207 protein-coding genes, 6 tRNA genes and 3 pseudogenes (2 of these 216 cut by a window edge) are annotated in these 230686 nt (G+C 43.3%); 76 read left to right on the top strand and 140 right to left on the bottom strand.

Annotation, left to right across the window (positions count from 1 at the left end; genetic code table 11):
* The 12 genes from GVT53_RS02685 to GVT53_RS02630 all read right to left on the bottom strand — a co-directional run.
* Positions 1–7: the 5' portion of a hypothetical protein gene (locus GVT53_RS02685; protein WP_166247301.1), read on the bottom strand. The gene continues 962 nt to the left of window position 1, outside the view; only the first 7 of its 969 coding nucleotides appear in the window; its start codon is at positions 5–7; its stop codon lies beyond the left edge, outside the window.
* 80 nt (positions 8–87) lie between these two features.
* Positions 88–831, bottom strand: a complete 744-nt coding sequence (locus tag GVT53_RS02680; RefSeq protein ID WP_166247300.1) for a PP2C family protein-serine/threonine phosphatase — start codon at positions 829–831, stop codon at positions 88–90.
* A gap of 5 nt (positions 832–836) precedes the next feature.
* Positions 837–3590 (bottom strand): serine/threonine-protein kinase, encoded by a 2754-nt coding sequence (locus GVT53_RS02675; protein WP_166247299.1) that lies wholly within the window; start codon positions 3588–3590, stop codon positions 837–839.
* Positions 3591–3635: 45 nt separating this feature from the next.
* The gene (locus GVT53_RS02670) at positions 3636–4409 is read right to left on the bottom strand and encodes a tetratricopeptide repeat protein (RefSeq protein WP_166247298.1); all 774 of its coding nucleotides are present in this window, start codon (positions 4407–4409) and stop codon (positions 3636–3638) included.
* Positions 4410–4413: 4 nt separating this feature from the next.
* On the bottom strand, positions 4414–4836 hold the full coding sequence (locus GVT53_RS02665) for a hypothetical protein (protein WP_166247297.1): 423 nt from the start codon (positions 4834–4836) through the stop codon (positions 4414–4416).
* 154 nt (positions 4837–4990) lie between these two features.
* A complete protein-coding gene (locus tag GVT53_RS02660) occupies positions 4991–6097 on the bottom strand; it encodes a WG repeat-containing protein (protein ID WP_166247296.1) in 1107 nt (368 codons plus the stop codon).
* A 6-nt stretch (positions 6098–6103) separates the two neighbouring features.
* On the bottom strand, positions 6104–7342 hold the full coding sequence (locus GVT53_RS02655) for a hypothetical protein (protein ID WP_166247295.1): 1239 nt from the start codon (positions 7340–7342) through the stop codon (positions 6104–6106).
* Between the two features lies 1 nt (position 7343).
* Positions 7344–7907, bottom strand: coding sequence for an RNA polymerase sigma factor (locus GVT53_RS02650; RefSeq protein WP_166247294.1), 564 nt, complete (start codon positions 7905–7907; stop codon positions 7344–7346).
* Between the two features lie 17 nt (positions 7908–7924).
* A complete protein-coding gene (locus GVT53_RS02645; RefSeq protein ID WP_166247293.1) occupies positions 7925–8794 on the bottom strand; it encodes an LEA/WHy family protein in 870 nt (289 codons plus the stop codon).
* Positions 8791–11133 carry an FHA domain-containing protein gene (locus GVT53_RS02640; RefSeq protein ID WP_166247292.1) on the bottom strand — a complete coding sequence of 781 codons (2343 nt, stop codon included), beginning with the start codon at positions 11131–11133 and terminating at the stop codon, positions 8791–8793. The genes GVT53_RS02645 and GVT53_RS02640 overlap by 4 nt, the downstream gene beginning before the upstream one ends.
* Before the next feature lie 5 nt (positions 11134–11138).
* Entirely contained in the window at positions 11139–11975 is an 837-nt protein-coding gene (locus GVT53_RS02635; RefSeq protein ID WP_166247291.1) for a M48 family metallopeptidase, read from the bottom strand.
* 60 nt (positions 11976–12035) lie between these two features.
* The gene (locus GVT53_RS02630) at positions 12036–13559 is read right to left on the bottom strand and encodes a PcfJ domain-containing protein (RefSeq protein WP_166247290.1); all 1524 of its coding nucleotides are present in this window, start codon (positions 13557–13559) and stop codon (positions 12036–12038) included.
* Between the two features lie 342 nt (positions 13560–13901).
* On the opposite strand from GVT53_RS02630, the pseudogene GVT53_RS21000 reads away from it, so the two are divergent.
* A pseudogene (locus GVT53_RS21000) lies at positions 13902–14317 on the top strand (integrase core domain-containing protein); the annotation flags it as partial.
* A gap of 126 nt (positions 14318–14443) precedes the next feature.
* Here the strand turns inward: GVT53_RS21000 and GVT53_RS21230 are convergent.
* Both GVT53_RS21230 and GVT53_RS02610 read right to left on the bottom strand, forming a co-directional pair.
* Complete coding sequence (locus GVT53_RS21230; RefSeq protein ID WP_166247287.1) at positions 14444–14647, bottom strand: hypothetical protein; 204 nt, start codon at positions 14645–14647, stop codon at positions 14444–14446.
* A gap of 346 nt (positions 14648–14993) precedes the next feature.
* Complete coding sequence (locus GVT53_RS02610) at positions 14994–16679, bottom strand: AraC family transcriptional regulator (RefSeq protein ID WP_166247286.1); 1686 nt, start codon at positions 16677–16679, stop codon at positions 14994–14996.
* 338 nt (positions 16680–17017) lie between these two features.
* Between GVT53_RS02610 and GVT53_RS02605 the strand changes: the two genes are divergently transcribed.
* From GVT53_RS02605 to GVT53_RS02590, 4 genes are all read left to right on the top strand, one after another.
* Complete coding sequence (locus GVT53_RS02605; RefSeq protein ID WP_166247285.1) at positions 17018–17314, top strand: hypothetical protein; 297 nt, start codon at positions 17018–17020, stop codon at positions 17312–17314.
* Positions 17314–17574 (top strand): hypothetical protein, encoded by a 261-nt coding sequence (locus GVT53_RS02600; protein WP_166247284.1) that lies wholly within the window; start codon positions 17314–17316, stop codon positions 17572–17574. Before GVT53_RS02605 ends, GVT53_RS02600 begins: the two co-directional genes overlap by 1 nt.
* A 5-nt stretch (positions 17575–17579) precedes the next feature.
* Complete coding sequence (locus GVT53_RS02595) at positions 17580–18455, top strand: helix-turn-helix domain-containing protein (protein ID WP_166247283.1); 876 nt, start codon at positions 17580–17582, stop codon at positions 18453–18455.
* Positions 18456–18617: 162 nt separating this feature from the next.
* Positions 18618–18983 carry an integrase core domain-containing protein gene (locus tag GVT53_RS02590; RefSeq protein ID WP_166247282.1) on the top strand — a complete coding sequence of 122 codons (366 nt, stop codon included), beginning with the start codon at positions 18618–18620 and terminating at the stop codon, positions 18981–18983.
* Positions 18984–19160: 177 nt separating this feature from the next.
* On the opposite strand, the gene GVT53_RS02585 is transcribed toward GVT53_RS02590, so the two are convergent.
* The 4 genes from GVT53_RS02585 to GVT53_RS02570 form a co-directional block, all read right to left on the bottom strand.
* Positions 19161–22331 carry an efflux RND transporter permease subunit gene (locus GVT53_RS02585; RefSeq protein ID WP_166247281.1) on the bottom strand — a complete coding sequence of 1057 codons (3171 nt, stop codon included), beginning with the start codon at positions 22329–22331 and terminating at the stop codon, positions 19161–19163.
* 36 nt (positions 22332–22367) lie between these two features.
* A complete protein-coding gene (locus tag GVT53_RS02580; protein ID WP_166247280.1) occupies positions 22368–23432 on the bottom strand; it encodes an efflux RND transporter periplasmic adaptor subunit in 1065 nt (354 codons plus the stop codon).
* Between the two features lie 8 nt (positions 23433–23440).
* Entirely contained in the window at positions 23441–24778 is a 1338-nt protein-coding gene (locus GVT53_RS02575; RefSeq protein WP_166250397.1) for a TolC family protein, read from the bottom strand.
* A gap of 99 nt (positions 24779–24877) precedes the next feature.
* Positions 24878–25318: a PaaI family thioesterase gene (locus tag GVT53_RS02570; protein ID WP_166247279.1), complete on the bottom strand. Its 441-nt coding sequence runs from the start codon at positions 25316–25318 to the stop codon at positions 24878–24880.
* Between the two features lie 175 nt (positions 25319–25493).
* On the opposite strand from GVT53_RS02570, the gene GVT53_RS02565 reads away from it, so the two are divergent.
* The 3 genes from GVT53_RS02565 to GVT53_RS02555 all read left to right on the top strand — a co-directional run bounded on the left by GVT53_RS02565 (position 25494) and on the right by GVT53_RS02555 (position 27746).
* On the top strand, positions 25494–26012 hold the full coding sequence (locus GVT53_RS02565; protein WP_240905121.1) for a TetR/AcrR family transcriptional regulator: 519 nt from the start codon (positions 25494–25496) through the stop codon (positions 26010–26012).
* Between the two features lie 64 nt (positions 26013–26076).
* Positions 26077–26991, top strand: a complete 915-nt coding sequence (locus tag GVT53_RS02560) for a lysophospholipid acyltransferase family protein (protein WP_166247277.1) — start codon at positions 26077–26079, stop codon at positions 26989–26991.
* 158 nt (positions 26992–27149) lie between these two features.
* Positions 27150–27746 (top strand): TetR/AcrR family transcriptional regulator, encoded by a 597-nt coding sequence (locus tag GVT53_RS02555; RefSeq protein ID WP_166247276.1) that lies wholly within the window; start codon positions 27150–27152, stop codon positions 27744–27746.
* 319 nt (positions 27747–28065) lie between these two features.
* Here GVT53_RS02555 and GVT53_RS02550 read toward each other — a convergent pair whose 3' ends face one another.
* From GVT53_RS02550 to GVT53_RS02525, 7 genes are all read right to left on the bottom strand, one after another.
* Positions 28066–28206: a hypothetical protein gene (locus GVT53_RS02550; protein WP_166247275.1), complete on the bottom strand. Its 141-nt coding sequence runs from the start codon at positions 28204–28206 to the stop codon at positions 28066–28068.
* A 342-nt stretch (positions 28207–28548) separates the two neighbouring features.
* Positions 28549–29679 carry a formylglycine-generating enzyme family protein gene (locus GVT53_RS02545; RefSeq protein ID WP_166247274.1) on the bottom strand — a complete coding sequence of 377 codons (1131 nt, stop codon included), beginning with the start codon at positions 29677–29679 and terminating at the stop codon, positions 28549–28551.
* A 94-nt stretch (positions 29680–29773) separates the two neighbouring features.
* Positions 29774–30916 carry a sulfatase/phosphatase domain-containing protein gene (locus tag GVT53_RS02540; RefSeq protein ID WP_240905120.1) on the bottom strand — a complete coding sequence of 381 codons (1143 nt, stop codon included), beginning with the start codon at positions 30914–30916 and terminating at the stop codon, positions 29774–29776.
* Positions 30917–30971: 55 nt separating this feature from the next.
* Positions 30972–31103 (bottom strand): hypothetical protein, encoded by a 132-nt coding sequence (locus tag GVT53_RS21135; RefSeq protein WP_258537782.1) that lies wholly within the window; start codon positions 31101–31103, stop codon positions 30972–30974.
* Between the two features lie 444 nt (positions 31104–31547).
* Positions 31548–32438 (bottom strand): alpha/beta hydrolase, encoded by an 891-nt coding sequence (locus GVT53_RS02535; protein WP_166247273.1) that lies wholly within the window; start codon positions 32436–32438, stop codon positions 31548–31550.
* An 11-nt stretch (positions 32439–32449) separates the two neighbouring features.
* Complete coding sequence (locus tag GVT53_RS02530) at positions 32450–33340, bottom strand: hypothetical protein (protein WP_166247272.1); 891 nt, start codon at positions 33338–33340, stop codon at positions 32450–32452.
* Between the two features lie 39 nt (positions 33341–33379).
* On the bottom strand, positions 33380–35122 hold the full coding sequence (locus GVT53_RS02525) for a sulfatase family protein (RefSeq protein ID WP_166247271.1): 1743 nt from the start codon (positions 35120–35122) through the stop codon (positions 33380–33382).
* A 488-nt stretch (positions 35123–35610) separates the two neighbouring features.
* Between GVT53_RS02525 and GVT53_RS02520 the strand changes: the two genes are divergently transcribed.
* The 10 genes from GVT53_RS02520 to GVT53_RS02475 all read left to right on the top strand — a co-directional run bounded on the left by GVT53_RS02520 (position 35611) and on the right by GVT53_RS02475 (position 47646).
* On the top strand, positions 35611–36180 hold the full coding sequence (locus GVT53_RS02520) for an RNA polymerase sigma factor (RefSeq protein ID WP_166247270.1): 570 nt from the start codon (positions 35611–35613) through the stop codon (positions 36178–36180).
* A gap of 94 nt (positions 36181–36274) precedes the next feature.
* On the top strand, positions 36275–37348 hold the full coding sequence (locus GVT53_RS02515; RefSeq protein ID WP_166247269.1) for a FecR family protein: 1074 nt from the start codon (positions 36275–36277) through the stop codon (positions 37346–37348).
* Positions 37349–37510: 162 nt separating this feature from the next.
* Positions 37511–40849, top strand: a complete 3339-nt coding sequence (locus tag GVT53_RS02510) for a TonB-dependent receptor (protein WP_166247268.1) — start codon at positions 37511–37513, stop codon at positions 40847–40849.
* A gap of 26 nt (positions 40850–40875) precedes the next feature.
* Positions 40876–42303, top strand: coding sequence for a RagB/SusD family nutrient uptake outer membrane protein (locus GVT53_RS02505; protein ID WP_166247267.1), 1428 nt, complete (start codon positions 40876–40878; stop codon positions 42301–42303).
* 211 nt (positions 42304–42514) lie between these two features.
* Positions 42515–43945: a sulfatase family protein gene (locus GVT53_RS02500; RefSeq protein WP_166247266.1), complete on the top strand. Its 1431-nt coding sequence runs from the start codon at positions 42515–42517 to the stop codon at positions 43943–43945.
* Between the two features lie 26 nt (positions 43946–43971).
* Complete coding sequence (locus tag GVT53_RS02495; RefSeq protein ID WP_205791859.1) at positions 43972–45099, top strand: alpha/beta hydrolase; 1128 nt, start codon at positions 43972–43974, stop codon at positions 45097–45099.
* 122 nt (positions 45100–45221) lie between these two features.
* Positions 45222–46223 (top strand): aldose epimerase family protein, encoded by a 1002-nt coding sequence (locus tag GVT53_RS02490; RefSeq protein WP_166247265.1) that lies wholly within the window; start codon positions 45222–45224, stop codon positions 46221–46223.
* A 470-nt stretch (positions 46224–46693) separates the two neighbouring features.
* Entirely contained in the window at positions 46694–46912 is a 219-nt protein-coding gene (locus GVT53_RS02485; protein WP_081894260.1) for an addiction module protein, read from the top strand.
* Entirely contained in the window at positions 46902–47207 is a 306-nt protein-coding gene (locus tag GVT53_RS02480) for a type II toxin-antitoxin system RelE/ParE family toxin (RefSeq protein WP_166247264.1), read from the top strand. The genes GVT53_RS02485 and GVT53_RS02480 overlap by 11 nt, the downstream gene beginning before the upstream one ends.
* 238 nt (positions 47208–47445) lie before the next feature.
* On the top strand, positions 47446–47646 hold the full coding sequence (locus tag GVT53_RS02475; RefSeq protein ID WP_166247263.1) for a DUF6922 domain-containing protein: 201 nt from the start codon (positions 47446–47448) through the stop codon (positions 47644–47646).
* 191 nt (positions 47647–47837) lie between these two features.
* On the opposite strand, the gene GVT53_RS02470 is transcribed toward GVT53_RS02475, so the two are convergent.
* Positions 47838–48086, bottom strand: coding sequence for a site-specific integrase (locus tag GVT53_RS02470; protein ID WP_166247262.1), 249 nt, complete (start codon positions 48084–48086; stop codon positions 47838–47840).
* Positions 48087–48261: 175 nt separating this feature from the next.
* Here GVT53_RS02470 and GVT53_RS02465 point away from each other — a divergent pair, with 175 nt between their 5' ends.
* Positions 48262–49077 (top strand): universal stress protein, encoded by an 816-nt coding sequence (locus GVT53_RS02465; protein WP_166247261.1) that lies wholly within the window; start codon positions 48262–48264, stop codon positions 49075–49077.
* Positions 49078–49493: 416 nt separating this feature from the next.
* Here GVT53_RS02465 and GVT53_RS02460 read toward each other — a convergent pair whose 3' ends face one another.
* Together GVT53_RS02460 and GVT53_RS02455 are read right to left on the bottom strand one after the other, a co-directional pair.
* On the bottom strand, positions 49494–49913 hold the full coding sequence (locus GVT53_RS02460) for a DoxX family protein (protein ID WP_166247260.1): 420 nt from the start codon (positions 49911–49913) through the stop codon (positions 49494–49496).
* Positions 49914–50004: 91 nt separating this feature from the next.
* Positions 50005–50184: pseudogene (locus GVT53_RS02455) on the bottom strand (IS5 family transposase); the annotation flags it as partial.
* A gap of 180 nt (positions 50185–50364) precedes the next feature.
* Between GVT53_RS02455 and GVT53_RS02450 the strand changes: the two are divergent.
* Positions 50365–51701: pseudogene (locus GVT53_RS02450) on the top strand (IS3 family transposase).
* Between the two features lies 1 nt (position 51702).
* Here GVT53_RS02450 and GVT53_RS02445 read toward each other — a convergent pair.
* From GVT53_RS02445 to GVT53_RS02435, 3 genes are read right to left on the bottom strand one after another with little or no spacing between them, the layout of a single operon-like run.
* Complete coding sequence (locus GVT53_RS02445; protein WP_240905119.1) at positions 51703–51954, bottom strand: HipA domain-containing protein; 252 nt, start codon at positions 51952–51954, stop codon at positions 51703–51705.
* Between the two features lie 58 nt (positions 51955–52012).
* The gene (locus GVT53_RS02440; RefSeq protein WP_166247258.1) at positions 52013–52327 is read right to left on the bottom strand and encodes a HipA N-terminal domain-containing protein; all 315 of its coding nucleotides are present in this window, start codon (positions 52325–52327) and stop codon (positions 52013–52015) included.
* A complete protein-coding gene (locus GVT53_RS02435) occupies positions 52324–52533 on the bottom strand; it encodes a helix-turn-helix domain-containing protein (RefSeq protein WP_166247257.1) in 210 nt (69 codons plus the stop codon). Before GVT53_RS02435 ends, GVT53_RS02440 begins: the two co-directional genes overlap by 4 nt.
* 482 nt (positions 52534–53015) lie before the next feature.
* Here GVT53_RS02435 and GVT53_RS02430 point away from each other — a divergent pair, with 482 nt between their 5' ends.
* Positions 53016–53786 (top strand): hypothetical protein, encoded by a 771-nt coding sequence (locus GVT53_RS02430; protein ID WP_166247256.1) that lies wholly within the window; start codon positions 53016–53018, stop codon positions 53784–53786.
* Between the two features lie 24 nt (positions 53787–53810).
* Here the strand turns inward: GVT53_RS02430 and GVT53_RS02425 are convergent, their stop codons facing one another.
* The 8 genes from GVT53_RS02425 to GVT53_RS21130 all read right to left on the bottom strand — a co-directional run bounded on the left by GVT53_RS02425 (position 53811) and on the right by GVT53_RS21130 (position 64114).
* Positions 53811–57041 carry a CHAT domain-containing protein gene (locus GVT53_RS02425; RefSeq protein ID WP_166247255.1) on the bottom strand — a complete coding sequence of 1077 codons (3231 nt, stop codon included), beginning with the start codon at positions 57039–57041 and terminating at the stop codon, positions 53811–53813.
* Between the two features lie 6 nt (positions 57042–57047).
* Complete coding sequence (locus GVT53_RS02420) at positions 57048–57785, bottom strand: tetratricopeptide repeat protein (RefSeq protein ID WP_166247254.1); 738 nt, start codon at positions 57783–57785, stop codon at positions 57048–57050.
* Positions 57778–58332, bottom strand: a complete 555-nt coding sequence (locus GVT53_RS02415; protein ID WP_166247253.1) for an RNA polymerase sigma factor — start codon at positions 58330–58332, stop codon at positions 57778–57780. Before GVT53_RS02415 ends, GVT53_RS02420 begins: the two co-directional genes overlap by 8 nt.
* Before the next feature lie 104 nt (positions 58333–58436).
* A complete protein-coding gene (locus GVT53_RS02410; protein WP_166247252.1) occupies positions 58437–60677 on the bottom strand; it encodes a hypothetical protein in 2241 nt (746 codons plus the stop codon).
* Positions 60678–60711: 34 nt separating this feature from the next.
* Positions 60712–61092 (bottom strand): hypothetical protein, encoded by a 381-nt coding sequence (locus GVT53_RS02405; RefSeq protein WP_166247251.1) that lies wholly within the window; start codon positions 61090–61092, stop codon positions 60712–60714.
* Positions 61093–61142: 50 nt separating this feature from the next.
* Complete coding sequence (locus GVT53_RS02400; protein ID WP_166247250.1) at positions 61143–62366, bottom strand: hypothetical protein; 1224 nt, start codon at positions 62364–62366, stop codon at positions 61143–61145.
* A 59-nt stretch (positions 62367–62425) separates the two neighbouring features.
* Entirely contained in the window at positions 62426–63658 is a 1233-nt protein-coding gene (locus GVT53_RS02395) for a serine hydrolase domain-containing protein (protein ID WP_166247249.1), read from the bottom strand.
* Between the two features lie 333 nt (positions 63659–63991).
* Complete coding sequence (locus GVT53_RS21130) at positions 63992–64114, bottom strand: hypothetical protein (RefSeq protein WP_258537770.1); 123 nt, start codon at positions 64112–64114, stop codon at positions 63992–63994.
* A gap of 166 nt (positions 64115–64280) precedes the next feature.
* Here GVT53_RS21130 and GVT53_RS02390 point away from each other — a divergent pair, with 166 nt between their 5' ends.
* The 4 genes from GVT53_RS02390 to GVT53_RS02375 all read left to right on the top strand — a co-directional run bounded on the left by GVT53_RS02390 (position 64281) and on the right by GVT53_RS02375 (position 71968).
* Entirely contained in the window at positions 64281–64877 is a 597-nt protein-coding gene (locus tag GVT53_RS02390; protein ID WP_166247248.1) for a Crp/Fnr family transcriptional regulator, read from the top strand.
* A gap of 452 nt (positions 64878–65329) precedes the next feature.
* Entirely contained in the window at positions 65330–65866 is a 537-nt protein-coding gene (locus tag GVT53_RS02385; RefSeq protein ID WP_166247247.1) for a DUF4347 domain-containing protein, read from the top strand.
* Between the two features lie 33 nt (positions 65867–65899).
* Positions 65900–71044 (top strand): T9SS type B sorting domain-containing protein, encoded by a 5145-nt coding sequence (locus tag GVT53_RS02380; RefSeq protein ID WP_166247246.1) that lies wholly within the window; start codon positions 65900–65902, stop codon positions 71042–71044.
* 33 nt (positions 71045–71077) lie between these two features.
* Complete coding sequence (locus GVT53_RS02375; protein WP_166247245.1) at positions 71078–71968, top strand: PorP/SprF family type IX secretion system membrane protein; 891 nt, start codon at positions 71078–71080, stop codon at positions 71966–71968.
* A gap of 596 nt (positions 71969–72564) precedes the next feature.
* On the opposite strand, the gene GVT53_RS02370 is transcribed toward GVT53_RS02375, so the two are convergent.
* The 5 genes from GVT53_RS02370 to GVT53_RS02350 form a co-directional block, all read right to left on the bottom strand.
* On the bottom strand, positions 72565–72771 hold the full coding sequence (locus tag GVT53_RS02370; RefSeq protein ID WP_166247244.1) for a hypothetical protein: 207 nt from the start codon (positions 72769–72771) through the stop codon (positions 72565–72567).
* A gap of 330 nt (positions 72772–73101) precedes the next feature.
* Entirely contained in the window at positions 73102–74373 is a 1272-nt protein-coding gene (locus GVT53_RS02365) for a type II toxin-antitoxin system HipA family toxin (protein ID WP_166247243.1), read from the bottom strand.
* A 1-nt stretch (position 74374) separates the two neighbouring features.
* Positions 74375–74638, bottom strand: coding sequence for a helix-turn-helix transcriptional regulator (locus GVT53_RS02360; protein ID WP_166247242.1), 264 nt, complete (start codon positions 74636–74638; stop codon positions 74375–74377).
* 1024 nt (positions 74639–75662) lie between these two features.
* Complete coding sequence (locus GVT53_RS02355; RefSeq protein WP_166247241.1) at positions 75663–77489, bottom strand: cation:proton antiporter domain-containing protein; 1827 nt, start codon at positions 77487–77489, stop codon at positions 75663–75665.
* Between the two features lie 591 nt (positions 77490–78080).
* A complete protein-coding gene (locus tag GVT53_RS02350; protein WP_166247240.1) occupies positions 78081–78695 on the bottom strand; it encodes a TetR/AcrR family transcriptional regulator in 615 nt (204 codons plus the stop codon).
* A 101-nt stretch (positions 78696–78796) separates the two neighbouring features.
* On the opposite strand from GVT53_RS02350, the gene GVT53_RS02345 reads away from it, so the two are divergent.
* A complete protein-coding gene (locus tag GVT53_RS02345) occupies positions 78797–80320 on the top strand; it encodes an aldehyde dehydrogenase family protein (RefSeq protein WP_205791857.1) in 1524 nt (507 codons plus the stop codon).
* A gap of 93 nt (positions 80321–80413) precedes the next feature.
* On the top strand, positions 80414–81541 hold the full coding sequence (locus GVT53_RS02340) for an alkene reductase (RefSeq protein WP_166247238.1): 1128 nt from the start codon (positions 80414–80416) through the stop codon (positions 81539–81541).
* 476 nt (positions 81542–82017) lie between these two features.
* Here GVT53_RS02340 and GVT53_RS02335 read toward each other — a convergent pair whose 3' ends face one another.
* A complete protein-coding gene (locus GVT53_RS02335; protein ID WP_205791855.1) occupies positions 82018–82257 on the bottom strand; it encodes a hypothetical protein in 240 nt (79 codons plus the stop codon).
* A gap of 119 nt (positions 82258–82376) precedes the next feature.
* Here GVT53_RS02335 and GVT53_RS02330 point away from each other — a divergent pair, with 119 nt between their 5' ends.
* On the top strand, positions 82377–83285 hold the full coding sequence (locus GVT53_RS02330; RefSeq protein ID WP_166247237.1) for a helix-turn-helix domain-containing protein: 909 nt from the start codon (positions 82377–82379) through the stop codon (positions 83283–83285).
* Positions 83286–83369: 84 nt separating this feature from the next.
* Positions 83370–84152, top strand: a complete 783-nt coding sequence (locus GVT53_RS02325) for an SDR family NAD(P)-dependent oxidoreductase (protein ID WP_166247236.1) — start codon at positions 83370–83372, stop codon at positions 84150–84152.
* Positions 84153–84425: 273 nt separating this feature from the next.
* Here the strand turns inward: GVT53_RS02325 and GVT53_RS02320 are convergent, their stop codons facing one another.
* Positions 84426–85316 carry an SDR family oxidoreductase gene (locus GVT53_RS02320; protein ID WP_166247235.1) on the bottom strand — a complete coding sequence of 297 codons (891 nt, stop codon included), beginning with the start codon at positions 85314–85316 and terminating at the stop codon, positions 84426–84428.
* A 115-nt stretch (positions 85317–85431) separates the two neighbouring features.
* Here GVT53_RS02320 and GVT53_RS02315 point away from each other — a divergent pair, with 115 nt between their 5' ends.
* Complete coding sequence (locus tag GVT53_RS02315; RefSeq protein WP_166247234.1) at positions 85432–85824, top strand: winged helix-turn-helix transcriptional regulator; 393 nt, start codon at positions 85432–85434, stop codon at positions 85822–85824.
* Positions 85825–85918: 94 nt separating this feature from the next.
* Here the strand turns inward: GVT53_RS02315 and GVT53_RS02310 are convergent, their stop codons facing one another.
* The 11 genes from GVT53_RS02310 to GVT53_RS02255 all read right to left on the bottom strand — a co-directional run bounded on the left by GVT53_RS02310 (position 85919) and on the right by GVT53_RS02255 (position 95513).
* Positions 85919–86839, bottom strand: coding sequence for a helix-turn-helix domain-containing protein (locus GVT53_RS02310; RefSeq protein ID WP_166247233.1), 921 nt, complete (start codon positions 86837–86839; stop codon positions 85919–85921).
* Positions 86840–86855: 16 nt separating this feature from the next.
* Positions 86856–87137 (bottom strand): hypothetical protein, encoded by a 282-nt coding sequence (locus GVT53_RS02305; protein ID WP_166247232.1) that lies wholly within the window; start codon positions 87135–87137, stop codon positions 86856–86858.
* Positions 87138–87396: 259 nt separating this feature from the next.
* Positions 87397–88158, bottom strand: coding sequence for an SDR family NAD(P)-dependent oxidoreductase (locus GVT53_RS02300; RefSeq protein WP_166247231.1), 762 nt, complete (start codon positions 88156–88158; stop codon positions 87397–87399).
* Positions 88159–88484: 326 nt separating this feature from the next.
* A complete protein-coding gene (locus tag GVT53_RS02295; RefSeq protein ID WP_166247230.1) occupies positions 88485–89390 on the bottom strand; it encodes a helix-turn-helix domain-containing protein in 906 nt (301 codons plus the stop codon).
* Positions 89391–89420: 30 nt separating this feature from the next.
* Positions 89421–90320, bottom strand: coding sequence for an NAD(P)H-binding protein (locus GVT53_RS02290; protein ID WP_166247229.1), 900 nt, complete (start codon positions 90318–90320; stop codon positions 89421–89423).
* Between the two features lie 149 nt (positions 90321–90469).
* The gene (locus GVT53_RS02285; RefSeq protein ID WP_166247228.1) at positions 90470–91384 is read right to left on the bottom strand and encodes a helix-turn-helix domain-containing protein; all 915 of its coding nucleotides are present in this window, start codon (positions 91382–91384) and stop codon (positions 90470–90472) included.
* A 378-nt stretch (positions 91385–91762) separates the two neighbouring features.
* A complete protein-coding gene (locus GVT53_RS02275) occupies positions 91763–92071 on the bottom strand; it encodes a lipocalin-like domain-containing protein (protein WP_166247227.1) in 309 nt (102 codons plus the stop codon).
* Between the two features lie 176 nt (positions 92072–92247).
* Positions 92248–92664, bottom strand: coding sequence for a hypothetical protein (locus GVT53_RS02270; RefSeq protein ID WP_166247226.1), 417 nt, complete (start codon positions 92662–92664; stop codon positions 92248–92250).
* A gap of 174 nt (positions 92665–92838) precedes the next feature.
* Entirely contained in the window at positions 92839–93606 is a 768-nt protein-coding gene (locus tag GVT53_RS20920; RefSeq protein ID WP_205791853.1) for an Atu4866 domain-containing protein, read from the bottom strand.
* Complete coding sequence (locus GVT53_RS02260) at positions 93606–94349, bottom strand: SDR family oxidoreductase (protein ID WP_166247225.1); 744 nt, start codon at positions 94347–94349, stop codon at positions 93606–93608. Before GVT53_RS02260 ends, GVT53_RS20920 begins: the two co-directional genes overlap by 1 nt.
* Before the next feature lie 417 nt (positions 94350–94766).
* Positions 94767–95513 (bottom strand): SDR family oxidoreductase, encoded by a 747-nt coding sequence (locus GVT53_RS02255; RefSeq protein ID WP_166247224.1) that lies wholly within the window; start codon positions 95511–95513, stop codon positions 94767–94769.
* A gap of 105 nt (positions 95514–95618) precedes the next feature.
* Here GVT53_RS02255 and GVT53_RS21185 point away from each other — a divergent pair, with 105 nt between their 5' ends.
* On the top strand, positions 95619–95756 hold the full coding sequence (locus GVT53_RS21185; RefSeq protein WP_309474634.1) for a hypothetical protein: 138 nt from the start codon (positions 95619–95621) through the stop codon (positions 95754–95756).
* 219 nt (positions 95757–95975) lie between these two features.
* Here GVT53_RS21185 and GVT53_RS02245 read toward each other — a convergent pair whose 3' ends face one another.
* From GVT53_RS02245 to GVT53_RS02225, 5 genes are all read right to left on the bottom strand, one after another.
* Positions 95976–96413: a DoxX family protein gene (locus GVT53_RS02245; RefSeq protein ID WP_166247223.1), complete on the bottom strand. Its 438-nt coding sequence runs from the start codon at positions 96411–96413 to the stop codon at positions 95976–95978.
* Between the two features lie 90 nt (positions 96414–96503).
* Positions 96504–97256, bottom strand: a complete 753-nt coding sequence (locus tag GVT53_RS02240) for an SDR family oxidoreductase (RefSeq protein WP_166247222.1) — start codon at positions 97254–97256, stop codon at positions 96504–96506.
* Positions 97249–97731: a DUF1097 domain-containing protein gene (locus tag GVT53_RS02235; RefSeq protein WP_166247221.1), complete on the bottom strand. Its 483-nt coding sequence runs from the start codon at positions 97729–97731 to the stop codon at positions 97249–97251. Before GVT53_RS02235 ends, GVT53_RS02240 begins: the two co-directional genes overlap by 8 nt.
* 15 nt (positions 97732–97746) lie before the next feature.
* Complete coding sequence (locus tag GVT53_RS02230; protein WP_166247220.1) at positions 97747–98487, bottom strand: SDR family oxidoreductase; 741 nt, start codon at positions 98485–98487, stop codon at positions 97747–97749.
* 100 nt (positions 98488–98587) lie between these two features.
* Complete coding sequence (locus tag GVT53_RS02225; protein WP_166247219.1) at positions 98588–99511, bottom strand: helix-turn-helix domain-containing protein; 924 nt, start codon at positions 99509–99511, stop codon at positions 98588–98590.
* Between the two features lie 167 nt (positions 99512–99678).
* Here GVT53_RS02225 and GVT53_RS02220 point away from each other — a divergent pair, with 167 nt between their 5' ends.
* The 4 genes from GVT53_RS02220 (at position 99679) to GVT53_RS02205 (ending at position 102993) form a co-directional block, all read left to right on the top strand.
* Positions 99679–100251, top strand: a complete 573-nt coding sequence (locus GVT53_RS02220; protein ID WP_166247218.1) for a TetR/AcrR family transcriptional regulator — start codon at positions 99679–99681, stop codon at positions 100249–100251.
* Between the two features lie 43 nt (positions 100252–100294).
* On the top strand, positions 100295–101098 hold the full coding sequence (locus GVT53_RS02215; RefSeq protein WP_166247217.1) for a putative quinol monooxygenase: 804 nt from the start codon (positions 100295–100297) through the stop codon (positions 101096–101098).
* Between the two features lie 89 nt (positions 101099–101187).
* Entirely contained in the window at positions 101188–102039 is an 852-nt protein-coding gene (locus GVT53_RS02210; protein WP_166247216.1) for an aldo/keto reductase, read from the top strand.
* An 81-nt stretch (positions 102040–102120) separates the two neighbouring features.
* A complete protein-coding gene (locus GVT53_RS02205; protein ID WP_166247215.1) occupies positions 102121–102993 on the top strand; it encodes an aldo/keto reductase in 873 nt (290 codons plus the stop codon).
* Between the two features lie 351 nt (positions 102994–103344).
* Here GVT53_RS02205 and GVT53_RS02200 read toward each other — a convergent pair whose 3' ends face one another.
* The gene (locus tag GVT53_RS02200) at positions 103345–105726 is read right to left on the bottom strand and encodes a TonB-dependent receptor (protein ID WP_166247214.1); all 2382 of its coding nucleotides are present in this window, start codon (positions 105724–105726) and stop codon (positions 103345–103347) included.
* Positions 105727–105906: 180 nt separating this feature from the next.
* Between GVT53_RS02200 and GVT53_RS02195 the strand changes: the two genes are divergently transcribed.
* The 4 genes from GVT53_RS02195 to map all read left to right on the top strand — a co-directional run bounded on the left by GVT53_RS02195 (position 105907) and on the right by map (position 109866).
* The gene (locus GVT53_RS02195) at positions 105907–107046 is read left to right on the top strand and encodes a sensor histidine kinase (protein WP_166247213.1); all 1140 of its coding nucleotides are present in this window, start codon (positions 105907–105909) and stop codon (positions 107044–107046) included.
* Positions 107043–107801 (top strand): LytR/AlgR family response regulator transcription factor, encoded by a 759-nt coding sequence (locus GVT53_RS02190; protein WP_166247212.1) that lies wholly within the window; start codon positions 107043–107045, stop codon positions 107799–107801. Before GVT53_RS02195 ends, GVT53_RS02190 begins: the two co-directional genes overlap by 4 nt.
* Positions 107802–108019: 218 nt before the next feature.
* Positions 108020–109009, top strand: coding sequence for a DUF6268 family outer membrane beta-barrel protein (locus GVT53_RS02185; protein ID WP_166247211.1), 990 nt, complete (start codon positions 108020–108022; stop codon positions 109007–109009).
* A gap of 92 nt (positions 109010–109101) precedes the next feature.
* Positions 109102–109866, top strand: coding sequence for a type I methionyl aminopeptidase (map, locus tag GVT53_RS02180; RefSeq protein WP_166247210.1), 765 nt, complete (start codon positions 109102–109104; stop codon positions 109864–109866).
* 996 nt (positions 109867–110862) lie between these two features.
* On the opposite strand, the gene GVT53_RS02170 is transcribed toward map, so the two are convergent.
* The 5 genes from GVT53_RS02170 to GVT53_RS02150 form a co-directional block, all read right to left on the bottom strand.
* Entirely contained in the window at positions 110863–111195 is a 333-nt protein-coding gene (locus GVT53_RS02170) for an endonuclease/exonuclease/phosphatase family protein (RefSeq protein WP_166247209.1), read from the bottom strand.
* Between the two features lie 91 nt (positions 111196–111286).
* A complete protein-coding gene (locus GVT53_RS02165; protein WP_166247208.1) occupies positions 111287–112141 on the bottom strand; it encodes a metallophosphoesterase family protein in 855 nt (284 codons plus the stop codon).
* Positions 112142–112264: 123 nt separating this feature from the next.
* A complete protein-coding gene (locus tag GVT53_RS02160; RefSeq protein WP_166247207.1) occupies positions 112265–114070 on the bottom strand; it encodes a RagB/SusD family nutrient uptake outer membrane protein in 1806 nt (601 codons plus the stop codon).
* Between the two features lie 11 nt (positions 114071–114081).
* On the bottom strand, positions 114082–117327 hold the full coding sequence (locus tag GVT53_RS02155) for a SusC/RagA family TonB-linked outer membrane protein (protein ID WP_166247206.1): 3246 nt from the start codon (positions 117325–117327) through the stop codon (positions 114082–114084).
* A gap of 36 nt (positions 117328–117363) precedes the next feature.
* Positions 117364–118611: an alkaline phosphatase family protein gene (locus GVT53_RS02150; RefSeq protein WP_166247205.1), complete on the bottom strand. Its 1248-nt coding sequence runs from the start codon at positions 118609–118611 to the stop codon at positions 117364–117366.
* Positions 118612–118798: 187 nt separating this feature from the next.
* Between GVT53_RS02150 and GVT53_RS02145 the strand changes: the two genes are divergently transcribed.
* The 9 genes from GVT53_RS02145 to GVT53_RS02105 all read left to right on the top strand — a co-directional run bounded on the left by GVT53_RS02145 (position 118799) and on the right by GVT53_RS02105 (position 124379).
* Positions 118799–119404: a TetR family transcriptional regulator gene (locus tag GVT53_RS02145; RefSeq protein WP_166247204.1), complete on the top strand. Its 606-nt coding sequence runs from the start codon at positions 118799–118801 to the stop codon at positions 119402–119404.
* 62 nt (positions 119405–119466) lie between these two features.
* The gene (locus tag GVT53_RS02140) at positions 119467–119679 is read left to right on the top strand and encodes a CBU_0592 family membrane protein (protein ID WP_166247203.1); all 213 of its coding nucleotides are present in this window, start codon (positions 119467–119469) and stop codon (positions 119677–119679) included.
* A 508-nt stretch (positions 119680–120187) separates the two neighbouring features.
* Entirely contained in the window at positions 120188–120421 is a 234-nt protein-coding gene (locus tag GVT53_RS02135; RefSeq protein ID WP_166247202.1) for a thioredoxin family protein, read from the top strand.
* Between the two features lie 80 nt (positions 120422–120501).
* A complete protein-coding gene (locus tag GVT53_RS02130) occupies positions 120502–121239 on the top strand; it encodes a hypothetical protein (RefSeq protein ID WP_166247201.1) in 738 nt (245 codons plus the stop codon).
* Positions 121240–121309: 70 nt separating this feature from the next.
* The gene (locus GVT53_RS02125) at positions 121310–121573 is read left to right on the top strand and encodes a DUF2024 family protein (protein WP_166247200.1); all 264 of its coding nucleotides are present in this window, start codon (positions 121310–121312) and stop codon (positions 121571–121573) included.
* Entirely contained in the window at positions 121570–121926 is a 357-nt protein-coding gene (locus tag GVT53_RS02120; RefSeq protein WP_166247199.1) for a gamma-glutamylcyclotransferase family protein, read from the top strand. The genes GVT53_RS02125 and GVT53_RS02120 overlap by 4 nt, the downstream gene beginning before the upstream one ends.
* A complete protein-coding gene (locus GVT53_RS02115; protein WP_166247198.1) occupies positions 121923–122528 on the top strand; it encodes a MarR family winged helix-turn-helix transcriptional regulator in 606 nt (201 codons plus the stop codon). Before GVT53_RS02120 ends, GVT53_RS02115 begins: the two co-directional genes overlap by 4 nt.
* A 429-nt stretch (positions 122529–122957) precedes the next feature.
* Positions 122958–123716, top strand: coding sequence for an SDR family NAD(P)-dependent oxidoreductase (locus tag GVT53_RS02110; protein ID WP_166247197.1), 759 nt, complete (start codon positions 122958–122960; stop codon positions 123714–123716).
* Positions 123717–123797: 81 nt separating this feature from the next.
* Positions 123798–124379 carry a TetR/AcrR family transcriptional regulator gene (locus tag GVT53_RS02105; RefSeq protein WP_166247196.1) on the top strand — a complete coding sequence of 194 codons (582 nt, stop codon included), beginning with the start codon at positions 123798–123800 and terminating at the stop codon, positions 124377–124379.
* 100 nt (positions 124380–124479) lie between these two features.
* On the opposite strand, the gene ppk1 is transcribed toward GVT53_RS02105, so the two are convergent.
* A complete protein-coding gene (gene ppk1, locus GVT53_RS02100; protein WP_166247195.1) occupies positions 124480–126525 on the bottom strand; it encodes a polyphosphate kinase 1 in 2046 nt (681 codons plus the stop codon).
* 1708 nt (positions 126526–128233) lie between these two features.
* Here ppk1 and GVT53_RS20915 point away from each other — a divergent pair.
* From GVT53_RS20915 to deoC, 3 genes are read left to right on the top strand one after another with little or no spacing between them, the layout of a single operon-like run.
* A complete protein-coding gene (locus GVT53_RS20915; RefSeq protein ID WP_205791851.1) occupies positions 128234–128632 on the top strand; it encodes a nucleotidyl transferase AbiEii/AbiGii toxin family protein in 399 nt (132 codons plus the stop codon).
* A 58-nt stretch (positions 128633–128690) separates the two neighbouring features.
* A complete protein-coding gene (locus GVT53_RS20910; RefSeq protein ID WP_205791849.1) occupies positions 128691–129143 on the top strand; it encodes a nucleotidyl transferase AbiEii/AbiGii toxin family protein in 453 nt (150 codons plus the stop codon).
* Between the two features lie 41 nt (positions 129144–129184).
* Entirely contained in the window at positions 129185–129832 is a 648-nt protein-coding gene (gene deoC / locus GVT53_RS02090) for a deoxyribose-phosphate aldolase (RefSeq protein ID WP_166247194.1), read from the top strand.
* A 48-nt stretch (positions 129833–129880) separates the two neighbouring features.
* On the opposite strand, the gene GVT53_RS02085 is transcribed toward deoC, so the two are convergent.
* The 7 genes from GVT53_RS02085 to GVT53_RS02055 all read right to left on the bottom strand — a co-directional run bounded on the left by GVT53_RS02085 (position 129881) and on the right by GVT53_RS02055 (position 141100).
* Positions 129881–131152 (bottom strand): mechanosensitive ion channel family protein, encoded by a 1272-nt coding sequence (locus GVT53_RS02085; protein WP_166247193.1) that lies wholly within the window; start codon positions 131150–131152, stop codon positions 129881–129883.
* Positions 131153–131322: 170 nt separating this feature from the next.
* A complete protein-coding gene (locus GVT53_RS02080) occupies positions 131323–133092 on the bottom strand; it encodes an alkaline phosphatase (protein ID WP_240905118.1) in 1770 nt (589 codons plus the stop codon).
* Positions 133089–134216 (bottom strand): alkaline phosphatase, encoded by a 1128-nt coding sequence (locus GVT53_RS02075; RefSeq protein ID WP_166247192.1) that lies wholly within the window; start codon positions 134214–134216, stop codon positions 133089–133091. Before GVT53_RS02075 ends, GVT53_RS02080 begins: the two co-directional genes overlap by 4 nt.
* 80 nt (positions 134217–134296) lie before the next feature.
* Positions 134297–136042 carry a RagB/SusD family nutrient uptake outer membrane protein gene (locus GVT53_RS02070; RefSeq protein WP_166247191.1) on the bottom strand — a complete coding sequence of 582 codons (1746 nt, stop codon included), beginning with the start codon at positions 136040–136042 and terminating at the stop codon, positions 134297–134299.
* Between the two features lie 16 nt (positions 136043–136058).
* On the bottom strand, positions 136059–139313 hold the full coding sequence (locus GVT53_RS02065; RefSeq protein WP_166247190.1) for a SusC/RagA family TonB-linked outer membrane protein: 3255 nt from the start codon (positions 139311–139313) through the stop codon (positions 136059–136061).
* Positions 139314–139461: 148 nt separating this feature from the next.
* Entirely contained in the window at positions 139462–140418 is a 957-nt protein-coding gene (locus tag GVT53_RS02060; RefSeq protein ID WP_166247189.1) for a FecR family protein, read from the bottom strand.
* 121 nt (positions 140419–140539) lie between these two features.
* Positions 140540–141100, bottom strand: a complete 561-nt coding sequence (locus tag GVT53_RS02055; protein WP_166247188.1) for an RNA polymerase sigma-70 factor — start codon at positions 141098–141100, stop codon at positions 140540–140542.
* A 166-nt stretch (positions 141101–141266) separates the two neighbouring features.
* On the opposite strand from GVT53_RS02055, the gene GVT53_RS02050 reads away from it, so the two are divergent.
* From GVT53_RS02050 to GVT53_RS02020, 7 genes are all read left to right on the top strand, one after another.
* Positions 141267–141350, top strand: a tRNA-Leu gene (locus GVT53_RS02050).
* A 158-nt stretch (positions 141351–141508) separates the two neighbouring features.
* A complete protein-coding gene (locus tag GVT53_RS02045) occupies positions 141509–142606 on the top strand; it encodes a hypothetical protein (RefSeq protein WP_166247187.1) in 1098 nt (365 codons plus the stop codon).
* 109 nt (positions 142607–142715) lie between these two features.
* Positions 142716–144332: an alanine/glycine:cation symporter family protein gene (locus tag GVT53_RS02040; protein ID WP_166247186.1), complete on the top strand. Its 1617-nt coding sequence runs from the start codon at positions 142716–142718 to the stop codon at positions 144330–144332.
* Between the two features lie 167 nt (positions 144333–144499).
* Positions 144500–145399 carry a MerR family transcriptional regulator gene (locus tag GVT53_RS02035; protein ID WP_166250393.1) on the top strand — a complete coding sequence of 300 codons (900 nt, stop codon included), beginning with the start codon at positions 144500–144502 and terminating at the stop codon, positions 145397–145399.
* Between the two features lie 5 nt (positions 145400–145404).
* Positions 145405–146865 (top strand): phytoene desaturase family protein, encoded by a 1461-nt coding sequence (locus tag GVT53_RS02030; RefSeq protein WP_166247185.1) that lies wholly within the window; start codon positions 145405–145407, stop codon positions 146863–146865.
* On the top strand, positions 146862–147704 hold the full coding sequence (locus GVT53_RS02025) for a phytoene/squalene synthase family protein (protein ID WP_166247184.1): 843 nt from the start codon (positions 146862–146864) through the stop codon (positions 147702–147704). Before GVT53_RS02030 ends, GVT53_RS02025 begins: the two co-directional genes overlap by 4 nt.
* Positions 147701–148153, top strand: a complete 453-nt coding sequence (locus tag GVT53_RS02020) for a sterol desaturase family protein (protein WP_166247183.1) — start codon at positions 147701–147703, stop codon at positions 148151–148153. Before GVT53_RS02025 ends, GVT53_RS02020 begins: the two co-directional genes overlap by 4 nt.
* Here the strand turns inward: GVT53_RS02020 and GVT53_RS02015 are convergent, their stop codons facing one another.
* From GVT53_RS02015 to GVT53_RS01990, 6 genes are all read right to left on the bottom strand, one after another.
* Positions 148154–148720, bottom strand: coding sequence for a TlpA family protein disulfide reductase (locus GVT53_RS02015; RefSeq protein ID WP_166247182.1), 567 nt, complete (start codon positions 148718–148720; stop codon positions 148154–148156).
* Positions 148717–149277 carry a TlpA family protein disulfide reductase gene (locus tag GVT53_RS02010; RefSeq protein ID WP_166247181.1) on the bottom strand — a complete coding sequence of 187 codons (561 nt, stop codon included), beginning with the start codon at positions 149275–149277 and terminating at the stop codon, positions 148717–148719. The genes GVT53_RS02015 and GVT53_RS02010 overlap by 4 nt, the downstream gene beginning before the upstream one ends.
* 80 nt (positions 149278–149357) lie before the next feature.
* Entirely contained in the window at positions 149358–151625 is a 2268-nt protein-coding gene (locus GVT53_RS02005; RefSeq protein ID WP_166247180.1) for an aconitate hydratase, read from the bottom strand.
* A 104-nt stretch (positions 151626–151729) separates the two neighbouring features.
* Positions 151730–152683 (bottom strand): AAA family ATPase, encoded by a 954-nt coding sequence (locus GVT53_RS02000; protein ID WP_166247179.1) that lies wholly within the window; start codon positions 152681–152683, stop codon positions 151730–151732.
* Positions 152684–152687: 4 nt separating this feature from the next.
* Positions 152688–154085, bottom strand: coding sequence for a peptidylprolyl isomerase (locus GVT53_RS01995; RefSeq protein ID WP_240905117.1), 1398 nt, complete (start codon positions 154083–154085; stop codon positions 152688–152690).
* Complete coding sequence (locus tag GVT53_RS01990; protein ID WP_240905116.1) at positions 154069–154905, bottom strand: peptidyl-prolyl cis-trans isomerase; 837 nt, start codon at positions 154903–154905, stop codon at positions 154069–154071. Before GVT53_RS01990 ends, GVT53_RS01995 begins: the two co-directional genes overlap by 17 nt.
* Positions 154906–155067: 162 nt before the next feature.
* Here GVT53_RS01990 and GVT53_RS01985 point away from each other — a divergent pair, with 162 nt between their 5' ends.
* From GVT53_RS01985 to GVT53_RS01975, 3 genes are read left to right on the top strand one after another with little or no spacing between them, the layout of a single operon-like run.
* Complete coding sequence (locus GVT53_RS01985) at positions 155068–155520, top strand: SRPBCC family protein (protein WP_166247177.1); 453 nt, start codon at positions 155068–155070, stop codon at positions 155518–155520.
* Positions 155521–155525: 5 nt separating this feature from the next.
* Positions 155526–155783, top strand: coding sequence for a hypothetical protein (locus GVT53_RS01980; protein WP_166247176.1), 258 nt, complete (start codon positions 155526–155528; stop codon positions 155781–155783).
* Positions 155784–155792: 9 nt separating this feature from the next.
* Positions 155793–156926 carry a serine hydrolase gene (locus GVT53_RS01975; RefSeq protein ID WP_166247175.1) on the top strand — a complete coding sequence of 378 codons (1134 nt, stop codon included), beginning with the start codon at positions 155793–155795 and terminating at the stop codon, positions 156924–156926.
* Positions 156927–156991: 65 nt separating this feature from the next.
* Here the strand turns inward: GVT53_RS01975 and GVT53_RS01970 are convergent, their stop codons facing one another.
* Entirely contained in the window at positions 156992–157510 is a 519-nt protein-coding gene (locus tag GVT53_RS01970; RefSeq protein ID WP_166247174.1) for a fasciclin domain-containing protein, read from the bottom strand.
* Between the two features lie 119 nt (positions 157511–157629).
* Between GVT53_RS01970 and GVT53_RS01965 the strand changes: the two genes are divergently transcribed.
* Both GVT53_RS01965 and GVT53_RS01960 read left to right on the top strand, forming a co-directional pair.
* Complete coding sequence (locus GVT53_RS01965; protein ID WP_166247173.1) at positions 157630–158193, top strand: RNA polymerase sigma factor; 564 nt, start codon at positions 157630–157632, stop codon at positions 158191–158193.
* Positions 158190–158942, top strand: a complete 753-nt coding sequence (locus GVT53_RS01960; RefSeq protein ID WP_166247172.1) for an anti-sigma factor — start codon at positions 158190–158192, stop codon at positions 158940–158942. Before GVT53_RS01965 ends, GVT53_RS01960 begins: the two co-directional genes overlap by 4 nt.
* A 43-nt stretch (positions 158943–158985) precedes the next feature.
* Here the strand turns inward: GVT53_RS01960 and rimO are convergent, their stop codons facing one another.
* The 12 genes from rimO to recR form a co-directional block, all read right to left on the bottom strand.
* Positions 158986–160293, bottom strand: coding sequence for a 30S ribosomal protein S12 methylthiotransferase RimO (gene rimO / locus GVT53_RS01955; protein ID WP_166247171.1), 1308 nt, complete (start codon positions 160291–160293; stop codon positions 158986–158988).
* A gap of 94 nt (positions 160294–160387) precedes the next feature.
* Positions 160388–162049 (bottom strand): amidase family protein, encoded by a 1662-nt coding sequence (locus tag GVT53_RS01950; protein WP_166247170.1) that lies wholly within the window; start codon positions 162047–162049, stop codon positions 160388–160390.
* A 4-nt stretch (positions 162050–162053) separates the two neighbouring features.
* Positions 162054–163010, bottom strand: coding sequence for a signal recognition particle-docking protein FtsY (gene ftsY / locus GVT53_RS01945; RefSeq protein ID WP_166247169.1), 957 nt, complete (start codon positions 163008–163010; stop codon positions 162054–162056).
* Positions 163011–163178: 168 nt separating this feature from the next.
* Positions 163179–163331: a DUF4295 domain-containing protein gene (locus tag GVT53_RS01940; RefSeq protein ID WP_108245252.1), complete on the bottom strand. Its 153-nt coding sequence runs from the start codon at positions 163329–163331 to the stop codon at positions 163179–163181.
* 38 nt (positions 163332–163369) lie between these two features.
* Positions 163370–163552, bottom strand: coding sequence for a 50S ribosomal protein L33 (gene rpmG, locus GVT53_RS01935; protein WP_100817574.1), 183 nt, complete (start codon positions 163550–163552; stop codon positions 163370–163372).
* Between the two features lie 28 nt (positions 163553–163580).
* Positions 163581–163808, bottom strand: a complete 228-nt coding sequence (rpmB, locus tag GVT53_RS01930) for a 50S ribosomal protein L28 (protein WP_108245253.1) — start codon at positions 163806–163808, stop codon at positions 163581–163583.
* A 74-nt stretch (positions 163809–163882) separates the two neighbouring features.
* Positions 163883–165133 carry a competence/damage-inducible protein A gene (locus GVT53_RS01925; protein ID WP_166247168.1) on the bottom strand — a complete coding sequence of 417 codons (1251 nt, stop codon included), beginning with the start codon at positions 165131–165133 and terminating at the stop codon, positions 163883–163885.
* Positions 165134–165472 (bottom strand): Hpt domain-containing protein, encoded by a 339-nt coding sequence (locus GVT53_RS01920; RefSeq protein ID WP_166247167.1) that lies wholly within the window; start codon positions 165470–165472, stop codon positions 165134–165136.
* On the bottom strand, positions 165472–166083 hold the full coding sequence (locus GVT53_RS01915; protein ID WP_166247166.1) for a fumarylacetoacetate hydrolase family protein: 612 nt from the start codon (positions 166081–166083) through the stop codon (positions 165472–165474). Before GVT53_RS01915 ends, GVT53_RS01920 begins: the two co-directional genes overlap by 1 nt.
* A gap of 32 nt (positions 166084–166115) precedes the next feature.
* Entirely contained in the window at positions 166116–166889 is a 774-nt protein-coding gene (locus GVT53_RS01910) for a 3'-5' exonuclease (RefSeq protein ID WP_166247165.1), read from the bottom strand.
* Positions 166890–166961: 72 nt separating this feature from the next.
* Entirely contained in the window at positions 166962–168326 is a 1365-nt protein-coding gene (locus GVT53_RS01905) for a dihydrolipoamide acetyltransferase family protein (protein WP_166247164.1), read from the bottom strand.
* 79 nt (positions 168327–168405) lie between these two features.
* A complete protein-coding gene (gene recR / locus GVT53_RS01900; protein ID WP_166247163.1) occupies positions 168406–169026 on the bottom strand; it encodes a recombination mediator RecR in 621 nt (206 codons plus the stop codon).
* 76 nt (positions 169027–169102) lie between these two features.
* Here recR and GVT53_RS01895 point away from each other — a divergent pair, with 76 nt between their 5' ends.
* Positions 169103–170590 (top strand): sodium:solute symporter, encoded by a 1488-nt coding sequence (locus GVT53_RS01895; RefSeq protein WP_166247162.1) that lies wholly within the window; start codon positions 169103–169105, stop codon positions 170588–170590.
* On the opposite strand, the gene GVT53_RS01890 is transcribed toward GVT53_RS01895, so the two are convergent.
* A complete protein-coding gene (locus GVT53_RS01890) occupies positions 170574–170933 on the bottom strand; it encodes a CoA-binding protein (protein ID WP_166247161.1) in 360 nt (119 codons plus the stop codon). The genes GVT53_RS01895 and GVT53_RS01890 overlap by 17 nt on opposite strands.
* Before the next feature lie 349 nt (positions 170934–171282).
* On the opposite strand from GVT53_RS01890, the gene GVT53_RS01885 reads away from it, so the two are divergent.
* A complete protein-coding gene (locus GVT53_RS01885; protein ID WP_166247160.1) occupies positions 171283–173733 on the top strand; it encodes a TonB-dependent receptor in 2451 nt (816 codons plus the stop codon).
* Positions 173734–173847: 114 nt separating this feature from the next.
* Here the strand turns inward: GVT53_RS01885 and GVT53_RS01880 are convergent, their stop codons facing one another.
* Positions 173848–174858, bottom strand: coding sequence for a 3-oxoacyl-ACP synthase III family protein (locus GVT53_RS01880; RefSeq protein ID WP_166247159.1), 1011 nt, complete (start codon positions 174856–174858; stop codon positions 173848–173850).
* A gap of 154 nt (positions 174859–175012) precedes the next feature.
* On the opposite strand from GVT53_RS01880, the gene GVT53_RS01875 reads away from it, so the two are divergent.
* Entirely contained in the window at positions 175013–177430 is a 2418-nt protein-coding gene (locus tag GVT53_RS01875; RefSeq protein ID WP_166247158.1) for a S9 family peptidase, read from the top strand.
* Between the two features lie 80 nt (positions 177431–177510).
* Here the strand turns inward: GVT53_RS01875 and GVT53_RS01870 are convergent, their stop codons facing one another.
* Together GVT53_RS01870 and GVT53_RS01865 are read right to left on the bottom strand one after the other, a co-directional pair.
* The gene (locus GVT53_RS01870) at positions 177511–178821 is read right to left on the bottom strand and encodes an ABC1 kinase family protein (protein WP_166247157.1); all 1311 of its coding nucleotides are present in this window, start codon (positions 178819–178821) and stop codon (positions 177511–177513) included.
* Between the two features lie 5 nt (positions 178822–178826).
* Positions 178827–179483, bottom strand: a complete 657-nt coding sequence (locus tag GVT53_RS01865; RefSeq protein ID WP_166247156.1) for a TetR family transcriptional regulator C-terminal domain-containing protein — start codon at positions 179481–179483, stop codon at positions 178827–178829.
* 315 nt (positions 179484–179798) lie between these two features.
* Here GVT53_RS01865 and htpG point away from each other — a divergent pair, with 315 nt between their 5' ends.
* From htpG to GVT53_RS01850, 3 genes are all read left to right on the top strand, one after another.
* Positions 179799–181685 (top strand): molecular chaperone HtpG, encoded by a 1887-nt coding sequence (htpG, locus tag GVT53_RS01860; protein ID WP_166247155.1) that lies wholly within the window; start codon positions 179799–179801, stop codon positions 181683–181685.
* 94 nt (positions 181686–181779) lie between these two features.
* The gene (locus tag GVT53_RS01855) at positions 181780–183120 is read left to right on the top strand and encodes a hypothetical protein (protein ID WP_166247154.1); all 1341 of its coding nucleotides are present in this window, start codon (positions 181780–181782) and stop codon (positions 183118–183120) included.
* Positions 183121–183125: 5 nt separating this feature from the next.
* Entirely contained in the window at positions 183126–183482 is a 357-nt protein-coding gene (locus tag GVT53_RS01850) for a DoxX family protein (protein WP_166247153.1), read from the top strand.
* On the opposite strand, the gene GVT53_RS01845 is transcribed toward GVT53_RS01850, so the two are convergent.
* Entirely contained in the window at positions 183479–183889 is a 411-nt protein-coding gene (locus GVT53_RS01845) for a hypothetical protein (RefSeq protein WP_166247152.1), read from the bottom strand. The genes GVT53_RS01850 and GVT53_RS01845 overlap by 4 nt on opposite strands.
* Positions 183882–184499 carry an RNA polymerase sigma factor gene (locus GVT53_RS01840; RefSeq protein WP_240905115.1) on the bottom strand — a complete coding sequence of 206 codons (618 nt, stop codon included), beginning with the start codon at positions 184497–184499 and terminating at the stop codon, positions 183882–183884. Before GVT53_RS01840 ends, GVT53_RS01845 begins: the two co-directional genes overlap by 8 nt.
* 96 nt (positions 184500–184595) lie before the next feature.
* Here GVT53_RS01840 and GVT53_RS01835 point away from each other — a divergent pair, with 96 nt between their 5' ends.
* Together GVT53_RS01835 and GVT53_RS01830 are read left to right on the top strand one after the other, a co-directional pair.
* A complete protein-coding gene (locus GVT53_RS01835; RefSeq protein WP_166247151.1) occupies positions 184596–184949 on the top strand; it encodes a DUF6249 domain-containing protein in 354 nt (117 codons plus the stop codon).
* A 67-nt stretch (positions 184950–185016) separates the two neighbouring features.
* On the top strand, positions 185017–185649 hold the full coding sequence (locus tag GVT53_RS01830) for an MOSC domain-containing protein (RefSeq protein WP_166247150.1): 633 nt from the start codon (positions 185017–185019) through the stop codon (positions 185647–185649).
* 50 nt (positions 185650–185699) lie between these two features.
* Here GVT53_RS01830 and GVT53_RS01825 read toward each other — a convergent pair whose 3' ends face one another.
* Complete coding sequence (locus tag GVT53_RS01825) at positions 185700–186077, bottom strand: hypothetical protein (protein WP_166247149.1); 378 nt, start codon at positions 186075–186077, stop codon at positions 185700–185702.
* 213 nt (positions 186078–186290) lie between these two features.
* On the opposite strand from GVT53_RS01825, the gene GVT53_RS01820 reads away from it, so the two are divergent.
* Positions 186291–187163 (top strand): AraC family transcriptional regulator, encoded by an 873-nt coding sequence (locus tag GVT53_RS01820; protein ID WP_166247148.1) that lies wholly within the window; start codon positions 186291–186293, stop codon positions 187161–187163.
* 5 nt (positions 187164–187168) lie between these two features.
* On the opposite strand, the gene GVT53_RS01815 is transcribed toward GVT53_RS01820, so the two are convergent.
* Both GVT53_RS01815 and GVT53_RS01810 read right to left on the bottom strand, forming a co-directional pair.
* Positions 187169–187939 carry a S1/P1 nuclease gene (locus GVT53_RS01815; protein ID WP_166247147.1) on the bottom strand — a complete coding sequence of 257 codons (771 nt, stop codon included), beginning with the start codon at positions 187937–187939 and terminating at the stop codon, positions 187169–187171.
* Between the two features lie 239 nt (positions 187940–188178).
* Positions 188179–188346: a lmo0937 family membrane protein gene (locus GVT53_RS01810; protein ID WP_166247146.1), complete on the bottom strand. Its 168-nt coding sequence runs from the start codon at positions 188344–188346 to the stop codon at positions 188179–188181.
* A gap of 252 nt (positions 188347–188598) precedes the next feature.
* On the opposite strand from GVT53_RS01810, the gene GVT53_RS01805 reads away from it, so the two are divergent.
* On the top strand, positions 188599–189861 hold the full coding sequence (locus tag GVT53_RS01805) for a DUF819 family protein (protein ID WP_166247145.1): 1263 nt from the start codon (positions 188599–188601) through the stop codon (positions 189859–189861).
* A 43-nt stretch (positions 189862–189904) separates the two neighbouring features.
* Entirely contained in the window at positions 189905–190606 is a 702-nt protein-coding gene (locus GVT53_RS01800; RefSeq protein ID WP_166247144.1) for a DUF4369 domain-containing protein, read from the top strand.
* On the opposite strand, the gene GVT53_RS01795 is transcribed toward GVT53_RS01800, so the two are convergent.
* The 15 genes from GVT53_RS01795 to GVT53_RS01725 all read right to left on the bottom strand — a co-directional run bounded on the left by GVT53_RS01795 (position 190603) and on the right by GVT53_RS01725 (position 208722).
* Entirely contained in the window at positions 190603–190875 is a 273-nt protein-coding gene (locus GVT53_RS01795; RefSeq protein ID WP_166247143.1) for a hypothetical protein, read from the bottom strand. The genes GVT53_RS01800 and GVT53_RS01795 overlap by 4 nt on opposite strands.
* A gap of 28 nt (positions 190876–190903) precedes the next feature.
* Positions 190904–191872 carry a type I phosphomannose isomerase catalytic subunit gene (locus tag GVT53_RS01790; protein ID WP_166247142.1) on the bottom strand — a complete coding sequence of 323 codons (969 nt, stop codon included), beginning with the start codon at positions 191870–191872 and terminating at the stop codon, positions 190904–190906.
* A gap of 5 nt (positions 191873–191877) precedes the next feature.
* Positions 191878–192285, bottom strand: a complete 408-nt coding sequence (locus GVT53_RS01785; protein ID WP_166247141.1) for a 6-pyruvoyl trahydropterin synthase family protein — start codon at positions 192283–192285, stop codon at positions 191878–191880.
* Positions 192282–192815 carry an isopentenyl-diphosphate Delta-isomerase gene (gene idi, locus GVT53_RS01780; RefSeq protein ID WP_166247140.1) on the bottom strand — a complete coding sequence of 178 codons (534 nt, stop codon included), beginning with the start codon at positions 192813–192815 and terminating at the stop codon, positions 192282–192284. The genes GVT53_RS01785 and idi overlap by 4 nt, the downstream gene beginning before the upstream one ends.
* A 57-nt stretch (positions 192816–192872) precedes the next feature.
* The gene (locus tag GVT53_RS01775) at positions 192873–193781 is read right to left on the bottom strand and encodes a PorP/SprF family type IX secretion system membrane protein (protein ID WP_240905114.1); all 909 of its coding nucleotides are present in this window, start codon (positions 193779–193781) and stop codon (positions 192873–192875) included.
* A gap of 48 nt (positions 193782–193829) precedes the next feature.
* Positions 193830–195824: a T9SS type B sorting domain-containing protein gene (locus GVT53_RS01770; RefSeq protein ID WP_166250390.1), complete on the bottom strand. Its 1995-nt coding sequence runs from the start codon at positions 195822–195824 to the stop codon at positions 193830–193832.
* Positions 195825–195900: 76 nt separating this feature from the next.
* On the bottom strand, positions 195901–196551 hold the full coding sequence (locus GVT53_RS01765) for a hypothetical protein (protein ID WP_166247138.1): 651 nt from the start codon (positions 196549–196551) through the stop codon (positions 195901–195903).
* A 13-nt stretch (positions 196552–196564) separates the two neighbouring features.
* The gene (locus tag GVT53_RS01760) at positions 196565–197668 is read right to left on the bottom strand and encodes a hypothetical protein (protein ID WP_166247137.1); all 1104 of its coding nucleotides are present in this window, start codon (positions 197666–197668) and stop codon (positions 196565–196567) included.
* 131 nt (positions 197669–197799) lie between these two features.
* A complete protein-coding gene (locus tag GVT53_RS01755; protein WP_166247136.1) occupies positions 197800–198375 on the bottom strand; it encodes a hypothetical protein in 576 nt (191 codons plus the stop codon).
* Between the two features lie 230 nt (positions 198376–198605).
* A complete protein-coding gene (locus GVT53_RS01750; RefSeq protein ID WP_166247135.1) occupies positions 198606–199037 on the bottom strand; it encodes a hypothetical protein in 432 nt (143 codons plus the stop codon).
* Positions 198986–200635 (bottom strand): hypothetical protein, encoded by a 1650-nt coding sequence (locus GVT53_RS01745; RefSeq protein WP_166247134.1) that lies wholly within the window; start codon positions 200633–200635, stop codon positions 198986–198988. The genes GVT53_RS01750 and GVT53_RS01745 overlap by 52 nt, the downstream gene beginning before the upstream one ends.
* Before the next feature lie 501 nt (positions 200636–201136).
* The gene (locus tag GVT53_RS01740) at positions 201137–202027 is read right to left on the bottom strand and encodes a hypothetical protein (RefSeq protein WP_166247133.1); all 891 of its coding nucleotides are present in this window, start codon (positions 202025–202027) and stop codon (positions 201137–201139) included.
* A 389-nt stretch (positions 202028–202416) separates the two neighbouring features.
* Positions 202417–204366 carry an OmpA family protein gene (locus GVT53_RS01735; protein WP_166247132.1) on the bottom strand — a complete coding sequence of 650 codons (1950 nt, stop codon included), beginning with the start codon at positions 204364–204366 and terminating at the stop codon, positions 202417–202419.
* Positions 204367–204377: 11 nt separating this feature from the next.
* The gene (locus GVT53_RS01730) at positions 204378–205325 is read right to left on the bottom strand and encodes a PorP/SprF family type IX secretion system membrane protein (RefSeq protein WP_166247131.1); all 948 of its coding nucleotides are present in this window, start codon (positions 205323–205325) and stop codon (positions 204378–204380) included.
* A 13-nt stretch (positions 205326–205338) separates the two neighbouring features.
* On the bottom strand, positions 205339–208722 hold the full coding sequence (locus tag GVT53_RS01725) for a T9SS type B sorting domain-containing protein (protein ID WP_166247130.1): 3384 nt from the start codon (positions 208720–208722) through the stop codon (positions 205339–205341).
* 395 nt (positions 208723–209117) lie between these two features.
* On the opposite strand from GVT53_RS01725, the gene GVT53_RS01720 reads away from it, so the two are divergent.
* Positions 209118–210707, top strand: a complete 1590-nt coding sequence (locus GVT53_RS01720; protein WP_166250389.1) for a peptide chain release factor 3 — start codon at positions 209118–209120, stop codon at positions 210705–210707.
* Positions 210708–210815: 108 nt separating this feature from the next.
* On the top strand, positions 210816–211247 hold the full coding sequence (locus tag GVT53_RS01715; protein WP_166247129.1) for a hypothetical protein: 432 nt from the start codon (positions 210816–210818) through the stop codon (positions 211245–211247).
* Positions 211248–211279: 32 nt separating this feature from the next.
* Here the strand turns inward: GVT53_RS01715 and GVT53_RS01710 are convergent, their stop codons facing one another.
* The 21 genes from GVT53_RS01710 to GVT53_RS01610 form a co-directional block, all read right to left on the bottom strand.
* Positions 211280–211591: a DUF3467 domain-containing protein gene (locus tag GVT53_RS01710; RefSeq protein WP_108247113.1), complete on the bottom strand. Its 312-nt coding sequence runs from the start codon at positions 211589–211591 to the stop codon at positions 211280–211282.
* Between the two features lie 54 nt (positions 211592–211645).
* Positions 211646–215944 carry a DNA-directed RNA polymerase subunit beta' gene (gene rpoC / locus GVT53_RS01705; RefSeq protein WP_166247128.1) on the bottom strand — a complete coding sequence of 1433 codons (4299 nt, stop codon included), beginning with the start codon at positions 215942–215944 and terminating at the stop codon, positions 211646–211648.
* Between the two features lie 40 nt (positions 215945–215984).
* A complete protein-coding gene (gene rpoB, locus GVT53_RS01700) occupies positions 215985–219794 on the bottom strand; it encodes a DNA-directed RNA polymerase subunit beta (RefSeq protein WP_166247127.1) in 3810 nt (1269 codons plus the stop codon).
* A 127-nt stretch (positions 219795–219921) separates the two neighbouring features.
* On the bottom strand, positions 219922–220302 hold the full coding sequence (rplL, locus tag GVT53_RS01695) for a 50S ribosomal protein L7/L12 (protein ID WP_166247126.1): 381 nt from the start codon (positions 220300–220302) through the stop codon (positions 219922–219924).
* Positions 220303–220357: 55 nt separating this feature from the next.
* Positions 220358–220876 carry a 50S ribosomal protein L10 gene (gene rplJ, locus GVT53_RS01690; protein ID WP_166247125.1) on the bottom strand — a complete coding sequence of 173 codons (519 nt, stop codon included), beginning with the start codon at positions 220874–220876 and terminating at the stop codon, positions 220358–220360.
* Between the two features lie 24 nt (positions 220877–220900).
* Complete coding sequence (rplA, locus tag GVT53_RS01685) at positions 220901–221593, bottom strand: 50S ribosomal protein L1 (RefSeq protein WP_108247118.1); 693 nt, start codon at positions 221591–221593, stop codon at positions 220901–220903.
* A gap of 20 nt (positions 221594–221613) precedes the next feature.
* Positions 221614–222051, bottom strand: coding sequence for a 50S ribosomal protein L11 (gene rplK, locus GVT53_RS01680; RefSeq protein WP_108247119.1), 438 nt, complete (start codon positions 222049–222051; stop codon positions 221614–221616).
* A 67-nt stretch (positions 222052–222118) separates the two neighbouring features.
* Positions 222119–222670, bottom strand: coding sequence for a transcription termination/antitermination protein NusG (gene nusG / locus GVT53_RS01675; RefSeq protein ID WP_108247120.1), 552 nt, complete (start codon positions 222668–222670; stop codon positions 222119–222121).
* Positions 222671–222682: 12 nt separating this feature from the next.
* Positions 222683–222871, bottom strand: a complete 189-nt coding sequence (gene secE / locus GVT53_RS01670; RefSeq protein WP_166247124.1) for a preprotein translocase subunit SecE — start codon at positions 222869–222871, stop codon at positions 222683–222685.
* Between the two features lie 99 nt (positions 222872–222970).
* Positions 222971–223043, bottom strand: a tRNA-Trp gene (locus tag GVT53_RS01665).
* 71 nt (positions 223044–223114) lie between these two features.
* Positions 223115–224302 carry an elongation factor Tu gene (tuf, locus tag GVT53_RS01660; RefSeq protein ID WP_108247122.1) on the bottom strand — a complete coding sequence of 396 codons (1188 nt, stop codon included), beginning with the start codon at positions 224300–224302 and terminating at the stop codon, positions 223115–223117.
* 48 nt (positions 224303–224350) lie between these two features.
* Positions 224351–224422 (bottom strand) — tRNA-Thr (locus tag GVT53_RS01655).
* Between the two features lie 94 nt (positions 224423–224516).
* A tRNA-Gly gene (locus GVT53_RS01650) sits at positions 224517–224592 on the bottom strand.
* 81 nt (positions 224593–224673) lie between these two features.
* Positions 224674–224756 (bottom strand) — tRNA-Tyr (locus GVT53_RS01645).
* Between the two features lie 22 nt (positions 224757–224778).
* Positions 224779–224852 (bottom strand) — tRNA-Thr (locus tag GVT53_RS01640).
* 101 nt (positions 224853–224953) lie between these two features.
* The gene (hpf, locus tag GVT53_RS01635) at positions 224954–225256 is read right to left on the bottom strand and encodes a ribosome hibernation-promoting factor, HPF/YfiA family (RefSeq protein ID WP_108247123.1); all 303 of its coding nucleotides are present in this window, start codon (positions 225254–225256) and stop codon (positions 224954–224956) included.
* Positions 225257–225309: 53 nt separating this feature from the next.
* Positions 225310–226200: a tyrosine-type recombinase/integrase gene (locus GVT53_RS01630; RefSeq protein ID WP_166247123.1), complete on the bottom strand. Its 891-nt coding sequence runs from the start codon at positions 226198–226200 to the stop codon at positions 225310–225312.
* A gap of 98 nt (positions 226201–226298) precedes the next feature.
* The gene (gene rpsU / locus GVT53_RS01625) at positions 226299–226493 is read right to left on the bottom strand and encodes a 30S ribosomal protein S21 (protein WP_090299076.1); all 195 of its coding nucleotides are present in this window, start codon (positions 226491–226493) and stop codon (positions 226299–226301) included.
* A gap of 95 nt (positions 226494–226588) precedes the next feature.
* A complete protein-coding gene (locus tag GVT53_RS01620; protein WP_166247122.1) occupies positions 226589–227755 on the bottom strand; it encodes an acyl-CoA dehydrogenase family protein in 1167 nt (388 codons plus the stop codon).
* Between the two features lie 10 nt (positions 227756–227765).
* Positions 227766–228620 (bottom strand): ComEA family DNA-binding protein, encoded by an 855-nt coding sequence (locus tag GVT53_RS01615; RefSeq protein ID WP_166247121.1) that lies wholly within the window; start codon positions 228618–228620, stop codon positions 227766–227768.
* 13 nt (positions 228621–228633) lie between these two features.
* A protein-coding gene (locus tag GVT53_RS01610; RefSeq protein WP_166247120.1) for an amino acid carrier protein crosses the window boundary here: on the bottom strand, positions 228634–230686 show its 3' portion. The gene runs 14 nt beyond the window's last position; only the last 2053 of its 2067 coding nucleotides appear in the window; its start codon lies beyond the right edge, outside the window — the gene reads right to left on this strand; it ends in the stop codon at positions 228634–228636.

The raw sequence follows: 230686 nt of genomic DNA, 5'->3' as shown, positions 1-230686 counted from the left end.
CTATCATTATAAGGACTGAATTTTTTAAATACGTATTTTTCATCCGTTCAAATTTTCTATAGAAGTTTTTAAGGCTCAAAGCAGTACCTATATCTTATCAATTTTTATTAGGTAAAAGGAGTAATTATCCTTCGTGTTTCCCTTTGCCTCGGCCGTTATCATTGCTGATATTTTCTCAACAGGAATTTCCTTTTTAAACAACTTTCCAATTTTTTCCTCGTCTATATTCTCGAGGATTCCATCGGAACAGAGCATAAAGAAATCATTCTCTTGAAGATTTTCGATGGTTTTCACATCTACTTTGGATGGGTTCAGGCCATTGATCGCCCTCGTAATGATATGCCGTTTGGGATGGTTCCTTGCTTCCCGCGGCGTAATCTCTCCCATATCCAACATTGCCTCCACAACTGAATGGTCCTTGGTGCGGTAGAGCACTTCTCCATCACGTATATGGTATATCCTGCTATCACCTAACCAAGCTATCTGCACTTTTCCAACTTGGCCTGATATATACAAAAGACTCAATGTACTTGCCATGCCCTTTGATTCCGGAAAGTTTCTTAAATGTTCACGGAAGGTATTTTCCACAAATTCTAGGGCTTTCGACCAATAGGCTGGATCTTGCACTCCCCTGGAAGGGTTATCTTTGATAAAGGAAGCCATTTCGTTACATACCAGACGGGATGCCAATTCACCTTTGGCCTGGCCACCGACACCGTCACATACCATGAACAGACGGGAATCCTTGGTTGGAATTGCAGGGTATATGGTATCCTCATTTGATTCCCTACTGCCTATTTCATTGCAACGGACCGGTAGTTGAATTTCCATTTTCTTCAATATTTTTTAACAACCCAATCACAGGCTTTTTTATACCCCTTTTCACAAGATCGTTGAAACCAGGTTTTTGCCAGATAGGTGTTTTTTCCGGTTCCAAGGCCACTATAGTAACAAGAGGCCAGGTTATACATTCCGACTCGATCACCATTTTTGGCAGACTTTTGATATAGTTCAAAAGCCCGTTTCATGTTTTTAGACCCTCCGAGGCCACTGTCGTACATATAGCCGAGATAACTTTGCGCATTGGCATGATTTCGATCGGCCGCCTTTTGGAACCATTTTTTGGCAGCGTAATAATATTTGCCATTGTAATACATCACCGCCACCCTGTATTGGCTGTGCAAGTCCCCATTTTCTGCGGCTTTCAAATACCACGGGGTAGCATTTCCTTTTTTGTCCTTGCCCAACTTGAGGTCGTAATACAGGTCAGCCAATTTTATTTGGGCTTCGAGATGGCCTTTAGTAGCTACATTGAGATACCTTCTTTCGGCTTCCAAATAGTCTACAGGCCCAGCCAAACCCTTTTCAGCCATAGTGCCCAACATGAAGTCTGCAGCTAAAATATCTTGGGCCGCTGATTTGGTAAAAAAATCTTTGGCCTTTTCGTAATCCTTGTTTATTCCTTTTCCTTCATAATATAATCTGCCTAAAGCGTAAAGAGCTGAACCTTGATTTTGACCAGCAGCAAGCTCATAATATTTTATTGCCTTGGGCAGATCTACGGTTCCATCCGCTTCCCCATATTCAAGGATTTTGGCCATCATGTATTGTGAGTTGGCATACCCTTTGTCAGCGGCTTTTTGGTACCAACCTTTTGCAATTTTTATGTCTTTTGCAATACCCCGTCCATAATAGTGTAGAAGACCCATATTGTGCATTCCGAACGTATTTCCCTTATCGGCCGCCAATTGGAACCATTTCTTGGCCTCTCGATAATTCTTATCGGTGAAATATAAAGTGCCCAATTCATTTTGAGCTCCCAAATGTCCTTTATCTGCCGCTTTGGTCAACCATTGTATTGCCTTTATGCGGTCCGTTTTAGCCAATACTCCATTTTTATAGAAAATGCCCAGATTAAATTGGGAAATAATATCCTCGTTCTCAGCAGCGATTGTAAATAGTTCCAAAGCCTTCACAGTATCTTTGGCCACATACTGACCAAACCTGTACATATTTGCCATGCCCCGATATCCAGAATACCTGCCGATGGACGCGCATTTTTCATACCCCTCGAACGCTTCCTTATAATTTTTTTCAGACGTATTGAGGATTGCTAGGTTTTCGATTGCAGCTGGATGGCCCTTACTAGAAGCTTTTTCATAATACAGTTTTGCCTTACTCGCGTCCTTTTCCATAACAAAACCAAAAAAGTGCATTAACCCCCTTAGATTTAGAGCCTCTGGGTTGCCATCATCGCTTAAGGTCACAATGCTGTTCTTTGCCTTTCCATAGAATTTTTTGGCCTCGACCGTGTCCATATCCACACCGAGTTCGTTCTGATAGGCCCATCCATGATTAAAGTTCGCCAGGTCATATCCTGCATCAATGGCCATATCCGCATATTCAAAGCCCTTTTCGTAATCGACCTCTGTCCCGTACCCATTTTGATTGAATCTGGAAAGGAAATAAAAGGCTTCTCCGGACCCATAGTCGGAGGCCTTAATAAAGATGTCATAGGCCTCTTTGAATTTGCCTTCTTTATAAAGGTTCCACCCATCTGCCAAAAGCGTATTTATCTTGTTGGAGCGATAAAAAGCGTAGCCCCCGAAGCCCAGTCCCAAAACCAAAAAGAATGTTATCAGGGCAGGCCAGACCTTTTTCCTTTTACCTTTGTCCTTGGATATATTTGAAGGAATAAAAATGGTGCCCTCGCCATCATCGATTCCGTTCACCGCACGTACGAAGCCAGAGACAGAGGAAAATCTATCTATGGCATTTTTCTCAAGACTGGTTCGTAAAATGGCTTTATATTTTTCTGGTACTTCTGAGTAATCCGGTTCTTCACCAATGATACTATCCCTGGTCAGTTCATAGTCCTTACTGCCATGACCAAAAGGTAGTTTACCCGTCAACATCTTGTAAAACATGATTCCCAAGGCCCAAACGTCCGTTCGTTCACCGATTTCACCATTCAATCCAAACTTCTTTTTGAAGAACTGCTCAGGGGCCATATAATGGGGTGTTCCTACCCCCTCGGTCATGGACTGTTGGATGGTTTTTTCGGATAGGACATCTTGACTGATACCAAAATCCGTTATTTTGGAAACTCTATTTCCGCCTCTATCCTTGCCGAAAAGAACGTTGCCAGGCTTTAAATCCCTATGAATGATACCCTGTCCATGAAGATAATCCACGGCTTGGGCGACTTCCAAAATGATTTTTTCGGAATCCTCTAGGGACAGGCCTTTTTGTATGGCCTGGGCTAAGGTGCCCTCCCCAGCATATTCCATAATAAGAACTGGATAGCTGGCATTTCTTCCCATGGCATCTTTGTGGACAATGTACTCGAGATCATAATAAGTGATCAGATGCGTATGAGAAAGCCCATCAATTTTGGAGAACTCCTGTTCCAGACTGTACTTTTTCTGTCCCGTACTCCCTTGTGTACCCCTGGATACGGCTTCTTTGTAAATCTTTAGTGCCACATACCTGCCTTCGGTATTTAAATCACGTGCCTTGAAAACCTCGGCAAATCCACCTTCCGCGATTAGGTCTTTTTCAGGGTCCCACTCATAATGTGATAGTTTCATAGGTTTTTTGTTGTTTGTTCGGTCGTTTCCTAAATGTACTAAAAATCAATGTTGTTCTTGGATATGAGCCACCATTTTGCATGCCCCATCATGGCCTTGTCCACAAGCTTTGTTGAACCATACCTTTGCCTTGCCCAAGTCTTTCGGAATTTCCACCCCTTCATAGTAGAGGTTGCCCAATGTCACATTTGCATTGGTGTTTCCTATATCCGATGCTTGTTCAAATAGCGGAACGGCTTTCTGATTGTCTTTGGGCACTCCCTGGCCCTTGAGGTGCATGATTCCCAAATTGAATATCGCCGGGGCATATTTCTTTTTTGCCGATTTTTGAAAGTATGCAAAAGCCTTGGAATAGTCTACTTTGACATTTTTTCCAAAATAGTATGTACAACCCCTTTCATAAAGGGACTTTCCGCTTTTTGGAAAGAACCAAATCACCGCCAATATTACCATTAATATCCAAAGAGAAAAACCCCATAGCCAATCCGTAAATGGTATTTCGTAAGACGGCAGAGGATTCGGGAGACTACCGTTTTCTTGAAAGGATAAAAGTTGTTGGTTATCCAGTGGATAGTACGATCCAAACTTTCCTTTAATGCCCAAAACGTAGCCATCATCCTTTATGTAGACTCCCATAAAGAAGAATTGGGAAGTGGTCTTATATCCTAAATAAAGATCTTCCCCATTCGAACCCTTTATGTCAACATCCATAATTTTTTCTATGCGTTCGCTTTTTCCGAAAAGACCCCTGACCCTTTTGGCCATGGCTATGTTTGGAACGAGGGCCATTAAGAATACTATCAAAACAAATTTTTTCATTATTTCAGTTTTGATGGTTATAATTAGAGTTTGATCTACTTACTTTTTTGAAAGCCCATTTCCTGGCTTCTTCACCAAACCGGGTATGCTCTCCGAGCAAGTCCCTAAAACTGTGCGATTCGAAAAATGCACAACCAGCACAAAACGATACCTCGCTTTCCGAATCATAGAGACCTTTAACGTAGACTTTCTCCAAATTGGTCAATTTGATAACTTTTTGTTCTTCCAATGCCTCACATAGCACTACCGCCAAATATCTTTTTCCGGTATCATTCGAGAAAAGCAGCTCACGGATCTTTTCATGTTCCGATCTTTTTATGGCCAACTCCATTTCCAAAACCAACTTTGTTGGTCTGCCGAAAAAAGAGCAGTGAAATCCTATGACTGACCGTTGTTCTTGTGCATTTTGGGAGTATCCATGTTTCATCCCTGATATTAGGAACCAGAATAGGAAGGAAATAATCAATAAAAGTGGGGGTAATTTAAAGCTTATGTAATTTAAGGTCTTCATCTTCTGTTTGGTTCATGTTTACATACATGTATAACCATAAAATGAAAATATCATCTTTTTTTTACGACTTCTATTCTTTTATCCGTTCAAAGGGTGAGCTGCATTTTCTGAAAATTCCCAAATAATCAAGGCTTATAGGAATGACTTCTTCGCCGTCGGTATTGACCGCGCCCCATTTTTTTTCAAATTTGACCGGGGCCAAACCGTAGGAAAACCTTTTGGCTTCCCAGTACCTTAAAGGAACTACCTCGTCCCCATAACTATTTATAAAGCCTCCAAGGGAATTTACAACGAAAGCAAACCCGTCTTTAAAACCATGAGTCATAGAAAACTTGAATGGTATGACCTCGATTCCATCTCTATTGATGAAACCATATTTGTTACTGAATTGAACCGCTGCCAGGCCTTCAGAAAAAGCTTGGGGTTCATTGAGCACATAATGGAATGGGGGTTCCTCATTATATTTAAATTCAGTAATGGGATTTCCTTGGGCATCAAGATATCCCCAATATTTATCTTTCGCCACGGCAACCCTGCCCTCAGAAAATATACTGGCATGCTCATATTTGCCAGGAATTGTTTCATTGCCCCTCTTGTCTATAAAACCATAACCGTTTCCAAATTCTACACGGGCCAAACCTTCTGAAAATTCCGAGGCATCGGTATACTTTAAAGAAATGATCTCGTTACCTATTTTGTCGATGTAGCCCCATTTCCCATTTAATTCGACTTCGGCCAAACCTTCTTGAAATTCGTAGGTAGTGCTATACTTTGGGGGTATGACCATTTCGCCAAGTTTATTGATGTATCCCCATTTTCCATTTGTTTTGACCGCGGCCAGACCTTCTGAAAACCCATAAATTTCTTCAAATTTATTTACGTCGATTTCTTCTCCATCTGTATTTGCTATGAAGGACTTCTCTTCTAGTTTTAACTTGACAAAACCATCATTAAAAAAATTATAGGAACCATCTATGTCAAAAATGGGAGGAATCACGAATTCTCCCACAGTATTTATGAAGCCGCATTTTTCTCCAAGCACTACCTTCGCTAAGCCTTCATAAAAACCAAAGGCCCTATCAAATTGGAGCGGTATTTCAAAATCGCACGCTTTATTGATATATCCCCATTTTCCGCGAACGAGAGCCGGGGCAAGGATTTTGTCTCTTTTTTCCATTCCCATTTATCTTTCTTCGTAAACTACTGTTTTTATGGGTTCCCTTGTTATAAAAAGGCGTGCCAATCTGTTCGTGGTAATATCAACGGTAACTAAGGGCGTCGCATCTTTTGCATCTTCATCCAAAGCATAAATTTGACTGTCCTGGACCAGGTAATAGTAATATCGTCCAGCTTCTTCCACACGGTATACCATTGCCTTTTCCAAATCCAGATCGGCTTGGATTATAAGTTCCAACTGCCGTTCTTCTTTATTGAAAAAATATGTTTGTTCTCCACTATTGTCATTATCAAACCTAACCAACAATTCCGATAGGACAGTTGAAGCATTTTGGACGCCAACAATGTTCACGGTTACCTCTTCTTGGGATGGAACTGATTTAATGGGTCTATTGAAAAGTGTATTCACCCCCTTGTTGTTGCGCTTTGCATCAACCTTTATCAACGGTAACCTCCGTTTTGTTTTTTCCAGATCATAGTAGTCGTTTTTATACTTAAGAAAATAGCCAGATTCCTTGTTCTTTAAAATCCTAAGGGACAGGGCTTCCAATTTCCCCATCAATGGACGACCGTACAATTTGAAAACACCGTCATGAAAAGTATAGGAAAGGGACCTAGAGGATTGATATTTTCTTACCGCTCTGCTTGGAAGGGTTTTGTAACCACCAATAGCCAATTGTACCTCGCTCTCTGTGTTGGGATTTTGAACACTGTCGTGTTTTTGTAAACCATCGGTATTCTCTCGATTGACCAGATTGTCATTATCCTGCACTCTATCAATATCTGGGTTATCTAGCTTGTTTTCTTCGACCAGTTTTCCCTCATCCAGATCAAAAATGGAATCGGTCTTCATTGTGGATGTTGTATCCACGTCCACCACGGTGGGTTCGGTGTTTGATGTTGAAGGGCCGTACTGATTGAACAGTAAAATGGCCCCACCGATTATCAAACAGGCTGCTATTGCCCCACTATAAATGAAAAGTCTTCGATATCTTCCGTTTGGTCGGTCTGAAGTTGGAGTTTCTTGGTTTTCTTGATACTCTTTATAGTACTTTCGTAAGCGGTTCTTTAATTCTGCCTTTTCTTTCTTGGTTATTCCCTCATATATTTTTTCATAGACCCTTACCTCTTTGGCAAAATCGGGATTGTGGTGCATTAATTCCTCTACCTCATCTTTTTCCGATGGGGCCAGTGTACCTCGAAGGTACTTGTCTATCAATGCTATGTACTTTAAATCCTCTATCATTTTACTGTTCTAAAGCGATTATGTCCTCGTACGAAATGCTGGACCTTAGCTTTTTGAGACATCTTAATTTTTGCTGGCTTGCCGACCGGGCGCTTGAGTAGTTGAACCTTTCGGCGATATCCTCCATGCGCATGCCCAAAAAAATAGCGGTTTCCAGAAGGGATTTGCACGGTTCCCCCAAGCGTGACATGGCCCTGCCCAAATAATCCTTTAATCTGGGCCCTCGGTGGGTAACCTCATATATCAGTTCTTCTTCAAACTTGCTTTCAAAACCATTGGCTTCCCTAGGTTGCTCGTGGCGCTTTCTTCGGTTGAGTTGGTTAAGCCACTGTCTTTTGGAAATTTCAAACAGGTATGTGCTTATTTTACTTCTTTGCTCGTATTTTCCCGATATGACATTCTTGTAAAAGACGATTATCGCTTCTTGGAACACATCGAGCGCATCTTCCTCGTTCCCATTGTTTCTGCAAATCCAGCTTTTTACCATCCCCAAATGGGCATATAACTGCCCAAGGCATTCCTCGTTACCTGATTTTAGCTGGCTTAAAAGTTCTTGGTCAGTCATTTGGTCAAAAGGCTTTCTTAAAAACTTATTTCAAGCAGGTCTTCTATGGGCACATTGAACCTATACCCCTCTATAAGTACTTGTGCCTCCCCCAAAATAACAAAATTCACTTTTTGATCGGTCAGCCAAGAGAATTTCATTTGTTTCAACAAGTCCAGATTGTTCAAGGTAACCTGTAAAGGAATTATTTGTGACCCCATGGGTTTCTGATCATATGGTTCTTCCAACGTCCAATGTGCTACGGATTCTTTAGCCTTATCTAGATAAAAGCCCAGCTCCAAACTATCGATTTGATATGCAATGGGCATTTGGTTGATGGCCTCCATTTCGAGTCTGAGTTGCGTTTTTCTTAAAGAAGGTAGCTTGTCACTGGATATGGAGCGTAACTTAAAATTTTTACCATAGTCCAAGTTTTGCTCAATCTGGGTCAGAATAGCTTCTTTGGTATTAAGATGAATTTGGTCATCCAATCCTATACTGAAAGAGTTCAACATAAAGCTGACCTTTCCGTTTCCCTTGAGCTCAAAAGTCGAAGAGTCCGAGGTAAGCAGTTCGGGATAAAATGTGCTTAACCTTTTTAGGCTTATTTTGCAGCTTACAGGGATTCCTATGGTATCATTTGCATTTAGCGCAATCTGTTCCTTTAGGAATCCATTGCCCACCAACGAGTCCCTATAGTAGATTTCCATACTGGATTGGCGCAATTTTGTCCTGACATTGTTTGGGTTGTAAACAATGTAGTCCATCCCTACCATAAGGGTGTCATTTTTGGAATTCAAAATGGCAATGTTGTCGATGGCCACGAATTCCGGTCTCTTGGCACATGAGATAATGACAGAAAGGACGGCAAACAGGACTGTTGCCTTTATTTCGGTTGTTATTTTCATAGGGCATCCTTCTTTTTAAGTGATACGAAAATCAGCAGGTAAAAAAGCATGCTGAGAATGGCGATGGCCAGAAGGTTCCTATCAAACCCATCAAAGAGACTTCCTATCAATTTTCCTTGGTCCACCAGTTTTTCATTATAAAGGTCCAATATTCGAAGGGCTGAGGAAGGGGCATCCCGTACCCCGTTGGCAGGAGGGGGCAGTGCCACTGTAGCAATTACGGATTGTGTGGTATCGACAGTGCCTTCCAAATTCGGGGATGCCCCGTCCTGTACCCGTGCCAATCCCTCGGTGCCCCATCTTCCCAAAGTGAAAAAGCTCAACAGTTCCACAAGGATATTGTTTATTTTGGTCATTACCCCTGCCAACATAATCTGTGGCATCAATGCAATGGGCACCACTGTCATCACCTTTTCAGTATTGTTGAAGGTCGCTGAGAGCCAAAGCCCTATGAGTGACGCCGAAACGGAGATATAGAACATGAATGCCGCGCTTCCCCAAAACGAGCGAAGGAATATCTCTTCAAAGTCGGGGTGGGAGTTCCACTTAAAGTTAACATACACAATGCCCACAAAAATTAGGGTCTGAATCAGTGCGATGAGCGCAAGAACCGCCCATTTGGAAAGAATATATGTATTGATGGCCAAATTGAACATGCGCTCCCTTTTGTAAATGGGAAGTTCCCCGACAATTTCCTTGGCGGCATTACTGACTCCGAACCAAATCCCTGAAATGGCCATCAAGAAAAGAACCCCTATCTGGAACTTGTCAAAGACCAAACAAACAAGCCCACCTATAATAACAGGTTGTGCCAAGAGAAGTCCGAGGTTCCCCCTGTCGTTGACCTTGATTCTGAAATACCTGGAAATCAACCAAAACAATTGCAGCCAATGGGAGTCTTTCCGCTCTTTTTTGATTTCCTGGTTAATCGTCCTAGGCACACTTTGCTTGGGCGGTTTTTGATAAAACTTACCAACCACCTCGAAATCGCTCATTTTGCTGTAAACCTCTACAATATTGCCCACTTCAAAATGGGCTGTCAATAAATCCGCTGATCCTTTAAAGACCAAATGCCCCTGTACTCCCAGAAATATGACCTCATCCACATAACTGAGGTCTTCTGGTTTGTGGGTGACCATGACTATAGTAGTCCCATTGTGTGCCAATTCTTTTAAGCTGGTCAAGAAACCCTCTATAGTTTCAGGATCCAGTGGAGAGGTGGGTTCATCCAAAAAGAGGATGGTAGGTTCGGTCAAAAGTTCCACGGCAATGGAGACACGCTTGCGTTGACCGCCAGATAGACTACCTACTTTTATAGTCCGAATATCTTTCTCTTTGTCTTGGTCCAGATTTAGATCGGAGATGACCTTGTCTATTCTTTCATTGATTTCTTCATTGGTCGTATCATCCGGTAAACGCAATTTGGCGGCATAGAACAAGGTCTTGTAAACGGTCAGTTCCCTATGGACAATATCATCCTGTGGTACGTATCCTATCTTTTTTTTGATTAAGCCAAAATTTTCTGCCAGCGAAAGTCCATGAATCAGTACTTCCCCAGAAGTGGCGGGATTCTCCCCATTGAGACATTTTAATAAAGTTGATTTTCCGCAACCTGAGGGACCCATCAATGCCACGAACTTGGATTGATGGATATCCAGTGACATATCTTGGAGTCCGATTTTGTTGTTCGGGTATTTTTTTTGGATGGCACGGGCCATAATGGCACTTTTGATTTTTCTTAGGTCTCTGGGACCATTACCAAGTGTTATGCTGTAAAAGGATATGGTGATAGTATCACTGTCGTTCAGCTTTGTCTTGGTCTTTACTTCTTTTCCGTTTAGATAGGTCTTATTGGTGGATCCTAGGTCCTCAACCCAAAAACTTCCCTGGGAATATGACAGCAGGGCATGTTCACGGGTCACCGTAGGGTCTTCCAAAACAAGGTCATTACTTTTTTGGCGTCCAACTTTTAAAACCCCTTTCGCCATTATTTTTTGTTTGAAATCGGATGGACCTTGTCTTTCAATTTCTTCTTGTTCCTTTTTTTGGGTAGGTTTTTCAGTGGAAAGGTAAAAGGTTAAAGAAGCGATATTGACCATATCCCCTGGTTTCAAACTTGACCAAACATTGGGCTGCAAGCGTTTTTCGTTCACCTTGGTACCATTGGCACTCTCCAAGTCGATGATAAAGACCCCTTCTGATCTTCTTTCAATTTGGGCATGCTCCCGGGAGACCCTTCCACCGTCCACTTCAATCTCCGCACCGTGTCCATTTCTTCCAATGGTCAGCTTTTTCCCCGGCTCAAGGGGTATCGACCGCGTATTGTAAATTAAATACATCTCTTTTATCTATTGTTGTCTATGTAGGAGTGTATGCAGTTCTTTCTATGTTCTGCAAAGGGGTGTGTCGAAGTAAGCTTTCTTAGCAAATCCTGTTTTTCATATCGCTCCAATTTTTTGAAGAAATCCGCAAACCGGTTCACATCGTAACCTGCGGCCTTGGCAAGCTCAAAGCCGACTTTGTCGGCCTCATATTCGTCAATTTGATCAAAGGGCGGGGCCAGTGTTTTGTTGATTTTACTAGCTATTTCCGCAAAACCTTCCATTCGGGTCATATCCCCTAGATCAGTGGAGAGTGTGAGCTTGGTCACTTTACGCTGGGTGTGCAATCGGTCCTCATGGGCAACCTCATGACCAATGATGAAGGCCAGTTCGTCATAGGAATCCACAAAGTCCAATAGTCCGGTAGTGATATAGAGATAGCCACCAAGAGTGGCGAAAGCATTGATTTCATCCGATTTAAGTATGCTCAATTTGTAGTTTATCCCTTTACGGGAAACGTTCTTTGAGATTTTTTGTAGGATTTCCTCGACCTTTTCCTTGGCAAAATGGGTGTTGTCCAATTGGCCCAACAAGACGTATCGGCTGTAAATTTCCCTGCCGATGGAGCTTTTGGAATTACTGCTGATATAGAGTGCAAAATCAAGCCAATTGTTCTCCGCCTGTTTCAATAGAAAGGCGGGGCCATCAAATGCATGGCCACAGTTGTTCAACAAGGCTGCATCTTCAACTTTGGAGGTGTAGACGGCTATGGCCTCGTCAAGTTTATCCAAGGGCAGTTCCTGTGCACCGGACCATTTAAAAAGGAGAATGACTAGAAGAGTGGAAAAGGTTGGTTTCATCTTGTTTTTATGGTATATAACCAAATGTAGCAAATGTCATCTTTTAAGTGGAAAATTTCCCTATAAATCTTTGCTACAGACACTTGACAACCACTGCTTGGTCACTTTGGATTCCTCCTCCGAAGGTCTTCTGTTGCCTTTGCCCAAGCACTGTACCAATATGCGGAACTTTGGACTTATCTCGATTGTAATGGCCCTGTTTCCATTCTTTTTCAGGGAGAAAATTGCCGAAGTGCCCGAGGCGCACCTTCCTGCATAGGTTCCCACACAATGGCGCATAATCCGTCCTTCTTCATACAATTGTTTGCCGTTGGTCAGTTCCACAAAATCCCATATATTGTCCTTCCCGTCCGTAAAGGTCCAATCCCAATAATGCCCCTCCCATTGGTATCCTACCCATGAGGGCAAGTATCGGGAGGCCAAATATTCCTCGCTGGCCGCGAGCACGTTGTTCACCGTCCTCCCTTTCCATGTAAATTCCGCTTCATTACCATTACGAGTCGCTTCAGTATATCGATGAAGAGCCCAATCAATTATTAGGTTGCTTTCCTCGTCGCTTATTGACTCTCGGTTCCTAATCAACCATACCACCGTGTTTTTCCAAAATCTGCGATAAGCCTCATCGGACGTCCGTTCCGTCGGGTCAATCACCAGTGAACGACTGTACATAATGCGCATGAAGTCCTGTTGGTTCCCTCCCAACCTTCGTATTTCTGCATAGAGACATGATTCCATGGGGTAATCGGTGTTGGGTGCGTCTTTAAGAAAGTGCTGGAATTTATTGGAAATATTCCATCCAAAGTATTCTGACGCGTTCTTAAGACTTCCACCTTGTCCAATAATCAAGTGCCAGCATATCCACTTGAAGGGAATGTAATTTCTTTCAAAGCCACCATTGGTATTTGGGAACCATTGTTTATTGAGAAAACTGGGTACATCGTATGCTGTGAAAAGGTGATCAAGGATGTGTTTTCCGCTTTCCGGTGTCCAAGATTCGGGACCTCTCAACCAAAAAGGGGACAACAAACTGCACCACTTTGCAATAAACTCCCCATGTTCTTGGCCTACCGCCTTTCTGATTATTTCAATATTTGATAGATCACCAATCGCTTTTCGTAGGCATTCCACGGTCTTGTCCATAGTGTCTGGTAGATTATTCAAATCCTTAAAATAGGAGTGCAGTCTTTCCTCGATTTGGTTTCCCGGCACCAAGGTCTTTTGAAGTTTTTGTAGACTTGAATCCCAAGGCAGCTTATCGCCGACATTTAACTTCTGAACCGTCCTTTCCCGGCTGATGACCTTCTCGTACACCCTTTGATAATTGTATTCGCAGATATCCTCTTGGCTTCCCATTCCAATGTCGCTATAATAGCAATCAACACAACAGTGGAAACCGGGAATATAACCATTCAAAGCGGCCAAAGGGTCCCTTAGGTTGTTCCAGTACATATCATGGACATGGCCTCCAGATTTGTCTAAATGGTATTGTTCCAGTTCTTCCTCCAAAGAAGTCTGGGAATTCTTCAATCCATAAAATCGTTGCCAACGCCAGTTGTGGGGTTTTTTGTAAAACTTACGGCCCATTTTAGAATGCTTTTGATTAACCTCTAGTAGTATATAACTAAATTAATGTAATGTCATCATTAAAGTTTGTTTGGAAGCAGATTGAACGAAATTTATTGGTTTGACAGTATTCTTAATGGTATTTTAAATCCAGTGTTTAAAGGGATGATTTATTTTGTTTATTTTCATTGATTTACACGTTTTTATTGATATTCGTGAGTATCATAAAATAGATCGAATTTTAGAATGGTTTTTTCCAAAAAATGTTTGGCTTTCTGTTTGATGTATTAAAAAAGGAAACTTCCGAACACCAAAATCTACCTTTTTTAAAGCACCCGTATTCAAATTCCCACTAGTCTTATTGTTGATAACTGGTCGATGGGCAAGACCTTGGGGACTACAGAAACCATAATTCCCGCTTGGAAGATGGCGGTAAGGTCGAAGGATATCACGGACAGGCTTATTTTCCATTCCGATAGGGGCTCGCAATATTCCAATTACGAGTTTACCGATATCCTAAAAGAACATAATGGTACAGTGGTACAGTCAATGAGCAGAAAAGGGATTGCTGGGACAATGCAGTGGCGGAATCTTTCTTTAAGAGCTTGAAGGTCGAATGGGTGTACCATCAAAATTATGGCTTCAGGTCCGAAGCGGAACTATCGATACTCCAGTGGATAGAGATCTGGTACAATAGAAGGAGGATACACTCGACATTGGACTATAAAACCATAGAGGAATTTGAAAACGAAATGTATAACCAAAAATCAGCGGCATGACTCTTATCTGTTGTCCACTTTTTTGTTGCAAGTCCATTTTCTTTATAAGCTGTAAAATGGATAAAAAATTAAGCTCGTCCTTTTCGTTCAGCTCATTAATTATATCGACCCCTCTGGTCTTTTCTTTTAAGAGTTGATATTTAGCTTACTAAATGATGAAGTGCCTTTGAATGCTCTTTTTAATTTCTCATTTTTATTATCCCAAAATTCCTTTTTTATAGATTGACCTAGGCTTATGGAAGTTGTTTTTCGAAAATGAGTTAATCGTAAAATAATAGCATCTTTTTTCTTCCTATGCGTATCTAAAGAAAGTTTTATATTGGTATTCATCCTAATCAAAGGTAAAAAAATTTGCACGCAAATAGCTGATTTTATTTGAACTTAAATGAACTCAAAATCAAGTAACATACTGATAAACAAATTTATATGAATTTATTTGGACTGATTTGGTATGGTAATCCTCTTGCTGGCAGGCAGCAACTGTTCGGCAACACAATTTTCCCAACCTCCATCGCGTGAGGGATTGCAGTGAAAAGCCCTGAATCCTTGCCATCAGGCCTTGCAACGGAAAGCCCGGTCCCTAGGGACACGCCCAAGAAACAACTAAAGTATTATGGCCCGCTGTCAGGGTTAGGCCTAATAAGCATTGATATTCAATGCCCTACCACCCCTTGTTTTATTTTGTCCTTAACCGCTCCATAAAGAACATCGGGGTAATGCCCACCCGGGATTTAAAGGCCTTGATAAAGGTGCGTTCACTATTGAAGCCCGCTTCCCCGGCAAGGGAACGATTGCTATAACGGGCCAGCTTTTGATCTATTTTCATTTGTTCAATGATATGGTCCACCCTAAGATCATTGATGTATTCTGTTACCCGTTTTCCCTTATAGTGGGTAATGATCTGGGACAGGTACTTTCCGTTCACTTCGACCAGGACCGCCAGTTTACCCGCGGACATTTTGGGGTCGAGAAAATCCCGACGGACTTCAAAACGTTCCAGACGGACCAATACGGCATCTATCTTCTCCCGGGATATATCCAAAGGATGTGATGGAACACTATGGATTTTTTCCGGCTTACGGGCAGGTGGGTTTTCCCCGGCAAGGATGGCCTCAAACCTTTTTTGGTACAGCTTTCGGGTACGTCGGTAGTGCCAAGCCAACCAAAGCATCAGGATGGACAATAGTACCACTACCCCAACACCGATGTTTTTCTGTCTCTCCCTGACGCTTAACATCCCGAGAATGTGTTGTTTTTCCCGTTGGATACTTTTTAGGTCATAACCATGCTTGACCCTATCATCCAGGTATTGGTGCTGTTCCCGTAAAAAATCAATGGCCGAAATATGCCTGTTCAGATAGGCCAACTGAAGATCAGGTCTATCTTGGGCTCCGTAGTATTCCGCTAGGTAACTAAAGGCTCCCAGCAGTTCAGCCTTGATATAGTTCCGCTCCATAAAGACCGTATCCACCTGCTTAAAATATCTCACCGCCCTTTCCCGTTGTCCCGATGCCCAATGGCAGCGTCCCAAGTAAAACCCGGTCAATACCTCATTGGCAAAATCGTTGCCCTTGTACCGTATCAACTGTAGACCGCTGTCCAGATACTTTATCGCCATGGGATAGTCGCCCTGAAGGGCATAATTGATGCCCTCGGACTGTACAAAATACCTGTCCAAGCTGTGAAATTCCAGCCGTTGCCCCTCTTCCATCCCCAAGGTATTGACCTTACGGCTCAGGCCATAATTTTCCATCTGCTGGTGACAACGCCCGAGGAGCAACAGGGAATTGAGGTAACCGGGCACACTGTGCTCCTTAAAATACCCTAGTCCCTTGTTGAGCAAAACGACCGCCTCATCATAATGCTCGGTGTAGTATTTGACCAGGGCGATATTGTACTGAAGCTTATGGTGCAGGTAGGCATCATCGATACGGGCCAGGTACTCATCGGCCAAGAGGTAATTCTCCAAGGCCCGTTTGTACTCTTTTTCGCTGTAGAACACAATTCCCTTGGTGAGATAAGTGGAGCCGATCAAGGCAGTGTCCATGACGGATTTGGCGGTGGAAACCATACTGTCCGCATACGCGAGCCTGGCCTTGCCAGAAGAACGGTGAAGGTAGTTTTTATAGCCTTGCACCCACTGGGTGGCATTGTTTTCTTTCTTGGCCTTCTCCAGATAGGCCTTCAGATAACTACCGCGGGCTATAGTATCCTTCCCTGAGCTTCTGATCCGTTCAAACAGCACATAATATTCCAGTCCCAATAGGGAATCGACCTGTCCCGTAGGATCTTGGGCCCATAGGGTGCCCATGCCCATGAGGAACAGGGAAACGATCAGTTTTCCAATCATCGGTTGCTGCATGGCAATAAAAATATACGGGGGAACCATCCTACTGCCATCCTTTTGGTACCTACTGCTCTTTACCAGTATGAAAAATGAAAGCGGGATTTCCCTAAGATACTATAAAACGTACGTTTTTACTTACATACTTGTTAAAAATCCACCATGACGATTTCAGGAAAACCATCTGCCCTTTTCGGGAAATCACCGAACAAGCCCTTGCACGGATACCCGAATCACCCCTAGTTTTACATCGAATTCAATCCTTAAGGCTTCCGTACCATCGGCGGTCAACAAGGTTCAGATTACCCGGGTGAGCATGGACCGATTCAAATATTGGTCAATTAAAATCCATTACAATGAAACATTCCATTTACACCTTTGCACTAGCCATGGCAACACTTGTGGCCTGCACGCCCGATACCCTTTATGACGACTATCCACTAGGGGATAGCCTCGCCTCACCATCAAAACAACAGTTGCCACTGCAACCAATGGCCCATGACACCGACCCCGTCATCGAAGATGAGGACTGGGACCTGTCGATCCCCAACGCAGTTGGGAACCCACAGGTTCTCATACGACAACGGACCAATCTCGATTTCGATTCCATTGCTCCCATGCCAGAGGCCGAACCCTTTAGCCTGGAAAACTGATGGAATCCCGTGACCGTGCACAACGAAAATGGCAGCTCCTTTGGCCCGTGACCCTAATGGCCATCAACCTCTGTGCCATTTGGATTGTCATTAAGCTGTTCGGTTACGATCAACTGGTGGATCATTTTAATCCGGAAGGTATCACAAGACGTGTTCATCCCGGAAAACCGGCCCTGCTCTTGTTCATCAGTGTGCTGTGCAACCTATTCCTAACGCTCAGCACATTGTTTTCAAAGCTCATGGATATCGGAGAACGCTGAACCTTTTGGGACGGTCAGATAGCCATGGAAAGCAACCGGTAGCGGGGCTGGTTATCCTTTTTATCAAGGAGAGCAAGCAAGTAAGTACGGTACATACCCAATTTGGCAGGCTGCACGCCCTGCTGTTTCTTGTCAAAAAAGGGCGGATCCAAATAGTAATTGAGCAAGTCGCCCGGATGCTTTATCCTGGCCGACTCCTTTTACTGCCCCAAGGGAGAAATTGGTTCCTCCAGCAATCCCTTTCCCCTATTGAAATGGGCATTGTTGGCCTTGATTCAAAACAGATTCATGTAGATACCTCCAGGGCATTGCCCATGAGCTTATTTAAGTATTGGGAGCGACAGCCCCGTACCTTGGACCTTAAAACCAAAGAACTGCATTGGTTGTTGAAACTCTTCGTAATCCTCAAGGCCAAGATCCATCCTACTACTCCCTCCCCTGTCCATGGAATTGTCCTTCGCTATGGACTCCATATGCTATTGTGGGAACTGGACCGTTTGATTCAAAAAGAAAAACCTGTGACATCTATCATGCACACCGCCGGACATTTTTTGGTATTGCAATTTATGGAATTGCTCGCCCGCCATTACAGCTCTCAGCACCAAGTAGGTTTTTATGCCAAGCGTCTTCGGGTTACACCGGACCACCTCTCCAGGGTCATCAAAAAGAATACGGGCCGAACGGCCAAGGACCATATCCAGCAGCTCTTGACGCAAGAGGCCAAAGTACTGTTAAACGGCCCGAGATCCATCAAGGAAATTGCCTATCTGCTCGGGTTCAACACCGCCTATGCGTTCAGTAAGTTCTTTAAGCGCAATGCATCCGTATCCCCAACATCCTACCGTAAACAGCACCGGAAGAGCCCAAATGACCCAAGATAATATCAAAACAAGGTGGGGTCGGTGAATTCCAGTGAAGCCTCGTTTTGGTCGCAATGACCAATATAGGTCATTTGATTGCTAATTATTGTCATTGACCATTACGATGTATAATCCAAGCATCTTCACCGGTCGCAGAGCACCGACCTGAGCGCGGGGAATACCGTGATAGCGGCATGGAAAATGGCCGTGGGCAACAGGCCCCCGTCCGAAAGGTCGGTCTTCCATTCGGACAGGGGAATCCAGTACGCTTGCCAAGAGTTCGTCGACCTGTTGGAAAGCTACAGATGTGTCGAACGGAGCATGAGCTGTAAGGGCAACTGTTGGGACAATGCCGTTGCCAAGAGCTTTTTCAAGTCCATCAAGGTGGAACTGATCCATAGAAAACGGCATGCCGGCAAGAAAGAGGCCGCACTCTCGGTATTCGAATGGATAGAGACATGGTACAATAAAAGCAGAACACACTCCGCATTGGGGAACATGACGATCGACGAATTTGAAAATTTAAGTAAAATCAAAAATGCGGCTTAACTTTTTGTCCGTTTTTTTGTTGCAAGTCCAAAGCTCTGCTTTGGGCTTTCTTAAGACAATTATTAAATAAAGTGTGGTTAGGAGGAGGTCACTACTCTGACAAGCGGGCACCAAGGACTACCATGGCATAGCATTTTAGATGTCGATAAAGCTCAGCCGCCGGACACGGCCAGCATATCAGAGTGTGTGGTCCGGGTTAAAGCCATCTACCAATTTTTTATGCTCGTAATCGGCCACCATAAGCTCCTCATAATCAGTTTTTGTTCCCTTGGTAAACTTATGCACTAATTTTTCCATTAAATTATATATTACCGGTACTATTATCAAGGTCAGGAAAAGCGAACTTATCAATCCCCCTATGATAACCCATGCAAGACCGTTTTTCCATCCCGATCCCGGGCCTGAGGCCAAAGCAATGGGAAGCATCCCGAAAACCATGGCAATGGTGGTCATCAGAATCGGGCGCAGACGTGCGTGGTTGGCCTGTATCAAAGCGTTCCTGACCGTTTCCCCCGACCGGACCCTTTCGTTGGCAAAGTCAACCAGGATGATGGCGTTTTTACACACCAGCCCGATCAGCATAATTATACCAAGAATGGTAAAGATGTTCAGGGAATTGTTCGTTAACGCCAATGCCAGCAAAGCTCCGATGAACGATAACGGAATGGAAAAAAGAACTACGAACGGGTGCACAAAACTGTCGTACAGGGAAACCATTACCAAATAGACCAATATAACAGCCGCCAACATGGCAATTCCCAGTGTTCCGAACCCTTCCGATTGTCTTTCTTTATCCCCTCCCCATACATAATTGACACCCGTAGGCCGTTCGACATCTTTAAAGGCAGCTTCCCATTCATCCGCGACCGTACCGGCCGGCCGGCCTACGGACTGACCTTTTACGGTAACCGACGCGGTCTTGTCCCGGCGTTCCAATTGGCTCGGGCCCAACGTTTCCGTGATGTCGGCGAATTGTGAGAGTTTTACTTCTTGTCCTTGATTGTTCGTAAGGATCAGATCCCCAACATCGGCAATGTTTTTTCTATCAAAACTATTGTAGCGTATGTTAATATCATATTCATATTCCCCTGCCCTGAATTTGCCATCGGTATTGCCGTTAAATGCGGTCTGCATTGTCAATCCTACCGTTTGTAACGATAAGCCGAGGGAGGTCATCTTATCCCGATCTACCTGAACATTGATTTCAGGGTTTCCCGTTTCTACGGACAATTCGATTTCCGTGGCCCCGGGAATTTTATATAGTTCCGCCTCGGCCTTTCTGGCAAAGACCATGGCACTATCCAAACTAGGCCCGGTCACGACCAAGGCCAACGGGGCTTCCTCCGCCACTCCCAAAAGACTTATAGGTACGGTCTTCACCTTGGCGCCTACCAATATTTTCTCTAAACGACGTTTTGTTTTGGCTGCAAATACATAAGAATCGTCATCGCGTTCCTTTTCATCTACCATTTGAACGTTGATTTCCGCTTTGTAAGCGGTGGCCTGTGAAGCACCTAAGCCCTCGCTGGTCTGGCCTACGGTAGTGATAAGGCTCTTGACCTCTTCTTGGGTATTCAAAAAGGCCTCTGCTTTTTGGGCCATAAAATTACTTTGTTCCAATGAGGCATCTTTCGGTAGTTCTATCTGCACCAAAAATTCGCCCCTATCAGATGCGGCAAAGAATTCACCTCCTATAAATCCTGCCCCTACCAAGGCAATCGAAGCAAAGAAGATAACCAAAACGATGGACAACGTGGTCTTATAATGATCCAGGCACCAAGTCAATAAACCGGAGATCCAATTCGTGAAACGTTTTAATTGTGTTTCGAATTTGATGATAAGCCTACCGAACAGGTTTTTACCAGTGATATGCTCCAATTTTCCGAAACGGGACGATAACCAAGGAATAATGGTAAACGATGCCAACAGGGACAACAAAGTCGAAATTATGATGGTCACACAAAATTGGGTAATGATTTTTGACACCAGACCGCTGCTCATGGCGATCGGAAAAAAGACGACCACGATTACCAGCGTTATCGAAGTTACCGTGCCCCCTATTTCAGCGGTACCATCATAGGCCGCACGGACACGGTTTTTGCCCATTTCCATATGCCGGTAAATGTTTTCGAGTACAACGATGGCATCGTCCACCAAGATGCCCACCACCAGAGACAGTCCCAATAAACTCATTAGGTTCAAGGTATAGTCCAAAAACAAAAACCCTATAAATGTCGCTATCAACGATGCGGGTATGGACACCATTACAATTAGCGAGTTTCTTAAACTGTGCAAGAAGAAGAGCATAACGATCGCTACCAATAATACAGCGATCAATAGGTCATGGATTACCGAATCGGCCGCCTCCAAGGTAAAAACAGTACTGTCATTGGCGACATTGAGCTTGAGGTCTATGGCTTTATAATCGGTCTCGAGCTGTGCTATCCGTTTCAATATATCCTCGCTTACGGCCACGGCATTGGCATCGGACTGCTTAATTACCTGCAATAGGATGGCACTTTTTTGATTTACCCTTGCAATTTTTTCGGGTGTTTTTTGACTGTCCTGAACATCCGCAATATCACTGAGCCTCACTTGGATGCCATCTTGATCCGCGACCACTAGATTACGCAGCTCTTCAACGCTTTTATATTTTCCGGCCAATCGGATCAATATTTTTTGCTGCCTGGTCTGAATATTTCCTGTGGGGAAATCCAAATTCGAGGCCAGGATGGTCTGTTGGACCTGTGGTATGGAAAGGTTATATCCCTGAAGTCGGTCGGCATCTAAATTTACCTGGATTTCCCTTTCTTGTCCCCCGATCAAATTTATCTGTGCAACACCATTGACCCGGGAAAGTAAAGGGGCAATTTTTTTATCGATCAGGTCATAAAACTTGATTTCATCCATCGTGCCATTAGCACCAATTGTCATGATCGGAAGGTCGCTCAATGAAAATTTGCTTAAGGAGGGTGTTTTGGCATCATCTGGCAGATCACTGATAATAGCGTTGATCTTCCGTTGTGCATCGTTTAGGGAAAAATCAACATTGGCATCATCCGTCAAGGTAATCGCAACCGTGGAAAGACTTTCATAAGAACGCGATTCTATTTTTTTGATGTTCTCCAGAGAGGCAACCGCATCCTCTATTTTTTTTGTCACGGTATTTTCGATCTCGTTGGGCGAGGCACCGGGGTAGATAGTGGCGACGGTTATGACATTTCGGTCGAATTTGGGTATCAATTCATATCCCAGTTGGTTATAACTGAACAGGCCCCCGAGGGTAAGTATGGTAAACAGCACAATGACCAATGAAGGTCTTTTTATGGAAATTTCAGCTAATTTCATAGTATGAAATAAAATGTTAGAGGTTATTGTCCGGTTCTAGTCGATGATATCTATCTTGGAACCGTCCTGTAGATTGATCTGACCGGTAACTACTACGAGTTCATTGCTGTCCAGACCATCCAATATTTCGACCTTATCACCGAATATTCTTCCGGCCGTTACGTCGGTCAGTTTTGCAACTCCATCCTCGGCCACAAAAACCTGGTTACTGCTTACACTTCCCAAGAACGCATTTCTAGGGGCCACCAGTATCTTTTCGCTTTCCCGGTCCGACGAGGTGAACGTTGCCGTTCCGTACATGCCCGCCTTCAGGGCATTGTCCGGATTGTTCGATATCTCGATTTCCACCGGAAAATTCAAACTGCTATCCGATTTCGGTGCTATAAACGTAATTTTTCCAGAGAATGTCCTGTCAGGTAAAACACTGGCTTTTATATTTACCGGGTCGCCCACTTTTAAACTGGCCACTTGGGACTCGTTGACCGTAACCCTTAGTTTCAGTTTCGAGACATCGACAATGTCGAACATTGGAGTTGCCGCTCCTAGAACAGAACCCGGTTCGATATAACGTTTGTTCACAACTCCTTTTATCGTAGCTTTTATGTTGACATCCCCTGCATTTACCTTGGCCTGTTCCAGTCTCGATTGTGCGGTAACCAAGGTCAGCTTGGCCTGGTCCATTTGTTGTTCGGTCACTCCACCGGTTTTTAGGGCATTTTCAAAACGTTTATAATTTGTGGCCGCATTCTGATAGGCAGCTTCAGCAGCGTGCAGTTCTGCCGATACCTGTTCACTTCTCACAATTGCCAAAGTTTGCCCCACTCTGACATGATCGCCTTCTTCTACCAAAACCCTAACGACCCTACCTGGCTTTTCCGCAGAAAAATCCAGTTCCTTAAAGGGTTCGAAGTTCCCATTGGCGGTAAAATTGAGGGAACTGGTTTCCGTTTTTACCGTATCCACTTTTACGGCGACGCTAGCATTTTTTTGTGCAACGATATCCGTCTTTGTTTGATTTTCCTGTTTATTGTTCATTAAGGTAAAGGCGATCAAGGCCAATGCCACTACAATTACAAGTATGTATATTACGTTCTTTTTCATCGTGCTTATTAATTTGTTAATGTCCTTAATTCCCCTATGGCCTTCAACAACAGAATTTCTGCCAGTTTGTATTGTAAAATTGCGGTGTTAAAGTTGTTCCTGGCCTCGGTCAAGGCGTTTTCCGCATCCAATAGATCCGTTAGCGGAGCCAAACCTTGGACGTAATTGTTTCTGGTATTGTCCAAAACTGCCTGTGCCAACCTGACATTTTCGTTTTGATTGTCGATGGTCGCAACACTATTGTTTATTTGGGTTCGGGCATTTTCGTAATCAAGGTCCAAGGCCAATTGGGTATCCTTGATATCCTCTTGTAAGATCTTCAGATCGATATCGGCCTGCCGTACTTTGGAACGCGTCCCAAAACCAGCGAAAATGGGAATTTTCAAACTCAATGCTATCGATGAAAAATCGGACCAATATACATTGTCCTCCGGCTTTTTGAACCAGGGAAGATCCGGGCCTTGGCCAAGATAGTTGTACCCACCTGTCAGGGAAAGCGTTGGATAATATTCCGCCTTGACCGCCATTTTCTGGTAGGTCAGCAATTGTTCCTGCTTTTTGAGAAGCAGATACTCCGTTCGATTCTCGGTATCCGGGGATGAAACTACCTCCCTTGGCCTGAATTCGAACTCGATTTCCGGAATTTCGATTTGGGCGGTTATGGGCATACCCATAAAAAATTTCAGGGTATTTTCTTGAAGTTGTAACGCATTGTTTATCTGGAGCCGTTGGGTCTCGAGATTTGAAATTTTAACAATGATCCTGTCCAGATCGATTTTCTTCGCCAGCCCATTTTGTAACTGGCCCTCAATGATATTTTTTGCCTTGATCGTATTTGCCAACGTACTATCGAGTACTTGAAGGTTTAACCGCTGTAGATATACCCGATAATAACTATTGGCTACCTTTTCTATTACCTGCTCTTGTGTCAATAGATTATTGATCTGATAAAACTCACGGGTAGTTTTAGCGGCTTTTAAACCCGTGAAAACCGATTGGTCAAATATGGTCTGGTTCAACGAAACACCAAAGACCGAATTCCATTTTTGCCCCAAAGTTGCCTGTATAATGGTGCCCGGTTGCCCAAAGGAACTTCCATCGATCACATTGGTCTGTAGAATGGGATTATAGACCAAACTACCGTTCCCTGTGATCTGTGGCAATGCCCGCGAACGAACTTCCTGGATTTGGTACTCACTATTTTCAATTGCCAGCTTCGATTTTTGTGCATCGGCCTTGTTCTCAAGTGCATAGGTGACGGCCTCCTTTAAACTAAGCTGTTTTATTTCTTGGGCATTGGCTACGCAAACAAGGCATAAAAGGGAAATGCTTAAAAATTTTTTGATCATAAACGGATACGTATTTAATGGGAAGAAATTTTTGGATGTCCTATAGGCTTTTTAAGATACCTCTTTTTTTATGCATAATTCTTTATCATTTAAAGTCTAGGAGCCATTTCTATATATGCTATAGATACATCTTGCCAAAGCCACTGGATCCTTTTGTCCACTTTGGAAAAGTTCCACGTCCACTACGGCGGTCGCCTTACCACTTTTAACGATCTTTGCCTTGGCCAAAATATCCCCTTCAACGGTAGGATGGAGATAATCGATCCGCATATCCAAGGTATTTATCCTGTCCTGTAAGGAATCGAGGGTCGTCGCTCCGGCAGCCCCTCCCGCCGTATCGGCGATAGCCGCCAAAATACCTCCATGCCATCGTTTTTGCAGATAATCTCCTATAAATTCTTTCTTAAAAGGGACTTTGATGCTCACGTACCGAGGTTTGATCTCCATGATTTCCAGCCCCAATATTCTATTGGCCGGCATCATGTTTTCAATGGCATGCTTTAGAAACAAATGGTCATCCTGCCCTTTTTCCTGCATTGGTCTTATTGTAAAATTTAAAAGAATAATATTTTTCTTTTGCGAATATAAACACTATTTTCGACTTTATAACTATAATAGTCGAATGGTCAAAAATAGAGACGCCGATATTTTTTTGTCAATACTTGATTCCGCCAAGAAAAGATTTTGCCGTTATGGCCTTAAAAAAACAACCATGACGGAGATTGCCGGGGATATAGGTCTGTCGAAAGCATCCCTGTACTACTACTTCCCCAATAAGGAAGGACTATTCAAAGAAGTAGTAAGTCAAGGACATAAAACACTTTTGAACGAGTTTGAAGGACTCCTTTCCTCGAGTGTTCCGGCAGAAGAAATATTACAAGGTTACCTAGAAAAACGACTGAACTACTTTCGCGAATTTGTGCACCTCAATGCTTTGAACCTGGAATCCATAAACAGTTTGAAGCCCGTTTACGCCCGCCTATTCGAAAACTTTCGCAAAGCAGAAATACGGCTTGTGGGTGAAATATTGGCAAAAGGTATTGCCACCCAAGATTTTCAAAATCTTGATATCGCTTATTTTTCCGAATTGTTCATTGCAATCTTCCAAGGGTTGCGGCACGATGTAATTATTAAAAAAGACACCATAAATATCACGGAAACCGAATATTCCTTATTGCAGAAACAATATGAAAGCGCATTGAATATGTTCATGAAAGGAATCAAAAAATAAATTGTGGGCCCTTAGAAAAAGGAAACCAATTATTTGTTGCCTGTGAAATTATAAATTTTATGAAATGAAAAACAAGATGCTGCCCAAAATAAGGTATTTGCCTTTTTATGCAATCTCGGCCCTGCCGATGCCCGTTCTGTACTTGTTATCCGACTTGTTGTTTATAGTGGTCTATTACCTAATGAAGTATAGAAGAAATGTAGTATCGGACAATATCAAAAAATCCTTTCCCCAAAAGCCACCAATCACTCGGAGAAAAATCGAAAAGGACTTCTATCGGCATTTCTGTGATATACTTGTCGAATCCATTAAGACATTGACCATCGGTAAAAAGTCGGCGATGAAACGTTTGCGTATAGAGAATCCGGATTTGGTTGAACATTATTTAAGCGAGAAGAAGAATATTTTGCTTTATACGGCCCATCAGGGAAATTGGGAATGGATGATATTCCTGCCCCTTTTTTTTCCATACCGATCGAATACATTTTACAAACCGATCAAAAACCACTATTTCAATGGCCTATTTAAAATTATCAGAGAGCGATTTGGTGTCCATTGCATTGAATCCAACAAGGGATATAGGACCATTATAGACCTTGAACGAAAGAATGTCATTATGATGAATTGCATTATCGGTGATCAAAGCCCTGTCAGGATCAGTGCCAAACATTGGTGCCATTTTTTGAATCGGGAAACGGCTTTTTTCGTAGGGGCCGAAAAGCTTGCAAAAAAAACCGGTGAAGTTGTTCTGTTTCCTTCTTTCAAAAAAATAAGAAGAGGGTGCTATGGACTGCGTTTTAGTTTAATTACGGACAATCCCGTTTCCATGAGAACCAATGGGATTATAGAGGACTATGCAGGGGCATTGGAAAACGTGATCTTGAAATCGCCGGAACTTTGGCTATGGAGCCATAGAAGGTGGAAGTTAACTGCCGGAACATGGAATTTTAAGGTTCCCGGCATTATCTGGTCTATATAATAAAAAGCTATTGAAATTTAATACCGATTATATTTGTCTAGAAAGAACCGAGACAAAAGGCTTAACGACCTAGCACCATTTATCATTTTGGTGATCCTTATCATATCCGCTATCATCGTAAATATGTAAACTTTATATTGCCTTAATAATTTGCCCAAATGATCAGTAAATCCGAACTTATCGCATGCTCCGCCTTAAACTTCACTCGATTTGGGAGCAAACGCTTCACACTCGATGAGTTGGCAAATCAGCTCGGCATATCAAAGAAGACCATCTACCATTATTTTAACAAAAAAGAAGAATTGGTTCAAGAGAGTACCGCCTATCTGTTGCTAAGTTATTCAAGGGAGATTCAAGGACCGGAGATTGCGTTATGTAAAGATCCGCTGGAAAAGATCATACTGATATACAAAAAGGGTTTCGAACATTTAAAATATTTCAGTCCCACGTTCCTATTTGGGCTAAGGAAATATTATCCCAAGGCCTATGAACTCTTTAACGGCTTTCGGAATGACCTGGTAAATGAAACCATTTATGAACTTTTTGTCGACGCACAAAAATTGGGCTGTGTTCAAAATGAGGTAAACTTGAGATTGGTTTGTGAACTGTATTTTTTGAATTTGAACGCTATCGCTTTTGGTAGATCCAGTCTTTTTGATAAATATACCCAGCAAGAGATTCTACAACATCTCATCATCAACACCATAAAAGGTATTGTGACCAAGGATTACACCAACAGGTTTATCCAAAAATAGACCGACAACTATCATTTGGTAAAAAAGTATTTCAAGGTAAATTAGGTTGAAGCGAAAACTACCGAATATAAATGCCTACTGCTATTAAAAATATCCTCTATTGCCAATGGATTATTCAAAGGATTCCCAAAAAACATTCGATAATGCCGTTCACATTTTAAAAGGGAAGAATATATTTTCTATCTGTGGATGCCTATGTCACTTTTCCGTCCGCCCCTGACAATAGGGGAATTACAAACAAAAACTTGACGAGCCAGCCCATAAACCTGCCTATCGATCAGATAAAGTACATTGGTTGTTTTTGCGCCTCTTCCTTCCCTTACCCACCGCTCTTCATCTTGAATAGGATGGCATTCATAATTTCAGAAATCGGGGCTATCGATGGAAAACCAAGTTGGGAAAGAAGTATGTACGGAACTATCTCCATTTCTATAGTATCTTTATCGAGTACTTTGTGCATGGGCTATGAAATTTGAGTATGGTAACACAAATCTCAGAAGCCCTATCTCTCGTACAAAAAAAGTTTAAATCACTTCAATAAAAAAATAAACAGAAATATTGATTTGCCTACATTATTTATGATGGCATTATACATGGTGGGCCCATCACGTTTGAACGAATCATAATGCAAAAAAAACGGGCATAGTACACCAGACAAAACGGAAAAAACAGAGCATAGCAAAACGTATTTAAGCCACCAATAAACAGACTCTTATGGCTTTATAGTGACTCAAATTATCGTTTGTAATGGTTCTTCCCATACAGCGTTCAACGTAATATCCCTACGTTAAGTCCCTTCTAATCATTTTTTTTTAGAATGATATATTGATGATTTTCTCGTTTTTACAGCGGATAAAACCGTCCTGAACCCTAGGTGCTCCATACCTGAGTCTGGGCTTGTGGCCATCCGGGCAGATATTCGATAGCTGGCACAGTACGAGGCACTGCAAAGAAAAGATCCTCCCTTGATCACCTTTTCCTTTGCATAGGGGTTGTTTTTGTTGTAAGCACTCCGAGGGCCTTTGGGATTTATTACAATGCTGTCCTTCAAACTCTTATAATAATTGGTATTGTACCAATCACTAGTCCATTCCCAAACATTACCTGCCATATCGTATAGGCCAAAATCATTATTGGGGTAACTCATAACTGGTGCACTTCTCTCAAAACCATCTTTTTTGGTGTTATCGACAGGAAATACACCTTCCCACGTATTGGCATATGACCCAAGTTGTTCAATCTCATTTCCCCAAGAGAAGATGAGATCTTTATTATTGGCACGTGCCGCGTATTCCCATTCGGCTTCTGTTGGCAACCTTTTGCCTGCCCAATCACAATAGGCGATGGCATCTTCGTAAGCTATGTGGACCACTGGATTGTTCTCGTTTCCCTCGATAGTGCTGTCGGGGCCATTTGGATGTTTCCAGTTGGCCCCGATTTTCCACTCCCACCATTGAGAATAATCATACAGGTTTGGCAGGGTGGACCTGATCTTTTTGAAGACAAGCGATCCAGGCCTTAAAATGGAATCATGTGGTTTTAGTGTTCCCTTGGGTAGCTGCTTTTTCATTTCCCCCCAATCGATCTGCCTTTCTGCGACGGTTACGTAACCCGTTGCTTCCGCGAACTTGGTAAACTGAGCATTGGTCACCTCATGGATATCCATATAAAATCCATCCACAAAAACCTGATGTGCAGGTCGCTCATGGGGCATTGCCATTTTGTCTGAAGCAACGGCTCCCTGCCTAAAGTTCCCGCCTGGGACCCAGACCATTCCGTCAGGGGTGTCCATTGTTGGTTCTTTCTTGGTAGTAACTGTTGAGGGTTCTTCCGTCCCGATTGTGGACAATTCGGTTTTAGTTTCATGCCTGTTCTGGCAACCAGCCAATGACAAAACGAGGCAGATAGAGACACTTTGTTTTAATTTTATCATATGACTTCGGTAAAGTTTAAAATTATTAATCCTCCTTTTTGTACTTGTAGTCACCCCAAGCCGGTTTGTATATCGGTTTCAAAGGAATCTTCATTCAATCTGTTTCTGCCAACCATCCATAAAGTGATTGAGGCATATTTTTATTGGTGCCCTGTTTGGTAGGGTCACCGATTAGGTTATGCTTTTCATCTGGGTCGTTTAGCAAATCGTAAAATTCATTCCTGTCCCAAATTCCTTGGTAACGTATATATTTATACTGGTCGGTTCGCATACCGAACATAGTCGGTGTCATGGGAAAGTCTTTTTCCCAATGGTATTCGTAGAATACCTCTTTTCGATTTGCGGCAGGGTAATCAACTGTCAGAACCGGCATAAAGGAAACCCCGGGCATATAATCAGGTTTTTTGACCGCCTCGGCCAAAATAGTAGGAGCAATATCAATGTTCTGAACCATGGCTTTTGGTTGAGTTCCTTTTTGAAAAAGTTCGGGACATCTAACCAAAAGAGGAACCTTGACCGACTCTTCATAAAAACGGCGTTTATCTATCAGTCCATGTTCACCCCAACTGAATCCATATTCACTCATATAAATGAGCAACGTTGAATCATCAATTCCTGCCGATTCCAAATACTTCATGACCGAACCAAGACTTCCATCTACACCTAATAAAGTTTCACAATAGGCTTGTATAAATCCGTGTATACCAATATTAGTATGGTACGTATAATCTACCCCATGCCAACTTACTCTTTGTTCGGCAACCCATTTTGGCCATTTCAAATCCCTCCATTCACCCGTTTTGGTTTGGTCATAGGTTGAAGGCAAATCAATTTTTTTGCCTTTATATTTACCTTTGTGCCATTTTGCGGGCTTAAATTCCGAATGTACCGCTTTGTGTGACAGATACATAAAGAAAGGTTTGTCCTTATCTCGGTGCTTTAACCGATCAATGGCATGTTCGGTCAATAAATCTGTAATATAGGTCGAGTCTTTATGTTGTTTTCGTTTTCCACTTATGTTCAATTGAGGATTATAGTATACTCCCTGTCCGTGAAAACTTTCCCAATGGTCAAAACCTGGCCTAGGTTCATCGGTATGGCTGCCCATGTGCCATCTCCCGAATAATGCTGTTTGATAATTGGCTTCTTGAAGATAGGTAAGGAAAAAGATTAGATTACCAGGATTGGGAGCTTGATTATCAACAATGGTATGGGTGTGTGAGTATTGCCCGGACAAAATTGAGGCTCTACTTGGAGAACATAGAGAAGTAGTAACAAAAGTATTGGGCAGATTAGGCGCCTTCAGCTGCCAATCTGTCCATGTTAGCGGTTTCGAACCATGGTACCTTACCGGTAAAACCCATATAATCAAAATGATGGTCATCTGTCAGGATAAAAATCACATTTCGGGGTTTCTTTTCCATCAACGAATCTTGTTGCTTTTCTGCATATAGTGAAAAGACAAAAAAGGAGAAAAAGAAGTAAATACTAATTGCCTTACAATTTATTTTTTAACCATTATTTTTTTTGTCATGTATCAATTCCTAATGTTGGTACTTAACAAAAAAGGTAATAGAACACTTTGAACTTTATTCTACTAGTTGAGGCCATTAAGAAATGTATATATGATTGCGGTAAGTAACTTATTATCATTTTTTCAAAAAACATCTTACTTCGATAATATTCCAAAAAAGGGTAAACTACCATAGCTATACCGAGTTCCTTTATCCGTTACATCAGTTTGACACAACAAAACGAAAAAGAGTAAGCCCCCTGGGCAAAGCGTTATTTTTCCAACATAATAGAAAAAGAAGATTACGTATTGTGCCCGCCCAATTGGGACTTAACTCCCTCTCAACCCTATAGCATTATTGCCTCATAAAGCCCTGCCCTATAAATTTTAAAAAACCCGGTATCGATGACCTCCAAAATGTCCAATCATGGCCACCGTCATGGATACGGAACTCGTGTTCTACCTCCATATTTCGTAATTCAACATAGGCTTTGGCATTGCCGGAATAAAGAAAATCATCATCACCGATATCGAAGTAAAACCTTGTTTTCAGTTGACCCTTTGGTATTGTTTGGATCAATTTCAAGGGGTTATTGGCATCCCAATGACCAGTGGAGGGGTTTTGAGAATCCATATCCATTCCATATAGGTTTTTCGCGATTCCCTTCCACATAGGGTTTTTGGTCATCGGATGATCCAACGAAATGATGGCAGCACTGAGCGGAACACAGGTGCCGAACATATCATGGTGTTTCACCCCATAAAGAAAGGCCCCATAGCCACCCATTGAATTGCCAACCACGGCTCTATGCTCCATTGTTTTTTTAATTCTATAGTTTTTTTCGACCATAGGGATGAATTCTTGAAAGAACATATCTTCAAATTTTGAATACCCCTGGAAATCGTTTATGTAAAAATGCTGCCCCCCATCAGGCATTATTACAATCGAGGGGGGGATTTCGGCATTTTCAATGGCAGAATCCATGAAATGGTCTATGAGACCATATTGCACCCAAACATTTTCATCACCCCCATAACCGTGTAACAGGTAGATTACAGGGTAACTTCTTTTTGATTCATCATAACCGGCCGGCAAATAAATAGTATAATCAATTTCTTTGTCCAAAATGGCACTCTTTATCGATTGTGCTTCCAATACTTTCCCCTGTCCAAAACAAAACACCGAGCTTAAAAAAGTTATGGTAATTGCGGCGGTATGAAGTATAAAACTTTTTGATCGTCTCATTTCTCAGTCAATTAAAGATTATCCAGATTGATTTTTTTATGACCGAACAATGGGGCATACGTCCGGGCCTCAGCAAAAGTCAGTCGATTTCGCAAATAAACAATTTGGGCATGTACCCTTATAAATGGTGTATCTATTTCTGGTGGAATATCATACCATTCGTCATCAAAAGTGAATATGACACTTCGATTTCCCGGTAGAGCACCAGGCGTAAGCACACCATGAAACTTTGGTACATTGTCTCCTTGATTGGCATAGTGGATATACTGTGGACCTCTGGGGAACCACATACCGGCACCGCCAATAGTCTCTACCATTAGTTGTCCCAATTGGTTGTTAGAAAGCTGGTTTTCCAATGACCGTAGTGATCTTGCCAAGTGATAGGCTCCTTGACTATGCCCAAGCAACAATACCTTTTCCTCTGTGTCAATGATTTCGAGCACGCTCTTTTCAATTGCTGCCTCCACCGTCTCATTAGTAGGTAAAATAATTTCAATGACATCTGCTATTCCTTCTTTGGTACCATTATGAATACCCACAACTGGTCGGCCAGTAAATTCTGCAATCTCCACCATATTCTTATATTGCTTGGCCACATCAGTACCAGCACCATTGACAAACCATATGGGTTCATCATTTGTTATAATGTCAGGATATACAGGGGGAACATCCAATATACTGGTGGTCTGGTGGTCAAAAAGCAAGGTGTCCGCACCAACATAATAACCATCAAATTGAATGTCTTCAGACTCGTCCCCGAACAGCAACGGTATTTTATCTGATTCATATAGACTTTCAGTTGTATTTAAGTTTGCTTCATCAAAAGATGTATCTGAGCAAGAGGTGAACATAAGCAACGACAAGAATGTCGTTCCAAAAAATAAGCGATTGGTTGTCTTCATGATTAAACTAATTTATTTGTAAAAATTATGGTTTGAATTCTAATGGGTATATGTTACTTCACTGGGCAAATAGCCTATTCTATGGGCATTGATTAAAAGTGTCTGTCCCTTTTTCAATTTTATGGTCTCACCTTGATAGACTTTCCAGGGTTGGGGCACATCAACATAAGCAACAGTTTTATTTTGGTCGATCGTAAAACCAAAATCCCAACTTTCGGTCCTACGTTTTGAATTTAAAGCTTGATTATTTTGTTCAACGATACGATAACCGATTGAGGCACCTTTTGTGCCACATTCTATTGTGTACCCTTTTTTGTTCCTTATTACTTTAGGTGGTGATGTTTTAGGTGGTCCTTTTTTGTTTTTCCACCAATTGTTGAATACCATTTCTTTCTCTGGTATCGAGGATAGGTCGCCCACTTCTGCTATCCAGTCAAAAAGTGCTTCTTTCAGTTCTTTCTTTTTAGCCGTATATTGGGGCTCATCTGCCAGATTGCGCACCTCATTGGGGTCCATTTTGGTGTGGTAGAGTTCTTCCGTGGGCTTATTTTTTGCAAACCAGTCCAGTAGATTTGGGTTATCCAAACGTCCCATTTCGTGCAATTCCAATATTTCTTTCATTGTAGGTATGCCCTTTCTGTATTGTAAGTCTTGGTATTTTGGCAGTTCGGGCATAAAGTTGTACACATATCTGAAATTCCCATCGCTTACAGATCGTACCCGGTCATATTTATTTGCCATTCGATCCCTAGCGGCAAAAACATATTTTCTTTCTTCCTTTTTTTTTAAAGGTCCCAGAAAAGCGGTTCCCTGAAGGTGGTCGGGAGGCTCGATGCCCGCTATGGAAAGCATGGTTGGCGCCAGGTCCACCGCACTGACCAACCTATCATCTTTAGTGCCCGCAAAACGGTTTTTGGGATATTTCACGATCAAAGGTATATGTGTGCCCCTTTCGAGAATTTCTCGCTTTGTCCAGGGCATACATCCACCATGGTCACTAAAAAATATCACATAAGAGTCGTCATATACTTTATTGTTTTTTAGCCCACCAACAATCTCGCCAACAGCTCGATCCATTTGTTCGATACGGGTATAAAGGACGGCCATGTCATTTCGAGCGGTTTCGGTATCAACATAATAAGGCGGCAATTTCATATCATTGGGGTCATACCGAATACTATCGGGCGAGACCATCAACTTTGATTCGTGTGTGATTGCCAAATTGAACACGCTGAAGAACGGAGTGTTTTTGGGCCGGTATTTGTAAGATGCTGCAGGGCTACTGTCATCCCAAACTGTGACAGGCTCTTCAAATTGATAATCTTCTTTATAGTTGTTTGTTGTATAATAGCCTTTGGCTCTTAGATATTCGGGAAAAGCCTTTACATAATCGGGCAAAACGGCTGAGTAGCTTGGCAGGCCTTGAGGCATGAAAAAGGGGGAACTTGAAAGAGTGCGCATGTGTTGGGCTCCTATTGAAATGGCGTGCATGCCCGTGATTATCGATGATCGGCTCGGCGCGCAGACCCCAGCTGTGGTATATGCTTTTGTAAAAAGCACTGCCTCACGTGCCAGACTATCTATGTTCGGAGTTTTTACGATTGAATCACCATATGCCCCCAAAAAAGGAGAAATATCCTCACATACTATCCAAACTATATTTGGCTTTTTTTGGCCAAAAGATGCTGTAAAAAAACAAAAGATTATTAAAATAACAATCAAAAGCAATACGCGCCTTATTCTCCTGCTATAATTTTTCCATGGGATCAGACTTTTAAACATACTGTCTCTTTTAATAAGGAGGAAGAAAAACTGTTTTTATAGACATTCTTTTAAGTTTTTTTACTCTGGCGCTTATTTTTAACATAAATGATTTTTACATTATTTGCCTCAACTTCTCCAATTTTAAAAGTGTTGTTTCAAATTAGAATACCAGCACGAATCGGCTCAGCTATGATAATTCTGTCAGCTATTACTGCATTTACATGTCTCTGCATTAGGTCGTATATTTGGCTTAGTGGAGTCTTGATTCTTTTTCTCATATTTTCCTATAAGAAGGCTGACGCCTGAATATCATTTCTTTCAAAAGATTGGGTATTTAATTGTATGAATTATCAATTTGCTAAATATTTTATACTTTAGTTGAGTTTTTGTCGATAAACTTCAAAAAAAACAAGCGTAATCTGCAAAAATTCAAATTTTCCGTTTCGAAAATTAAATGGTAACTCTGCCACTAAAGAAACTAAAGAAACTAAAGAAAAGTAACGCTAATGAAAACAGAAGAGACTCAAATCTGGAATGATCTTAAGAAGGGTAGCATATCGGCACTAGAATCGCTATATAACTTTCATGTTGACAAACTATTTGCTTGTGGGTATAAAATCATTAACGACAGGGAGCTGATTCAAGATGAAATCCACGACCTTTTTCTAGACCTTTACAGGTGCCGTGAAAAATTGTCAAATGTGGTCAACATAGAGGCTTATTTAATCGTTTCGCTTAAAAGAAATCTATATAAACACAATGATTATAGGTTAAAGAGCCTAGAGAACGAGTTCAAACACATTACCAACATGACAGCTAACACCAATTTGACTGTCGCATCACATGAAGAAGTAATTATCGAAGAAGAAAATGAGAATGCCCAATTGATGAGGTTAAGAAGAATAATGGACAATTTGACCAATCATCAAAAAAGGATACTCCGTCTTCGTTTTAATCAAGAAAAAAGTTACGAAGAAATTTCTAGGGAAATGGGTCTTTCAGTTGCTTCTGCCAGAACGTTATTTTACCGAACTTTAAAAACAATCCGGAAGACCGCATTAAGTATACTTTTCTAAAAATAATTAGATTTCATTGTCTATAAACAACAGAAATTGTTCTCTTACATATATACAGTGGCTGTAATTTCCACTGCCGATTATCCAAACAATTATGAAATTGAATAACAAAGGAACCCTATCCGATACGGAGCGGGAAAAGCTCAAAAGTCGCATAATTAGGTCGGCAAGGATTCTGAGAGAAAATCGAAAGATTAAACAAAGGGCTAGGTTATTGTACGGCGCAGCGGCGTCTATAGTGATATTGTTTGGTGTTTTCAGCGTTTTTGACATGCTCGGCGAACAATCTTTACAAGATTTTGTTGATGAAGATGCGCCATTTATTGACGTTAGCAAGAGTAATCAGGTAACTGTGGTGCTGGGCGAGGGAAAGAAAGTACAACTAAAAGAAAAGAACAACACATTAAAATATTCCCCAACGGGAAAGGATCTACAAGTGGGAACGGGTGAAAAATATAGACAAATCTTAAAAGATGAAGACAAGCCTATTTTCAATACTATCCTGGTACCCTATGGAAAGCGCACAGATGTGACCCTTTCAGATGGTACAAAAGTATGGATCAACTCAGGCTCGAGATTGGTTTATCCTGTAGTTTTTAAAGGTGATAGAAGAGAGGTTTATTTAGAAGGCGAAGCAATATTTGAAGTATCTCATAACCCTAAAAGACCGTTTTTAGTGCTTTCTTCAAATCAGGAAGTTGAGGTGCTGGGTACTGTTTTTAACATTAGTAGTTATAGGGAAGATGAAAAAACAAGCACAGTCCTTAAAAGCGGTAGTGTATTGGTTACATATGCCAAAGATGATGGGAAATCTTTTAAAATAACTCCTGGCACACGTTCAAGTTATAATAGCACAACCAAGGAAATTGATATACAGTATGCAGTAAATATGGATGAATATTTTGGATGGAGGAAAGGATTCTTCAGCTTTCAAAAAAATGATCTTAAGTATATAGCAACAAAATTGTCTAGATACTATGGGGTTGAAATAATTGTCAAGGGCGAACAATTGAGTAAGGACACTTATTCTGGAAAAATTGACTTAAAGGAAGATGTATATAGTGTTATTCAAACTTTAGGCAAAGCATATCACTTTACTATGGAACGCCAAGCAGATAAAATCATACTAATAACCACTCAACAAATTTATAAAACGCCAAGCCAATGAATTAAAACCAACTAAACAAAAACCGACAGATGTTGGAGCATCTGCCGGTTGTAAATGTATTACCGAAGTAATAACTAACTGAATCATAAAATTATGAATAATTACTCAAGAATTGCATATGCCTTGGAGAAATTAAATAACCAGTCCATTTCATCTAACCTCATGAGGTCATTTCTTTGCTACATATTGATAGGATTAACGGCCCTTAATGCAAATGACACCTATGCACAGACAAAACTTAACCTTAATCTTAAAAAGGTAAATCTAGAGACACTTTTTGATGAAATACAAGAGGATAGCGAGTACATCTTTTTTTATAAAGATGGTATTTTGCCCAACGAAAATTCGATTACCCTTAAGCGGAACAATGTAACGTTGCCGGATATTCTGGATTCTTTTCTGGCACAATACGGTCTAGGCTACAATATCATAGGCAGACAAGTTACAGTATTTGAAGACCCGACCAATATGTCACTGGACACCAGTACTGTTGTATTTCAAGATCTTACGGTCAACGGAACTGTAGCGGATGATTCAGGAGTTCCTTTGGCGGGAGCCAATATTATCGAAAAAGGGACCACGAATGGCACTCAGACTGATTTTGACGGTAATTTTTCAATTAGAGTGACTGACAGTGATGCCGTATTGACTGTGTCGTATATAGGGTTTACTACCAAGGAAATACCTGTCAATGGACAATCTAACCTGAACATCATCTTACAAGAAAGCGCTGCTGCACTTGATGAAATTGTGGTCGTTGGCTATGGAACGCAAAAGAAAAGTGACTTAACAGGATCTGTCGCATCATTGAGCCAAGATGACATGAACCCAGGGGCAAACGTATCGGTCGACCAGATGATGCTCGGTAGGGCGGCCGGGGTACAGATAAACCAGGCCAGTTCAGCGCCCGGTGGGGGACTGGCAATTAGGATCAGGGGTTCTAACTCTTTGAATGCCAGCAATGAACCTTTATATGTAATTGATGGGTTCCCGATTGATAACAGTCCCAACCTTGGTTCTGGCGGAGTGGCCGAAGTAAGCCAAAACCTGAGCCCAAGAAACCCGTTGAATGCCCTGAACCCAGCTGATGTGGAATCCATAGAGATTTTAAAGGATGCCTCGGCAACAGCAATCTATGGTTCAAGAGGTGCGAATGGGGTAATCTTGATTACCACCAAAAAGGGAGGCAAGGGCAAGGTAAATGTTACTTATGATGTTTATGCCGGTATTCAATCGGTCGCCGAAAAAATTGATGTGTTGTCTACTTCCCAATACATCGATGCCATAAACGATCTGTCCATTGCACAAGGAAATGAAGCAGTTTTTAATGATGACGACATTTCAAGAATTGGCAGAGGAACAGATTGGCAAGAGGAGGTCTTCCGTTCGGCCCCTTTGACTAGCCATAACTTAGCCGTGAGCGGGGGCAGCGAAAACACAAATTATTATGCCTCATTCAACTATTTTGACCAAGAAGGTGTTGTCAAAAATTCTGGTATAAAAAGATATACCGGAAGAATAAACCTAGAGACAAAAATTGGGAACAAGACCCAGATTGGCCTAAACTTCAACACAAGCTTGATCAAGGATAACAACAATGTCGATGGCGTCAATACCAATGAGCAAGCAGGGCCCATTTACTCTTCGTTGTTATATGACCCTACCGAACCCATATTAAATGACGATGGTACTTTTAGCCAATCCGCGAATCTTACGGTCAACAATCCTGTCACCTTGATAAACGCCATTATCAGTGAGAGCGAGACAAATAGAACTTTCGGTAGTGCTTTTTTGAACTACGATTTCACAGAAGACCTTTCGGGAAAGTTCAATTTCGGAACCGACAGGCAAACATCAAGACGTGACATTTACAATACCACACAGACCATACGTGGTGGAGCAGCTGGTGGTATTGCGAACATCAACGTATTGGAACGTTCAAATTATCTGTTCGAGTATACGATGACCTATGACAAAACTTTTAACGAAGATCATGCGCTTACGGTATTGGGCGGTATCACCTTTCAAAAGTTCAGTTCAAGGTTCTTTTCGGGTAATATCAGTGGTTTTCCGACAGATGATATCAAAACGAACAATTTGGCCCTGGGTGATACCAATACGGATGTACTCTCCAGTGGCAAGGAAGAAAATACTTTGTTGTCATATTTGGGGAGGGTTAACTATAACCTTTTCGACAAATTTTTGTTGACCGCCTCGATACGGGCAGATGGATCATCAAGATTCGGAGAGAACAACAAATGGGGCTATTTTCCTTCCTTTGCCTTGGGCTATAAGCTAGACCAAGAAGAATTTATTCCCGATAGTTTCAGCCAGCTTAAGCTGAGAGCAAGTTGGGGCCAGACAGGTAACCAGGAAATTGGCAACTACGCATCGCAATTGACCTTTGGCACTGGACCCAACGTGGTGTTTGGTGGCACGATTTCGGGCAGTGTCGTCCCGCAGCGTATTGCAAATCCTGACCTTAAGTGGGAAACCACCGAACAGCTAAATGTTGGTCTTGATTTTGGCATTTCTGGTGGCAGGTTCAGTGGAAGCTTGGATTATTTTTCAAAAGAATCGAAAGACCTGTTATTCGATCTTCCCTTGCCATTTGCGTCTGGTTATGCTTCAATATTGACAAATGTAGGTGAGGTTAAGAACAGTGGGTTCGAGTTTCTTTTCAACTCGACCAATATAGTAACCGATAATTTCAAATGGGACACTTCTTTGAATTTTTCTGCCATTAAGAATGAAGTGGTGGATTTGGGCCGTATTGAAAGTATCGTTACAGGAGGTGTTCAGGCAGTGGGCAATACGGCGATTATCCAAGAAGGTGACCCCCTTGCCTCCTATTATGGGTACGTGGTCACCGGCATTTTTCAAGAAGGCGACGACATTGCCAATTCGGCGCAGCCGACAGCCCAGCCCGGTTTTCCAATTTTTGAAGATCGAAATGGAGATGGTGCCATCACACCTGCAGACCAGAGCATTATTGGTACGCCTTATCCTGATTTTACCTATGGCATACAAAATTCAATTTCTTACAAAAATTTGAAGCTGGATTTCTTTTTTCAGGGCCAGGCCGGCGTCGACCTATTGAACATTAATGTAATAGAGTCTCTTTATCCTGCAAATTTCAGAAGAAACCGACTGGCGAATCAAATATTGAATCGGTGGACACCTCAAAATACAAATACAAAATGGCCTTCAGGGGTAAATCCTAATGCGTACGGGGCAGGAAAAGTCAATACACTTACCATTCAAGATGCTTCTTATTTAAGATTGAAAAATGTTCGGCTATCGTACAACGTGCCAGTTCAGAATATTGATTTTTTAAATGCACTTCAAGTCTATGTGACTGGCCAGAACCTATTTACAATTACTGATTATATAGGTTTTGATCCAGAGGCAAATTCATTTGGTAGAAGTAACGTAAGGATTGATTATAGTAGTTATCCTTTGGCGAGAACCTACATGTTGGGTCTTACTGCCAACTTTTAGGTCTAACAATTAAAATATTTACAATTATGAAAACTTATCATTATAAAATAGTCCTTATTTTAATGCTGACAAGCTTGATGGGCTGTGAAGAACGTTTGGAGGAGGAGGTATTCTCTGAGCTCTCACCCTCTACACTTTTTACTTCTGAGCAAGGACTCAATTCTCTGTTGAATGCAGCTTATAGTTATTCACACAGGTCAGGGGATGATGAATCTTGGTCCCCCTATTATTTGGGAACCATGCCGGCTGGGGAAGTCTGGGGTGCCGGCGGGTCGATTGAAAGTGCATGGCAATCATTGATCGATTACACTTGGGACAGTAACCATGGACAGTTAATTCCTGTATGGATAGTGTACTTTAGCTCCATTCGTGATGCGAATTTAGTCTTGGATAATTTGGACAATGATTCTTTTTCGGATGATTACAAGCAAAGAACTGAGGCCGAAGTCCATTTTTTAAGGGGCTGGGCCTATTCTGAGCTCTACAAGCTTTTCGGCAGGTTGCCGCTCTATCAGTCTTCAACTGACGATCCTTTGTTGCCACGCTCTAGCGATGAAGAAACACGGGCTTTTATAGAACAAGAACTTCTAGAGGCGATTGCAACTTTGCCGACCGAGCCTATGGCTTTTGGTCGGGCGTCCCAGGGAGTGGCCATGTCGGTCCTGGCAAAATTTTATCTAAATACCAAACAATGGCAAAAAGCGGCCGATATGTCTCTACATGTCATGAATCTAGGGCTTTATAGTTTATTGCCCAATTACTCTGATGTCTTTGATATATCGAACGAGGGCAATGCTGAAGTTATTTGGGCACTTCCCAAGAATGCCGCCGGGGCAGGCCAGTTCATGAATGCATTGATTTTTCCTCCTGATTATCCCCGGCCTTTTCCCAACAATTCGGTGTTTGCGGCACGCACATACCTCTTCGATGATTTTGTAAACTCCTTTGAGGCGACAGACACACGAAGCAGCCGCATAATAACGGAATGGGAAAGTACAGCAACAGGTCAACTTGTAATGGGATTGGGCAATGACCAATCACACCCCTATAAATTGCCTTTTGACCCTAATGCGGTAGGACCTTCTGCTGGCAATGATATCGTGGTCATCAGGTATGCCGACATATTGTTGACAAGGGCTGAAGCGCTTAATGAGCTCAACGGGCCCACTCAAGAGGTCATTGACCTTATTAATGAGGTCAGAAATCGGGCCGGGGCCACTCCCTTGATTTTGGGAAGTTTCAACAAAGACTCATTGCGGGATGCCATCTTACGTGAAAGGGAGTGGGAATTCTATTTTGAAGGAAATGCAAGGGAAGACCAGATTAGGCACGGGGTTATGATCTCTAGGGCTCAAGCAAGGGGAAAAAATGCCCAAGAATTTCATGTGCTCTATCCAATTCCGCAAAGAGAGCTGGATGCCAATTCCAATCTGGAACAAAATGCTGGGTATTAAATATTTTAAGGGTCTTCAGAATGTTATAATAAAGGTTAAAATAGAAAAGCAACGGTGGACAACTTTAATGGGCAGCCTACCTAAGCTTTCTTCCATCTTTAACAATCAGCTGAAAGGCTTCTTCGTCAGTAAATTTTAGCGAATACCCCAAACTTTAGGTAGGAATATTGAAGATAAAAAAGTCAATTTGAATGAAAAAATAATTAGATTCATGAGCAAAAACATTTTTATTATACTTTCAGTCTTGTCGTTCACAATAGCGTGTACAGAACAACAAACTGAGAAAGACCAAGAATCGAAAGGGAAAGATAAGCCTTTGAATTTTGTGGTCATCTTTGCCGATGATCTTGGGTATGGCGATCTGAGCTCATACGGCCATCCTACCATACATACCAAAAATCTGGACCAAATGGCGGTAGAAGGCCAAAAGTGGACGAACTTCTATGTTGGATCCAGCGTATGTACCCCCAGTAGGGCAGCATTGTTGACAGGGAGGTTGCCCATCAGAAATGGGATGACAAGCAGGGTAAACCGCGTCCTTTTTCCCGATTCCCACAATGGATTGCCGCAGAATGAGGTAACCATGGCGGAACAATTAAAAAAAGTCGGTTACAGAACGGCCTGTATAGGTAAATGGCATTTGGGCCATAAAGAAGAGTATCTACCAACAAACCAAGGGTTCGATTACTATTTTGGAATTCCTTACAGCAATGACATGGACAATATCATACCATTTAGGTCTGCTCATGGATATATTGATTTTTGGAAGTCAGAAGAAAGAAAGGATATAAACACTTTCAACGTTCCCCTCATGCGCAATACCGAGATAGTGGAACGACCAGCTGATCAGAACACATTGACAAAACGTTATAATGAAGAGGCTGTTCAGTTCATCCGGCAAAACAAGGAAAAACCATTTTTTCTTTATTTGGCCCATAATCTTCCACATGTACCTCTTTTTGCCTCGAAGGATTTTTTGGGTACCAGTAATAGGGGCATCTATGGGGATGTCGTTGAAGAGATTGACCACGGGGTCGGGCAGATATTGGCCGAACTGAAAAAAAACGGCCTCGATGAAAACACCATTGTGGTCTTCACCTCTGACAATGGGCCTTGGCTCATCATGAACGAAGAAGGTGGAAGTGCAGGACTTTTGCGAGAAGGAAAAGGCTCAACTTGGGAAGGAGGTATGCGTGAACCATGTATTTTTTGGGGTCCCGGCCGAATACAACCTGGTTTGGTGACACAAATAGGTACCACCATGGATTTGTTTACGACCTTCAGTAAATTGGCAAATGTGCCATTGCCCGATGATCGAAAAATAGACGGAACAGACCTGGGCCCAACGCTTTTCGAAAAAATGCCCAGCATAAGAAAAGAAGTGTTTTATTATAGGGGCGATGAGCTCTATGCGGTTAGATTGGGCGCCTTCAAAGCACATTTCATTACCGAAGGTGCCTATGGCCCACCTGCTCGAGAAGAACATAATCCCCCACTTCTCTACAATCTTGAAGTGGATCCGTCTGAAAAATTTAATGTTGCCGATAGCAATCTTGATATCATCGAACAAATTCAAGCCTTGGTAAAGAAACATAATTCAGATTTGGTCAAAGGGAAAGACCAGTTGAAAGACCGGGGGTGACCTTTGAATTATCATTGAAATTTAAAATGCGCTTAATTTTAAGATATATGAAAAATCGACATCAAATTAAAAGTTTGTTGATTCTATTCCTATTTGTCAGCGGTATCCTTGCAGCCCAGGACCAAGATAGTAGCTATTCACTTGTAGAAATTCCCGCCCCATCACTCAAGGATAATTTAATAGGAACAAATGACATCCAAAAGATAGGTGTTTATTTACCACCTTCCTATTCAGGCTCGGGCGAACTATTTCCAGTGGTCTATTTTTTGAACGGATATACTGTTGAGGCTGGCGAATATCCCAAAACGGAAGCTTTTTACAGCTATATGAAAAATAGCGAAAAGCGAGAGTTCATCTTAATAGAACTGAACGGTCATAACCTGTTCGAAGGGTCAATGTACACCAATTCACCGGTTTCGGGAAATTGGGAAGATTTTATCGTAAGAGATGTCGTGACATATGTTGACGGCCATTATAGAACTTTGGCAAAACGGGAATCTCGTGGTATAACTGGTCATTCAATGGGGGGAGGTGGCACAATCAACATCAGTTTGAAGCATCCTGATGTGTTTTCTGTGGTCTATGCCATGAGCCCTGCCGTTTTAGCAAATGATATTTTATTGAATGGTATGTTTCAGAACGATTCAATCTTGGTGCATGTTCAGAATTTATCCAAAAAAATGGCAAAGGTGAGGGATGAGGATTTTGCCGAAACCTTGCAACTAGAATTAAAATCCTATGACCGAAAGGTAACGAGTATATTTGGTATTCTCGCCTTTGGGTCAGCTTTCTCACCCGATCTCTCACAACCTTTAAAAATCGCATTCCCTTTTAAAAGGAATCCTGATGGTAATTTTACTAAGGTAGAAGAAATCCATAAGAAATGGGTAGCTGGTTTTGGAAATTTGGAAGAAAAAATAAAAAAATATAGAAACAATTTAATCCAATTCAAAAAATTTGCGCTGAGCTGTGGATATCAGGACGAAATGCCCGGATTATTCGAAGGTTCAGTTTATTTCTCTACATTGCTGAAAGAGGAAAAAATACCACATAGCACATGCTGGTACACCGGTAATCATACAGATAAGGTGAGTGAACAACTCATGAATGAGGTATTTCCGGCAATGTCTGAATACTTAAATGGTGAAAAATAATACGTAGGTTGATTTTGAGTTAGTTTTTTATGAGAGCGCAGCTTGTCTGCGCTTTTTTACTTTTTGCTTCCAATTCCAGTCCTTATGCTAAATTTCTTATTATGAACTAATACATTCACACGATGAAACTAACAAATTCAAAAAGGGCTGTTAAGTGGGATTGCAAAGTACCACACCTGAAAGTATTGGGTTTTTTACTTATTTTTTTGACATTTTTCTTTCCAGTCTATGGCCAAGATTCTGAGGTATTTTGGCTCGAAAATGATTCGATTAGAGTATCAATTAGCAAAAAAGGGGCTGAACTTCAAAGCATAAAAGGCAAAATCAGCGAGTTTGAGTACCTATGGCAGGGCAATGGTGAATATTGGACCGACAGGGCTCCTATAATGTTTCCAGTAAATGTCAGATTCAAGGACGATGAGTTTTATTTTCGGAATGTGAAATACGAGATGCCAAAAATGGGAATCATAAAACAGAGTCTTATGGCCCTAAAGCACAAATCTAAAAATGAGGCAACATTAAGTTTTGTCCCCGATGAAGAGGTTTTGCACGAAAACTACCCATTTTTGTTCAAAATTTCGGTTCGATATAAATTGACGGATAATACCATCTTGAACGAATATATCATCACAAATAACGGTACTCATAGCATGTATTTTGCACTCGGTGGGCATCCTGGGTTTAATCTGTCACTTGGTCAACCAAATGATAGAAAAACACATGAGTTATTTTTTTATAAATCCCTTTCTGCCAAAAGAGAACTAATTAAAAATAGTCTTCTGAAAGATTCGGTAGCCCCCTTTTTACAAGATGAGACGACTCTTGGACTTGATGATGACAGGGTTCCCAATACTGGAATTTTCATCAAAGACTCAGTTATCAATAAAATTGGTCTGGCCAAATCTGGCCAAAAACCATACATAAGTTTGATTTTGGGGAATTTTCCGAATGTCAATATTTGGAGCCCTCCAGGATATCCGTTTGTGTGCATTGAACCTATGGCCTCACACCACGATTTTGAAGATTCTCCAAAAGATATCGAAAAAAAGTCACACCTCGTCACATTGAAACCGGGCGAAACCGTTAAATATTATTTTTTAATACAAATAGACCAAAACCCTTAAAAGTCTGAGGTATTAAATTCTTGGGAGATATTAATATTTACCGGACATTGCTTTGTTTCAACCCCACAAAAATCCTATCCGGAGGAGATTATCAATATTCTTATATCATAAACCGGTAAACTATTTTTTATGGAAACAGCGTCAATGTATTTACTATAGTTTTAAAAGACTGGATGTTTCTTAATCTAACAGTAATAGTTGGTCATTATTAAAAATATTTTGGTCCTATTGTAAGCTACCTCAGTTTAGAATTGCTTAATTGTCTAAATTATCGACACACAAGTATCCAAAACATTAATTGCTTAACTTTGGGCTATTGTCAAGTATTTGTCTGTCAAAGAGGTTTCCGACGTCACCAAAAAGGGGAACTCACTAAATTCCCAAATGCATCCAGGGGATTATTTTTACAGGTAAGTACGGATAAGCGGGGCAACGGATGAAGGGAAAACAGGACAATAAAACATCAGGTTATGGATATTCAGGATATTAAAAAAATGCCAGTGGCCAAGCGTATTTTGATTGCTCAGGACATTTGGGACTCAATAGAGGACAAGGACTCCATAGAGTTGAGCGATGAAATGAAAACGGAACTCGATAGCCGTATCGACCACCATAAGAGCGGAGGGGCCAAGTATTATTCCCTGGAGGAATCAAGGAAACGAAATGCCAAATTGAGGAATGACCTATAAGTTCCAGATTCTTGAAGCCGCCGATCAGGATATTGCAGAGGCGATTCTACAGTATGAGGATATCCGCAAGGGTCTATCCGTAGATTTTGAACTTTGCCTGGAGGAAGGGTATTCGGATATATTGAATACACCCCTTGGTTATCAGGTCAGATACAGGGACGTTCGGATAAAGTTCATCAGGCGTTTTCCCTATGGGATCCATTATATGGTCGAGGATGACATGATTACGGTAATTTCCGTTTTCCATCAGTCCAGAAGCCCAAGGAAATGGTTTAAAAGATTGAAAGAGAAATAATATGGAACACCAGAACAAGGAACAAAGGGACAACCAGCCTCTTTTTTTCTTGCCTAAAAACCAACTTTCCTACGGCGACCCCACGTTATTTGCATTACAGTTAGGGATTTTGGCACCCTTGGGGTGCTCTTTTGTGGAAAGGGATAGAAAAGAACAGCGAGAAAATCAATGTTCAATCAGGGCAGCAGGATTGCCAAACACTTAAAAAATCAGTAAATTTTTGTTAGAATTATAAGATATGGAAAGGCAAAGGCTCAACAAAGATCATTTAAACCCTGCTACCTTTTGGGATGTGGACATTAACCTTTTGGATGCTGAAAAGGACAGGGACTTTATCATTGTAAGGGTACTCGAACGTGGAACAGACCCGGAAATCGGGCTTATTGAATTGATATATTTGCAAAGAGATCATCTCGGTATTGGAAAAAAAGACCCTTAATTTCTATAAAACGATTTCAATTTAAAGACACACGAAATGTAGCCGTCCCAATCAAGGAACAAAAAAGCCGCTTTAGGGATATGATTTTAGTGCTTGAAAGCATGGCTGACAATTTTAAGTACTCCCTAACTGTGTGATTAAATAGTGACGATTACAGCTGTAGGGGTTTGTACTTCCCAAAGTGATTTTGGTCAAGGGCTTTGAACTTTTGTAATCTTGGCCTTGATTTCATCCAATATTTTCTCGGAAACACTTTTGCCATAGTGTTTTTCAGTTACCTGAACAGTGGAATGTCCAAGTCCCGATGAGATTTTTCGGATATCGATACCCCATGTCCAAGCCGATATTTGTCCACGTATCCCGAAGGGTATAGGTTGCAATTTTTTTTCTATTCCAGCAAGTGCAGCAATTTTAGCTGCGTACTTGTTAAAAATTTTCACTTTCCGTTATTGACTTTATGCATTCTTTCCGGAGATGTAAATCTTCAACTAAAAGTGGACTGAACTTAGTCTAAAGATAAGTGATGGTTATAATTAATATCTGTTGTAGATTTATATGAAGCACTTGGTGGTGGAGATAATATTAATTACATACTAAACATTATTAACCAAAACTATGTACTCAATTTTAGTTGCAACAAATTTTTCCAGAACATCAGATAATGCTGTACTGTATTCAGCATCATTAGCTCAACTATTAAATATAAAATTGGTGCTTTTTAATGCTTTTAAGTTGCCTATTCACGCCTCTAACGCGCGTATATCGGCGACCTCAATGGACGCCTTAATTGAAAGCACCAAAGAGAAATTAAGAAAACAAGCTTTAAAATTATCCGATAAATTCAAAATTGAAGTTGAGTATCAATGTAGTTATTTGGATTTTGAACTTGAAATAGATTCTATATTGAAATTATATAACTCAAAATTTTTAGTTATGGGAATGTCAGCCAAATCACTAGAACAAAATTTAGTGGGAAATCCAACAACAACCTTAATCAGCATGAAAAATTTTCCAGTATTGGCTATTCCTGTAAATGCTAAATTTTCGGGAATACACAAGATTCTTTTTGCCTGTGATGTAATGAGTGACGTACCTTTACGAACTTTGGCAAAATTAAGGAGAGTTGCCATCCAGCTTAAATCTGAAGTCACTGTGTTTTATGTAGAGAAAAAAATAAATGAACTAAAATCAGAAAACAAAGCTTATGAGAATATTGAAAAAGGTCTAGAAAATGTTACGTATTTTTATAAGAAAGTGAACTCAGATGCTGTAATAAAAGTAATTGAAAAAGAGATTGTCAAATCAAGTTTTGATATGTTAGTGATGATGCCAAAAAAATATGGTTTTTGGGAATCTATAGTCCATAGAAGTAAAACAAGAGTTATGGCTTCAGGTATAAACATACCATTATTGTCAATTCCAATAGAATAACACTTGAAAATAAAAGGTTGACCTCCTCCCGTATTCAGGTCAAGGTGGTCGACAGGGCGAGTCCCAGGACCGGCGGTGCAACGCACCGCGACCTTTCGGTCAAGGTCAAGATACTTTTCCAGCAGCACCTCTATGACCTGAGCGACCTGGAACTCGGGAACCAAGTCAACGACCGGCTCAGCTTCTAGCACTTCGCGGGCAGATGAAAGCAACACTACCACGGTGCTGGACTTCACGACAATATGGCACTTCAAGGAAGCTCTGGTAGGCGAGGGCCTGGGGTAAAGGCTCTTTGATCGATGTCCGAAAAACTCAACTGCCCTATTATTAAGCGATTTTTGTCGACAACATTAAGATAACCATAGTATATCAAAGCAAGTCAAGATCGAAAAGGGGTTTTTGCAAAGGATTCTCTACTAACTATTTATTGGTTCGGACTTTTCTTTTATTTGGTTTTTTTCGCTTTCTATGATTGGCTGGTATTTATTCCAGTTGGCAACAATGACCCAAATATTGATTGCGAATAATATTAATGCGATTCCAATACCTGATAGGTCGTGTACTAAATGATGGACAATTATCCCTACCATAACAGGTAGAATTACTAACGCTCCCAATGCTCTTGTTTTCGGGATTGCTGTTAAAGCTCCTCCAATGATTTCAATAATTGCAACAAGCGGAAAAATCCATTTTATTGCCATAAAACTGCCAATAATTTGCATCATTTCTTCAGACATTTCGGGCATAGGCATATAGTTGAAGAATTTGTTTAAACCTGAATTAATCATCATTAATCCGAATAGGATACATAATACTGTAAGAATCTTGTTTTTCATTTTGCGATAGGTTTTATTGATGGCACAACAAATTTAACTATTTTTGATTACTATTGGTAATCAGTTACCTTTTGGTAATCATTGAAATGGTTTAAACTTTTTCGTTTTTCTTTTTGTTGAATTTTTTCAGTGCTATGACCATGAAAGCGAGATAGTTGAATCCTTTCCAGCTCTCGGGGGTTGTGTCGAATCTGTTCAGAAGCGAACGGTAGCTGTCCATCCACGCGTTGGTTCGTTCCACGCCATATCTTAGATCATATAACTCTTGGTCAAAATTGGACTATAACATCGTTTTTTATATTTCTATGATATTTGTTTATCACAAACGGTCTTATATTTTGTAAATCTTCAACTAAAAGTGGACTGATCTTGGTCTAAAGATAAGTGATGGTTTTGTTATCTTCAAGGCTAGCCTTGAAGATGGATTCATTAACCATTTAAATCACTTAAAATGACAAAGAAGAACACGGAATCAATCGTAAAGGACATTAAAAGGAATACAAGGAGGAAGTTTTCTGCAGAGGAAAAGATCCGTATCGTGCTGGAAGGTCTCAAGGGCGAGGAATCGGTATCCGGCATCTGCAGGCGTGAGGGCATTGCCCCGGCACTGTACTATCGTTGGAGCAAGGATTTTCTGGAAGCTGGGAAGAAGCGCCTGATGGGTGACACCATGCGCGAGGCCAATACCAGTGAAGTAAAGGAACTCCGTGGGGAGAACTCCCAGCTTAAGGAAACGGTGGCCGAACTGTTGCTCCAGAACCGGGTGCTCAAAAAAAGTACCAATGGCTTAGGGTAAAATGGAGGAAGTACATGCGATTTACCCAACAGGAGAAATACGAGATCATAAGGCTTGTGGAGACATCTGAAATAGGCGTGAACAGGACATTGAAGGAAATAGGGATAAACAAGAGCACCTTCTACAACTGGTACGGTAAGTACCTCGAAGGTGGCTTTGACGGACTTGCGCCCAACCATAGGGCACGCAATACCTATTGGAACAGGATACCCGACAAGATTAGGTCGGAGGTCGTGGAGATGGCCCTGGACTTCCCGGAGGAATCCTGTCGCGGACTTGCCTGTAAGATGACCGATGAGCGGGAATACTATATCTCGGAGAGCAGTGTCTACCGCATACTTAAGTCACGTGGACTGGTGACATCCCCTGCTTTTGATACCATGGCCGCTTCACAGGAGTACAGGGACAAGACCATAAGGGTTCACCAGATGTGGCAGACGGACTTCACCTATCTGAAGATCGTCGGGTGGGGCTGGTACTATCTCTCGACCATTCTGGACGATTACAGCCGATATATTATCCATTGGGAACTCTGTCCCTCGATGAACGCAGGGGATGTGAAGAAAACAGTGGGAAGGGCATTGGAAAAGGTATCGCTGCCCAAAGGGCAAATGCCAAGGCTCCTGTCGGACAACGGGCCCTGTTACATCAGTGGCGAACTGAAGGAGTTCATAAAGGAAAGGGAGATGGAGCATATCCGGGGAAAACCGAACCATCCACAGACGCAGGGCAAGATAGAGCGTTACCACCGTTCGATGAAGAACATCATCAAACTGGACAACTACTATATGCCGGGGGAACTCAAGGAAAGGTTGGAAGAGTTCGTGGACTATTACAACAACAGGAGATACCACGAATCATTGGACAACCTGACACCGGCAGCCGTATATTTCGGAAGGGACAAAAAGATATTGGAAAAACGTAAATCGATAAAGAAAAGAACGATGCTCAAAAGAAGGAAAGAGCACCTAATTCAAAAGTTGAAACTATGACTTAACTTTGGATCGGGACAGTCCTAATTCGTTTGAAGACGTACACTGGAAAAATATCATTTTGGGGTTTTAAGATGTAGGTTCCGAATTGATCCACTATTTTAAACTCTTGTTCGACCACGGAAATACTAGCACTCAATTTAGGCTGTACCCCCTGTATGGATAATTTCTTCGCCCTGTTTGCCGCCTCTCTCCGTAATTCGGATGCCGTATAGGGCAAATCATTCAATCCTATTAATTTAGGCGCTATCATTTTAAGACCTTTCGCGCTGTACTTAGCCGTACCACAGGGTTCATATGTGATAGGGCACCTATTCATATTCCAGAGGTTTTACAGTTACGGCGCCTACCAAATCAGCACCGGTGGCCATTAATTGGGAGAAATAATCCTTTTGATCGATTTTGGAAATCCTAAGTAGACCTTCCAGCATGATACCTTCGGGCAACAACCCTTCAAAAAAGGGAGGAAACCCATCAAAACCAAATCCCTTTTCGTTAACGGGCATGGTCAATGAAATCGCCTGACCACTGTAATCATCATCATAATCAAACCTATATTTCGATTGGGACAATTCCGTTAAAACACCCGCCCTTTTTCCATGGGCATATACCACTGCCTTTCTCATCCGTTTTCAGTCAATGGGCTTTTAAATTCCACTTCTATGTTCAATACCTGGAGCACGGCAAGGATGTTGCTCCAACGAACAGTCTCCTTGTTTTTTTCGATATCAAAGACGGTTGTCTTGCCTATACCGGCCAAATTGGCCAGTTCAAGCTGTGTCAGCCCCGCTTTCTTGCGATGCTTTTTGACCAGCAAACCTAAATCAACCATATATTACCGTTTTAGCGGTAAATATAGTGTTTTATTTATCAAATAGGTTTAAAAAGTGATTAATATTATTAATTTTACCGCTATAACAGTAATTTTAATTGTTATTACCGAGCTCTCTAGTTAAACTAGTACAATAATTAAAAATCACTGCTAAAACAGTAATATGTGGTATACTTATCTTTCTAGATTCCTATTTGAAATGTTGACCAGAGGCAATATACGGTATAATCGTACCTCCAACCAAAGCTGACTTTTGAACAGATTATTTGAACAATTAAATCTATGATGAACATAGTAATACTTATGCTTAACATGACTTATGCAATCAATGAAATTAATAACTGTTCAACAATCATATTCCTAACAATTAGGTGACCTATTTGGTGAGCATAAAATCCATCATCCCGCCCCATTTCTTCTAGTCCAAAGCTATCCTGATGACATTTCCCCTTTTCCTCGATACTAGGAAAAAGAAACATATCATGAAGCGTATTCCAACCCTATTCCTATCAACGATTGCCCTATGCCTATTTGGCTGCAGTTCGGATTCAGATTCCAACAATGGCCTGGCCAATGCCGAGCCTCAGGGCCTTTGTGAAAATGCCCCCGGGCTCACCGGCATCTATTGGGAGTTTGCCAATTCCATTCCGGCCCCCTTGTCCCAAGTGCCAACAGTGAACAATCCGGGCGGACAGTTTGTCCATAGTCTACACCCCCTTATCGGATTTGTCTATCCCCAAGGGTTTTCTGCCTTTGAGCTGACCGACACGCAGACTGGGACACTTGGTGTCAATCTCGTACGCAACGACAATGCCGTTGTATTTCGATGGATTCCGAACACACAACTCCAAGGACAGGTCGCTGCCAGGTCCATCATAGCCAATGAAATCAATGGGGTGTTCGCCCACTACGGTTTCAATGGCACCCCCAATGTATTGTGCATCAGCTCGGCCAACAACTCCTTCGAGGGGATACCCTCCCAATTTGAGGCCCGCTTGCTCCGTTTCAATGGCATAACCGCCCAGGTCTGGGTAAGGTCCACCTATCTTGCCGGCGGCACATTTTCCGCCATTTCGGTCACCTCGGCCCCGAGCAATGAATACAATGATCAGGTCATGGACACTTTCCTGCCCATAAATTTCCAGCTCTTCGTGGGGAGGGACGGCACGTTTGTGGACAATGACAATGACGGGGTCCCCGCCAACGAGGATCCTGACGACAACAATCCCAATGTCCCCAACAACCAGGGATGAAATCTATTCTTTCAGCAATGGTAATTAGCTCTTGTTTGGATCAGCTCCCTTTGGGGAGCTTTTCTTTTTTACCAGGAAAAAAACCAACAAAATCAATAGCAATGAGCCCGCCAAGATTCCAAAAGGCCAAAGTTTGCCTTGGGTAAAGTGTATGGGTGAGGTGTCCCCCATCAAGACCAGTCCCGCCCAATATTGTGGATGCAGGGTACGACCTTCCGCATGGGCCAGATACTCCAGTTTGGCCAAGCGAAGGGCCTCGTCCTTGCGCCTGCCCTCCATCAAATGGCGGTAAAAGCTTTCCAACAATTGGCTGCTCGATTCTTCATCGATTTGCCAAAGGCTTGTCAACACACTTTCACTGCCCGCATAGTTAAACGCATGCGCCAATGAAATCATCCCCTCCCCGGGCTGGTAGGTCGGCTTTCCTGTCTCACAGGCCGTCAGTATGGCCAAGTTGGACCCGAGGTCTTGGTTGTAGATCTCATAGGTGTATAGGTAATTGTCGTTGATATCCGAAGGGTTTGACACATTCTTGGCGAATACCAGGCGTGAAAGTTCGGGACTCACATTATTGGATTCGGCATGGGTGCCAATATGGATGATCTTGTGTTCATTGGCATTTTGGATAAACAAGGGTTTGGAGGCCCTTTCGTTCAAAAATGAACTTCCATCGAATCTCCGGCTGAATTTTTTCACCAATGCGGTACTGAACGGTTGCGGCAACAGGGTCAGATAGGTTTTGTCCAAAAACAACGAATCGGAAATCGACATTTGATACCGGGTCTTCATTTCTTGGTCAAACTCAGGGGCAAAGGCAATGAAGTCGTCCTTGTACCCCACGACCTTCTTGTTTTCGCCCAGCATGAACAGGCTGTAGTTGTATGAAAGGATATGTTCGGCCAGCAAACTGCCCGTTGCCAGTTCCGCATAGGATTGTATCCTTTTTGGTGTGAGCAGTTCAAAGGCCAGGTTGAAGAGCTCCCCATCGGGAAAGATGATGACCTGTTCTGTCCGGACAACACCTTCCAAGGGCCTCCATAATCTTTGGTAGAGCTCATAAAGGCAATCAAAAAGCTCTTCCCCGACAGCCCCGTAGTCCGAAATGGTGGATATACAAGCTGCGTCCGATTGCCCCAATGCCACCAACTCGGCCTCCCCCCTATGGTAAACGTAGGCATAACGATCATCACCATCCGAGAAGTAACGCACCAGTGTGGTGTTCGGCGGAACTTGCCGCCCCAAGTCCCGCAAGGGTTCCACTATGGAAGCGTACCGCATCCCATAGTACTTTGGATACTCCTTTTGAAGGAAACGCATATGGTCCTGCCATCCTCTGCTGAGGGAATCCCAGATGGCCACATTGAACTGAGTTTCGTCATCCTCAACATCAAAAAAGGTATTTATTTCCTCTCGCAACCGACCTTCTCGTTCCCGAACTTCTTTGGGGATCATGTCATCCCCCCTTAGGTTCAAGCGCGCCCTGATACGGTTGTAAATCGAGGACTCATGAAGGGCCATGACCTTTTCAAGATGGGCCTTGTCCCCGGTTTGGTCATATAGCTTCAGATAGACCTTTTTACCCAGATCGAAGGCTTCGCGACTGCTTTCGATCAAATTGGCCACCCCTTCCTGGGAGGTGACCAGGGATTTTCGCTTTTCCACCAGGGATATGGCCCGATCAAGGATTTTCGCCACTGCCTCAAGCTGGTTTTGGGAATGGGACCCCAATCCCAATTTCGACTTGGCCAGATATAAAAGAATTTCGGTCCGTTCACCCCATAGATAGGGCCTGTTCTGCAGGTCCTGATCGCCACGTGCCTCCAACAAACCCTCACAGAGCTGGATGGCCTGTTCGAAATCACCCTTTAAAAAGAACATCCTCACCTTGGTAAGCTGTAACATTTTGGACAGATGGCTCCGCTGCCCATAGCTGGCGAGCACCTTGGCATACGTTTCTTCCAAAAGGTCCTGCGCTTTGCCAAACTGTCCGTTCTCGGCAAGGCTTTGGGCCAAATTCGCCCTGGCGTAGATACTGTTCTGGCTAAACTCCTCGGAATTGCTGTTGCCGTAGGCCTCCAATGTTCTTTCGTAGTGCGCAATGGCACTTAGGAGATCCCCCGTTCTTTTATCAAGATCCGCAATGGTGTAATACAGGTTGGCGGCATAGGCCCAGTTGTCCCCCGGTATCTCCTGCAGTGACGCCTCAGCCTCTTGGAGATACTTTCGAGCCTTTTGCAGGTCTTCCCCATAGAGGTGTGCCTCCCCCATCATCAATACGGCACTGAAATATTGTACCGTGTTGGGAAGAAAGTGCTTTTTGGAATGGTGATATCCCAAAGTGGCCACTTGGATGGCCTTTTCCTTGTCGCCGAAATCATTGTACAGACTGCCCAAATTTCGATAGGAGATCGATAGGTTGAAGCGTACCTTTTCCGTCAAAGGATGGTTATGGGTCCCTTCCAGGAATGCATTGAAACTTGCAATGCTCTTTAAGGTAAGTGCCATCGCCTTCTCCAAATCATTCTCGCTCTGTTTGACCATGGTCCAGTTGCCATAAATGGTACCGGGCAGGTAATACCGCTGTTCCGGATCGGTGTTCAAAGTGTCAATGCTCTGGATGGCCTTTTCAAAATAATAGTCGGCACTGTCGGGTTTCGCCGTAAAGTACATCAGCGATCCCTTGTAATTCAATATCCTGGGTGCCAAAGGGAACTGTGTTCCTGGATGTTCCCCCATCAACTGCAGGGCCCTGTTGGTCCGTTTCATCAATTGGTTCATGTCCCCAAGTTTCAAGCCCACCTCGCTCAGGTGAAATTCCGAGGCCACCATTCTTTGTGCATCCTCAAGGCCATCGGCCAATCGATTGGCTTGTGTGATGTACGCTTTGGCCTGAACCGCGCTCCCTTGATCGATATGCGCCAGCCCCAGTCCCAAGAGTGCCTCATACGCTATGGAATCCCCCTCATGGTTCGATCGGATCATTTTCAACAGTTCCTGTGCCTTTGGGAATTCCGTCTCCGGGTCCAATAAAAATTCCGACTTGGCAAGGGGATAGACCAATCGGCCCTCATTGAGGAACGGGTATGTTGTTTCCCCCGAAATGACCTCTCCAATGATATGCTGTGCAGCGTCAAACCCATCCACTGAGATAAGGCTGTCCAGCTGTTTGAGCACCGGATGCCTATGTTGCGCATATAGGCCCGTCTGCAAGAAAAGGGCAACCCCAACAAAAATATATACCAACCCTTTGCCCATGCCAGATCAGTCCTTTAGTTTTTGTGCCAATTCCCTTGCCCTGTCATCCGAGGTATGCTCCAGACTTTTGAGCGCCTCCCGTACCTCGTTCATTTTAAGGTGGGCCAGGCCTTTGTAAAAAGCCGCCTCGCTCCGAAAGGGCGTGCTGTCGTGCACCAGCACACGGTCAAAATAACTGATGGCCTTATCGGCCTCACCCTTGGCCAAATGGGCCGATCCCATAAAATAATTGAGCGTGTCATTGTCCATTTTCCCCGGCAATAGGCCTTTCCACTTTTGAAGGGCGGTACCATAATCCTCTTGTTTATAGTCCACCATGGCTTCGTAAAACATATAGTTGTCACTGTTGCCCATGACCGTTGGCAGTCCCGGGTCGGGGGTGTAATATGCAGCAAAGAGCCTTTCATTGTCATTGGGATAATAAAAATACCATATGCCCCCCAAGGTCATTAACACAGCTATTGCTGCTGCCATGCGATATACCGTTCTAGAGGCAGTGGAAAGTCGCCTTTCTTTTCCATCGTCTTGAACTCCCTCGTGAAAATGGTCCATGGCAAGGCGGAGTCCAGCCTCTTCAATGGCTCCGAAAAGGGCCTTAAATTCCAAAAACTTGGCCTTGAGCGTCGGATCCGAGGCCATCCTTGACTCAAAACCGGCTTTTTCCGCAGGTGTCATCTGGTCCAAAAGACAACTTTCGAACAGCTCTTGCTCCTCCCTTGTCCAATATGCTTCTTCCCTATCCATTCCTTGTTATATGTTCCGCAAGCGAACGCAAACGTTCCATGCACCTATATTTTTTATTTCTGGCAGATGTGGCCGCAATCCCAAGGTCCTTGGCCACCTGCTTCATTGTCTTTCTCTCGTAATAAAAAAGACCCAAAAGCTGTTGACAGGCATCTCCCAGTTGATCCAATGCCTTAAGCATTGTTTCCCTTTTATCGTCCAGCTCCCCACCGGAATCATCGCCCGCTTCTTGCACCACTTTGGAAAGGCCCTCCGCTCCCACCGTTTTTCTGAACCGTGCGGAACGCAGGTGGTCGGTCCATTTATTCCTGGCTATGGTGTACAGGTAGGCCTCAACACTTCCTGCGCCATCAAACTTGTCATCCTTGATATTTCTCCAGCAAGCAACAAAGGCGTCTTGAAAAACATCCTTCGCCTCCGCTTCATTCCCACTGTTCCTGAAGACGTGGCTCCTAAATTTTGGAAACGTATGTTCATATACCTCTTGCATGGCCTGCCTGTCATTTTTTTTGAATGCGGTGACCTGTGGGTTATCTTTTGTCTGCAAGGTTTTCCCCATACTTCAATTGAAAGTATGGGGAATTTACAAAAATTCATCTTTTTGGGTAATTTAAAAGTCCGGTGCACGGTTTCATCGACAAAGTACATATTCTAATTAAAAATGGGTGTGATTTCAACGCTTACGGGCTGCGAATTCAAATTGTCCACAATCTCTTCAGCATAGGCCTGGGCCTCCGTTTCATTGCAGCTGTTATAAATAATGATACTGCCCACACCCAGATTGAGTCTTAACATGCCTCCTCCAATATCTGCGGTATTCAAAACCTGCTCCGGGCTCTTGTTGCCATTGTTGGAGGTTATGACTCCCCTATACCCAATCGCTCCATCCACGGCGGCAAATTCAGCGGCAAATGGGACCGGACTAAAAGCTTGGTACTCGGGACCGCCAGAACAAAGGAGACTTGAGCTTGAGGTTTCCCTAAAATTGGGCTGTCGCTCAATGGATACCGTAAAGGACTCACAGCCCTTTTTGTTGTTTACGGTCATAGTGTCCCTCCCGGCCTCGGTGAGTTCGTCCGTATTCTTGTTTCGGAAATACAATATCACGGTGACGGTCTCCAGGTTGTCCCCGCCGCCCAATTCGGAATCAAGTGCGGTACTGATATAGGACACATAATTATTGGTCGTGACAATGGAGACTCCAAAATTGTTGGGGTCGCCGCCAATGTCCTGGACCCTTCCCCCAAAATCGTTCGAAGTGCTCCAATGGAATTCAAAGTCCTCCACTTCCGGGTCATAATCTGTAATTGCGCTTGCACGCAGTTCCGTTGCCTCGCCCAGACAGAGCGAAACGTTGTCCTGTTGCAGCTCCACCACGGCATCGATGGACTTGACCTCCCAACTTTCAAAATTGAAGGCTGTCGTACGTAGACCGTTGAAATTGGCGTAATAATTGGTTGCCTTGATATTTTTATCGATTGTGGCCAAAATGTACTTTGTTCGTTCATAACCTGTTTCGATCAACTCTTGGGTCTGTATAAACGTATTCGGAAAGTCTCCGTTGCCGGACAATATGGCGTACACATCCGTTAGTAGGGCCCTTAGGTCATTGCTCAAACGGACATCTTCATACAGAGCGGGAAGAAAGATTTCAGTGGCTTCCTTGAACTCGTTCTCCACCACCGCATCAATCACATCGGGATATTGTTCAAGAACAGGAAGTACCGCATTGTAAAGCGCATTTTCCTTGTCACTTCCAAATGGTGGCAACAATGATTTGTTGCCGCCCACATCAAGCAAGGTGGGCAAAAAATAATCGATGACATAGGTCTCCTTATTGATTTCGGTATAGATTTCCAGTTCTTCGGCGGTCATGCCCCTAACTTCGGTGTTGCGTTGACCAGAACCGATGACGACCACTTCATATTCGGCCACCAATTCAGTGTCAGGGTCTACCGGCAAAAGGATGGGGTCTGTTGCTATCGCATTGTCTATAGATGCCTGTTGCGCATTTATCTGTTGGAGCGAGTTCCCCACTTCCAGTTCCTGTATGGCGTTGGAGCCGCCCGACTCCAATTTAAAATTGGCAAAGGTACTTGAGGTATAATTTGGTATCTCAAAAAGATCTCCGCTTCTATTCTTGTAGCTCTTCTTGTAAATGACGACCCTGGACTTTCTTGCCAGGGAATTTTGCAACTTTATCCTAGTGGAATCGACACTTGACAAAGTCACTCCGCTTTTGGTATTTTCATCATTGAAAAAAATCCGGTTTTCGAGGCCCACCGAATGTTTTGCCGTTATTTGATCCAAGAAAGCCTGCAATGAGGCTTCATAACCCCCTTCGCTGTACATAAGTGGGTTGTTCTCGAACAATGTTCGAATTTCTCCCACAAAATTTGGGAATCCAGGAACTTGCCCTATACTTTTCAAAAAAGCACTTTTTCCACTCTCGGGCAATAAGTGATAACCCAGTGCATAGTATACCATCAGTTCGGCGGTGGTCTCGACAGAGACTTCCTTCCTGTCTCCCGAAATAAAACCTGCAAGTAAAACGTGGTTGTCCGCATCCAGCAGATATCCCGATTCAACGGAACCACTGTTGAACGGCAATTTCCCCATCCCACTGGCATCTACATCGGAATCGGCACCCATTGATGCCAATGTGGCATTGGTAAGATCTACATCCGCATTTTCGGGCAACAACACTTGAACATCCGCCATTTCATAGCCTTCATCGCTGCCAGGATCATCGTCTGTAGGTGTAGGATCGTCATCGGTCTGTGAGAAATCATCATCGGTCATTGGGTCGGTCCCGTTGTCATTGGAGCTACAAGCCATGGTTAGCGCCAAAACAAACCATGCAATTACAATTTTTTGATATGGAATTTTCATATTTGGTGTATTATATTCGGTTCTCGTTTTTAAATTAATCCTTGGTTCCTGTCCAACTACCTGAAATTTGGTCCGTGCTGTTCTCCCATGTGCCACTGCCCTGATCTGAGGCAAAGGCACCTTTAAATGTTGCACCATTCATCGCCGAACCCACCGTGGCCCTGAAATCCCCAGAGGTATCAATACTGCCGTTCAAGGGAAGGGATTGTTGCAGATTATTGGAAAAGGCCTCCCCCTCCACCGAGCCGTTTGAGTCGATGGTTGCGGTCCAAGTTCCGCTGTCGCCCCCCGTATAGGTTCCTGACCAATTTCCTGCGAAGATGGCCTGTTCTTGGGATTCATTGCCGTTATCAGTTGAACAGGATAGGCCAACAGCAAGGACAAGGATCACATAAATTATTTTAACTTGTTTCATTGCTTTGAGTTTAGAGGTTTATTACATATCGTGGTTATTCAAAAATGTCATCAATGGGCGTTCTCGACCCTGACCCATTCGCGGTTATTGAGATTGATGTCCCCATTTGGGGTATAGAATAGATCATCGTTGCGGATGTAATTCCCATCACTGTCCATCCAATACTCCGTGGAGCCTGCGTTCACTTGATAATTGTTTCCGGTAAGCGGATTGTACACCGTTTCCTCTTCATTGATCATATTGATGAACTGGCGTTGGCCCGTATCGCTGCCTGCACCGAAATTCCGGTTCATAAAGGAAGCATGGTTGGCATCCTGGGCGGCCCAAATCCCCTTCATTTTGTCCTGATGTGCATTGAAAGCGCTCCACCTTGCCTGCATCCTGTTTTGATGCTGGGCGGCTGCCAATTGTGCCCTTCTTTGATTTTCCCGTGCCCTTTGCTGCCCCAATCGGTTCACATATTCTTCCCATTGTGGGTTTTCCCTATAGCTGAAGGTGGCCTCCTTCATCAGTTCAAGTGTCTTTTCATATGCGGATTCATCCACAAAGGTGTAATTGACCGTATAGAACCAGACCATCATGTTGCCGGATACGGTCGGCTGTTCCATGCTTATGACCGATACACTTGCCATGGCCTTTTGGCCCTTGGAATTTTTCCACTCGGTATTGTAGATCGATAGAGCGGTGTCCATCCCTGATTTGGAGGCGATCTTGTTCCTGAGGTACCGGGTCACTTCGGGCTGTTCACGCTCCCCGAGATATTCAAAACCACTCTTGGCCATACGGCCCTTTACCTCCTCGTTGAAAATCTGTTGGGGACCGGCCAAGGGTCTGATCATTTTACCATAGGGGGTATTGTACATCAATTGTGCCATCTGTGGGTCTTGGTAATCGACATGATATGCAATGGGGGTATTGAAACTATTCAAATGGTCCGGGCCCGTGATCTGTATCAAAAAAGTGGGCAGCTTTTGATCAATGGTATAGGAAGGCTTGGAAATCACATTCCAATTGGAGGGGTATTCGGTACTGTTCACTACAAGGCCTGTCCGGGCATCTATTAGTTGATGTGTTTTGGTGGAGCTTGAAGGTGCAAGCGCTGAAGACAACCCATATTCCCGGCCATCCAGCGTATCATCTTCCAACTCCTCATCAATGGTCCGATCGGAATATCCGGTTTCTTCGGCATCCACTTCGTCTGCTCTGGAACTGGATCTTCCCCAACAGAATACAATCAAGAGACAGGAAATCACCACTAGCATTGGTCTTTTCATAAGGCTGTGTTTAATTTTTAAGGTTTTTGTAGTCATAATATTTGTTTTGAACGAACCACCTAGAACTGGTTCAAATCGGTTTGCCATGGAATGTTTCCATCCTTCACGATATTCAATAGAAGGGATTGCAGGTCGTTATCGAAAGCCGAGGTATCCGTCCTTCTCATGTTCAAAACAATGGTGGCGGTATGTCCATTTTCAGCGATCATCATCCACGAACGGTTTCCCGGAAGACTTCCCGTAAAATAGGTCAATTGCTGTTCCGGCCATACGGCCAGACCCCTTCCCAGATTGGACAGTTCGGTGGTCTCGGACAACAATGCGATCGAACCAGGGGTCAATATATCGGGTCTCTCCGGTGCCCCATCGATGGCGCACAAAAAACGGAGCAAATCGGGCGCACTGATGACAACCCCGGCATCTCCATCCCTTCTCGAGGCAATCGTGAAAATGTATGGTGCATCGCCCTCTGCGCCATAATAATGTACTTCATTTGCCCCGAGGTCATCCTCCCGAAAGGTCGTTACCCGGAACGAACTTATCCCCAAGGGTGAAAGCAGCCCTTTGAGGTATGCTTCATAGGGTTCACCGGACCTTTCCTCAATGATTCGAGCCAAAAGCCAGTATCCCATATTGCTATAGCTGAACACTTCTCCCGGGGCATTGCTCAGCGACCAGTTGTTCAATACATATTCGATAAAATCGGAAGCCCCAAGATTGGGTTGGTAATCAATGGGATCTCCCCCAGTGGATGTGCCCCAACCGCCCGAAGCATGCAACAAGAGGTCATCCACGGTGATGTCGAGTTCATCCTCGGTGAGCACCGCTGTACCAAAATCACCTCCCAATATGCCATCAGGGCCGAAGACAGGTTCATCCAGGGACACCAAACCATCATCTACAAGCTTTAGTATGGCCGTTGCCGTAAACACCTTTGAGATACTGGCTATCCGAAAAAGATGGTCCGGTGACACATCGATATCGTTCTCCACATTGGCCTTGCCGTATCCTTTGGAATAGACCATTTTTTCGTCCACGCTGACGGCCAAGGCGACCCCGGGAACCCCATACTGGGCCATAAATCCGGATACTGCGTCATCGACCACACCGATATCATTTTGTGTTACGGGTTCCGGTTCGGGTTCGAGCTCCGGTTCAAGATCTAGGTTTTGATTTGGATTGCTGTTGGGCTCGGGTGGTGCCTCTCCATCCCCAGAACTACAGGAGATTAATAATGAAAGGAACAGGATGGACATCAGCCGACTATACCCAAAAAAAGACGGTGTTCTCATAATCGATGGTTTAAGGTTTCATATATACCCATATATCGAACCCTTTTAAAAATGTCATCACCACCTCGTTCTTATTGTATTTCTGGGCACAATATGGACCGAATAAACTTGGATGTTCAGAAATTTGGCCTTCGAGGAATCATTGTCATGGCTGGCACCTATTGAAAAGTGGTTGATGGCCTATGAAGACTTAATGGAAAATTGAAAAGATTGTCAAGGTGAATGGCAAATCTGCAAGAAGTATTTGTCATTTCTCAAACCCTGGGTATTTCTAAAGGATTATCGGATACTTTGATGTTCCAAAAATATCACCTATCGCCCAAAACGTTTCCTTTAGCAGGACATTGGTGATCTGGGCTCTTTGACCACCAAAGCCAAGGCATTGTTGGAGCTTACCAAAACAGCATATGGGATGGAGCCCCTTCCCAACAATACAATCTTTTTGCGTGTGAACACGAGAAAATGTTTTTTTTACCGAAGAGCTTACCGGATGGTTACGGTCAGGATAAGGTTTCTTACAAAAGTTAATATTGCGATACATATACTTCAAAGGAATTCCAGATGAGAGATGGCTCATTTTTTAGTATAAATCTTATTTTTGAAAACCTAACGAATTGATCAAATGTTACCGAATAAACATAAAGAGGGAAATCTTTTCATCATTTTGTTCCTCAACTCCATTTACCCCCTAAGCCCTAGTTTAAAAAACTACCTGGTTGAGCATATCAAAAGTTGTTACTTCGAGAAAAACCAGTTCATTTGCAAAGCTGGAGAAGTCTGCGATCGTCTCTATCTTATCAAAAAAGGTATGGTTCGCGGTTATTTTGAAAGCGACGGGATGGAATTGACGACCTGGGTGGACACCGAAAACGAAGTTTTCACCTCGATTACCGGTTTCTTCAGAAATCAACCTTGCCAAGAAAACATCCAAAGCCTGGAAGAGACCCATTGTGATTATATGGAGTATGAAGACTATAAGTATTGCTTGAACAATTTTCCAGAAATGCGGCACATTAACCGTATACTTTTGGAGGAATATTACATACTTGCGGAACAAAGGGTGTATTTGGCCAGGATCCCCAATGCCCAAAAAAGATTGACCTACTATATGGAAAAGATGAAACCCCAAATTGTCGAGAGAATCCCACGCAAACACCTGGCCTCCTATCTGGCCATAAGACCTGAGACTTTATCCAGACTATTGAAGGAAATAGATTAGTCCTTCGCCCCTGTGGCACCCCCAACATATCCCCGAAACAGATTCGGATAAGAAGAATTTTTTTCATCTTTCCCGGTGTGTTTTCTACGGTTGTCCTGCAATTTATGTAAGAAAATAACATCAAATTGACATATGTCAATTTCTGAAACTTTTTTTTATACTAGGAAAAATGAATTGCCGTTTCTTACACATATGAAAGAAAAATAATACGGCTTTTATTTCAGGTTCCCACAAAAAGATGAACTATTTTCTCAACATAACAACAAAAGTTTCCCTAGCCCCATGACATAGAAAAATACTTTTCCATTCACTTATTCATTACAGACAAGCCTCGGTAACCGGAGCTAGCCAAAGCTAGGTCCAAGGCAAGGAAATTAGCTGCATCCAAGCGGACAGGAATTTTAGTGCCTTTTCCGAACCGAATCAAATCACAAAAAAAAACAAACGTACCCATGAAAAATCTTTTTAAACAAAAAATCCGGTTGAGCTTCGTGCTCTTCTTTTTGCTAACGCTAAGCGTATCCATTGCCCAAACCGACGAGGCGGTGATCGTGGATTCCGATTTTCCCAATCGCGCAGGACTCATAGCGTCCCTACCCGTTGCTGTCACAATGATCGAGAGCGATGCCGCTGCCAACCTGGCCGAAACCCTAAAGCAGGCGATGGCCGAGAACCCCAGTGTAAAGAACATCCATCTTTTTGCACCATCCACGGAGACATCGATCAGTATGGGGGAAATGGCGTACACGGCCGAAGTCCTGGACCAGCAGCTGACCTCATCTGATTTCAGCACCAACAGGGACATAACCCTTTATGTGTACTCCTGTACATTGGCCAAAAACCCTTCAGGGATATCTCTTTTGGAAAACATATCCTCCAAAACTGGTTTCAATGTAGCCTCTTGTGCCTCTTGCAAAGAGCTCAACGAAGAATTCAAGTTTGATTACTCGGTAAGACCATTGACTATTACCAGCAACCTTTTTGAATAACCTTTTCAATTTCCAAATACAAATTCAACCAAAATGAAGAAAATCAACCTTCACCATTCATATATCATAGTACTATTGTTCTTTGGGTTAGGATGGAACTCCATGCTTGGCCAAACGGTCAATATGGAAGTGCAACAAGGCCCCAACATTGATGTGGTACTTACCGTGGGAATCACCGACCAAAATATAGATACCTTCGAAGAAGACCTAGGTGCTGCCTTGGAGAGCAAGGGTATCCCAGCCGACAAACTCTACGTGCAAGGTTTTGAACGAACCACCATTTCCTCCAACTCGGAAGATGCTGCCGATATTTTCAATAACTGGGTACGATGGGGCTACAACCCAGAGACCTGGGAGTTTGTGGATGCAGAAAAATTCATCCGCAGAATCAACAATGACTACATGGCGGGTTTTTACGATCCTGTTTTTGATTCGTCCAATTATACCTTGGAAGCTGACATTGCCTTTACCTCTGGCTCCGACAACGATGACATGGGGATAACCTTCGGAATGAAAAATGGCCCTGTGGGTTCCTATCTTTTCAATCTATCGGGAGCCGTAAGGGGCTTCACCACCAGTGAGTTCATTCCAGGTCACGGTTTTGCATCGGGCTTGTACAAAATTACAAGGGACGATGGCAATGCCAACCCGCAACACTATGTTCAGGGACTACAAGATGCCTCAAGCACTATTTTCAATCCCAACTCGACCACGACTTGGTATCATTTTAAAATCGTGGTCAGCGGTAAAAACGTAAAAATTTATATGGATGATGCATTGATCATCGACTACACCGCAACCGAGGAAATCGGAGGCAGTTATGGATTCTTCTCCAACAGTCAGCCCTATGCCACATTCAAGAACATCGAAGTGACCTCATTGAGCCTTAAAAAATTCAAGGATGTGCTTCGGGAGCCGCAATGGAGGAACAGTGCCATGCGATTCAACGTGAACCTTGATGATCAAGAGGTGGCAGACTTTGACAACGACCAGGATCTGGCCGAAATATTGATGCGAACCATCAACGAAGACATCCATTACATCGGGTGGGGGTTGAACGGCAACCAAGTGCAGTTCGAGCGTTTTGTACAGCAAAACAACAACCAAGGAACTTTTGTAAATCGAGATATGGGCAGCTGGTCGAGTTGGATGGACGATATGGCCCAATATATTTATGAACAATACCAGTTCCTTACGGTGACCGAAGGCGACTATTTCATTGCGGGAACAAGTGTTGAGATAGCGGTCGACCCTTCTGAGATGAAAACGAGTACCGCCAATGCAAGCTACCCAAGCGGGAGATGGAAAATCACACATGACGAGACCTTCTTCCCCAACAACCAGGGAAGGGTTTCCTGGAACGATCTTTATCTGGAGGATGTTCCGGAATTCTATGAAAAGCCCGGGAAATACTCCTTTACCTTCGAAGACCTGCCCACCTCCCCCACCACCCTTTATTTTCACAGGAAGCCCGTGGCTAGCTTCTCCTACAGTTCGGACACAGGCGTGTTCAACGACACCTCTTACGATTTGGATGGTGGTGCCAACAATGGAATAGCCCAGACCGAATGGAAATGGAAACCCGTGGATGCGGCATCCACTGCAGACTGGAATACTGGAATGTTCGACAAGAATTCCGTTGGGGATGGAGAATATTTGGTGATGCTCAATGTACAAGACCATCAGGGGGTTTGGAGCAGTCCTTCCAGTGCCTATATCCTAGTGGACAGCAGTAGTTCTTCCACCAACGAAGACTTGCCAGTGGCACAGTTCAACATTCAACCTGATGCACTGTTTACCTACTCAGGTTCGATGAACATCAATATAGAGAACAACTCCATCGACCCTTATGGAAGAACGCTTTCCAATGAAGAATGGATTGTGACGCAAAGAGTATACGATAGTGAAGGAAATCCAACGGATACGGAAATTCACAACTCCACCACCCAGATGACGGATTTCTCAAGTTATAACAATCTAACCGCAGAATACATCATTAGTCTGCGTGTACAGACCAGTACCGGTGTTTGGTCAGAACCTTTTTTCCGAACATTGACCATAACTCACGATGTTACCGAACCTACATTATCGGCCACCCCGAACAATGGCTCCATTGATACCGACACCGACATTCTGTTGACCTTTCAAGATGAAAATGACGGAAGTGGGTTTGATGTTCAACGCTATGCATTGGTTCAGGACAGCAATCCTCCAGCAACGGATAGCAGCCTATGGTCCTCTTGGAGCAACAGTCAATCCAAGACCACCTCGTTTTCCAGCGGCGGTACGGGATGGTACATCCATGGAGAGGCGAAGGACAATGCCGGAAACACGGGAACCGCCTCTTTTGGCCCTTTTGATCTTGCTTTGGTGGTCGGTGCAAAGAACGACTTGGCCGTATTGGATGAGGATACCGTATCCGACCCGGTCGATGTGTTGTACAACGATGTGTACGATACCAACAACACTCCAACTGTTAGCATTACGACACAAGGAACCAAAGGTTCAGCCGTGGTGGACGAAAACAATAAAATTGTCTACACTCCAAATGCGAATGAATTTGGAAGTGACGCCGTCATCTATGAACTGGATGATGCGGGCACCAAGGTAACCGCAACCCTTACCTTATCCATTACCGCAGTGGATGACGCACCAACAGCTGTAGCAGACTCCTTCACTTTGGATGAAAACGCCACCTTGAGCGATGATGTATCCACAAACGACATGGAAGTGGATGGTGATGATAGAATTTATCACATCATTTCAAATCCATCCCATGCAAGCGCTTTTACCTTTAATGCTGACGGTACATTCAGCTACGAGCATAATGGCGATGAATCCGCAACAGATAGCTTTACCTACAATTTTGAGGATGCCGTTTCCTTCTCGGAAACCGTTACGGCCACATTGAACATTACCAATGTGAACGATGCTCCAGCAGGCGGCGACATTACCTTGGACGTAACCCAAGATGTAGGATACGCTTTCAAACCTACTGATTTTACCTTCTCTGATGTTGACCCGAGCGATACCTTCAATGGCATACAAGTGATTTCACTTCCGACGAAAGGCACATTGGAATACAACGGCTCTCCCGTAAAGCCCAATGATATGATTGACGATGTGACATTGCTCGTCTTTACAACAGCAGACGGAGAATATGGTTCATCGTATACCTCCTTTTCATTTAAGGTAAAGGATGAAGATGATGCACTAAGCTCGACCACGCACACAGCGGGTATCAATGCGGCCCAGGATACCGATGGGGATGGCGTACCTGACAAAGACGATGAAGACGATGACAATGACGGTACCCCTGATTCCCAGGATGCCTTCCCATTGGATGATTCCGAGGATACCGATACCGATGGAGACGGAACTGGCGACAATGCCGACGAAGACGATGATAACGACGGTACCCCTGATTCCCAGGATGCCTTCCCCAAGGATGATTCCGAGGACACCGATACCGATGGAGACGGAACAGGAGATAATGCCGACGACGATGATGACAACGACGGTACCCCTGATACCGAGGATGCCTTCCCTAAGGATGATTCCGAGGACACCGATACCGATGGTGACGGAACCGGGGACAATGCAGACCAAGACGACGACAACGACGGTACTCCCGATTCCCAGGATGCCTTCCCGAAGGATGATTCCGAGGACACCGATACCGATGGTGACGGAACCGGGGACAATGCAGACCAAGACGACGACAACGACGGTACTCCCGATTCCCAGGATGCCTTCCCGAAGGATGATTCCGAGGATACCGATACCGATGGCGACGGAACCGGGGACAATGCAGACGAGGATGATGACAATGACGGAACCCTAGATACCGAGGATGCCTTCCCAAAGGATGATTCCGAGGACACCGATACCGATGGCGACGGAACCGGGGACAATGCAGACCAAGACGACGACAACGACGGTACTCCCGATTCCCAGGATGCCTTTCCGAAGGATGATTCCGAGGATACCGATACCGATGGCGACGGAACTGGCGACAATGCAGACGATGACGATGACAACGACGGCACCCCTGATTCCGAGGATGCCTTTCCGAAAGATGATTCCGAGGATACCGATACCGATGGCGACGGAACTGGCGACAATGCCGATGATGACGATGACAACGACGGCACCCCTGATTCCCAGGATGCCTTCCCATTGGATGATTCCGAGGACACTGATACCGATGGAGACGGAACTGGCGACAATGCAGACCAAGACGACGACAACGACGGTACTCCCGATTCCCAGGATGCCTTCCCGAAGGATGATTCCGAGGATACCGATACCGATGGCGACGGAAAAGGAGACAATGCCGATGAAGACGATGACAACGACGGCACCCCTGATTCCGAGGATGCCTTCCCGAAGGATGATTCGGAGGATACCGATACCGATGGTGACGGAACAGGCGACAATGCCGACAATGATGCAGATAATGACGGTACCCCGGATGATGAGGACGCTTTCCCCTATGACCCGAAAGAGGATTCCGACATTGATGGTGATGGTGTTGGCGACAATTCCGATACGGACGATGACAATGACGGGGTTACCGATACCGATACGGACGGAGACGGTCTTGGTGATAACGTTGACAACGATGATGACAACGACGGTATACCGGATGATCAAGATGATTTCCCGAATGATGCTTCCGAGACGATAGATACCGATGGAGACGGAATAGGCGACAATGCAGATACCGATGATGATGATGATGGCTATTCTGACGAAATGGAATTGACCGAAGGAAGCGACCCTTACGATGCATCCAGCAAGCCATTGGATACCGATGGAGATGGTATTCCAGACAGCATTGATGAGGATGACGACAATGATGGTGTTCCGGATGCAGATGATGCTTTCCCAACAAGTGAGGAGCCCTCATTGGTCCCTGCACAGGCCTTTACCCCTAACGGCGACGGTAACAACGATGCCTGGGTCATCCCGGGAATAGACAACTACCCCAACAATGTGGTCAAAGTCTACAACCGATGGGGTCATGAAGTGTTCGGCACCAGATCGTACCGAAACAACTGGGAAGGCTTCTATAAGAACAGGAACGAGAAACTACCCGCGGGATCGTACATGTACATCATCAACCTGGGAGATGGAAGCGCACCCTTGCAAGGCTGGATTTTCATCAACTATTAACACCAATAAAACAAAAAACACCATTCAAGACAGATGAAACGTATCAATAAAATACAGCTAATGGCCCTGTTCCTTGGACTTTCCATGTGGGCAAGTGCACAACAGGACCCCAACTACACCTTTTACCGCTACAATATGAACATTTACAATCCCGCTTTTGTGGGAAGTTCCGAGGCTGCGGAATTCTCTTTGGGGATTCGTAGCCAATGGGCGGGAATCGAAGGGGCTCCAGAAAGCCAGAGTGCCATCTTTGGGATGCCCGTGGGCAAAAACATAGGACTTGGCGCCTCCATCCTCAATGACAAGACCTTTATTGAGCAGCAAACCTGGGTGGCGATCGATGTGTCCTACCACATTCAATTGGATTACGAACATATGCTCTACTTTGGCATCAAGGGAAGTGCCAACTCCTATGAAGCCAACACCCAAGGTCTTGTGACCTATGGTGTGGGCCAGGACGGATCATTGATGGAATACGATAGCCGTTTTACCCCCAATGTGGGGGCCGGGGTCTATTTGAAGCACGACAGGTATTTCGCATCCCTGTCAGCACCAAAGCTGTTGACCCCCGACCGCTTGCAAGAACGTGAGGGCAATGCCTATTTGGGCACGGACCGAATGCACGCCTACCTGAGCGGGGGATACACCTTTCTGCTGGGAAAAACCTTGGACCTCAAGACCATGGGGATGCTACGGTATGTGGACGCATCGCCCCTATCCGTCGAAGTGACGGGAATCCTGGACTTTGGCCAGCGCTTTGAGTTCGGGGCAAGCTACAGGTATGACGAGAGCATCAGCGGACTGTTCCTGTTCAACGTTAGCAATGGATTCAATTTGGGATATGCCTATGAAACCTCCATTCAAAATCCCATTGACGGCTTGGACCACAATACCCATGAACTTTTTATGCGGTTAAAGATGTGATCAATTGCATACCTAGGTTACCTTGATTTAAGTAAAAAACACCCTCTGCGCAGGGTGTTTTTTATTTTATGCCATCAAAGGTCTTATCAATCATACATTCTCTTTGGCCACGCAGACCATTAATTTAAGGGCATTGTCTTTGGATAAGTATTTGTTCCCCAGGAGCCGAGGACTCATCGTTTAGGACCTTTAGCAATTGGAAACCGAACCGTTTGAAAGAAGAGTTATCATTCATCTACTTAGAAAAAACTGCAATTTTAAATTATCAATCCTTATCACCTAGGACAAAAATTTGCGGCTCTTTAAAGCCGCTCAAGTTCATTTAACAGGTCGTACAATTCAGCTGGCATAAAATCTCGAAAACCCCAAAACCATTTGTTTATTCGAATTTCCAAGAATAGGTTCTAGTGCCTCAGCAATGACAATTTAAAAAATTTGAGCAAATCGTATTAATTTTTGATTCTTCACAATAGTATTTACAAATGATGTAGGTTCAAATAGCTTTGTGCTCGCTCTCGCTTTTTGTATGACCATTGTATTTGCACTAATTTTTAATGTGGCGCACTTATATTCAATATAACTCGCACCTATATTTTTTAAATAATGACAAAAAGCGCCCAGTTTTCATTTGTTACACCCGTTTTAAGGGTATGGTTCTTCCAGAAGAAGGTATCATCTGCGGCCATGCAGCCATCATATTTGGAGTCACTCAAGACAAATAGCATTTTAATAGGATTTGACCTTCTACCCCAAAAGCTGGAATACTCAAAAAAAAAGGGCGCATACATTTTCTTATTCATCATGCGCCGGGTTTACAAACATCACTTTCTTTGAAGTGGTTGATTGAGAAATCGCTTTTCAATAAAAAGATTTCAAAGGAATACTTTTGCCCATCGATATCATCAATTTAGAAAATTACAAGAGTTGTTTATTACCTTGATTCCCATATTTAATCGGTATTAATAGCTGCTTCTCCCAATGAACATAAAATGTAGCTGGTACCATTATCTTCCAATTGCTTTAGAGTGTATTAATTCACCAAAATGATAAAAAGACAACTTGAAGAAGCTAGAACCAATAAAAGTAGATTATAGATTAACGTAAGGCTATCATCCTGATAGGTTAGACCGAATTTAAATTAATTCAGAAAACTCCCTTAATATGGCCTCAGTAACATCCACTGGAATTTTTAAATCATCAGCTATTTCTTCCCAATCGCTACCAGCGAGTTGGACTTCTTCTATGATACCTTTAGCATCGCGGATGGCATGGGTCTCGGCAACAGACATTAAATCTTCCAACAGTATTTCAGAACGCTTACCATTAATTGAAAGGGCTCTGGACACATTGCTATAATTCAAATTTACGTTAAGGGGATAGGTTAAATCGTAGGCAGGAGCCAATTCCCACGAGTCATTTTCCTCTTGGTAGATGAAGCTATGGTTTTTCAAATGGTCGTCAGTATTGGCATAGATGACATTAAATACCATTCTTCGAAACAACTGAACAATATCCCGATACGGCACCTTTAGGTCGAGGGCCAGCTTGAAAAGGTTTTCATAACTTGAATCCTCTGGTTTTTTGAAATCCCACCCTGTCAGGCCACTTGCGGTCAGTACATGCTGCTTTGAGCCCGCTTGGCGGTCATATCTCAGGGTAGCAAAGTGCCTGCCCTGAATCATTTTGGAGGGCATCATATGTATCTTGGCTTCTTTGGCCATTAAATAGTAGGCATATTCGACTTTCTCCCGATTGTATTGTTTCGGAGCATCTTCGTTAAGGTTTAATTTGACAAGGTAATGATGGTAATCCTCGCTATGGTGAATATCTCCGGGAACAATCTTACCTGTTTTCTTGTGTTCCGATATCAAGATCTTGGGTCTTGCCCCCCCAGCAGATGTACCGATTTTAAATATGTTCAAAAGTGATGTTTCATCAAGCGTCCTTCCAGAAGTTCCCTTTTTCAATTCCAAAACCTCTCGGAGCACTTCAACGATTTCCGCTATATCGATGGTTGTCGAATCTGGAATCTCCTCAATGGGCTTATACTCCAAGGCCCCCATACCCCGGTTACCAACATAAGTAAGCTGCTCCAACGGTGTTATCTTTTGAAAATCCCGATTGGTGGATTCCAGCCACTCTTTGAAAATAATGTTGCCGAACATATCCGGCAATGAATCCGCGATCATGGGAGGTAGTCCGCGAAAGGTTTCCCCTTGATATTTGGTAAATACTTGGACCGGTTTTATTCGTTTGAAGATGTAGGGAAAAACTCGGGAAAAAACATTGGCATCCAAGAACTTGGGACTGTATTGAAAAAAGGAAGCACGTTTGTCAACATCGTATCCCAATCTTCCGATCTCTGAACCAAAAAGACAAACCCTTATAATATCGTTCTTTGCCATATCAATACATTGATTCCTTGTTATTGGTGTCAGCGATACTATTCAATGCCCTGTAAAAATCGTCCATCAGGTCAAAGTGTTTGGCAATTTTCAGGAAGGTATCCAAGGTGGAATTTTTTCCACTTTCAAAATTTTGGATGGTATAACGGGATATACCCAAAGCTTTACCCAGTTCCGTCTGTGACATTTCATACCTTTGGCGTTGCTGCCTACAAAGGCTCCCCAAAAGTTTTTTAACCTCCCCAATTGAAACTGAATCAATCATTTTTAGTTTATTATATTAAACAAATATACATATAAATGGCTAAAATGTTTAATATAACAATCATAATTGATTTTTCAATGAAGCGTTAATTCCTTAATATGTTCAAAATTCCATAGCATAACTGGGAACACCGGGCATACATAGTATACCACTTCCACCGGAAAGATTTGAGCATAGGTAAGGTACTGTATATAATCTGAGTTGGGAACCGAATTAATATGACAAATTTGGTCATTTCAAAGAAAAGCCCTCCTTTGGGCTTCTGTATATTTGTCCATCCTTCTTTAACTTTTGTTTGGTTCCCTTTAAGACTTACTTGTTTCTATGGCGAATTCCCAGTATTCTTTGGACTTTTTATTCAAAAATCAGCATAATCTTGTTTACCCAAGAATTTAATCGTATATAATTGTGCTTCAATGCATTAATATCCATTTAGTAAAAAGTGACCTATTCGGTGAGCATAAAATTTTAGAAAGCTTGAAACCCTTTATTTATTGGGCCTTCCAGAGATGGATTCTAGTCCCTCCGGTTTAATAGCTAAAAGTACTTCTTGAAAGGCATAAAATCCCGGATTAAAACAAAAAAAAGTATAACTTTAGCCATTAAATTATTAGGTACCATTTATCGGCAATTAAGTTCATTTTATATGGTAATTGTGTACTGGTGAACGATTCGGTGCACAGGTTAAGAAAAATGATTTCAACTTTTTGAATATCAAGTGATTATAATTAGGATTTAAGCCCCAGTCAGGTCACTTTTTAACAAACCATAAGATATCAAAACCCTGTAATCTAACTGATTTACAGGATTTTGCATTTTTTGGCATATCATTTAATTTGATATAAAATGGTTTAAAAGAGTTCACAAATCGTCAACATAAGATTTTTAAATCGTCAACATGAAATTTTGGCATTAAAAATCGGACGATTTGACTGTATGGTTGATTTGATTTTTCTATTGCCCAATCCATGAATGTTTTTTATTGAATAAGCAATGGAAACTTTCAACATTAAAGAGCTGGGTATTAATCTGAATCTTTTTCATAAGCTTGGCTATCAGCCTTTATAATGACTTCCAATTCATTGACGACTTCCCTGGCTGCTTTTATGTATTCTTGGTCATTCCTAATGCTGGAAAGGTGCTTTAATGTCCGTTCATCATGGGACAAAAAGGTATTTGCCGCTTTTTTGGCCTGATTTTCATCAAACCCTAGAATTTTCAAAACATCTGTCCCCAATCTTAGACTGGTATCCAAGGTTTCCCTGTATATATGCATGATTCCTGCATTCATTTGGTCATAGGCATCATACCTGCTCTCCGATCGGGCCAGGATGTACAAGTGCGGAAAATGTTTTTTTACCATTTCAATGACCTCCATTCGTTTTTCCCTATCCCCCAAAGCAACGATAATGACCTCCGCATCCTTGGCCCCGGCTATCTCCAATAAATCATGGCGGCTGGCATCACCGTAGTATATCTTGATACCTATTTTTCTGAAGAAATCTACCCTATCGCTATCATTATCCAAAATTGTAACCCCTACATCATGGGCGTTCAAAAATCGGCCTATGATATTTCCAAATTGGCCAAACCCAGCAATGATAACCTTGTTTGCTTCAGGCATTACATCGTGCGCAGACGGCTTTTCTTCAATCTGTACCGGGCAAAACAAAAATTTGACCATCCTTTCGCTTAGCAACATGATGAATGGTGTGGCGGCCATGGTTATGGCAACGACGACCATCAATATATCCGTTATATACCTTGAAAGGGCTCCGGTCGCATAGCTTATGCTCAGAAGCACAAACCCAAAACCCCCAATTTGTGAAAGTCCTGTGCTGAACAGAAAGTTTTGTGAATTGCTCATTTTGAACAGTTTCCCCAAGAGAAAAATAACCAATCCCTTTAGGATGAGAATGGACACTACCAATCCTATAATCAAGAGAGGGTTCTCATAGATTAGGCCAAAGTCGATCAAGGTGCCAACCGCGATAAAAAACAGACCCAGCAGTAGGCCTTTGAATGGGTCTATGGCTGTTTCTATTTCATGTCTGTATTCGCTATTGGCCAAAAGTACCCCAGAAAGAAAAGCACCCAGTGCCGGGCTTAAGCCGACCATGTCCATCAAAAGTCCTACACCAATGATCAAAAGTAATACCGTTGCTGTGAAAACCTCCCTTAAACGAAACCTGGCCACCAGCCTAAACAACGGATAGAGTACATATCGGCCCATCAAAATAATCGCTGTTACCGAGCCAATCAACAGAAGGGTCTGCCCCGTACTGGAAAGGTCATTGAAGAAAGTTGGGATATCTTTATTGGGTTCCATAGGTACATCAGAAAGCAAAGGGATAATAGCCATAATCGGAATGACGGCCATGTCCTGGAGCAAAAGCACCGAAAAGCCATTTGTGCCCGCAGAAGTGTCCTTCCAACCCTTCTCGGAAAAAATCTGCATGACCATGGCGGTGGAAGAGGTGGCCATGACAAAGCCGAGAATCAAGCCAACTTTCCAATGAAACCCCAGCCCCATGGCAATACATAATACAAGGACTGTCGTTACCACTAATTGGGCACCACCAAGACCCAGTATCGATTTTCTCATTCGCCACATTTTGCTGGGTTCCAATTCCAATCCGATGACAAAAAGCATCATAATCACACCAAACTCTGCAGCTTGCATGACAGTATGTCCCTCATAGGCGATCAGGTCCAGTGCAGAAGGCCCGATCAATATGCCCGCCAACAGGTAACCCAATACCGATCCAAGTTTGAAAAACCTTGCTATGGGTACCATGATTACAGTTCCCAACAAAAAAACAAACACCTGAAAAAAGAAATTATATTCCATTTTGGTTATAGATTAATGCTATTCTTAAAACATTCCCCGTGCACCTATCGATTCGCTAAAAGAAAGCTTTCCCAACGAGCAACAAAAGCTAATTTGAGAAGGTCATGGGCATTTAATGAAACAGTAGTTCAAATAGTTCATAAAAATCCAGAACACTACAGGGCGAGGGCAATTCTACACTATGTCATTTACCTTACGCGCATTGACCATCTGCGGCCCATAGCGCTTTACCTGTTTAGTCCCAATAAGTTTCTCCTGTGCTTTCATGCCTTTCTATTAACGGGAAATGGTCCAACTATTTGTATGTAGCATTTGTCTCCATTCAAGTCGATTCCTTTTTCGGAATCCATGGATTCTTCTTATGGTTCGATCGGTAAAACCTATGTATGCTTTTTGCAATCTATTCTACTGAAAATGGCAGAAGAAAAATCTTAAACACCTTCCTGTGCGAACCTCCATCAAATTGAAACAGCAATGAACCTGAATATTCACTACTACTGGAATTATCATATGACATTACCGCACTTTTATTCACAAAGCCTTCATATACTAAAAGTGGCAATGCCGGTCATTATTTATAAATATCTTACGTTATGAAACGGATAAGCCCAATAACTGCCGAGTTGTAAGCATTGCTGATTCAAAGGGTTGTATGTTTTTATCAAGTTTAACCATTACACTTGCACCCAACCATATTTGAAAAAGGCTCTCTGCAACTGTATATGAATCTCCCTTATCCTCAAGTGTACCTTCCTTAACAGCATTATTTATTGCTTTGGCTATTCGTTTAATTATCTCTACAGTACCATGCTGAAGTGTTAATCTCATTGGCTCCGATAAATCGGCTACTTCTGCTCCCAGCTTCACAACCAGACATTTTCCTTTGCATTCGAGAAAAGCCTGCCTTTCCTGCCATCGTACAAAGAACATTAGTAAACAATCGGCCATGGTTACTTCCTTTTGATTTAAAATTTTATCTATTTCGGCCAAATAGTCTTCAAAATAACTGTTCAAAACTGCTACTCCAAAAGCATCTTTAGAACCAAAATAGTGATAGAAGGACCCTTTAGGAACATTGGCCTCCTTTAAAATTTCATTCAACCCAACCGCCGAAAAGCCTTTTACAGACATTAAGCTTCTACCTACACCAAGTATTTTTTCAGGTACGTTCACCCCTTTTTTCCTATTTATAGTTTCATTTCCCATAGGTCAAAAGTACAAAAAATAGACCGGTCGTCTAAAAATATCGTAAAACAATTTGCCATTCCCATAAAACCTATTACTTTTGTATTAGACTGGTCGGTCTAATGACTTATATTAATAAAAACAATACCAAAACTGAAGTAATAAGGTATTTAAAATTGAAAATCATGATTACAAATTTGAAAACTAAGGAAGAGTATGGTACCAATATTTTTGATGGTCCATACTACCTGAACATTGACGGACAATTGGTCCAAACAACAGATAGTTTCGATGTTGAAAACCCGGCTACAGGTAAGGTTTTCGCAAAGGCACCATCTGCAAGCCCAGAACAATTGAACCAAGCTATTGACGCTGCCAAGAGAGCCTTCAAAAGTTGGTCCCAACTCGGTTATGATGAGCGTGAACGTTACTTAAAAGCCTATGCTGATGCATTGGACTCACACAGAGATGAATTGGCACGGCTGCTCACTATGGAGCAAGGAAAACCCTTTGCCACGGAAGCAAGTGCTGAGATTGACCAAGCAATTAGATATATTCGTGAAATAGCTGCGCGACGTATTCCCGTTGAGATTGTTGAGGAAAATGATAGCCATATTGTAGAGCTTCATCACACTCCTTTAGGAGTTATTGGGGCTATTACACCATGGAACTTTCCAGTTTTGTTAACCCTTTGGAAGGTTGCCCCTGCACTTATAACGGGAAATACCATAGTTATTAAGCCCTCCCCTTTTACACCACTTTCTCTGCTACGCGCAGGCCAGATAGCACAATCAGTATTACCTGCAGGTGTGATGTCTGTAATTACCGGCGAGGATAAACTTGGACCTCAGATCACAGAACATAAAGACATAGCAAAAATAAGCTTTACCGGATCTACTGAAACAGGTAAGCATGTCATCAGATCGGCTGCATCAACGGTTAAACGGCTGACTTTGGAAATGGGAGGTAATGATGCGGCCATCGTGTTGCCCGATGCGGATTGGAAATCCATTATTCCTCAATTATTTTGGGGAGCACTAGGAAATATGGGGCAATGGTGTGTCGGGATAAAACGTCTTTATGTGCACAAATCTTTCCGCAAAGACTTTGTAAAAGATTTTGTGGATTATGCACGTAAACAAAAACAGGGGAATGGATTACATTCTGACGTAGTCCTAGGACCGGTGCAAAACAAAATGCAATATGAAAAGGTAAAAACCTTTTTAGCGGATATCGAAGCCAATGACCAAAACATCGTCTTAGGTGGGGATGTAGATGATAGTCAACCGGGTTATTTCATTCCAATTACCGTAGTAGATAACCCCGCAGAAGAATCCAAAATCGTTCAAGAAGAACAATTTGGTCCCATTGTTCCCATAATTGAATATGAGGATATTGATGATGTTGTGAATCGTGCAAACAACAGTCCATTTGGACTTGGGGGATCTGTTTGGGGACAAGATACACAAATTGCCGTGGATGTTGCCAACCGACTTGAAACCGGAATGGTTTGGGTCAATGAGATTCATACACAAGGTGTGGATATTCCATTCGGAGGACACAAACAGTCTGGACTTGGGACGGAACAAGGTCATGAAGGAAGACTTCTATTTACTAACCCAAAAACTATATTGATCAAGAAATAGGTATTGGAAGGCGGCTTTGGGCAAAGCCTTAAAGCCGTCTTTCATGTATTATACTTACCTCCCTTATAATTCTATTAAAAAAATAAACACAATATGAAACATTCATCCCTTTTTACACCAATTACATTAGGAAATCATACTTTAAAGAACCGTATTGTCTTGCCACCTTTAACGCGCCAAAGAAGTGGTCAACCAGGTGACATTGCAACGGATTTAATGGCCAAATACTATCAACAACGTGCATCTGCAGGGTTTATAGTCAGCGAGGGGACTCAAATCGAACCACGAGGAAAGGGATATTCTTGGACACCAGGAATATATTCAAAAGAACAAATAGAAGGTTGGAAAAAAGTTTGTGATTCAGTGCATGAAAAAGGAGGCGTTATTTTTGCACAACTTTGGCATGTAGGACGTGTATCACATAGAGAGCTTCAGCCTAATGCAGAAGCCCCTATAGCCCCATCGGCCATCAGGGTAGAAAAAGTGAAGGCCTTTATTGAAACGGCCCCTGGTGTTGGGACATTGGTAGAACCATCCACACCTAGAGAGCTTGCAATTAATGAGATAAAGGAATTGGTCGAACTCTATGCCCAAGCTGCACGCAATGCACTGGCCGCAGGTTTTGACGGTGTTGAAATTCACTGTGCCAATGGTTATCTGGTCAATCAGTTTATTTCCGCTCATTCCAACATTAGGGAAGATGAATATGGTGGTTCATTGCATAACCGATTACGATTTTTGCGAGAAATAGTTGAAGCGGTCGCCAAGGTAACGGGACCTGAACGTCTTGGGGTACGTTTTACACCTTTGTTTACAAGTACAGATCAGGACCGTATTTATATTGGCTTGGTGGAAGATGACCCGCATCAAACTTATATAGAAGCCGTTAAAGTACTTGAGGAGTCAGGTATTGCCTATGTTTCGATTGCTGAAGCGGACTGGGAGAATGCGCCTGAATTACCATCATCATTTCGTGTTGCATTGCGAGAAACTTTCAGTGGTAAAATTATTTATGCAGGGCGCTATACCCCAGAAAAAGGAGAAAATATAATCAAGGCAAACCTGGCTGATCTTATAGCATTTGGCAGGCCATTTATCGCCAATCCCGATTTACCCGAACGAATTGCAAATGGATGGCCCTTAAACGAATTGGACTCAAGTACGTTATATGGCGGGGATGAAGTAGGATATACAGATTATCCTTTTTATGAAAATAATTAATAGGAAACGAGGCCGTCTGAAACTTTTGGTCGGCCTTTTTCCAATTAGGTTTTTAACAAAAAACTAAATAGTAATACATAATGTAACCTTCCCTTTTCTCGGATCATTTGTTAGACAACTTTTGTTTGTCGAACATAGTAATGATCCCTTTTATGACACTAATGGGAATGTTTTATCAGAAAGGGTTCACGATAGGAGAGAGCATGGCCCAGAGGAATTCAAGAGGGACTGGTCCCATTTTTCCGAAAGGGAGCGCAAACTAACCTTTGTTATGGCCGTTGAAGCGGCATCCAATGAAGAATGGGATTTGTTTTCCGAGATGGATATTTTCAACAAAATCTCCTTTCCTTGTTCCCAATTATCTTAGGAACTATACCATTTTTCTTTTCTATTAATCCTACCCCTAAGGGTACTTCCCCCACTTGCCTTGGATCGGGTTTCAAGGGCTGTTTGAAGGTAGAGATCACCTCCAGACTTTAATGTCCGAACTCTTCGGTCACCGTTCCTTGGCACAGATAGATGCCCTTTCCATGAATGGGTGTGGATGCCATCGCTTGGGGAAAGTGGACACAGTCAAAAAAGTGCCCTTCCAAATCCAACATGGTAGTAAAGCGCATGGTGTCCCCTTTGGAAGTAGTATTCGAGCGGGTATGCACTAGCGAACCATAAATCCAAATTTTCTGGTTGACATGGGTTTCAAAATCACTGGCGGTCAAGTGTAATATGGGCCATAAAAATTCGCTTTCTTGGTTGTCCTTCGCCCATCAATAACCGATCATCTTGCTTCGGAATAAAAGTAAGATTGATCATGGTTGTTTTTTCATAACTTTGTTATATGAAAAAAGATGAGACATTGGAAGATTTATACGCTCAAATCTATGATTGGATTCCTGACAATCTAAGAAAAGGTATGGGCCATTTCAATATCTTCAATTTGACGGATTTGCTGAGCAAAGACCTATCCCCTTCCTCTTTCAATAGAAGAATTTATTTTAAAATAACCCTTGTCTTTGGGAAAAGCAGGGTTCACTTTGCCGATAAATCCGTTGAAATCAAGAAACAGGCCTTGCTCTTTTCCAATCCAGAGATACCTTACAGCTGGGAGCCTGCAGACCATAACCAATCTGGTTTTTCTTGTATTTTCACGGAAAGCTTTTTTGAAGAGTTCGGAACACTAAAGGACTATCCGGTATTTCGACCGGAAGGAAATCGTTTATACAACCTAACGGATGCCCAAGCCACTATTTTTAGGTCCATATTCTTGGAAATGTTCCAGGAGATTGATTCAGAATATGTGTTCAAGTATGACGTGTTGCGCAATCTGGTCCTTCAAATAATCCACAAGGCGATGAAGCTTCAACCCCTTCAATTTTCGACTCAACGTGTTTCAAATGGTTCCGAAAGAATCACTTCCCTTTTTATGGAACTCTTGGAACGTCAATTCCCCATTGAGAGCCCCCACCAACATATTGCACTCCAATCTGCTGCTGATTACGCCAATCGGTTGAATATACATGTAAATCACCTGAACCGCTCCCTAAAAGCAACCACTAAGCAAAGAACCAAGGAAATCCTTGCAAAGCGAATAATAAAGGAAGCCAAAACCTTACTGCGCCATACAAATTGGAATGTCGCACAAATAGGATATTGTGTTGGTTATGAAGAAGTTTCCAATTTCTCAACCTTTTTTAAAAAACACACCGGCGTGTCCCCCAATAATTTCAGAAAAGAGGAAATTGTTTGATTTTCATAAAATATAGTTTAGTTACCATAACTTCCTTTAGATTACAAAAGGGAACTTTGTATTGAACAATAAAAAATTAGACAAATGGAAAGTAAAAAAACCGTAATGATCACTGGGGCCAATCAAGGCATAGGATTTGCCACAGCAAAGAAACTTTTGCAACTGGGCCACTACCATGTTTATATCGGAAGTAGAAATCAGGAAAATGGAGAGAACGCCAAAAAGGACCTTGAAAAGCTTGGTTTTTCAGACTTTGACATCGTACAGATCGATGTTACCGATAAAAACACGATAACAAGCACCGTTGAAAAACTTGAAGGTACCATCACACATTTGGATATTCTCATCAACAATGCTGGAATTTCCGGGGCGTTACGGATAAACAAATCTGCCGCAGAAGGAGAGCCGTTTATGGAACAGGATATCACGACCATTCCTTTGAAAGAAGTAAGGAAGGTATTTGATGTCAATTTCTTTGGGGCCATTGAGGTAACGCAATCCTTTTTACCTCTGCTCCAAAAGGCACCCTCCCCAAAAATCATCAACATATCCAGTGGCTTGGGCTCCTTGACCAACCATACCGATCCCGAGGCTCCCTATTACGAGCATATGAAAGGCATCAAATTAGGCGCTTACAATACTTCCAAAACAGCATTAAATGCATTTACCGTAATGCTGGCCGCCCAATTACAAGACACTTCCTTTCAGATAAACAGTGTTTCTCCCGGTTTTGCCGCCACAAACCTGAACAATTATTCAGGGACACAGAATCCCTCTGAGGCCGTAGACTCCATCATTGAATTCGTAACAATGGGCGACAAGGGACCTACAGGTAAATTTTTTGAAAAAGAGGAAATTGCTTGGTAGCAATAGGCTTAGGACAACTTAGAGATGGCCACACACATCCAGTCTTCCAATGGAAATGGACATATGGGGCCGTTTTTGTTGAATTTCCACTCGAAAGGGATATGCCAAAAACTTTAAAAGCCTTAGCGAACAAATTAAACTCATGCAATCGAACATAAAAGATTAATCCATCACGATCGGGATTCCGTTGGCATCAAGTTATGGGGAGGCTATATTCGGAGCAAGCCACAACAATGCAAAAACCCTTGGACTTTTGTCCAAGGGTCTGCATTTTTATCTACCTGCTTGTTGACCATATACTTTATGGAGAAAAGTTGCGGTATCAAGGGGTCTTCTACCCAGCAGCTCTTCCAAAAGAACATCCTCCTTGTCCATCATCCCTTCTGCCAGTGCTTGTGACCACATGCTGAGCATATGCACATAGATTTCCGGGACTTGAAGATTGCTCAACGTATTCTGGTATTCATCCACCATAGGTGATATATACCTTATCTTTTGATGTAAAACTTTCGACAGCTCATCGGCTATATCCGAATAGGAGCTGGATTCGGTATTCGTAAGATTGTACACTTTATTCATATGGCCTTCGGAAACTAGGATATTGGCTGCGACCTCTGCCAAGTCATCCCTGGATACCCAACTGGCCCTACCTGTTTCGGCAGGAAGATAAATGGTACCCGTTTCTTTTACCATCTCCCCCAAAAAAATTGGGATCATTTCAAGGTAAATCCCATTCTGAAGGATGGTATACTCCATTCCGGAATCCTTTAGGTAGTTTTCGGTTTCCACGTGGGATTGAAGAAATTCAGCTATCGACGAGTCCTTAAATTCGGCTTTCCGAACAAATGAGGTATATACCACATGGTCGACACCAGCGTCTTTAGCGGCTTTCAAGGCGCTAATATGATGTTTCGTTCGGTTCTCGATTTGCTTATCATTGCTTGAAACCAACAATAATTTTTTCACGCCTTGAAAGGCTTGGACCATTGATTCCTGATTTGAATAATCTCCGTACCTCACTTCCACTGCATGATGATGTAGCTTGCCAGCCTTGGATTCATCGCGCACCAATGCAGCTATTCGCGTACCTTCAATTCCTTTTTTCAGCAAATGTTCTATGGCTTTGGACCCAAATTGCCCTGTAGCCCCAGTAATTAAAATCATATGTATTGTTTTTTTATGAAGGCATAAAAGTACCCCGTACGCTATACTTTATATACTTGTTTCCTAAAAAGTATCACTATACTTTTGTATAGTACAATCTATAACCTGATGAGCTATGGAAGACCTGAAGAAACTTATGGCCAATACGGACAAATGTCCAAGCACCTATATTCTAGCTTTATTGGACACCATGAACGTTATCAATGGAAAATGGAAATTACCGATTATAGCTTCCCTACTACGGGATAAAAGAAGATTCAAGGATTTACAGGATAGCGTGCACAATATTACCCCAAGAATGTTGTCAAAAGAACTGAAGGAACTGGAACTTAACGGAATTGTAAAACGTGAGGTTTATGACCAAACCCCGGTATTGATCGAATATGGACTTACGCCTTCAGGTGAACATATGATATCCGTCATCGATGCTATGATTCAGTGGGGAATCGATCACAGGGAACAAACCATTAAGCATCATTTAAATTCCAAGAAATCAATTCCCTCTTAGCAAAATGGCACCGATGTGACCTTTATCCATTATATGCTGCGTTGTCTTAATTAAGAAATATAAGGAACCTACAGATCCAGAAACTCGTTTCCCCTTAATTAAAACTTGCTCTAAATTCCAGAGGTGATTGCCTTGTCTTGGCCTTAAACAACTTACTGAATGATTGGACATGCTCAAAACCCAAGTCGTATGCAATTTCACTGACGGTCAAATTTGTGGTGGAGAGTTTTTCTTTGGCCCTTTCAATCAATTTTTGATGGATATGTTGACGGGTACTCAAGCCTGTCAGTGATTTTAACAGTCCTGTCAGGTAATTCGGGGACATGTGCAACTCACCTGCAATATCCTGAACACTGGGCAACCCGTTATCCACGAGACGGTTACTATTGAAATAATCATTCAAAAGTTCTTCCAATTGAGCAAGAATTTTGTGGTTGCCTTTCTTTCTTGTGATGAACTGACGGTTATAGAACCGTTCCGAATAATTGAGCAACAATTCGATCTGTGTTATGATGATGTTTTGGCTGTACGCATCTATGTTGGTATCGATTTCCCCATTGATATTTTGAAAAACGGTTTCCAAAATCTTTTCCTCCCTATTAGATAAAAATAGGGCCTCGTTGACCGCGTAATCAAAAAAATCATATTTACCAATCGATTTGGCAAGAGTGGTATTCCAAATAAAATCTTCATGAAACAACAACAGCCAACCTGATCTGTCACTATTTGTCGTATCATCTTCCACGACCACATTCAGGACTTGGTTGGGTGCGAGAAAAGACATCAGACCTTCGTCAAAGTCATATTCTTGCTGCCCGTACATCATTTTAACATCCAAGTTTCTTTTTATGGCAATGGAATAAAAATTATGTAACCAATTTACATCGTTATCCTCAGGTGAATCTTTCAACTGTGAATAGTCCACCAAACTGATCAAGGGATGTTTGGGCTTCTCCAAATTTTTAAGGCGATGAAATTCGGATATTGTGCGTATCTTCTTTATTTTATTTTTCATCTTATAAAGTTAATTTTTAAATGGATATTTCAACCCAATCAGTACCAAGGGCTGAATGAAAAAATGGAATTTCCATGAAGAACATTTCAAAATTTTCTACGTTTAGGAGCATAGCCATAATTATGGCTATCATAAGTGCATTGATAGCATTTCCATAAAAAACATTCTCGGCACCAAGATCAATATTCCTATGGCAAAAGACAGAATCCCAAAATAGGGAAGCATCGTTTCCTTCATACCGAACCCAGTCAGAAAGTAAACCGTTTCGGGAAAATATTGATAGTGATATCTTTCCCAACCATGTTTAAAGTTCAAAGAAACCGAAAGTATCAATATTACTTTCAAAATGATGTTTCGGAGCATATTTTTAATTTATACCCTTGGACCATCTGCGTCGTCGAAACGGCCATTTTTATCAAGAATGGCACTCAAGCCCATGCCATATGTATGGCTTTTTCCATTTTACAAATTAGAAGGAACCCTTGCCGTGGCAATAAGTCCCTTCTTTTTCTTTTTTTGGCTCTGGTCATTGACCCATCCTGTGACACCATGAAAAACTATAGATTGGAACCACCTGATATTTCAATACGCTCACCATTGATCCATTTGGCATCATCGGTACAAAGGAATGCCACCACACTACCAATATCATCGGGAAGCCCAACACGGCCAAGAGCAGTTTGGGAGGCAAGATGTTGGTTCATTTCCTTATTGTCCCTAACGGCACCTCCCATTACATCCGTTTCTATGGGGCCAGGTGCAACTATGTTCGAGCGGATTCCACGCTGGCCCAATTCCTTGGCCTGATATTTTGTCAATGTTTCCATGGCTCCCTTCATTGCGGCATATGTGGCGAATCCTGGAGTGGTAAAACGGGCAAGTCCTGTAGAAATATTTACAAGCCCCCCATTGTCGTTCATGTTGCCCAACAAAAGCTGGGTGAGGAAAAAGGGACCTTTAAAGTGAACGTTGAGCAAGTCGTCAAATTGGTCCCTAGTTGCCTCACCATAGGGTATGTAATAGATAAAACCACCATTATTGATCAAGTAATCTATCTTGTCCGTGTCGAAGTTCTCTTCCAAAGAACCAATTAGGGAAGAAATGAAGGAGTCATAGCTGGAAAGGTCGGTGACATCCAGTTGTAAGGCCACCCCTTTCTGTCCCTTGCCCTCAATCTCTTTGATAACTTCTTTGGCCGCCTCTTCATTGGAATGGTACGTAAGTACCACATCCAGTCCTTTAACTGCCAGATTAATGGCCATATCCCTACCCAATCCTCGGCTACCGCCGGTCACTAATGCTATTTTGTTATTTGTCATTTTCAATACGATTTAATTGTTAATATTTGTTTTCAATACAAATATCCCATATATAAGACCCTTGGTATTAGCCATTTCTACGGTTGTGTTAGCCAAAAACGGGATTATCCCATGACAAGCAATTGTTTGTTTTCTTTAATGAACTATTCTGGCTGAACATCAACATAGTTGCCCAGTAACGCCTTTATCTTACCGTAGGCCAAACAATGACCCTTCCGGCCGCTTCACGGGTAAGTCTTTCATTTGTGCCGTGGGCAATTTCAAAAAAAGCGTGCCATCTCTATTGGATTCAATAGAAATGGCACACATTGTCCATAACATCCTTTTTAATTGAAACTTGCCCTAAACTCCAAAGGACTTTGCTTGGTTTTGGTCTTAAATAATTTATTGAAACTCTGGGGGTGTTCATAGCCCAGTTCAAAAGCTATCTCACTAACGGAAAGGCTTGTGGTCGACAATCGTTCTTTGGCCCTTGCTATCAATTTTTCATGGATATGCTGTTGTGTACTTTGCCCGGTTAAGGTCTTTAGCACGGCATTCAAATAGTTGGGGGATAAATGAAGGCTTTCCGCCAACATTTTAACAGTTGGCAAGCCCTTATCCACCAAAGAGCTGTTATCAAAATGTCCATCCAGTAATTCCTCCATACGATGTAATATCAACGCATTGGACTTCTGTCTTGTGATGAACTGACGTTGATAGAAACGTTCCGCATAGTTGAGCAGCGTCTCTATTTGGGATATAATGATGTTTTGACTGTATTTGTCAATGTTAGAATGGTATTCTTCAGCAATATTTTTGAGAACCGATGTGATTGTCATCTCCTCTTTTTCCGACAAAAACAAGGCCTCATTTACCGAATATCCAAAATATTCGTACTGCTTTATGGTTTTGACCAAGCTGGTGTTCCATAAAAAATCGGGATGGATCAAAAGCAGCCATCCCGAATGTGTCAACGTATCCTTGGCCTCAATGGAAAACACCTGTCCCGGTGACATAAAGAACATGGCCCCTTCATTGAAGTCATACTCCCCTTGACCATAGTACATCGTGCAGTTCACATTCTTTTTTAATGCAACCACATAAAAATCCTGCACGATACTTTTGGGTTCATCGTCCCCCAGTTGGGTAAACGATTCAAAATTCACCACACTGATCAGGGGATGCTCTGGCTTGGGCAACCGCCTGAATTGGTGGTACTCACTGATTGTCTTAAACCTACGGGGGGCCATATCTTTACATTTTTTACTGGGTAAAACCCGTTATAAACGATTGTAGGCGGCGGCAAAGTCCTCCGCAAAATCCCTTACCTTGACCTGCCCCATTGTACTGGGCCTGTTCAATCTATAGTGTTCGTAAAGCAATCCACTGTTGATCGCCGCATACATTTCGGTCATCTCCTCGGCTATGGTGGGATTCATCCCAATTGCCACCAATCCTTCAATCATTTGTTCATCCATAAGGGTCACCCAACCCAAGCTTGGTTGTCCAATAGCCTTGCCCAAAATACGGACCAATTCGTCGTAGGTGATTTCTTCACTGGCTACGTAGCGTACTTTTCTTTCCATGGTAACCGAGGTGATTTCCTCGCCAACCACAGTGGCTATGTCCAAGGGCGACACCCATGCATTCACCACTTCGCCATCAATGTTGGACGCCATGAATCCACTGTTTTTTATACGGTGTACCTGTGGCAACAAGTTATAATAAAATTCCGTAGGACGGATGTGTGAAATAACAACCTCGGACGGCAGGTCGTTCAACAAATTTTCGACAAGATGTGTTCCAAGAAGTATACCGTTCCCTTGATCCATATGGGCACCGATGCTGCTAAGATTGACCACACGCCCAACACTTGATTGTTCAATCGCTTTGGCATAATTGCTGCCCAATCGGGTATAATAGGACGGCAGGTGAAGGCTGTGGTCGAAATAATTGGCCGGAGGAACCATGGTATATACCGCGTCGGCCCCTGAGAAAGTTTGTTTCAAAAATTCCAAATCCTCCAGAAGTCCGATGGCCGCCTTCGCCCCCAATCCCTCTATTTCTTGCGTCCTTCCAGCATTGCTGCTCACAACGGTTACCTGGTGTCCCTTTCCAATCAATTCCTTGGTAAGGGGTCTACTGATGTTCCCTAAAGAACCTGTCACGATAATTTTCATGGTTTTATTTTTTATGTTTCAGCAAACTTCGCCAATAAGGCCATCCCCCGATTATCCAAATCAATCGTAGTTGTAGCCATAACATTGGTGCCAAACCAAAGGGGTGTATTTATGGAAATTCCAATGGAAGCAAAAAAATTATGGTTGCTTTAGTTAAAGTTCTTTCTAAATTCGGAAGGGGAAAGTTGGGTCTTTTGTTTAAAGAGTTTACTGAAGGACTGGGGATACTCAAAACCAAGCTCATAGGCCACTTCACCAATGGTCATACGGGTCGTGCTAAGTCGTTCCTTGGCATAACCGATCATTTTATTTTGTATGTGTTCCTGGGTATTTTGTTGGGTATGTATTCGTAGCAGGGTCCCTAAATAATTGGGAGAAATATGCAATTCCTCGGCAATGGCCGTTACTTTGGGTATACCCTCCTCAAGGCCCTTCCCATGGTCAAAATAGCGCTGTAAGATTTGCTCAAATTTATCCAAAAGTTCAAAATTGGACTTTTTTCTGGTTATAAACTGACGCTCGTAATAGCGCTCTGCATAAATGAGCAATCTTTCCACTTGGTTTACAATAAGTTCCTGACTGAACCTATCGATATGATTTTGATATTCCTGCTCTATGTTGAGCAGGATGTGTTCAATGGCCCGTTCCTCCTTATCGGATAGGAAAAGTGCTTCGTTAGCGGCGTATCCGAAGAAGTCAAAGGACTTTATTTTTTTGGCCAAAGCGGTGTTCCATAGAAAGTCAGGGTGAATCAATAGGAGCCAACCGCTCGGTTGCACCTTGGCCTCTTGATCAATTTCCAGTCTGAGAAACTGGAGCGGTGAAATAAAACTCAGCAAACCCTTGTTGAAATCATACACCTGTTGCCCATAATTGAATTTGGCGGTCACATTTCGCTTAAGCCCAATGGAATAAAAGTCCTGTATCCAACTGATATGGTTTTCTTCAAAGGGGTATTCCACCAGACTGTAATCGATCAGGCTGATAAGCGGATGTTCAGGTTGTGGGAGATTGCACAAAGAGTGAAACTCCGATAGTGAATGTATACGAAATGTATTGTCCATAATAGTAATTAACCTTTGATATCAGAACAACTCCCTACTACCAGACAGCCCTACCTTTATATCCTCACAGACCGTCTTTGGATATCCATTTTCCTACCGTAGGTGCCTCGTAATTTATCATTTTTTCAAGCAGTCCAACGATGGTGCTACCGATCAAGAGCATTGGTATCTCCATACTTTCCATGTGGTTTGAACTGCTGGAGCAACTTTCAATTCAAGCAACCCCAGAAGTCCAAATATATTTCAAAATCCGTTTCAAGAATTGACCAACCTCCATTCAATGACAACCATGGCTCCGTTGCCAAGTGGTAAATTTTCGACCAGCCGGTTTTCTTCCCGGATCAGGGAAAGTTCGTCGCTGGTCCGGTCCAATCCATTTCAGTTGGGAAAGGATGAGCCTATCACATGCTGGGAAGCAAAATTACCATGGGCATCCACTGTATAGGTACCGTACAACGCCAATGTTCCCGCCGTAGCTGCCCGCAATTCCTCACAGGTCCCCTTGCTCCGGTCCTCAGTACCGAATTTAGGGACATCCAAATCGTTCAGCACCACACTAAAGCGCATCTCTTCTGTAAAGATCAAAGATCCACTGGGGTTTTGACCAAATAAGGGCACCGTATCCTTATCGAGCACAAGATCGGCAGAAACCAGTTCCCATGTTCCCTTGATGTTATTATTTTCCATAGTTGTACATGCGTTTAATACAAGGGCCATAAGTAAAATATGGCATACTTTATTTTTCATTTAATTTATTTTTGCACTAGTCGACCTTGTCCAATACACACCAAGAACATAGCTAAAGTTACCTACACACCTTGAAAAGAAAATAAAGGAGTTCCGGTCCTTTGTTAAGGTTATCATTAATATTCGACTTGGCCCACCTCCAATCTATCGAAGGCATCATCGTTTCGCTCAAACTCCATATAGGTCTTGAATTCACCATAGTTGTCCGAATAAAAGAGACAATACAGGAGCAGGCCATTGTTTTCCACCTTATCGATTCGAATTACGGCACATTCCGATTGGCCAAAAAGCTGTTTGTCGCACCAATCCTTAAAATCCAGCTCCCGACCATCGTCACTAAAGGTTGCATTATCGGAAAAAAGTGCGTACCAAGCCTCTGCATCTTGATTGTTCAGCGCCATGATCGCCTTTTGCACATCCGGTGCGGCTCGTTCAATATGTTGTGTCATTTTCATTGCTTTTGCATTTTTTTGCTGTGCATTTCCCGCAAAACCAAGGGCAGCGCACAGGATCATTAAAATACTTTTTTTCATTTCATCAATTTTGAACCCCCACGCTGGGGCATACATCCAATGTCCCTTTCGGTTCGGTTCGAAGATACCTGACAGTGCAAGTGCTACCATTGTAAAAATCAAAGGAATGTTTACAACATGTAAAGCTTCCGTATCGAACGGAACCTCTTTGGGTCATGGAGCACGAAGTACCCATCATTCCAACTTTTTATGGAAGATATAGCCTCCATGGTGCAAGGTTTTTTCATCAACGAAATCCCCATCTGCCGTAAAGCCGGTATCATCTATATACTCAATATGGTTTCCCGTGACCTTATATCTTCCTTGATATGCGCTTTCACGCTTGCCCCTATCCTCATCATAACGGTTATTGGGCAATAATTCATGCCGAATGTATCCATCTTCGGTTACCCACATGCCCAAATATCCTTGGGTTTCCTCCATTGTATTTTTCATTGCTTTGCTTGTTTTTTTGGCCTTCATCAATACTGTCAATTCATAGGTATCCAGAAAGGCGAACCCTTTTGTGATCTTTCCGTTTTTGAACTCCATCTTCCATACGTAAGTATTGACATAGGAAGACCCATTGATGGCTTTGGCCGCGGCTTTAAAATGTAACCATACAAAATGGCCATCAGAGGTAAGACTTATCAGTTCAGGTTGTATAGGGGTATCCAACTGTTTCAAAATAGGTTGTACGGCATTTTCCAAAAAATCGGTCTTACCGTGATATACCCCTGAAACCGGTGACCTACCGGTCACGGTCCAAACGGCATCTTCATCCAAAAGATCAAAAAAACTTTCGCCATGGTTCTTCCATCGGTCAAAATATTGGGCCACCAATTCCTTGGGCCCCTCGATAGGTTGCGAACCTTTGTCAAGTTGTGCCTGTATTACAAATGCAGCACTTGACAACAAGGCCAGAACCAAAACTAAGATTACCCTGTTCTTTACACTGTCCATCAAAATGATTTTTGGGCGGTAGGTCTTACCACCAGTTCATTCACATCTACATCCGTGGGCTGGGAAACGGCATAGGCAACAGCCCTTGCAATTGCCGCTGCGGGCAATAAATTGGTCCTGAATTGGTTGATGGCCATCTCTTTTAATTCCGGATCCGAAATGGTTTCTGCCAATTCCGATTCCGTGGCACCCGGCGCTACAATGGTCACCCTTATGTTATCACTGACCTCTTGTCGCAGTCCATCGGATATGGCCCTTACGGCAAATTTTGTCGAGCTGTACACCGTAGAGGTGGGCCCTACCCAACGATCTCCAACGGAAGTGATGTTAATGAACTGGCCCTTGTCCTTTTCCTCGAAATAAGGGAGGGCGGCGGCGATACCATGCAGTACGCCTTTGATATTGACATCTATCATTCTGTGCCATTCTTCAATTTTATAGGCATTGATCATCGAAAGGGGCATCAATCCGGCATTATTGATGAACACATCCAAAGTCTTAAACCTTTCCAATGTAAACTCGACAAAATCCTTCATTTCATCGGGTTGGGTCACATCCAATTTTTTACAGATAGCCTGGCCCCCATTGTTGGAAATATCTTCAACAATATCCTCCAATCTTTCCATTCGTCTTGCTCCCAGGGAAACCTTGGCCCCTAAAGCTGCAAGGTGTCGCGCCATGGCCTCACCGATTCCACTACTGGCGCCAGTAATGGCGATTACTTTTCCTTTAACGTTTTCCATTTTCTTTTTAATTAATAATTGCTTGTACAAAGTTGGCCAAACTCCAAATGCTGTTTTTAGCCAAATCAACAAATGATGTGTTCAAATCGTGACTGCCATGTTATGTATCAATTCCGTCAATTTAGTCCTAAGGTTGCAACAAAATCCAAAAGAACAGGGATGTGGTACCCTAGTCAGGGATGTTGCCGCAAAATTAGGATCGTACGAAACCGATGCTGACTTTTCGATTTCACCGAAACCGCACTGGGACCAAAAGACTAAAGGCAATTCAAACCCTAAAAGAAAACTTGGGAGAGAAATGGAGGGGAGTGGGAAAATGGTCTATGTGTTAAAAAAGGAATAAAGTTTATAGGTAGGTTTTTATATATAAAGCACAAGCAAAGGAAATATAATCCGTTGCTTGTGCCCATGTGATCGTTATTTACGGGCATAGGTAGTATACCCACCGTCCACCAACAATTCTGTTCCCGTAATAAAACTTGCTTCATCGGAAGCCAGAAAAACTACCGTTTTTGCAATTTCATCAGGTGTACCCAACCTTTGCAATGCGGTTGAAGCTGCGAAATGATCTTTTGCCTCGTCTGTGGTAACCGCTTTGTCAAAACCTTCGGTTCTGACCGGTCCAGGGCTCACAACATTTACCCGGATTTGTCTTTCCACCAATTCATTTGCAGCAATCTGAGCAATTTTATTCAGTGCACCTTTAGTTGCGGAATATACAATGGCTCCCATATTGGCCGCCGTAGCAACGGTTGATGATGTAAACAGGACACTGGCTCCATTATTGACATAAGGGAGCAACTTTTGTAAGGTAAAGAAACTTCCTTTTACATTGGTGTTGAACTGCGCATCAAAATCTGCTTCTGTCACGTTTTCAATGGATTCGAACACCGCTGTTCCCGCATTTAGGAAAAGAACGTCAATCGAACTCCCACTATCCGCCACCGCTTTTACCAATTCATCTATTCCTGCGAAGTTGGAGGTATCGGAAACTACCGTTTTCAGGTTTGAATTGTTAATTTTGGCAGCGGCCCTTTCCAGGTTTTCAACGCTTCTCCCCGTAATAAACACCTTTGCTCCATTGGCAATAAAAGCTTTTGCCGTCGCAAATCCTATTCCGGTGCTTCCACCGGTAATAACTACATTTTTATTTTCGAAATTCATCTTGAAATTATTTTTAGTTCGGTGTAAAGGTACAGTAGCCCAATATATTTTTGTTACTTTGTTACAAAAAGTAACTGTTACACAAAGGTAACAAAGTAACTTCCCATGCAACCAAAAGAAGCGAAACCTTATGCGCCCAAAAAGGAAATGATGGCCGTTCGAGATACTATGGATGTCCTGCTGGGCAAATGGAAAATTGCCATAATCTCGTCCCTTTGTTTTTCCAATAAAATATTGAGCTAAGAGCTGAAAGAGCTCGGAACAAACCAATTGATAAAGTGAACTGTTTTGGATACACAACCCATAACGGTACAATACCAGCTTACCGAAAACGAGAAGATTTTACAAACTGTAATCAACACCTTTACCGAATGGGGACAAAATGCTGTCTTTTCCGGTAGTATCAATTTACGATCCAATCTTCGGATCTATGCATACTGCCGAGCAAAAAACACCGGATGTTCACTGTTGATTCTCTGTCCCTTCCTTTGATTTTGCCTGTTGTTTTCTATACAGCATATAGTCCAAACTGTATTTTCCCGGGCCACATAAAAAGAGTAATATCATAACTCCCAAATATACAAAGGCGATTTCACCTCCATCCAAATTAGCGTTATGAAAGACAAAAAAGGCGATGGTAAGATTGAGCGCAATCAAAACGACGCTCTTTCGGGTAAAGAGACCGAGCAAGACAAACAGGGATAATATGCCATCCGTGAACAGTGCAAAAATCAAACTTGGTAATTTACCAATGAACAAAGGGTCGGGAAATATTTCCAGCATATCATCGAAATGAAATAGCTTTTCAATACCATGCCGCACAAATAGGGAACTACAAGCGGTCAATCTAATGATCAGAAGCCCAAGATCAGTATTTACGGGCCTATATTTATGAGTCATATTTTAATGTTTTTAGGGTTTGAGAAAGAACCCTGGTTATAAAAGTTTATCGTACAAATGGTTGACAGGGCATGACCACTGCCTTAAAACTCAGTGAATGGCCCCACCATTTACCATCAGGTGCTGCCCACTGACGAAAGATGACAGATTGCCGGCAAAAAATTCAGCTACGTTCGCCACATCTTCCACTTCGCCCAAACGTCCCATGGGACAACTTTCCATCAAGGATTGGCGCAATTCGGGATGCTTGTTGGCATCTGCAAATACACCCACCCCATCGACGGCAAAGGGCACGATGGAATTAACGGTCACTCCCCGCTTGCCCATTTCCGGCACCAATACATCCATCAAATATCCGGGTGTCATTTTCCGTCCCGTCCAACCACTCATTCCACTTACCGGGAATGCCGTAGGACCTGTGGCGACATAGATGATGCGGCCCAAGTCCTCAACATGTAAAGCCGCCTGTTGCATCGTAAAGTAGGCCCCTGTGGTACTGATGGAAAATAAATGGTCAAACTGTTCTTCCGAGAATTCGGAATCCGGACTTTCCTCCATTTCCAGACCAGCATTGGCCACCACAATATCAATTTTACCAAAGGCCCTTTTGCTTTCTGAAAAAAGACGTTCAACTTCGCTTTCCTTACTGATATCTGCCTGTAGGGCAATCACATTGGCCCCCATCGCCTTGATATTGCTCACCATGGCCTCCGCCGCAATCTCGTTCTTGGAATAATGGATGACGATATCGGCTCCCAAAGCAGCGTATCGTTCCGCGATGGCCTTGCACAAACCTCTGGAAGAACCCGTAATCAAGGCCATCTTGTTTCGTAAATTAGTCATGGAGTTGGTCGTTGTCCGATCTAGCAATCAAAAGGGATGCTCGATGATTGACAAAGGCAAAGACAAACCCAGCAATGATGGCAGCAAAAATGTTCAAGACAGGCCGTGCCTCCAATGGCGGATGGACCCCGAAATAAACGATCAACCCCAGGAACCAAGCAGGAATGTTTTCAAGATATCTTATCTTGCTCAGATAAGGCAGCAGGCTTATGCAAACCAATACCACCGTGGGCATGGCAAACCGTCCAAGTCCTTGTTCCAACATATGGGTAAGGGTCGCCATAAGGATACCCAATAAAAACCCTGCGGTCATGTTGAGCAAAGTATGCAATGAGGCCTTGATCGACATCCCGAACAGGTAGTAACTAACCCAAGCGATGAACAAAACCCAAGTTGGCCATTGTAGAGAGAAGGTTACAAATACCGCCAATGCCCCCAATAGCCCCATTGATAATCCAGTTATTAGTGTTTTCATGATATATACTGTTTTTTAGGCCATGGCCCCATTAATACCTATGTTTTGAGCTGATATCCATTTTGCCCCATCACCTGCCAGAAAAACGACCACATTGGCGATATCCTCAGTTTTTCCAATCTTATTGAACGGGGAAAGCGATGTCAAACGTTCCACAACGGCCGCAGGTTTGTCCTTCATGAGCAGCGCTGTATCCGTAGGTCCGGGAGAAATGGAGTTTACATTAATCCCTCGGTCTCCGACTTCTTTGGCAAATACGCGTGTCAATTGTTCCACAGCGGATTTTGTGGCAGCATACGGTCCGTAAGAAGGCAACATGAGACGGTTGACCGAGGTGGACAAATTGATGATACTTCCGTTTTCCTCCAATTTGGTGGCCGCTTCCCTAAGGGTATGGAACACCCCATTGATATTCACTTCCATTTGTCGTGCAAAATCCTTGCTCGGTGTATCTTTGATCAAACTGTTGATCATGATACCGGCATTATTGACAAGGATGTCCATCTTGCCATAATGTTCAATGGTAGTATCGAACAGTTGTTTGACTTGGTCCGCTTGGCTCACATCGGCCTGGATAGCAATGGCATCCCCTCCATGGGTCTTGACGATTTCAACTACTTTTTGGGCAGCTTCCATGTTTCCTGCATAGTTGACGACAACCTTGGCTCCTGCCTTGGCCAATTCCTTTGCGATTTCAGCCCCGATACCTCTGGAAGACCCGGTGACCAAGGCTACTTTATTGTGCAATTCACGCATATGTTAAAGGGTTTTTATTTCGTACACTACAAAGATGGGGGCCATCACTCGGTGCACCTGTACAAGGATGTAAGGAATACTTACAAATATCTAAGACCGCCTATTTAATTTGCTGTTTTCTATAGGAAACCGGGCTTATGGAAGCATGCCTTTTGAAATAATTGCTAAAATGTGAAGTTTCCAGAAAACTCAAGCGATTGGAAATCTCCTTGATACTGAGTCCAGTATTTTGCAACAATACCTTGGCCTCTGTCATGGTTCTTTCCGAGATCCATGCACTAATGGGCTTGCCTGTCTTGTTGCTGATCACACTGGATAGGTAATTGACATGCAGCGACTGTTTTTCCGCATAGTCCTGCACCCGAAGTGGATGCTCTGTTTTGCCACTGACCAAATCCCGAAAATGGAGCTCCAAATCCCTTTTGAACGTTTTCACAATCTCAGAACTTCGGTTCCCCTCATAGATGGGGTTGTAATCTTGAAAGAAATAAGCCTTGATCTTAAGGAGCAAGGCCACCATCAAACTACCTATGATCCGATTTTGGTAAAGCGAGTTGCCCAATTGTTCTTTATGTATCAACCGGTATAGTTGTTCAATCTGATGGAACTGTTCCATCGACAAGGTGCGGGGCTCAACGGTTTCGGTAAGCAGGAAGGAAAAATGATCATAAACCTTACCATGCACATATTCCTTGAGGAAGGACTCATCAAAGGTAATCAGACAGGTGTCCGTGATACGGTACCATTCAAAAATCCGATAATTGCCCGGATTGGTAAAGTAAACGGTCCGGGGTGCCACCTCGAATTTCTTGTCATCAATGGTATATTTGCCAAATGCATCCTTGATGAACAGAAAACTGAAGTAATTGGGACGAAAAGAAATGGACGTATAGGGCAGATTTTTAAAGGTCTGTTGCAAATAATGAATGGTAAAGCCCGATGAGGGGTCCACATGATCCAGTGGAAGTCCCATGGTTTGGTACAACTCGTATAAATCCTTTACCCTTACATCCTTTTTTGCCATACCACTAAACTACGGATTGTGAATAGGCCATCGACCTTCAATAACGTATCTTTAAGAAGATGATCTCCGAAGCTGTCGATGTTTCCATACCCATATTATCTTAAACTTGGCATAAATCTACAATTTATTTTAAACGTTCGGTTTAATATTTTATATTTGTCCCAGTTATGCCAAGAAACAAAGAATTTGATTACGATGAAAAGTTGGAGGCGGCCAGAAACCTCTTTTGGCGCAAGGGCTATAATGCAACTTCGATGAGTAACCTAGAAGAGGCCATGCAGATCAACAGGAGTAGCCTTTACATGACCTATGGTAACAAACATGATTTGTTTGTCAAGTCCTTGGTGAATTACATAGCCATGAAGGACAGGCAATACAACGAAGCGGCGGAAAAAGGCAAGGATCCTTTGGAAAGCATTGCCAATATCATAACATCTGTAAGTAAATCGGCCATTCAGGACAAGAATTGCCTGTTCACCAATGCCGTATTCGAGATGGCCCTGTCCGATACAAAAGTGAACCAGCTCCTGAAGCAACAGAATTTGAAGGCGGTCGGTGTATTTGAAAAGCTGTTGAAACAAGCCAAGGAACAGGGATTGCTCAATTCGGACAAGGAACCCAGACTACTTGCACATTTTTTGGTGTCAAGCCTGGTTTCCATCTATAATACACATATCGTGTTCGGTGACCAAAAACTGACCCAACAGACCACTGAAATTCTCATAGCTTCCATAAAATGATTTTTTTTGATTTATTTTGAACCGATTAGTTTAATATTTAAGAATGAAGGCCAAGAAGAAAAAACAATACAATACAGCGGGTACGGCACGCAACATGGCATCTATCATCTACTGCCTTGCCTTGTTCACCCTACAATTGGGTTGCGGGAAGCATCAAGAAAATACGACGTCGGAAAAAACACAACAACGGGAAATGCCAACATCGGCAAGCTTTCAGGAACTGGGTTTTTTTGGAAATATCAAGGCGAGTATGTGGCCTGAGTTCCTGGAGGCGGTACAACACAATGTGGCCCTATCCAGAAGGGAATCCGGGAACATGGTCTTCAGCCTGTACCAACCGGAAAACGAAAAGCTGGCGCCCATATGGTTTGAACGGTTCCACACTAAGTCAGCCCATAATTTCCACAAGGAACAAGCTTACTTCCAAGAGGCCATAGCCGTCATCCAGCGCTCCCTGGAAGGAGATGCCAAAGCCATAAGGCTGTTGGTACTGGATGAGTTTCCGGCAACCCTTCCCATTAAAGCAGCCGAACCGGCAAGGTCACGTCATGTGATTACGTTATATGCCGTAAAGGAGGAAAAAAGACAATCCTTTCTGCAAACGATGTCCCCACTGATTGCCAATTCCAGAAAATCAACGGGGAACCTGGAATTCAATTTGTACCAACATGCTGAAGACGCTAAAGTCTTTGTCTTGATCGAAGGATGGAAAACCCGGTCCCACCATGAGGCAAATACTGATAAGGAACATGTTCGGAAGTTCGGTTCCCAAACCAAGGATTTTTTTGTTTCCAAACCATCGGACACCCGTTGGATACTTAAGGACATATCCACCAAAAACCAATAAACACGGGTAAACGTTATCAAAGGATAGCCGCCCTTATTTTTTTAACATATTTTAAAACGTTCAGTTCAATATTAATCAAAATTAGAATCATGCAGAAAATTAAATTAAACAATGGTGTGTACATGCCATTGGTAGGCTTGGGAGTTTTTCAAATCGACGATCTGGAAGAATGCGAACAAACGGTGTTGACAGCCATTGCATCCGGTTATCGGTTGATCGATACGGCTTCTATGTACTTGAATGAAACCGCTGTTGGAAATGCCATAAGAAAAAGCGATGTGCCCAGGGAGGAACTCTTTATCACCACGAAGCTATGGGTCCAGGACACGGGATACGAAAATACCAAAAGAGCCTTTGAGGACTCCTTGAAAAAGCTACAAGTGGATTATATCGACCTGTATTTGCTCCATCAAGCCATGGGCGATTACTACGGGTCTTGGCGTGCCATGGAAGATTTGTACAAGGAAGGGAAGATCAGGGCCATTGGGATCAGCAATTTTTTCCCCGATCGCGTAGTGGACTTTATTGCCCACAATGAAATCCTCCCTGCCATCAACCAGATCGAGATCAATCCATTTTATCAAAGGGACGGGGAAATCGAACTCTTGAAACAAAACGGTATCGCGACCCAATCCTGGGCTTCCTTTGCCGAGGGCAAGAATGGCATCTTCAACAATGATCTGCTGACATCCATTGGCAGGCAATACAACAAATCCGTGGCCCAGGTAATTCTGCGTTGGCTCACCCAGCGGGAGATTGCCGTGATCCCAAAATCCGTCCACAAGGAGAGACTGTTGGAAAATGCGGATATCCATGACTTTGAATTAAGTGCGGAGGATATGGATGCCATAGCCACCTTGGATACGGGCAAGAGTGTATTTTTCGATCACCGTGAACCGGAAACCGCCGAATGGCTGACCAAGCTCAGGTACGATGCTTGATACCTCATTGTAAAACCACAACCACCGTTATGGCCTACAAAGGCCATGACGGTTTCATACGATTCAACTATGCAAAACACGATGAATACAAGCTCCGACAAGCGATCCATTGTTTTGAACAATGGTGTGGAAATGCCCCTAATCGGATTGGGCGTATTTCAAATGAACGACCCCCGAGAATGTGAACAAACGGTCTTGACGGCCATCGAAACTGGATATCGGTTGATCGATACCGCTGCCGCCTATGGCAATGAGGTCGCCGTTGGAAATGCCATACGAAAAAGCAGTGTCCCCCGGGAAGAGCTTTTTATCACGACCAAATTATGGGTAAGTGATACCGGGTACGAGAACACCAAAAAAGCCTTTGCAAACTCCTTGAAAAAGTTACAACTGGAATATGTGGACGTCTACCTCATCCATCAGGCCGTTGGGGATTATTACGGTTCCTGGCGTGCCATGGAAGATTTGCACAAAGAAGGCAAAATCAGGGCCATCGGCATCAGCAACTTCTACCCGGAGAGAGCCATAGACCTACTGGCCCACAACGAAATCGTTCCCACGGTCAATCAATTGGAGGTGCACCCCTTTTACCAGCGCGTCAAAACACAGCATTATTTGGAGGATAAACAAGTTCGGGTACAATCGTGGGCATCCTTTGCGGAGGGAAGAAACCATTTTTTCACCAATGAAACGCTTTCCGAAATCGGAAAACCCTATGGAAAATCCGTTGCCCAAGTCACCTTGAGATGGTTGGTACAAAGAGGTATTCCCGTGATTCCGAAGTCAGTGCACAGGGAAAGGCTTATCGAGAATTTCAACATTTGGGATTTCGAACTCAATGAAACGGATATGACATCCATTTCCCGGTTGGATTTGGGGAAAAGTGCCTTTTTCAACCACCGTGACCCAGAAATCATCAAGCGATGGGCACAACGAAGGCCCATTCACTATTAAAGACATCCCCCATTGGGCAGGCTACGTCCTCGAAAATCAATGGGCTTCTCCCCCTATTCCACCACGGGACATCACCATGGAGAATATCCGATGCGGACCATCTTTATTGTACAGGCTGGAACACCCCGGGTCTTAAATTAAAAAACCTACCCCAAAACGGGGTAGGCTCAACCAGGGGGAACGTGCTCATTGCTTGCCTTCCGCGGCCAAAGAAATTCCGTTGGCACCCAGGAATCCGATGGATCCCATCCATAGCACGGCACCAGAAATCATGGGAAAGGTTCTTCTTTTACCCTACAAAAAACCATTCACTTCAAGCTTGACAGCGGTTGCATTCAAATACATCATACCCTAGAATTGAAAACGATATCCCACATCGGGAAAAAATCCATTCTGGTAGACCTCATTGACCTGATCGGTCAATCGATTGTACCTGCGTTCGAAAATATTGTCCCTATTGGTCACGTTCTGAAAGTCTATATAAAACTGGTGGGACTGTTTCTTTTGAACATTGTTCAATTTAAATCCCAGTTTGATGTCCCATCGGAAGTAATCCTCATATTGACGGCTATAGGCGAGGTCATCCAACAATACCTCATATCCCGATTCCTGTGAGGCCTCCAGATCCACCGGGGTATAATATCGGCCACCGGCCAAGGACAATCGGGTATCCACAAACAGCACATTCTGTTGGTTTTTACCGGTCTTGAACTCGCGACCTGCGAGCAGATTGGTCACATATCCGTTATTGAACGGTGAGTTTCTTTCAATGCCTTCACTCCCGGTATATTTGCTTTCAAAGAAAGAAGCGGTAAGGAGTCCATAGTAACCCTCACTAAAGAATTTTTCCAAAGTCAGTTCAACACCTTGGTTGAACCCAGTTCCATCATTGACCAGGGAGACCCTATCGTTATCAAAGGAAAAATCGGCGCCCTCCGTCAAGGTGGAATAGCTCGAAGGAAATGCCTCTACACCTGCCTTTGAAATATCCTGGTAATAGACTTCGGCCTTGGCCCTCCATGCAGATGACAGTCGAAGGTCATAACCAATGACATAATGGTCGCTCCTCACAAAATCAAGGTCTGTATTGGTCTGCTGCAATTCCCCGTTGACCATTTCATTTAAAAAAAGGATAGGCAAGGATATGTTCTGATGGTGTATCCCATATCCAAGGCTGAACGTGTGTGCGGTCCCTGCCCTATATTTGATTCCGGCCCGTGGCTCCAGGACAAATTGATGGTTGAGGCTACTGTACTGACCGTGCAACCCGGCATTAAGGGTCAAATCCTCCGTGAGCCTGTATTGGGACTGCAAATAGGGCTGTAAAATGCTCAAACCTTCATTGGTGTCCCTAAAGGTGAATAGGTCCGGGTCCCCATCGCCATCATTGTCTGCTTGTTCTTCGCGATCCCGAAGCAAAGATTTCACATTGAACCGTTCCAAGAGCATACCGGCACGGAGGGTCGCTTTACTGTTCAATTTGGAATTAAGGTAGGTCGAAAAGGTATATCTGTTTTCTGAATTGTCGGCTTCCGAATACCTGATCACCCGTTCCCCGGGTTGGTCTAGATTATAATACCTATCGGTCTCGATCCCATCGTTCGAAAAGGCAGTGGCCAATGTACTTTGCAAGTAGATCGCTTTCCCAAAATGGATACGGTGCTTAAGGCCTAGAACCCCAAAGTCGGATGAAACGAACATATCCTCATCTTGGGAGGAGAAGAGGTCGTCCTCGTTAAATTCCTCCCCCAGAAAATCGATATTCGAGGTCCCAAATATTCCAAATAGGGACAATTGTCCCAGCTTGGTGGTACCAAAGTCGATGTTCATGGACACATCGGAATAGTTTGGGGTGGCCGAGGTAATGCCCGCACCCCCGATCAGACCGATAAGGGAATATCTGGCACCAATGAGAAATGAACCATTGTTCTTCCCCAATGGACCCTCGGCCAGGGCCTCCACACCGGTAAAGGCACCCACTTGAAGAGAAAATTCATAATCATCCTTGTTACCGCTCCTAAAACCTAAATCAAAGACCCCTCCTATCGCGTTCCCATATTCTGAAGGAAAAGCGGAAGTAAAGAAATCTGAATTTTTCAATAGGTTCGGATTGACCGAGGATACAGCACCACCTGCCGTACCTGCCGAGGTAAAGTGGTTCGGGTTTGGTATTGGCACCCCTTCGAGACGATACAACAGACCCGTGGGTGAGTTTCCCCTGACCACAATATCGTTCCGGCTGTCATCAGTTGTCGATACGCCCGCAAAATTGGATGCCAAGCGACCGATATCACTGCGCCCACCGGAGAAGCGCTGCACCTCTTCCATGCCGAACTGGACGGCTGAGACCGAAGTCAGGGCATTGAGCGGTTGGTCCTTTCGGGACTCATAGGTGACCACGACCTCATCCAATTGCCCAAAGGATTCCTTTAAGCGAACATCCATCAGGGCGTCCTTTCCCGATGACACGATGATGTTGGGCAAGGTAACGGTTTCAAACCCCAAGTAACTTATTCGGATGGTCTGCCTACCTATAGGCACATTTTCCAACCTGTAATATCCCTCTTCATCCGAAACAACCCCTATAGGTGTTTCTTGGTCCAGCAGTTCAATTGTTACCCCAATCAATCCAATTTCCGATTGTTCATCCACTATTTGTCCCTTGATGACACCTGTTTGGGCATATAACGACGTATAGCACAGAAAAACAAGGCCGTAAAAATATGTTTTCATACATTTAGTTTTGAACAAAATTGAAGTGATTTACCTTTGTCGAACAGCCGAATACCTTTGGGTACTGTAATTTCTTGATGAACCGTCATATTACGGCCCGAAGCGTTCATTTTTTGTTTTTTTCGGCTCGAACACAGTTCAAAACAAATAACGACAGTTCATGAACTAAAATGACGGGTCATGGACCTATGGACCAAAGGGCCGATTTATCCAACTATTTTTATGCCTACCGGATTTATGATGCATATAGGTTTAATATTAAAAAAAATGGGGTTTCGTCTTCTTGTGGTCACGATGGTCTTTATTGTAGTCAAATCAATCATTGATTCGGACTACAGCGACCCATTCTTCACCGTTACATCATTCTTCTATTATGTAAGCGGGGTCATTTTTTTTATGTTCTCATGGGAATTGAGCGACCGGATAATCAAAAAGCATCTAAGGGACGACCCCTACAAAGGATTGGGCTGGGTGGCAGGGGTACAAATTTTGGGAAAGACCATAGGGGCCCTATTGCCCTTGTTCGCGATAGGATATTACCTGGCCCTATTTCATTTCGCCAGTGTTCTTGACCTCAAATCCCAGGAACCTTGGCTCCAATTTCGAATGGATTTTTCAAGGGCGGCACTCATTGCCACAATTCTTATCTTGTGCAATCTATTTTATTTCTCCGGTCAGGTAAAGAACAGATTGCACACAAGGATGCTCAAACTTGAAAAGGAGGTCCTGGCCACCAATTATAAAATATTGAAGAATCAGATCAGCCCCCATTTTTTGTTCAACAGCCTGCACACCCTGACCTCGCTCATGTACGAAGATAGGGACCTGGCCTCTGATTTTACGGCAAGATTGGCTTCTTGCTATCGGTATATCCTGGACAACCAGGATTCAGACCTGACCAGTCTGGACAAAGAGCTCTCCTTTTTGGACTCCTTTATTTTTATGATGGACGTACGCCATCAAACCTCGCTGAGTATACGCATGGAGATAAATTTGGCGCCGAATACCTATGTAATTCCCACACTGACCCTTCAGATGTTGATGGAGAATGCCCTGAAGCATAATTCCTTTTCGGATAAGCATCCTATGGAGGTCATTATTTCAAATGATCACCGATACCTTAGGATATCCAATACGTTGAGAAAAAGAAATGATGCCCATAGCTCAACCCAGTTGGGACTGGAGAATATTAAAAATCGATTTTCCTTTTACACAACATCTCCCGTCTTGATTGAGCAAAGAAATGGACACTTTACCGTTTCCCTGCCCCTATTGAAGAAAAATGTTGAACAAAAATCCCCATTACATCTCCTAACATGATAGAAGCCATAATCATAGAAGATGAACATATTGCCTCCAAACGTTTGGTACAATTGGTCAATGATATTGCTCCGTACATCAAGGTAGCGGCCACTATTTTTTCGGTTGAAGGAGCTATCAAGTGGTTCAAGGAAAATCCGCCGCCAGACCTTATTTTCTTGGATATCCAGTTGCATGACGGTTATGGGTTTGATATTCTGGACGCTATCAACGAACATCCCCCCATTATCTTCACCACGGCCTATAACGAATACGCCATCCGGGGTTTTAAATACAACGGGTTGGACTACCTGCTCAAACCCATTGATAAAAAGGAACTGGAACGTTCCCTCGAAAAGTTCCGGAACCAGTTCCATGTCATCAGGGAGACTGAGGATGTCAGGGTCCAGGGTTTTAAGAAAATGTTCAACAAGGAGTACAAGCGTCGGTTTATGGTCAAGGTGGGCAACCATTATAGTTCCCTTAATGTAGATGACATTTATTTCTTTAGATCAGAGGGCGGAACGATATGTATTATAACTGGCGATGGGAAAAGTTATCCTTTGGAATATTCCCTTGACCAATTGGAGGATATGTTGAACCCGATCGATTTTTTCAGGATCAACAGAAAATACATGATTGCCTTGAAGTCCGTTATTGAGATCCATCATTATTTCAACAGTCGTTTATTATTGAAGCTCAAACCCGTACAGGAGGAAAAAATAATTGTTTCAAGGGAGCGCTGTTCCGCCTTTAAAAAGTGGTTGGACATGTGATTCGAGCGAAAAAGTGCCAAGGTGGACCTAGGAGGACGCCCAGCACCAAAAAAACACGTCCAAAAAACTGGGTTTTTAGTGAAATCATTTGAAAGAGGATTGTTTTTGGTTTAGCTCAATTCAGTGTAAAAAGATAGGTGTTGTATAAAAAATATTGATCCTTGGCCCAAATCCCAATGATATGCAAAAAGGGTTTGTCTAAATCCGCCCATTACTACATGAAAAAATGCCTAGTGATAGCTGTCTTGATGACAATTTCAGTTTCCGTGCTTGCCCAGGAAACGGATTCGATTCCATCCAAAAGTATGATCTTGGTAAAAAAGGTGACGGACCAGTTCCCTAATACCCGTTTTATTGACGTCCATTTTGAACAATTGGGTAGCTCGGATTACGAATCGGAGCTGTTTGGCACACCTTATCAGACAGGTACCATTGAAAGTGAGACAAGGGTCCGTGCGGCCATGAACCTCCCGATTGTCCAAAAGGACACTCGGATTTTGAGTGCTTCCCTACGTTATGGTTACAGGGACATTAATTTTGGCCAGGCCAATGTTCCAAGTGGTGCCTCCCCCATCATTGGGGTCGCGGAGAGCCAAAGCTTCCATTATTTCTTCGGCTCGGTGAACTATACCCGATACGATAGGCTATTTGGAAAAACCCTAGTTTCCAACCTAAGTGTATTTGGGGATGCCTCAGATAAGAAGTTCGGTGTATTGAACGCAGCCTATGTTGCCTCTTTCGTCTTAAAGAGAAACACCCAAACGACGACCACCATCGGATTGGTACTGCAATCGAACCCCAATGCCGTATTCCCCATCTTACCGGCCTTTTCCTACGAGCACCAGTTTAAAGACTCGCCTTGGCGCATAGATATGATATTGCCCAAACAGTTGTATTTTAGAAGAAACCTATTAACCGGGGGAAGACTGTCCATCGGGACGGTCTTTGAGGGAGAGCCCTTTTACTTCATCACCGATGGCTTGGGGGACGGGGATGTTCTCTATAACTTCAATCGCAATGAGATCAGATCGGGTCTAATGTATGAATATAAAATATACGAAGGGCTCATTTTGTCCCTGCGTACGGGTTGGAACTATTTTTTGAACGGAACGATACGGGAAAGGGGACAGACCAAGGAAATAAGCACAACCTCATTTGACCCAAATTTCTACGTTAATTTTGGGGTTTCGTTCAATTTGATCAATTAGTTACGATGTGAAAAGTTACCAGATATATACCGAGGTCCGTGCTCTGGTTGGGCACATTTCCATGGAAAAAGCAAAAAATTAAATAGTACAAAATGTCAATAACAAAGGAAGATGAACTTATAGGAATGAAAAAAGTGAGCGAGGCCGTTGCTGTCGCATTAAAGGAAATGCGGAACTATGCCAAGCCTGGAATGACCACAAAACAGTTGGATGATTTCGGGGCTGGAATCCTATCGGACTACGGTGCCAAATCCGCCCCGTTTCTGACCTATGGTTTTCCAGGTCACACTTGTATAAGCGTAAACCGTGAATTTTGTCATGGCATTCCCTCAGCCAGCAGACGGTTGGAAGAGGGCGACCTTGTGAACATTGATGTATCGGCAGAACTCGAAGGGTATTGGTCGGATAACGGGGGGTCCTTTGTGTTGGGCGAGGATAGCAACCACCATCAAAACCTTGTAGACGCCTCGAAACAGATTCTGCACAAGGCAATCGACAACATTAGGGGCGGTGTCCGCATTTCCAGTATCGGGCATTTAATTGAAACGGAGGCAAGGAAGCACGGGTACAAAGTAATCAAAAACCTAACCGGGCATGGTATTGGAAGAAGTCTCCACGAAGCACCGAATGAAATAGCGAATTTCAAGGACCGTTTCAATAAAGTCAGGTTCAAAAAGAACTCGGTGGTTGCCATTGAGACCTTTATCGCAACTTCCTCGACCCAAGCTGAAACATTGGCTAATGGTTGGACCATGGTCGGAAACAAAGGCGGATTCATGGCGCAGCACGAACACACGATTGTGGTAACGGATGGGAAGCCTCTTGTATTGACGGTAATGAATGATATTTGGTCCTAAATTTGAACTTGGGCCATACAAAGATTTCACCTGCCAATGCATACAAGGTACATACTGGCATTAAGTTTAACCAACAAATACTAAAAGGTAGCACCCAAAATGGCAACGGTTTCTATGCGTATATCATCTGCTAACTTTAATTGTACCAGGAAATAAAGACAATAGCTTTCTTGCATGCGTAGCAGTTACATTTAAGAAAAATTGTAGGGATGTCGATGGTAAAATCTATGACGTATAGCATTTAAATAATTAGGAAGGAAAGTGTATCTTTCAAAAATCCGTGAATCAGGAATGCCGGAGTGAAAAAGGTCCGTACAGCGGCTCTTTAACTGTCAGTACTACCAGAGGGTCTTAATTGTCAAAAACAGATACTTCGAAGCTTGTTCTTAACGATAGGCTTCATTTCAGCATGAATTTTCAACAGCTCACTGGAAACACCGGGCATACTATGCCACCTTCGCTGGATTAAAGTGAGCATAGCAATATGTATTGCAAACCCTTTCATGGCGTAGTCTGAAACCATTTTTTAAGTGGTTCAAAAATATCCGTTTTCAATGGTTCTCTTTGACCGTTTTTTGCCCGATAGTTCCCTATCCAAAATTATTTATCTAAATTGAATCATCAATAATATTATTGGTTCATTATGGCGGTAATTAGAAAATCCATCACTTTCACGGAACAACAAGATGCTTTTGTCAAAAGTTTGATCTAGCAGGGGTTCAATACGAACGACAGCGAATATATCAGGGACATTATTCGAAAAGACCAGGAGCGAAGAAAACGTATCGTTGATTTGAACAAAGCGTTAATCGAAGGGATTGAGAGTGGTCCGACCGATGCTACCACCGATAGCATTTGGGAAGAAGCAATAAACGAGCACAATGCCGGAAAATAAATACACCATTAGTGCAAAGGCAAGGGCAGATTTCAGGAACATGGCCAAATATACTATTGAAAAGTTCAGTGAAGCACAATCATTAAAATATGCTCAAGGTTTCAAGAGTGTTTCGGCCGACTTATGCGAGAATCCTGAACTTGGAAAGAGGTAAGTGTCAGTAAAGCATAAAGTGTTGTTAACGTCTCTCCCAAGGGATATTTAGAAAAAATGGATAGATTGGTTGACTTGTCGTCCAATGGTGTACCCTCGGGAGCACATAAGTGAAAATTGTATCCGAGGTTCTCTGCGATTTGTTTTCCGGAACCATAGGTCTCTACCATTAAAAGAATATCCGGATCAACCTCCCTTATAATGTCTATGACATGCTGTAATCCATTCTCAATATCGTTACCTCCATGAAGAATGTTCCATGCCATTACCTTTATCTGCACTTTCCCACTTTGTGCAAAACATGAACCTAGCATACCAATAAAAACAAGGCATACAACTGGGAGAATCTGTTTTCTTTTTAAAATCAAATCCTTAAAATTGATGTGGATGATAGTGGTTCTCCATGGAGCCATCTTCAAAAAGCTCAATGATGGTATAGCCTGGTGGAGTCTCGTGGTACCAATACTTTTGGGCTGAATCCTCATCTCCTTTTCCCCACCAATACCCGCTCATTGCGCCATTACAATAATAATGCACATTGTTATAGACAACGGTATCAAATAAATGTACATGCCCCCCGATGCAATGTATCCTTTTATCGGGATGTTTGTAAAGGATCTTTGTGATTTGCAAAGCATCGTTATGGTTCCCACCCACGGTATGGGTTGAGGCCGATAAAATGGGATAATGGGACATGATCAAAACAGGTGTTCCCTTTGGGAGTTTTGCCAAATCATCGGAAAGCCATTGCATTTGTTTCAGTCCCAATGCTCCACCCCCATCCACATTACTATCCAAAACGATAAAATGCCAATCATTTTTGTCAAAGCTGTAAAAAGTCGAAGGCATTCCCAATTGTTGCATGGCATACCCTTTACCATACATGGGGTCATCTTTATCCGGGGCCGCCCACCACATATCGTGATTGCCCAAACAACTGTACATCTCATATTCGGAAAAGCGTTTTCTGGACGTTTTCCATAAATCCCACATTTCACTTACTTGCTCTCGGTCAATGTCCTTACCATCGGCAGCCATAATACTATCCCCTCCATTCAAGAAAAAATCGATTTTTCTTTCTTTGATTTTGTCAATACATGCATTAAATCGAGCGGGAGCATTGTTATCCGAACTCAGGTGAACATCCGTAATGTGTGCAATTCTGAGTAATTTTTTTGGACGCCGACCACCATCACTTGCTTGCGCCTTTACCAAACCCGGAAGCATACTGCCAAAACCGCTCCTTTAACAAATGTCCTCCGTTTGTTATGATTTTTTTTCTTTTCCATAGTTAAAAGTCAAAAGGAGGCTTTTACCCCTCCTTTTTAAATAAAAAATTAAACATCTGAATTATTCCCAACCGAACACTTGCTCCAAATTTGGGTTAAGTGCCATTTCAGGTGCTGGGATAGGTCTGTAATAATGTTTGGGTTCTTGGAATGTTCCTCGTTCTGGTGTTCCCACAACATTGCCACTGGTTCCCTCTGTGAGGTAAACATCCGCATTACTGCCCACACTGCCAGTTCTATAATAAATTAGTGCAACACCATTTTCATTGAGCTCTTTTGGTTCGGGAATAGCGTCCTCGATCCCTAAAAGCTGAATATCCGCTACACCATCTCCCGTAAGGTCATACTTGCCCAATCCTGGAAAATACATGCCCACGGGCTCCCTTTCCATCAATTTGCCCGCATTCCAACGATTCAAATCGTCCAGCCTTCTTCCTTCCATGGCAAACTCCACCCTACGCTCTCTTCGTATTTCCAACAAAACGGGATCTGTGACTTGTGGGTAACGTTGGGCCTGCACCGGGTCCAATGAAACGGCCATGTTCAATGGGGGCATTCCTGCACGGCTTCTAATCTGGTTTACCGTAGCATCAAGCACGCCTTGGTTCAAAGTGCCAAGTTCTGCCCTCGCCTCTGCCAAGTTCAATAACACCTCCGCGTAGCGCAAGACGGGGATATCAATACCTCGCCGAACGTCTATGGAGGGGTCGTTGGCAAAACCTTTGATTTGATGATAGCCTGTGAAGTTTTTCTTGAGTTCCTGCACATAATTAGTGGTTCCGGGACTGTAGGTAGCTGTATAGTATAGTTCCCAACCCGGGTAAGCAAAGGTTTGGGAGAGTCTTGGGTCTCTATCCTGAAACTCTTCCACAAATTCCATGGTCTCAATTCCCACCTGTTGGCTGAAATACGTACCGTCATCCATAAGATATGTCTCCAATAGGTCCCTGCTCATCGACATTTCATAACTACCAAACAAGTACTGGGGGTCGTCGGTGTTTTTAACATCAGCTTCATAAATGTTCGTGAAAATCACCTCTGGGTTCGCGGTTAGATCTTGACTCCCAAAAAGGGCCATGTAATCTTGGGCAGGATTTCCTGTATTATAGATGGAGAAGGGGCCTTGGTCTACGATATCCTGGGATACTTTTGCTGCCAGTTCCAAGAAATCGTTCGCTGTTCCCTCCAGTCCCAATTCGCTGTGATATTTTCTGAAGGTCCCTTCGTACAATGCATTACGGCTATAATATGCCATTACGGTCCATTTATCAACAGCTCCTGTCGGCACACTTTCCCTAACGTGTTCCATGGCAAATTGATAATCCTCAAAAATATGATCAACAACGGTCTCTCTAGGGTCGCTTGTTTTGAACAAATCTTCAGAGTCTGTTTCAAGAACTTGGTCATACCATGGCACGTTGGAATATCGCTTTACTTTTTCCATATAGAACTGTGCCCTGAAAAAACGGGCGACACCTATGTAGTGATTCTTTACATCCGCGCCGATATCGGCCTTTTCTGCATTTTCCAAAAACAGGTTGATGCTCCTTAAGGCGCCCCAGTGCCAACCTGAAGTAATCGTCTGGGAGTTGGCTTCTGTGGTCATAATGGTCTTTATTTCGCGATTACCTGTTGTACCTGCATTATCCGTAGCATCATCGTAGTATATCCCTAGCCCGGGAAAATTATACAATCCATTTACATAGATGGACAAGTCCTCTTCTGTATTGAAGAAGTTGTCGACCCCGATCTCGGTTTCTGGCAAGCGATCCAGAAAGTCATCATTACAGGCAGACATCAAAATTACCAGTAAACCGGCAAAACCGCCCATTAAAACCCTTTTTATATATTTTCTTGTAAGTTTCATTTGAATGATTTTTAAAATGTAACATTAATACCGAAAGCGTACTTTCGTTGATAGGGATATTGATAACCACTGGTCTCGTTACGTCCGGCACTATGGGCTGGATTAATCCTGTTCTCCACATCGGAGATGGATTCGGGATCAAAGTAATCCGAGACTTCGGACCACTCAAAAATATTATCACCGGAAAAGTATATCCTCAGTGAAGTAATTCCCATTTTTTTGGTATAGGAAGCAGGTATGGTGTACCCCAAAGTAATATTCTTGAGCCTTAGATAGGCAGCACTCAACATATACCCGGTCTGTGGTATGGCCAATCCTTGTGCTTGGTCTATCCGCTCCCCCAGATTCCGGTCGGCCAACCATGATTGAAACACCGGAAAACGTGCATCGGTATTGGCACTGGCGTACCCTGCATCGATATAGGCCTGTGAATGTTGCGCCATTAAATCGGCGGGATCATCGGAGCCTCTGTAAAAATCCTTCAAATGGGCATAGCCTCCTGCATACGGTTGTTGATAAAAGCCCCAATAGATATAGTCCTTTGGATAAAAATCTCTTTTTCCTACACCTTGTAGAAAAACACCAAGGTCAAAATTATTCCAATCCATGTTGAGGTTGATACCGAAACGATACCTTGGCAACATATTGCCTATAACACTTAAGTCCTTAGGGTCATCCGCAGTCATACCTTTCTCAATTTTTTGGTTTCCGTCCAGGTCCACGTATTTAGGCCAACCCTCAACAATTTCCAAGGCTCCCCATGGAATAATGGCCGACTCGTCCAAAGCATCGATTTCTGCCTGTGATTGAAATAGTCCATCTGAAGTCAATCCCCATATCTCACCGAGCTCCATCCCTTCACGGTATTGGGTAAGGCTGTTGTTAGGGTTTTCAAAACTGGTGATGTATGATCGGCTATCACTTAGAACAAGCCTCGCATTCAGATTAAAGGGATTATTGGGGTTTCCAAAACTGTCCTTATAGGAAAGGGAAAGTTCCCAACCTTCTGTTTTTAGGTCTGCTGCATTTTCATTGGGTTCCGAGGCTCCCAACACGCCGGGCAAATCAGTTCCAACAGTCAACATGTCCTTGGTATCCCTACGATAAACGTCCAATGTTGCATTGAATTTATTGTTGAAAAGACCTATATCCACACCAAAGTTTTTAGTAGTCACCGTTTCCCAGGAGTAATTGGACGATACCAGTCCCGGGGCACCGACTTGGGTGGGCAGTTCCCCGCCAATTATATAATTTCCCTGCCCTGCACTCATGGAAGGAATATACCCAAAAGAACTAACGTCCTGATTGCCCAGCGATCCATAGGAAGCCCTGAACTTCAAGAGGCTCACTGTTGGTTCCAAAGCTTCCATAAAAGGTTCACGGGATACATTCCAGGCCCCGGAAACGGAAGGGAAAAAGCCAAAGCGTTTATCCTTTGGAAAACGGGAGGACCCATCATACCTTCCATTAAGCTCTAATATGTAACGATCCTTGAAAATGTAATTGGCCCTATAAAATGCACCACGGAGTGCCCAGCTATAAATGGCGGAATCCGACTCATCAAGAAGTATGGGGCCCGTTGCCAAGTTCAATGTTGGAAGTGAAGATGAGATCACACCTGTTCGGTTCAAAGAGATGTATTCAGCCCTGAATTCTTCTTGATTATAACCTGCAAGCAATGTCAATTGGTGGTCATCTCCAAAATTCTTATTGAAAGTGGCATAAATATTCAATACGTTGTACTGCTCCGAACCAAAATCCTTCCAAACTTGATTGTTGCCTTCTTCCCTGACATCATCAGGGCCAAATCCTATCTGGTACTTGGAGTAGAAAGCATCATAATTTTGGTTTTCCTGTTCGTAAGTATACTCTGCGTTCACCTTAAGAATATCCTTGATCAACCACGCTTGGGCGGTAAAATTGGTACGGAAGGTATGGGTTATATATTCTTCATCACCACCATCCTGTAACCGCGCGGCCATTCGACCTACGGGCGTATTGGCCCAACTTCCATCCGGATTCTCCGCGAAGGCATAGCTATTAAAATTGAAAAGGGTGCCGATATCAAAATAAGATGGATTCTTTCGCTTACCGGTAATGTAAGAGGTGTTGTTACCGACGGACAACCAATCGGTCAATTGGGCATTTAATTTGGAACGCATTCCCGTTCTGGTGAAATAGTCTTCCGCCAAGATCAAGGAACCATTGTCCTTATTGTAGGAACCGGACATGAAATAATTTATTTTTTCCGTTCCCCCCGTAGCACTCAAACTATGGTTTTGGGAATAGGTGGAACTCGACAAAAAGTAATCGGTCCAATCCCTGTTCCCCATGTATTCCCATAAACCGGGGTTTGTAGTGCTTTCACGTACACCAACAGTACCGAAAGGATCATCGCTACGTTCCCTGGCCCATTGCAATTGTTCGGTCGTGAAATATTGGTTGTGCCATGGTGTATTTTTTGATGCTGTTTCCTGAAGCCTCATATAAATGTAGGGATCGGAAATTTTCTCGGGCAACACGGTGGGTGTGCCCACCGTAACATTGGTATTATAATTGATTCGCATCTTGCCATCCGAACCACTCTTGGTGGTTACCAAAACAACCCCAAAAGCTGCCCTTGCACCATAAATGGCAGCAGAGGATGCATCTTTTAGCACGGAAATACTTTCGATATCCTCGGGAGCAAGTTGATTGAGGTATGAAACATCAGAAGGTATATTATCTATGAGTACCAAAGGGTCACCACCATTGATGGAGGTGAATCCCCTAATATTGATCTTTGGGTTTGCACCGGGTGCCCCACTGGAAAAATCGATATTAAGACCAGGGGAAATTCCTTGTAGCCCTTGGGTCACGTTGTTTATTGGCCTTGTAGATAATTGCGCTACCGAGACATTGTTGACAGCTCCGGAAAGGTTGACCTTTTTTTGTGTACCAAAACCTACGACAACAACTTCATTTAAACTTTGGACATCTTCTTCCAAGGTTACATCCATAATGTTTGATGTTCCAACTGTAATCTCCTTTTTGGTAAAACCGATATAGGAAAATACCAGTACTTGACCTTCGGCCACACTTATGGAATAGTTACCGTCAAAATCGGTAGTGGTACCGTTGGCCGTTCCCTGCACCATAACGGTTACCCCTGGTAGAGGGACACCTGAAGCATCTCCGACCGTACCGGACACCTCCTTCTGGGCGAACCCTGAGGTAAAAACGGTCAATAAGAATACGAATAGTAATGTGTTTTTCATTTCATTTATGAATTTTGATTGGTTTTAAAAAGGTTTTTATTCTTCTACATACCACGTATTCAATGTGGTGTTTTTGGTTTCCAATATGAGCTTGCAAAACCCTTTGGATAGTTTGCGCAATGGAATTTTCAATTTTCCCTTTTCGAGCTGTACTGTTTCGATGAGTTTATAATCATCCTGCCCTCCATTTTTAAACGCATTGGTGGAACTCATGTAGAGATTTCCACTGCCCTCCGATAGAGCTTCCCAGGATACCTCAAGGTGGCTACCCTTTTTGATTGCCCTCAAATCGACAGCATCCACGGGTTGAATAAGGGAAACTCCATCCCACTCGCGGCGTACCGATTGTGGTACTTCGATGTTCAGAAAGTCCACAATGGTTGGAAGTATATCCACCACCCCGGGAGTTTTCGAATTGAAGTAACCATTGGTATCCTTCGAATTGGTTACTATCCAAGTACTTCGCTCACGGTCCGATTGTCCGCCGTGATGCTTACCGTCTTCTTCTGTTCTACCATGATCGGTGGTGACCACGAACAACCATTCCTCCTTATGTTCGGTTCGACGCTCTTCAACAGCCTTCCATATTTTTCCCACCAAGTAATCTTCAAACTCAACGGCAGCGGTAAAACGGTCGCTATCTCCATAACCATGGCCCATATCGTCGGAGAATTCCAAATAGACCCAGGACAAATCAGGACCTTCACGCCGTATGGTCTCAGCAGCATGATCGGCCACTGTATAATCAATGAGCTTCATAAAATTTCGACGGATATCGTGGGGAAAGTTGATGGTATCGTATTCCAACCCATCAAAATGATGATCCACCTGTATTTGCCCAGTAGCGTCCATGCCCTCGCCCAATAATTTTGTTCTATTGTCAAGCCACGAAGAAAACACACCTATGGTGCCATTTGGATTGTGGTCTTTATACAATCTAAAAATGGTTGGATAGTTATAATTTGGACTCTTAATGCCATTGCCCCAGACGTTATGCTTGTTTGCCCACGTGCCGGTGATCAAACTATTGTACCCTACGGCCGATATGGTAGGGGTTTCGGAGTAAGTCCCCTTTCCCCCACCGACATAAGCATCAGTATAGGCACCAACCCTGCCAATTTGATCCAAATAGGGAGTATTAGCTGTCTTTAATTGATCTGCAGAAATACCATCAACAATGATGAAGACCACTTTCTTATCCGACAAATCCGATTGAACATCTTGTGCTCTGGACATGCCCATAACCAGTATTCCTATAATTACACTAAGCTTACTTATATTCATTTTTTCCTTGGTATTAACAGAAGCCAAAGGAATATAAATTGAACGACTGTTCAATTAAAGAATATTTAAGTCATTGTTATGGAATCGTAAAATAAATTGAATGACTGTTCAGTTAATCTATTTTCAAAAAAAAGAGTAATATTGTTGTCTTGATTTTTAACAATATATTTATATAAATCAGCGAAAGATGGGAAGAAAAAGCTTGGGGCCAACAAGAAAACTGGAGATTATCCAAGCCTTTTATGAAGTGGCGAAGCATATTGGTCTAGAGAATGCCTCAATAGCCAAAGTCGCGGAATCCATGGGTATCAGCAATGGATTGGTGATGCACTACTTTAACACTAAAGATGAGTTGCTCTTGGGTTTGAACGAGTATATTCTGCAACAACATATGAATGTGTTGGTTGAAGGAAATCTATCCACTTTAAAGACCCGTGAAGATCTTGAAAACCTCATCAGAAATTTATTTTCCCGTAAATGGAACCAATATTTTGACGATGGTGTCTTCTATAGTTGTTATGCACTGGTATATAGAAACAAGGCATTCAACGACAGTTTTAAACAATACCTATTACAGCTCCACGAAGTTCTTCATGAAGAATTAAAAATGGCTTATGACCATGGCATTATAACCAATACCAATATTGAGGAATTGACGGAAATAATATTTGCTCTGGTTGATGGTTCCTATTATTACATGGGCATGTTTCCAACAGGTGATGACAACCATAGAAAACAGCAGGAAATCTATATTAATCATTGTTTGAGCCTTTTTAAGTATGAAGATTCATGAGCCTTTTCTTTGAATTACTCGGGTGGGTTGGATCTTTTTGTTTTCTTTTCTCATATTACAACTTGATCAAAGGGAAATGGAATGCCGACCAACCTGTGTATCATTGGTACAACATTGCCGGCGGCGCCCTCTTTGTGGCAAATGCTGCCTATTATGCGGCTTGGGCCGTTCTTTTTATCAACTTGGCCTGGGGAATAATTGCGTGTTTCGGCCTATATAAATCCATAAAGCGCAAAAAGAAAACTGAAAATATTGGGAACCAATCCAAAGTTTAAGGTTCAGTTTCTTATCGTAGTGTCAAAGGTCATTATTTAGTTAGCCGAAACGAACTTACAGTGAGAGTTCCATGTGTTATTAATATCGTCACCAACTAATTAGAGGCTTAAATTTACAATCATAAAGAATTCTCAATTCAAATTAGCGTTTGTTGAAAGGCGGGCAAATCGATTCCACCCACAAATGACCCTCCCGAAAGTCCTAAAAATGGGATATTTCGGTAAACATTAAATTTTGAATTGCTAAAAATCCTCTATGAACAGGCGTTTCTCGAGGTTGGTTATAATCCTTCCATAATAACACCCTCAATGTCGAATATATCAACTACATTCATAATTATCCCCCCTATGGTCTTGCCCTTTGTGAGGAAGGCCACCCTAAACTGAAAAGAAAAGCCAAACAACTAGCACCATTTTCAAAATAAATCTTTAAAATAATTTTATTAGTTAGGATTCCTTACTATATTTGAATCGGCAATAGTGCCAATATCATTTAAAACCTAACAAAATGACTAAATCAGTATTTTATCACGCAGGATGTCCAGTTTGTGTGAGCGCAGAGCACGACATCATCAATCTAGTGGGCAAGGACAATGTAGAACTTGTTCACATTGGCGAAGACCGAAACCGAATTGCAGAAGCCGAAAAAGCAGGGGTAAAATCGGTTCCCGCTTTGCTGACTCCCAATGGAAATGTACTGCACATTAATTTTGGCGCGTCCATGGCCGATGTAAAGGGATAAAAATTTAAATCAAAAAGTTAGGAATCCTAATCTAACTGGAAGCTTCTAACCTAATTTTTCAACCAGTAACATTTAAATCAATGAAACCATTATTTCTTCTTCTTGGACTCTTGTTTTATACCGTGCAAGGATATCCTTGCGACCCATGTGGCAAGTACCATAATTCAGATTTCCAAATCAAAAAGGTAAGCGTAAAGCACTTGACCGGGATTGGGGCAACCCTATGGGAAATCACCGTAAAGGGAACGGCGGGAAAGACAACCCCGACACCGGCTGGCCAACTCAATGGAGCGCCTGTTTTGGGCTACGTGTTTCCTACCTCCCTAAAACCAACGGATGTGGGATTTGGCAATACCGAAGGTATAGTCGCCCTTGCCCTGACGTCACATCCCGACTTTGACGACACCCCGCTTTGGGATGAAAACGCGGACAACAATTTTGCCAATGATGGAATTGTTTGGCATCCGCATTGGGTAGTCTTGACCGAGGATAAACGGGTGGAAGGCGGTTTGGCCGTAAAACAGTTTGACCCAAAGGATACGAGTGTGGTCCTACCACCGACGAATCCGGGAATGCCCATGTATATGGACTCCCCTGGATTTCAGGTCATCACCAAAGGAAATACCATAAAAGTGGTTGTTCCGGATTATCGGATCAACAACAGGACCGATTTTTCCTATGACGGGGTAACTGCCTATATGCAAGTGCATACAGGAAGTGACGATGGACGGAATAGTGGGGACAAACCCATGCTCGGTGTTTACAAGGTATATGCTGTAGCAAGTGGCGATTTGTCCTTGCCCTATCAAGTAAATTAAATTTATTTGCCCCGTAAAGTTAGGATTCCTACCTTTACGAGGCTTATATTTTTCCACAATGGAACAAAAAATGAAAGTAGCAGTTTGGGACACTTATGTGACTAAAAAAGACGGTAGCACCATGCACTTTGACATTGTAGTCCCCGAAGAAGTCACAAATAAGGCTATGATCCACGGTTATGGCAGGGCTTATCTAAGAACCAAGGGACAGGAAGGACAACCCCTGACATCAAAAGAATGCAGCTTCTGCCATATGGAAACCTTGAGGTCGGAATGGGAAGCGGAAATCAAGCAACAGGGATATATTATCATCGAAATGGAAAATTGCCAATGAAGGAACCAATACACTTACTCTTCTCCTATGGTACATTGCAACTCGAGAAGGTTCAGCTTAAAAATTATGGACGCACCTTAAAAGGAAAGCGGGATAGTTTGCGGGGATACAAGATTGAAAAAATAAAAATCACGGATGCTACGGTAGTTGCCAAAAGTCAACTGGAACATCACCCGATTGCCGTAAAGTCAAATTCTGAAACAGATTGTATCGAAGGAACCCTATTTGAGATCACCACGGCCGAACTTGTTGAAACGGATGCGTATGAAGTGGGCGATTACCGCAGAATATACGAAACCTTTGAATCCGGACAAGAGGCCTGGGTCTATGTGGCCAAAAATACAACCCCATGAAACAATCCACATTCAATTTAAACGAGCAAAACCAAAAAATCGAAAGCCGAATCGTAGTGGCACTGGAACGGATCTCGGAAGCGTTCCGAGTACTGCTTTGGAACGAAAGCAAGGAAAATGCATTGAGCCCCATTCAAATCCAAATTTTGATCTTCATCCACTTCCATTCATTGGAGAAATGTAAGGTGGGGTATTTGGCCGACGAGTTCAATATGACCAAGGCTACGATCAGTGATAGCGTCAGGGTATTGCTCAACAAGGCCTTGGTCTCCAAAGAAACAGACCCTACGGACACCAGAAGCTATTCGCTTTCCCTTACCAGCGAAGGAAAAAATATAGCTAAAAAAGCATCGTTCTTCGCTTCCTCAATGCAACAACCCATTGAAAAATTGACCGAAGCACAAAAAAAGGCCATGCTCAACGGATTGTTGAAATTGATTCATGATCTCAATAAATCGGGAATCATTACCATTCAACGAATGTGTTTTACCTGTTCCTTTTATAAAGCTGAAAATGGCATTCATTATTGCAATTTGCTAAAAACACCACTTGCCGAGACTGAAATCCGGGTGGACTGCCCTGAACACCAAATGGCCAAGTAAAAAGATTATGTCCAATTTCTAATCAAGCGGATAGGCTCCCATTAAATAACTACTTCAGCAGTAAATATCAGCTTATAATGGTTCATGTAACTTTCTTTGTTGGGCTCGATGGTTCTATCATCCCATACGATAAGTAAAGGGTTTTAAATGGGTCATATGATCGACTGCACCGTATAAAAAACCTCCTAATACCGCAACTGAATCCTACAAAATGAAACTTCATATAAGGCCTGCTTTGTTAAGAAAACGTTTTTCAAACAAAAACAGCTCACTTCAAGAACTGGGATACAAACAGAGGTACCAACCTTAATGTCTATTATTAATAATTCATTATAAATTCATTTTTATTTGGAATGTTCGTTCTATTATTTGTAGGTTTGTATTTAGAACGTTCATTCCAATATTATTAATCTTATAAAACAACTAAAGATGAGTACATTAAAAGGTAGAATAGCAGTAATCACTGGAGGAAACAGTGGTATCGGTTATGCTACAGCTAAAAAGTTCAAGGAAGAAGGGGCTACAGTCATTATCACGGGCCGCTCAAAGGAAAAAGTGGAATTGGCAGCAGCCGAACTGGGCATCAAAGGTATTATAGCAGATGTTTTGAATCTATCTGCCATTGATGAGGCAGTAGGGCTGATTGCCGAGGAATTTGGAAAAATAGACATTCTGTTTGTCAATGCAGGTGTTTTTATTCCTATGCCCGTAGGGCAGAGCACCGAAGACGGATTTGACAATCTATTGGACATCAATTTTAAAGGAGCGGTGTTCACCATTGAAAAGTTCCTCCCCATTCTCAAGGATGGAGGCAATATTGTCAACCTATCATCGATAAATGCATATACCGGGATGCCCAACACGGCGGTTTACGGTGCTTCCAAAGCAGCGTTGAACGCCTACACCCGTGCCGCGGCAACGGAATTGTCCCCAAGAAAAATCAGAATCAATGCGCTAAACCCTGGACCAATCGCCACGCCTATTTTTAGTAAAACGGGCATGTCCGAGGAACAATTGAAAGGTATGGGGGACATGATGCAAGACCGAATCCCATTAAAGAGATACGGAAGACCCGAGGAAATCGCTGAAGTAGCGGCTTTTTTGGCCTCAGACAAGGCATCTTTTATCACCGGTGCCGAATACAACGTGGATGGTGGACTAAACGTCAACCCCATATTCGCCGTTTAATTTTTGTGTTTATATTTGGAATGATTGTTCCAAGAATTTAGTTTTGTGGAAGTGCAGATTTGCGCTTCCACATTTTTTGTTATGCCAAGAGTAAAGTTATTTGATGAAGAGGAGGTCTTGACCAAGGCAATGCATTTGTTTTGGAAGCAGGGCTATGCTGCCACGTCCATACAGGATCTCGTATCGCATTTGGGCATTAACAGGGCAAGTCTATATGACACTTTTGGAGATAAAGAGCAACTTTTCAAAAAATCCTTTGCGCTGTACCGCAAACAAAGCATTGAAGGAATTTCTCAACTCTTAAACAGTCACTCCAATGTCAGGGATGGCTTTTATGCCCTCTTCAATAAAGCCATTGAAGAGGCCTTGCTTGACCCAGATAGGAAAGGTTGTTTTGCGGTAAACAATACCACAGAACTTGTTCCCAACAATGAAAGCTGTCTGGAAATTCTATCGACTAACAGGAGTGCTTTTGAACAACTTTTTTATGAATACCTCAAAAAGGGGCAAGAAAATGGTCAGCTAAAAGAAGGCAATGATTTGAAATCACTGGCATCACTCCTATTTACCTTATACAACGGTATGCTGGTCGTTTCCAAAATCAACAGGAACAAGAAAGAACTCATGGAAACTGTAAAATTGACCCTGAGATTGATGGATTGATTCCAATTGGCCAAATGTTTGGTTCACAACCCCAAAAAAAGGGAAACTTCATCCTGATCGGTATCTTCTTTGAGTTAGAAAAATCGCTTGTTTTAGAAGTCTACTTCTGCTTTTTTAAATATTGATATATTTCATATTGGGATCGAATACCTTTTTCATCCTTTCGTTGCTTCACATATAAATTTTCAGCATTCTGTTTCCTTTTTCTGGCCTTGACATTGTCGGACATCTGTAACATCAAGATTTCCTTTAACTCTTCGAACACCTCCTTGTCAAAAACCGGGGCAAGCACTTCAATCCTATGGTCAAGGTTCCTTTTCATCCAATCGGCACTTCCAAGATACATCTTTTGGTCTCCCCCGTGCTCAAAAAGGTAGATGCGACCATGTTCCAGAAACCGATCGACTATACTGATGACCTCAATACGTTCACTCAATCCTTTCACCCCAGGCACCAAGCAACAAAAGCCCCGAACCAGGAGTTTGATCTTTACCCCTGCTTGACTGGCCCTGTACAACCAATCAATCATGCCCTTATCCTCTAAACTGTTCATTTTAATGGTGATGGTGGCTTCCTGTCCCAATTGTGCCTGTTCGATTTCATATTGGATCAGATGTTCAAAGCCAAGTCTACTATTGTACGGGGATACCAGCAAGTTGTTCAACCTAGGTACCAGAACCTTGCGTTGCAATACCAAAAACACTTGCTCCAAGTCCTTGGTAATGGACACATCAGCAGTAAAAATACCATGATCGCAATAGATCTTCGCCGTTTTTGCGTTAAAATTGCCCGTTCCGATATATGCATAATTTCGGATTGTACCGTGTTCCAAACGTCCGATCAGCAGTATTTTCGAATGCACCTTTACATTGGGAAAACTATAATGCACGGTACCTCCCCTTTCCTCGAAGATCTTGCCCCAATCCAAATTGTTGCGCTCATCAAAACGTGCTTTGGTCTCCACAAATACGCTTACATCCTTCCCTTGATCTATGGCCTTCAACAATGCTTGGGTCAATGCGGAATCCTTGGCGATACGGTATAGCGAGATACGTATAGTTGACACTTTGGGATCCATAGCTGCCTGTTGTATAAAGTCCTCGATGTAACCAAACTTTTGATACGGAAAATGAAGCACCCGATCCTTTTCCCGAATCAACTTAAAAAAGTTGGGATTAGCCTTAAAATCCTTGTGTTCCAAAGGAGGCATTGGAGAATAAAGGAATGATGGGTCCCTGATCGGGTCAGGAAACTCCATAAAATCACTAAAGTTATGATGGCTTCCTCCCTTGACCATATCGGCCTTTCCAAGTCCCAATTGCTTTGCTACCGATTTACGAACACGATTGGGCATTCCTCCCTCATACAAGAGACGGGTGGGCTGGCCTTCCTGACGCTGCTCCAATGCCTGATAGATCTGTGTGATCCAAGCGCCCTGGTAATCGTCCTCGAGATACAGTTCCGCATCACGGGAGACTTTGACGGTAAACAGGGAAGCGATGGATTCTCCCGGAAAAAGGAGCGGCACGTTCAACTTGATGATATCCTCAAGGAAAACAAGGTGATGCCCCTCACTGGGATGTGGCACTTCTATAAACCGTCCGATTTCAGGTACTGAAACAGAGAGAAACACCAACTCCTCCGATTCTTTGAATTCCACACAGATATAGATATATCCGTCTTTGATTCCTCCTGATGCTTTCAAAGAGGTGACCAACTGCAAATGGGATTGGATATGGTCGACAAAAAACCGTTCGAGATAGTTCCTGTGCTCCTTATCAAAGGCATCGAGTTCCAACAGATAAATACCCTTCTTGGATAGTTCCGGTAAAAGCTGTTTCCTAAATATTTGACCAAAAAGTTCCTGCTGCCGGTCCACCTCCGCTAAAATGGATTTTAAGTTTTTATTGGGCTTGAGGGCCAAAGGCCGACGAATGGCCTTGTCCACTTTTTTGAGCTGCCGCAACTTGGAAACCCTCACCCTGAAAAACTCATCGAGGTTGGACGAAAATATGGCCAAAAACTTCAATCGCTCGTACAATGGATTGGTTGGGTCTGCAGCTTCCTGCAAAACACGCGCATTGAATGTAAGCCAATCCAAGTCACGGTCATTATATACTTTTTTGAAATGTACATCCCTTTTCACGGCCTTAAATTAGCCCTTCGACACGGTTCCAAAATTAAATTAAGGTTAATTGAATTCAATATGCCCTTTCTATCATTTAAATGACAATGTTCAAGTTTGATTTGATTTCAAAAAATAAAATCAATTAGGTGCTGGGTTTCAACTTACAACATTCCAAGTTGAGACGAAACTATCGCGTTTTGACCTTAGCAATAGACATGGTCAACAAGTGAAGATTTTGAGATAATACAGAGAACAAGGGTTCAGGAATACTAGGGTCGATTTGAACATTACCTGTGGTAGGTTCTACATTTAATACGATAAGATCTAAATGTTCCAAAAGATGTTCTGCTTCCCTTATGAGAACGAGTCGAACTTTTAGCTCTAAGCCATATTCCATATTGACCCGTAGATTATCATGCTCTATTTTACGAGTACCACCAAACAACCAGTTTATTTTCAAACCCTTTAATCAAATGTTAATGCAAAGTTAATTTATTTCTTCTGAAAGACCTAAAATAGGAGTTCTAAAATCAATTGGCCACGTGCTATTAAAGAGCTGTTTAGAACCATCAACCTACGATTGGTTTATTGAAAACCATATCGATATGATTCAGACCGATAGGCCACAAATCTTAATAGACTATTTAAAAAGTAAGAACCTGCACAAATAGTTTACGGGAACACTAGGGTAAGAATTTTGTTTGAGTTAGTTTAATTAGGTTTAGTAGTGAAAAGGCGTAGTTTTCAGGTAGACTGCGCCTTTTTCAATGTAATACGGAAAAGGTTCAAAGGGTTTTCCAATTAAATGAATTATAATCTTCAAACCACCGATTGGCAGGTTGAAAATTAAGCGGGCCCTTGATCAATAGGACTCGGATTTTACACTATTTCATGGGAACCATTCATTAAAAACTTGCGTCCATAATTAGGAAGACTCAAGTTTCAATTAATAAAACTATTAAACTTTGAAGAAAGCCATCCCACTAGCTGTTCCTTTACTAAGCCTCTTTGCAATTTGTAATGCTTACTCATTTTCGAATACATCAAATACGTCCTTACTGATGTTCACTTGTAACCACCCCCATACAATTGTTACAAAAAGCATACATAATCGGAAAATATCCGATTATATAGTCATATAGTTACAATATGGATTTTCGAACGAAGATAAAAGATTTTGCAGAAGGACCCATTTCCAGACATCTAATTTTGGAATTACTTAGCGATTACGATCGCCCCAACGATAAAATCGGTGAGTTGATCAAAAACAATGAGCTCATACCCATTAGAAGGGGACTATATATAACAGGCCCAGAAATGGATCTACCATCACCGGAACCTTTTCTAATAGCAAATCACCTAAGGGGACCCAGTTATGTTTCATTGGAAGCTGCACTATTCTACTGGAACCTAATCCCGGAGAGAATTTATGAGATAAGTTCGGCAACAATAAAAACTTCAAAAACATATAAAACCGCAGTTGGAAGGTTTAGTTACCATCAACTAAAGTTACCCTATTATTCTCATGGAATAAAAAGTATAGCATACTCCCCCAAGCAAACAGCTCTGATTGCTTCTCCTGAAAAGGCGTTGTGCGATAAAATCGTGTTGACACCTAGGGTCAATCTCAGAAGCATCAAGCAAACGCAACAATTTCTATTGGACGATCTTCGAATGGATAGTGAAATATTGAATACATTGAATCTGGAGATTATGGAAACATGGATTGAAAACGCACCTAAAAAAAACAGGCTTTTACGGCGAAACCGCTCTCAGAATTTTCTATGGGCTGGACAGGTATTCAGAAGACCTAGACCTCTCTTTACTTCAACCAGATCCCGATTTTTCCATCGAACCTTATTTCAAAACAATTCTGGATGAATTTAAATCGTTGGGATTCAATGTAAGTATTAAGGAAAAGCATAAGACCAAAGAATCAGCGATTGACTCTGCTTTTTTGAAAGCTGAAACCATATGGCAGGAAATCGTACTTGAAGATGTTATTAAACAAACAGGGGTACGTTCCAACAGGACCCTGAAAATAAAAATAGAAGTGGACCGACGCCCCCCCCTGAACTTTATACAGAAGAAAAGCTATTTCTCAGGCCATTTTCTTTTTATGTAAAGTGCTTTACAGGACCATGCTTGTTTGCTGGTAAAGTGCACGCATTATTATTTAGAAAATGGAAAATAGGGTAAAAGCGCGAGACTGGTATGATCTGGAATGGTATATCAAGAAGGGAATTTCTTTGGACCTGAGCCATTTTTTGGCAAGGGCAAAAGACACAAACGACTGGCAAGCGGACAATATTTCTCCAGAACAGCTAATTGAACTGCTTCAAAAACAAATTGAAGCAGTATCATTTAAAAACATTAAAGAAGATGTTGTCAGATTTATTAAAGATGACAATATTTTAAGTATTTGGAGCCCTGAATATTTCCATGATCTAGTTAGAAAAATCAAATTCAAAAGTCAATTATCCTTTTGGTACTATGATGAAGGTGGAAATTTGAGATTGGAGTTCAATATCTCAGGTCACTTTTTAAAAAAACCGATGAATTTTTCATCGGTTTTTTGTTTTTATCCCCCTTACATTTCAAAAAAAGTTGAGCTGCACCATTCCAATAAATCATAGCTGTTGGCTATCTTTAGCATAAATCAATACATAATCCCCAAATGTCCCTAGAAAAATACATCGACCATACCTGTTTAAAACCAACTGCGACCAATACCGACATCGCCAACTTGTGCCAGGAGGCCATTGAACATGAATTTTATGCCGTTTGTGTGCATGGGTGCCATGTAGGCCTTGCTAAAAGTATACTTAGGGGAACCCATGTTAAAATTGCATCCGTAGTCGCATTTCCTTTGGGAGCCATGTCTACCAAAACCAAGGTGCTAGAAGCTGCTGACTGCATTGAAAACGGCGCGGACGAGATAGATATGGTGATTAATGTGGGATGGCTTAAAATGAAGGATCATGATGCTGTTAGGGATGAAATCAAAGATGTGAAAAAAGCCATTGGCGACCATCTGCTGAAAGTCATTATAGAAACATGCTTCCTCACCAATGAAGAAAAGAACATTGCTTGTGCCCTGACTGTTGATGCCAATGCGGACTTTGTAAAAACCTCAACCGGTTTTGGAACAGGAGGCGCCACTTTCGAAGATGTCGAACTAATGAAAAAAGCAGTGGGGGATCATGCAAAAATCAAAGCTTCCGGAGGCATCAAAACGAAAGAGCAGGCACTAAAATATATTGAGCTCGGCGTTTCCCGAATCGGAACCTCATCAGGTCCACTATTGGTGGGTGATAAATCCTAAGTCAAGCCCAACATAAAAATTCCAGCATCGGGGACCATATATTCAAAATCAAGACTTGGCATCGTTCTCTTGGTCCGGTACAAATTCCTTCGAAACCGGTAGCTCAAAAAGCTCCAAGGAGAAATAAGGCAATGCGGCCAAAAGATGGTCAAAAATATCCGCCATAACATATTCATAGTTCTCCCAACGTTTATCCGAACTAAAGGCATAGATTTCCAACGGAATGCCTTGTGCGGTAGGCTGCAATTGTCTTACCATCAAGGTCATTTTTTTGTTTATGGCCGAATGGCCTTCCAAATAATTGGTCACATATTTACGAAAAACACCAAAATTGGTAAGGTTTCTACCATTGACCAATAGTTCTTTATTGATCTTGTTCTCTTCATTATATGATCTGATCTGATCGTTCCTTGTAGTAATGTAGCCCTCTATCAGCTGAATCTTTTTAAGGGCCTCGATTTCCTCATCTTTCAGAAAACGAATGCTTTTTTGCCGAATGATCAACGAACGCTTTATCCTCCGTCCACCTGAAACCTGCATGCCCCTCCAGTTTTTGAAGGAATCGGAAATAAGTGCATAGGTCGGAATGGTGGTAATGGTCATATCAAAATTCTGGACCTTTACGGTAGCCAAACTTATTTCTACCACATCGCCATCGGCACCGTATTTTTCAAAAGTGATCCAATCGCCAATGCGTACCATATCGTTAATGGTAACTTGAATACTGGCGACAAGTCCGAGAATGGAATCTTTAAAGATCAATAAAATTATGGCGGATACGGCACCCAAAGCCGTAAAAAACTTCCAAACCGTGGTTCCGGTCACTATCGCAAAAATAGTGAGGAGCCCCACTACCCAGGCAAAGATCATAAATACCTGAACGTAACTGTTTATGGGCTTGTCCCTAAACTTAGGGCGTGTTCGCAAGTATCCGTTCACGCTCTTAAAAAACTTTCGGAATATGACCAATACCAAGAGAACAAAAAGAATCTTGATGGTTTTAAGCGCTATGATCTCGGCATAATCAAAATCGGAAAAGGCTACGGGAACAAACTCCAATAAAATAGTCAACGGAACAATATGTGCCACGTAACGGGGCACTCTATGGGCCACCAAAAAATTGTCAAAGTTGTTGATGGACTTTCTGGCCAGCCTTACGGAGAGTGCGCGCAAGACCTTCCAAATGAGCAGGTCCAATAAAAAAACAAGCACCAGAACAACAATCATCAACACAAAAAGATTGATGTATGCCGCCAAGCCTTCTGCCATACCTGCTTCCAATAAGTAATTGTAAAGTAAACGACCCAAGTCCTTGTCCATAGTTTTTCCCTTGAAAGAAATTTACCTCAAAATTACAGAATCTTATCCTGCTCCCCATATAACTGGATAATCTATTTTGAGAATGGGCCAAGATGCTTTGCCGAATATGGCCATCGGGAGAAAAACCAATGGCATTTGGCGTATTACCGAATACCATTGATCTTCAATTTTTATTTAAGAAGCTCTAAAATTTTACCGAAGACATCTGTATTTTCATAAACTCCGTTAAAATTCTGGGCTTTGGGACCGTATGCAAAAAGCGGCACCATGATACCCGTATGGTCCACGGTCAAAAATCCACCTTGCACGCTTCCATCTTGCGTACTGCCCCCCATTATTCCAAATCCCGAGGTCTCGTGATCGGCCGTTATGACCACCAAGGTGTTTTTGTTTTTATCGGCGAATTTCAACGCCTCTGCAACTGCTTGGTCAAAGTCCAGCATTTCTTGGACAATGTCACTGGTACTGTTGGAGTGTCCCCCATTGTCGATTTGCGCTCCTTCCACCATCATAAAAAATGGTTCTTGCTTGGCCTCCAACACCTTCAATGACTTTGCGACGGCCATGGGCAGTACATTCCCCCTACCGTTTGACATAGAGGGCGCCTTGATGTCCCCAATATATATTCCGGTCGGCCCTGCAAATTCCTTGAAAGTTTCCAGTGATCGGGTCGTAAAAACTTCTTCGATGGATTTTTTTTGATTTTCTCCTCCCGCTATAAAAAAGTCAAGTTCACTCTCTTTTAAGTCCTGGACCAATCCAGGGGTATCGTCGCGCTCCACTCGGTGCGCATAAAAAGCTGAGGGTGTGGCACCGTATATGGCATCGGTAGTGATTATTCCTGTAAGATACCCTTTTTTGCTTACCACCTCGACCAGATTTGTAAGCGTTTGCATCTGGGGGTCGGTACCTATGGCCCGATTATTGGTTTTTTTCCCTGTTCCCATTGCCGTTCCCGCGGCAGCCGAATCCGTAACCAAATCATCATCGGACGATGTTTTTACCAATCCAATATTTTTTAACCCTGTCATGGAAAGTTCTCCCCTATTGGCGATCATGGCAGATGAAATCTGTGCCAATCCGTTCCCATCACCGATCATTAAAATAATATTCTGTGGTTGGGCATCCGAATCATATTCATATTTAGGGCGATACACATTAATTGGTTGTTCCAAGGTATAGGTATTCTTATCCAGATCATCCAAATATTGTCTTGCCAACGCCGGTTTGTCCGTATTTATGTAATCCACGCCCAATCTGGCCAATCTGGCCCAAGCGGTCTTGGTATCGGGTGTGGCCCAAAATCGGAATGGTTTGCCCGTGGCTTTTGCCAAACCGATCACCTCTTTTACTTTTTCAAGCTCGGGAGCCGTCATTCTTCCGTAGCCGTTCCATACCGTATATTTTTTATAGTTTGAACTGATCAGGGCGACCTTATCCAGATCAATCTTGTCCAGCTCCTCCAAATTTTGATGATCGAACCAAATAAAATCCGGATAATTCTTGTACTCTTCTGGTTTGGGTCGATTGCCCGATACCACAAATTGGACCTTATCTCCATGAATCAGGTTAGGATATCCTTCCAATACCTCTACCAATTTGTCCAATGTGGCATAGGCCTCGGACTTTAGGTCGATAAGCATTTGCAGCTTTCGGAGTTCGCCCAAATCCTGCAAACCTGCGAGTCTGTCCAAATACAGCTTCTCCAAGGTCTGCCCTTCTACTATTTCCTCCTCGGCGTGGGTTACGTAAAGGGAGCCATCTTTCAAAAATACATCGGCCTCAATGGACGATGCCCCATTGCTGTACGCGTACCAAAACGGTATTTCCTGAGCGTAGTCGTTATGCGAGTGGGTTTTATAAACGGTTTGGGCGAAGATTTCCCCTGTAATCAGGAAAATAAGTCCCATCGCTAATAAAAAGATTGTTCTTTTTTTCATTTTGCTTGATTTATGGCGTTGATCATTTTGTGATAAATTTCGTTGTTCTCGTAAATCCCCTGAAAGTTCTCGGCTCCCTTGCCCGCAGAAAAAACAGGGATCAGTTCCCCGCTATGCTGATCGGAATTGAAATAAACGGTTACTTTTTCGGGCACTTCCTTTTTTTCGCCCGTACTCTCGTCCACCTTATAATTTTTTCCAATGCTCACCCCGCCTGTTTCATGATCGGCCGTAACCACCAATAAAGTGTTGGGATGCTCCTCTACATAATCCAGGACAACACCCAATGTCTTGTCAAAGTCGGCAACTTCGGAAATCATCATCTCGGCATTTTCCGCATGGCCTCCCCAATCGATGTAGGAACCTTCCACCATCATAAAAAACGGTTCTTTCTTTTGATCAAAATAGTCCAGGGCCATTTGGGTGGCTTCGGACAAATATTCACCTCTTCCCTCGGTTTTTGATGGAATTCCGTCATCTGCCAATATATAGGCATTTCTTTTATCGATCTCGGGTTTTGATAATCCCAAGGTATCCAAATGATAGTTTTCCGCAATCAATTCTTCAAAGAGGTTTCTTCCGTCTTCCCTTTGATTGAAATATTTTTTGCCCCCTCCTGCAAAGAAATCAACCTTTGTCTCCAATAGATCCAAGGCAATGTCCTCATGCATGTCACGGTCTGTAACATGGGCATAAAAACTGGCCGGGGTTGCATGCGTAATCGTTGTAAGGCTAATAAGACCTGTTTGGTATCCTTCCATCTGCAAGGTTTCCAATATGGTCTCTTTGGGAATGGAGTCCGTTGAGACACCTATGGCCCTTTTATAGGTTTTTTCGCCTATGGAAAAGGCCGTTGCCCCCGCAGCCGAATCGGTGATGGTATAATCCGTAGCCGAGGTTTTGTGCAGTCCAATATGCTTGAACCGCGAGAAATTCGGGAGGCTGTCGCCAAAATAGTAGGCGGTTGATACTTGGGGCACCCCCATTCCGTCCCCGATCATAAAAATGATGCTCAAGGGCTCGGTTTTTTTTATTTCTGAAGGTTTTTCCTCCTTTTTTGTGCTGCAGCCCATAAACCCAAAGGTGGACAAGAGCACAACGATTGTTTTATAAGAAATTTTCATTTGCTTTTCTCTATTTTATAAAAATGTAAGCGGCAAGTGGTTAAACCAACTTGCCGCTCAGCTAAATAAATACACCTGATTTAATAGCCTTCATTCTGATCCAAATACCCTGCTACGTTGGATGCTCCATCTATAGCGTCTTGGGGAATCGGGAACAATCTGTGAAATACGTTGTCGTCCGTTTTTTCGGTCCAAGTGTCTTCGTAGTGACCAAATCTGATCTGATCTCCTCTTCTGAAACCTTCCCAGTAAAGTTCAAATCCTCTTTCACGGAACAAAATTTCCAAATCTATAGCCGGTAAGGCCGCTGGAGTTTGTGCCGGACGGGCCGTTCTGGATGTCCGTACCGTGTTTACGTCGGCAAGGGCACCTGCATTGTCGCCCGTTCTCAATTTGGCCTCGGCACGCATCAAATAGATTTCCGCCAAACGCATCAATACCAAATCCACACTACTGAAATTGTTTCCATTTGGCGATGTCCGGCTAAATTGATATTTGGAGACACGATAACCGTTTTTGTGCAATCTTCCCTGATTGGTAAAGTCCACTTGTAAATTATGGTTTACGTAATCCACATCCTTATCGGGTCCGTTACCTTTTCTTTGGATGACCGGGTAAATACGATAACCTTCATCACAGGTGAAGAAAGCTCCATTTTCGTCCTTACGCGGGCCCCATATTACGCCCCTGATGATGCCACGATTGATTTCAAAATCCTCGGCGGACATACAGTAGTAATGTTCTTCATCGTTTTCTGGGGAAACACCTGTCAAATCCTGAAGTTCGGCCGGTATGGTTTGATTTTCCTGATAGAACCTTGCATCGGCTTCGGCTGGATCTACGTCGCCATAGGCATCTACCCATGTTTGGTAGAAATCCGGTGTAATGGCCGGACCATCGGTACCGTCCGCACTGGGGTGCTCTGGTCTGGGGTACCAAGACCCCGCCAATGACCAATATGCCCAACGGCTGTGCTCGTTGTTCATTACCCCACGCTGGTCCAGTGCAAAAATCAACTCTGGGTTATCGTGGTTTTCGTCATTGAACAGTTCAAAATATTCCGGGGACAACGAAAACATCCCTGAATCGATGATGTTATCGGTGTACTCGATCACCTTGTTCATATCCTCGGTTGTAAAATCGGGAGTTCCGTAAGGATCACGATATACCGTGGCATTCAGGTTCAACCTGGCCAAGAATCCCCATACAGCGGCTTGGGTAATTCTTCCCGGTCCCCTGCTTGTGTTGATCACATCTACAACGGACAGCAGTTCGCTCTCGATATAGTCGATGGCTTCCTGTCCTCTCAACACTTCGGAAAGTTCACCGGAAGTTTCCTTTTTGAAGGCCAATCCCCAACTATCCAAGGTCAACATGTTCAAGTAGGCCCTCAATGCGATCATTTCATATAAGGCGCCTTCTGCTTCTGCATTCCCCTCATCGGCAAGTGGTTTAAGAACGTCGATAGCCGTTATTGTCCTGGAAATGTTTTTTGTCACTTCGTTCCATGAGCTTCCCACCAAATCGTTGCTGGGAGCTATATCGTGTGAATGTGCAGCCAAAAATTTTCCGTTATCGTACCAGTCCACCCCTCCGCGATAGGGCAAAATGGCCTCATCGGCAGGTATTAGCTGCAATCCATAATAATTAGTGTGCCGCCAGGTCCATGCTATCTGTCCATAAGCAGGTGCGATGGCTCCACTGATTGCTTCTGCCTGTCCGCTACCCTCCAGCGATTCATCAATGACCTCTTCTTCCAAATCGGTACAGCTCATATTGGTCAGTAGGCCTATTCCAAATAATGCTATTATTATTTTACTCTTCATTTTAGATTTTTTTTGATTAGAATGATACGTTTAATCCGAATACAAGTGATCTTGTTTTGGGATAATTGAAGTAATCGATCCCAAAGGTCTGAATACCGTCAATGGTCAAATTTGAGTTGATCTCCGGGTCGAAACCACTATAATCGGTGATTACGAACAAGTTTTGTCCGGTTATGGACAAACGAATCGTATTGACCAATCCATCGAGCCCCATCCATGATGGGTTTAGGTTATAACCCAAAGTAGCGTTATTCAGCCTCAAGAAATCCCCATCTTCCAAGTATCTGGTTGATACGGCATTGGAGTTGGTGATATCCTCGTTCGGGAATTGTGTAGCAATGGATGTTGTATTGAAATTGGAACTTAAAAGTCCTTTACTGAACAACGACATGGCGGTATGGTTGTACACCTTGTTACCAGAAACTCCGTTAAAATTCAACCCAAGGTCAAAATTCTTATAATTGAAGTTCAGATAGAAGGCATAGATCAAATCTGGTAATGCGCTGCCCACTACTCTTCTTTCATCCGATAGTATGCTAAGACCATCGTCACCGATTCCCAAGAACTCCTGTATGTAGAATGCTCCGATGGGCTCTCCGTTGATATTACCGTTTATGGTGGCATCGGTTTGTCCGGCCCCTTGCGCCGCGCCAGTGGTCAAAACTTCGTAGGGCGAGTTGGCAACTTCGTTTTTGGTGTAGGCCAAGTTACCGCCAATATTATAGGAGAAATCTTTGCTGTAATCGCTTTGGTAATCCAAGGCAAATTCGATACCGCTGTTCTTGATCTCCATATCGGGGATATTGGTCCAGTATTTGTCGGTAGGCTGAACAGGGTCCGCCGGGGTAACTTCCAACAATATGTTCTCGGACACTTTGTTAAAGTAATCCAAGGTTCCCGACAAGCGATTGTTGAACAGGCCAAAATCCAAACCTACGTTGGTCTGTTGGGACACTTCCCATTGAATATCGGGGTTGGCCAAACGGGTGAAAATGGTTCCGTACGGGTAATCCGCCAAAGTGCTTTCGTCACCATTTATCGGATAGGAGTCGTTATCGTCCCTGCTATCGGTAAAGCTTCTTTTGGTAATTTTTGAAGGAATCTCCTGATTACCCGTTCTACCCCAACTGGCTCTCAATTTCAAATTGTTGATGGTGGCATTGTCACTTAAGAATTCTTCGTTCATAATGTTCCAACCGGCAGCCACGGAAGGGAAATACCCGTATTTATTGTTTCCCCCGAATTTGGAAGAACCGTCCGCCCTCATGGTCGCCGTTAGCATGTACCTGTTATCGAACACATAATTGGCCCTTCCAAAAAAGGATTGCAGCTCATTTTTGGTCGCGTAGGTGTTCATATAAGTTGGTGTATCTTCCGAACTGATCTGATCTTGGTATTTTGGATCGATTCCGTTATCGGAAAAACCTTCCATTTCAAAACTCTTTTGATGTACAAAAGTCTCTTGATAGGTATGCCCGACCAAAAATGTAATATTGTGCCTTTCGGTCATTAAGTTGTAGGTCAACGTATTTTCGATAAGACTGTTTTTGTTGGTCGTATAAATACTGTTCAATTCACCACGGGCAAAGTCTTCCAACAATGAGAATGGCTTGTATTGGACATCTCTTTCCGTAGAGGAGTAATCCACACCTAAGTTCAACTTATAGGTAAGCCCTTTCACGATTTCCACGGAGGGCGCCAAATTGGCTAAAATTCGGTGGTTCAACGCGTCATCGCTATAAATTTTCTCACGGGTCAGCGGGTTCAACATATTATCCAACAATGTTGGCTGGCCATTGGTATACAATGGTAAGGTCGGGTTCAATTGAAGCATATCTCGAACTATGGCGTCTGAATCGGCACGAAGGTTCTCCGTTCTGGTCGCGGTCATATTGAACTCGATCTTCAATCGATCATTGAATGCCCTTTGGGTCAGGTTCAATCTACCTGAGTAACGTTTAAGGTCGTTGCCCCTCAAAATTCCTTCTTGATCATTCACACCCAAGGAGGCACGGTACGAAAACTGCTCGGTCGCTCCGCTCATGGCCAAATTTACATTCTTGGTAAATCCTGTTCTGCTGAGCGCATCTTGCCAATTGGTATTGGCGCCCCCGTCTTGCAATGTTCCTCCTGCTGCAACAACTTCTTGCCTAAAACGGTCGGCAGAGAACACATCCACTTGGTTTGCCAAAGTGGAAAAACCTGTGGAAACGTTCAAGTCCACTTGTGTTCTGCCCGCTTTGCCTCTTTTGGTGGTGATCACGATTACACCATTGGCGGCCCTTGCACCATAAATGGCTGCCGCGGAGGCATCTTTTAATACATCTATACTTTTAATGTCCTGCGGGTTGATAAAGTTCAACGGGTTTGTGGGAACTCCAGTGCTGGTATTGTCCAAGGCAAAACCATCGATCACATATAATGGGGTTGTTCCGGAACGGAGACTACCCACGCCCCTAATGATCACATCTTGCTCTGCTCCCGGTTCTCCGCTCACGTTGGAAATATTTACACCGGCAACCTTTCCTTGCAAAAGCTGACCTGGGTTCATCACGATTCCTTTGTTGAAATCTTCACTGTCCACTGAGGCGATGGAACCGGTAACGTCCGTCTTTCTTTGGGTACCATAACCAACGACCACCACATCTTCCAACATGGTGGCATCTTGAAGCAGTTGTACGTTAATGGTACTCTGTCCGTTTACCGCAACTTCTTGGGACTTGTATCCCAAATAAGAGACCTGAAGCACGGCATCGTCCTCTACCTCGATGGAATAGTTTCCGTCAAAATCGGTAATGGTACCGTTGCCCTTGCCTTTTTCCATAACGGATGCTCCTGCCAAGGGAACCCCATTTTCATCTGTAATTTGCCCAGTGACCGTCAGGAAAACCACCTCGACCACTCTTTTAGGTGCCTTTGGTTTTACATCTATGGAAATGGTGTTATTTATTCTTCTAAAAGTAAGGTCGGCATCTTTGGCCATCAATTCCAAAACAGATTTCAGTGAAACGTTTTGGTATGCAATGTTGTAGGTATTCTGCAACCTATCCACTTTGCGGTCATACACAAATTTGAAATCCGTTTGGTTTTCAATTTGTCTCAGCACATCTACTACGGTGGCATCGTCCACGGACAGGTCCACCTTAAAACTTTCCAAGTCCTGACCTCTGGCATCGGCGGCAAGCACCGGATTCAGTAGGGCCAAAACAATCAGAAAGCAAAATGTATGGAATGTCAACTTGATTAATTGTTTAATAGTTAGTGAATTCATAATTTCACATAATGTTTAAATGGTTATAAGTAATTTGTAATTATTGAACTATCGACAGCCTATTTCCGCTCGCCAAAGTGTTATGGGCTGTCTCTTTTTTTACATAGTTTGTTTTACGTCATAGTTTGTTTTTTGATTTAAGTTGGTTTTAGTCTGTACATTTTCCCTTTAATTCGATTTTTTTGTTGTTCAGGAACTGGTATTGCAATCCCTTTTTCGCGTAAATTATACTCTCCAGTACCGCACTCAACCTTTCGTTGTTATAGGATGCGGTAAGATGACAATCACCTATATTTTCATTATCTACCACAAAGCTCACCCCGTACCAACGCTCCAGGGTCTCGAGCACTTCGGACAGTTCTGCATCTTCAAAATGAATGATGCCATCCTTCCAGTGCAGAAATGCGGCGATATCTATTTTTTTCTTTGATATGGATTTTGACTTTTTATCGAACACGCCTTGTTCGTTCGGCAGCAAAAGCACTTCGCTTTCTCCAGAGACCACTTTTACCTTTCCAGTTGCCACGGTAACGGCCACTTGCTCGCTTTCCTCGTAGGTATTTACATTGAAAGATGTTCCCAATACTGTGGTCTCGACCTCTCCCGATCTTATGATAAATGGTTTGTTTGGATTTTCCGCGACATCAAAAAATGCTTCGCCATCCAGCTCTACCGACCGGGTATCCCCTTCAAATCGTTTTGGAAATTTTATGGTACTGCCCGAGTTGAGATAGACCTCGGTACCGTCGGCCAACACCAGGTTCAATTTTTGCCCCCACTCCGTGGTTTTGGTCAGCATAACATTGGGCTCGATCGCTTCTTCTTGACCCGCATAGTTGTACACAAAGTACGAAAGGCCCATCAACAAAATAAGTGATGCCGCAATTCGGCTCCATTGCATAAAAGGCCCCCTTGTTTTGGAAGTATTGATGCCCTTGGCCAATTTTTGACCAATAGTGGCTTTATGTCTGGTATTTTTAAATACGTTTTGATGGTTCTCTGAAAGCAGTTTATGATCGAACGCTTCCAAGAGTGCTTCTTCCTCTTTGGTAATGGTACCATTGAGGTATTTCTTCATCAAGACCTTAATCTCATTTTCAGTCATTGTGTGCTCGTTTCAACAACAAGTACCAGAAACGCACAGGGACGCACATTCAAAAAATGGGGTTTAATGATTACTTAAACTTTACGGAAGGTGCTTAACCTTTAGCTAAAAAAGAAGGTCTTTATAGGAACATTGACTTAACAATGGAAAGGTCTTTTCGAAGTCTCCTGAGCGCAAAAGAAATCTGGTTTTCGACCGACCGATGGGAGATATTGAGCTGTTTGGCAATCTCTTTATTGCTGATGTTGTGGATTCGGCTCAACCTAAAAACTTCCTGACACCGTTGCGGAAGGTTCGCCATGCTGATGTCTATACGCTTGGAAAGCTCCAGCACATCTTCTTCCTGTTCTATCTCGGAAGCCACATAAATGGATTCTGCCGCCTCAATCTGAGTTTTATTGAACTTGGTATCCCTTAGCGAATTATAACATTTGTAGCGAATAGCCTTGTACAAATAGGATTTGATGTTTTCCACCTCAACGCTTTCCCTGCGCTGCCAATAATCTATCCATATTTCCTGCACCAAATCTTTGGCGATGGAATCGTTCATAATCATGGAAGAGGCATAGGTGTACATGGGCTCCCATAACATGGAAAACAATGCATTGAACGCTTCCCTATCGGAGCCTTGTACCCGAACGGCAAGTTCTTGCTGCACTTTGATTGTATGGGGGTTTCTCATCAGAAGCAAATTTCAGAAAAATAAGAGTGGACGGATATTATGATTTTGTAAACTTTGTGCAAAGTGATAATGCTTATGCCACCCAAAAAACAACCCGCATAAAAAGCCGATAAATCCCCCTCCTTTTACACAAAAAAATTATATTTGCACACCTAAAATTCCGTAGGCCCACGTGGTGGAATTGGTAGACACGCTACCTTGAGGGGGTAGTGTTCGTAAGGACGTGCTGGTTCGACTCCAGTCGTGGGCACAAAAGAAAACCGCAAGAAATTGCGGTTTTTTTGTTTTTAATCACCTTACCCTCACATTGAAAGGGCATCACTTTTTTACTTTCTACTTTTTTAACTATTTTCCAGTTTATTCCTAAATAGTTGAAGTTGTATAAACCTTTCTCAAAGTAACGTTCGCATGGATACCCAAGTTTCAAATGAAATCTCCATGTTTTATGGCTGGTGGCAACTTTCTGTTTGTTTATTTGCTTTTCTTTCCTTAATGTCGATTTGGTACCATATCGGGAAAAAGCAACACGATTACGGTCCGGTCTGGCTCGCGCTCTCCGTGCTTTGCTGGGCATTTTCGGGTCTAACTGAAATTGTGTTCAACAACACCCCGATTTATTCAAACTACAAGGACGGACTCACAAGCATCCTTTCGTTGACCAACAGTCTATTTATCTTATTGGCGCTGCCATGGTTCAAATATTTGCCGAAACCTTTTGCTGCCCTTATCAAGTCTAAGTTTTGGCCTTACATTATCGGAATCCCTTTTGCATTTGCACTTTTCCCCACATTATTTAAAATGTTCTTGGTACGCGAAGCCCATATCATCAATGAACTTGATGTGGTTTATGCACTTTTGACATTGATTTTCTTGGGATTTGTGCTTTGGGAATCATTTATCAAAAGAAGACTGTTGTTATTGGGCTGGCTGGCATTGATCACCATATTGGTCACATTTTTGGCACAGATCTATAAGTTGATGGACAACAATATCAATTTATTGTTATTCTCGGCCATATTTAAAACATCATTGATCATGTTGTTTTTTGCCCTCGCGCTAAGCTGGGTCAAAGAACTCACCGAAACTTTGATACCAGAACCATATCAATTAAAAATAAGGTTCATCAAAAAGACCCCAAAATCGAACACAAGGGCGAATACCATTTCCTTGATCGGATTTCCCGGTGATAAAGACCGTATTGTGCAGCTTACACCTGCCCTTTATCGTCTTTTCAAAGAATTTGCCCAGCGTAAACAGGATATGACCGATGGTTGGCTGGAAATAAAACCAAAGAATTTTGATGTCTCAAAAGAGTATGACATTAATGACCATAACGAGTTAAAAAGATTGTTGGAAGCCATCCTCAATGGCCTTTTCGGCAAAAAGAACTGGACCAAGGACAAGCACTACGAGCCCCTAAAAACCACGTTGTTCGAGATGTCGGAAAACAGGGAGCGAAAGATTAGACTTCGCATCCCAAAAGACAACATACACATTGATTATTAACAGGTTACACTTATTTTGTCTGTCTTTGTGTTACTGACATTTCCAAATCCATTCCGACAAAGCCCTTCATAATTAAACCTAAAATCGAAATTCAGGCAAACTTTCGATTATGGTCAATCTACTTTACGACAACACTTTAGCTATTTTCTCACTGTTACATACAGGAACAACATCCAACCAAGGACTGGATGAAAAAATCAATGACGCCTTTATGCCATTTGCTGTTTGGTGGGAGAATTTGATTTTGGCGGAAATTCCGATGTTCGGTCAAGGAATTCCTTTGATCCTTATCATCCTAATTGGGGGTGCGCTGTTCTTCACCATTTATTTTGGGTTCGTCAACGTCCGTCATTTCCCTACCGCCATACAAGTGGTAAGGGGAAAATATGACGAACTCGAAAAAAACCCACCTAAGTCAAAACCACAGGTTTATGAGGTTGACGGTGATTTGGTGGATACCATAAAAGATGAGGGACACCTGGGGGAAGTCAACCACTTTCAGGCATTGGCCACGGCCGTTTCCGGCACCGTGGGACTTGGCAATATAGCCATGGTAGCCGTGGCCATTTCCATCGGAGGCCCGGGAGCTACATTCTGGATGATACTTGCCGGCCTGCTCGGTATGTCCACAAAGTTTGTAGAGTGTACCCTTGGCGTTAAATACCGCGATATTGACAAGGAAGGAAATGTGTTTGGAGGGCCAATGTACTACCTCTCCAAAGGAATTGCCCAAAAGGGATTTTCCAAATTGGGCAAGATTTTGGCAGGGTTGTTCGCCATACTTTGTGTGGGGGCATCATTCGGCGGAGGGAATGCCTTTCAAAGCAATCAAGCTGCCGCACAGATCATAGAGCGTTTTGGTCTAACGGGAAATGCCACAGGCAGTATTATCGGGGCTGTCTTCGCCATTTTGGCCGGAATCGTCATTATTGGCGGTATCAAAAGAATTGCCAAGGTTACCGAAAAAGTGGTTCCCTTTATGGCCGTACTGTATGTGGGCGCCGCGCTTTTCATTATTTTTTCAAAAATTGAATGGGTCGATGATGCTTTCGCTTTGATATTTAAAAGTGCCTTTACACCCGAAGCGACCGTATCCGGGGGTTTTGTCGGTGTTATGATTCAGGGGTTCCGAAGGGCTGCATTTTCCAACGAGGCAGGGGCCGGGTCTGCGGCCATTGCACATTCTGCTGTCAACACAGGGTACCCGGCATCGGAAGGTTTGGTGGGACTCCTCGAGCCCTTTATAGACACCGTTCTAGTGTGCACCATGACGGCCATTGTCATTATTCTGTTCAATATGGATGGTGTCTTTGCCTACGGAAATGTTATCGAAGGACAAGCCTTGCTCAACGATGGTAGCAGATTGGGCGGGGTCAACATTACTTCAATGGCATTTGAAAGCTCCATAAACGGTTCTTCGTGGATTTTGATGCTGGCCGTATGCCTTTTTGCCTTCAGTACCATCTTATCATGGTCCTATTATGGATTACAGGCCTGGAAATATTTGTTTGGCAGAAGCAGGGTCATGGACCTTACATACAAGATCGTTTATTTGATGTTCACTGTTTTGGGGGCCGCCATTACTTTGGATGCCGTCATCAAATTTTCCGATGCCATGATATTGGCCTTGGTCTTTCCCAATATGATAGGCCTTCTTATCCTGTTTCCCTATGTAAAAAAAGAATTCATCAACTATAAGGAATTGATTTTCAAAAAACAGAACTGAGCTATATTCCAAAGTTACTCTATACCGAACAATTAAACACAGCCTGAAAAATCCGCAGTCCTTTTCCCAAAAAGCTGATATTTATAAACCGGAATCTAAATTTTATGATAAAAAGCTAGGACGACATCTTTTAAATTGTAAATTTGTTTAACGTTTAAATGAAAATGATGAACAACGTAAAAACATCTTTTAGTATTCGTGATATGGAAAACCTTTCCGGTATCAAGGCCCATACCATCCGAATTTGGGAAAAAAGATATAATTTGTTCAGTCCAGAAAGAACAGACACCAATATACGCACTTACAACCTTGAAAGCCTGCAAAAGCTGTTAAACGTTACGCTACTTTACAACAATGGATATAAAATTTCCAAAATTGCAAAGTTGGGCAACGAAAAAATTCCCGTATTGGTCAACGAGATCATCTCCGAAAAGAGTGAAAAGAGCCATGCACTCAATTCGTTAAAGCTCTCCATGCTCAATTTTGACCAAGCACTGTTCCTTAGAACGTACAACGAATTGATGGAGGGCAAATCGTTCACACAAATTTTCAACGAGGTTTTCATCCCGCTTTTGAACGAACTTGGTCTATTGTGGCAAACCAATACCATAAGTCCTGCCCACGAGCATTTTATATCAAACCTGATCAAGCAAAAAATTTACATCCATACCGAACAGCTACAATTCGAGGCCCCTACCAACAAAGATGAGGTCTACGTACTTTTCTTGCCAGAGAACGAGATACACGAATTGGGTTTGTTGTACATCAATTATCAATTGGCGCTTAAAGGCTACAAAACCATCTATTTGGGCCAGACCATGCCCATTGAGAGCTTGGAAGACCTGTTGAAGTATTACAGCAACATAAGGTTTGTCTCCTATTTTACGGTATCGCCCACCAAAGATGAAATCGAGAATTATTTTGAACGCTTTCGGGAGGTCCTAAAAAAATCCGCCGGCTCCAAGCTTTATGTTCTGGGCCATCAAATACAGGAAATCGGGGAAGAGCAACTGCTGGGCTCCATCAAAATATTCAAAAACATTAACCAACTGATAGATTCACTTTGATTAAAATGGAAAAAGTAATTGTCGTCGGTTCCGGTTTCTCTTCGCTTTCCGCCTCCTGTTATCTCGCCAAAGCCGGGTTTGAGGTAGAAATATTCGAAAAAAACGATACGGTCGGTGGCCGGGCCAGGCAATTGGTGAAAGACGGCTTTACTTTTGATATTGGCCCTAGTTGGTATTGGATGCCCGATATTTTTGAAAAATTTTTTTCCGATTTCAACAAAAAAACTTCGGACTACTACCAACTGGACAAACTCGATCCTGCCTACAAAATTTTTTTTGAGGACGATACCATCACCATTGGCGATTGCATGGAAAAAATATGTGCCGAGTTCGAGCGCATAGAATCGGGAAGCAGTAAACATCTCAAACAATTTATAGGCGAGGCCCAAGAAAATTATGATATCGCCATCAACAAAGTGGTGCTACGACCCGGGCTTTCACCGCTGGAGCTGGTGACCAAGGAAACTGTGTTGAAAGTAGATCAGTTTTTCAAAACAATCAGTCAGCAGGTCCGTAAACGGTTCAAAAACCCTAAATTAATATCAACGTTGGAGTTCCCCGTGCTTTTCTTGGGCGCCAAACCGAGCAATACACCATCATTTTACAACTTTATGAACTTCGCCGATTTTGGTCTGGGCACATGGCATCCGAAGGGAGGCATGTACGAAATTATAAAGGCCATGAAAAGTGTAGCGGAAGAATTGGGGGTTACCATACACACCAATAGTCCGGCCACCCATATTTTGGTGTCCGAAGGTGAGGTATTGGGAATTCGGAGCAAAGAAACCAACCATTTAGCGGATTATGTGGTAAGTGGGGCGGACTATCACCATTCTGAAACTTTGCTCGATAAAAAATACAGACAATACTCCGAACAGTACTGGGACAAAAAAACCTACGCACCCTCCTCGCTGTTGTTCTATATTGGTTTTGATAAAAAATTGAACAACATTGAGCACCATAACCTTTTCTTCGATACCAATTTTGAAAAGCACGCCCAAGAAATCTATGACGATCCACAATGGCCCAGCAACCCATTGTTCTATGCCAATTTTCCTTCCGTAACGGATGTATCCATGGCGCCAGAAGGTCAAGAAACGGGTTTTTTTCTCATCCCCATAGCCCCGGGCCTTGAGGATACACCCCAATTACGGGAACAGTATTTTGATATTGTGATGGACCGATTTGAAAAACTAACCCGTCAATCTGTAAAAAATTCAGTACTTTTTAAGGAAAGTTTTTGCGTGAACGATTTTATTGAGCAATATAATTCGTACAAGGGCAATGCTTACGGTATGGCAAACACGTTGCGCCAGACCGCTTTTTTACGACCTAACCTCAAAAGTAGCAAGGTAAAAAACTTGTTCTTTACCGGTCAGTTGACCGTACCCGGTCCAGGGGTCCCACCATCCTTGATATCCGGTAAACTGGTGGCTGATTTAATCATTAAACAAGTAAAACAATGAAAACTATTTTTGACAATGTTTCCTACAGCTGTAGCAAGGTCGTGACCCAGTCCTACAGCACTTCTTTTTCGTTGGCCACCAAAATGTTGGCGCCGTCCATTAGAGCGGATATTTACAATATTTACGGTTTTGTAAGGTTTGCCGATGAAATTGTGGACACTTTTCACGATTACGACAAAGCAAAATTGTTCGATGCCTTTGAAAAGGATATGGAACAGGCCATTGCCGACAAAATTAGCTTGAACCCTATTTTGAATTCCTTTCAGCACACCTTTCATCAATATGATATTCCCTATCACTTAGTGGAATCCTTTATGAAGAGCATGCGCATGGACCTCACCAAAAAACGTTACGAGACTTTTGATGAATACCGCGAGTATATTTATGGTTCAGCAGACGTTGTTGGCCTAATGTGCCTCTGCGTGTTCGTAAAGGGCGACAAGGAAAAATATGAAGAGTTGAAAGAATCTGCGATGGCGTTGGGCTCCGCTTTTCAAAAAGTAAACTTTTTACGCGACTTAAAAGCGGATTACGAGGACCTGAACAGAACCTATTTCCCCAACACCAATCTGTTGGAGTTGGACGAGACATCCAAAAAACGTATCGTAAACGAGATCAAGGCGGATTTTGCATTGGGTTATTCCGGAATCGTAAAATTGCCCGAACAGGCCAAATTTGGTGTTTACACCGCATACAAATACTATAAAAAACTGCTTGAAAAATTACAGAGCACACCTCCTTTGGAAATAAAGAACACCCGTATTCGGGTACCCAACTACCAAAAATTTGGACTTTTGGCACAATCCTATGTAAATTATAAACTACAATTGGTTCAATGAAAGTAGCACTTTGGATATTGATTTTTTTGGCAACCTTTTGCTTTATGGAGTTTATGGCATGGTTTACACATAAATACGTAATGCACGGTTTTTTATGGAGCTTGCACAAAGACCACCACAGAAAAGACCATGATTCTTGGTTTGAGCGAAACGATGCCTTTTTTATCTTTTATGCCATTGTGAGCATGTCGCTTTTCTATCTGGGAAGCTACACCTCCTTTTGGTATGGATGGCCGCTTGGTTTTGGCATACTTGCCTATGGCATAGCCTATTTTACGGTACACGACATTTTTATCCACCAACGTTTTAAAATGTTCCGAAACGCCAATAATTGGTATGCCCGGGGTGTCCGCAGGGCCCACAAAATGCATCATAAACATTTGGGCAAGGAAGATGGGGAATGCTTCGGAATGTTGGTTGTCCCCTTTAAATATTTTAAAAGAAAATAATTATTCGGAAACCAATCTATCCAACAGCTCCCGTATTTTATCGGAATTCCAGTTGGCCGCTCCGGTTTTGTCCACCACAATATTTCCTTGCTTATCAATAATATAGGTTACGGGGATACTACCACTTTCCAATTCCGGAGGAGTTGCAGATGCTTGAAAGTAAACCGGTAGTTCATATCCCTTTTTCGCCAGAAAGTTTGCAACTTTATCCTTGTCATCATTCGCCACAAAGGCAAAAGTGACCTTATTTTTATAATCCGAGTACAATTCCATAAAGCTCGGAAGCTCTGCAACACAGGGCGGGCACCAGGTGGCCCAAACATTGATCAGGACAACCTCCCCTTTTTTACTTTCTAGGTTTGTAGGGGTTCCATTAAAATCGATCAAGTTCCAGTTGAAGTCCTTTAAAACAACCTGCTCCTCCCTATCAACAGTACTTGGGCTCGCTACCGTGGCTATCAATTTGTTCATCCATACCCGTACATGAAACCCTATTGGGGTAAAAAGAACGAGCAAAACGGCCAAAATCCATATTCCATTGATTATCTGTTCCTTGGAAACCTTCATTCTGCGATCAATTCATCCAACAATGTGTATATTTTGTCTGTACTCCAATCAGAAATTCCCTCTTCACTGATTACAATATTACCGGATTTGTCGATTATGTATGAGGCAGGTACTTTATCAGCATCAATGGGCGCTTTTTCGCCTATGATCAAATAAGTGACCGGAAACGTAAATTCATGCTCCTCCATAAAGGCCTCAACAGGTTCCCTTTCTTCATTGGTGATGATATAGAAATCCATTTTCCCCTTATACAAATCGTAAAGCTTCTGGATACTTGCCAGTTCTGCCTCAGAGGGCAAACGCCATGATGCCCATAGATTGATAAAGACAACATTGCCCTTCGATTTTTCAAAATTGAAAAAGTCCCATTCCTCATCTTTCAAACGCCAGTCGTAGTCGGTAATCCGCTGTTGCTCCGCCTTTTCGATTACCGAAGGGGGAAATGAAAAAATCCTGTTCAACCCTATTTTTCCGTAATGCCCGATCGGGGTCACAAAAAAAGACAGTATGAACAAAATCAATGCAATATTGAGAATAGTCTTTTTACTGATTTTCATGAATATTATTTCTCAAAAATTAAAAACTCCTGACATCTTCAACAACATCAGGAGTTTTCACAGATTATATTTAGATACGATTAAGCATTTTGTTTTTTGATCAAGTTCAGGGCAGAGCCTTCATTGAACCACTTGATCTGCGCATCGTTGTAGGAATGGTTCGCCATGATGGTATCTTTGCTTCCATCGGCATGCACCACCTCAATGGTCAAAGGTTTGTCCGGTGCAAACTCGGCCGCATCCACAATGTTGAAGGTATCATCCTCTTGAATCAAATCGTAATCTGATTCCTTGGCAAAGGTCAGGGCCAACATACCTTGTTTCTTCAAGTTGGTCTCGTGGATCCTTGCGAAAGACTTTACCAATACCACGGCAACGCCCAAATGTCTTGGCTGCATGGCGGCATGCTCACGGGAAGAACCTTCTCCGTAATTATGGTCGCCTACAACAACGGTCATAATTCCTTTTTTCTTGTATTCACGTTGCGTATCCGGAACTCCTCCGTACTCACCCGTCAATTGGCTTTTCACCAAATTGGTCTTTTGGTTGAAGGCATTGACCGCACCGATAAGGGTATTGTTGGCAATATTGTCCAAATGACCCCTAAAACGCAACCATGGTCCCGCCATGGAAATATGATCGGTGGTACATTTTCCGAACGCCTTGATCAACAGTTTCATTCCTTGAAGGTCACTCGCCTTGATGGGCTCGAAAGGTTGCAATAACTGTAAACGCTCGGAGCCTTCGGCAACGATTACTTCTACTCCGCTTCCATCTTCACGAGGCTCTTCGTAACCGTTTTCTTTGACTTCAAAACCTTTTGGTGGCAATTCCCATCCTGTTGGCTCGTCCAACATTACTTCTTCGCCATCCTCGTTGATCAACTTATCCGTCAATGGGTTAAAGTCCAAACGACCCGCAATGGCTATGGCAGCGGTCATTTCTGGCGATGCCACGAATGCGTGTGTATTTGGGTTTCCATCCGCACGCTTTGCAAAGTTACGGTTGAAAGAGTGCACGATACTGTTCTTTGGAGCGTTCTTTGGGTCTTCGTAACGTCCCCACTGACCGATACATGGTCCGCAGGCATTGGTGAAGATCTTGGCATCCAATTTCTCGAATATCTCAAGGATACCATCACGCTCGGTAGTGTATCTTACTTGTTCCGAACCTGGATTGATACCAAATTCGGCCTTTGTCTTCAATTTTTTGTCCAGAGCTTGTTGTGCAATGGATGATGCTCTTGACAAGTCTTCATAGGAAGAGTTGGTACAGGAACCTATCAACCCCCACTCAACGGCCAAAGGCCAGTCGTTCTTTTCTGCTTTTTCCCTCATGGTACCTACTTCGGTTGCCAAATCGGGTGTAAACGGACCGTTCAACAACGGCATCAATTCGGATAGGTTGATTTCGATCACTTGGTCGAAATATTGCTCTGGGTTGGCATAGACCTCTGGATCAGCGGTCAAATGTTCTTTTACTTTATTGGCTTCGTCGGCCACATCAGATCTGTCGGTAGCTCTTAGGTAGCGCTCCATGGATTCGTCATAACCAAAAGTAGATGTGGTCGCACCGATCTCGGCCCCCATGTTACAAATGGTTCCCTTACCCGTACAGGACATGGAAGTTGCGCCTGGGCCAAAATATTCTACAATGGCTCCTGTTCCACCTTTTACGGTAAGAATCTCGGCCACTTTTAAGATCACATCTTTAGGGGCGGTCCAACCAGAAAGTTTTCCGGTCAATTTTACACCGATCAATTTGGGGAATTTAAGCTCCCAGGCCATTCCGGCCATTACATCCACTGCATCTGCTCCACCAACACCTATGGCCACCATACCCAAACCACCTGCGTTCACAGTGTGGGAATCGGTACCGATCATCATACCGCCCGGAAATGCATAATTTTCCAAAACTACTTGATGAATGATACCTGCACCGGGTTTCCAGAAACCGATGCCATATTTGTTCGATACAGATCCCAAAAAGTCAAAGACCTCCTTACTGGTTTCGTTGGCATGTTTTAAATCTGCCGCCGCACCTTGTTTGGCCAAGATCAAGTGATCACAGTGAACTGTTGTAGGCACTGCGACCTTGTCCTTACCTGCTTGCATAAATTGAAGCAAGGCCATCTGGGCGGTCGCATCTTGACAAGCAATTCTATCTGGGGCGAAATCAACGTAATCCTTGCCTCTTACAAAGGCCTTTTCAGGTTTACCGTCCCAAAGGTGAGAGTATAGGATTTTTTCGGAAAGTGTCAGGGGCTTGCCCACCAACTCACGGGCTTTTTCTACGCGTTCCCCTATGGAAGCGTACACACCCTTAATCATGTCTATATCAAATGCCATTCTACAATTGAGTTTTTAAGATTTTCGTAATTCGGTAAATTTACTAAATCGTGAAGTATTTTGGAATTAGAATCGCACTAAATAAGTGTTGTCCTACTTATTTTTTACAACAATTCCGTGATAATCTTTTCTTCGGTAATGCCTTCAGCTTCCGCTTTGTAGTTTTTTAAGATCCTGTGGCGAAGGATTCCAAGGCTTACGGCCTTCACATCTTCGATGTCGGGGGAGAACTTACCATGGACGGCAGCATGGGCCTTTGCGGCCAAAATCAAGTTCTGCGAAGCCCTTGGCCCAGCTCCCCAATCAATGTAGGTCTTAACGTATTCGGAGGCATCTTCTTGGCCCGGTCTTGTTCTATTGACCAACCTTACGGCATAGTCAACAACGTTGTCCGGCACGGGTATGCGTCTGACCAAGTGTTGCACAGCTATGATCTCGTCCGCATTGAAAAGTGTGTTTATCCGGACCTCATCATCGGTTGTGGTGGATTTCACCACTTGTATTTCCTCTTCGATGGAAGGGTATTTGAGCTCTATGGCAAACATAAAACGGTCCAATTGGGCTTCTGGCAACGGATAGGTTCCCTCCTGCTCTATGGGGTTTTGGGTAGCCAGAACAAAATAGGGCAGGCTTAGCTTGTACTGTTGCCCCGCAATGGTCACGGCCCTTTCCTGCATGGCCTCCAGCAAGGCGGCCTGCGTTTTTGGAGGTGTTCTATTGATTTCGTCCGCAAGTATAATGTTGCCAAAAACCGGTCCCTTGATAAATTTGAAATTACGGTTTTGATCCAGCACCTCGCTTCCCAAAATATCACTGGGCATTAAATCGGGGGTAAACTGGATTCGTTTAAAATCCAATCCCAAGGTTTGGGCAATGGTATTTACCATGAGGGTTTTCGCCAAACCGGGCACACCGATAAGCAAGGAATGCCCACCTGTATAAATGGATAGGAGTATTTGCTCGATTACCTCTTGTTGGCCTACAATGACCTTGGCAATTTCCTTTTTAAGTTCTTGGTGCTTTTTTACCAGGTTTTCTACCGCATCTACATCCGACATACAACTATTCCTTTACCCAGTTGTTCGCAAAATCACAGACTCTACTCTCTGTATCCACGTGAATGTAGGTATCCTCTATATGCTCGTCCATCCATTCCTTTATTGCCTTGAACTGCTTTTCGCGCAAGGCCAATTCTTGGATCTTCATGTAATCTTTGGCAAAATCGGCCTCATGCTCATCATATCGGTTGGAAATCTTCATGATCTTGAACTTTGGAGGGCCTCCCCTTTGATCGTCTTCACGGATGGGCCTGGATATTTCACCATCTTTTAGGTTCCTTACTTGGTTGTAGAGGGTAGGGTCCATTTTGGTCAATTCAAAACGGGAATCAAAATTAACGGGGTTACGAAGCAATCCACCGTCGAACTTGGTCTCCTTTTCATCGGAGAAATTCAATGCGGCTTCGGCAAATGTGTATTTACCGTCCAATATTTGTTGACGGATGGTATCCAATTCCTGTGTTGCCTTATCAATGGCACTTTGTGGAATTTCTGGAATCATCAATATATGTCTCAGGTCCAATTCCTGACCTCTTACTTTTTCAATATATATGATATGATACCCAAAACTTGTCTCGAAAGGTTGAGATATTTCACCTTCACGAAGGCTAAAGGCAACATCTTTGAATTCTTTTACAAATGGGGTCTCCTTGGTCATACTGTAAAACCCTCCCTTGGATTTTGAACCGGGGTCTTGGGAGTACAAAATGGCCTTCACGTTAAAACTGGCATCGTTCTCGAGGACATCTTGACGAATTTCCTTGAGCTGGTTGATCACCTTTTGCTTTTCCTCCTCGGGAGCTTCGGGCTGCTTTACAATCTGGGCTATTTCCAGTTCGGCCCCAAATACAGGGCGCTCCTCTTCTGGAATCTTGTAGAAAAATTGACGCACCTCTTCAGGGGTCACTTGGATTTCCTCTACAATTTTACCTTGCATTTTTTCGGAAAGCATGCGCAACTTGTTGATTTCAAAAAGCTCTTCACGGAAACTTTCCATATCCGGCTTTTTATAGTAGCTCAACATCTTCTCCACGCTTCCGATTTGTTGCGTCAACTGTTGGATCTGCCGATCGCTTTGGGCATTTACCATATCGTCCGATACCAACAAACTATCCTGTACCGCCTGATGGGCATACAACCTATCTTCCATTAATTTGCCCAAAAGGTTGCAGCGGGTCACATCTTCGGTAGATGCTCCTTGGTTTTGAAGATCGATCAACGTTTTGTCGATGTCCGATTCCAAGATCACATAATCGCCTACCACCGCGGCAATACCATCCAATTTTACTTTTTTGGTATTGCTGGTGGAATCCATGCGCATTGCTTGGTCCGTTTCCTGTGCCTGGACCATTCCTAAAATTGCAAAAAATGCAACCGAAAGTCCTTTAATTTTCTTTGTCATAAACCTCAAATTCATTCTTCTTAATGGCTTCATCTAATATTTCGGTCTCCAATTGTTTCACGTAATTTAAACGTCTTCTGTTCAAGATCAATTGCCGAATGTCCGGTTCCACATAATCAAATGGAGCTGTTTCGTTGACTTCCAACACATTGGTGACCCAGCCCAAATATACCTCTAACGAATCTTGTAACTCAAAAAATTGTGATTTTTTTAAGTGGGAATCCTCATTTGCCTGTGTTAGGGGCGGAATTTCTTCGATTACCCGCGAAGCACTCACCCAAATGGAGTCGTTAAAATGTATTTTTTTGAACTGTACGGCTATGGAATCCAGATATCTTCTATCGGAATCGTCCCAACTTTTGATTCTGGACTCCACCCCGTCCCTATCCAAAAATTGTTCGGACATGCCAACAAATCTTAACTGTACCAATTTTTCGTTGAGCTTAAAGTTTTCTTTTTCCCGCTCATAGAATTCCTGTAGCTGACCTTTGGTTACGGCCGTATCCTGGGATTGGTTCACCAGCGCCTCTATGTAGGCACGCGTGTACAGGTCGGCACGGTAATCGGACACCAAACGGTCAAATTCCGCCAACTTTTCTTCGGGCAGGTTTATTTTTGATTTGGACAACAATAGTTGTTTTGATGCCCAATTATTGATGTAATTGTTCACAAATATGGTACTGTCCTCTGCCGTCATATCGTCCCTGACCAAGGAAGCTATATCTTCTTTGTACAAAAAAGTATCGCCCACCCTTGCCAAAGGTTCCTTTTCTTCCTCCTCATTGAACATTCCCTCGCAGGAGGAAATAATAATCGCCATAAAAGTACCTAAAAGGAAAAGTGTATTTTTTTGGAGCTTAAGCATTTCGCAAAAATAACAATTACAAAATCCCTTACAAGTAGGTTCTCATTTCATTAACAGATTTTTTTGTGACCCATAGATGCCCAGAAATTGCTACTTTAGTGAAAAACCAAACCAATTATGAAGTATACTACCGAAATTGTAGTTGATGTGCCCAGGGAGGAATTCATTAAAAAAATGGACGATCCAAATAACATGAAGCATTGGCAAAGGGGGCTTATCGGCTATGAGCAATTGTCCAAGATTCCCGGACAGGAAGGAGCTCAAACGAGCCTTAGTTATGAGATGGGAAAAAGGAAAATGGACATGGTGGAGACCATCATCAAAAAAAATTTGCCCGAGGAAATGCATATGACCTACGACACCAAGGGCGTTCACAACATTCAAAAAAATTATTTTAAGGACGAGGGCGATAAAACCCGTTGGGTATCGGAAACAGAATTTCAATTTTCCGGATTCGGAATGAAGCTTATGGGATTTTTAATGCCTGGGGCCTTTAAAAAACAATCTCTTAAATACATGCAAGACTTTAAGGCATTTGCCGAAAATGGCACATCCGTGCTCAACTCATAACAACAATGGAAAAACTTTTGGACAGAAAAATCAAGATCATCTGGGACTTTAGGGGGCCGGGTGCCGCCCATACAGCGGAACATTACCTAAAACACCTTAAGGAGTTTGCAGAGGTGGAAGAGCTAAAATACGACCTTGGCGGGGTAGAACATTTTAGTCCGGCGCACAGCATTGCCTATTTGGTCGTTGCCGAATTTGAATTGAAAGAGGTAAGGGAAATTCTTAAACCCCATCGAGGGCAGGTATATTCCGGAGAGATTTAATTTTTGCCAATGAGATCTAAACTTGCGGCACTGAGCTTATTTGTTTTGGGAGTCTCCTGCTCCAAAAATGTCCCTACCGATATTTTGGCCGAGGCACTTTCCTCCAAAAACCCTAAAATTAGCAGGGTAATGGATAATTTGGACGAACATGAAATCCAAATTAGATACACCCAAATAGACCGAAGAAATGATAGCGTAATCTTTACCGACCACGATTTTCAGGTAAAAAACAACAACTATTTCTATCCTGCAAGCACCGTGAAATTCCCTGCGGCAGTTGCGGCATTGGAAAAACTGAACGAGGTTGACTCTCTTTCCGTGCACACCCGGTTCTTCGTCGAGGGTGATTCCTTACAGACCACTTTCGCAAAAGCGATTTCGGAAATTTTTGCCGTGTCGGACAATGCCGCCAATAATCGTTTGGTCGAGTTTTTGGGACAGGACGACCTGAACAGACGAATGGAACGAAGGGGTGTTTCACCCATCCGGATAGCCCACCGCTTATCTACGGACAATGCAGATGATGTTACCACAACGCCTTTGGTTTTTTATTTGAACGACTCCACCACATCATTGAGCGCACCCATCATAAATTCGCCCATAAGACCGCTCGAGTTGGACAAACTCAAAAAAGGCAAGGGTTTTATATCGGATGAAACCTATCAAAATGGCGCTTTTGATTTTAGTTTGAAAAATTACTATCCCATTGAAGCACAATCAGCATTGCTCAAGCGTATCATATTTCCTGAAGCGTTTCCTACGGAAGAACGGTTCAATTTGAGCCAGACCCAGCAGAAAGTGTTATTGGAAGCGATGCACACACTCCCTCCGAAATTGGGCTACGACCCTGTGGAATACTACGATAGTTATGTGAAGTTTTTTATGTTCGGAGACAGTACGGAGCCCATGCCGGAGCATATCAAAATCTATAATAAAGTGGGCTATGCCTACGGAACGCTTACGGACAACGCCTACATACAAGATACCAAGAACAATATAGACTTTATGTTAACAGCCACCATTTTGGTAAACAGCGATGGTGTTTTTAATGATAACGCTTACGAATACGATGATGTGGGCATCCCTTTTTTGGCGCAATTGGGAAGAGAAATTTATGAATTGGAACTAATCCGAAAAAGATAATCGTACCAAAAATAAAAAAGCACCGCAATGCGGTGCTTTTCAGCATCAAAACAAACAACGCTTGCTTAGTTGGGCATTACAACATCCTCGATAATATGGATCACTCCATTCGAGGCAACGACATCTGTCTTGGAAATTTTACTCCAATTTCCCTTGGCATCTTCCAAATAGATACCGTCGTCCTTTTTCACAGCAGTTAATTTCCCACCGTTCAAGGTTGTAAGTTCTGCTTTTCCATTACCCTTGGACAAGGCAGCGGCTACGTCGGAAGCCATCAACTTGCCGGAGACCACGTGATACGTTAGAATTGCAGCCAATTTTTCCTTGTTTTCCGGTTGCAAAAGCGTGTTCAAGGTCTTAGAATCGATTTTGGCAAACCCGGAATTTACAGGTGCAAACACTGTAAAAGGCCCATCGCCTTTCAACGCGCCCACCAAGTCGGCAGCTTTCAAAGCGGTTACCAAAGTTGAGAAGTCATCCACCGAAACGGCCGTATCCACGATGTCTTTGGATTTTTGGGCGTTGGTGTGTTGGGTTGAAAATAATAGGGCACAAGTGGCCAAAGCAAAAATTAATTTTTTCATTTTTTCTGATTTAAATGTTCAATGATTATTGTTTTTAAAGCGCTTTCTACTATTATTTACACACGGTTTTGTCCAATGGATGAACACCGAAGTTTTTTATCATATCTTTAACACTAGCAATGAAGAACAGTATTGAAGATCATGAGGTAATTGCCCGCTTGCGAACGGGCGATGATACGGCCCTCTACCAGCTATACGATAAATATTCCGGCGCCCTGTTCGGGGTGATTCTTCGTATGTGCCGCGACAAAACCATAGCGGAAGACCTTCTTCAGGAAACTTTTGTGAAAATTTGGAAGCATATCGATCGTTACGATGCCTCCAAAGGGAGATTTTACACTTGGGCCTATCGCATAGCACGCAACACAACCTTAAATTCCCTACGGACCAAGAACAAGCTCATCCAAACGGATGATCTGAGTGTATATGATACTAAAGAGGCCAATGAGGAGGCCAATGATTACACAGCACTCAAAGGCTCCATAAAATCCTTGGAACCTCATCACCAAAAAGCTATTGCATTGGTATATTACAGTGGTTACACCCATAAAGAGGCGCACAAGGCCATGGGGGTACCGCTTGGCACCTTTAAGTCCTACATTAGGCAAGCACTAAAACAATTACGTGAAACATACGCTCATAAGTTGCTTTATATTTGGGTCGTTTTAGAATTAATGGCATGATGGAAAAGAAAAAGATATTGGAAGAAGGACTTCTAGAGCTTTATCTGACCGGAGAGCTTTCGGAAGAGTTGACCACTGCCGTGGAAGAAGCCCTTGAGCAAGATAAATCGCTCAAGGAGCATTTTGATGCCTTAGAGGCAGATTTTGAGCGCATGGGGATGGAACAGGCCATAACCCCACCCGACGCCGTAAAAATTCGATTGAAGAACACCATCGGTAAAACGCCGACCACAAGAAACTGGGTGCCCCTATCCATCGCTGCCGGCTTCGCATTGATTTTTGGACTGAGCACCTTTTGGCTTTATGTGCAATGGCAAAATGCCGAAAGCAACCTAAATACGCTTCAACTACAAACCAGCCGATTGCAACAACAAGTGGACGAGCTGGAATCAGAGTTCAGGCTCACCTCCAATCGTTTGGAGAATATCAATAATCCGAACGTAATTCCCTTGGTCCTCTATGGAAACCAAAAAGCGCCCAATGGCAAGGCCGTAGCCTACATCAACCATAAAAGTCAGTTGGTATTTGTCAACCCTAAAGGTTTGCCCCAATTGCCCGATGACAAAACGTATCAAATGTGGAGCGATGTAAATGGGGAAATGATCAACATGGGGCTTGTACCCACCGATAAAGAGCTGGTCTCATTAAAATATATTGAAAATGCGGAATCGTTGAACCTAACCATCGAACCCGCAAGCGGAAGCGAGCACCCCAATGTGGAACAATTGGTTTCCTTTGTTACCTTGTGATCATCAGACTTGAGTACAACGAGCAGTCTTAAAAAATTACAGACTAGTTGGCAACGGGCTCCCCGAATAGATCATAGTCCGAAGCATCTGTAATCTTGACATCCAAAAAATCGCCTGTTTTCACATAAAACTTTGTGGCATCTATCAAGACTTCGTTATCCACATCGGGCGAATCAAATTCGGTACGGCCCACAAAATGGTTGCCTTCCTTTCTATCGATTATGCAACGGAAAGTCTGACCGATTTTTTCTTGATTCAACTCCCAAGATATTTGCGATTGGATTTCCATGATGATGTTCGCACGTTCTTGCTTCACCTCATCGGAAACATCATCTACCAAATTGTAGGCATGCGTGTTCTCCTCGTGGCTATAGGTAAAACAGCCCAAACGCTCAAAACGCATATCCTGCACCCATTGCTTCAAGATGTCGAAATCCTCCTCGGTTTCTCCGGGGTAACCCACAATCAAGGTGGTGCGTATGGCCATTTCGGGAACCGCTTCCCTAAAATCCCTCAGCAATTTTGTGGTCTTGGCCTGTGTGGTGCCGCGTCGCATACTTTTAAGAATGGAGTCGGATATATGCTGTAGGGGAATATCGATATAATTGCAAATCTTAGGCTCGTTGCGCATCACTTCCAAAACATCCATCGGGAAGCCTGTTGGGAAGGCGTAGTGCAAACGAATCCACTCGATTCCTTCCACTTTTACCAAGGCTTGGAGCAATTGGGCCAAGTTTCGTTTTTTATAAAGATCAAGACCATAATAGGTAAGGTCTTGGGCTATCAAAATGAGTTCTTTGACACCGTTGGCAGCCAATTTTTCGGCCTCGGCCACCAAATCCTCAATGGGTGTGCTACGATGCTTTCCGCGCATTAATGGAATGGCGCAGAAAGAGCAGGGACGGTCGCAACCTTCGGCTATTTTAAGATATGCGTAATTTTTTGGTGTGGTCGTTAAACGCTCACCGATCAATTCGTGCTTATAGTCTGCCCCCAGCGCCTTCAATAGATTGGGCAGCTCACTTGTTCCGAAATATTGGTCGACATTTGGGATTTCTTTCTCCAAATCCGGTTTGTAACGCTCGCTCAAACAACCGGTCACAAAAACTTTATCAACATCACCGGCCTCCTTCTTTTGAACATATTCCAAGATAGTGTTCACACTTTCCTCCTTGGCATTGGCGATAAACCCGCAGGTATTGATTACCACCACATTGCCTTCCTCTTCATGGGCGACCTCCTTGTTGTTGGCGCGCAATTGCCCCATCAACACCTCAGAGTCGTAGACATTTTTGCTGCAACCCAAGGTCACTACATTGATTTTGTTCTTTTTAAGCGATTTTGTGCGCATAGTTCCTTTAAATGGAGTGCAAAAATACAATAACACAGGCCATTATAGCCTCAATTGACTACAATTTTAATGGACATGTTTCTTTACCCAAAAGTTAGTCCTTATAGCCTTCTGGAATTTTCCTAGCCATGGTAAGTTCTTCAAATGCTTTTCCAATACGCAGTAGATGTGCTTCCGAGAAAGGTTTGCCGATAAAGGTCAAACTTTCCGGCTCACCATCGGCCTTATATCCCATCGGGATGGTCAATGCTGGATATTCGGCCACAGCGGCGTAACCTGCATGATAATTGTTGATGCTCAACACGGCATCGAGATTTTTCTCTTCCATTATTTTGAAAAAAGCGCTTCCCGATGCTTTCAAGTCCTTTTTTATTTTTTCAAATTGTTCCGCGGTGGTCGAATCGGCCAAAATACCATCAAAACGGGCTTGCCCATAAGGTATACGAACCAAGGAATCTTGCTTGTTGAAGGCAACCACATCTTCTACCGATTCTACTCGTACCGCATCCCTATCTTTTACCTCTGCGCTAAGATAAGCGGGCAAATCCTCTTCCATATCCAGATTCAACAAGGTGGTAAAACCTTCCAAGGGAATATTTTCTGGTTCAAATTCAACAATTTGAGCGCCAGCTTGCCGTAAAGCTTCGACGTTCGCAGCATAAATGGAATCCCGTTCCATTAAGTTCTTCATTACGCCAAGTCGAATCTCATTAAGGGATTCCGGGTTCATCCATGCGGATAAAATGCCCGGTTCCGCACTTACCGATTTATAATCTGCCTCGTCCTTGCCCAGCATGGCATCCAAGAGAATGGCATTATCGGTTACATTTTTGGTCATTGGGCCTGGCGTGTCCAACGTACTGGATATGGGCACGATCCCTGTTCGACTCAACAAACCGATGGTTGGTTTTAACCCCACCACTGAATTCTGACTGGATGGGGAAAGTATACTTCCTGAAGTTTCGGTTCCTACCGCACCTACGGCATAGTTGGCTGCTGTAGAAGTTCCACTGCCCGCGCTGGAACCACCCGTATCAAAAATCCTTCTTCCGTAGGGATTCAAGGTCTGTCCGCCAACAGCACTTTGGCCATTGGGGCATACCCCACAGATAAAATTGGCCCATTCACTTAGGTTTACCTTACCTAAAATAAGCGCCCCTTTTTGTTTTAAGCGCTCCACGATAAAGGCATCATCCGTCTGGTTTTCTTTAAGCGCGATGGCACCTGCCGTCGTCTTCATTTCGGCGGCTCCAATGTTATCCTTCAATAAAATGGGCATACCGTAAATAAGGTGATGGATATCCTTGCTTTCATCCAGTTGCCGTGCTTCCTCGAGCACATTTGGGTTCAATGCAATGATGGTATTTAGGGTAGTATTGTTGGGCAATTCGTATTTGTAGATGCGGTGCAGATAAAACAACACCAAATCTTCATAGGTAAAAGTACCTGCATCGATTTGGTTTTGAATGGATGGGATATCTTGCTCCAAGACCAAAGGCTTCATTTTCTCATATTGCTCCTCGGTGAATTGGGACACCTCATCATACAGAGGTAAAAACACCTCATTTTTATCCAACACTTTACTTTGGATGAATTTGTATCGCATCCGCTCGTTCTCATTGTCCGCACTGGCTGCCACTTCAGCAGAATCGTTATAAGGTGTCCAGAGAACAATATCTTCCTTGGGTTCGGCTTCCTTCTGTTTACAAGAAATAGAACCAATCAATAATAAAGAAAAAAGAAGATATCTGAACATAAGTCTAAATTTTGAAGAATGAATCCACAAACTCATATTTATTGAACACCTGAAGGTCTTCAATACCCTCGCCGACGCCAATATATTTTACCGGAATCTGGAATTGGTCAGAAATACCGATGACCACGCCTCCTTTGGCGGTACCGTCCAATTTGGTCACAGCCAAGCTGGTCACTTCGGTAGCCTTGGTAAATTGTTTGGCCTGTTCAAAAGCATTCTGCCCTGTAGACCCATCCAGTACCAAAAGTACTTCGTGAGGGGCATCTGGAACCACTTTTTGCATAACGCGCTTTACTTTGGACAGCTCGTTCATTAAATTGACTTTATTGTGCAAACGACCAGCAGTATCGACCAATACAACATCAGCATTTTCAGCGACTGCGGAATTTAGGGTATCAAACGCTACGGAAGCGGGGTCACTCCCCATTTTTTGCTTTACAATGGGCACATCTACTCGTTTTGCCCAAACCTCCAATTGGTCAATGGCAGCGGCACGGAACGTATCGGCCGCCCCAAGAACCACTTTCATTCCCTTTCCTTTTAACTTATGGGCCAGTTTCCCGATAGTGGTCGTTTTTCCAACACCGTTTACGCCTACCACCATAATTACGTATGGTTTTTTATCCTTTGGTATGCTTATTTCGGTTTCTTCACCGGTATGGGTCTCAGAGAGCAACCCCGCTATTTCCTCGCGAAGAATGGTATTGAGTTCGTCGGTACCCATGTATTTGTCGCGAGACACACGCTCTTCAATCCGCTCGATGATTTTTAGGGTTGTATTTACGCCCACATCGGAAGTGACCAGCACCTCTTCCAGATTGTCCAGCACCTCATCATCTACCTTTGACTTACCCGCTACGGCCTTCCCCAGTTTGCCAAAAAAGCTGGTCTTGGATTTTTCGAGTCCCTTGTCCAAGGTCTCCTTTTTATCCTTTGAAAATATATTTTTGAATAAGCTCATCCTGTGTTCTTTGAGAATGGTCAAAGATAGGAAAGTAAGGGGAGTTTTGTTAACACTAAATTCCTTTGAAATGCCATAGCAACTCCGAGTTGGAGCATCAAAGGAAAATTAAGGGAATAAAAAAAGCCGCTAAAAGCGGCCTCGATATTGTTTATAAGGGATTTTTCCTTATTTGCTGTTCAACCAGTCATTCACCATTTCCGGTGCCATTACAGACTCTACAAAAGTGTAAGCCCCTGTTTTGGGAGATTTTACCATTTTTATGGCTTTGGTCAATCTCTTGGATGATGACTGAAGTGTTGCTACTGTTTTCTTTGCCATGGCTTATATTTTTCTGCCTTTTACTTTGTAAAAAGCGATTACTTAATTTCTTTATGAACGGTCATACGCTTAAGGATAGGATTGTACTTTTTGATTTCCATCCTATCTGGCGTGTTCTTCTTGTTCTTTGTGGTAATGTATCTAGAAGTACCTGGCATACCAGATTCCTTGTGCTCTGTACACTCTAAAATTACCTGAACCCTATTTCCTTTCTTTGCCATTGTATTGTACTTATAATGCTTTTACAACTTACTTTTTGGAATTGATTTCCTTCAAGACAGCAGAGATTCCTTTTTTGTTGATGATTTTCAACCCACGGGCAGAAACGTTCAAGGTTACCCAACGATCTTCCTCTGGAATATAAAACCTCTTCTTGGAGATATTTGAATCAAATCTCCTTTTTGTCTTATTGATAGAAAAGGAAACGTTGTTTCCAAACATCACCTTTTTTCCTGTTACTTCACAAACTTTAGACATCTCCCTAACTATTTGAGTGATTTTATTGAGGCTGCAAATTTATACCATTTTACTGGGACGTACAAAATTCTTTTTCAGAAATTTAAAATTTCTTTGTACAAGAGCTCAAAAGCCTTGTTTACAGACTTTTTCACGACCCTGTCCCGATGCTTTCCCATCACGAATTTTTGGGCAAAAGCACCTTTTGGGGTAGCAATTCCAATATAAACGGTCCCAACCTCGGCATCGGAATCTCCCTTGGCGGGCCCCGCATTGCCAGTGGTGGCTATGGAGAAATCGGTTACCAACTTATTTTTAACGCCAATTGCCATGGCAATGGCGACTTCTTCGCTCACTACGGAATGTTGGTCAATGAGTTCTTGCGGAACCCCCAACAAATTCACTTTGGCCTCGGTCGCATAGCAGACCATACTACCTTTAAAGTAGGCGGACGCCCCGGGAACGGAAGTCAGTCGTTCGGCAATACTGCCCCCCGTAAAACTTTCTGCGGTGGACAAGCTCATTTTTTTATCGGTAAGCAGTGTACCTATCTGTTTTTCGACCCTTCCATCTTCCTCCTCTTCCCCGTAAATAATATCACCAATAATAGGATAGAGTTTTTTTACCTGCGCTTCAATACCCTGCAACAGCGCTTCCTTATCCGTGCCCTTAGCAGAAAGTCGAAGCCTTACACTACCTATATTCGGCAGATAGGCAAATTTGATGAATGACGGCAGATTATCTTCCCAGTGCTCGAGCTTTTCGGCAATCGCACTCTCCCCCATTCCATAAGTCAGTATGGTCTTGTGGACAATATGCGGCCGCTCATATTCTTCAATGATTTTTGGCAACACCGATTTTTTGATGAGATTCATCATTTCGTAGGGCACTCCGGGAAGGGAAACAAAAGCTGTTTCGCCTTTTTTCATCCAAATGCCCGGGGCTGTTCCAAACTCGTTGTGCAGCACCGTTGCTTTTGAAGGCACCATGGCCTGTTCCCGGTTCAAATCGGAAATGGGCGTGGTGATGTATTTTTTGAAAAGCTCCTCAATATGATGTAGCACCGAATCGTCCCGCACCAGTTCATCGTCAAAAAATTCGCAAAGGGTATGTTTGGTAACATCGTCCTTTGTTGGTCCCAGACCTCCCGTGATGATGACCACCGAAGAACGCTCACCAGCCTCTTTCAAGGACTTAAGTATATGCTCCCTGTCATCTTGAATCGACGTTATCTGATAAACGGAGACCCCAATTTTGTTCAGTTCTTTGGAAATAAATGCTGAATTGGAATCTACAATCTGTCCAATGAGAATCTCGTCCCCAATGGTGATTATCTCGGCCTGCATCTAAAGATCGAAGTCGTTTTTAAGTTCAGAGACCACTTGGAGCACATCCTTTTTCAACAAAGGAAACTTTTGTTCAATTTCCTCCATGCTACCGGTTGCCTTACCGAGCGTTTCTATTTCCAAGGCCTTGGCCCTTGTTTGCTCCATACCCAAAATATCCACATTGGGCTTAATTTTATGGGCCAACTTATATATATTTTCATAGTCCTTGCAACCTATCGCCTTTTCCAGGCTTTCTAGGTCTTCAGGAACTTCTTCCAAAAAAACGGAAATTACCGAGGTAATAAACTCCTCGTCACCTTCCGCCATTTCATTTATTTTATCGAGGTTGTAAATCATTATTTTACATTAATATCAAACATTTGCTCACCTTCCAATGTACCCACAAGGTAGTCATTTGGGCTTACTTTACCAACACCGGCAGGAGTGCCGGTAAAGATGATATCACCTTTTTTCAACATAAAATAAGTTGATATGTGGGCTATAATTTCATCTATCTTCCACAGCATCAAAGAGGTATTCCCTGCTTGGACGGTTTCATTATTTTTTGAGAGTGAAAAACGCACGTTGTCCAAATCTTCAAACTTGTCCTTTGGCAGCCATTTCCCGACTACGGCCGCTCCATCGAACCCTTTCGCCTTTTCCCAAGGCAGGCCCTTGGATTTTAATTTGGATTGAAGGTCCCTTGCCGTAAAATCAATGCCCAATCCAACTTCATCATAATATTTATGGGCAAATTCCTTGGAAATGTGCTTACCTACTTTTTTGATTTTCACCAAAACTTCCACTTCGTAGTGCACGTCTTCGGAAAATTCGGGGATATAAAAATCCTGCTCCTTGGGCAAGATGGCGGAATCCGGTTTGATAAAAACCACAGGTTCGTCCGGACGCTCATTACTGAGTTCATTTATGTGGTCTACATAATTGCGTCCTATACAAATCAGTTTCATAATTTGTTTATGGGGGTTAACGCTTGTTTATTTTAAATTTTGTTGTTGAGCTTGCTCAACTTTATCTGGGTAAGTACTTTTTTGGTGTACAATGGGAAATCGGCGTTCAAAATCCAGCCGAAATAACCGGGCTCTTTCTCCATCACCTCATCCACTGTTCTTCCTTTATGTTTCCCGAAGGCAAAAATCGGTTCCTCGTTCTCATTGAGACCGATAAAGCCTGCAAAATCAAGATTCTGTCTTCGGGTAGTGAACTCCGACAGTTTTTTCACGTCGTTTTCAAGTTCCGGATACCGCTCCAACTGTGCCAACAACACTTCGTAGGTTGCCAAAGTATCGGCTTCGGCACTATGGGCATCATCCAAATTCTTATCACAGTAAAACTTGTACGCAGCTTCCAGGGTGCGCTTTTCCATTTTATGGAAAATGGTCTGCACGTCAACGGACACCATGCGTTTCATATCAAAATCCACATCGGCACGCAGCATCTCCTCGGCCAAAAGCGGAATATCGAACCTATCGGAATTGAACCCTCCCAGGTCACTATCGCGAATCATCGCATAGATTTCCTTGGATAATTGCTTAAACGTTGGCTCGTTGGCCACTTTTTCATCGGAAATCCCATGAATGGCTTCGGATTCTGCCGGAATGGGCATCTCCGGGTTTACCAACCATGTTCTACTTTCTTTATTTCCGTTCGGATAGACCTTTAGAATGGAAATCTCTACAATCCTATCCTTCGCAACGTTGGTCCCAGTGGTCTCCAAGTCAAAAAAACAGATAGGTTTGGTCAATTGTAATTGCATGTGGGGCGTTTTAAATAAGGTTCACTTGGCTTCTAAATTAAGCATAGTGACAGGAATATGAACGGTTTTCTGCTATATTTCCCTGTTTATGTCCCAAGCTTCCAAATAATCGGCCACTGCCTTTACGAACATTCCGCCCAACGCACCGTTGACCACTCGGTGATCATAACTGTGCGAGAGGTACATTTTGCTACGGATACCGATGTACTCTCCTTGGTCGGTCTCTATGACGGATGGCAGCTTTCTGATGGCTCCCAATGCCAGAATCCCAACTTGAGGTTGATTGATAATGGGCGTTCCGAAAACACTTCCGAAGGAACCAACATTGGTCACCGTATATGTACCATCCTTAACTTCGTCGGGTTTTAGCTTGTTGTTTCTTGCCCTTTCTGCCAGGTCGTTCACGGTTTTGGCCATGCCCACCAAGTTCAATTGGTCCGCATTTTTGATTACGGGCACGATCAAGTTACCATCGGGCAGGGCGGCTGCCATTCCCAAGTTGATGTTTTTCTTTTTGATGACCTTGTCCCCATCCAAAGAGATGTTCATCAATGGATATTTTTTAAGGGCCATGGCCACAGCTTCCATAAATATGGGCGTAAAGGTCAATTTTTCGCCTTCCCGCTGTTGGAATGCATTTTTCACCTTGTTTCTCCAATTCACCACATTGGTCACGTCCACCTCTACAAAGCTCTGCACGTGCGCGGACGTTGATACACTCTCGATCATGTGATGGGCGATCAATTTGCCCATGCGGGTCAACGGAATTACCTCATCTCCTGCTCCAACATGGATTTTGGATTCTTTTGGTTTATCGGCAACCGTCTCTTTTGGTGCTGCAGGTGCATCTGCTTTTTCTGGCTTGGCTTCAGGTCTGGGTTGGGCCTCCTCTTTTGTTTGGCTTCCGTTGGAACGATTTTCCAAGTAGGCCATAATATCATTTTTAGTGACCCTGCCTTCTTTACCGGTGCCGGCAATGGCCTCCAATTCGTCCATGGAAACATTCTCTTCCTTGGCTATATTTTTCACCAAAGGTGAATAGAATCGTTCTGAACTTGAATAATCGGGTACCGGAGCTGAAACAGATTCCTTTACACTGGCCATTTGGGTCTCCAGCTCCCTTGCAGGCGCTTCCACGGAAACCTCTTCCTTAACATCGTCCTCAGAACTATCTTCTGTGGCAAGCTCAACTTCTCCTTCAATTTGAATTACGGCAACGACTTCACCTACTTTTATCACATCATCTACATCGAACCGCTTTTCCACCAACACCCCATCTACTTCACTGGGAACTTCGGAATCCACTTTGTCGGTGGCAATTTCAAAGACGGCTTCGTCCATCTCTATGGTATCGCCGACTTCCTTCAACCAGTTGGTCAAAGTAGCTTCTGCGACACTTTCTCCCATTTGCGGTAATTTCAATTCAAATTTTGACATATTCGTATTTATCAAAGTGATTTTGATTTGTATTTTACAAAAATACTAAAGAAATCGACTTATTTTTGATTTATGTTCACTAATTCGCTTTCATCGAACTTTCAAAAGGCACTCTATTGATGATACTCCTGCCCAAAGTTACTTCATCTGCATATTCCAATTCATCGCCCACCGAAATTCCCCTGGCGATTGTAGAGGTGGTCACCTCCAAACCTTCCAGTTGTTTGTAAATATAAAAATTAGTGGTGTCTCCTTCCATAGTAGAGCTTAGGGCCAATATCAATTCTTTAATGGTACCGTCCCTCACTTTCTTCACCAATGAAGCGATATTCAGGTCCTGCGGCCCCACACCTTCCATGGGTGAGATTTTGCCGCCCAATACATGGTAGAGCCCATTATATTGAGAGGTGTTCTCAATGGCCATTACATCCCTGATGTCCTCCACCACACATACCAAGGTTTCGTCCCGTTTGGGATTTGCGCATATTTCGCACACTTCGGTATCGGAAATATTATGGCAGTTTTTACAAAAATTGACCTCGCTCTTCAATTTCAGCAGCGCATGGGCCAGCAGTTCGGTCCTTTCCTCGGGCTGTTTTAACAGATGGAGCACCAAACGTAATGCCGTACGTTTACCGATTCCCGGCAACTGCGACATTTCGTAAACTGCGTTTTCCAATAGCTTCGACGAAAATTCCATAGCATCAATTCTCTTGCAAAATTACAATTTTAGAGTTACCAATTTACTTTCGTACTTTGCAAATCAAAATACATGTATGTCGGCCACACAAATTTTGTTGCTGATCGGCGCCTATTTCTTGGTGCTGATCCTTATATCTTATTTTACCGGTAAAAACGATTCCAATGCCGATTTTTTTAAGGCAGGCAAACAATCACCATGGTATATTGTTGCTTTTGGAATGGTAGGCGCCTCTTTATCGGGCGTAACTTTTATATCGGTTCCTGGATGGGTGGGCGATAGCCAATTAACGTATATGCAAGTGGTGCTGGGCTACCTGTTCGGGTATTTTGTGGTGGCATTTGTACTCTTGCCCCTATACTACAAGCTCAACCTCACCTCTATTTACGAATATTTGCATGATCGTTTTGGAAAAGTGAGCCACCGTACCGGCGCATTTTTCTTTTTTATATCGAGGGTTTTGGGTGCGGCGTTCCGGTTATATTTGGTGGCCATTGTTTTACAGCAATTTGTTTTTGATGACCTAGGGGTCCGTTTTGAAGTCACAGTGGTGATTTCCATTTTATTGATTTGGCTCTACACCAACAAGGGAGGGATAAAAACCATTGTTTGGACGGATACTTTGCAGACACTCTTTATGATCGTCGCAGTGATTCTTTCCATTGTGATGATCAATCAGGAATTGGGTTGGAGTTTTGGGGAATTTTTGACTTCGGATGCCCTAAAAAATTATGATGACTTTTTGGTGACCGATAACTTTTTGGACAAAAATTATTTTATCAAATCCTTTGTCGGGGGGATGTTCGTTACCATTTGTATGACGGGCCTGGATCAAGATATGATGCAAAAGAACCTTACCTGTAAATCTTTGAAGGATGCCCAAAAGAACATGGTTTCCTTTAGTTTTGTGCTGGTAGGCGTTACATTTTTGTTCATGTTGTTGGGCGCGCTGCTCTACATTTTTGCAACAAGGGACGGTATTTCCATTCCCTTGATGGACGGCACTCCCAAAACCGACCTTTTGTTCCCCGAAATTGCTTTGAACGGCGGCCTGGGATTGGCCTTGGCCATTACTTTTATGCTCGGCTTGATCGCTGCTGCCTACAGTAGCGCGGATAGTGCGCTTACTTCGTTGACCACCTCCTTTTGTGTGGACTTTTTAAATGTTCAACAAAAAGGCGAAAAGGAACAAAAACGCATTAGAAAACGTACCCATATTGCAATGAGCGTTGTACTGGTGATCGTGATCATCGCGTTTAAATACATACTGAGCAGTAATGTCATCGACAGTCTGCTTACAGTAGCAGGTTATACCTATGGCCCGCTCTTGGGACTTTTTGCGTTCGGGATTCTTACCAAACACAAAATAAAGGACAGTTATGTATGGGCCGTTGCCCTTGCCTCGGTTATTGCCATTGTTTTGATCGCCAATATCCCGGCGGAGTATTTGGGCGGTTATCAGGTTGGCTATGAATTGTTACCACTCAACGGATTGTTGACATTTATTGGTTTGTGGTTTATCCGCACCAAAGAACCAAATTCCAAAACTAATATTGTCCAGTAGCCAAGAGTACCAACGTACAGGCCACTTCTACCTGAATACCAGCATTTTCAAGGATTTTATAGAATTCTGGATTTTCCGTTCCAGGGTTAAAAATCACGCGCCTGGGTTTTAAACCAACGATTTGTTGATAATATTCTTTTTGATTTTTTGGGCCTAGGTATAAAGTTACGGTATCAATATTTTGAAAATCAACCAAGTTGTCTTTAATTTGTACCCCTGATACAGTTCCCCCACGTATCCCAAATGCGGTCGTTTCAATATTGTTGTCGACCAACCTACGAATTGCTGTGTTACTGTATCTTCCCGGGTTTGTAGAAGCCCCTACGACAAGTGTCTTTTGCATTTGTTAATTTTTGTGTTAAACTTATTATAGACTGTAATTTTTAAGCATAAAAGTCGTCTATTATTCATATATTAAAGTCATTGGTAAGACTGTATTTTTATAGTTAATGGTTAGTGTTTAGTATAGCTTATCAATGTATAACCCCGGTAACTTTACCGGGGTTTCTTCTTTTTTACAGATATCCCAATAGTCTTCTTAAAGCATGGTTCCTTACAAAGTTGAGGCAATTCAGGACGCTTAATTGTTAAAGGATGTTAAAATAAGTTTTACCTGTAACATTCATGAACCTGCGGCGTCTTAACAGTGACATCAATCATCAATCAATCATCAATCAAAAAACGAACTACTCATGAGACATGTGAGCCTTCTATTTGCACTATTGCTGTGCATGACCTCCCCATTTTTAACTTTTGCCAACGACCCGGGCGATGCCCTGGGAGTGATCAACGGTAAAGTTATCGATGACATCTCCAATCAACCCATTGCCTATGCTGCCGTAGTGATCAAATCAGAGGATGGTTCCCAGACCATTACCGGTGGAATTACCACAGAGGACGGAAATTTTGAAATTGACAAACTGCCCGATGGCACATTTATTTTTGAAGTACAGTACATCGGCTATAAAACACATTCCCAAAAACTAGTGATCGCCAAGGGCAAACGAACCCATGATCTGGGCACCGTTGTGCTGGTCGAAGAGACCAAAGAACTGGAAGGCGTGGAATTGGTGGCCGAACGTACCACCATTGAACAACGCGTGGACCGAAAGGTCATTAATGTAGGTAAAGATTTGACCACCGCAGGTGCTTCGGCATCCGACATTATGAACAACATACCCTCCGTTAACGTAGATTCCCAAACAGGGGATATCACCTTGCGGGGAAACTCGAACGTAAGGGTTATGGTAGATGGAAAACTCTCCAACGTTCCCGTGGCCCAATTGCTCAAGCAGATTCCGTCCACATCAATTAAATCCATAGAACTCATTACCAATCCATCCGCAAAGTATAATCCCGAGGGCATGAGCGGAATCATAAACATAGTGCTTCACAAAAATGCGAACATAGGCTTTAACGGTAACGTGAACATGGGGCTCACCAAGGGTATCGAAGCCAAGTTCAACAGTTCCATCGATTTGAATTACCGGAACGGCAAATTCAATTTCTACGGCAACTATGGCAACAATATTGGCAAATGGGTGAACGATGGTAGTATTCTCCGTGTGGACGAGAACTCGCGTCAAAAGTTTGACTTTTTCAACAATAACAAATCGCACCTGTATAAATTGGGAGTCGATTTCTACTTGAACGACAAAAACACCATTTCCTTTTTTACCAACCAGAATATTTATGAAGGAGAAGGAACCGGTGAGACCGCCGTATCCTATTTTAACGATCCTTCGCGCAACGTTACCCAGTTGTTCTTGGATGACTCCAACAACAACAGTGAACAATATAATTTTGATTATAAGCTCGATTTTAACAAGGAGGGCCACAACATTGAATTGGAAGTGGACCATAACCGCTTCGAAAGTGAACAAGATGCCGATTTTAGGTCTATCGGAGCCTCTACCTATCCCGATTATATGGATTTTGTGGATACGGAACGCACCCAGACCACGGCCAATTTGGACTACGTCAATCCTTTGGACAGTATTTCCAAACTCGAGCTTGGACTGGAATCCAGAAATTTTGAGACCATCGTGGATTACTCCTCAACAGGGCAATCTTTCAACTCCAACGGCACACTGGTACCTACGCCATCCACAAAATTTGTGTACGATATGGATATTTACTCAGCGTACGCCACCTTTGGACAGTCCTACGAAAAATGGTCCTACCAAATGGGCGTTCGCATAGAAGATGTCCAGGTCAAGGCAGACACCAATGCCATACGTGCCTTTACCGACGATTACACCCAAGTTTACCCCTCAGCATTTGTAACGTACAAACCCAATGATAAGGACCAGGTACAAGTCAGTTACAGCCGACGTGTGGACAGGCCCGGATTACAACAGGTAAATCCCATACGTGAATTTGCGACACCTTTGATCTCCTCGTTCGGAAACCCGAATTTGGTTCCACAGTTCACAAGCTCTTACGAAGCGAATTACACGAAAAGAATAAAAAATGGAAGCATCACAGGGGGCGTTTTCTACAGAAGTATTTCCGACGAGATCAACCGGGCCGTTTATGTGGACCGCCTGGACCTGAACAAGACCATACTGACCTTTGATAATTTTGACAAAACTTCCGCTTACGGAGTGGAACTTTCCACCAATTATAAACCTTTAAAATGGTGGAACATCAATGGCAGCTTTGACCTGTTCTCCCAGACCCAACGTGGGCTTACCGAAACGCTGAACACAACGGACCCAAATCCGAGCGAGGACGATATTGTAGAACAACGGGTAAAGGTGGACAACACCGCTTGGAACCTAAGAATGAACAATAGTTTCACCGTAACAAAAGCATTGACGTTTCAGGCATTTGGTTTTTACCGAGGCCGCAACAAGAGCATACAGTTCAATGCCGAGCCCATGTACTTTGTCAATTTAGGGGCCCGATACAGCTTTGCCGAAGGCAAGGGAACACTGAGCCTTAATTATAACGACATTTTCAACACGATGCGATTTGCTTTCGAGGGAGAATATCCCTACGCACAAGAAGGTGCCTTTAACTGGGAGAGCAATAATGTGTACGTTGGATTGTCCTACCAGTTTGGAAGCGGAAAAAACCGCGCCAAACAACGTAAAAGAAGAGATAGCGATACCAAACAAGGCGGCGGCGGAATCCTTTAAAATATATTGATGCTTCATATTCGAGTGTTGGTTGGTTATCTTGTGAGAGCATCAATCAAAAACCCCGATCCAAACGGACCGGGGTTTTACTTTTAATTGTATATGGTTGATTTTCTACCAACGGATGATTACACTGCCCCAAGTAAAGCCACTTCCAAAGGCGGCAAGCACTACAAGGTTACCTTCCTCGATTTTTCCGGCCTCCCAAGCCTCCGTCAATGCAATGGGAATGGATGCGGCAGTTGTGTTACCGTACTTCATGATATTGTTGAAGACTTGATCATCCTTTAATCCAAACTTGTTCTGTATAAATTGAGAGATTCTTAGATTGGCCTGATGCGGAATCAACATATCTATATCAGTGGGTGCCAGACCATTTTTGCCAAGTCCCTCCATAATCACCTCACTGAAGCGGACCACGGCATTCTTGAAAACGAATTGTCCGTTCATGTGAGGATAATAAGAAGTATCCTCCGGATCCTTATCCTCGATAATATCGGTGACCCAACGCTTGCCCATACCGGGCGCGATCAACGAAAGTTCCTCTGCATGTTGTCCTTCGGAATGTAAATGGGTGGAAAGAATGCCTTTGGAGGTATCTTCCTCTCTAGTTAAAACGGCAGCTCCCGCACCATCACCAAAAATAACGGACACTCCCCTGCCCCGTGTGGTCATATCCAGACCACGGGAATGAAGTTCAGAACCAACGACCAATATGTTTTTGTACATTCCTGTTTTAATATACTGGTCCGCAACGGAAATTCCGTACACAAAACCAGAGCATTGGTTACGGACATCCAAGGCCCCAACGGTTCGTTTCAATCCCAAATCGCGTTGTACCAACACACCTGGCCCAGGAAAATAATAGTCGGGACTAAGGGTGGCAAAAACGATAAAATCGATTTCATCCTTATCGATACCTGCACGCTCAATGGCCTTTTTGGCCGCTTCCACGCCCATAGAGGTCGTAGTTTCGGTATCTTTTACAACATGACGCCGCTCTTTGATCCCCGTACGCTCTTGTATCCATTCATCATTTGTGTCCATCATTTTAGACAAATCATCATTAGTGACCACATTCTCAGGGACGTAAAATCCTAACCCGGCAATCTTGGAATTGTACATTTAATTTAATTTAGATAGAAAAAAGATAGTTAGAATTTGAAAATTAGCAAATATCCTCGCCAAATATTCATTATTCCGCCAAAATAATACTTTTTAAAAGTTGTACTTTTAAAAAATCAAAAAACTTAATTCGTTAAACTATCAAATAAGGATCATGAAAAATTATCTCTGGGTATTTTGGACCATTTTGTCCATTTGCTTTGTACAGGCACAGGAAAAATTAAGTTACCAAAAACCTTCGGAAGAAATACTCGAACTTGTCAACGCACCTTTGGCACCCAGTGTGCTGATCACGGATGATGGCAAATATATGGTACTCCTCTACAGGGACTACTACAAGACCATCGCCGAATTATCGGAAACGGAGCTTAGATTGGCCGGCCTTCGCATCAACCCCAAGACCAACATTGGGAGCCGCACCAATTATTACAACAACATCATTGTTAAAGAAGTGGGCAACAACGAGGGCACACAAGTACAGGGACTCTCCGAAAATCCAAGATTGGCCAATTTTAATTGGTCGCCGGACCAGTCCAAAATTGCATTCACCAATACCACATCCAACGGTGTTGAGGTCATGGTTCTCGATTTAAAGTCCGCCAAGGCCACTGCCATTACGGAAACCAATGTAAATGCCAACATGAGGGACATCATCAATTGGTTCAAGGATGGTGAGTCCGTTTTGGTCAAAATGCTACCGGATGACAGAAAACCATTGATCAATACCAATGAAGCTGTGCCGGAAGGCCCCACCATTTCTACCAATGATGGCAAAAAAGCGCAGAACAGAACCTATCAGGATTTGTTGAAAAACCCGAACGATGAATTTAATTTTGAGCAATTGGCCCGTTCCGAGCTCTACAAAGTTCAAATGGACGGTACCAAGACCAAGTGGAAAGATGCCGACCTGTATACAAGTATCAGCTTCTCCCCAGATGGCGAGTATGTAATGACGGTCACTTTGGACAAGCCATTCTCCTACTTGGTTCCCTACTATAGGTTTCCGAACACTACCACCGTTTACAAAAAAGACGGAAGCAAGGTAAAAACACTTTTGGAGGTCCCCCTTATCGAAGACCTTCCCAAAGGCTTTATGGCCGAAAGAACCGGTATGCGTGATATAAGCTGGCGAAACGATAAACCGGCCACCATAATTTATGTAGAAGCGCTGGATGGTGGCGACCCGGAAAACGAAGTCGATTACCGCGATGAAGTATTCCAACTGGAGGCGCCTTTTGATGGAAAGGGAGAATCCATCCTAAAAACCAAGAACAGATTCAGCTACATTCAATGGGGGAACGATGATCTGGCCATTGCGCACGATCGTTGGTGGAACGACAGAAACACCAAAACCTATCTTTTTGACCCCTCCAACCCTTCAGCGGGAGCCAAGATCATTGAGGACAGAAACTATCAAGATGTGTACAGCGACCCAGGGAATTTTGTCACAAAAAGAAATGAAAATGGCAGTTGGGTACTCTCCTTGGACAAAAACAACAATGCCTATTTGATCGGCGATGGCTATACCGAAGAAGGACAGTTCCCCTTTGTGGATAAAATTAATTTGGAGAACCTTAAAAAAACGAGGCTATATACCTCAAAGCTTGAAGATAAGCTGGAAAACTTGATAGAATACGACCCTAAAAAAGACCAATTGTTGGTGCGCATCGAATCCGCCAACGAATACCCGAACTATTACTATAAGAGTTTGATCAAGAGAAGAGGGCCCGTTCAGTTGACCAATTTTGAGAACCCCTACAAAAGCATTCAAAACGTACACAAAGAAGTGATCACATATAAGAGGGATGACGGATTGGAGCTTTCTGGAACTTTATACCTTCCTGTTGGGTACGACATGGAGAAAAAAGAAAAAATGCCAATGATTCTTTGGGCCTATCCAAGAGAGTACAAGGACAAGAACAGTGCTTCGCAGAACACATCCAATCCCAACGAATTCACCTATCCGTATTGGGGTTCGCCCATTTATTGGGTAACCAAAGGTTACGTGGTACTGGATGATGCCGCCTTCCCAATTATCGGCGAAGGAGACGAACAACCCAACGACACCTTTAGAAGTCAACTCGTAGCAAATGCCAAAGCAGCTATCGACGCTGTGGACGAACTTGGTTACGTGGATACGGAGCGAGTTGCCGTAGGCGGACATAGTTACGGTGCGTTTATGGTGGCCAACCTACTGTCACATTCCGATTTGTTCGCTGCAGGAATTGCGAGAAGCGGTGCCTACAATAGGACACTTACACCTTTTGGTTTCCAGAGCGAGGAAAGGAACTATTGGGAAGCTCCCGAGGTGTACTATACCATGTCCCCTTTTATGCACTCTGAAAAAATGAAAACACCATTACTTTTGATTCACGGAGAAGCGGATAACAATTCTGGGACCTATCCCATGCAGAGTGAGCGCTATTTCAATGCTCTAAAAGGATTGGGGGCAACCGTTAGATTGGTAATGCTGCCCAAAGAAAGCCACGGATACAGGGCCAAGGAAAGCATCCTACATTTGTTATGGGAGCAAGATCAATGGTTGGATAAATATGTAAAGCAGAAAAAATAGACAACTAAATTTGCTTCAAACAAAAATCCCGTTCATTGGACTACCACTGAACGGGATTTTTTTATTTCCAATGGAGGAAATCAATCCATATATGTTTTGTAGGAGTTCACATCTACTTTAGCCCTTAAGTCATGAAGAAGATTGTACAGCCCAAAAAACGTGCGGTTGATGTACAAAAAGTGTTTGGAACCTCTGTTTCCGTTCATTTTTCGGATTTGCTCGTCTTTGGAATAGCGTTCACTGAGATTTGCAATTTTAGACCAGAACCCTTCGTCGCCAAAGTCAAAAGTATCTTTATGAAAAGGAGAAGTGAAAATAGTCAGCATTTCTTTAAAAAGCGCTTTAAAAAATTTTAGTTCTTCTTCGGAGTCGGTTGGCGTCAAGATTTCCAGTTCGTACAATTTCTCCATGAAGATTTTATCATTGTTGATATTCTCCTCCTTGGCCAGTTCAAAATAAGGAACATAAAAATCGTCTGGAATCTGCTTGATGCAACCAAAATCGATGGCTATCAACTTACCGTTATCACTTACCAAAAAATTACCTGGATGCGGGTCTGCATGCACCCTTCTCAATTTATGGATCTGGAACATGTAAAAATCCCAAAGGGCCTGGCCAAGGGTATTCCCAAGTCCAGCATCAAAGTCCGTTCGGGTAAATTCACCCAAGTGTATTCCTTCCATCCAATCCATCGTCAAAATACGCTCGCTTGAAAGTTCTCGGTAATATTTTGGAAATTCCATATTTGGAATCACGGAACAAGCTTTGGTAATCTCATCGCTTTGCTCCAACTCCAAAATATAATTGGTCTCCTCGATAAGTTTATGCTCTACCTCTTTAAAATATTTTTCGGAGTCCTTTCCCTTTAGATTGAACATTTTAATGGCCACCGGCTTCACCAAGGCCAAATCGCTACTGATGCTTTCCGCAACACCTGGATATTGGATTTTGACCGCCAATTTTTTTCCATCCTTTTCCGCACGGTGCACCTGTCCTATGCTGGCAGCGTTTACAGAATCTTTTTCAAACTCATCAAAAATTTCTTCGGGATATTTGTCCAAATACTTTTTGAAGGTCTTGCGTACCAAGGGTGCGGACAACGGAGGCACTGAGAACTGGGAAAGGGAAAACTTCTCCACATAGGCCCGTGGCAAGAGGTTCTTCTCCATGCTGAGCATCTGTGCCACCTTAAGGGCACTGCCCTTTAAACTTTTAAGCCCATCGTAAATATCCTCTGCATTGTCTTGGTCCAAGGAATCCTTGGAGGTTTGCGGGTCCACTAGCTTTTTACCGTAGTATTTTACATAGTTCCCGCCTATTTTCACCCCGGTCTTTACCAGCTTTCCGGCGCGTTCTATTTTCCCCGTGGGAATGGTATCCAAACTTTTCATGGGCGCTATGCGAATTTTTCCTTGTAAAGGAATTTTCCAAAGTCCACTATCTTTTCCAAAGGGGTGGTCTCGAAAATTTGAAATATGGTAGTAACGGATTTCTCAATGGCGATATCGGTTTTTTCCAGACCAGGTGAACCATCTTCCATCCAAAATTTTAAAATAAATAGGAACTGTAACCAAGCGCCTTCGGCAAACAAGGGAGCGTTGTACTTAAAAATCTTATGCTGTTTTTCATCGTTCCTTTCCTCAATGAGCGTGGAAGCGAAATCCTTGAACCTTTTTCGAAGGCCCTTCAATTGCATTAAACCTTCCAAGGTATACTTGTGTTCCTTCATTATGAACAGTACATAGCTCCTGTTCAATGTCAGATTCTCAAAAAAGGTGAAGAAAAATGTCAGCATCTTTTCCTCGTTGGTCATGGATGCGTACTGCTTGTTCTTTTGCATCAACCCATAACTGTTGTCGAAGAATTTGTTCCAAATGGATTGTTGCAACGATTCGAACGAACCAAAGAACCCATAGAATTCTTCTTCCTTAATATCATGCTCCTTGCAGAACTTAAATACTGAACCCGGCACTTTTTCATGCTCCAAAACAGATTCCATGAAAAAGCCTATGATTTTATCCTCGGTGATTTTGGTTTTAGTTGTATTTGCCATTTTTGAGATGTTTTTGAAGAGTTAACAAAGTTAGGGATGGATCATCTAATTTTTTAAAGAAAATGCACTTCCTGGCGAAAGTGCATTTTCACAACCTAACCAATAAATAAACAAACTTGTTATAGAAATACTATCTCATAGCAATTTTTAACCTATAACACTGTAAATATAATCATTTTGTTTAATCTTTTTAAAAATTAAATAAACAAAGTTATGTTAAAATTGATGGAGGGCCTATCAAATGTCAGTTTGTCAGATTTGGCATTATGGTATTTTTTTTGACTCATCAGCTATTAAAGAATAAAAAACAAAACGATGGCTACAGGTAAAATCAATGTTTCAGTAGAGAACATTTTCCCTCTGATCAAAAAGTTTCTATACAGTGATCACGAAATTTTCTTGAGGGAGCTTATTTCCAACGCTACGGATGCAACACTAAAATTAAAGCACCTTACCTCAATTGGCGAAGCTACAGTTGAATATGGCAACCCAGTAATTGAGGTTAAAGTGGACAAGGAGAACAAACGCATTCATATTTTGGACCAAGGAATCGGGATGACCGAGGAGGAAGTGAAAAAGTACATTAACGAAGTGGCTTTTTCCGGTGCCGAAGAATTTTTGGACAAATACAAGGATACCGGGAAAGATGCCGGGATCATCGGGCATTTTGGACTTGGTTTCTATTCGGCCTTTATGGTCGCCGAAAAAGTGGAGATCATTACAAAGAGCCATAAAGAAGAGCCAGCGGTACACTGGACCTGTGATGGTTCCCCAGAATTCACCATTGAACCCAGCGACAAAACCGAGAGAGGCACCGAAATCATACTTCATATTGCAGAAGATTCCACGGAGTTTTTGGAGAAAACCAAAATCCGTGAGCTTTTGGTGAAGTACAACAAGTTTATGCCCATTCCGATCAAGTTCGGGACAAAAACGGAAACGCTTCCAAAACCGGAAGGAGCCAAAGAGGACGAACCGGCACCAACTAAGGAGGTGGACGACATCATCAACAATCCGAATCCCGCTTGGACCAAACAACCTGCAGATCTAGAGGAGGCTGATTACAAAAGCTTTTACAGGGAACTTTACCCGATGCAGTTCGAGGAACCTTTGTTCCATATTCACCTAAACGTGGATTATCCCTTCAACTTAACGGGTATCCTATATTTCCCAAAGTTGACGAACGACCTCAGCATACAAAAGGATAAAATCCAATTGTACCAGAACCAAGTGTTCGTAACGGACAATGTGGAAGGCATTGTTCCCGAATTCTTGACGATGTTAAAAGGGGTCATAGACTCTCCGGACATTCCATTGAACGTATCTCGTTCATATCTTCAGGCGGATGGAGCCGTGAAGAAGATTTCCTCCTACATTACCAGAAAGGTTGCGGACAAATTGACTTCGCTCTTCAAAAACAACCGTGAGGATTTTGAACAGAAGTGGAACGATATCAAAGTAGTGATAGAGTACGGAATGCTATCCGAAGATAAATTCTTTGAAAAGGCGGACAAATTTGCACTTTACCCTACCATTGATGGCAATTACTATACGTTTGAAGAACTGGAAGCCAAGATCAAGGACAATCAGACCGATAAGGATGATAAGTTGGTCGTGCTTTATGCTTCCGACAAAGATGCACAGCACAGCTATATTGAAGCTGCCAAGAAAAAAGGGTACGAAATCCTCTTGTTGGATTCCCCGATCGTGCCACACTTGATGCAAAAACTGGAAACCTCCAAAGAGAACCTATCCTTTGTACGGGTGGATGCCGATCATGTGGACAACCTCATCAAAAAAGAGGATACGGCCATTTCCAAATTGTCCGATGAGGAAAAAGACAGCCTAAAGGCTGATTTAGAAAAAGTAATTTCCGATAAAGGATATACCATTCAATTGGAGGCCATGGAAAGCAGTGCATCGCCGTTTATTATTACCGAGCCGGAATTTATGCGACGTATGAAAGAGATGCAGCGTACTGGTGGCGGAGGCATGTTCGGAATGGGAAATATGCCCGAAATGTACAACCTTATCGTGAACACCAATCACGAACTGGTAAGTGAAATACTAAATACCAAGACCGCTAAAAAGCGCGAAAGGCTGATCAATCAGTCGTTGGATTTGGCACGCCTTTCCAAAGGATTGTTAAAAGGTGAAGAGCTTACCAACTTTATTGCAAGGAGCTACGAGATGATCAAGTGATCCTAACTTTTTATAATCGACAACGCAAAACCGCTCATTTTGAGCGGTTTTTGCATTTTATGCCTATATTGGATGTACAAACCGATCAAAGACCGTGGGCGCGAACAACGATTATAACAGTCCCTCATTTAAAAAACTACTGGACTCGCTACAGCAGCAAAGCTGGGAACTGGAACTGATTATCTCAGGTTTTGCGATTTTTGGACTGTTCACCGCCTATGAACCGCTTCGTATTGAAATGGTGAACGCAGAGAACGAGCAACAAATTTATCGGTTCGTGGTTTACCTCATCCTTCAAATTTCCTGTTCCATATTATTGTTCAATCTATTGCTCCACGTAATTCTTCGTGGCCTTTGGATAGGTTCCTTGGGCCTTCGGTATGTCTCCGGCGATATAGAATTTGAAAAGCTTCGTTACTCCGAGCGCTTTACCAAATACCTTCAAAAACGCATCGTCTCCTTTGACCGGTATATTGCCAATCTTGAGAATTATTGCAGTGTTCTATTTGCCATTTCGTTCTTATTGATCTTCTATGTGCTGGCCATGACGATGATTATATTATCCATCGTATTGGTGGTCAATTTTATTCTTGAAAGTGACCACTTGAACGAAGGGGTGGCCATTACTCTCGGTTCCGTACTGATAGTTTTTATCATTACGGGCATGATCTTGACCTTTATCGACTTTTTGACACAAGGTTGGCTCAAAAAGAAAAAATGGATATCACGGATCTACTTTCCAATCTATTGGGTTTTCAGCTTTTTGACACTTTCCTTTTTATATAGGCCCTTGGTCTATAATTTTTTGGACAACCGGTTTGGAAGAAGGCTTATTTTGCTCTTGGTCCCAATTTATATTGCCATATTGATGATGACCAGTTTGGAGTACCGTAGCTCCAATTATCTGGATAAGGACCAAAGGTCTTCAAGTACTTTTGCCAACAAGGAAAACTATGCGGACATGCTTACGGAAGATGGTGATTTCCCTGGTCACATGGTGATTCCGTCCAAGGTGATCAATAAACCCTTTTTGCAGGTTTTCGTACCCTTTTCCGAGAATCTGGAGAACCGGATTTTCGCCTACAATGATTCCCTGAGACCGGAAATAGACAGGCGGGGATTATCCACCAGTATGAAGGTCACCACCAATTGGAACGACCAGATTACCAGTGCACGCCAAAAAGACAGTATACGCAAGAGGTATTTAAGAACCTTTAATGAAACGCATGCTTTCCAAATCGATAGCCTGGATATGGACGAAGATTTTATCCTGACCACGGGAATCAATAATATCCTTGGATTCGAGACATATCTCAATATTTCGGACCTTGAGGAGGGCAAACATCTATTACGGCTAAGACGAAAAAGAAACGAAAAAGATGCGGTTGTGACCGTTACAGATGTTATCTTACCGTTTTGGTTTTTTAAAAATTAAGGTTTATGGCTCCATGGCATCTATATGTAATGGCGGGAATGTACATTTTTGCTGGTTTAATGCATTTTATAAAACCTAAAATGTATATGCGCATTATGCCCATGTACCTGCCCGACCACAGGCTTCTGGTCTATTTGAGCGGAATCGCAGAAATTGTATTGGGGATAGGCGTATGTTTTGATGCTACCCGAAAATTGAGCACTTTCGGCATCATTTTAATGTTGGGCATATTTTTATCGGTACATTTTTATATGCTTTCGGGCGAAAAAGCATCCGCCGGAATTCCCAAATGGATTTTGGTTCTTCGGATTCCACTGCAATTCTTTTTGATGTATTGGGCGTATTATTACGCTTACATTTAAAAAACACTTTTATCCAAATACCTTTTCAACCAAGGCACTTGCACAAAAAACATCAGTCCTAGAAAAATAAAGGCATACACCATGGTTTTGGAGGTACTGTAATCCGCCATCCAGCTCCAATTGGTATGAAACCAATTTTCCATATCCATATTTTTGAACCAGCCTTGGCCATTGTCCACACCCAATTGTGAACCCAATAGGAACACCAATGCCACAAAAGCAACAAAGCCTAAGGACAGCACCCTGCCCGATAGTATGGGTTTGTATTCAAAAACATGTTGTGGCGCTTCTACCTCAAGTCGCTGCATCACATTTTTGGTAAAATCGATGGAAGGAGACTCCACAGGAGCTTCTTCCATGATCCTATCTACAAACGCCTCCAAATTTTTATCATCATACTTATCCATTGCTCTGAAATATTTCTTTGTTCAAACTCCTATCCATAATACCGGCCAATCGCTTTCTGGCCCGGAACAACCTTACCTTTACCGTATTCACCGGAAGGTTGGTCGCTTTTTCTATTTCCTGCAGGTTCTTTTCCTCAAGATAGAACAAAGTAAGGACACCTGCATCTTCTGCCGATAGTTTAGATAGACATTCTGCTATTAATTCGCTTCGTTCCACCGCTACCATTTTATGAAATGCCGTATCCAGGTCGGCATAATCAATCCTATCCGCATGCTCCATATCCAAATGGATTCGTTGCTTTTTTACTTTTTTTAGCCTGTCCAAACAGGCATTGTAAGCAATTTTATAGATCCATGTGGACAACTTTGAATCACCTTTAAAGTTGGGCAAGGAGTTGTATACCTTAATAAATACATCTTGTGCAACTTCCTCGGCCTCCTCCCGATTTCCCAACATTCTTAAGGACAGCGTAAAAACCAAATCCTTGTAGGTATCCACCAAATCGGAGAACGCGCGGGTGTTTCCCCTGCGTATTTCCGAGATGAGTTGATTTTCCTTGTTGGTCAGCATTGTACATTGGACGCCAGAAGCACCGTTTAGGTTACACAAAAAATTATTTTTTTGAAATTATGTAACCTGACCGTAAAAACCGTCGTCATAGCTTATGAACAAAAAAATTACGAATAATCATTAAAACGAACAGTTATGGGATCAGAAGTAATCATTTTACCAATTATTTTCGGAGTCATTTTTGCCATTGCATATCTCTATTTCTCAACTAGGAACAAAGAACGCTTGGCCTTAATTGAAAAAGGGGCCGATGCCAGTATTTTTGTAAGGGGAAAAAGAAACGGTACTGCACCAATTTGGAAAATCATCATCCTAAACCTGGCCTTGTTGCTCATGGGTATTGGAGCTGCCATTTTTATTGCCTCCATATTGCACTACAGTTTGGGCGTGGACGAGGAAGTCGCTTATCCTGGCACCATCTTTATGATGGCCGGGCTTGGTCTATTTGCAGGCTTTACCATGACCAAGAAACTGGAAAAGGAAGATTAACATTTTCCACATCAAATTTAAACCACCGACCACCGCCACAAGCGGTGGTTTTTTATAACTTGCCATTATGAAAGTTATCTCCACCAACCTCGGTAAGCCCACCAAAATTGTTTGGAACGGCAAAGAAACATTGACGGGCATCTACAAATACCCTGTTGAAGAACCACTTTTTTTGGATACGGAAGATGTAAAGGACGATTCCGTTGTGGACCGAAGATTCCACGGTGGCATATACAAGGCCTGTTATTTATTTTCTGCGGACAATTATCCTTACTGGAAAAAGAAATATCCCCTTTTGGATTGGGACTGGGGCATGTTCGGGGAAAATTTGACCCTTGAGGGATTGGACGAATCACAATTAAGGATAGGAAGTATCTATAAATTAGGTGGGGCGATGGTGCAAATAACCCAACCAAGGGAACCTTGTTATAAATTGGGCATCCGGTTTAACGACCAAGATATCCTGAAGCAATTTATTGATCATGGATTTCCCGGCACCTATGTTCGCGTTCTGGAACCTGGAAAGGTCAGTGTTGGCGATACCATGGAGCTGGTGGAGGAATCAAAAAATCCCTTGACGGTCAAGGCGTTCTACACCCTCCTTTTTGCCAAAACGAAAGATAAAGATGTTCTAAGTTGGGCCCTGAACAATGAAGCGCTCCCCGAGAGCAAAAGGAAAAAACTTGAAAAATGGGCATAAAAAAAGGGGGCCTCTCGACCCCCAATGCACATAAAAATTAACTAAACAAACTATCTTACTACCATAGTTTCTTTGTAGGTTCCAAATTTGTCCACTACAACAATGGTATATTCATCTTTAAAGGCTTTTTCAAAGTTGAATGCTTTTTCAACTACGATATCACCATCGATAGCTTCGTCAAAAACAAGTCTGTCCTCGCTATCGTATACTTTCAAAAGCACCTTTCCTTTGGAAACGTTCAAAAGGTTCATCATAATTTTCTGACCTTTTCTTACGAATACAGGATCAAGGTTTACTTTTACCAAATTCTTTTCAACTTCGTACTTGGCAACAACTTTTTTGCCAAAATCGGTTGTGGTTCCATTGGCCATCCCAATTGCACTTATCAAAAGGGCCGCCGCTACTGTTAGATTCTTTACTACTTTCATAACATTTCGTTTTTTTAAGATTACAGTACAAATGTATGGTGCAATAGCGCACAGGAATACCACTCCTTTTTCCACTTTATATGCTATATTAACATGGTAGGTGATTTAACATAGTATTAATGATAAAATAGCATACCTTTGCGTTAATATTGTGGACATTTGTATAAAAGACATATTTGTAATTTTACAATACCCAACAAAAAATTGCGCTAAATGATTCAAAAACCGGCATTTGAAGCAATCGCACCCAGTTTTGGGCACTCATTTACTTTTCAGAAATTCAACGAAAACAATGAGAACAAGAACAATGGATGGCATTACCACCCCGAATTGGAGTTGGTATATGTGAACGGTGGGTCCGGAAAAAGGCAAATTGGCAGCCATGTATCCTATTATAGGAATGGGGACCTTATATTAATAGGTTCCAATTTGCCCCATTGTGGCTTTACGGACAAACTTACGGGCAACAAGAGCGAGACCTTGGTACAGATGAAGGCCGATTTTTTGGGAAGTGATTTCTTTAATATTCCCGAAATGAAAAACATCCAAAAGCTCTTCGAAGTCGCCAAAGGTGGCATCGCTTTTTCTGGAAAGACCAAAATGAAGGTCGGGGAAAAAATGGAAATATTGGAATACCAGACGGATTTTCAACGATTGTTATCCATTCTTAACATATTGAACATCTTGGCCACCTCCAAGGAAATCCATGTATTGAACGCTGAAGGGTTTTCCATGGAGACCGAGGTCAAGGACAACGACCGTATCAATATTGTGTTCAACCACGTAAAAACCAATTTTAAAGAAGATATCAGTCTGGAAGAGATTGCCGATATGGTAAGTATGACGGTACCCTCTTTTTGTAGGTACTTCAAAAAAATCACCAACAAAACATTTACACAGTTCGTGAACGAATACAGATTGGTGCACGCTTCCAAATTATTGGCCGAGCAGCCTATGAGCATTACCCAGGTATGCTACGATTCTGGTTTCAATAATTTTTCGCACTTCAACAAATCCTTCAAGGCATTTACTGGGCAAAACCCATCGGAGTACAGAAATCAGTTAAAAACGGTTTTACAGTCCTAACAGTTTTAGGCAAACAGATTGTTCAAGACCTTGGCCAAACGTAGGCCGCCCCTTTGCAATTGCTGAAAAAGTAAATCGTTGTAATCATAGGAGTAGCGATAGCCAAGTTGATCACCAATTTCTACCGAATCATATAGTTCCGCACATATTGCATGGGATTCGTCCACCCAATCGTAAATGGTGCCTTCTTGGATTTTTTTGCGCTGTTTCCTGTCCACTTTGCTCAATTCATCGGCCAGTTCGGTATAGGTCATCCCGTAAGATTCTATCAAATTTTTGTCCCAGACCCTATGCAAATTGCTCCCTTCACCGAACCACTGCACCTGAATATCATTTCCCCCTTTGTCTTCTGCCCTGCTCGCATGCATGGGCTGGTGCAGGTCACCTATTAAATGGATAAGCATTTTCAGATGAAATACCCTGTCCTCGCGTGAATTGCGTTCATCCTTTACTTTTTGGGTGCATTCCTCAATGGCCATAACAATATCCCCATATTCACTCTTTTGGGAATCCCTATAGCTTGTACCCAAGGGATAGTTTACATAATGCCATGCCGAATATTTTGAAAAGGCACGGTCCGCTTTTATATCGTCCGCAAAAGTAGAGACAAAGGCAAGGCTATGTCCGTCCAAAAGATCCTTCAATGCCCTTTTGGCCTTACCAGTTAAATAATCCTGGGCTATTTCACCGGTAACACGATGACCTGTTTTGCCCCAAGTGGCGTTCCCGAACACAAAAACGGGAAATAAAAGCAATAGGAATAAGGTTTTTTTCATTTTACAACGTTTCTTTAGTGTAGCGGCAGTGCGTCCAATCAAATTTCAGAATGTTTTATCATTGGACAACCTATTTTGCAATTTTGGGATTTTTTACCATGACTCCGAATTTAGAGATCAATCCAGCCAAAAACAATAGTCAGTATTTTTTCTTTTTTGAAAGACCCCTTATCCCATAAAAAAAAACAGTTGTGAAGCGTTCACAACTGTTTTTTGGGTTTTTGGTGCTCTGGATACCTTTATAATGGTTTCCGTCCCGAAATAATATTGTACAAAATGGCAATTACTGCGATTACCAGTAGAATGTGTATTAGACTGCTGGTGCCCATTCCGGCCACTACGCCAAAAAATCCCAACACCCAAATAATTATGCAAATCACGGCTACCAGCCAAAGTAAACTTCTCATCTGTTCTAGGTTTTTAGTGTTTATACTTCTTAAAAGTATCTAAAAATTGGTTAGGTCGTTGTTTCAATTCGAGTAATTGTTAACGCAATACCGTTTTAGTCTAGAAGTCTTTCCACTTGATTAATCCACAAACTGTTAGCGACTGTAAAATACCTTTAAAACCAAATGTGCCCAAAGGAGCGTCCCATTTTTATCTGGTTGGTGCTTCTACCCCACCGATTTTCCTATATTTGGGCTTTTAGCTAAAAATATATGGACCAACTACCTTTTACCCAAGATACCGTCATCTTTGGGCTACTTTGTCTCTGTTTAGGTTTTGTTTTTTACACTTCTTCCATTAAAAGTGGGTTTTGGAACAAATTTTATGGTGTGGTCCCAACAGTACTTATGTGCTATTTGCTGCCCGCTATTCTGGCCAGTGTAGGTATCGTGGACGAATCGGCATCACAGACCTATTATGTGGCCAGTAGGTATCTGTTGCCCGCCGCGCTAATTTTAATGACGCTGAGCATTGACCTCAAGGCCATTATAAATTTGGGGTCCAAGGCTTTGGTGATGTTCTTAACCGGAACCGTGGGCATTGTGATCGGTGGCCCAATAGCCATCCTGATCGTTTCCATATTTTCTCCCGAAACCGTGGGAGGTGTTGGTCCGGATGCCGTTTGGCGCGGATTGGCGACCATTGCGGGAAGTTGGATCGGTGGAGGGGCCAACCAAGCTGCAATGTTGGAGGTTTTCCAATACAACCAAGAAAACTATGGCGGCATGGTACTTATCGATATCGTAGTAGCGAACCTTTGGTTGGCCGTTATTCTTTTGGGAGTTGGCAAAACCGACAAAATAGACCGTTGGCTAAAAGCCGATACCTCTTCCATTGAAGAACTCAAGGCAAAAGTATCCGCCCACACCGAAAAAATTGCACGGGTCACTACCCTCAAGGACTTTATCATGATATTGTTCTTTGCCTTTGTGGGCGTTGGAATTGCCCACTTGGTCGGACACCATTTCGCTGTGTTCCTTCAAAATAATTTCGAAGTTGTTCGCAATCCACAGAAAATATTGTCATCCCTTGGGTCGGAATTTCTTTGGATGGTCGTTTTTGCCACTGCCATCGGCATTGGCCTATCGTTTACGAAGGCCAAAAACTATGAAGGCGCCGGTGCCAGTAAAATTGGCGGCATGTTCATTTACATATTGGTGGCCACTATCGGTATGAAAATGGATCTGGGCAAGGTATTGGACAATCCGGGCCTTATTGCCATAGGTTTAATTTGGATCACCATACACGCCGGACTTCTCATTTTAATGGCCAAACTCATAAAAGCACCTTTCTTTTTCTTGGCGGTGGGCAGTCAGGCCAATGTAGGTGGGGCAGCATCCGCACCAGTGGTTGCGGCAGAGTTCCACCCCTCCCTGACCTCCGTGGGAATCCTCTTGGCAGTTTTTGGCTATGTCGTGGGCACCGCAGGAGCATATTTATGTGCTTTGTTGATGGAAGTAGCTTCCAATGTTTAAATATTTTCAGAAGATTATGCATCTTTGCCCAGCCAAAAATTTTATGATGAAGCGCATATTGTTTGTATTACTTATCGGATTTACCGTGCTGTCCTGCGAAAAAAGCACAGAAAACACCATGACCGTTAGCGGGAACATTAAGGGATTAAAAAAAGGAACCCTGTATTTGCAGCAGTTTAAAGATTCCACATTGGCCGTTCTGGATTCATTGGAAATAAAGGGTGATGGCGCTTTCAGTTTTTCCACTGAAGTGAGCGAACCGGAAGTATTCTATCTGTACTTGGAGAAGGAAGACCATAACGATATCAACGATAGGATTACCTTTTTTGGGGAACCTGGAAACATTGTCATCAACACGGCATGGAACACTTTTGATACCGATGTTGAGATTTCTGGTTCCACATCCCATAAAAAGCTTTTGGAATTTCAAGAAATGGCTTCCAAATTCAATATAAAGGAACTGGGCCTGTTGCAACAAGCTTCTGGTCTTGATACAGTGAAAGATTCCCTTGTCTTGGATTCTTTACAAAGATTGGTCAATCAAAATACGGTAAGCAGATACAGATATGCCTTGAATTTCGGTCTTAACAATGGGGATTCCTACGCCACTCCGTATATTATGATGACCGAGGCCAGCGAAGCCAATCCAAAATATTTGGATTCCATTTACAAAGGATTGTCCCCCGAAGTGGCAGCATCCAAATACGGCAAGGAATTTAAAGCGTTCTTGGATAAAAAGAACTAGGCTTCTAAATTGTTCAATTGTTCGACCAGCTTGGTGGCCTTTTCCTCAAGTTCCTTTCGTATGGATTTAAAGTGGGCCTTATTATCCTCCAATTTTTTCTGGTTGATTTTGTTCATGAGGTCGTCATATACCTCAATGGCTTCGTCTATGATTACGGTACCCTCTTCGGACTCTTTGTTTCCGGAGCCGGCTTCCCAAATGTAGACAGCTTCAATAATGTCGCCCAATACAAAATTGACATCTTTTTTTAAATCACGAATACTTGGCATAACACGGTTGTTTTTATTAAAGATACCATTAAATAGTAACTTGTAAAAGTTTAGCGCTTTGGGCATCTATTTCAACATAACTGCTTGATGCAGCAATGAGAACGGTTTCACCTTTTTTTACAGGCTCGCTTCCCCAATCGTTTTTGATGGTGGCTTCACCGCCAACACACATAAAAATGGTGAAGGAATCTCGATCGGTCAAATCTTGCCTCATAGACTTGGTCAGTTCCAAAAAGTCCGTTTTAAAGTATGGGCAATCCACCATTGCATTGACCCGATCCACTTTTTTGGCGTAATCCACTTTAAAATCGTCCTTCTTTTCATAGTCGATGGCATCTACAGCCAAACTGGTGTGCAATTCCCTGAGATTTCCATCCTTGTCCCTTCTATTAAAATCAAACACTCTGTAGGTGATGTCCGATGTCTGTTGAATTTCTGCCAAGAGCACTCCTGCCCCTATGGCGTGGATTTTGCCTGTATTGATAAAAAAAGTGTCCCCCTCTCCCACTTCTTCATAATTCATTAAATCGGTAAGAGTACCGGCCTCAATACTTTCCACATACTCTTCCTTTTCAACATCTTTGTTGAAGCCTACGATCAGTTTAGCGCCGGGGTCGGCATCCATAATGTACCACATCTCTGTTTTTCCAAAGGAATTGTGACGTTTTTTTGCCAACTCGTCGTTGGGGTGCAATTGTATGGAAAGGTCCTGCTTGGCATCGATAAATTTGATGAGAATTGGAAAATCGCTGCCAAAACGTTCCACAACGCTCTTTCCCAAAAGTGCCTCACCGCGCTCTTCCATCAAACTTTGGAGCGAAGTGCCCGACAAATCTCCATTTGACACTTCGGAAATATCACCATCTACCCCGGAAAGTTCCCAGCTCTCGCCGGTAATATCACTTTCAATAGGTTTGTGCAATACGTCCTTTAACTTGGTTCCTCCCCAAAGTCGTTCTTTAAGAATAGGCTTGAATTTTAACGGGTATAGGTTCATTTTTTTTATCCGGTATAGGTTACAAAGTTGCGAGGGGTTTCATAAAGTACCACCTCCAATTCCTTAGTTTGTTTAATATGAGGTCTTAACTTGTTCCAAATCACTACTGCTATATTCTCCGCGGTAGGGTTCAAATCCTTGAATTCAGGGACATCGAGGTTCAGGTTTTTATGGTCCAGTGCTTCTTCCACATGTTCCTTGATCAAATCCTTGAGTACTTTTAGGTCCATTACAAACCCGGTTTCCGGGTCAATTTCCCCGGTAACGCTTACGATCAGGTCGTAATTGTGTCCGTGGTATTTAGGATTGTTGCATTTACCAAAAACAGCTTGGTTCTTCTCTTCGTCCCAATCTGAACGGTGCAATCTGTGCGCTGCATTAAAAGTGGCCTTCCTACTTGCTTTTACTCTCATTGCGCAGGGGTATTTTCCATAAGGTGGTCGTAGAAACGTTCAAAAATTATTTTGAACCAGGCTGTATAGTCATCAGGATTATCCGTTATATCTTTTTTGATATCCTCGGGATGCATCCATTTCCATGCCGCTACTTCTTCGGGGTTGATGTTGGGTTCTTCTTCAAAATAACCTACCATTACATGATCGAACTCGTGTTCGGTAAGGCCATTGTCAAAAGGAGCCTTGTACATAAAATGAAATAGTTCTTTAAGCTCGGTGGTGAAGCCCATTTCTTCCATGAGTCTTCGTTTTCCAGCATCAATATTGCTTTCGCCTTCCCGTTGATGGCTACAGCAGGTGTTGGTCCACAATAATGGGGAATGATATTTTTCCTTGGCCCGCTGCTGAAGCATGGTCTCTCCATTTGCGTTCATTACAAAAACCGAGAATGCCCTATGGAGCAGGGCCTTTTCATGAGCTTCCATTTTTGGCATTAGACCAATGGGCTCGTCCTTTTCATTTACAAGTATCACTTTTTCCTCTTTCATAAGGTAAAAATATGACCTTTGAAGTTAAATAAAGGAGGATTGATGGATAAATTCTTCCTAAAAGAAGCGTGGGGATTTCAAGTTTCCGATACTTCTGATAAAATCGTAACGTAGAATAATTTCGAAGGAACCATCGTTGAAGGTGGCAGCCCCGAGTTCGGTAATTTCCCGATCGTATGCCATGCCTATCATAAACTGATCGGAAAGCATAAAGCCAAATAGGCCACTGAATGCCGCATCCCAACGGTAGGCAACGCCCCCTATAAATTTTTCGTTGAACATAAAGTTTGCGGAAAGGTCTACCTGCAATGGTGCCCCTTGAACGGCTTTGGTCAACAGGGTAGGCTTGAACTTTAAAACCGGGTTCAAGTCCCAAACATAACCGGTGATCAGGTAAAGGTTCATTTGCTCCTTTGCCGTTGATATGGAAGAGGTATCAAAATGGGTGGTTTCCAATATTCTTGGAGCGGAGAGTCCTGCATAAAACCTATCGGTATGGTAATATATTCCTGCCCCGATGTTCGGAGAGAATTTATTTTGTATGTCCTGCTGCGATTGCAATTGTGGGTCTATCTCGAACTCATCCAACTCGGAATAACGGATGTCCAACATGTGGGCGCTGGCCTTTAACCCAAAGCTCAACCTTCCTTCCCAACCTGTTTGGATGGTATAGGAGAAATCTACATCAAAATAGGTTTCGGAGGTGGGGCCTATTTTATCGTTAACAATGGACAGTCCCAAACCTACACCACGGTACCCGACCGGGGTATGGACGTTCAAGGTCTGTGTCTCTGGTGCCCCATCGAGACCCAACCACTGGTTCCGGTACAATGCCGCTATGCTCAAGTGGCCCCTGGAGCCTGCGTAGGCCGGGTTGACACTTACGGTGTTGTACATATATTGGGTGTACTGGGCATCTTGCTGTGCCTGTATGGTCCCCACTCCGAGAACTAGCAAGCCCAGCATGCATTGGATTTTTTCTTTTAAGAGTTTCTTCACCACAGTAACCATTGTTTATCTGTTAATGTATATGTAGCCCGTAAGCTGTTTTGTATTGCCTCCGTTGTCCTGGTAATCTATCACGTAGAAGTACGTACCAACTGGGAGTTTATTGTCCTGATCTACGGTCACCCTTCCTTGGGAGGTGCCGTCAAATACATTTCCACTTGAATTGTATGCCTTGGTCTGGAATACCATTACTCCCCATCTATTGTAAATTCTTACGGTATTGTTAGGGTAGTTTTCAAGTCCTCGAATCTCTAAAACATCATGCACTCCATCTCCATTGGGGGTAATTACATTGATCACGTCCACTTCTTCGCCGTCTGTGTTCAACTCGCCCAAATCTGGATCTAGGTAATCGGGAGTTCCATTTTCGTTGGCATCGTCATTGGCGTAGTTACCGTCACCGTTTCTATCCTCATCCATGGTTTCGATGCCGTCGTCGTCGTCGTCAGAGTCCCTGAAATCAGGTATGCCATCGCCATCGTTGTCCGGTAGAGCGGTACTTGGTGCGTCCATTTCATCATTTATATCAATATCTATAACGGTTCCTCCTTCGAAGCCATCGTCGAGGCCATCGTTGTCCTTATCGGAACCTATCAAGGTCACCTCTGGAACACCATCATGGTCATGGTCGTGCGCTTCAATGGCATCGGGCACATTGTCGTTATCGCTATCCTCGTCCACATAATCCGGTATACCATCATTATCGGAATCAACTGGAATCAACCCGATGTTGCCATCACTTTCATAGGCATCATCCACTCCATTGTTGTTCGCATCGACCAAACTTGGTGGAACGTATCCCAAGGCGGGCTGTGCCTCAACGTTATCGGGAATACCATCATTATCGCTATCGATATCCAAATAATCAGGGATTCCATCTCCATCTGTATCTGTTGGATTGGTCGATGGGTCGTTGTCGTTGTCAACATTCAAATCCTCAAAAATGTCAAGGATTCCATCTCCATCAGCATCAATTACTACTTCCACTGGAGGAGCTGGAGGTGGTAAGGAGTCCACTATAACTGTTATTGTAGCTGTGCCACAATTACCATTTGCATCGCAAACCGTATAATCAAAAGAGTCGGCACCTATAAAATCAGTGTTTGGGATATAGGTAATGTCATCGTCGGAAGGATCATTTACGGTTCCGTTGTCATTTAGCACTACTGTTCCGTTTGATGGATCAGTAACGGTGATCGTTCCCGTAGTAGGTATATCGTTATCGTTTGCCCTCCAAGAAATTTGTATATCCTCGTCCATTGTTGTCGTTACCGAGTCGTCAAACGTATCCACAATCGGAAGTACATTTACGGTTACTGTGGCGGTGCTGCAGTCCCCAAAAGAGTTACAGATGGTGTAGTCGAAACTATCGCTTCCATTGTAATCTGGATTTGGAGTATAGGTCACCACATCATCGGTCGGATTGTTTGCTGTGCCATTGTCATCAATATCTACCGTTCCGTTTGTCGGAGTCGTAGTGGTCAAAACACCCACAATTGGTAAATCGGTATCATTATCAAAAATGGGAATGGCTACGGATGCATCTTCATTGACAGTAACCAAATCGTCCATCAAATTAGCAGCCTGGCTCATACAGACCACCGTAAATCGTGGAAGTTCTTTACTGTTGCCCACTTTGGTGATGGTGGCCACATACCGCATTACTGTTTGTGTACTGGTAACGGTCGGTCTGGTTTGGTCGCCAGATAAAGCCGGTGTCCAACTTACTGTTGCTCCGGAAGGAACGCTGGCTGAGATATCCAGAACCACCTCATTGTTAGGTGCCTCGCAATCGGTCAGGATAAAATAACCCGTTGCATTGGAACCACATAGCGTACCATCGTAAGTTGCAAAGTATACACCGGGTTGGGTGGCTTCATAAAATGAATTGGTACCCAAAACGGTTCCAGTGTCCGATGCTTCGTACCATTGGTAATTGTGCTCATCTCCGGTATTGGGTGCCTGCAACAAAAATTGGGCACTTGCAAAGTTGATTCCCATAAAGAGAACAAACAGTCCAATGAATAAAGACTTATATGAGGTGTTGGATTTCAAATCTATTTGTCTTTATTCATTATTATTTTACCACAAAGACCACATTGATCAACGCGTTGTAATCCGCTGGCTGACCAATTATATCATAGGTCAACACACCATTGGCATCGATAACCATATTATCGAATACTGTTGGATCAGCATAGGTGATGTAATAGTATAGTTCTGTTGGACCATAAGTCGGAATCGCAGCAGGCGCTCCGGCACTTGCTACTGCAGGACTACCATATTGAGCCACATATTGACTATATAAATTCAACGTTCTACCTGTTCCATTGCTCGATGCATCGATAGCAATTGAGGGTGGATAGAAAATTCTTGCTGCCTTAGATATAATTGGGGCAATATCTTGGATTACATCTTCCACCGTAGCTTCCGTATTTCCATCGCCATCTACATCAACAGGAGTATCCGAATCTACTTCTGAAGCATCTTGATTATCCGTATTGTCAAGGTAACCGCTAAGGTCGATCGGCGTAGCTGTAGGATCCCCGGTAAGGCTCAGCTCGTCGCCGCTCAGGCTCAGGTCCTGGCTGTCGGTGCCCAAAAGGCCGCTCAGGTCCACAGAGTTCCCTCCCGTGGCAGGGTTGCTCAGGGTCAGCACGTTGCTCCCGTCAAGGCTCAGGTCGGACAGCTCGTTGGTGTCGTCCTTGTCTCCATCGGCATAGTCCACAGTATAGTTCCCGCTACCGTCGTCGGTAACGGTGATGTCGTTCGCCCCGGTAACCGTCTCCGTGTAAGCCCCAAGGTCGATCGGCGTAGCTGTAGGATCCCCGGTAAGGCTCAGCTCGTCGCCGCTCAGGCTCGGCCTGGCTGTCGGTGCCCAAAAGGCCGCTCAGGTCCACAGAGTTCCCTCCCGTGGCAGGGTTGCTCAGGGTCAGCACGTTGCTCCCGTCAAGGCTCAGGTCGGACAGCTCGTTGGTGTCGTCCTTGTCTCCATCGGCATAGTCCACAGTATAGTTCCCGCTACCGTCGTCGGTAACGGTGATGTCGTTCGCCCCGGTAACCGTCTCCGTGTAAGCCCCAAGGTCGATCGGCGTAGCTGTAGGATCCCCGGTAAGGCTCAGCTCGTCGCCGCTCAGGCTCAGGTCCTGGCTGTCGGTGCCCAAAAGGCCGCTCAGGTCCACAGAGTTCCCTCCCGTGGCAGGGTTGCTCAGGGTCAGCACGTTGCTCCCGTCAAGGCTCAGGTCGGACAGCTCGTTGGTGTCGTCCTTGTCTCCATCGGCATAGTCCACAGTATAGTTCCCGCTACCGTCGTCGGTAACGGTGATGTCGTTCGCCCCGGTAACCGTCTCCGTGTAAGCCCCAAGGTCGATCGGCGTAGCTGTAGGATCCCCGGTAAGGCTCAGCTCGTCGCCGCTCAGGCTCAGGTCCTGGCTGTCGGTGTTCGCCGGAACATCGATCGTATAGGGGTCCGCGCTGGTACCGCTGCCGTTCACAGTCGTGTTCGAACCGTCGTTGATAACGGTCTCCGAACCGTCCGCAGTAGGGAGCGTAACAGGGGTCGCGTCGCCAGTAAGGCTCAACGTGTTGCCGCTTATCGTTAGGTCCTGATTATCCGTATTGTCAAGGTAACCGCTAAGGTCGATCGGCGTAGCTGTAGGATCCCCGGTAAGGCTCAGCTCGTCGCCGCTCAGGCTCAGGTCCTGGCTGTCGGTGCCCAAAAGGCCGCTCAGGTCCACAGAGTTCCCTCCCGTGGCAGGGTTGCTCAGGGTCAGCACGTTGCTCCCGTCAAGGCTCAGGTCGGACAGCTCGTTGGTGTCGTCCTTGTCTCCATCGGCATAGTCCACAGTATAGTTCCCGCTACCGTCGTCGGTAACGGTGATGTCGTTCGCCCCGGTAACCGTCTCCGTGTAAGCCCCAAGGTCGATCGGCGTAGCTGTAGGATCCCCGGTAAGGCTCAGCTCGTCGCCGCTCAGGCTCAGGTCCTGGCTGTCGGTGTTCGCCGGAACATCGATCGTATAGGTGCGCTGGTACCGCTGCCGTTCACAGTCGTGTTCGAACCGTCGTTGATAACGGTCTCCGAACCGTCCGCAGTAGGGAGCGTAACGGGGTCGCGTCGCCAGTAAGGCTCAACGTGTTGCCGCTTATCGTTGGTCCGATTATCCGTATTGTCAAGGTAACCGCTAAGGTCGATCGGCGTAGCTGTAGGATCCCCGGTAAGGCTCAGCTCGTCGCCGCTCAGGCTCAGGTCCTGGCTGTCGGTGCCCAAAAGGCCGCTCAGGTCCACAGAGTTCCCTCCCGTGGCAGGGTTGCTCAGGGTCAGCACGTTGCTCCCGTCAAGGCTCAGGTCGGACAGCTCGTTGGTGTCGTCCTTGTCTCCATCGGCATAGTCCACAGTATAGTTCCCGCTACCGTCGTCGGTAACGGTGATGTCGTTCGCCCCGGTAACCGTCTCCGTGTAAGCCCCAAGGTCGATCGGCGTAGCTGTAGGATCCCCGGTAAGGCTCAGCTCGTCGCCGCTCAGGCTCATGGCTGTCGGTGTTCGCCGGAACATCGATCGTATAGGGGCGCTGGTACCGCTGCCGTTCACAGTCGTGTTCGAACCGTCGTTGATAACGGTCTCCGAACCGTCCGCAGTAGGGAGCGTAACAGGGGTCGCGTCGCCAGTAAGGCTCAACGTGTTGCCGCTTATCGTTAGGTCCTGATTATCCGTATTGTCAAGGTAACCGCTAAGGTCGATCGGCGTAGCTGTAGGATCCCCGGTAAGGCTCAGCTCGTCGCCGCTCAGGCTCGGCTGTCGGTGCCCAAAAGGCCGCTCAGGTCCACAGAGTTCCCTCCCGTGGCAGGGTTGCTCAGGGTCAGCACGTTGCTCCCGTCAAGGCTCAGGTCGGACAGCTCGTTGGTGTCGTCCTTGTCTCCATCGGCATAGTCCACAGTATAGTTCCCGCTACCGTCGTCGGTAACGGTGATGTCGTTCGCCCCGGTAACCGTCTCCGTGTAAGCCCCAAGGTCGATCGGCGTAGCTGTAGGATCCCCGGTAAGGCTCAGCTCGTCGCCGCTCAGGCTCAGGTCCTGGCTGTCGGTGCCCAAAAGGCCGCTCAGGTCCACAGAGTTCCCTCCCGTGGCAGGGTTGCTCAGGGTCAGCACGTTGCTCCCGTCAAGGCTCAGGTCGGACAGCTCGTTGGTGTCGTCCTTGTCTCCATCGGCATAGTCCACAGTATAGTTCCCGCTACCGTCGTCGGTAACGGTGATGTCGTTCGCCCCGGTAACCGTCTCCGTGTAAGCCCCAAGGTCGATCGGCGTAGCTGTAGGATCCGGTAAGGCTCAGCTCGTCGCCGCTCAGGCTCAGGTCCTGGCTGTCGGTGTTCGCCGGAACATCGATCGTATAGGGGTCCGCGCTGGTACCGCTGCCGTTCACAGTCGTGTTCGAACCGTCGTTGATAACGGTCTCCGAACCGTCCGCAGTAGGGAGCGTAACAGGGGTCGCGTCGCCAGTAAGGCTCAACGTGTTGCCGCTTATCGTTGGTCCGATTATCCGTATTGTCAAGGTAACCGCTAAGGTCGATCGGCGTAGCTGTAGGATCCCCGGTAAGGCTCAGCTCGTCGCCGCTCAGGCTCAGGTCCTGGCTGTCGGTGCCCAAAAGGCCGCTCAGGTCCACAGAGTTCCCTCCCGTGGCAGGGTTGCTCAGGGTCAGCACGTTGCTCCCGTCAAGGCTCAGGTCGGACAGCTCGTTGGTGTCGTCCTTGTCTCCATCGGCATAGTCCACAGTATAGTTCCCGCTACCGTCGTCGGTAACGGTGATGTCGTTCGCCCCGGTAACCGTCTCCGTGTAAGCCCCAAGGTCGATCGGCGTAGCTGTAGGATCCCCGGTAAGGCTCAGCTCGTCGCCGCTCAGGCTCAGGTCCTGGCTGTCGGTGTTCGCCGGAACATCGATCGTATAGGGGTCCGCGCTGGTACCGCTGCCGTTCACAGTCGTGTTCGAACCGTCGTTGATAACGGTCTCCGAACCGTCCGCAGTAGGGAGCGTAACAGGGGTCGCGTCGCCAGTAAGGCTCAACGTGTTGCCGCTTATCGTTAGGTCCTGATTATCCGTATTGTCAAGGTAACCGCTAAGGTCGATCGGCGTAGCTGTAGGATCCCCGGTAAGGCTCAGCTCGTCGCCGCTCAGGCTCAGGTCCTGGCTGTCGGTGTTAATACTTGCTAAAGGAATATCAAAGTTTGTTCCTGACTCCGTAATCCGAAGATCAGTACCATTTATTCCAAAAAAAGTTATGAGCTCATTGCTATCACTTGCATCTCCTGGTGTGGCACTACCACCAACAATACTCCAAGAAAAACCATCATATATATATAACTGGCCTGCATTGGTATCAACATAAGTCACACCTGAATTATTATTGACTGGTGCACTTGAAGGTGCACCACTACCGCGTAAGGTAAGCTCGTTGGTGTCGTCCTTGTCTCCATCGGCATAGTCCACAGTATAGTTCCCGCTACCGTCGTCGGTAACGGTGATGTCGTTCGCCCCGGTAACCGTCTCCGTGTAAGCCCCAAGGTCGATCGGCGTAGCTGTAGGATCCCCGGTAAGGCTCAGCTCGTCGCCGCTCAGGCTCAGGTCCTGGCTGTCGGTGTTCGCCGGAACATCGATCGTATAGGGGTCCGCGCTGGTACCGCTGCCGTTCACAGTCGTGTTCGAACCGTCGTTGATAACGGTCTCCGAACCGTCCGCAGTAGGGAGCGTAACAGGGGTCGCGTCGCCAGTAAGGCTCAACGTGTTGCCGCTTATCGTTGGTCTGATTATCCGTATTGTCAAGGTAACCGCTAAGGTCGATCGGCGTAGCTGTAGGATCCCGGTAAGGCTCAGCTCGTCGCCGCTCAGGCTCAGGGGCTGTCGGTGTTCGCCGGAACATCGATCGTATAGGGGTCCGCGCTGGTACCGCTGCCGTTCACAGTCGTGTTCGAACCGTCGTTGATAACGGTCTCCGAACCGTCCGCAGTAGGGAGCGTAACAGGGGTCGCGTCGCCAGTAAGGCTCAACGTGTTGCCGCTTATCGTTAGGTCCTGATTATCCGTATTGTCAAGGTAACCGCTAAGGTCGATCGGCGTAGCTGTAGGATCCCCGGTAAGGCTCAGCTCGTCGCCGCTCAGGCTCAGGTCCTGGCTGTCGGTGCCCAAAAGGCCGCTCAGGTCCACAGAGTTCCCTCCCGTGGCAGGGTTGCTCAGGGTCAGCACGTTGCTCCCGTCAAGGCTCAGGTCGGACAGCTCGTTGGTGTCGTCCTTGTCTCCATCGGCATAGTCCACAGTATAGTTCCCGCTACCGTCGTCGGTAACGGTGATGTCGTTCGCCCCGGTAACCGTCTCCGTGTAAGCCCCAAGGTCGATCGGCGTAGCTGTAGGATCCCCGGTAAGGCTCAGCTCGTCGCCGCTCAGGCTCAGGTCCTGGCTGTCGGTGCCCAAAAGGCCGCTCAGGTGCAGAGTTCCCTCCCGTGGCAGGGTTGCTCAGGGTCAGCACGTTGCTCCCGTCAAGGCTCAGGTCGGACAGCTCGTTGGTGTCGTCCTTGTCTCCATCGGCATAGTCCACAGTATAGTTCCCGCTACCGTCGTCGGTAACGGTGATGTCGTTCGCCCCGGTAACCGTCTCCGTGTAAGCCCCAAGGTCGATCGGCGTAGCTGTAGGATCCCCGGTAAGGCTCAGCTCGTCGCCGCTCAGGCTCAGGTCCTGGCTGTCCGTATTCGTATCTATCAAAGCGGCTAGATCAGCCAACGCCACTGAAAAGGTATTGGCATCAGAATCGGTTATGACCAAATTGGTGTTTGTTCCATCAATATCAAATGAGGTTACCGCTGTATTTGAATCGGTAAAAATATCCTTCAAACTACTTAAATCAACATTTACATTTCCTCCATTTTCCAAGGACAATGACAAAATATTGGTAACATCATCAAAATTGAAGCCAGTTAGCTGTTGGTCGTCCGTGGATGTCAATTCCCAAGAATCTCCATCCCAGAAATAAATGGTGCCAGTATTGGTGTTTACGTAAATGTCTCCTAAATCAGCACCAGATGGACTGGTGGCTCCTGGATTGGAAACATCGGTACCTTTAAGGACTTCACAGTTGCATTGGTCCTGAAGGGTAACGGTTGTCTGTGAAAAGGCAATTCCTGTAAAAAGAAGGAACAATAGGGCTAGAATGCTCTTTTTCATGAGGTTACTATTAATGAAAATTGTATTACTGTAGCTTGTTGATTTTATACTATTTTGGTCAGTCGGTTATTACATGATCCATCTCACCGAATTAAACCGCATACAAAATTACCCTCGCTTTTAGGCTTAGAAAATAATTGTTGTGAACCGATGAAATAGAATTGTATAGCGCACAAATCTTGAGGTTACCCCAGTATCTTTTTTAGATTTTTTTAAGACTGCTTATCGATGAAACCCCAAAAAGACAGTTGTTTGCGTAGGTTGAATCTTACGAGACTCTGGTGATAAACCTAATAAATGGGTATGGTGAAGATGCTGATCAGTTTAGTTCACAACCAAAAAAAACGGCTCCATTTTGGAGCCGTTTATATTCAATAGCCTAGATGCCTTTATTCAAAAATAATAAATTCCGACCTTCTGTTTAACTGATGTTGTTCTTCTGAACATTGTACCCCATTGGCACAATCGTTGACCAAACGTGTCTCTCCGTAACCTTCGCCTTGGAGCCTATCGGCGGAAATACCCTTCGAGATCATATAATCCACTGTGGATTCCGCTCTTTTTTGTGACAACCAAAGGTTGTAGGCGTCCACACCTCTACTATCGGTATGTGAATTCACCTTGATTTTAAGACTTGGATATTTTTCCATGGCTACGATTACCTTTTGAATCTCTATTTCGGCATCCGGCCTTATGTTGAATTTATTTAAATCGAAATATATGGTACTCAACTGTAATAATTTGGCCAGATCATCACCAAATCCACCGGTTACCAGATCGCGCTCTAAATAAAAGTCGACGATACGTGGTTTTCCATCGGAAATGGGCAAATATTCTTCTGCCGGAACGTAACCGTCCCTGGAGGCCCTTACAAAATTACCCTTTGAACAATCCAACATGAGGATGTAGTTACCATCGGAATCGGTTATGGTCGATGAAATTTCATTGTTTTCCTCATCAATAATTTTAACGGTAGCTCCTGCCAAGACCTCGTTGGAAATACGATCTCGAACAGTTCCCGTGATCTCTTGAATGCAATCCAGCACCAAGGGTTCGTTTTCCACAAACTCGTAAATGTCGTCATCTCCCATGCCTCCATCCCTGTTGGATGAGAAGTATCCTGTTTTGTCGTCCGAATCAAAAATGAATGAAAAATCGTCCTTTGGTGTATTGACGGGCTTGCCAACATTGACTACGGGCTGGGTATAGTCGTTGAAAGCTATTTTTGTTGCAAAAACATCCAATCCTCCCAATCCTTGGTGACCATCCGAAGAAAAATAAAGCACCCCATCCTTAGTGATAAAAGGAAAGGTTTCACGGGCCATGGTGTTGATGTTTCTTCCCAAATTTTTGATGGGTCCATAGGTACCATCGCCAATAATATCGGTGACAAAAATATCGGACTCGCCCAAGGTTCCGGGCATATCGGAAACAAAATAGAGTTTTTTGCCATCGGGGCTCAACATGGGGTGGGCCACGGAGTAGGAGTCGCTATTAAAGGGAAGCTCGGTTATATTTAGCCATTCTCCATCTATATTTTCTGCGCTATAGATCTTTAACCTAATAATTCCTTCTTCGTCCTTCTTTTTTCTGCCATCAAAAAAATTATTGCGGGTAAAGTACATGGTTGTCCCATCTTTGGACACTACGGATGTAGACTCGTGCAATCGGGTATTGACATCGCCCCCCAATTTTACCACATTGTTATTGGAAGCACTATCGGCATTTACCTTGTATAGGTCCAAAAAATCCCTCGCATTCCACGTGTGCCTGTACCTTGCAAAGTTTCCCGTATCGCGATCAGAAGCAAAAATGAGCCCCTTTTCGTAGTAGGCCGCCGCAAAATCGGAATATTTGCTATTATAGGGGAATGTTTTAACGGTGTAACGGCCCGAATTTTTCTCGATTTTGGCCATGTAATCCGCATCAAAATCCGACATGGTAGCGGTCATCTCCCTAAAATCTTGCATGATCGCGGTAGCCTGTTCGTAGTTGCCGACCGATTTTAAACTTTGTGCATATCGGAACACATCTTCCACGGACATTTGATCGGGGTATGCTGCTTTAAGCTTTTTATACGTCTCCGCCGCTTCTTGGTACTTGGCGTTGAAATAGTAGGAATTTCCCAGCCTTTTCAACAGATCGGGCGAGGTATAGCCTTTATCCAACACTTTTTTATAGATGTCGATTGCCGGACTGAAGGAATATTGATCGTACCGCTGATCGGCTCTTTCCATAATCCGTTCTATCTGCTTATCGGGAATACTGTCCTGCTGGGCAAAGACTTTGCCCCAAAATCCGCAAACGATAATGAATAATATGAGTATTCTTTTCGGCATTATAATCTAATTTAAAAGAATCTTGGTGATATGGTTCTCTGGAAGGATTTCAACAATTCCAATCTCAGGAACACTTCAAAAGATCCATCGTTGAACTGTGTCCCGCCCAATTCGGTCACTTCGCGATCGTAGGCCAATCCCAACATAATCTGGTCGGTTACCTGAAACCCAACCAAACCGCTTACTGCAGCATCCCAACGGTATGCCGCCCCAAAACTGAATTTTTCGGCAAACAAGAAGCTTGCGGAAAGATCTACCTGCAAGGGGGCTCCACTAACGGCCTTTGTAAGCAGGGCCGGTTTAAACTGAAGGTCTGGCCCAATATCAAAAACATACCCTGTTATCAAGTAAATGTTCATACGCTCGGCTGACAAAAAGTTGACGCCTTCACCTGAATTGTCATTATCAAAATATTCAGATTCCAGCACATTGGGAGCTGAGACTCCTGCATAAAATTTATCGGTATGGTAATAGATGCCCAATCCAAAGTTCGGTGTGAACTTGTTGTCTATGTTATTTTGGTTGACGACTTCTTGGTCGAAGTTCCTCAATCCATTAAAATCCAGATTCAACATATTACCACCTGCCTTTAATCCAAAAGATAATTTGGCATCCATGGATACATCGATGGTATAGGATACAACGGCGTCCAGATAGGTCTCTTGCACCACACCGTCTCCAATATTATCGTTCACTATGGAAATACCATAGCCCAATCTGCTGTTCCTTATGGGCGAATGAAGATTGAGCGTAAAGGTTTCCGGAGCTCCGTCCAAACCTACCCATTGTGAGCGGTAAAGTCCCGCAAAACTCAGCTGTCCCCTAGATCCCGCATAGGCAGGATTTACGCTCAAGGTATTGTACATATATTGTGTATACTGGGCATCTTGCTGAGCAAATAGACCCGTGGACAAGATTCCAATGAACAATAAGGTGGTTAAAAAATGTTTCTTTATCATGCTATCCATATTGTTATCTGCTCAAATAAATATATTCCGAGTCCGTAAAACTTCCTTGTTCGGTCTCATAGTTGAATATGTAAAAGTAAACTCCCGCTGGAAGGTACTCGTTTACACTAATTGCTGATTTTCCACGAACACGCCCATCGAAAGCGTTGTTTACATTGTTGTAGTTGTCGCCTTCAAAAACCAATGTTCCCCATCGGTTAAATATTCTGAGCTTGCTAGATTTAATGTACTCGACTCCCCGTATGAACAAAAAGTCATTTTTTAAATCTCCGTTCGGGGTCAACATTTGGTTTACCTCTATGGCTTCTATCACCACCGTAACTGTTGCCGTGTCACAATTATCTGGATTATCGACTTCACAGATAGTGTACTCGATGGTATATGTCCCAGGTGAGGCATCATCCGCCACTCTAACAGTTCCATTATCCTCGATACTAAGTTCATTGGTTGGTGTGGATGTCAACTCCACCTCGCCCAATGATACCAATTCGCCGTTTAGGGTATCATTTTCCAATACATTGCTATTGGCGATCAATCCCCCAGTGATAGCAGTGTTATAAGTATCGTCCACGGCATCTATAACATTATCCTCTCCTTGGGTTACTTCAACGGTTACAGTTGCCGTATCGCAATTGTCCACATCCAAAATATCGCAAATGGTATAGGTTATGGTGTACGTTCCTTCTGGTGTTCCTGGCAATACACTTACACTTCCATCTTCGTTGACCCTAAGTTCTTCTGTGGGCGTGGATGTCAAAATCACATCGGCAAGGGTCACGGCGAAATTATCATACGTATCGTTCATCAATACATCACTGTCCATGATCATGCCTTCTTCACCTACCGTTGCCGTATAAGCATCATCTACGGCATCGATAATTGCATCTGGCGGTGGTGGTGGCGGAACTGTCGTCACTATAACCGTAACTGTTGCGGTGTCACAATTGTCCACGTCCATAATATCGCATATGGTATAATCAATGGTATAGGTGCCCACTTCCGTTCCCGGTGCGACCGTAACACTCCCATCTGGGTTAATGGTCAATTCTTCTGTTGCAGTCGATGTTAAAATCACATCCGCTAGAGTTAAGGCCTGACCGTTTAGGGTATCATTTAAAAGGACGTCGCTATCATCTATATCCTCATCGGTATATGTATCATCCACGGCATCTATAACATTGCCTCCCATTCCTTCTGTGACGGTTACGGTTACGGTTGCTGTATCGCAATTAGTAGCATTTCCCGCATCACAGATGGTGTAATCAATGGTGTAGGTGCCCACAACTGTTCCTTCGGTAACAGAAATGCTTCCATCCGGATTAACGGTCAATTCCGCTGTTGCAGTCGATGTTAAAACCACATCGTCAATTGAAATCGGTTCGCCATTCAAAGTGTCATTCAATAGTACGTCACTCCCTTCAATAACGCCATCTTGATCTGTTGTTACCGAATAGGCATCATCAACAGCATCAATAGCGTTTGCCCCAACCTCTATATAAATGGTTGCAGATGCGCATACGCTTGGGTCCGGCAATACATTACAAACCTGATAAACTATGGTTACGGTAGAATTTGACTCTTCCACGGTTGGCGTATAGGTTACAAAACCTGTTTCGTTATCAAAACTTACTGTTCCCACAGCATCGCCGCCAGTTCTAGACAGATTGGTTTCACCCAAATTATTGCCATCGTTATTTGGCAGGTAATCGTCGTTTTCCAAAATATTGATAGCTACTTCGGTCAAAGCCGGGGTTGAACCATAATCGTCACTGGCGTTGGCAGCCAATGGGTCTGGGTCGGGGCCATTGGGATTTCCATCATCATCACAATCCAATGCTTCCCAATCCGCAGTCTGTGGCAGAGTCACACTTTCTGGTTTATAATCGCAAGGATCTAGCGGGTCGGTCCCATCCTCTTTTTCATCTTCGTTGGTCACACCGTCGCCGTCACAATCGGCTGCATTCCATGTGGAGTCGGGAGCTACAGTCTGACTTTCAAGGAGAAAAGAACATGGATCTAAGGGATCTGTTCCGTCCTCTTCCTCATCTTCATTGGTCACACCATCGCCATCACAATCCGCATCCAGATAATCACCGGTTTGTGGAAGGGTAACGCTTTCTGGTTTATAATCGCAAGGATCTAGCGGGTCGGTCCCGTCCTCTTTTTCATCTTCGTTGGTCACACCGTCGCCGTCACAATCGGCTGCATTCCATGTGGAATCGGGAGCTACAGTCTGACTTTCAAGGAGAAAAGAACATGGATCTAAGGGATCTGTTCCGTCCTCTTCCTCATCTTCATTGGTCACACCGTCGCCATCACAATCCGCATCCAGATAATCACCGGTTTGTGGAAGGGTAACGCTTTCGGGTTTATAATCACATGGATCTAGTGGGTCGGTCCCATCCTCTTTTTCATCTTCGTTGGTGACACCATCGCCGTCGCAATCCGCTTTCTTCCATTCTTCAGATGGAGAACAATCCTGATGCTCCAACACAAAATCACATGGATCTAAGGGATCCGTTCCATCCTCTTTTTCCTTGCCATTGCTCACGCCATCGCCATCACAATCATCCTTCTTCCATTCTTCAGATGGGGAGCAATCCTGATGCTCCAACACAAAATCACATGGGTCCAAGGGGTCCGTTCCGTCCTCCTTTTCCTTTCCATTGCTCACGCCATCGCCATCACAATCATCCTTTTTCCAAGCTTCGGAAATAGAGCAATCTTGATGCTCCAATATAAAATCACATGGGTCCAAGGGGTCCGTTCCATCCTCTTTTTCCTTTCCATTGCTAACGCCATCGCCATCACAATCATCCTTTTTCCAAGCTTCGGAAATAGAGCAATCTTGATGCTCCAATATAAAATCACATGGGTCCAAGGGGTCCGTTCCATCCTCTTTTTCCTTTCCATTGCTAACGCCATCGCCATCACAATCATCCTTTTTCCAAGCTTCGGAAATAGAGCAATCCTGATGCTCCAACACAAAATCACATGGGTCCAAGGGGTCCGTTCCATCCTCTTTTTCCTTTCCATTGCTCACGCCATCACCATCACAATCATCCTTTTTCCAAGCTTCGGAAGGTGTACAGTTTTGATGTTCCAATATAAAATCACAAGGATCATTGGGATCTGTGCCGTCCTTCTCCTCCTGCTCACAAGAAACGCCATCCCCATCACAGTCTTCTGGCGCCATCGCACTGGACAGCGGATTCCAAAGATCAGCCATTTGCGAGGGAATAAGATCAGTAGCAGAAATAGCTACGTCTGTATTGTATGTATGTACAGGGGACAGACCAAAGGAAGGAATTGGCCCAAAAACAAAACACCATAAGGTATATTTTAGGACCAAGTGTTTCTTTAGTCTTACAAAAGTAATGTTCTCCATAAATGATAAGTTTTGGTCAACTAATCACCATGGCAATAAGAGGTTCTCGTATTTGTAAGAAAATTGGGGTTTTCTCAGTATTCTAATAACTCTGGCCCTTTCGACACAAATCGATAGAAATAGGTCACATAATTAATCTATTTGTGTTTCACCTCCCATTTTAATCGATAAAAAGCAATTTCCTTATCATTAGTTGCCCTATCTCCTTATTTTGAGAATGCACAACAGGAGCGTGAAATGGCCAGCGTTTTAAAAACGGGCGAAAAATACCGTTCTTTTCGGATTTAACTGCTGTTTATTTTTGATTTTTTTTCAATTATATCAACAATCCCTAATCGTACTAAAAATGAGTGACAAAAGATTTAAATCCCGTATTTTTGCCGAAATTTTTGTTGATGGATTTTGAAAAGGAAATAGCGAAACGAAGAACTTTTGGCATTATCTCCCACCCCGATGCGGGTAAAACTACACTTACGGAAAAACTGTTGTTGTTCGGTGGCGCCATCCAGGAAGCCGGAGCGGTAAAAAGTAACAAGATCAAAAAATCCGCTACCAGCGACTTTATGGAAATCGAACGCCAAAGGGGAATCTCCGTTGCCACTTCCGTTCTGGCCTTTATTTATAAGGACAAAAAAATCAATATTCTGGATACTCCCGGGCACAAGGATTTTGCCGAAGATACTTTTAGAACCTTGACGGCTGTGGACAGCGTGATTGTTGTTATCGATGTAGCCAAAGGTGTTGAGGAACAGACCGAAAAACTGGTCGAGGTCTGCCGAATGAGAAATATCCCCATGATCGTCTTCATCAACAAATTGGACCGTGAGGGAAAGGATGCTTTCGACCTTTTGGACGAGGTGGAACAAAAACTGGGATTGACCGTAACCCCACTGAGTTTCCCCATTGGAATGGGATACGATTTTAAAGGCATCTACAACATCTACGAAAAGAACATCAACCTTTTCAGCGGAAATAGCAAAAAAAATATCGAGGAGACCATCGCCTTTGATAATTTGGACAATCCTGAACTTGAAAAACTAATCGGTACCGATGCAGCCGATGAATTACGTGGAAATCTGGAGCTCGTTGAAGGGGTTTATCCAGATTTTGACCAAGATGCCTATTTGAAGGGCGAGCTACAGCCTGTATTTTTTGGCTCCGCCCTGAACAATTTCGGGGTGCGTGAGCTCTTGGATTGTTTTGTAAATATTGCCCCTTCACCAAGGCCAAAGAAGGCCGAAGAGCGCTTGGTAAAGGCCAATGAAAAAGATTTCTCAGGTTTCGTATTCAAGATACACGCCAACATGGACCCCAAGCACCGAGACCGTTTGGCCTTCATAAAAATTGTATCCGGAACGTTTGAACGTAACACCCCCTATTTACATGTACGGCATGGCAAAAAACTGAAATTTTCCAGCCCCAATGCCTTTTTTGCAGAGAAAAAGGAGATTGTCGACATTTCCTATCCCGGTGACATTGTGGGACTGCACGACACAGGAAACTTTAAAATCGGTGATACATTGACGAGCGGTGAGGAGTTGCATTATAAAGGAATCCCAAGTTTCTCCCCGGAACATTTCAGGTATATCAACAATGCGGACCCTATGAAGGCAAAACAATTGTACAAGGGTATCGATCAGCTCATGGACGAAGGTGTCGCACAGTTGTTTACCCTAGAAATGAACGGGCGAAAAATTATAGGCACGGTCGGGGCTCTACAGTATGAAGTGATCCAGTATAGACTGGAGCATGAGTATGGTGCCAAATGCACCTATGAGAACTTTCCGGTACACAAAGCTTGCTGGGTGGAACCCAAGGATGAAAAAAATGAGGAGTTCCAAGAATTTAAACGCGTGAAGCAAAAATTTTTGGCAACGGATAAAAAAGGGCAGCTCGTATTTTTGGCGGATTCCCCGTTTTCACTTCAAATGACACAGCAAAAATACCCTTCGGTAAAATTGCATTATACTTCTGAGTTCGAATAATTTTTTTATTGGAACAAACCACATATTCGACTGGTTGTTAATTCGTTGGACACTACGAATCTGTTTTTTTCGTACATTGATTAACGTAACCAATTAAATAATCAAATTATGACGACTTCGGTAAAACCACCTGTTTGGTTCTGGGTGGTGAGCGTAATCGCTCTTTTATGGAACTTGGTGGGCGTTATGAACTATCTCAATCAAGCTTTTAACCAAGTAGCGCTTTTAGAGGCCATGGACCAGGCCCAACGCGAAGCTTTTGAAGGTATCCCGGCTTGGGCAACAGCTGCATTTGCCATTGCGGTCTTCTCTGGAACTTTGGCCTGTATTGGGCTTTTGCTCCGAAAAAAATGGGCGAAAACTTTTTTTATCGTATCCTTGATCGCAGCAGTGGCGCAATTCATCCATTGGTTGTTTATTTCCAATGCGGTAGAGGCCTTTGGGCCATCCACCTACGCAATGCCGATAATCGTTATCGTTATTGGCATTTACCTGATTTTCTTCTCGAAAAAAGGAATTGAGAAAGGTTGGTTAAAGTAAAAGATTAAAAAAAGCCCCGATTTGGGGCTTTTTTATGCTTCACCAGTGGGACCAAAATTTAACGGTATCGCTGGTTGCTCGTAGTCTTGAATGGTTCCGTGTGCCTGTTCAAAGCGGCTGACATTATCGTTCAATGCCTTTAGTAACTTTTTGGCATGTTGCGGTGTCAATATGATTCTGCTCTTTACCTTGGCTTTGGGAGCGCCCGGCATCAAGCTGATAAAGTCCACCACAAATTCGGATACGGAATGGTTGATGATGGCAAGATTGGAATAGGTCCCTTCTGCCGTTTTTTCATCCAACTCTATGTTGATCTGTTTCTGATTTTTCTTTTCTTCAGCCATATCACTTTATCTTAAAAAGAAAAACCCCGACCTAAAGGCCAGGGTTTGTTTTATTTAGAATTTGAATTCCTCTTTTCGGGCCATGATCTCATCGTATTCCTCTTTGGAACCTACAATGATGCTATCGTAATCCCTCATACCGGTACCGGCAGGAATCTTATGTCCAACAATTACGTTTTCCTTCAATCCTTCCAAGGTATCCACTTTACCACTTACAGCGGCTTCGTTCAATACTTTGGTCGTTTCTTGGAACGATGCTGCAGAGATAAATGATTTTGTCTGCAACGAAGCTCTTGTAATACCTTGCAAGATCGGTGTAGCGGTTGCTGCCACGGCATCCCTTGCCGATACCAAGGTCTTGTCCTCTCTTCTAAGAATGGAGTTTTCGTCCCTTAGCTCACGTACCGTCAAAATCTGTCCTGGTTTCAACCTTTCGGAATCACCGGCGTCCTCAACAACTTTTTTACCGAAAATCTCATCGTTCTCGTTGATAAAGTCATCTTTGTGCACCAATTGGTTCTCCAAGAAAATAGTATCTCCTGGATCTTGGATCTTCACTTTACGCATCATCTGTCTTACAACAACCTCAAAGTGCTTATCGTTGATCTTCACCCCTTGCAAACGGTATACTTCTTGTACCTCGTTCACCAAGTATTGCTGTACTGCTGATGGTCCTTTGATGGCCAAGATATCTTCCGGTGTTATGGAACCATCGGACAATGGCATACCTGCACGTACGTAGTCGTTTTCCTGAACCAATATCTGGTTGGACAATTTGACCAAGTACTTTTTGATATCGCCTGTCTTGGATTCGATGATGATCTCACGGTTACCACGCTTGATCTTACCGAAGGATACCACACCGTCAATCTCAGATACAACGGCCGGGTTGGATGGGTTACGGGCTTCGAAAAGCTCTGTTACCCTTGGAAGACCACCGGTAATATCCCCTGCCTTGGCAGATTTACGAGGGATTTTCACCAAGATCTTACCTTCTTTTACCTTCTCACCATCATTGATCATCAAGTGGGAACCAACTGGCAAGTTATAGGAACGTAAGGTTTCACCTTTACTGTTCTGTATCAACAACGTTGGTATCAACTTCTTGTTCCTTGATTCGGAGATTACTTTTTCTTGGAAACCGGTCTGTTCATCGATTTCCACTTGGTAAGTAACCCCTTGCTCAATATTCTCGTAAGCAATCTGTCCGGAGAACTCAGAAACGATTACACCATTATAGGGATCCCATTCACAGATTACGGTTCCTTTGGTGATTTTTTCTCCATCCTTCACGAACAATTGAGATCCATAAGGAATGTTGCTGGTACTTAACGTGATTCCTGTTTTTGGATCAACGATCTTCACTTCCGAAGTTCTGGAAATCACGATATTCGTTTTACTTCCATCGCCGGCCTGTCCTTCTACAACTCGCAAGTCCTCAATTTCGGCGATACCGTCGAATTTGGATTCCAACTTGTTGTCCTCGGAAATGTTACCTGCAATACCACCCACGTGGAAGGTACGCAACGTTAGCTGTGTACCTGGCTCACCAATGGATTGTGCCGCCACAACACCAACAGCTTCACCTCGTTGTACCATTTTATTGGTAGCAAGGTTTCTACCGTAACACTTGGAACAGATTCCCTGAGGAGCCTCACAGGTCAACGGTGATCTTACTTCTATCTTTTCAATTGGAGCTGCCTCTACCCTTCTCACATCGACCTCGTTGATTTCTTGGCCTGCTCTTAGGATCAATTCTTCGGTCAATGGGTTGTACACATCGTGCAACGATACCCTGCCCAAGATTCTTTCACCCAGGGTTTCAACAATCTCCTCATTTTTCTTCAATGGTTCTACCTCGATACCTCTCAAAGTTCCACAATCCTCGCTATTCACGATCACATCTTGTGAAACGTCCACCAAACGTCTGGTCAAGTATCCCGCATCCGCCGTTTTCAAAGCGGTATCCGCAAGACCTTTACGCGCACCGTGGGTAGAGATAAAGTATTCCAAGATCGAAAGTCCCTCCTTAAAGTTGGAAAGAATCGGGTTCTCGATAATTTCACCACCACCAGCTGTGGATTTTTTCGGCTTGGCCATCAATCCACGCATACCGGTCAACTGACGAATCTGCTCTTTGGAACCCCTCGCACCAGAATCCAACATCATATATACGGAGTTGAATCCTTGCTTATCCTCACGGATTCGCTTCATTGCCAATTCGGTCAACATGGCGTTGGTAGATGTCCAAACATCGATAACCTGGTTGTAACGCTCGTTGTTGGTGATCAGACCCATGTTATAGTTCATCATAATACCATCGACCTGCTCGTTTGCCTCGCCGATCATATCCTGCTTTTCGGCAGGGATGATAATATCACCCAAACTAAAGGACAATCCACCTTTAAAGGCGAAATCGTATCCCATGGCCTTGATCTTATCCAAGAAATCGGCCGTTGTAGGTACATCGGTCACCGCAAGAATGTCCCCAATAATGTTCCTAAGGGCCTTCTTGTTCAATACTTGGTTGATGAATCCTGCTTGTTCCGGCACTTCCGTGTTGAACAATACACGACCTACCGTGGTTTCAATGATTTGATATACCAATTCACCTTTTTCGTTAAAGTCCTTGGCCCTTACCTTGATTCCGGCATTAAGCGAAACTTTTTTCTCGTTGAAGGCAATTTCAACCTCTTCAGAAGAATAGAAGGTCAATCCTTCGCCCAATACAGGCTCTTCTGGAGTGGATTTTTTGTGCTTGGTCATATAGTACAATCCCAAAACCATATCCTGGGACGGGACGGTAATCGGAGAACCATTGGCAGGGTTAAGGATGTTCTGCGAAGCCAACATCAATAGTTGCGCTTCCAAAATGGCCTCTGGCCCCAATGGCAAGTGAACTGCCATCTGATCCCCATCAAAATCCGCGTTAAATGCGGTACACGCCAACGGGTGCAAACGGATAGCCTTACCTTCGATAAGTTTAGGCTGGAACGCTTGGATACCCAATCTGTGCAATGTGGGGGCACGGTTCAACAATACAGGGTGTCCTTTAAGGACGTTTTCAAGAATGTCCCATACTACGGGCTCTTTCTTGTCTATAATCTTTTTGGCAGATTTAACGGTCTTTACAATACCTCTTTCAATCAACTTACGGATGATGAACGGTTTGTAAAGTTCGGCCGCCATATCTTTTGGAAGACCACATTCGTACAATTTCAATTCCGGTCCAACGACGATTACGGAACGGGCGGAGTAATCCACACGTTTACCCAAAAGGTTTTGACGGAAACGGCCTTGTTTACCTTTCAAGGAATCTGAAAGGGATTTCAATGGTCTGTTTGATTCTGTTTTTACCGCAGATGCTTTTCTTGTGTTATCGAAAAGGGAATCTACCGCTTCTTGAAGCATACGTTTTTCGTTCCTCAAGATCACTTCTGGTGCCTTGATTTCCATCAAACGCTTCAAACGGTTGTTACGGATAATTACCCTACGATACAGGTCGTTCAAATCGGAAGTCGCAAAACGACCACCATCCAACGGCACCAACGGACGCAATTCTGGTGGAATCACGGGAATCACCTTCATGATCATCCACTCCGGGTTGTTCTCCCTGTTTCCTTGCGACTCACGCAAAGCCTCCACTACTTGAAGACGCTTCAAGGCTTCGGTCTTACGTTGTTTTGAAGTCTCTGTGTTTGCCTTGTGACGAAGTTCGTAAGACAATTGTTCCAAATCGATTCTGGACAAAATGTCGATCAAACACTCGGCACCCATTTTGGCGATGAACTTGTTGGGGTCGCTATCCTCCAAGTATTGGTTCTCGGTAGGAATGGATTCCAAAATGTTCAGGTATTCCTCTTCGGTCAAGAAATCCATTTTTTGGATTTCCTCACCTTCTGGACCTTTGGCAATACCTGGCTGTATAACCACATACCTTTCGTAGTAGATGATCATATCCAACTTTTTGGAAGGCAATCCCAAAAGGTAACCTATCTTGTTTGGCAACGAGCGGAAGTACCAGATGTGCGCTACGGGAACCACAAGATTAATGTGGCCCACACGGTCTCTACGTACCTTCTTCTCCGTCACTTCAACACCACAACGGTCACAAACGATTCCACGGTAACGGATTCTCTTGTATTTACCACAGGCACACTCATAATCCTTTACAGGACCAAAAATACGCTCGCAGAACAATCCATCACGCTCTGGTTTGTGCGTTCTATAGTTAATGGTTTCAGGCTTCAACACTTCTCCGCGGGACTCTGCCAAAATCGACTCTGGCGAGGCCAATCCAATGGAAATTTTGTTGAACCTTTTTTGTGCGTTATTATCTTTTATTCTAGCCATAACAATATGGTGATGATATAATTAATGTAATAATAGTATTCTACTCTTCCAAACGGATATCCAAGCCCAAACCTTTAAGTTCGTGCATCAATACGTTGAAAGATTCTGGCAACCCAGGTTCTGGCATGGTCTCACCTTTTACGATGGTCTCATAAGTTTTGGCCCTTCCGATCACATCATCCGATTTAACGGTCAATATTTCCCTAAGGGTAGATGATGCACCGTAGGCTTCCAATGCCCACACTTCCATCTCTCCAAAACGCTGACCACCGAACTGTGCCTTACCACCCAATGGTTGCTGTGTGATCAAGGAGTATGGTCCAATAGATCTTGCGTGCATCTTGTCGTCGACCATGTGACCCAATTTCAACATGTAGATCACACCAACGGTTGCACGTTGGTCAAAACGCTGGCCTGTTCCACCATCATATAGGTAGGTGTGTCCAAATCTTGGTACACCAGCTTCATCGGTAAGCTTGTTGATCTCATCCAATGAGGCTCCGTCGAAAATCGGGGTCGCAAACTTTTTGCCCAACTTCAATCCGGCCCATCCCAATACGGTTTCGTATATCTGACCAATGTTCATCCTTGAAGGTACACCAAGTGGGTTCAATACAATGTCCACTGGGGTTCCGTCTTCCAAGAACGGCATATCTTCTTGACGAACGATACGGGCCACGATACCTTTGTTACCGTGACGACCTGCCATTTTATCACCTACTTTTAGCTTACGCTTTTTGGCGATGTAAACTTTGGCCAACTTCATGATACCTGCAGGAAGCTCATCCCCTACGGAGATGGTAAACTTGTCCCTTCTCAGGTTACCTTGAATATCGTTCAATTTGATTTTGTAGTTGTGCAACAGGTCGGCAACCAAGGCATTGGTTGCATCGTCGGTTGTCCAGCTACCTCCTACCAAGTGAGCGAAATCGTCAACGGCGTTCAACATTTTGATGGTGTATTTCTTTCCTTTTGGAAGTACTTCTTCACCCAAATCGTTGATTACCCCTTGCGATGTTTTTCCGCTGATCAGTCCGAACAACTTCTCGATCAATTCATCTTTTAGTTGTTGGAATTTCACTTCGTAGTCCATCTCCAATCTTGAAATGGCCTCTTTATCTTCGGAACGCTTTCTCTTGTCCTTGATGGAACGTGAGAACAATTTCTTGTCGATCACAACACCTCTCAAGGATGGTGAAGCTTTCAATGAAGCATCCTTAACGTCACCTGCCTTATCACCAAAGATGGCACGCAACAATTTTTCCTCGGGAGTTGGATCTGACTCTCCTTTTGGAGTGATCTTACCAATCAAAATATCACCGGGCTTCACTTCGGCACCGATACGGATCATACCGTACTCGTCCAAATCTTTGGTCGCCTCTTCGGATACGTTCGGAATATCGTTTGTCAATTCCTCTGCACCCAATTTCGTATCCCTCACTTCAAGAGAGTACTCGTCAACGTGAATGGAGGTAAAGATATCCTCACGAACAACTTTTTCTGAGATTACGATCGCATCCTCAAAGTTATATCCTTTCCAAGGCATAAAGGCTACCTTCATGTTTCTACCCAAGGCCAATTCACCTTTTTCGGTAGCGTATCCTTCACAAAGTACCTGACCTTTTTTCACCTTGTCGCCTTTTCTTACGATGGGCTTCAAGTTGATACTGGTCCCTTGGTTTGTTTTTCTGAACTTCACCAATTGGTACGTTTTGGAATCCTCATCAAAGCTTACCAATCGCTCTTCATCAGTTCTATCGTACTTAATGGTAATTTTCTGTGCATCCACATATTCCACGACTCCATCCCCCTCGGCATTGATCAATACTCGGGAATCCGTAGCCACCTGTCTTTCCAGACCTGTACCCACGATCGGGGAATCCGGTCTCAACAATGGAACTGCTTGACGCATCATGTTGGACCCCATCAACGCACGGTTCGCATCATCGTGCTCCAAGAACGGAATCAACGATGCGGAAATGGAAGCAATCTGGTTCGGCGCAACGTCGGTATATTTTACTTCTGTTGGATCCACAACCGGGAAATCCCCTTCTTCACGTGCAATGACCTTTTCTCTTTCGATGGTACCATCGTCCGCCAATGGAATGTTGGCTTGGGCGATCTTCATTCCTTCCTCTTCCTCTGCACTTAGGTAAATGTGGTTTTTGGTATCCACTTTACCATCCTCTACTTTACGGTAAGGAGTTTCCAAGAAGCCCATATTGTTCACCTTGGCGAATACGGACAATGAAGAGATCAAACCAATGTTCGGACCTTCTGGTGTCTCGATCGGACACAATCTTCCGTAATGTGTATAGTGAACGTCACGCACCTCGAAACCGGCTCTTTCACGGGAAAGACCACCTGGCCCCAATGCGGACAATCTTCTTTTGTGCGTAATCTCGGCCAACGGGTTGGTCTGGTCCATGAACTGGGACAACTGGTTGGTTCCGAAGAACGAGTTGATCACGGAAGACAATGTCTTGGCGTTGATCAAATCTATCGGGGTAAACACCTCGTTGTCACGAACGTTCATACGCTCACGGATGGTACGTGCCATACGTGCCAAACCTACGCCGAACTGTTGGGACAATTGTTCCCCAACGGTCCTGACACGACGGTTGGACAAGTGATCGATATCATCGATCTCCGCTTTGGAGTTGATCAACTCGATCAAATATTTAATAATGGTGATGATATCTTCCTTGGTCAAAACCTGTTTGTCCATTCCGATATCCAATCCCAATTTTTTGTTCATTCTGTAACGACCTACTTCACCTAAGTTGTAACGTTGGTCGGAGAAGAACAATTTATCGATAATACCACGAGCGGTCTCTTCATCTGGCGGCTCGGCATTACGCAATTGTCTGTAGATATGTTCTACCGCTTCTTTCTCGGAGTTGGTAGGATCCTTTTGCAAGGTGTTGTGGATAATGGCGTAATCGGATTGCGCATTGTTTTCTTTGTGAAGCAAAATGGTCTTCACATCGGCATCAATGATCTCATCGATATGCTCTTTTTCCAAAATGGTATCACGATCTAATACAATTTCGTTTCTTTCGATGGAAACCACTTCACCTGTATCCTCGTCCACGAAATCCTCATGCCATGTGTTCAACACCCTAGCGGCCAATTTACGGCCCAATACTTTTTTAAGTCCGGATTTGGAAACCTTTACTTCTTCCGAAAGGTCGAAGATCTCCAAAATATCCTTGTCCCTTTCAAAGCCAATGGCACGGAACAAAGTGGTTACCGGTAATTTTTTCTTCCTATCGATATAGGCGTACATCACCGAGTTGATATCGGTGGCGAACTCGATCCAGGAACCTTTGAAAGGAATTACCCTTGCCGAATACAATTTTGTCCCGTTTGCGTGGAAAGACTGTCCAAAGAAAACCCCTGGAGACCTGTGCAACTGGGATACTACAACACGTTCCGCTCCATTAATCACAAAAGTTCCACTTGGAGTCATGTATGGGATGGTCCCCAAATACACGTCCTGTACAATGGTTTCAAAATCTTCGTGCTCTGGATCGGTACAGTATAGTTTTAGACGTGCCTTTAACGGTACGCTATAGGTAAGTCCCCGCTCGATACATTCTTGGATGGAGTATCTTGGCGGATCAATGAAGTAATCCAAAAACTCAAGTACAAACTGATTTCTGGTATCGGTGATTGGAAAATTCTCCATGAAGGTGTTGTAGAGACCTTCGTTTCCTCTTTCGTCAGATTTAGTTTCAAGCTGGAAAAAGTCTTGGAACGATTTTATCTGAATGTCCAAGAAATCCGGGTATTCCGGTATGTTCTTAGCGGATGCGAAATTAACTCTTTCAATAGTGTTTGTGAACATCTATGGACAAATTTTGATCGTGATTACTAAGTGGGTTGGTGTACGGCTTTATACACTCCTTATATAAATAGGCTAAGGTCTAACCAAAAATGGAAAGACCTTAACCAAGTTCTAATGGGAAAAGCGATTATTTAAGCTCAACTTCTGCTCCAGCTTCTTCCAATGATTTTTTGATACCTTCTGCTTCGTCTTTGGAAACACCTTCTTTAACAGCTTTTGGTGCACTGTCAACGATGTCTTTAGCCTCTTTAAGACCTAGACCTGTCAATTCTTTCACCAATTTAACAACTGCCAATTTAGATCCACCAGCAGCAGTAAGTACTACATCAAATTCTGATTTTTCCTCAGCAGCTTCAGCTTCACCACCACCGGCAGCACCGCCAGCAACAGCTACTGCAGCAGCAGCAGGCTCGATACCATATTCTTCTTTTAAAATGTCGGCCAACTCATTTACCTCTTTTACTGTAAGGTTTACCAACTGTTCTGCAAAATCTTTTAAATCTGCCATTTTTCTATCGTTTAATAAAAATGTTTAAAAATATACTTAGTTTATTGTGCGCGAATTATTCTCTCTCAGACAAAGTCTTAAGGATACCTGCCAATTTTCCGCCACCGGACTTAAGTCCAGAAATAACGTTTTTGGCCGGGGATTGCAACAATCCAATGATATCCCCGATAACTTCCTCTTTGGACTTGATCTCAACAAGTGCATCAAGGTAGTTGTCGCCGATGTAGATGGCCTCTTCAATAAAGGCACCTTTCAACAAAGGTTTATCTGATTTTTTTCTAAAGTTCTTGATAAGTTTCGCAGGTGCATTTCCAGTTTCGGACAACATCAAAGATGTATTGCCTTTCAACACTTCGGGAAGTTCACCGAATTCCTTATCAGAAGCTTCCATTGCCTTTGCAAGCAATGTGTTCTTTACGACCGCAAGCTTAATGTTCGCCTTAAAGCACGCTCTTCTTAGGTTAGAGGTGTCTACGGCGTTCAATCCTGATATATCCGCCAAATAAATGTTTGGATTATCAGCCAACTGTGCAGTCAAGTCTTTTATTACCGTTGCTTTTTCTTCTCTTGTCATAGTTATAAAAATTGAACTACCAGTTTATTGAACTGCCTTTGGATCTAATTGAACACTAGGACTCATAGTGCTGGACAAGTAAATACTTTTCATGTACACACCTTTAGCTGCGGAGGGCTTCAACTTGATCAACGTATCGATCAATTCCCTGGCATTTCCTGCAATCTTATCTGCAGAAAACGATGCTTTTCCGATAGCTGCGTGCACAATACCTGTTTTGTCCACTTTAAAGTCTATTTTACCGGCCTTAACATCGGAAACGGCTTTTGCCACGTCCATTGTTACTGTTCCGGTCTTTGGATTGGGCATTAAACCTCTCGGTCCCAAAACTCGACCCAATGGTCCAAGTTTACCCATAACGCTTGGCATGGTGATGATCACATCAACATCTGTCCAACCATTTTTGATTTTATCCAAATATTCGTCCAATCCTACAAAGTCAGCACCCGCTTCTTTAGCCTCTGCTTCTTTGTCTGGAGTCACCAATGCCAAAACTTTAACGTCTTTACCTGTTCCGTGAGGAAGGGTTACAACGCCACGTACCATTTGATTGGCTTTTCTTGGGTCTACGCCCAAACGAACCGCCAAATCAATGGAAGCATCAAATTTTACATTGGTTATTTCTTTTACTAAAGCTGACGCCTCTTCCAAAGAATAGAGTTTGTTCTTGTCTATCTTGGCCTGGGCCTCTTTTTGCTTTTTAGTCAATCTTGCCATTTCTTACTTGCTTTCAGATTTTAAAAAGGTCTTTGTCCTGCTATTTTCAGACCCATAGATCTTGCAGTACCCGCAACCATACTCATTGCAGACTCTACGGTAAAAGCGTTTAAATCCACCATTTTATCTTCGGCGATCGCTTTTACTTGATCCCAGGTTACTGAACCATTCTTAACCCTGTTAGGTTCGCCAGATCCTTTTTTAATCTTAGCCACTTCCATCAATTGAACTGCCGCAGGTGGTGTTTTTACAACAAACTCGAAAGATTTGTCTTTGTAAACGGTGATAACAACAGGTAATACTTTACCTTGTTTGTCCTGCGTACGAGCATTAAACTGCTTACAGAACTCCATGATGTTAACACCAGCAGCACCTAAGGCGGGTCCAACCGGTGGCGATGGGTTCGCAGCACCTCCCCTAACTTGTAATTTAACTACCTTATCTACTTCTTTTGCCATTGTTTCTAATTAAATTCAAAGTGTGTCAATTGGAAGCAACACAGCTTTATATATGTAACAGCTCTTGTTATACTTTCTCTACTTGCATATAGCTAAGTTCCAGTGGAGTTTTTCTACCGAAAATCTTCACCATAACCTCCAGCTTACGCTTTTCTTCATTGATTTTTTCAACAGTTCCGTTAAAACCATTGAAAGGTCCATCAATAACCTTTACTGTTTCACCCAATACAAATGGAATAGAAACGTTATCTGTATTTACGGCCAACTCATCTACTTTACCAAGCATACGGTTAACCTCTGATTTTCTCAACGGAACCGGATCACCACCTTTTACCTCGCCCAAGAAACCGATAACATTGGTTATGGAACGGATGATGTGAACCATTTCTCCACCGAGATTGGCCTTGATCATGATATATCCCGGAAAGTAAACACGTTCTTTGTTGATTTTCTTTCCGTTTCTGATCTGTACGACTTTTTCGGTAGGCACTAGAACTTCCTCAAGATAGTCACCGAATCCGGCGCGCTCTACCTCGCTCTCAATATAGCCTTTGATCTTGTTCTCTTGACCACTGACCGCTCTAACTACATACCATTTTTTCTCCAGAACCTCAGACATATCGACCGATCTTTACCCTATTAATTTTTCAAAATACAATGTGATCAATTTACTGAACAAGGAATCGACACCCCATGTTGCCAAAGCAAATAAAATGGAAAAAACTGCCACAATAACCATTAAATTGGAAGCTTTGCTCCTTTCCAACCAAGTAACATTGTTTTTAAGTTCTTCTAATGATTCCTTTATATAAGCGACCATAATTTTAAATATTTTGCTTGCACGGGAGGAGAGACTTCCCTCGACTACGCTCGGGATAAACTTCTCGTCTCACTTCACAATGCCACGCTTTTCTTTTTGCACGGGAGGAGAGACTCGAACTCCCGACACCTGGTTTTGGAGACCAGTGCTCTACCAACTGAGCTACACCCGTTTATAATTACACTGAAAGGTATCCCGATCAAATCGGAACACCCTTGAGTGCAATTTTATAATAAAAATTTATTAATCTAAAATCTCAGTAACCTGACCAGCACCTACTGTTCTACCACCTTCACGGATAGCGAAACGTAGACCTACGCTCAATGCGATTGGCTGAATCAAATCTACAGTAATTGTCAAGTTATCACCTGGCATTACCATCTCAACACCATCAGGAAGGTTAATGTTACCTGTTACGTCAGTTGTACGAACGTAGAACTGTGGGCGGTAGTTGTTGTGGAATGGAGTGTGACGTCCACCTTCTTCTTTTTTCAAGATATAAACCTCAGCTTTGAATTTAGCGTGTGGCTTAACAGAACCTGGCTTACAGATCACCATACCTCTTTTGATATCGGATTTCTCGATACCTCTCAAAAGAAGACCAACGTTATCACCAGCTTCACCTCTATCCAAAATCTTACGGAACATCTCAACACCAGTAATGGTTGAAGACAATTTCTCAGCACCCATACCAATGATATCTACAGCGTCACCTGTGTTGGCTACACCTGTTTCGATACGACCAGTAGCTACGGTACCACGACCAGTAATGGTAAATACATCTTCGATCGGCATAAGGAAGTCTTTATCAACCTCACGAGTTGGCTCCTCGATCCAGCTATCAACAGCTTCCATCAATTCCATTACAGTGTCAACCCATTTTTGCTCACCGTTCAAAGCACCAAGTGCAGAACCGGAGATTACAGGTCCGTTGTCACCATCGTATTCGTAGAAAGAAAGCAATTCCCTTACTTCCATTTCAACAAGCTCCAATAGCTCCTCATCATCCACCATGTCAACTTTGTTCAAGAAAACAACGATACGTGGAATACCTACCTGACGACCCAAAAGGATGTGCTCACGAGTCTGTGGCATAGGACCATCAGTTGCAGCAACCACCAAAATAGCACCGTCCATCTGAGCAGCACCAGTAACCATGTTCTTTACGTAATCCGCGTGACCAGGACAGTCAACGTGAGCGTAGTGACGGTTAGCAGTTTGGTACTCAACGTGCGAAGTGTTGATAGTAATACCTCTTTCTTTTTCTTCTGGCGCGTTATCGATGGAGTCAAAGCTTCTAAGCTCGGACAAACCAGCGTTCGCCAATACAGTGGTAATAGCAGCAGTCAATGTTGTTTTACCGTGATCCACGTGTCCAATGGTACCAATATTTAAGTGGGGTTTGGAACGATCAAAAGTTTCCTTTGCCATTTTAAAATAATTTTAATCTTAGTTTATATTAGTGTACAAATCGTTTTGAGCCAATGACGGGAATTGAACCCGTGACCTCTTCCTTACCAAGGAAACGCTCTACCCCTGAGCTACACCGGCCTATGGGTTATCAGGTTTAGAGTTTAAAGTTACAAGCTTAGCTCGTTAAAACTTCAACCTTCATCTACTTGCATCCAAAAGATTCAAGTTTATATGGAGCGGGAGACCGGGTTCGAACCGGCGACATTCAGCTTGGAAGGCTGACGCTCTACCAACTGAGCTACTCCCGCATTTTTTCTGGATTTTCATCCAAAGATTCCAATATTTCAAAAAAAACCTTCTATCCCGATTGTTCCGACGAACAATCTTTGTGGGGGGAGCAGGATTCGAACCTGCGAAGGTAAAAACCAACAGATTTACAGTCTGTCCTCGTTGGCCGCTTGAGTATCCCCCCGCCTTATTTTCAGTAACTTACGAGCCGATAGAGGGACTCGAACCCACGACCTGCTGATTACAAATCAGCTGCTCTAGCCAGCTGAGCTATATCGGCATTTCACCGCTTTTTTCTCACTAAAAAAGCCCGCTATTTCTAACGGACTGCAAATGTATATATTTATATTTTAATTCAAAATAAAATTTGAAAAATTTTCATCAAGCATTCGCCCTTAACTTCTCCTTCTTTTTAACCAGCTGTCTTTCCAAGGAACTACAGGCCGAATCCACGGCCTCTTCAAAAGACTTACATTGCTTTTTCACCATGATTTTGTCGCGAGGTACGAACACCATGATTTCCACTATCTTATTCTCCTTTGCACTTGTGTTTTCCACTTTTAAATAAACATCCGATTCGATGACCTTGTCATAAAACAATTCCAACTTGTCCATTCGCTTTTGGACAAAGTCGATGAGTTTACCATCAGCTGTAAAATTTACCGATTGTGCGTTTACTTTCATAAGACGAAGTTTTAGTACTGTCAAAGACAGTGAAGTTAAACAATACAAGAATTTTATTTCTTGTTTCTTGGATGGGCCTTTTGATGTACTTTTTTCAGTTCGGCTATACTGTTGTGCGTGTACACCTGTGTTGATGCCAAACTGGAATGACCCAATAGTTCCTTAACGGAATTTAAATCCGCCCCCCTGTTCAGCAAGTGCGTTGCAAAGGTGTGCCTTAATATATGGGGACTCTTTTTCACCTTGGGGGACACTAAACTAAAATACTTATTTATAGTTCGATAAACAAGTGTTTCGTAAATTTTAAGACCTTCTTTTGTTAATATTAGAAAGGAAGAATCAGTCACCTTTTCAAGTTCCGAGCGCTTGGCCAAATAGTTTTTAATCTGCGCCATGGTCGAAGTCAGTATGGGAATAATGCGCTCCTTGTTCCGCTTTCCCAACACTTTGATGACCTGGGCCGAAAAATCCACATCGTTGATTCTCAAGTTTACCAATTCGGCTCTCCGTATTCCGGTGGTGTACAATAATTCTATGATCAGTTTATCCCGTACGCCCTCAAAATCATCAGCAAAAGGTATTTCAGACAGAATCGTTTCCATTTCGTTCTCGGAAAAAGGCACCTCCATTTTTTTACTTGTTTTCAGCGCCCTGTGCTTTGCCAAAGGTGAAACGGTAATATCACCGACCTTCAATAAAAATTTGTAATAAGCCTGTAGAGAAGATATTTTTCTATTGATGGTCCTATTTGAAATACCGCTGTCGGATAGCTCAACGATCCAGTTCCTTATCAATGGATACGAAATCCCCTCAATATTTTCTTCTCCATGATGCGCTCCGCAGAATTGAGCAAAGGCCTCAATATCCTTTTGATATGCCCTTATGGTATGATCGGAATAATTTTTCTCCAATCTTAAATAGGATATAAAAGCGGATACTGACATACATCAAAGGTAACACTTTAGATTGCTCCCGGATATAAAACGAAAAATCCCGTTCCAATATTGGAACGGGATTCATATATTTTGTTAAAGCGATAGCCCTATACTTCTTCTTGGTCCCTAAGACCTTGAATGTACTGTGCTTTTTGAATTTGCGCTCTACGCTCTACAGAAGGTTTGGTGAACTGCTGTCTTGATCTTAACTGACGCATGGTACCTGTTCTGTCGAACTTACGCTTGAAACGCTTTAAAGCTCTATCGATATTTTCTCCTTCTTTTACTGGTATAATTAACATGGGCTACAACCTCCTTTCTTTAAAATTTTGGTCTGCAAATATACAAATGATATTCAACGGGTAAAGAAATATTTTATTTTTTTGACGAAACGCTGTTACGACCGCTTTTTGTACTCCTTCTTATCCACAATGATCTTGGCCAAAATTTCCCTTAGGATTTCTGATGTTCCCCCACCAATGGGGCCCAATCTACTATCCCGGCTCAAGCGGGCCATCGGATAATCCTCGATATATCCGTAGCCTCCTAAAAATTGCAGACAGTTGTAAATGACCTCATCGGCCATTTTGGTGGATTTCAATTTGGAAATGGTCGCTTCCTTCACCACATAGACTCCTTTATCCATTTGCGCTACCGTGGCATAATTATATTGCTTGCACACCAACATATCCGAATAGAGGTCCACCAATCGGTGGCGCAAGGCCTGGAACTGGTCAATACTTCTACCGAACGCCTCTCGCTCGGACATATACTGTAGGGCATAATCGAGTGCAAATTCGGCTCTGGCATGTGCATTTATGCCCATAACCAAACGCTCCAAGGCAAATGCCTCCATGATGTACCCAAAGCCCTCATTCTCCACACCCAATAAATTGGACGCTGGAACCTCAACATTGTCAAAGGCCAACTCCGCCGTATCGGAAGCACGCCAACCCAACTTGTTCAACTTACTGGCAGAGACACCCTTTGCATGCCTATCCATAATAAACATACTGATACCCTTATTACCTGCATCCTTATCGGTTTTGGCGGCAAGAATTATATAGTCGCCATAAACCCCATTGGTAATAAAAGTCTTGGAACCGTTTACAATATAAACATCACCTTTCTTTTCGGCAGTGGTGCGCATAGCGGCGACATCACTTCCCCCAAAAGGTTCGGATACGCCCAGACAGCCAATTTTGTTACCCAGCACACTGGGTTCCAAATAGGCTTTTTTCTGTTCATCGTTCGCCAACTTGTTCAAATAGGTCATCGCAAGGTACTGGTGCGCCCACATGGCGGCTGCAAAACCTCCCGAATTGATCTTTTGCAATTCTTCCAGAAAAATAACGGTATAAAAAAGGTCTAGACCCAAACCAGAGTATGCTTCGGGCGTCATCAATCCAAAAAAGCCCATCTCCCCGAACTTGGGCCAAATAGCCTTATCAATCTTGCCAGATTCCTCCCATTCCTCAATATGGGGAACAACTTCTTTCTGTAAAAAATCCTTCAAACTTTCGCGGAATAAGTTATGCTCTTCCGTGAAGTACATATCGTTCATAGCACCTATTTTATAAAGACAAATATAAAGCTATTCTATCTAGCTTTTCCGAAGGGAATCCGTCCACTTGGGTCAATTCCAGTAAAGATGCAAATAAACCATTTTTATCTCTATATTCCACAATGTTGGATGCCAATGAACCATTTATATAGACCAATCGGGACAACTCTTTTGTATTTGCCTTGTTAACATTGATTTTGACTACCGTAGGCGCTTCCAGTACTTGAAACCTGAGCAACGCTTTCTCCACAACATCCGGCTCCAGTCCGTAAACATCGTATAGTTGTTCGTTCACCAAAAAGCCGCCCAGCCTATCCCTGAATTTTATGATTCGCTCGGACAATGTTTCCCCAATACCGTAAACTTGTTTCAAATCTTCTGCGGTTGCCGTGTTCAAATCTTTGATTGTTGATTCGGTTACAGGCTTTGAAACTATCTTCTTTACCGTTCGACTTTTTCCGGCCCATTCGGGAAATTTAAAATAGGGCGAGATTTCGTTCAATAAAGAATCTGACACTTGGGTGACTGCTTGGAATTCCTTTTCCGAATTCACAAACTTGCCTTGCTCCCTAAAAGCAAATAACCGGTCGAATTCAACTGGGGACAGTCCCAATGCATACCCTTTATAATCGGTCAAATAATTTGGATTGAAGGGATATATTTTTTGGGATTTATCGAATCGCTCCTTTTTAAGACTGTCTATCTTGGTCTGCTCGACAGCATTGAGGGCAAAATCACTTTTTAAATTGGATGGATTTGCTTTTACATAGTAATACCCACATTGAAGCACGACCACGATCAACAACAAAAAGAAAATCCCACTTCGCTCTTGCTTGTTGAACCGAAAGTGGGATTGTTTTCTCATAATATATGTAATTCTATTGGCTCTTCAACTTTTTAAAGAGCTGGCCAGCTTTCAATTTTGACAAGTATCCATCCAGATCTTTACGTACCTCACCGGACATGATATATAATCCAATGATGTTCGGGAAGGACATGGCCAAGATCATCATATCCGAAAAGTCCAGTACAGCTCCCAAACTTACGGAAGCACCAACGACCACGAATACCAAGAAGAGCATTTTATAGATCATTTCCGAACGCTTGCTCTTTCCAAAAAGATAGGTCCAAGCCCTCATTCCATAGTAAGACCAGGAAATCATGGTCGAAAATGCAAAAAGGAACACTGCCAACGCCAATACGTACGGGAACCATGAGATCTGACTACCGAAAGCATCGGAGGTCAACTGGGCCCCGGCCATTCCTTCCACTTCGTGCATTCCTGTAAATATCAATACCAAGGCGGTAAGGGTACATACGACTACGGTATCGATAAATGGCTCCAGCAAGGCAACAAAACCTTCGGACGGCGGATGGTTGGTCTTTGCCGCACTGTGCGCAATGGCTGCGGACCCCACACCGGCCTCATTCGAGAAGGCGGCACGCTGGAATCCTACGACCAAAACACCGATTATACCACCTTTTAAAGCTGAAGGATTTAATGCTCCTTCAAAAATGGCGGAAAATGCCGGACCAATATTTTGTATGTTCATTATAATGACCGCTAAGGCGGCAACAATATAAACCGAGGCCATTATAGGTACAATCTTACCTGTTACTTTGGCTATACTGCTAATTCCGCCGATGATAACCACACCGACCAATATAGCAGTGACCACTCCAAACCAAAAACCGTTGCCCGCCAAAACAGGAAACTGCCCTGCCAATTGCTCAAAGGACTGATTGGCCTGGAACATATTTCCACCTCCGAAGGAAGCTCCTACGGCAAGCAGCGCAAAAACTCCTGCCAACACCTTACCAAACCCTTTCAGGTTTCTTTTTTCGAGACCGTAGCGGAGGTAATTCATAGGCCCTCCGAATACACGTCCATCAGGAAGAATATCACGATATTTTACACCAAGGGTACACTCCACAAATTTGGAGGACATACCCAGCAGTCCGCAAACAATCATCCAGAAAGTCGCACCGGCACCTCCCAAAGATACTGCCACGGCAACCCCCGCTATGTTCCCAAGACCAACAGTACCGGAAACTGCAGTGGCCAATGCCTGAAAATGCGTCACCTGCCCGGGTGCATCTGGATCATCGTACTTTCCTTTGGCCAAATCAATGGAATGTCTAAAGCCACGGATATTGATGAATCCCATTCTGATCGTGAAGAACAATGCCCCCAGTACCAACCAGATCACAATAAATGGAATACCCTTGATAATGGAGTCGCCATTCGGATGCGTCATTGCAATGGGCTCATCGTACTCGACCTCTGCAAAATAATGAGCTCCTTGTTCAATTACGTGTTCTTGGTTTTCGGAGTTATAAATTACATTTCCCTCTTTAACCTTATGCAGTAATTTACCTTTTACAGCAGCTTTTACAGTAAAGTCTCCACGTTTATCACTGGTAATAACGGCGATATCCTCGCCTTTGGCAACGCTTGCCTTATCGCCCTTGAGCCATTCCTTTAGGACAAACCTGTCCTGGGTCTCGTTGCTCCAATCGGGAATACCGATCAATTTTACATCGGCATAGGCTACCGGATCATATATTCCGATGGCCGCAAAAGGGTCCCAAAAAAGAACAGACCCCAAAGCACTTACTGCCGGGGTCATGGTTCCATTGAAAACTTCTGTTATCGATTCTGTCTCTACCTTAAACTCTTTGGTAATGGAATTACCTGCGGCATCGGTCACCGTAACACTATATGGTATACCTTCCACCAAACCTTTTGCCGATTTGGAGGTAAGCGGCGTTTCTTGGTTGCTCCACTTGTATGTGTAGGGCTCAACACCTCCATCTACTTCAAGCTCTATGGCACCGTCGTTTATGTTATTGGAAACATTGTAGGTTTTGCCCACTACAGTCAAATCCTGTGAAAAACCTGTGGTCAATGCACAAAAAGACAATAGAAAA

The organism is Flagellimonas oceani (genome assembly GCF_011068285.1).
GTDB lineage: Bacteria > Bacteroidota > Bacteroidia > Flavobacteriales > Flavobacteriaceae > Flagellimonas > Flagellimonas oceani.
This window is presented reverse-complemented; position numbering and strand designations above follow the sequence as displayed.

Coding starts and splice junctions, on each gene's coding strand:
- GVT53_RS02130 (WP_166247201.1), top strand. CDS start 120,502: ATGAAACCATTATTTCTTCTTCTTGGACTCTTGTTTTATACCGTGCAA.
- GVT53_RS02570 (WP_166247279.1), bottom strand. CDS start 25,318: ATGCAGGAAAAAGGGCAGGATGACCATTTGTTTCTAAAGCATGCCATT.
- GVT53_RS02680 (WP_166247300.1), bottom strand. CDS start 831: ATGGAAATTCAACTACCGGTCCGTTGCAATGAAATAGGCAGTAGGGAA.
- GVT53_RS02045 (WP_166247187.1), top strand. CDS start 141,509: ATGGATACCCAAGTTTCAAATGAAATCTCCATGTTTTATGGCTGGTGG.
- GVT53_RS01975 (WP_166247175.1), top strand. CDS start 155,793: ATGAGATCTAAACTTGCGGCACTGAGCTTATTTGTTTTGGGAGTCTCC.
- GVT53_RS01940 (WP_108245252.1), bottom strand. CDS start 163,331: ATGGCAAAGAAAACAGTAGCAACACTTCAGTCATCATCCAAGAGATTG.
- GVT53_RS02255 (WP_166247224.1), bottom strand. CDS start 95,513: ATGAATTTCGAAAATAAAAATGTAGTTATTACCGGTGGAAGCACCGGA.
- GVT53_RS02485 (WP_081894260.1), top strand. CDS start 46,694: ATGGATATTCAGGATATTAAAAAAATGCCAGTGGCCAAGCGTATTTTG.
- GVT53_RS01785 (WP_166247141.1), bottom strand. CDS start 192,285: ATGAGAGTAAAAGCAAGTAGGAAGGCCACTTTTAATGCAGCGCACAGA.
- GVT53_RS02405 (WP_166247251.1), bottom strand. CDS start 61,092: ATGAAACAAGTTAAAATAATTTATGTGATCCTTGTCCTTGCTGTTGGC.
- GVT53_RS02515 (WP_166247269.1), top strand. CDS start 36,275: ATGAAATTGAATAACAAAGGAACCCTATCCGATACGGAGCGGGAAAAG.
- GVT53_RS02190 (WP_166247212.1), top strand. CDS start 107,043: ATGATAGAAGCCATAATCATAGAAGATGAACATATTGCCTCCAAACGT.
- GVT53_RS20910 (WP_205791849.1), top strand. CDS start 128,691: ATGGAAAATAGGGTAAAAGCGCGAGACTGGTATGATCTGGAATGGTAT.
- recR (WP_166247163.1), bottom strand. CDS start 169,026: ATGGAATTTTCGTCGAAGCTATTGGAAAACGCAGTTTACGAAATGTCG.
- GVT53_RS02670 (WP_166247298.1), bottom strand. CDS start 4,409: ATGAAAAAATTTGTTTTGATAGTATTCTTAATGGCCCTCGTTCCAAAC.
- GVT53_RS02365 (WP_166247243.1), bottom strand. CDS start 74,373: ATGGCAAAGAACGATATTATAAGGGTTTGTCTTTTTGGTTCAGAGATC.
- GVT53_RS01630 (WP_166247123.1), bottom strand. CDS start 226,200: ATGTCAGTATCCGCTTTTATATCCTATTTAAGATTGGAGAAAAATTAT.
- GVT53_RS02370 (WP_166247244.1), bottom strand. CDS start 72,771: ATGATGAATAAGAAAATGTATGCGCCCTTTTTTTTTGAGTATTCCAGC.
- GVT53_RS01915 (WP_166247166.1), bottom strand. CDS start 166,083: ATGAAACTGATTTGTATAGGACGCAATTATGTAGACCACATAAATGAA.
- idi (WP_166247140.1), bottom strand. CDS start 192,815: ATGAAAGAGGAAAAAGTGATACTTGTAAATGAAAAGGACGAGCCCATT.
- GVT53_RS02220 (WP_166247218.1), top strand. CDS start 99,679: ATGCCAAGAAACAAAGAATTTGATTACGATGAAAAGTTGGAGGCGGCC.
- GVT53_RS02555 (WP_166247276.1), top strand. CDS start 27,150: ATGATCAGTAAATCCGAACTTATCGCATGCTCCGCCTTAAACTTCACT.
- GVT53_RS02500 (WP_166247266.1), top strand. CDS start 42,515: ATGAGCAAAAACATTTTTATTATACTTTCAGTCTTGTCGTTCACAATA.
- GVT53_RS02400 (WP_166247250.1), bottom strand. CDS start 62,366: ATGAAAAGACCAATGCTAGTGGTGATTTCCTGTCTCTTGATTGTATTC.
- ftsY (WP_166247169.1), bottom strand. CDS start 163,010: ATGAGCTTATTCAAAAATATATTTTCAAAGGATAAAAAGGAGACCTTG.
- GVT53_RS02480 (WP_166247264.1), top strand. CDS start 46,902: ATGACCTATAAGTTCCAGATTCTTGAAGCCGCCGATCAGGATATTGCA.
- GVT53_RS01965 (WP_166247173.1), top strand. CDS start 157,630: ATGAAGAACAGTATTGAAGATCATGAGGTAATTGCCCGCTTGCGAACG.
- GVT53_RS02325 (WP_166247236.1), top strand. CDS start 83,370: ATGGAAAGTAAAAAAACCGTAATGATCACTGGGGCCAATCAAGGCATA.
- GVT53_RS02580 (WP_166247280.1), bottom strand. CDS start 23,432: ATGAAAAAGAACGTAATATACATACTTGTAATTGTAGTGGCATTGGCC.
- GVT53_RS02300 (WP_166247231.1), bottom strand. CDS start 88,158: ATGACAAATAACAAAATAGCATTAGTGACCGGCGGTAGCCGAGGATTG.
- GVT53_RS01740 (WP_166247133.1), bottom strand. CDS start 202,027: ATGAAAAAGAGCATTCTAGCCCTATTGTTCCTTCTTTTTACAGGAATT.
- GVT53_RS01720 (WP_166250389.1), top strand. CDS start 209,118: ATGGATTTTGAAAAGGAAATAGCGAAACGAAGAACTTTTGGCATTATC.
- GVT53_RS02425 (WP_166247255.1), bottom strand. CDS start 57,041: ATGGGCAAAGGGTTGGTATATATTTTTGTTGGGGTTGCCCTTTTCTTG.
- GVT53_RS01895 (WP_166247162.1), top strand. CDS start 169,103: ATGTCGGCCACACAAATTTTGTTGCTGATCGGCGCCTATTTCTTGGTG.
- rplA (WP_108247118.1), bottom strand. CDS start 221,593: ATGGCAAGATTGACTAAAAAGCAAAAAGAGGCCCAGGCCAAGATAGAC.
- GVT53_RS02330 (WP_166247237.1), top strand. CDS start 82,377: ATGAAAAAAGATGAGACATTGGAAGATTTATACGCTCAAATCTATGAT.
- GVT53_RS01960 (WP_166247172.1), top strand. CDS start 158,190: ATGATGGAAAAGAAAAAGATATTGGAAGAAGGACTTCTAGAGCTTTAT.
- GVT53_RS01790 (WP_166247142.1), bottom strand. CDS start 191,872: ATGAACCTATACCCGTTAAAATTCAAGCCTATTCTTAAAGAACGACTT.
- GVT53_RS02215 (WP_166247217.1), top strand. CDS start 100,295: ATGAAGGCCAAGAAGAAAAAACAATACAATACAGCGGGTACGGCACGC.
- GVT53_RS02120 (WP_166247199.1), top strand. CDS start 121,570: ATGAAGGAACCAATACACTTACTCTTCTCCTATGGTACATTGCAACTC.
- GVT53_RS02260 (WP_166247225.1), bottom strand. CDS start 94,349: ATGGAAAACGTTAAAGGAAAAGTAATCGCCATTACTGGCGCCAGTAGT.
- GVT53_RS20920 (WP_205791853.1), bottom strand. CDS start 93,606: ATGGACAGTGTAAAGAACAGGGTAATCTTAGTTTTGGTTCTGGCCTTG.
- GVT53_RS02155 (WP_166247206.1), bottom strand. CDS start 117,327: ATGAAAAACACATTACTATTCGTATTCTTATTGACCGTTTTTACCTCA.
- GVT53_RS02530 (WP_166247272.1), bottom strand. CDS start 33,340: ATGAAGACAACCAATCGCTTATTTTTTGGAACGACATTCTTGTCGTTG.
- rimO (WP_166247171.1), bottom strand. CDS start 160,293: ATGCGCACAAAATCGCTTAAAAAGAACAAAATCAATGTAGTGACCTTG.
- GVT53_RS01730 (WP_166247131.1), bottom strand. CDS start 205,325: ATGATAAAGAAACATTTTTTAACCACCTTATTGTTCATTGGAATCTTG.
- GVT53_RS02490 (WP_166247265.1), top strand. CDS start 45,222: ATGAAACTAACAAATTCAAAAAGGGCTGTTAAGTGGGATTGCAAAGTA.
- GVT53_RS02665 (WP_166247297.1), bottom strand. CDS start 4,836: ATGAAACATGGATACTCCCAAAATGCACAAGAACAACGGTCAGTCATA.
- GVT53_RS02020 (WP_166247183.1), top strand. CDS start 147,701: ATGAAAGTAGCACTTTGGATATTGATTTTTTTGGCAACCTTTTGCTTT.
- GVT53_RS02345 (WP_205791857.1), top strand. CDS start 78,797: ATGACTTATATTAATAAAAACAATACCAAAACTGAAGTAATAAGGTAT.
- GVT53_RS02010 (WP_166247181.1), bottom strand. CDS start 149,277: ATGAAAATCAGTAAAAAGACTATTCTCAATATTGCATTGATTTTGTTC.
- GVT53_RS02185 (WP_166247211.1), top strand. CDS start 108,020: ATGAAAAAATGCCTAGTGATAGCTGTCTTGATGACAATTTCAGTTTCC.
- GVT53_RS02295 (WP_166247230.1), bottom strand. CDS start 89,390: ATGGCCCCCCGTAGGTTTAAGACAATCAGTGAGTACCACCAATTCAGG.
- GVT53_RS02525 (WP_166247271.1), bottom strand. CDS start 35,122: ATGTTTAAAAGTCTGATCCCATGGAAAAATTATAGCAGGAGAATAAGG.
- GVT53_RS02420 (WP_166247254.1), bottom strand. CDS start 57,785: ATGGATAGGGAAGAAGCATATTGGACAAGGGAGGAGCAAGAGCTGTTC.
- GVT53_RS02040 (WP_166247186.1), top strand. CDS start 142,716: ATGGTCAATCTACTTTACGACAACACTTTAGCTATTTTCTCACTGTTA.
- GVT53_RS01845 (WP_166247152.1), bottom strand. CDS start 183,889: ATGGATAAGTATGATGATAAAAATTTGGAGGCGTTTGTAGATAGGATC.
- GVT53_RS02535 (WP_166247273.1), bottom strand. CDS start 32,438: ATGAGACGATCAAAAAGTTTTATACTTCATACCGCCGCAATTACCATA.
- GVT53_RS02440 (WP_166247258.1), bottom strand. CDS start 52,327: ATGAGAAAGGCAGTGGTATATGCCCATGGAAAAAGGGCGGGTGTTTTA.
- rpoB (WP_166247127.1), bottom strand. CDS start 219,794: ATGTTCACAAACACTATTGAAAGAGTTAATTTCGCATCCGCTAAGAAC.
- GVT53_RS02315 (WP_166247234.1), top strand. CDS start 85,432: ATGGAAGACCTGAAGAAACTTATGGCCAATACGGACAAATGTCCAAGC.
- GVT53_RS21230 (WP_166247287.1), bottom strand. CDS start 14,647: ATGAATACCAATATAAAACTTTCTTTAGATACGCATAGGAAGAAAAAA.
- GVT53_RS02195 (WP_166247213.1), top strand. CDS start 105,907: ATGGACCTATGGACCAAAGGGCCGATTTATCCAACTATTTTTATGCCT.
- GVT53_RS02410 (WP_166247252.1), bottom strand. CDS start 60,677: ATGAAAATTCCATATCAAAAAATTGTAATTGCATGGTTTGTTTTGGCG.
- GVT53_RS02390 (WP_166247248.1), top strand. CDS start 64,281: ATGTTACCGAATAAACATAAAGAGGGAAATCTTTTCATCATTTTGTTC.
- hpf (WP_108247123.1), bottom strand. CDS start 225,256: ATGAAAGTAAACGCACAATCGGTAAATTTTACAGCTGATGGTAAACTC.
- GVT53_RS02150 (WP_166247205.1), bottom strand. CDS start 118,611: ATGAATATAAGTAAGCTTAGTGTAATTATAGGAATACTGGTTATGGGC.
- rpoC (WP_166247128.1), bottom strand. CDS start 215,944: ATGGCTAGAATAAAAGATAATAACGCACAAAAAAGGTTCAACAAAATT.
- htpG (WP_166247155.1), top strand. CDS start 179,799: ATGGCTACAGGTAAAATCAATGTTTCAGTAGAGAACATTTTCCCTCTG.
- GVT53_RS02560 (WP_166247277.1), top strand. CDS start 26,077: ATGAAAAACAAGATGCTGCCCAAAATAAGGTATTTGCCTTTTTATGCA.
- rpmG (WP_100817574.1), bottom strand. CDS start 163,552: ATGGCAAAGAAAGGAAATAGGGTTCAGGTAATTTTAGAGTGTACAGAG.
- GVT53_RS21185 (WP_309474634.1), top strand. CDS start 95,619: ATGCAACCAAAAGAAGCGAAACCTTATGCGCCCAAAAAGGAAATGATG.
- GVT53_RS02165 (WP_166247208.1), bottom strand. CDS start 112,141: ATGCTTCCGGGTTTGGTAAAGGCGCAAGCAAGTGATGGTGGTCGGCGT.
- rplL (WP_166247126.1), bottom strand. CDS start 220,302: ATGGCAGATTTAAAAGATTTTGCAGAACAGTTGGTAAACCTTACAGTA.
- GVT53_RS02675 (WP_166247299.1), bottom strand. CDS start 3,590: ATGAAACTATCACATTATGAGTGGGACCCTGAAAAAGACCTAATCGCG.
- GVT53_RS01920 (WP_166247167.1), bottom strand. CDS start 165,472: ATGATTTACAACCTCGATAAAATAAATGAAATGGCGGAAGGTGACGAG.
- GVT53_RS02475 (WP_166247263.1), top strand. CDS start 47,446: ATGGAAAGGCAAAGGCTCAACAAAGATCATTTAAACCCTGCTACCTTT.
- GVT53_RS02210 (WP_166247216.1), top strand. CDS start 101,188: ATGCAGAAAATTAAATTAAACAATGGTGTGTACATGCCATTGGTAGGC.
- GVT53_RS02355 (WP_166247241.1), bottom strand. CDS start 77,489: ATGGAATATAATTTCTTTTTTCAGGTGTTTGTTTTTTTGTTGGGAACT.
- rpsU (WP_090299076.1), bottom strand. CDS start 226,493: ATGTTAATTATACCAGTAAAAGAAGGAGAAAATATCGATAGAGCTTTA.
- GVT53_RS02630 (WP_166247290.1), bottom strand. CDS start 13,559: ATGGGCCGTAAGTTTTACAAAAAACCCCACAACTGGCGTTGGCAACGA.
- GVT53_RS02395 (WP_166247249.1), bottom strand. CDS start 63,658: ATGAGAACACCGTCTTTTTTTGGGTATAGTCGGCTGATGTCCATCCTG.
- GVT53_RS02240 (WP_166247222.1), bottom strand. CDS start 97,256: ATGACTAATTTACGAAACAAGATGGCCTTGATTACGGGTTCTTCCAGA.
- rpmB (WP_108245253.1), bottom strand. CDS start 163,808: ATGTCTAAAGTTTGTGAAGTAACAGGAAAAAAGGTGATGTTTGGAAAC.
- GVT53_RS01905 (WP_166247164.1), bottom strand. CDS start 168,326: ATGTCAAAATTTGAATTGAAATTACCGCAAATGGGAGAAAGTGTCGCA.
- GVT53_RS02340 (WP_166247238.1), top strand. CDS start 80,414: ATGAAACATTCATCCCTTTTTACACCAATTACATTAGGAAATCATACT.
- GVT53_RS02640 (WP_166247292.1), bottom strand. CDS start 11,133: ATGTATTTAATTTACAATACGCGGTCGATACCCCTTGAGCCGGGGAAA.
- GVT53_RS02310 (WP_166247233.1), bottom strand. CDS start 86,839: ATGAAAAATAAAATAAAGAAGATACGCACAATATCCGAATTTCATCGC.
- GVT53_RS01875 (WP_166247158.1), top strand. CDS start 175,013: ATGAAAAATTATCTCTGGGTATTTTGGACCATTTTGTCCATTTGCTTT.
- GVT53_RS02015 (WP_166247182.1), bottom strand. CDS start 148,720: ATGAAGGTTTCCAAGGAACAGATAATCAATGGAATATGGATTTTGGCC.
- GVT53_RS01970 (WP_166247174.1), bottom strand. CDS start 157,510: ATGAAAAAATTAATTTTTGCTTTGGCCACTTGTGCCCTATTATTTTCA.
- GVT53_RS02230 (WP_166247220.1), bottom strand. CDS start 98,487: ATGCGTGAATTGCACAATAAAGTAGCCTTGGTCACCGGGTCTTCCAGA.
- GVT53_RS01910 (WP_166247165.1), bottom strand. CDS start 166,889: ATGCAATTACAATTGACCAAACCTATCTGTTTTTTTGACTTGGAGACC.
- GVT53_RS02035 (WP_166250393.1), top strand. CDS start 144,500: ATGAACAACGTAAAAACATCTTTTAGTATTCGTGATATGGAAAACCTT.
- GVT53_RS02435 (WP_166247257.1), bottom strand. CDS start 52,533: ATGGTTGATTTAGGTTTGCTGGTCAAAAAGCATCGCAAGAAAGCGGGG.
- GVT53_RS02270 (WP_166247226.1), bottom strand. CDS start 92,664: ATGAAAAAAAGTATTTTAATGATCCTGTGCGCTGCCCTTGGTTTTGCG.
- GVT53_RS02080 (WP_240905118.1), bottom strand. CDS start 133,092: ATGAAAAAAAGAACAATCTTTTTATTAGCGATGGGACTTATTTTCCTG.
- GVT53_RS02510 (WP_166247268.1), top strand. CDS start 37,511: ATGAGGTCATTTCTTTGCTACATATTGATAGGATTAACGGCCCTTAAT.
- GVT53_RS02585 (WP_166247281.1), bottom strand. CDS start 22,331: ATGAAATTAGCTGAAATTTCCATAAAAAGACCTTCATTGGTCATTGTG.
- GVT53_RS02245 (WP_166247223.1), bottom strand. CDS start 96,413: ATGACTCATAAATATAGGCCCGTAAATACTGATCTTGGGCTTCTGATC.
- GVT53_RS01830 (WP_166247150.1), top strand. CDS start 185,017: ATGAAAGTTATCTCCACCAACCTCGGTAAGCCCACCAAAATTGTTTGG.
- GVT53_RS01980 (WP_166247176.1), top strand. CDS start 155,526: ATGGAAAAACTTTTGGACAGAAAAATCAAGATCATCTGGGACTTTAGG.
- GVT53_RS02285 (WP_166247228.1), bottom strand. CDS start 91,384: ATGGACAATACATTTCGTATACATTCACTATCGGAGTTTCACTCTTTG.
- GVT53_RS02060 (WP_166247189.1), bottom strand. CDS start 140,418: ATGACTGAAAATGAGATTAAGGTCTTGATGAAGAAATACCTCAATGGT.
- GVT53_RS02110 (WP_166247197.1), top strand. CDS start 122,958: ATGAGTACATTAAAAGGTAGAATAGCAGTAATCACTGGAGGAAACAGT.
- GVT53_RS02105 (WP_166247196.1), top strand. CDS start 123,798: ATGCCAAGAGTAAAGTTATTTGATGAAGAGGAGGTCTTGACCAAGGCA.
- GVT53_RS02380 (WP_166247246.1), top strand. CDS start 65,900: ATGAAGAAAATCAACCTTCACCATTCATATATCATAGTACTATTGTTC.
- deoC (WP_166247194.1), top strand. CDS start 129,185: ATGTCCCTAGAAAAATACATCGACCATACCTGTTTAAAACCAACTGCG.
- GVT53_RS01770 (WP_166250390.1), bottom strand. CDS start 195,824: ATGGGAATCAACTTTGCAAGTGCCCAATTTTTGTTGCAGGCACCCAAT.
- GVT53_RS02275 (WP_166247227.1), bottom strand. CDS start 92,071: ATGGAAAATAATAACATCAAGGGAACATGGGAACTGGTTTCTGCCGAT.
- GVT53_RS21135 (WP_258537782.1), bottom strand. CDS start 31,103: ATGGAAAAGAAACCCCGAAATGTGATTTTTATCCTGACAGATGACCAT.
- GVT53_RS02465 (WP_166247261.1), top strand. CDS start 48,262: ATGTACTCAATTTTAGTTGCAACAAATTTTTCCAGAACATCAGATAAT.
- GVT53_RS01820 (WP_166247148.1), top strand. CDS start 186,291: ATGATTCAAAAACCGGCATTTGAAGCAATCGCACCCAGTTTTGGGCAC.
- GVT53_RS02645 (WP_166247293.1), bottom strand. CDS start 8,794: ATGAAAATAACAACCGAAATAAAGGCAACAGTCCTGTTTGCCGTCCTT.
- GVT53_RS02600 (WP_166247284.1), top strand. CDS start 17,314: ATGGAATCCCGTGACCGTGCACAACGAAAATGGCAGCTCCTTTGGCCC.
- GVT53_RS02565 (WP_240905121.1), top strand. CDS start 25,494: ATGACGGAGATTGCCGGGGATATAGGTCTGTCGAAAGCATCCCTGTAC.
- GVT53_RS02030 (WP_166247185.1), top strand. CDS start 145,405: ATGGAAAAAGTAATTGTCGTCGGTTCCGGTTTCTCTTCGCTTTCCGCC.
- GVT53_RS02055 (WP_166247188.1), bottom strand. CDS start 141,100: ATGAGAAACCCCCATACAATCAAAGTGCAGCAAGAACTTGCCGTTCGG.
- GVT53_RS01615 (WP_166247121.1), bottom strand. CDS start 228,620: ATGAGAAAACAATCCCACTTTCGGTTCAACAAGCAAGAGCGAAGTGGG.
- GVT53_RS01880 (WP_166247159.1), bottom strand. CDS start 174,858: ATGTACAATTCCAAGATTGCCGGGTTAGGATTTTACGTCCCTGAGAAT.
- GVT53_RS01890 (WP_166247161.1), bottom strand. CDS start 170,933: ATGCAAAAGACACTTGTCGTAGGGGCTTCTACAAACCCGGGAAGATAC.
- GVT53_RS02125 (WP_166247200.1), top strand. CDS start 121,310: ATGAAAGTAGCAGTTTGGGACACTTATGTGACTAAAAAAGACGGTAGC.
- GVT53_RS02290 (WP_166247229.1), bottom strand. CDS start 90,320: ATGAAAATTATCGTGACAGGTTCTTTAGGGAACATCAGTAGACCCCTT.
- GVT53_RS01985 (WP_166247177.1), top strand. CDS start 155,068: ATGAAGTATACTACCGAAATTGTAGTTGATGTGCCCAGGGAGGAATTC.
- GVT53_RS02655 (WP_166247295.1), bottom strand. CDS start 7,342: ATGATAGAGGATTTAAAGTACATAGCATTGATAGACAAGTACCTTCGA.
- GVT53_RS01715 (WP_166247129.1), top strand. CDS start 210,816: ATGACGACTTCGGTAAAACCACCTGTTTGGTTCTGGGTGGTGAGCGTA.
- GVT53_RS01795 (WP_166247143.1), bottom strand. CDS start 190,875: ATGCCAAGTATTCGTGATTTAAAAAAAGATGTCAATTTTGTATTGGGC.
- GVT53_RS02610 (WP_166247286.1), bottom strand. CDS start 16,679: ATGCAGCAACCGATGATTGGAAAACTGATCGTTTCCCTGTTCCTCATG.
- rplJ (WP_166247125.1), bottom strand. CDS start 220,876: ATGACAAGAGAAGAAAAAGCAACGGTAATAAAAGACTTGACTGCACAG.
- GVT53_RS02635 (WP_166247291.1), bottom strand. CDS start 11,975: ATGAAACCAACCTTTTCCACTCTTCTAGTCATTCTCCTTTTTAAATGG.
- GVT53_RS02360 (WP_166247242.1), bottom strand. CDS start 74,638: ATGATTGATTCAGTTTCAATTGGGGAGGTTAAAAAACTTTTGGGGAGC.
- GVT53_RS01620 (WP_166247122.1), bottom strand. CDS start 227,755: ATGAACGATATGTACTTCACGGAAGAGCATAACTTATTCCGCGAAAGT.
- GVT53_RS01805 (WP_166247145.1), top strand. CDS start 188,599: ATGGACCAACTACCTTTTACCCAAGATACCGTCATCTTTGGGCTACTT.
- GVT53_RS01850 (WP_166247153.1), top strand. CDS start 183,126: ATGGCTCCATGGCATCTATATGTAATGGCGGGAATGTACATTTTTGCT.
- rplK (WP_108247119.1), bottom strand. CDS start 222,051: ATGGCAAAAGAAGTAGATAAGGTAGTTAAATTACAAGTTAGGGGAGGT.
- GVT53_RS02225 (WP_166247219.1), bottom strand. CDS start 99,511: ATGGCAAAAAAGGATGTAAGGGTAAAGGATTTATACGAGTTGTACCAA.
- GVT53_RS02235 (WP_166247221.1), bottom strand. CDS start 97,731: ATGAAAACACTAATAACTGGATTATCAATGGGGCTATTGGGGGCATTG.
- GVT53_RS02650 (WP_166247294.1), bottom strand. CDS start 7,907: ATGACTGACCAAGAACTTTTAAGCCAGCTAAAATCAGGTAACGAGGAA.
- GVT53_RS02505 (WP_166247267.1), top strand. CDS start 40,876: ATGAAAACTTATCATTATAAAATAGTCCTTATTTTAATGCTGACAAGC.
- GVT53_RS02385 (WP_166247247.1), top strand. CDS start 65,330: ATGAAAAATCTTTTTAAACAAAAAATCCGGTTGAGCTTCGTGCTCTTC.
- map (WP_166247210.1), top strand. CDS start 109,102: ATGTCAATAACAAAGGAAGATGAACTTATAGGAATGAAAAAAGTGAGC.
- secE (WP_166247124.1), bottom strand. CDS start 222,871: ATGGTCGCTTATATAAAGGAATCATTAGAAGAACTTAAAAACAATGTT.
- GVT53_RS01870 (WP_166247157.1), bottom strand. CDS start 178,821: ATGAAAAGTTTGGATACCATTCCCACGGGGAAAATAGAACGCGCCGGA.
- GVT53_RS02025 (WP_166247184.1), top strand. CDS start 146,862: ATGAAAACTATTTTTGACAATGTTTCCTACAGCTGTAGCAAGGTCGTG.
- GVT53_RS02065 (WP_166247190.1), bottom strand. CDS start 139,313: ATGAATTCACTAACTATTAAACAATTAATCAAGTTGACATTCCATACA.
- GVT53_RS01995 (WP_240905117.1), bottom strand. CDS start 154,085: ATGACAAAGAAAATTAAAGGACTTTCGGTTGCATTTTTTGCAATTTTA.
- GVT53_RS02115 (WP_166247198.1), top strand. CDS start 121,923: ATGAAACAATCCACATTCAATTTAAACGAGCAAAACCAAAAAATCGAA.
- GVT53_RS02520 (WP_166247270.1), top strand. CDS start 35,611: ATGAAAACAGAAGAGACTCAAATCTGGAATGATCTTAAGAAGGGTAGC.
- nusG (WP_108247120.1), bottom strand. CDS start 222,670: ATGTCTGAGGTTCTGGAGAAAAAATGGTATGTAGTTAGAGCGGTCAGT.
- GVT53_RS01925 (WP_166247168.1), bottom strand. CDS start 165,133: ATGCAGGCCGAGATAATCACCATTGGGGACGAGATTCTCATTGGACAG.
- GVT53_RS01800 (WP_166247144.1), top strand. CDS start 189,905: ATGATGAAGCGCATATTGTTTGTATTACTTATCGGATTTACCGTGCTG.
- GVT53_RS01710 (WP_108247113.1), bottom strand. CDS start 211,591: ATGGCTGAAGAAAAGAAAAATCAGAAACAGATCAACATAGAGTTGGAT.
- GVT53_RS01725 (WP_166247130.1), bottom strand. CDS start 208,722: ATGGAGAACATTACTTTTGTAAGACTAAAGAAACACTTGGTCCTAAAA.
- GVT53_RS02320 (WP_166247235.1), bottom strand. CDS start 85,316: ATGATTTTAATTACTGGGGCTACAGGGCAATTTGGGTCCAAAGCCATA.
- GVT53_RS02145 (WP_166247204.1), top strand. CDS start 118,799: ATGGGAAGAAAAAGCTTGGGGCCAACAAGAAAACTGGAGATTATCCAA.
- GVT53_RS02075 (WP_166247192.1), bottom strand. CDS start 134,216: ATGAAAATTTCTTATAAAACAATCGTTGTGCTCTTGTCCACCTTTGGG.
- GVT53_RS02350 (WP_166247240.1), bottom strand. CDS start 78,695: ATGGGAAATGAAACTATAAATAGGAAAAAAGGGGTGAACGTACCTGAA.
- GVT53_RS02460 (WP_166247260.1), bottom strand. CDS start 49,913: ATGAAAAACAAGATTCTTACAGTATTATGTATCCTATTCGGATTAATG.
- GVT53_RS01835 (WP_166247151.1), top strand. CDS start 184,596: ATGGGATCAGAAGTAATCATTTTACCAATTATTTTCGGAGTCATTTTT.
- GVT53_RS01775 (WP_240905114.1), bottom strand. CDS start 193,781: ATGCTGGGCTTGCTAGTTCTCGGAGTGGGGACCATACAGGCACAGCAA.
- GVT53_RS01885 (WP_166247160.1), top strand. CDS start 171,283: ATGAGACATGTGAGCCTTCTATTTGCACTATTGCTGTGCATGACCTCC.
- GVT53_RS02375 (WP_166247245.1), top strand. CDS start 71,078: ATGAAACGTATCAATAAAATACAGCTAATGGCCCTGTTCCTTGGACTT.
- GVT53_RS02085 (WP_166247193.1), bottom strand. CDS start 131,152: ATGGACAAGGACTTGGGTCGTTTACTTTACAATTACTTATTGGAAGCA.
- GVT53_RS01735 (WP_166247132.1), bottom strand. CDS start 204,366: ATGCCGAAAAGAATACTCATATTATTCATTATCGTTTGCGGATTTTGG.
- tuf (WP_108247122.1), bottom strand. CDS start 224,302: ATGGCAAAGGAAACTTTTGATCGTTCCAAACCCCACTTAAATATTGGT.
- GVT53_RS01815 (WP_166247147.1), bottom strand. CDS start 187,939: ATGAAAAAAACCTTATTCCTATTGCTTTTATTTCCCGTTTTTGTGTTC.
- GVT53_RS02445 (WP_240905119.1), bottom strand. CDS start 51,954: ATGATAGCGCCTAAATTAATAGGATTGAATGATTTGCCCTATACGGCA.
- GVT53_RS02200 (WP_166247214.1), bottom strand. CDS start 105,726: ATGAAAACATATTTTTACGGCCTTGTTTTTCTGTGCTATACGTCGTTA.
- GVT53_RS02545 (WP_166247274.1), bottom strand. CDS start 29,679: ATGATAAAATTAAAACAAAGTGTCTCTATCTGCCTCGTTTTGTCATTG.
- GVT53_RS02070 (WP_166247191.1), bottom strand. CDS start 136,042: ATGAAGAGTAAAATAATAATAGCATTATTTGGAATAGGCCTACTGACC.
- GVT53_RS02660 (WP_166247296.1), bottom strand. CDS start 6,097: ATGGAAAAAAGAGACAAAATCCTTGCCCCGGCTCTCGTTCGCGGAAAA.
- GVT53_RS01990 (WP_240905116.1), bottom strand. CDS start 154,905: ATGGCGATTATTATTTCCTCCTGCGAGGGAATGTTCAATGAGGAGGAA.
- GVT53_RS01810 (WP_166247146.1), bottom strand. CDS start 188,346: ATGAGAAGTTTACTTTGGCTGGTAGCCGTGATTTGCATAATTATTTGG.
- GVT53_RS02160 (WP_166247207.1), bottom strand. CDS start 114,070: ATGAAACTTACAAGAAAATATATAAAAAGGGTTTTAATGGGCGGTTTT.
- GVT53_RS02005 (WP_166247180.1), bottom strand. CDS start 151,625: ATGGCATTTGATATAGACATGATTAAGGGTGTGTACGCTTCCATAGGG.
- GVT53_RS02605 (WP_166247285.1), top strand. CDS start 17,018: ATGAAACATTCCATTTACACCTTTGCACTAGCCATGGCAACACTTGTG.
- GVT53_RS01950 (WP_166247170.1), bottom strand. CDS start 162,049: ATGTTCAGATATCTTCTTTTTTCTTTATTATTGATTGGTTCTATTTCT.
- GVT53_RS01865 (WP_166247156.1), bottom strand. CDS start 179,483: ATGGCAAATACAACTAAAACCAAAATCACCGAGGATAAAATCATAGGC.
- GVT53_RS02430 (WP_166247256.1), top strand. CDS start 53,016: ATGAAGCGTATTCCAACCCTATTCCTATCAACGATTGCCCTATGCCTA.
- GVT53_RS02205 (WP_166247215.1), top strand. CDS start 102,121: ATGAATACAAGCTCCGACAAGCGATCCATTGTTTTGAACAATGGTGTG.
- GVT53_RS01825 (WP_166247149.1), bottom strand. CDS start 186,077: ATGAAAGTAGTAAAGAATCTAACAGTAGCGGCGGCCCTTTTGATAAGT.
- GVT53_RS02135 (WP_166247202.1), top strand. CDS start 120,188: ATGACTAAATCAGTATTTTATCACGCAGGATGTCCAGTTTGTGTGAGC.
- GVT53_RS01755 (WP_166247136.1), bottom strand. CDS start 198,375: ATGTTCCGGCGAACACCGACAGCCATGAGCCTGAGCGGCGACGAGCTG.
- GVT53_RS02550 (WP_166247275.1), bottom strand. CDS start 28,206: ATGCACAAAGTACTCGATAAAGATACTATAGAAATGGAGATAGTTCCG.
- GVT53_RS02495 (WP_205791859.1), top strand. CDS start 43,972: ATGCGCTTAATTTTAAGATATATGAAAAATCGACATCAAATTAAAAGT.
- GVT53_RS02000 (WP_166247179.1), bottom strand. CDS start 152,683: ATGTCGGATGTAGATGCGGTAGAAAACCTGGTAAAAAAGCACCAAGAA.